We start from the raw sequence: 230,686 nt of genomic DNA, 5'->3' as shown, positions 1-230,686 counted from the left end.
AAATGACCATTTAGGATTTGTGGTTTGGGCAGCGGTTGCCTTTATCCTGTTATTGATATTGCTTGGCAAATTTGCCTGGAAACCAATTATGCAGGCCATTACCGAGCGCGAACGTTCAATTGAGGATGCTTTGCTTAAAGCCGAAGCCGCCAAAGAAGAAATGGCTCGTTTAACTGACGAGAACGAAGCGTTGCTTAAAAAGGCACGTATTGAGCGCGACCTGATACTGCACGAAGCCCGCAAGGTAAAAGAGCAGATGATACATGATGCCCGTGATCTGGCTCAAAAAGAAGGCGCGCGTATGCTGGAGATTGCACGTATTGAGATCAACAATCAAAAAGCTATCGCCCTGGCTGATGTTAAGAACCAGGTAGCTGCCCTTTCGCTTGAAATTGCCGAAAAGGTATTGCGCAAGCAGTTTGAAGATCAGGCAAAACAGGATGAACTGATTGCCGATTTATTAAAAGAAGTTAAGTTGAAGTAATTTCGAATATCGAATATCGAATGTTCAATTTCGAATTTAAGAATAAGTTGGAAATCCAAAATGGAGATAAAGGATAAATCCGAAATTGAAAATTCGAAATCCGAAATATAAAGAACTATGTCAGAACTAACAGTAGCATCCAGGTACGCCAAATCACTCATTGACCTTGCGGAAGAGCAAAACGCGGTTGATGCGGTGAAAACGGATATGGATTTCTTCCTGCAAACATTAAAACAAAATGTTGAGTTGAGCGCAGTGGTAGCTAATCCTATTATTTCGCACAGTAAAAAGACCGCTATTTTAAGCGCTCTTTTTGGTGGCAAGGTAAGCGCGCTTGCCATCGCTTTTTTTAACATCATGGTTAACAAGGGCCGTGGCGAGGTGTTAAAAGCTACTGCTAACGAATATGTAAATCAATATAACGTTAAACGTAATATCATCAAGGCAAAGGTAACCTCAGCTACCCCGCTGTCAGCCGCTAACAGGCAAACGCTTACCCAAGAGGTAGAGCAGGCCAGTGGCAGCAAAGTGATACTGGTAGAGAAGGTTGACCCGGCGCTGATTGGCGGCTTTGTGCTTGCCGTTGGCGACAGGCAGGTTGATACCAGCATTGCCGCCGACCTGAGACGTTTGAAAAAAGATTTTGCTCAAAAGACAGTTTAATATTTACTCAAAAACACCAATAAAAGAAATAAAATGGTAGAGGTAAGACCAGACGAAGTATCAGCCATCCTGCGTCAGCAACTGGCAGGCTTCAAGTCAGAATCCGAACTGGAAGAAGTAGGTACCGTATTGCAGATAGGCGACGGTATTGCCCGTGTTTACGGATTAACAAAAGTACAATCAGGTGAGCTGGTTGAGTTTGACAATGGCCTGCAAGGCATTGTACTTAACCTTGAAGAAGATAACGTGGGTGTGGTATTGTTAGGCTCGTACGAAGGCATTAAAGAAGGTGATACTGTTAAACGTACCAGCAAAATCGCATCTTTAAAAGCAGGCGAAGGCATGCTTGGCCGTGTGGTTGACACCCTGGGTAATCCAATTGACGGTAAAGGCCCTATAACCGGTAAAACTTATGATATGCCATTGGAGCGTAAAGCGCCGGGTGTTATCTACCGTCAGCCGGTAACTGAACCTCTGCAAACCGGTATCAAAGCTATTGATGCGATGATCCCTATCGGTCGTGGTCAGCGTGAGTTGGTTATTGGTGACCGCCAAACAGGTAAAACCGCGGTTTGTATCGATACCATCATCAACCAAAAGGAATTTTATGATGCCGGCCAGCCGGTTATCTGTATATATGTTGCCTGTGGCCAAAAGGCTTCAACCGTTGCAAACATTGTGCGCACGCTTGAAGAGAATGGTGCTATGGCATACTCTATCGTAGTTGCCGCTAACGCTTCGGATTCTGCACCAATGCAGTTCTTCGCGCCATTCGCGGGTGCCGCTATAGGCGAGTACTTCCGTGATACCGGCCGCCCGGCGCTGATCATCTATGATGATTTGTCAAAACAAGCAGTTGCTTACCGTGAGGTATCATTGCTGCTTCGTCGTCCACCGGGCCGTGAGGCTTATCCAGGTGACGTGTTTTACCTGCACAGCCGTTTACTGGAGCGTGCCGCTAAGATCAACTCGAATGATTCAATCGCTAAAGCGATGAATGATTTGCCTGAATCATTAAAAGATGTGGTTAAAGGTGGTGGTTCATTAACCGCGTTGCCTATCATCGAAACACAAGCGGGTGACGTATCAGCATATATCCCTACAAACGTGATCTCGATCACCGATGGCCAGATATTCCTTGAATCAAACCTGTTTAACGCGGGTGTTCGTCCGGCTATTAACGTAGGTATCTCGGTATCACGTGTAGGTGGTAACGCGCAGATCAAATCAATGAAAAAAGTTGCCGGTACCTTAAAACTTGACCAGGCACAATACCGCGAGCTTGAGGCTTTCTCAAAATTCGGTTCAGACCTTGATGCATCAACCAAAAGCGTACTTGATAAAGGTGCCCGTAACGTTGAAATATTAAAGCAAGGCCAGTACTCACCGGTGTCAGTTGAAAAGCAGGTTGCTATTATTTACATCGGTACTAAAAACCTGATGCGCAGCGTGCCTGTAAACAAGATCAAGGAGTTTGAGGCCGAGTACCTGAATCAGCTTGAAGTGCGCCACCCTGAAGTGCTTTCGGCACTTAAAGCAGGTAAGTTTGATGATAAGCTGACCGGTGTACTTGAAACTGTTGCCAAAGAACTGACAGGTAAGTACTAATTAGATGTGCGGATATGCTGATGTGCAAATGTGCAGATTAGTATATCTCTTCATCAGATCATAATTAACTATATAAAAGATAGTGCATTTGCACATTTGAAATTTGCACATTTAACGAATGGCTAATTTAAAAGAAGTAAGAAACAGGATATCATCGGTAAGCTCAACACAGCAGATCACCAAGGCTATGAAAATGGTTTCGGCTGCCAAGTTAAAGCGCGCTACCAATGCTATTGTACAGTTACGTCCGTATGCAACCAAGCTAAAGGAGCTTTTGGCAAACCTGTCGGCCAGCCTTGAGGATGGCGCATCACCTTACCTGCAGGAGCGTGAGCCCGTGCGTGTACTGGTAGTTGTGGTATCATCAAACCGTGGTTTGGCCGGTGCATTTAACGCCAACGTTATTAAAACGGCCAATAACCTGATTGCTGAAAAATACAGCGAACAGCTAAAAAACGGCAATGTTTCTATCGTAGCTATCGGTAAAAAGGGGCACGACTTTTTTAGCCGTCGTAAATACAACGTTATTGGCAACAATAACGAGCTTTACCAAAGCCTTAATTTTGCCAATACATCGGTAATTACCGACGCCATTATGCAGGGCTTTGTTAATGGCGATTATGACCGTGTGGAAGTTGTGTACAACCATTTCAGGAACGCTGCTGTACAGTTTTTAATTACCGAGCAGTTATTACCTGTGCCAAAAGTTGAAAATAAGGCGGTTGATAACAGTGCATCACAAACTGATTATATACTTGAGCCATCAAAAGAAGAGATAGTTGCAGAGCTGATACCTAAAAACATCAAGCTGCAATTATACCGTGCCGTGCTTGACTCACATGCCTCAGAGCATGGCGCCCGCATGACGGCCATGGACAAGGCTACCGATAACGCCGGTGAACTATTACGCAGCCTGAAATTATCATACAACCAGGCACGCCAGGCAGCCATCACTACCGAGCTTACGGAGATTGTTAGCGGCGCGGCGGCATTATCAAACGGTTAATACATTATTAAATGATATTGAAGGCTACCCAAATGGGTGGCCTTTTTTGTTTTTCGGCTTTGCTATCTTAATTTATTTGTGCCTGATAATCTGTAACATTCAGATTATTTTTTGTGCAAACAGGTTACCTTTTTCAGGTTGCCGGTATTAATATAAAAAACCTATAACATTATGAAAACCAGAGCTTTAATTGCATTGCTGTGCGCAGCGATGGCGCTATACTCATGCCGTGGAAATGGCAATTACTCAACCCTGCAAAATGAAAGCAGCGATACTGCGCTGGTGGCTGCCGACAGTGTTGCCTTCGATCAGCAAAAGCTGATAAAAACCGCCGGACTAACTTTTAAGGTAACCAATGTGCGCAAGATAGGCGAGGAGGTGACCACCCTGACCGATCAGTACAGCGGTATGGTGATGAACCATCATTTGCGCTCTGATGTTTCGCCGATAAAGGAAGTAAAACTGGATGATGATTCGGTAATGCGGGTATCGGCGTTCAATACTTATGCAGATATGACGGTTAAAGTACCTGCGGAGCGGTTAACGGCATTTGTGAGCGCCGTAAATAAACTTGGTGTATACACCACAGTAAGCAATATGGATATTGAGGATAATACGCTGCAATATCTCGAATCGCAATTGCGGATGGATAGCCGTAAAGAGCTGGTAAAGCAGCAAAAGCAAGGCCGCATTAAGCTTAAAAACCCACAGGATGTACTGATATTTAAGGACGCGCTTGTTGATGAACAGATCAACACCAAACGTATTGACGCGGCTGTGAAATACAGTACGGTAAGCCTCAATTTTTTCCAGAACAGTACCATCATCAAAGAGCGAATACCTGATACTGATCCGGCAATATATAATATCAGCTTTTTACTAAGGTTAAAGCAATCACTGGTAAATGGCGTACTGCTGGTGGCTGATGTTTTTATCGCTTTGGCAAACCTTTGGGTGTTTGTGATGATAGGGGTAGCTATGTGGCTGGTATACAAATATTACCGAAAAAAGCATCCGGCTTTATTTGCTGCTAAGGGGCCTGTTAAAAGCACGGTTTAGTATTAGTTAAGCACAAGCTATAGTTGTACGAAAAAGCGGCCTCAAAAAGCGCTTTTTTGCTATATGTTTACTATAAATGCCTTATTTTTAAGGCATCCCTGTTTTTTTAAAGCTATATGCCCCAGAATATACCGAGCAAGAATATTAAACTCACCCGTAATTTACTATGGACAATTGTAGCCTTAGGCGTTGTATTACGGCTATATCATTTGCTGGATAATCGCTCGTTATGGGAGGATGAGATTTACCTGTCTACAGCATTCGCGCAATACAACCTTACTGATGTGCTTACCAAAGCGCTGCCTTTTCAGCAAAAAGCACCATTGGGTTACCTGTTAGTAGTTAAAACACTTACCATGCTTTTTGGTACGCGTGAATTGCCGCTTAGGCTGTTCCCGTTTATATGCGGCATACTGTCGTTAGTGATATTTGTGCCGGTAGTACAAAAACTGTTAAAACCTGCCGGCAGTGTGGTTGCCATGGCCTTACTTGCCTTTGGGCCTGTCGTTTTATACCATTCGGTTGAGGCAAAGCAATATTCTGTCGAGCTGTTCTCGGTAATACTGCTGCTTTACCTGTACCTGCAATATTACGGGCAAGCCACCCTTAAAAAGCGATTGATATGGGGTATATGGGGTGCCGCTATCGTGTGGTTCTCCTTCGCCTCCATATTTGTAATGGCGGCCATGGCGGCAGCTATCGGGTTAAATTATCTGCTAAAAAAACAGTTCAATTTGCTGATAGCGGTTATGCCTGTATTTGCCGTATGGTTTGGCAGTTTTATAATTAACTATGTGCTGTTTACCAGTAAGGATAGCGATACCGGCTGGCTGGTGTTCTTTTTTGTTTATCATGATTCATTTATGCCTTTATCGGCACATGCGCTGCCCTGGCTGGTAAAGCGTATGGTATCGTTCCTTAATTACCCCATGGGTTTAAGCTGGGTAAATGTTTATAACGTAGGCATTTTGCAGCAGGCTGTACTCCGCATGATATTTATCCCACTGCTGCTTGCCGGCCTGGGTATATGGCAGCTCTATCGTAACAAAAAGCAATTGCTGCTTATCATCGGCTTTTCGTTCCTGGTGGTGTTCGCGGCATCGGCATTAAAACTATACCCGTTTCATGAGCGGCTTACCCTGTTTTTGGCGCCGCTGTTCATCGTGCTGCTGGCTGCCGGGGTTGATTTTTTTTATCAGCGGCCATTTAAATCAAACATAGCGCTGGCGGTGCTGGCTTTGATGCTGGTTTTCGGCCCGGTAAAGAACACCCTCGTTCAGGCAAAAAATACCTACCTGTTTGGCGATTATAAAAAGTCGTTCCAGCGGGAGGCGCTCACCTACCTGAATAATCATTATCAACCCGGTGACGATGTTTATGTGTATTGGAATGATTTGCCGGGCTATAATTTATATAAACAGATCTATCCTTTAAAATTTACGGCCGTAGCAGGGATCGATCATCGCCACAAGGTATCAAACTTCAGTAGCTACTTTAAACTGGTAGATAGTGATCTTGAAAGGTTTAAAGGCAAAAAACGGGTATGGGTAATACAGCACAACCATATGGATATACCCATCGGCGATTTTATTGGCGACCCTGTGTGGTATTATAAAGAAAACAACGGGCCAATGCTTTTTCATGATCACCTAAAGCAACTGGCAAAACCGGTAATAAGCTATCATCCGGAAAATCCAAAGGCATCAACCGATGTGGATGTAACTTTGTATGATTTTTCGGCACGTTAAAAATGTGCAATGTGTTGTGGCTATTGTAGCGAAATTTTTTATTTTTGTGCCAATTAAAATATATTCAGTCATGAGTTCAATGGAAAATGCGAATGCCGAAGGGCATTATAAAATACTGGTTGTAGCAATTGCTATCGGTCTGTTCGGTTGTTTCTTCCGTTTTGTGGGCGATGCGGCCATTTACTCATGGGTATCAAATATTGCCATTGTTGTTGGTACTATTATCGCTTTAAAAGGAGTTTTTGCTATTTTGGGTAAATAATCTCATCCATACAATATTTAGTAAGCGCCCTGCATTGCATGGCGCTTTTTTTATTCCTGTTAGCTATAAGCAGTGTTAAACACCTTTTTGCCTTTGCATTGTTCAATAAAGCATGAAGGTATTACTTGCCGGTGCTAACGGATATATAGGAACGAGGCTCATCCCCGTTTTATTGGAGAAGGGGCACAATGTAATATGCCTTGTGCGCGATAAGCGTCGCTTTCATGAACAAAGCGATTTTAGCGACCGAGTATCGCTTATAAAAGGCGATCTGCTTCGTGAAAAGGATATTGAGGATTTTCCACAGGATATTGATGCCGCCTATTACCTGGTGCACTCCATGTCGCAAGCGCCGGATTTTGCCGAACTCGAAGCATTATCGGCACATAACTTTATACAAAAGCTTGATAAAACCAATTGCCGCCAGGTAATATTTTTAAGTGGCATTGTTAATGATGATAACCTGTCCAAACACCTGCTGTCGCGTAAGCATGTAGAGGATGTTTTGCGCGAGGGAAAGGCCCCGGTTACCGTATTAAGAGCATCCATTATTATTGGCTCGGGCAGTTCATCGTTTGAGATAATACGTGACCTTACCGAAAAACTCCCCCTGATGACGGTACCCAAGTGGGTGAATACCCGCTGCCAACCTATTGGCATACGTGATGTGCTGGGCTACCTGGAAGGGGTGATGCTTAATGAAAAGGCATTTGATAAAACCTTTGACATTGGCGGGCCCGATGTGCTCAGCTTTAAGGAGATGATGCTTAGATATGCCAAAGTGCGTGGCCTTAACCGCCGGATGATCACCATACCCTTCCTTTCACCCAAAATATCATCGTACTGGCTGTATTTTGTTACCTCTATTAATTACTCGCTGGCCAATAGCTTGGTGCAGAGTATGAAGAATGAAACCATTATGCGCGATCATGCCATTGATGAAGTGGTGCCCCGCCAGTGCCTTACATATGAACAAAGCCTGGAGCTTGCCTTCGAAAAAATAGAGCAAAACTCCATCGTATCAAGCTGGAAGGACGCGCTTAATTTTGGTTATCTGAAATCAGAATTTATGGATCAGATCAAGGTGCCGCAAAATGGTACGCTGGAGTATAAGGTAAAGCTGCCTTTTGAGGGGGAGAGCGATAAGGTGGAAAAGAATATTTGGGCAATTGGCGGCGACAGGGGCTGGTACTACTGGGATTGGATATGGAGCATACGCGGGTTTTTAGATAAGCTGTTTGGCGGCGTAGGTTCACGCAGAGGGCGTACCAGCGGCAGCAGTATTGAACCGGGCGATGTGATAGATTTTTGGCGCGTGTTACTTGCCGACAAAATAAATAAGCGCCTGCTGTTATATGCCGAAATGAAATTACCCGGCGAGGCCTGGCTCGAGTTTAAAATAATTGAAAGAAAAGGGAAGAAATTTTTGAGCCAGATAGCTACCTTCAGGCCAAATGGTTTATGGGGGCGTGCTTATTGGTACATGATGTGGCCGTTCCACCTGTTTATATTTAATGGCATGGCCAAACAGATAGTACAGTTTGAAGATGGCCGCGCAGTAAAAACCTGAACAAAGCAATGAACAATAAAAAGATATTACTTACCGGCGGCTCTGGTGGTTTGGGCAAGCAGCTTACCAGCCTGTTATTGAGCAAGGGTTATTCGGTTAGCATTTTGAGCAGAGGCGAGGGTAAGGATAAGCGCGTGCAAACCTATAAGTGGGATGTAAATAAAGGTATTATTGATGATGCTTGTATTGATGGGGTTGATACCATTATCCACCTGGCGGGCGCGGGCATAGCCGATGAGCGCTGGACGGACGAACGCAAAAAGATAATTATTGAAAGCCGTACCAAATCAATTGCTCTGGTTTATGATCTGCTTAAACGTAAATCCAATAAGGTTCGGTTTGTAATATCGGCATCAGGCATTGGTTACTATAGCGACCGGGGCGACGAGTTATTAACCGAAGAAAACCCGCCCGCCAATGATTTTTTAGGGCAGTGCTGCGTACTTTGGGAGCAGGCGGTTGATGAGGGCGAAAAGTTAGGCCTCCGTATAGCTAAGTTTCGCACTGGTGTGGTATTGGATAAACACGCCGGGGCATTGCCTAAACTATCGGCACCTGTAAAGTTTGGCTTTGGCGCGGCACTGGGCAGCGGCAGGCAATGGGTGCCATGGATACACTGGCAGGATGTTGCCGGTATGTACCTTTATGCCATTGAGCAGGAACTTGGAGGCGCATATAATATGGTAGCCCCAAACCCGGTAACTAATAAGCAGCTTACACAGCACGTGGCCAGGCATTTAAAACGCCCGTTGTGGTTACCCAATGTACCGGCCTTCGGCCTAAAGCTTGCCCTGGGCGAAATGAGTACGCTGGTATTGGGCAGCACAAAAGTAGCCGCCGATAAAATTGAACAGGCGGGCTATATATTTAAGTTTGATAGTATTGATAAAGCATTGACCGATATTTATGGCCGATAAGCAACCTGTATCTATATTTTGGTTTCGGCGCGATCTGCGCCTTGATGATAATGCCGGCCTTTACCGTGCCCTTAAAAGCGGCAACCCGGTGCTGCCCATATTTATTTTTGACAGGGAAATACTCGACGACCTTAAAGAAAAGGACGACGCCCGTGTGACCTTTATTTACCAGGTTATTGAAGAGCTTAAAGCCGAGCTGAAAAAGCACCATTCCGATCTGCTGGTGTTTTATGATACGCCCGAAAAGGTATTTAAAAACCTATTAAAAGAATACCCGGTTGCCGAGGTTTATACCAATCACGATTATGAGCCTTATGCCACCAAACGCGACGGCGATATTGCTATCCTGCTTAAAAAGCAAGGCATCGAACTAAAAACCTATAAAGACCAGGTAATATTTGAGCGCGACGAAGTAACCAAGGATGACGGCAAGCCATACACCGTATTCACTCCGTATAAGAAACGCTGGCTGCAAACGCTCAAGCCGTTTTATATAAAACCCTATCCCAATAAAAAGTATTTTAAAAACCTGCATAAATTCAGGGCTCCGGCGATGCCGGCATTAAAGGAGATGGGTTTTGAAAAAAGTAATCGTACGTTTCCGGATAAAAGCTACAAGGATGTAATAGATGATTACGCTAAAACCCGCGATTACCCGGCTATTCAGGGAACCTCGCGCATGGGTATACACCTGCGCTTTGGTACGGTGAGCATACGCCAACTGGCGGCTGATGCTTACAAGTGCCACGAAAAAACATGGCTGAATGAGCTGATATGGCGTGAGTTTTACATGATGGTGCTGCATCACTTTCCGCATACTATGGATCATGCCTTCAGGCCCGAGTACGACCGTATTAAATGGGTAAATAACGAAGAATATTTTAAAGCCTGGTGCGAGGGGCGTACGGGTTATCCGCTGGTTGATGCCGGTATGCGCGAGCTGAATGAAACCGGCTATATGCACAACCGCATCCGCATGGTTACGGCCAGCTTTTTAAGTAAGGATTTGCTGATAGACTGGCGCCGGGGCGAACACTACTTTGCCGAAAAACTGCTGGATTATGAAATGGCCAGCAATGTGGGCGGCTGGCAATGGGCGGCAGGTTCAGGTACTGATGCCGCGCCATACTTCAGGATATTCAATCCCGAATCGCAGCAAAAAAAGTTTGATCCTAAATTGGAGTACGTTAAGAAATGGGTTCCCGAATACGCCGACTTTACCAAATACCCCAAACCTATTGTTGACCACAAAGAAGCCAGAGAAAGGGTGTTAAAGGCTTTTAAGGATGCGTTGAGGAAGTGAGGGGGTTAAAGAGATTTGAATAAATCAGCGATAGTTAATATAGTTGTGTTTTTAATTTGCTTGATGGTCAATAGATCATTATCGCCGGTTACCAAATAATCGGCTTGTGCATCTACAGCAAGGGCTAAAAGAAAATTATCTTTTTCGTCACGACATAGGTCTACCTCGGTAATAACTGTTATAATCTCGGCATATTCATTTATCACCTCTAACAAATCGTCAATACCAGTATTCGAAAAATATCTTCTTAGTTTAGGTCGATTGATTACCTCTGTAAACTCTGATAATAGTTCTTCACTAAAAATTAATATAACCTTATGCTTGAATAAAAGATCATCAAGTTTTGAGTAGTTCTTGGTTATCAAAAAGCTAACCCATAAATTAGTGTCAAGAATTATGCGTACAGGCTTACTTTTCATACCGCCTTTTACGCACTACCTCAACCTGTTTGGTTATCTCATCTAAGTTTGGGGCATTTTTATCATTAGAGCGTAACTTAGTAAGGATGCGCTGAAATCCGTTATCAGCATTTTCTTGAATGGTGATCAGGTTAAGTTCCGCCAGGTCTTGCAGCAATTTTATTGCTTTGGGGTTCACTACATTTATCTTCAACGTTGCCATAATCAAATTTACAGTAAATAAACTGAGCTTACAACGTTATACGTTTATATGGATGTTTGTATCCGGCAAAAATAATCGATACAAAGAAAAAATCCCGACATTCGTACCCATGCTGCAAATACAGGAAAATACTTCGCTTAAACATCTTAATACTTTTGGCATTGAGGCTCACGCCAGATACTTTGTTGAAATAAGCCATGAAGATGATTTAGCGGAATTATTTGCCGACGAAAAATGGAATAACATACCCCGCCTGGTATTAGGTGGCGGTAGTAATATGCTCATGGTGAATGATTTTGATGGATTGGTTATCCGCATCAACATCCGCGGCATTGAACATCGCATCAATCAGGATGAAGTCATTGTTGAAGCCGGCGGCGGTGAGGTATGGAATGATTTGGTTAACTTTTGTGTAGACCGTGGTTTTGCAGGTATGGAAAACCTGAGCCTGATACCGGGCTCGGTAGGGGCATCGCCCATACAAAATATAGGCGCTTATGGCGTGGAGATAAAGGATGTTTTTGAAAGCTGCCGCGCTTTTGAGATTGCTACCGGCCAAATCAAAACCTTTACCCATGCTGATTGCAAATTCGGCTATCGCGAAAGCATATTTAAAAGCGAGCTGAAGGGGCAGTGCATCATCACATCGGTAAAATATAAATTATCATTAACCCCGAACCTTAACTTAAAATACGGCGCTATTGAGCAGGAGCTTACCGCCCGCGGTATAACCAATCCTACTATAAAGGATGTATCAGCAGTAGTATCGCACATACGTGTTTCCAAACTGCCCGATCCATCAACCATAGGTAACGCGGGCAGCTTTTTCAAAAACCCGGTTATTGATGTGGATAAGTTCAGTTTGTTAATAACTAATCATCCGGGCGTAGTGAACTATCCGGCGGGTGAAGGGTTTATAAAATTAGCAGCAGGGTGGTTGATTGAGCAGTGCGGCTGGCGGGGTAAAGTGGTTGGAAATACCGGCACCTGGAAAAACCAGGCGCTGGTATTGGTTAATCATGGAGGGGCTACCGGGCAGGAAGTGTATGATTTTTCGTCGCAAATCATAGACAGTGTGTATGCTAAATTCGGCGTTAAGCTGGAGCGCGAGGTGAATATTATAGGCAACCCGGGCTAATAACTCAATAATTCTATTGTTGTTACTTAAATGCAGCTTCCTTAATAGGGTTGATGTGTATTATAACGCGCTTATTCTGCTATAAGCTACACTGCATTCCATATATGTGTACAGTTAATTGTACTCAAAACAAGCAATTATTAATATTTTATTAAAGAGCTATGTGTGTTTAAACGTTTTAGTTACGTTTTAGATGCTTTAAAACGGCTTTTATTATAAGTTTAGCAAAGTGGTATCATAATTGTTTTTATTCAATCACATAAACAACTACTATTATGACAAAGATTGAGTTTAACACCCTGGTACTACGTCAAGCAAGTTCACTGCGTTCATACGCTTTACATTTTACGCACGATGCTGACGATGCCAACGACCTGGTGCAGGACACCATGTTAAAAGCGATAACTTATTACAATAAGTTTAAAGAAGGTACCAACTTAAAAGGGTGGTTATACACAATCATGAAAAATACCTTCATCAACAACTATCGCCGTTTTGTTAAGATGAGCACATTTGTTACCAAGAGCGATGAAATATCATCACCAAACCTGGTTTTCAGCTCAACTAAAAATGATGGCGAATCAAAGTTTGTAATGGATGATATTAAACGCGCCCTTGAAAAACTACCTGAAGAGTATTATGTGCCATTCACCATGTACTTTGAAGGCCACAAATACCACGAAATTGCCGATCATTTGGAAATACCTATCGGTACTGTTAAAACCCGTATCCACGTAGCCCGCAAGTTGCTTAAAAAGAATTTGAAAGCCTATGATAACGGCGTTACCAAACCTGTTTATGCTGATGCCGAGTAATAGTAAATTTTAAACTCAACATATATATAATAAAAAACCCGCTGTATGGCGGGTTTTTTTTATGGTTATTATGTAGGTTGTTTATATACTAATACTTTCTATTCCCCTTTGCAGTGCCAGTTCGGCTTGGTCTGGGTAGGCTGTGCCCTCAACACGGAACACCGTAAGGTCAGTCATTCCTAAAAAGCCCAATATATTTTTTAGATAAGTTGAAACAAAATCATACGATTGGTAAGGCCCGCTTGAATATATTCCACCTGATGACATCGCTACATATACCACTTTGTTTTTAATCAAACCTTCAGCACCTGCTTCGCTGTATTTGAAGGTAACGCCCGCGCGGGCAATATGATCTACCCAGGCTTTAAGTACCGACGGGATACCGAAATTCCACAATGGAGTACCTATTACAATAATATCAGCGTTGTTGATCTCGGCAATAGCCTGATTTGAGTTTTTAAGGGCTTCTATGTTTTCAGATGTATGGTTTTCCGCAGGAGTATAAAATGCGGAAAGTGTTGCCTCCTCCAGGTGCGGAAATGGCGACTCAGTTAGGTCTTTAACCTGTACCGTACTGCCCGGGTTGGCTTGTTTCAGCTTATCAATAATAGCGTTGCCCAACTTAATGCTGAATGAGTTTTCGCCCTTCGGGCTCGAAATGATATGAAGGATCTTTTTCATGTTTGTAACTAATTTTGTTTGTTATTGAGGCAAACTTAATTAGCCCGGCTATCTTTAAGATACTACTATCCTAAAGGATACCGGTATCCTTTAGGATAGTAATTACCTTTACATTGTATGGAAACACAGGTAAAAATAAGTTCGGAATTAGAGCGAAACTGCGCCAGGCTTAACTGCAGCGAAGGTGTTGCGGGCATACGTGATGCCCTGTACGTGCTGAACGGTAAATGGAAACTGCCACTTATTTTTACCCTTAGCGGCGGGCCAATGCGTTTCAAGGATATTCAACGCTCAATAGGCGATATTACCCCTAAAGTACTATCCAAAGAATTAAAGGAGCTGGAGCTTAACGAATTTATAGTGCGCAATATATATTCAACCACACCGGTTACGGTTACCTACCAGTTAACGCCCTACAGCCAATCGTTAGATAAGGTGCTGCTTGAACTTAAAGACTGGGGCACAAAGCACCGGCAACGTATAGTAGCCAGCAGAAAGAGCAAGCTGTAACAGAATATTCATTTTCCTAATATCACCGCACCATACCGGCTTATTAACAGGGCATTACTCCCCCAACTCATTACCAACACTGCTATGTGCTTTTACCCATGCGGCAGCATTTTTATCAACACTTTGGCTTATAAAGTTGGCGAAGGCGGGCATGCGGTCGGTTTGCGCTAATTGATAATACTCGGCGGCAATGTTCTTAAAAAAGGCAGGGTTAGCCGTTTGTTTGCTCGCCATGTTTCCAAGCTGTATAAATACAGCGCTTAATTGTTTTTCTAAAAGGGTTACCGGTGCGGTATACTTACTTTTATCCACCGTATTTACCGCTGTGGTAATGGCCTGATTGAGTTGCCGTGTTGAGGCATCAATAACAGGCGATTTTTCTCCGGCAGCAATTTTAAGCGCGCCCCCTTTTAATATACTTTGCAGGTTTCCGTATGCCTCGGTACTGCTTGCACCTTTCGGCTCAAGAGAAAGAAAATGGCAAAGCGCCAGTAATGCAGGCCCCCGTTTGTTTTGATGGAATGTTACCAGGGCATATAAGCGCATGCTGCCGGTATGTTTTGGGTTGGTGGCGAGTACTGTAAGCGCGCTTTTTTCCGCATCGTTATATTGCCTCGCCCTAAAATAGGCCAGGGCAAGATTATAATGCAGCGTATAATCCGCCGAATCAGTTTTAATGGCTTTCAAATAACTGTCTATAGCCTGTGTGGGCTGTGCGCTTTTATCATATATATTGCCCAGCAGGCTGTAGGCTGATGCAATCATCATGGGTGAAGCGCCGGAGGTGATAACCTTTTGCAGGTAGGGGATGGCTTCGGCCCGTTTGCCGCTGGCGTTCAAACTAAAAGCCATACGATAATTGGCAGAGGTGTTATTGGGTTCAAGTTTTAAGGCCGCGTTGTATTTTTCAATAGCATCAGCATACTGTTGCTTATCAGCAAGCTCAATTCCTTGTTGAGTTAATGAGCGTGCATCCTGCGCATGGCATGGCACATAAATGAAAAAAACTACAGCAATAATCAGGTACTTTAAAACATACTTCATTTACCGAATATAAAAAGGGTAATCCGCATTTTTGAACATTTGGGTTATTTAACTGTAACATATATTTGAAATGCCTTACATAGTTATTTATGGAAAGATGTAAAGTGCGGTATTTAATAATATGCCTCTTGCTGGTGGTCTTTTTCAGTTGCCGGGAAAATAATAGCATATCTATTGAACCTGTAAGCGAAGAATATAACCATGCGTTCTTAACAGGACAGGGTTTGGATAGCCGGATTTTTGTTAAGGGGGATGTTGTGCAGTATTATGAAATATCCGGCTTTAGCCACGCCAGGCCTGATGCGCTTTTTACTGAACTTGATTTGTTTTTAAAAAACCATTACCCTGCGCAAGAGTTGAATATCGTAAAACACCTGGATATTCAGTTTTATCAGAAAAAGCTTATGGACAGCCATCGCGATCAGGTTTATGAAGCTGCCCGAGATAACGAGAATAGGGTATTGCCGGATCATGGTAAAAATTTGATAGCACGTATAGATGTTTTAAGGATGCCTGGCATAGATGGTGACATGATGATCCGTACGGCTACGCTTTATCATCCTGATCGTGATAAACCAATTTTGAGGCGCGATACCATAAAGTAATCATATTAACATTAACCAATCACACACATACGCATATGACCTTTACCAATCATACAAAACTGGCCATGCCCGTTATTTTATTATTAAGCCTGGTTATCTCATGTACCTCAAACCAACCTGCATTAAACTTTGCTGATACCTGGACAGTGATCGATAATCAGGAGAATGATTTTCAACTTACTGATACTGCATCCAACAATGAAACGATCAAGGTAACGCCGGATTCCATTATTCACACCGGCATTATGGATGAACTCAGATTTAAGGCCGACCATATCAATTCATCTAACCAGGGTGTTACTTATTATCCCGGAAAAGAGGAGCGTTATTTTTACAAGTTTACCTGGATTGACCCCAAAAGGGGCATCGCCAAGTGTGAGATAGATCAGGATGGAACATCCCTGGTAAGATATGTTGTAAACAAAGCCAACCTGAAAAGTATAAAAAAGACAACAAACAAGCCTGACAGTGATAAGCCGGATGACACTATTGGCGACCGGGTTAATGATTCGCTTGTTTTGGGCAACGGAGATAAAACACTATACGTTGAAGATGATGATTGTATATCAGTAAGAAACGAAGACGGGAACCAGCTTTACGAGCGTTGTTTTGATAATATGATACTACGAATAAGGCCGGTAAAAGGGGATTTATTGCCGCTCACCTTCATCAATGGGTCCAGGTCAATAGATATTGATTTTTACAGTAATGGTAATGAGTGGGTTTCAAAAACTGCCACATATTATGGCCCTGCCGAAGGTGGTGAACAAAATATAACGCGGCCATTTGTGGTGTCAATTAAGCAATTTGATTTTGATGAAGTAGTAAGCAGATTCAGCGAATAGTCATTCCTATTAGCAGGTATAACTATCTCTTTGCAGCCAGGTTTTTCTTAATACGGCTCAGTGTTTCAGGCGCGATACCCAAATACGATGCGATTAAGTTTTGAGGGATACGTTCAATGATCTTCGGGTTTGATTCAGCCAGCTTTACATACTTTTCTTCGGCTGTGTGGGTAATGGAGCTCATTAAGCGCTGCTCTTTTGTAACCAGGCTGTTTTGATATAAAATCCGGAAGTAACGATCCATAACCGGTACAGCAAGTGTTAAAGCTTCGTAATTTGACCGCGTGATCAATAGCAGCTCCGATTTTTCGATGGCATCAATATTAAATACCGCCTTTTCGCCTGATAAAAAGCTTCATCGGGCTTGGCGTTTGGGTGGGTTTCCTGCTTTCAGGCGTGCACGCGACGATTGCCGGGGTATTGGTAGCGTTTACCATACCAGCTCGTCGAAAGGTCGATGAAAAACGTTATGCCGAACGGTTGCGTGAATTAGCGGCTGCGTTTGAACAGGAGATTCCAAACTGCGGCACACTGACTACCCCGCGACAGCATGAGCTGATCGAAGACATTAAAGGATTGAGCCTGGCCGCGCAGACACCATTACAAAAGATCGAATCTGCACTGCATCCCTGGGTGGCATTTGTCATTATGCCAGTGTTCGCTCTGGCCAATTCCGGGATATACATAAAAGGCGGTTTTTTAAGGGATATTGTTAACCCCGTCAGTATCGGCGTAATTGCCGGACTGCTGATCGGGAAATTTACCGGCGTGTTATCATTTACCTGGCTGATGGTGAAAAGTAAAATGGCAGACCTGCCACAGGATGCTTCCTGGAAGCACATGGTCGGCGTGGCTATATTAGCGGGTATTGGTTTTACGATGTCATTGTTTGTTTCTTCCCTGGCTTTTTCAGATCAGCAGATGGTAGAGCAGGCTAAATACGGGATATTGATCGCATCGCTTTGTGCAGGTATTTTTGGAAGCGTTTGGTTGAAGAAAGCAGGACGACCTCGAACTTAATTATCTGTTTCACAAACATGATCAGCTGATTAGCTAAATGGCTAAACCAACGGAAGCACGCGGATAAGGATAATAAGATTGTTCTAGGAAATAGGTTTACAAACAAATTAGTTGATCGCGGGTTCTTTTTGTACATCAAAAAACACCTATGGAAACGACGGAGAGCAAAGTACTGAATGAACTGATCGAGATCAATAATGATCGTATCGCAGGTTTTGAGAAAGCCATTGCAGATATAAATGATGAGAATATTGACCTGAAAGCGTTATTTCAGCGTTATTCAGCGCAGAGCAGAGAGAACAGCCAGGAACTTTCAGCTTTGGTAGGCGCAGAAGGTGCAGCTGTAGAGACAGGCAACAGCGTAGCCGGAACGTTACACCGAGCATGGATCGATGTTAAGTCTCTTTTTGGGGGTAGTACCAGGGAAAGCATTTTGTCGGAGGCGGAGCGCGGCGAGGACGCGATTAAAAGAGCCTATAGTGATGCCCTGGCAGATATTGACCTGACCGGTGACGCACGTGAGTTGGTCGGTCGCCAGCAAATTGGGATCAACGCCGCCCATGATGAAGTGAGAGCATTACGTGACATCGCCAAATCATAACCTAAAGATCTTTGCAGGAGCTGTTAATACAGCTCCTTTTTTATTCTTATGAAAGCATTATTCATTAACTGTACGCTGAAACGCGCACCAAATTTTTCAAATACCGAAGCATTGGCCAAAAAAGCTGCTGTACAATTGCAGGAAAATGGTTTTGAAACTGAGATCATCCGTCTTAACGACTTTACCGTCCTTACTGGAAACACATCTGATGAGGGCGACGGCGATGAATGGCCGCTGATCCTTGAGAAGATAAAGTCATGTAATATCTTTGTGATCGCCACGCCGATATGGATGGGACATCTGGCATCTACTGCCCAGAAGGTTATCGAAAGATTGGATGCTATTTTCAGGGATGAAGATCTGATAGATCCGAAAAACGGACAGTTCATGCCTTACAACAAAGTTGCCGGATGTTTAATAACGGGTAATGAAGATGGGGCACATAGTTGTGCTGCACAGGTGCTTTGGTCATTGCAGGAAGTCGGTTTTACCATTCCACCAAATGCAAATGCCTACTGGGTGGGTGTAGCAGGTGGCGAGAAAGACTATGTTGAGGCAGGTGGCGAACGTTATCTCTACACCAATAAGAGCTTGCGCTACATGACCGGAAATTTGGCCTGGTTCGCAAAATTGTTGGCCCGGCATCCGATCGCAACAGATCTTTTAGCAGCTGAAAACAAGGCTAAGGCAGAGAGCGATAAAGAAAATTGAACTGCTCAAACAGGCATCTGTACGAATTGTTAATGGTGGATGAACACAGAACATATATCAAATAGCCCGGCTACCCGCTATTCTGACAAGGAACTGGAAGAATTCAGGGAACTGATCATCGGCAAGATCGATGCAGCAAGGATTGAACTGGATAATTTAGTGGCTTCAATGGGAAACCAGTATTCGAACGGTACTGAGGATACAAGCGCCGCTTATTCAACTTTAGAAGATGGTGCTGCGACCCTGGAAAAAGAAACGATGCACCAAATGGCAGGACGTCAAAAGAAATTTATAGAGCAATTGGAAGCCGCCCTGGTTCGCATAGAGCACAAGACATACGGCGTTTGCAGGGTAACGGGAAAATTGATACCTAAGGAGCGTATGCGGGCCGTACCACACACGACAATGAGCATGGAGGCTAAATTGAGGCAATATTAGATCAAATGAACAAACTGACGTCATTACCAGCAACTAAAGTTTTGACGTGGCTGCTTTCCCTCTCAATGTTCAGCAAATTCTTGCCTGGCCTGATCGTCGCTTTGTTGTTTTTCGGTTATTCCTCCCGTGCATAGTAAAGAATTATATCAACTGAAAATTGAATGAGTTGCCCGGGTATAATGTTCATGCCCATGGCATCGACATTCACCTTTGTCGTGGTTCCTATGTGAACAGGAACTATTCCTAAAAAAGATACAGATCCACCAAAATATCATATTCTGAAGATCATGCAATCCGACCTTTCCATCAAATGGCGCACACTGTTCCATGGCCACCTGGTCGGGGAGATCAGCATGGACAGGCCGGTCTTGAATATTCTGGCAACAGAAGATATGGACAAAGAACCTTCGAAAAATACCTGTACATGCGTTCATTCGCGCCTGCATGAAAGCTTAAGTAATGGACTTAAGTTTGAACGACAAGGCAACAACCCTCAAAATAGAGCTGGCATCATTGCTTATAGGTGGTAGATTTCCACCAGATCAGGCCGTTACAACAGTTTATCAAAATGTACCGGCAGGTCGTTAATACGTTTACCGGTCGCGTGATAGATCGCGTTCACAATGGCCGGAGTGATCGCCACTAAACCTATCTCACCCACTCCTTTGGTACCTAATTCGTTAATGATCTTGTCTTCTTCCTCTACGAACAAAACTTCCAGTTCATGAATGTCAGCATGTACAGGCAAATGGTATTCGGCCAGATTTTGGTTCATGTATTTTCCCATGGCAGGGTCTAGTAAGGTCTCTTCATGCAAAGCTTTGCTGATCCCCCAGACCATTCCACCCAGGATCTGACTGCGTGCGGTCTTGGGGTTCATGATACGTCCGGCCGCTACCGCGGTAAGTGCTCGTGTCACTTTAATAAAGCCAAGCTCTTCATCCACTTCCACCTCAACAAAGGCCGCACTGTGTGCCGCCATAGCATATTTGCGAAGTTTGAGCGCATGCGGATAACCCATGTTCCTGGTGAGAATAGGTTTAGCACCATTGGCGGCTACCAGTTCAACAAAAGATAACGAGTGATCGCCGTAAACGATATTGCCTTTAATAAAACTGACAGTCCCGACATCGGCACTTTTAAATTGGTCACTTGCCTTTATAGCCAGCTTTAATAGCTTTTTTTTCAAGGCTTTGGAAGCATTGACCACAGCAATACCCACCGTGCTGGTACTAAAGGAACCACCTTGTATGGGGGCAAATGGTAAAGCACTGTTCCCATAGTCGAAGATCACATCTTCCATTGCCATGCCAAATTGTTCGGCAGCGATCTGGGTCATTATGGTGAACGTGCCGGTGCCGATGTCAGTTATCGCGCTTTTGATGTGTAATTTGCCATCAGGCGTGACCCTGGCTTCCACCCTTGCAGGTAGTTGCATAGCATCCCACATACCGGTGGCCATACCATAGCCCACGAGTTTATTACCCCGGCGCATGCTTCGGGGTTCTGGCTTACGGTCAAGCCAACCAAACTTTTCGGCACCCTGAAGGTAGCAGGCTTTTAATTCTTTAGAAGTAAATGGCTTATTTTCTAACGGGTCGACCTCGCTGTAATTTTTGATCCGTAATTCAAGGGGATCTATATTTAATTGATATGCCAGCTGATCCATGGTGCATTCAATGGCATGAAAAGCGGTACTGCCTCCCGGTGCACGCATATCCAAGGGAGTAGCTACGTCCAGTGGCACCAGGTCATATTTCAACAGCGTGTTGGCAGCAGGATATAACATAGGCGCCCATTTTACCAGTATCTCGCTATAGTCCTCGTAGGTCGAGGTCTCGCCGTAACCTTCATGGTTCAGTCCAGTAACCTTACCATCTTCATCTGCGCTGATGCGCATTTGCATCAGCGTTTGCGGCCGGTGGCCAAAGGTGAACATCTGGCTGCGGTCCAATACCACTCTTACATGCCTTTTCAATTGCAAAGCCGCCATAGCCGCAAGGTAGAGCTGGTGTTGGGGGCGCAAGCCCGAGCCAAATGCTCCTCCTACGTACGGCGCGATAACCCTGACATTCTGATACTTCAACCCGAACACATTGGCGATAAAGGTCTGGTCGTTGATGGTACCCTGAGTCTTGCTATAGATCGTCAACTTGCCCTTTCCTTCATAGAGCACCGTACTGGCGAACAATTCCATCGGATTATGAAATTCGGCGCTGTGATGGTATTCTCCTTCAGCGCGGAAGGCTGCTTCCTGGTAAGCTTTTTCAAAGTCACCTGTTGGTTTGGGCGGTGGTGGTTTTAGCAGGAAAGCCATGCCGGGTTTAGGCGGACGTGCCCTTTCCAGGTTACTTTTTAGTTCGGTAGCATGTTGCTTTTCCTCTTTGTATTCGACACGAAGTTTTGCCGCACCCAAGCGGGCCTGTTCGAATGTCTCCGCGATCACCAAAGCGATGGGTTGGCCATTGTACTTGATGCGATCATCATGCAGTGGTTTAAATACCGTTCCGCTCGGTGCATCCATATCGGCATATTGGATATCGAACCAGGCTGTTGACATCCGGTTCTCGTGGGTCAATATCTCCAAAATGCCTGGCAGAGCCATTACCTCATCGGTATGGATCTTTGTGATACGCCCTTTGGTAATAATGCTGTTCACTACATAACCATAAAGCATATCTGGCACATGATGATCGGCGGCGTATTTTGCCGCGCCGGTCACTTTATCAAAGCCCTCTAAACGGCTGATCGGCTTTCCTATCGTGGTATTCATTTCTGTCATAACATGGAAATGTCGGCCGGTTGTGCACCGGGTAGTTGCAATTCAGGTTTAAGTGCAGTGAGTCCATTGCGAATGATCGCTCGTTTGGCCAATTCGATCTTGAAAGTATTATGCTCAAACCCCATCGCACCTTGTAATATCTTATCTGCGGCAGTTCCCAGTGTCTCTTTGTTGACGAGCTTACCAATGAGCTGTTTCTCCGCTTCTTTTACGCGCCAAGGTTTATGTGCCACGCCCCCTAATGCGATACGCGCATTTTTGATGATACCATTTTCCAGTTCAAATCCTGTAGCAACTGACACTAATGCAAATGCATAAGAACTGCGGTCCCTTAATTTAAGGTAAGCATAATTTTTGGAAAATCCTGCTGGCGGAAGATCAATGGCCGTAATTAGCTCTCCCGGCCTTAGGATATTGTCTATCTCCGGATGGTCGCCCGGCAAACGGTGAAAGTCCTCAAACTTTACCGTTCGTTGACCATCAGGTCCGCTGATAAGGATAACCGCCTCTAACGCCGCCAGCGCTACGCACATATCGGACGGGAAGACTGCAATGCAATGTTCGCTGGTTCCCAGGATCGCCATCATGCGGTTCTGTCCGGTGATTGCAGGACAACCTGAGCCTGGGTTGCGTTTGTTACAGGGGGATGCGGCATCATAAAAGTAATAACAGCGTGTGCGCTGTAATAAGTTGCCGCCATTAGTAGCCATATTCCTGATCTGCGCTGATGCGCCCGCTAAGATAGCTTTAGATAGTAGAGGGTACCGCTGCTCGATCAGCGGATGATAGGCCGTTTCTGCATTGGTCATTAAAGCACTGATCCGAACGCCACCGTCGGCCAGTTCTTTGATAACTGCAGGTTGGGTTTGGTTGATATCGACCAGCATGTCGGCATCTGCGAGATTATATTTAAGCAGATCGATCAGGTTAGTGCCGCCGGCAACGTACCTGGCCCCTTTGCCGGCTGAAAATAGCTGTTGTGCTTCCGCAGTTGTAGCGGCCAGCCTGTAGTCAAAGTTATCCATGGTTGCCTCCGTCGACTACTTCCATTACCGCGTCAATGATTTGCTGATTGGCACCGCAACGGCAAAGGTTGCCACTCATGAGTTCGACCACCTCTTGTCTCGTGTGCGCTTTCCCTTCCGAGATTAGCCCTACCGCCGAACAGATTTGCCCCGGGGTGCAATAACCGCATTGAAAGGCATCTTGCTCGATGAACGCTTTTTGGATAGGGTGAAGGGCATCTTGCCCGGCTATGCCTTCAATGGTGGTTACGGCTGCACCATCTTTCATCACTGCTAACGTAAGGCAACTTAATACTCTCTTACCATTGACCAGTACCGTACAGGCCCCGCATTGCCCATGATCGCAGCCTTTCTTCGTGCCTGTCAGGTGCAGGTGCTCACGCAGGGCATCCAGCAGGGTAACATAGGGCGATATGGTAAGTGTCAAATGCTTTTCGTTGACCGTTAAACCAATCTGTCTGGCGGTGGTAGATGTAGTTGTTTTGGTGGTATCAGGAACGGGTCTGGCCATGAGGTTGAATTTTAATGATCGAACAATACACTTTTGCTTTGTTTACGGTTGTCCGCCTCCACCTGAGGCACCATAGATCTGCCCGGTGGCATAACTGGCATCACTTGCGGCCAATTGCACATAGATGGAGGCGAGTTCTACAGGTTGTCCCGGCCTTCCAAGTGAGGTCTGTCCGCCAAATTGCTTCAGCTTTTCCATCGTAGCGCCGCCGCTTACCTGCAGTGGGGTCCATATCGGCCCTGGAGCCACGCCGTTAACGCGGATGCCTTTAGGCCCTAATTGTTTAGCCAGTGATTTTACATAATTGGTCGTAGCCGCTTTGGTCTGTGCATAATCGTATAATTCTGCCGATGGGTCGTACGCCTGTTCAGATGTTGTACCGATAATGACCGCGCCTGCTTTAAGATGTGGCAAGGCTGCTTTAGTGGTCCAGAACGGGGCGTAAATATTGGTCTTCATGGTAGCGTCAAATGCTTCGCTGGTAATATCCATGATCGAAGCCTTGGTCTGTTGCCTTGCAGCGTTGTTCACCAAAATATCCAGCCCTCCCAGCTGCTTTACGGCCTCTTCGACCATCTTTTTGCAGAACGCTTCTTCACGAAGGTCACCGGGAATGGCAATGGCTTTTACGCCTTCTTTCTTCATCAATGCGATCACCTCTTGTGCATCCGCCTCTTCGGTAGGATAATAATTGATCGCTACATCTGCGCCTTCACGGGCGTAGGCTATGGCTGCTGCACGCCCCATACCTGAATCGCCTCCGGTGATCAATGCCTTACGACCCTTCAATCTGCCGGAGCCCTTGTAACTGGTCTCGCCATGATCAGGCCTCGGTTCCATTTTATTTGCCAGTCCCGGCCAGGGTTGCGATTGTTCCTTAAAGGGTGGTCTGGGATATTTGGTGGTGGGGTCGTCTAATGTTAAGTTTTGCATGGATGTATTATTTACTGCACCGAATGCGGGTGCTACTGCGGCCGCCGCTATGGTGGTACCCAACCCAGCAACCATTTGCCTACGGCTCATTTTATCTTTTTCGTTCATATTATTCTTTCTTTTTGGGTACTTTGGCTCCTTCCTTCCGGGCTTCCGAAAGGCCGATCGCAATGGCTTGTTTTTTACTGGTCACTTTTTTACCGCTACCGCTTTTCAGGGTGCCTTCTTTTTCCTCGTGTAAAGCTTGATGGACCTTGTCCTGTGCTTTTTCTGAATACTTTGCCATAATGTTTTTTTGATAGATGTTTATCTTAACCGTTGATGATCTCGCCGCCGTTGATGTGGATAACCTGACCTGTGATAAACGAAGCGTCATCTGATGCCAGGAAAACATATGCCGGCCCAAGCTCAGATGGTTGTCCTGCACGTTTCATGGCCGTCTCGCTGCCGAATTTTTTGATCTTCTCTTCATCAAAGCTCGATACGATGAGTGGTGTCCACACTGGCCCCGGCGCTACGGCATTTACACGGATACCTTTTTCAGTAACGTTAGTAGCCAGTGACCGCGTAAACGTGGTGATCGCGCCTTTAGTGGACGAATAGTCTATGAGTGCCGGTGATGAGCGGTAGGCAGTGACCGATGTTGTATTGATGATGCTATCGCCAGCCTTTAAATGTTCTAAGGCTGCTTCGGCAAAGTAAAAGTAGGCGTAGATATTGGTGCGGAAGGTGATATCCAGTTGTTTTTCGTCAATGGCTTTCACGTCTTTCTCGGGGAACTGCATAGCAGCGTTATTCACGAGGATGTTCAGTTGGCCAAACTCTTTTACCGTCTTTTCCACACACTGTTTACAAAACTTAGCGTCCTTCACATCTCCCTTGAGCAAAAGGCATTTTTGGCCTGTGGCTTGCACAAGGTCGCGTGTGACCTTTGCATCAATATCTTCATCCAAATAAACGATAGCTACGTCGGCACCTTCCTCAGCATAATGAACGGTCACCGAGCGGCCTATTCCGCTGTCGCCACCGGTGATCAGCGCTACCTTGCCTGAGAGTTTTCCGGCAGGTCTGTAGGTCGCCTTGATATATTCCGGTGCCGGATCCATTTTGGCTTCTATGCCTGGTTGTTTGTTTTGCTTCGCAGGAGTTTTGCTTGAAGTCGCCATAGAAATTTATTAATTACTAATTAATAAATTGAACCAGCAAAGTTTCGATTAGTTTGCTTCGCTGGCAATTAAATCGAATACCTATAAGACCACCGTTGATGAGGTAAATTTTTTGAAAACCACAGCTAACACGGTGTTCTGGAAAAACTGCTGAAACAAGGGAGCTAATGTTTGCAACACCATTCCGGGTTGATAAAGCATAGTGCAGCCTTTGGGCTTTCGAAATTTACCGCCGCGATGAAACAATTGCATATCCTGATACTTATATGTGCAGTGGCGCTTCCTATTGAATTAACAAGCACCTGCCATCACTGATCATGAAAAGTTTAGACCTTAACCGTATACTCATGAACGATCTCCCGTTCCATTTCCTGCTGGAAGTGGGGTTGCGTACGATGATTATGTTCGTGGTCATCCTTGTAACGCTGCGGGCATCGGGCAAACGCGGCATTAAACAGCTATCGGTCTTTGAACTGGTGCTCATCATCGGGTTAGGCTCCGCGGCAGGCGACCCTATGTTTTACGAAGATGTGGGTCTGTTGCCTGCATTTACAGTGTTCACTGTAGTGATTATGATGTACATACTTATCACTAAACTGACCGATAAAGTCAGGTGGGCGGAAAAGCTGCTGGAGGGCAAACCCGAATACTTAATGAAAGACGGGCGACTGCTCTACCGAACGTTCAAAAATTCCAACCTGTCCCGTGATGAATTATTCTCTGAACTGCGTTTACAGAACGTGGAGCACTTAGGGCAGGTAAAGTCGATAGTATTAGAAACATCGGGTGAATTCAGTGTGTTATTTTATGATGACGATGACATCAAACCGGGTTTGCCTATCTTTCCGGGTGAAGGGCTGTCAGCTGCAGATACACTTGAGGTAGTTTGCAACTTTTGCGGTCAACTGTCACATGGCGGCATCCAACAAACCTGCCCGGAATGTAAAGAACAGGAATGGCGAATACCTTTCTATAATAAGCGTATCTCGTGAAGGCTGTAGTGTAATTAAAAGCAATTACATTCAGCTTTTACAATAATCATCGGTTAGGAAAATGAGCGTTTATGGTTCTGCGTATAGATAATGGCTTAAATTCTCATCTCAGACTGTAAAGCCATCGTGTTGATCAGGAGTCTGAAAAAAACTAAAGATTTTCATCAATTGTTAATGTTAAATGGGCATCAAATTGTTATGCGAAGGATCTTGAACGGTCAATCATAATTAAACTTTTAGGGTTTTAGTTAGTCTAATAAAGATGTATTGGATCGTCAAAAATGTCACTATCTCGCTCTTAATAATTAGCTTAATAATTTTATCTATTCCTCAAGCGATAGCGCAGAACATCGCGCCACGCGAACGCATTTGTGGTAAATGGGAGAACCAGGCCAAAACTTTGCGGATTCAGGTCTACACGGAAAATAATGACTTCAAAGCCAAAATCATCTGGTTCAGCGATACCGAAGGTAAGCCAATGAGTTACTGGAAAGATAAGCGGAACCCTGATCCGAAATTGCGTGACCGTAACATCTTGGGTATGGGTATTTTGCGTGATCTGAAATATAATGCTAACAAAGGCACCTGGGAAAATGGGAAGGTCTACGACTCCAAACATGGAAAAGAATGGAATGCTTCGGCATCGATCGATAAAAAAGATCGTCTTAAGGTCAGGGGCTACTGGCACTTTAAGTGGATCGGTAAAAGCATGACCTTTCACCGCATCAAATGATCGAATATCAACGAATTGGTTGTTAAATACAAAGTTCTACTTACCCTGGCTTAGGCATAAGTAAGTAGATGCCGCAAAAAACTCATCCCTTGAACAGCTGTGCTTTGCCACGTATATAGCATACGATAGAAATGCTTCCATTTGTGCAAAAGTCATTCAGTTGATGTTACTTAAATAATTGACTTGAAGTACAATATCTTAACTCTCGGTAGAACAATTCCGTTATATAACTGTACTATTTACAAGGGTCTCTATTTAAGTAGGTATTCTTCATTTGTTTACCTTTTAATTAAATTCCTGTTATGAAAATCATTGTCCGCCATGTTGTATTTATAAGCTTTTTCCTGGCCTTTGCACTAACCTCCTGTTCAAGAAAATTAACATTTGTTACCTCTCCGGTCGTACCGGCTGCAGAGGGCTTTGCCAAGATCAGCAAGGATGGCAACGGCAACTTTGCTATTGCTGTGAAGATCAAGCGTCTGGCAGACCCTGAAAGACTGCAACCCAAACGAGACCTCTATGTAGTTTGGATGGTCACAGAGAAAAGCGGTACCAGAAATATCGGCCAGTTAAAAAGCAGCAGCGGGTTTTTCTCCAGTGTGTTGGAAGGAGAATTGAATGCCGTCAGTCCTTTTAAACCGGAGCGAGTCTTCATCACTGCCGAAAATGATGCCCGCATTCAACAACCTGGTAGCATGGTCATCCTGACCACAAAAGGTAAAAATTAAAAAATTTGTTGTATGGGAAAATTAGTCAAAAACACCGATGAACTTTTCTTATCAGGCTTGTTCAGTGATCAGCAAAATGCGGAAACCGCTTATGACGAACTTCGGAATATGGGATATTCTGAGGTGGACATTAACGTTGCTATGACCAGCACCACGCGGGATAAACTATATGCAAAGAATAGCTTGCTAGATAACGACGGATCAGAGAATATAACCCCTGTGAACGGCGCTGTAGTAGGCGGTACCACCGGGGGCTTACTTGGAGGCATTGCCTTTGCTATAGGCGCGCTTGGCAGCAACCTTTTTATCCCGGGATTAGGTTTGGTACTGATGGGGCCGGTCGCAGCAGGTCTTTTAGGTGCAGGCGCCGGGGGGATCACCGGCGGAATCATTGGGAATATGATCGCAGGCGATCCAACTAAAACACAAGCTGACCTGTTTACCAGCGGGCTGAAAGATGGCAAGATCATCTTAGCATTCGTACCGCACCATCAGCAGGATGAAGATCTTGTTTGCGCCAGATGGAAGGATCTGGGTGCGGTAGTTATCCATATACCACGAAGAAAAACTTAATAGCATGAGTGAACAAAAAAAGAAAATATTTCCTTTCACCTGGGTCTTGCTTGCGATCGTGATCATGGCTTTTATAGCCTATCTTCTATATGTGAACGGCCCGAAAGGAAACCGGTCCGTGAACCTGCAAAAGCCGGAGGTTGACCTGATCGATCAGCGCGAAAATGATACTACCGTAGTATCGTTCATCAGATTCATCAACGATGATCACAACCGGATGGGTTTGGATCACGAATACTCCAATAAGGCATTACTTAAACTTTCCAGTGCAGTCAGTGCAATGGCACAAGCCGTTGGTTATGCGGTGAAGGCCGATCTTAACAAGGCGGAAACCGATGCCAATAAGATCACACGCGATCCGTTTGCTATTACACATGCAGACAATATTCGTAAAGCAGCAGATATTTTGAGTGAGGCGATGGCCAATCTGCAGCAGGCGAAATACCCCTCGCTCGCCGGGGACGCCTCTGCCGTCAGTTCGGCTGCGCAACAAATTAACCCGGATGTGCTGACGCTTGATCAGAAAAATAAGGTAAAACTCTTTTTCGAAAGATCAGCCCAGCTATTAGAAAAAATGAACTAAATACGAAAAGATGAATATACAGATCAATACAGACAAAAATATCGACGGCAATGAACGCCTTCAGGCTTTTCTGGAAGATAAATTGACCAATGCCCTGAGCCGGTTCGAAAGCCACCTTACACGGATCGAATTACATTTAAGTGATGAGAATGCCGGGAAGTCCGGACCTGATGACAAGCGATGTCTGTTGGAAGCACGCATAGAAGGACATGAGCCATTATCCGTTAGGGCGAATGGAGATACCGTAGAAACCGCCGTAAATGATGCCATCAATAAGATCAAAAATTTACTTGACCATGTGATGGGCAAACAAAACCTTAAAAAATAAGCTATAATGACATGAACAAGTTTGGGTTGATCGCGCTCACCGCACTGATCGCAGTGGTTGTCAGTTTCGGTACTTTTAAAGTCATGATGCCCGGGGGTAATATTGCTGTTGACGGCAAGGATACTGCAGCCCGATCCGTCTATTTTTCCAATGTCCGGTCCGGGGGCAGGTCATCAACCGATGTGCCTGAATTCAGGAAAGCGGCCGCGCTGGTTACCCGATCAATCGTACACATCAAGGTAAAGCTAAACCGGCCTGATGGCGCCCGAAACGGATATGATCCTTATTATGGTTCTTCACGTGCGCCCGCGCAGGTAATGGCATCAGGCTCCGGGGTGATCTTTAGTAAAGATGGTTACATCATCACCAACAACCATGTTGTGGAAGGTGCCACTGCGATCGAAGTGATCCTGACCGATAAAAGGATCTTCCCGGCGAAACTGGTGGGGCGTGACCCCAATACAGACCTGGCCGTTATTCAGATCGATACCCATGACCTTACGCCGATCGTGATCGGTAATTCTGATGACGTGGAGATTGGTGAATGGGTGTTAGCCGCAGGATATCCATTTTCGTTGAACACCACGGTAACGGCGGGGATCGTCAGTGCAAAGGAACGAAGTATCGGCATCATTGGGCAACCTGAAGAAGGTCGACCAGCCACCGCCTCTGCCGTTAGTTCAGCGGTAGAAGCTTACATTCAAACGGATGCAGCGATTAACCCCGGTAATAGCGGCGGTGCTTTGGTAAATACCAGCGGCCAGCTTATTGGCATCAACGCGGCTATCGCCTCTCAAACAGGTAGTTACGAAGGTTACGGCTTTGCCATTCCCGTTAATTTGGCTGAGAAGATCGTAAATGACCTCATTAAATACGGCAAAGTAAAAAGGGGCTTGTTAGGTGTGAGCTTTCCGTCGCCGGCCACCGAAGATCAGTTCCTCATTCAGCAAGGCATCAAACCTGGCAGTGTCCAGGGCGCTTACGTGACCGATGTGCAGAAAGGCAGTGCGGCCGCGGCAGGCGGCCTAATGCCGGGCGACATCATCCAGGAGATCGATGGCACGAAGATCAGCTCATCGGTGGAACTTTCTGAACGGATAGCCAGGCATAATCCGGGAGACAAGCTTAAATTAGTGCTGAAGCGGGGTGATAAACAAATTGATGCTACCGTTACGCTGAAAGCCCAGGAGTCAACTGATCTTGCTGAGGAAAACCTGCCTGCACCCGCTTTATCAGCGCAATTGGGCGCCAGTTTCGCGCCGTTAAGCGAAGCGTTCAAGCAGCATTACCAGTTAAATACAGGTCTGGCTGTGACCGCTATCGATCCAAAAGGGCTGTTCGCCAGGATCGGTATTCCGACAGGCACCATCATCCTAAGTATCAATGGTGGCCGGATCACGAGCGTGAATGAAATGGCAGCAGCCTTTAAAGCCGCACGAAACGGTATTGTTCGCTTTGAATGCGTTACACCCGATGGTTCACGTATCGTATTCAATTTATCGCTCGGCGCCTAAATTTTTAAACCCTATTTGTAAATAATGAATCTACCAGAATGAAAAACAGCGAAGAATATAGTACCAAAGTTAACAGCCCGTCCAGGCACAAGCCCTTGATCAGGAAGATACTGATCATTGGAGGGATCGTTCTTTTTATCGGCTTAGTGTCCGTTATTTATTACCGTTATTACTTTGTATTTGGGCAAGGGGTCAAAGCAGGACAACTCAATTACTTTGTAGAGAAGGGTTATTTATTTAAAACGCATGAAGGAAGATTGATCCAGTCCGGTTTCAGAACACAACAGCCCGGTGCCATCACTTCCAATGAATTTATGTTTTCGGTAACAGACTCGCGTTTGGCAGATAGCTTGAATCACCATGCCGGAAGCATGTTGGAACTGCACTACAAGGAATACCTCCATACGCTGCCATGGCGGGGTGTCAGTCATTTCGTGGTAGACAGTATATATGCGGTCAAACCCGGCACAAATCCCTGACCATGACCAGCCGTATAGCTAAAACTTTAAGGGCGGTTTATAATAAAACGATCAACAGCATTGCGTTTTATCCTGCACTCATCGCGATCGGTTTCCTCATACTGTCCTGGCTCATGCTCGAGCTGGACTTTTCTGAAACTGGAAAGCACATTAAAAGTAATTACAGTTGGGTAAGGCTGAAGGACGCCAGCACTGCCCGCACTATCGTATCCACCATAGCGGGCGGCATTATCTCGTTAATGGTGTTCAGCTTTTCGATGGTCATGATCCTGCTCAACCAGGCTGCATCCCAAATGAGCAACCGGATGCTGGAAAGCATGATCGGTAATCGCTTTCAGCAATTGGTATTGGGTTTTTATATCGGAACCATTGTTTATGCGCTGTTCCTGTTAAGTACGATCCGGGACATTGAATCGGGTATTTATGTGCCCGCTTTAAGTATCTATCTTTTATTGGTCGTCACTATCGCTGACATATTCGTTTTCATTTATTTCCTGCATTACGTCACTCAGTCCGTAAAGTTCGAAACGATCATTTCGCGCGTTCACAAGCAAACATTTAATGCGCTGAAAAAAGCCTGCACGGTTACAGCGTTTTCTGATAAAAATATACCTTCATCGGGCGAACAGATCATTGAAACAAGCTCTTCCGCATATTATCAGGGCTTTGATCAAAAACAACTATTGGATGCTGCCAGTCAGCGCAATGGCTCTATAAAACTGCTGCATCCCCCAGGCACGTTCCTTTTGAAAGGCCAACCTGTCGCCATTTTCTACTCTGAGGTACCCTTAAAAAAAGAGGATAAAGAAGAGTTGCTGTTAGCACTCGATTTCTATACCGGTCAATCTATCAATCAAAACTACTATTACGGATTTCACCAGTTGACTGAAGTAGCGCTGAAAGCGCTGAGTCCGGGGATCAATGACCCTCAGACGGCCGTACTAAGTATCCATGCCCTGTCGGATCTATTTCAGTATCGCCTTAAACATTATCCTAAAACAGAGATAGATGATAAAGATGGCAAGGTCTATATTTACCTGACCGAACGAGGTTTTGATGAGTTGTTCAGAGAATGTATTTTGCCGATATGGGATTATGGATGTGATGACAGGTATATCCAGCAAACACTGAAATCGATGACCGTTCAGTTATTGGACGGAAATCCTAATGATCACCAGGTACAGGTCTTAACAGCAATGCTCAGCCGCATCAATGAAAAGACCATCAATAAAGACTGAACGGAACGGCGTATATACCCGACCTCTTAATATTACTTCTATCAATAAACCGTATTGCCCGTTAGGCATTTTAGCTGAGCAATACTTCTATAAAAGAAAGATCATGAATAAAGTGAACGAACTTTTACCCCGTAGTGTACAAACCCTCTTATTGCTTTTCCTTATTTTTGGGGGCTTATACTTCTCAGCAAGCTTTTTGATCCCGGTGGCGCTCGCGGGTATTTTGGCCATGCTTTTCCTGCCCTTCAGCAGGTGGATGGAAAAGAAGGGTGTCAACCGGACAGTAGGCGCGGTGATATGTGTGCTGGCACTCATAGCAATCGTCGCGGGTTTCTTGTTTTTGATCAGCTGGCGGGTATCCAATCTGCAAGCTAACCTGGAACAGATCGAGCAACAGTTCAATAAATATCTGGGTCAGGCACAAGCTTTTGTCAGTGACAGGTTCGGTGTCTCCAGGCAGCAACAAAACCAAATGCTCAAGAAACAGGGCTCTTCAGGTGCTGGCAGTGCTGCTACCTATGTGGCGGGTTTCGCTGCTGGCTTACTTAGTTCGCTTACGACGACAGTTCTACTGCTCATTTATATATTTCTCTTAATTAACTCCCGGGCGCATTTTAAGAAATTCATTTTAAAGCTTGTCAAAACAGAAGATCAGGACAATGCCAAACTCATCATTTCAGAAACCACAGAAGTGGCGCAGAATTATGTTTCCGGCCTGGCCAAAATGATCTTTTGTTTATGGATCATGTACGGCATCGGCTTTTCTATTGTGGGCGTAAATAACGCGATTTTCTTTGCTATTCTTTGCGGCACACTGGAGATCATACCATTCGTCGGTAATCTTACCGGGACAGGCCTGACCGTGCTGATGGCTTTAGCGCAGGGTGGCGGCAGCAGCATGGTGATCAGTGTACTGGTTACTTATGGCCTGGTCCAGTTCATACAAAGTTACATTCTCCAACCACTGGTCGTGGGCAAGGATGTTGACGTCAGCCCGCTATTCACCATTATGGTGCTGGTATTAGGCGAGGCCGTCTGGGGCATTGGTGGTATGGTGCTGTCCATTCCGCTATTGGGCATGCTCAAGATCATTTTTGATCACATCGAGCCACTGAAGCCCTATGGCTATTTGATCGGAAATGGCGATGAGGAAAAAAAGGAAAAGCCTTTAACTGGAAAGATCAAAAGCTGGTTCAAATCGTGACGTTAAACCGCTATTTCATAAATGACTTTATCCGATACATTAAAGGAAGATTCCTTTCTAAGAAATATCATTTTAGCGCGTTGATCACAACACCCGGCTAAATATGTTTATCGATTATAAACTTTTAAAGGATATCGAGGCGCTAGGACAGTACCATTTGCTCCAAACGATCATCGTATCGATCGGCCGCACGATCATAAATGGTGAGCCTGTTGTTGTTACCGGTGACGGTCAAGCCCTTACCGATGTCATGCTCACAAACTTTAGCGATTACACCTGTTGGCTGGAGGATAACTATGTTGAATTGATGAAACGTTAAAAATCTAAGTCGGCCATTTAAATTTAGAGTACTGAGATCAAAGCAAGCTCAGTTAAACAAATCATTTTACATACCTTCTTTTGATCTGATCATATTATTCGTCCAGCTTATCCAACATGCTTTTCATCTTTTGGATTTCTTGCCGTTGTGACTTAATGATGCTGTCGGCCAATCCACGAACCTCCGCATTTTTAATTCCCGCATGTGTACTGGTCATGATCGCCGATGAATGATGCGGTATCATCGCTTTCATATATTGCGTGTCTCCGATAAAAGCCTGTGTGCGTAAGCAGATCAATGATAAAGTGAATACAATGGTGCTACTTGCAATGATCGCCCCATTCAGCATTTTATTGCTGTACATCTTTTTCATTACGATCAGCATGATAATCGCCATGGGCGATACCATTAACAAGGTCATATAAAGGCGGGTGAGGCTTAAATAAATATGATCTAATTCATCTACGTTCAAAAACATAACTCCGTACATAACAAAGAAAGAGATGAACAGGGATAGGGCAAGTTTTGGATAATGATTTTCCTGCATGACAATGCGCTTTGAACAAATCAACCTCCAACCAGCTTAATTGTTTACGATGTTATACGATCAGGTATGTACTGATTTAAATATCTTTAATAGATTGATCTGTATAAAGAAATTAATATACATCTAAATTATTAGTTTTATCGCATCGGCATATACAAATTTATGTTAGAACTCAAAAATCACATTTCTTCGGTCGTTAGAATATCAAGTGATGGACTACAGGAGGTTCTTGGTTGCTTTAAGCCTGTTTATTTAAAAAAAGGCCAGTTACTGTTAAAAAAAGGACAAGTTTCCACTTTTTATTATTATCTGAAAAGTGGCGCCTTAAGATTTTATTATCCGAAGGAAATCGAACTAACGGCCTGGATAGTGCAATCTGGTGAATTTTTTGCTGAAATATCCAGTTTGAGTTGTGACGCGCCAACGAGGTTTAACATTGAGGCAATTGAAGAAGCTGAGTTGTATTGCATCAGTAAATGTAACATGGAAGACCTCTACAAAAAACTACCGGAATGGCAGGAATTTGGCCGCAAGACCTGGGAAGCCATGGCCGTGAGGATGATTGATGAGATCATCCGTTTTCAAACCATGTCTGTGGAAGAACGTTATCTTGAATTCTTAAATAAACCCGGTTTTATGCAACTTGTATCAGTGAAGCAACTGGCTTCCTATTTGGGAATTACACCAAACGCCCTAAGCCGGATCCGAAAAAATATCCGTTGATCTTCTTAACTACCAAATGGTAGTTTTAAGCTTCATGCTTGTTTGTAGGTTTGTAAAACAAATATTTACGAACCATGAAAAACACCATTTTATTAGCAGGAGCCACAGGGGATTTAGGTGGCAAGATTTGTTTGGCACTTATCAAACGAGGTGCACATGTCAGGCTATTGATCAGAGAAGGCAGTAATCATGACCGAGTCCACAACCTAAGCCAGGCCGGGGCGGAAGTAATTACTGTAAATTATGGGGATGAAGCGGCGTTGATTTCAGCATGTGATAACGTTTCTTGTGTCGTTTCAGCGTTGGCCGGCTTGTATGATGTCATCGTAACAGCGCAAACACTGTTATTAAACGCCGCGTTAAAAGCAGGTGTCAAAAGATTTATTCCCTCTGACTTCTGTACCGATTTCACCCAATTGCAAAAAGGCGATAACAGGAATTTTGATTTACGCAAAGAATTTCAGGAGATTTTAGATAGTGCAGAAATTCACGCCACATCGATCTTTAACGGTGCCTTTACCTACGTTTTGCAAAATAATATTCCTTTGCTTGATACCAAAGAAAGATCCATCGCCTATTTCCAGGATAAACTTGATTGGAAAATAGATTTTACAACGGTAACCAACACTGCTGAATACACTGCCGCCGTTGCTTTGGACGATAGTTCACCACGTTTTCTAAACATCGCAAGTTTCCGGGTAAGCCCACACGAGTTGGCTGAATTGACCCGAAAGGTCTTCGGGGCGAAGTTCGAATTAAAAGAACGAGGACCTATAAATTACTTTGCTGATTATATCAGAAAAATTAGGCAAGAGCAGGCTGACGGCGAAAAACAACTGTACCCTCAATGGCAACAAATGCAATACTTGCATAGCATGTTCACTGCGCATCACAAAGAGATTAATAATGACAGGTATGACATATCGAACTGGACTTCTGCTGAACAGACATTAAAGGATTTATTTCAAAAAGATAAAATTTAACACCATGGAATTAAAATATCAAAACCAGCAACTGATCAGGAAATGGCCCGGGTTTACCAGTCAATCGGTAAGTGTTAACGGAACAGCACTGCATTATGTACAAGGAGGCGCAGGCCCCGTATTGATATGCCTTCCGGGCTGGCCGCAATCTTGGTACTCTTATCACCCGGTAGGTTCACAATTAGCGAAGCATTTCAAAGTGATCGTAGTCGATATCCGCGGGATGGGCGATTCGGCAACACCTCCATCAGGTTACGATAAAAAAACTATGGCAACAGATATTTACGAATTGATGAGTCAACTGGATATCGATCAAGCGCATGTAATCGGACATGACATTGGCGGTATGGTAGCTTCCAGCTTAGCTTATAATTTTCCACAGGTTGTTACCAGTCTGATTTTGGCAGACGGATTGCATCCAAATGAAGGGATGATGCAAATGAGATTAATGCCGGCTCCGGGTAAGTTTGGTAACAAGATCGATAATGAGCAGCCATACACCTGGTGGATGGGCTTCAATCAGGTGAAGGGTTTACCGGAGCAACTATTACAGGGCCGGTATCGTTATTTACTGGACTGGCTATTTCAATATGTGATGTCAGATGACAGCAAGATGTCTGATTTTGACAGAAGTGTTTATGCAGCTATTTACGACCAGCCCGAGCGTATCCGGGCTTCTAATGCCTGGTATCAAACCTTCAATCAGGACATAGCGGATGCTAAAACCTATTCAAAGTTTAAAATGCCTGTTCTGGGTATTGCCAGCAACGTCTCCTATGGTTTCTATCAATATGCTCTTCCAATGATCGCTGACGATTATACTATCGTCCATTTGAAAGGTACCGGCCATTATATGTTCGAAGAAAATCCTGAAGCAGTTTACGAAGCAGTTTTGGAACATATTGCCCGGCAACCTGTCAGTTCATAATTTCATTGTTGTTGAATAGAGAAATAGCAGTGGTTTGTATTATTTGATCACTTCGACGCTGTTCCGCGTCTTATTACCTGCATTGCTAAGGCAAAAATATCAAATCCAATTTCCATGAATATTGATTACCACGCGCTGCATTTGATTTGGAACTGCAAAGGTTTGATATCAGTAGCCTGATCGAATATCCAAAAGGACATTAAACCCGGTGTTACTGTAAATTCAATTATCATTTTAGCCTATTTAATTAAATGCTAATGTCCTGTCAACTTCCATAAATTTCAATTAAGGTGTCTACATTTCACTAATTGTTAAAGGATTTGATACGATTGGCAATTATATAGATTTTAGCTTGTGCTGAGATCACCGTATCAAAAAATTGTTCGGCTACTTAACCCAAGGGGAGTAAAAGAGATCTCATCAGAGCAGGTGAAAACACAAGACTATCTGTAGTGTCCTTTCACATCGAAATCATTTTATGAACATTTGGTGGAAATAAAACTATATTAATAATTAAATAATTTAAGAACGGATAAACAAATACTCCTGATAGTGGTTAACCCGATATAGCCGCTCCTTTCTTCCAAGCCCACGTCAATTTTTCTGATTCTATACCCTCACCGATAATAAAAGATTATGACTAAAGAAACCGGGGAACCGAAATTCAGCACCAAAACATCACCTAAAGCCGAACCGGCTTTACTGGAGTTATTTACCGACGGGATCAAGGACATTTACTGGGCCGAGAACCACCTGGTAAAAACCTTGCCGAAAATGCAAAAAGCAGCGACCTCTAATACATTGGTGGCCGCTATTGAAAGCCATTTAGAAGAGACTAAAACCCATGTCAGCCGCCTGGAGCAGGTCTTTGAACTGCTGGGCGAAAAAGTGCAGGCGCAGAAATGCGATGCCATGGAAGGTCTGGCCAAAGAAGGCGAAGGAATCATCGAAAGTACCGAACCAGGTACGGCCACGCGGGACGTGGGCATTATACTGGCTTCGCAAAAGGTAGAGCACTATGAGATCGCCACCTATGGCGGCCTGACCCAGCTGGCCAAAACCCTTGGTTTGGATGAAGTGGCCGAATTGCTTTACCAGAGCTTGACCGAAGAAAAAGCGGCCGATCAGAAACTGACCGATATAGCCGAAAGTGACATAAATTACCAAGCAGCAGATGAGCAATAAAAAACCGTCACCTAAAATGGGTACCGAAGGCGTGATCGATAAACAATTGGTCGGCCAACCCGAAAATGATAAGACCACACAACTGGCAGCACATACGGCCGATGGTGCGGGTGAGCACATGAATACCAATACCGGCCTGCCCATCAATGATGACCAGAACTCGCTGAAAGCGGGTGACCGCGGCCCGACGCTTTTAGAAGATTTTATCCTGCGGGAAAAGATAACCCACTTTGACCATGAACGTATCCCGGAAAGGGTTGTACATGCCCGTGGTTCGGGCGCGCATGGCGTGTTCCAGGTTTATGAGCCATTGGCGGAATATACCAAGGCCGGATTTTTAAATGACCCGAAACGCGAGACGCCTGTCTTTGTCCGTTTTTCTACCGTCGCCGGTTCACGTGGTTCTACTGACCTGGCGCGCGATGTCCGGGGTTTCGCTGTGCGTTTTTACACGCCTGAAGGTAATTTTGATTTGGTAGGCAATAACATGCCGGTCTTCTTTATCCAGGATGCCATCAAATTCCCCGACCTGATCCACGCGGTGAAACCCGAACCTGATAATGAGATCCCGCAGGCTGCCTCGGCACATGATACTTTTTGGGATTTTATATCCCTGATGCCGGAATCGGCGCACATGATCATGTGGGCGATGAGCGACCGCGCATTGCCGCGCAGTTACCGCATGATGGAAGGTTTCGGCGTACACACCTTCCGTTTAATTAATGCTGACGGTAAAGCCAGTTTTGTGAAATTTCACTGGAAGCCGTTGTTAGGTGTTCACGCAGTGGCCTGGGACGAAGCACAGAATATTTCGGGTAAAGACCCTGATTTTCACCGCCGCGACTTGTGGGATGCTATTGAAAGCGGCGCTTTCCCGGAATGGGAACTGGGTTTGCAGATCATCCCGGAAGAAGACGAATTTAAATATGAATTCGACCTGCTCGATCCCACCAAACTGGTGCCGGAAGAACTGGTGCCGGTGCAGCGCGTTGGTAAACTAACGTTAAACCGCAACCCGGACAATTTCTTCGCGGAGACGGAGCAGATCGCTTTTCACCTCGGACACATCGTACCGGGCATCGATTTCAGCAACGATCCTTTATTGCAAGGTCGCTTGTTCTCTTATACGGATACCCAACTCACCCGTTTGGGCGGTCCGAATTTTCAGGAGATCCCGATCAACCGGCCGATCGTACCGGTTTATAATAACCAGCGTGACGGCTTTATGCGGCAAACGATCAATAAAGGAAAAACCAGTTATAGCCCGAACTCCTTAGGCAATAACGACCCGCAGCAGGTTAAGGAGGCCGAAGGTGGTTTTGTGAGTTATCGTGAACGCATCGAAGCCCGCAAAGAGCGTTTAAGAAATAAAAGTTTCTTTGACCACTTCAGCCAGGCGCGGTTGTTCTTTAACAGCCAGTCCGACCCGGAGAAAAACCATATCATAGATGCTTTAACCTTTGAATTGGGTAAAGTAAAAACGATAACGATCCGGGAACGAATGCTGGGAATGTTGGCACAGATTGACAAAGGCCTGGCTACGCAGGTAGCGTATGGTCTGGGTCTGCATTTGCCAACAGATTTGCCAACCAATCAAAGTATTCCGGCTGACGGTACTCCGGCTGACTATCAATCGGTACAAGTAGAAGGTTCATTAGCGAAATCTGAAGCCCTCAGTATGGCTGGAACCGTTAAAGACACGATCAAAAGCCGTAAAGTGGCTATCCTTGCTGCTGACGGCGCTAATGCCGCAACAATTACTACTGTAAAAGATAAATTGACTGCTGAAGGCGCGGTGGTGGAAATTATTGCTCCCCGTGGTGGTTTCCTGACCGCCGCCGATGATACACAGATCCAAGTTGATCAAAGCTTTTTGACCGCCGCTTCAGTATTGTTCGATGCGGTCTATGTAGCCGGTGGCAGCAACTCCGTAGCTTCGCTGGAAGCCGAAGCGAATGCGGTACACTTTTTAAATGAGGCGTTCAAACACTGCAAATCGATAGCAGCGCATGAGGATGCCATACAGGTTTTGGAAGCGACCTATTTCAGCAAAAAGCTACCCCCGGACTATAAAGAGGAAACCGTGCTCTCTGAAGGAATTTTGGTGGGCGACGGTAGCCAAAAGTTTGCGGACTTATTCACAAAAATGATTGCGCAGCACCGTTTTTGGGAAAGAGAAAAGCCGCGTTTAATCCCGGCATAATTTACTAACGCCCCGGCTTGCCGGGGCATTTTATCTTCACCCTATGGATAACATTATACCTATTATCAATGCTGCCCGGAGCGGCGATCTTCAACAATTGGAAGCACTGGTTACGGCGAATAATATTAACTGCCGGGATGAAAAGGGCTATACGCCGCTGATCATCGCCTGCTATAATCACCAGTTTGGTGCCGCCAAATGGCTCATCGAACATGGAGCGGACGTGGACGCGGCCGACTTCGGCGGTAATACGGCGCTGATGGGTGCGGCCTTCAAAGGCTATGTAGATATCGCCGAACTACTGATCGACCATTGCGCCGATCTTAATTTGCAGCATGGTAACGGTGGCACGGCGCTGATGTTTGCGGCGATGTTCGGCCGAAACGATCTTTTGGCCTTGTTACTGGCGCATGGTGCCGAGGTAACCCTTACCGATAGCCGCGGACTTACGGTGTTCGACCTGGCGGCGCAGCAAGGAAACGAAGCGGCCATTGACATCCTGGAAAAACACACTGCCTAAAAAGGCCAGCATTGGATTGATGGTATTGAGCGTATCAGGAAGTTTTATCCGAATCGGTAGCTGATCTTTGAATCACGCGGTCATTGCAGTAAGGTGTCTTATCTTAACAGAAACTTGCCATACTCCTCACAATCCTCCAGTGTTTTCTGCTGAAAAACTTTCCGCGTAATAGCAATGCAATTTGCTGCCAGTTCGTCCAAGTTACAGCATTTCGTCCTGATTTTTTTGGGTAGTAAATTCTCCCTTTCCATAAGGTCGATATGCAATATGCACGGGGAGCGCAACCTCTCGTCACCTTTAAGGCTGTCGAACAACAGATTTTCAGCTTCACCGTCGTTTCCGATCCCGAACTCTCCAAAAACATCGAAACCAACCTGGGTTTTCAAACTGAGCAATAACAAAAAACGATCTTCCATTTGCACGGTCTTGAAAGGTTCTTAATATTGAAAAAGGGGGTATGCTTACATTCCCCCTGTCAACATTGATAACAGTTATAAAATTACTTGATCTCGATCTGGCGGCGTACCATTTTAGCTTCCTCGCGTTTAGCAATATCGATCTTCAATACGCCGTCAGTATAGCCCGCTTCTATATTTTCAGGGTCTGCGCTCTCTGGCAGCGAAAAGGAACGCACCCAGGAAGCATAACTGTATTCGCGTTTGCTGTAGTTTTTTTGCTCGTCATCGTTATCAGTACGTTGTTCTACTGAAATATTCAGGACATTGCGGTCGAGATTAAGTTTGAAATCCTCTTTTTTCAAACCCGGTGCGGCCAGTTCTACATGGAAGTGGTCCTCAGTTTCACTAATGTTTGCCGCAGGCACCCTGCTGGTGAGCCGGTCGTTAAAAAAAGTGTCATGGAAGATGGAATCGAATACATCATTAAAGCCTGGTAATAATGATCTGTTGTTACGTTTGTCAGCATTGAATTTAACCAGTGTCATAGGTCTTTCCTCCTTAATTTAATAATGATTAAAACTTATAAATAATTAAACTAATCACTTTATTTCAAGGTTTGTGCCATACCGAAAGTGTAACATTGATACTGCAAAATTTTCAGAACGAATGAAATTTTTGCAGTATTAAATGACAAGTTTTCATTACGGTAGTTAAAGTACGTTTAGAGATTATGAATGCGGACCTTAATTTTACGTAGTATAGAGCACTTATCTTTTCGGTAATTAATTAAATCATATTAAAAGTAAGCGGGGGCCATAAGATGGTCCACCTGTAGAAAATCAAAAACTTATCTTCAATTGGTTTAATGTCGATTTTAATGAAATTCTTTGGGAAATAAACCCAATTTGCAGCAATCTGCAACCATTATCTATATTAGCACAAATACTACATGCATTGATCTTTAGCTTCAACGCCACACCGGATTTTGACTTCATGACCTATTTCGCACGACACATCGGCTCGGCAGTAGAAAATGGCCAGATGTTAATTCCAGAACAATTAGGGGACGGTTCCATCCGCAAACTTTCTTTTGGGCCGGAATTTAAAATCACCCTGCACCATTATGTACTAAAGGAAGACCTGATCATCAAGCGCAGTGCTTCCGGTGAGGGGAATGAATTGATCACTATTTTCTTTTACAGCAACGAACAGCCATTAGGTATCACTTATGGTGCTGATCCGCATATTCAGTTCTCTGAGCGGGATGAATCGGCGATTCAGGTTACCTCTAACGATCTGAATTCAACTATCCGCTTTCCGGCAGGTTATATGATCCATTACATGGTCGTTGCTATTTCTCCATCATACCTTAAAAGCTTGCTCGCATCAGATGAGCAGAACACCACTATAAAAACCATCACCGGCAGCGGAAATTCTTTTTTATTTCTGGAAAAGATGACAGCGGAGATACGCCTGCTGCAAAAGAATTTAGGCGCAGTGGATATGAATAGTGGCTTGAGTCATTTTTTTATGCACGTTAAAGTGCAGGAACTGCTCTACCTGCTGTTTGAAAAACTATTGAAACGCGAAAGCATACCACATCAAAACATCAGCAGCGCCGATGCTGCCAGGTTGCTGTATATCCGCAATGAGGTGCTGAACGATCTCAGCACACCGCCTGTACTGTCTGAGTTAGCCGGGATCGCCGCAATGAGCGAAACCAAACTGAAACAACTTTTTAAACAAGCTTTTGGCGATACCATCTATAATTATTTTCAGCAGGCACGTATGGAGGAAGCAGCCTTTATGCTTAAACAAGGCAAGCGCTCTGTAGCAGAAGTTGGTTACGAATTAGGCTTTACCAATCTTAGTCATTTCAGCCGCTTGTTTGAAAGGTATTACGGCCTGAAGCCCAAAAAATACAGCTCTGCCGGATAAGACTGTTTTTTTGCCTTTTGATGCTATTATCAGGCTGTAGTTAGCGGCAACTTTGTAGTGTAAACAAAAACACTACAAAATGAAAAAATTATTTCAGCCGTATAACAAAGGCACTTTACAATTAAAGAATCATGTGGTGATGGCCCCCATGACCCGTAGTCGCGCCATCGATAATATCCCCAATGCATTAATGGCCGCTTACTATAAGCAGCGGTCTGGCGCCGGGCTTATTGTTACCGAAGGTACATCGCCCAGTCCGGAAGGTTTAGGCTACCCACGCATTCCTGGTGTTTTCTCCGATGCACAGATTGAAGGTTGGAAATTGGTGACCGAAGCCGTGCACGAGGGTAGCGCTAAAATATTTGTGCAATTGATGCACACCGGCCGCGTAGCACACAGCAGCAACTTGCCTGAAGGTTACCAGGTGGTCGGTATGTCTGATAGCCAGGCTGCCGGTGAAATCTATACCGAAACGGGTATGTTCGAATATTCGGCGCCAAAAGCGTTGGATGCTGAGGGTATACAACGCATCATTAACGATCATGTTCGAGCTGCAGAAAACGCCATTGCCGCCGGTTTTGACGGCGTAGAGCTGCACGGTGCACATGGGTACCTGCTGGAGCAATCATTAAACCCGCACGCAAATACCCGGACAGATAACTATGGAGGTTCTATAGAAAACCGCAGCCGGTTAATCTTGGAGATAGCCCAAAAGGCCTCGCAAATTATCGGTGCTGATAAGGTTGGTGTTCGCTTGTCGCCATACCTTACAACTAACGGTATGCTCGCATACGAAGAAAGCGAAGTGCACGATACTTATGTTTACCTCTCCCAGGAATTAAACAGACTGGGTATTGCATACCTGCACATCTCTAACAACCCCGGTATCACGCAAAATACACACAACGCAATTCGTAAAGTTTTTACAAACACCATTATTTATTGTAACGGCTTTACTCCAGAAACAGCTGAGGCGATGTTGCATGACGGACCGGCCGACCTGGTGGCCTTTGGAAGAAGTTTTTTGGCCAACCCCGATTTTATGAGGAGGATAGAAAAAAACGAACCCTTAAACGAGCCGGACTATAGTACTTTATACACGCCCGGCGAACTGGGATATACCGATTACCCGGAACTTAACTAATCATTTAACTTTTTAAACATACAAAACCATGAAAATTACCACAACAGGCTCATTAGGAAATGTAGCCCAACCATTAGTAAAACAATTGATCGCAGCCGGTCATGAAGTTACCGTAATCACCACCAAAGATGACAAAGCGAGCGACATTGAAGGATTAGGTGCTAAAGCTGCTGTAGGTTCCATCAGCGACGCATCGTTTCTTACCCGCGCGTTCAACGGTGCTGATGCCGTATACATCATGATGCCGCCATCCATCGGTACCAGCAACTTCATACAAAACATCGCTGATGCCGGTCAGGCCTGTGCTGATGCCATCCAAGCAGCAGGCATTAACCGGGTAGTATTGTTAAGCAGCGTGGGTGCAGATGCAGAGTCAGGCAACGGTCCGATTCAAGGCGTTCACCGGGTTGAAAATATCTTCCGCCAGCTCAATGATGTTGATGTAACCGTTATTCGCTCTGGCTTTTTCTATGTTAATTTTCTGAGGGATATCCCACAAATCAAAAGCCGCAATGTCTTCGGTAATAATTACAGCGGAGATATCAGGTTGGCTTTGACCCACCCAAACGATCTGGCTTCGGCAATAGCTGAAGAATTGCAGATTAAAGGAGACGGTTTTAAAGTGAAATATGTGGTAAGCGACGTGGCAACAGGTGACCAGCTTGCCGCATTGTTCGGCAAAGCAATAGGCAAACCGGAACTTACCTGGACTGCAGTACCAGACGAACAGTTGAAGCAAGGGATGCTGTCCGCGGGTATGTCAGCGGAGTTGGTTGGCCTGATTATAGAAATGGGTCAGGGCGTGCGAAATAACCTTATCATGAACGATTTTTTCAGTACAAACGGCAATGTGTCCGGAAAGGTTAAGCTGGAACAGTTTGCAAATGAATTCAAAAGCAGGTACACGCTTTCCTGATATCATTTTACCGGCAGCAACTTAAATAGTTTGAGATTTAACCTCATTCAAAAAGTTGCTGCTTTAATTATGAATCATTCATCATGACATAGGACTTCGAACCACAGTAAACGTTTGTGTCCTAAATCTTATCGTTAAATAAATGAATTTTCAATTCATTTATTTAACGATAAGATTTGATCAACTTTATTTGCTTAGCGAAATTAATTACTCCTAGTGCATTCTTAAAAAAATTGAAGAACAAATCGATCATGATCGGCTAACCCGTACTACGTGTGCTCCTATTTTTTTCGATTAAGCTTAATTTCTCCTTTTTTTACATAGGATTGAAAAAGGATGGGCATCTAAATAGCTGTTAATTATAATTCATGCAGCATACATTATCACATTGGTCAAATTTTTCAATGGCTTTGTCGGTTTTACGGTCTGCATGGTATCTCGTTTTTGAAAGACTTAGGGATGCTGTAATAGCCGCACGTCAGGTGGTGTTGGTATAGCAGATCCTAAAGGAAAGTATAATGTGATTTGAATAGGAAATCTGCGATCAATTAATTATCGCAGATTTAGACAATTGCGCTAAATAATTTTTGGCAGGACGATTCCGGTGAGAATACTGAAACGCTCGGGCGGATTACAATTGCGTTTTACATTCTTTGGCTTTAAAAGGTTTAAGACTGCTTCCTGCACTTCATCAACTATTGACCAATCTTTTGCCAAATAAATATCGGTTGTTTTATGGCCGTTGTCGACATGGTTCAATGCAAGTGCAATATCATCCTTCGACATGCGACAATTGTTTCTTGCTAACGTTCCGAAACTGTGCCGTGCCCAATAAAACGTGATCTCCGGAACTCCAGTAAGTACTTGCAATTCGCGCATTCCGATACTGATAGCCTTATTCAAATTACCAATTGACGCATATCTTTGATTGAGAACACCGTCATACCGCGACAAAAGCCTAACTGCTTCTTTTGGTATTTTAATGCTAATAAACGCGCCATCTTTCCGTCTATCTTGCGTTTTTGACCTGTTATATTCTATACGGCCATTTTTAATGCGGTAGTTAGCTTTATACAAGTCAATGGCATTTATACCGCATAAATAGAAGGATAACATAAAAAGATCCTTAGCCATTTCACATCTCGAGTTGGCTCTTGGTTGTGAATTCTTAATGGTAAGAATTTTTTCGGCATCTATATTCCGTTTTTGCGTTTCGGGTGCATCGACAATTGCATAATCAGAGAATGGATTCGTTTTGATTGGAGTGAGGCCAATCGAAGGCCTGTTGTGAAAGTCGATGGCAGCAGAAAAAAGTCCGCTGAAGTCGCGAAGGTAAACATGGACAGAAGCATCGCCAAGCGGCTTACCTTTCGCCTTGTAAGGTCTGCCCAACCGATCCATTCTCGTCATAATTCTTGGACCTCTCAAAAAAGCTTCAAATTTTTCCAGGAAGTCAGTGGTGATTTGTTCAATAGGCAGGCCACTGGGCCTTTTGATAAAATCGATGATGTGATTTCTAACAGTTTTAAAATTTGCGGCACTTTTTCCCTGTTCATTTTCAATAAGTAGTTTAATGTGCTGATCGGAGAAGTCAAGAAAATCTATTTTCTTATCTCTCTTTAATAAAAAATCTTTGATATCGGATGCAGTCATGCGACCGATCAGCTCATCATTATCACAGATAGCTCGTCTATAAGCATCCAGCGATTTATTTACACAAGTAAGAACGAATTGATCTTTTATGGAACGATCTTTCTTAAGCTGTTTTTCAGTCACATAAAATTCAGTGTCGATAAAAGAGCGTTCCCGCTGGTGACTGATGCAGATTTTTACATTGAAAGTCCCATCCGTTTTCTTGTGATGTTTTAGAATTTTTGCACTTACAGTGGCCATTTGAATTGAATTGGCACAAATAAGACTGTTACACAGTTGTTACACCTATTTGCGAAGTTTGACAAAAATTTCTGTCTAAGTGGAAATTTTTCGGATGATATAACCCTCAGAAATTTGAGGTTATTTGTATTCGCCTGGGCGGCAAAAACGGCGTTTAAGCCAAATTTAAGCGTTTTTTTTAAAATAAAAAAGCCCAGTACAAGTACTGGGCTTAGTGCTCCTGAGGCTGGGCTCGAACCAGCGACCCTCTGATTAACAGTCAGATGCTCTAACCGGCTGAGCTACTCAGGAATGCTTTTTACCGATTGGGTGTGCAAAAGTATATTTTCTGCTTTAATTTCACAATATTTGCGGAAAAAAAATTTAAAATATTTTCACATGAGTTTGGTTGTTATTGGCACCGTGGCGTTTGACGCTATTGAAACACCCTTTGGTAAAACTGACAAAATTGTCGGTGGCTCAGCGTCTTACGCGGGTTTATCGGCTTCATATTTTTATGATAAAGTTAAGATTGTTGCCGTTGTTGGCGATGATTTTCACCAAAGCGAAATAGACGATTTTAACGCGCATGGCATCAATACCGAAGGCTTGCAAATAAAAAAAGGTGAAAAATCATTTTTTTGGGCAGGCAAATACCATAACGATATGAACAGCCGCGACACGCTGGTGACCGATCTGAATGTACTGGCCGACTTTGACCCTATTATTCCGGACAGCTACCAGGATTGCGAATACCTGATGCTGGGCAACCTTACCCCGCAGGTGCAGCAAACGGTTATTAAGCGCTTAACCAGGCGCCCAAAGCTGATCGTGATGGATACCATGAACTTTTGGATGAACATAGCCCTTGATGACTTGCTTGATACGCTGAAGATGGTGGATGTGCTGACCATTAACGATGAAGAGGCACGCCAGCTATCAGGCGAGTACTCGTTGGTTAAGGCTGCGGCTAAAATATTAACCATGGGGCCTAAATACCTGGTTATTAAAAAGGGCGAGCATGGTGCGCTGTTGTTTGATAAGGATTCAGTTTTCGCTACGCCTGCATTGCCGCTTGCCGAGGTGTTCGACCCAACCGGCGCGGGCGATACCTTTGCCGGTGGCTTTATCGGTTACCTGGCTAAGGTTGGCAGCATTAACTTTAATAACATGAAGAACGCGTTGATATACGGCTCGGCTCTGGCATCATTCTGCGTAGAAAAGTTCGGTCCCGAAAGAATTAAGAATCTTACAAAAGAAGAAATAGCCGAACGTGTGCAGCAGTTTGTAAAGTTGTCAAAGTTTGAACTGTAGACCCCTGTCCAACTCCGGCCCCCTAACCCCCTAAAGGGGGACTAATATTCAAAATTCCGAGTTCAAACTCCCCCTTTAGGGGGCTGGGGGGCTTGGCTTTGGGTTGTTAACTTCCCCACCTTTTCAAACTTCTCAAAAACAGATTGGGTGTGCGGGGCATCGGCCAGTTCTTCGGTCAGGTCTTGTCCGGCCCAGTGTTCATAATGCTTGCCGTTTCGCCAAAGGCGGCTTTCGGTTACATCATAAATAATGCCCTGGTAGGCTACCCATATTTGTGGTTTATCCTGCCCGTTGCGGAGCGCCAATTGCGATCGGGTGTATTGCGGCAGATCATCCATTTGTATTGCGGCGCTTAAAATATTCAAAAAAGCCAACATTCATCAGCAGCAATGCCATTGAGTAAAAATGATCCTCAAACGGGATGGTGCCTGCACGTATGCCAATGTTTTCGGCATCATTGTATAAAACTACGGGTATAGAGGTAAGCAGCCCGTTTACAATATAAAAAGGAATAAGGGATATGGCAAAAGCCATATAAAACCGGCCCAGCCATTCGGCCCTGACCATAAATTGCAGGTATACCAGTAACACAAACAATAAACCAAAGGTTACAACGGTATATAGCCTGTTGTAAAACAGTATCAGCAATAATGCCGAAAGTATAAGTACAAGGTTTGAGATGATGCGCGTAAGCCTGATGCTTGGCTGCCATTTTACATAATAATTAAGGCAGGCATATATAAATATGCAGGCAAAAGGTACCGTTAAAAAAAACAATATCTCCTCAAGCGGCAATCCCCAAAAGGTGATGCCTACAATGCGCTCCTGGCTAAACCACCAAACGCCCTTTACGGTAAAAAGCACATCCCAAAACAAAAAAACCACACCTGTAATGGCCATGCCCGGCCATATATACCGCCAGCTTTTGCCAAACTGTACCCGCTTATCAAACGAGAGCACAACCGGGAAAAATATGGTAAGGAAGTTAATGATCAGGTAAGTATACTTCACTTTAGTGCGGCTAATTGCTTGTTAAGATACTCATTCTCGGCCGCTGTACATCTTTTTGAGTCGATCAGGAATTTTACGGTAGTTTTTATCAGCTCCTTATCATCAGCGGCATAATTCTTTTTTTTAAGCTGCTCGATGATGGTAACGCGGTCGTTTTCCAGGTTTTTATGATAACCCAGAAAGCCCGGTACGTTATGTTCAACCGAAAAGCGCATAAAACGGATCTCGATATTATGCGGATCAGCCGCTACGGCTTCTGCATAAGTCTTTTCGGCCGCGTTAAGGTATTTCAATTTGGTAAAGGGGTTCCAGGCGTGTACCGCTTTAAGGGCTTGCAGGGTGGCCATATAGCCGGTTATCAACGCGTTTTTATGTTTTACAGCATCCAGCGAATTGTAAAGCGAATCGGTGGTTTTACTGCTTTTCAGCGCTGTTATCAGATGTTTACGTATGGTTTCCGGATCGTGATCATTAGCCTTTGCTGGTGTAAAGCCAAGTGCGAAAAGTATAAAACAACTAATTATAAACGACTTCATTAAATAACGTTAAGTTTTTGCTGCATAACTGCCTGTGCAAATAACGCTAATTTTCGTGTGTCTGATACGCGTACGCGTTTTTGCAGTATGCTGTCAACCGGCATCCGGCTGATTTTTTTAAACAATTGCTTGTAATAGGTGTACGCTATGTACACACCCAGCTTGCTGCCCACTGGCAGCATTTTAATGCCCTCAAAGGCCATATCAAAGTCCTTTTGTATGTCAAGCTCAATGGCTTGCTTGTCGCGATCGGTAAATTTATCAAAGTTAACGTTAGGGAAGTAAATGCGGCCGCGCTCCTCGCGGTCAGCTTTAACATCGCGTAAAAAGTTTACTTTTTGAAATGCCGAACCAAGGCTGCAGGCATTAGGCAGCAGCGCCTGGTATTGCTGGTTATTGCCCTCGCAAAACACACGCAGGCACATCAGTCCGATCACTTCTGCCGAGCCATAAATGTAGGCCTTATAACCCTCCTCATCATAGCTTTTGGCATACAGATCCATCTCCATTGATGTTAAAAAGGCATCTATCAGATCGGTATCAATGTTATAATGGTTAACCACTATCTGGAAAGCGTGTAAAACCGGGTTCAGGCTAATACGTTCCTCAATGGCCTTAAAGGTATCAGCCCTAAAAGTAGCTATAAGTTTGGCTTTATCATGTTCATGAAAGGTATCCACAATTTCATCAGCATACCGCACAAAACCATAAATAGCATAAATAGGGTCCCTGAATTTTTGTGCAAAGGCTTTTATGCCCAGGCTAAACGAGGTACTGTAATTATTGGTAATTAGTCGGCTGCAATCAAAACAGGTGCTATCGTATAGCTGCATCATAATTTTAGGATTACACCAAATGTACAAATTAACAATCGGTTTGTTTTTTAATGGTTCAAACAATTTGCCTACTTTGGGTTATTAGTGTGATACATGCTTAAAAATAAAATTGCCGTTATAGGGTCGGGTTTCGCGGGCTTGAGCGCCGCGTGTGTTTTGGCTAAACAAGGCTATGAAGTAACCATTTACGAAAAGAATAGTCAGCCCGGAGGGCGTGCACAGGTATGGGAAACGCAGGGCTTCCGTTTTGATATGGGGCCAAGCTGGTACTGGATGCCCGATGTGTTTGAAGATTTCTTTGCGCAGTTCGGCAAAAAGCCGTCGGACTATTATAACCTTAAACGCCTCGACCCCGGCTACCGGGTATATTTTGGCCAGGGGGAAGAACTGGACGTACCGGCCGGCATGCCGGAGCTGGAAGCTATGTTTGATAGCACTGAGCCCGGCAGCAGCGATAAGCTCCGCCGGTTTTTAAAACAGGCCGAATACAAATACCGCGTAGGTATGGGAGAGTATGTATTCAAGCCCTCGCACTCTATAACTGAATATTTTGATCTGGATCTGATCAAAAAAAGTATCGGCATACAATTGCTTACCAATATGAGTAAGCACTTACGTAAGTACTTTCATAATTCAAAACTGATCAAATTATTAGAGTTTCCAGTGCTGTTTTTAGGTGCTACGCCGCAAAATACGCCTGCTATGTACAGCATGATGAACTATGCCGACCTGGCTCTTGGTACCTGGTATCCCATGGGTGGCATGAACGAAATTGTAAAAGCAATGGTGGCTTTAGCTGAAGAGTTGGGTGTAACTATTAAGCTTGATACAGAGGTTAAGCATTTAAAAGTAAACGATGGGCGCATAACTACTATTGAAACTAATGAGGGCGAATACCAGGCCGATTTTATTGTTGCCGGTGCTGATTATGCACATGTAGATCAGCAATTGATTGATGAGCCTTACAGAAACTACACCGAAAAATATTGGGATAGCCGCACCATGTCGCCATCGAGCCTGCTATTTTACATCGGCCTGAATAAAAAGCTGGGAGATGTTAAACACCATAATTTGTTTTTTGATGAAGATTTTAACCGGCACGCGTACGAAATATATACCGAACCGCAATGGCCGTCAAAACCGTTGTTCTATGCATCGTGCCCTTCAAAAACGGATAGCGGCGTAGCGCCGGAGGGTTGCGAAAACCTGTTCTTCCTGATGCCGTTAGCGCCGGGCCTGCAGGATAGCGATACCATGCGCGAAAAGTATTTTGATATAATGGTTAACCGTTTCGAAGCCGTAACCGGTGAAAGCATCCGCGATGCCATCATTGTAAAACGCAGTTACGCCATGAATGATTTTAAGGCCGATTATCACTCCTATAAAGGCAATGCTTATGGCCTGGCCAATACCTTGCAGCAAACCGCGTTTTTAAAGCCTGCCATGCGGGCAAAGCACATCAAAAACCTGCTTTATACCGGGCAGCTAACCGTGCCGGGGCCGGGTGTGCCGCCGGCCATCATATCGGGCAGGGTAGTGGCTGCCGAAGTGCAAAAGCTGATAAAGCCCGACCGCACGCTGCCATAACACATTGTAATTGCTACCTTTGTGCCCATGGTTGATGTTATATTAAAGAAAGGCAAAGAAAAGGCTGTGCTTCAACGCCACCCCTGGGTATTTTCGGGTGCAATTGAGCGCGTAAAAGGTAAACCCCTAAATGGCGAGGTTGTGCGGCTGGTATCTGCCCCGGGCTTGTTTATGGCATATGGCTTTTATAACGATAAATCGCGCGTGGCAGTACGACTGCTGGAGTGGAATGAAGATGTACGGGTTGATGAGGACTGGTTTCGTACACGGGTTGCCGATGCCGTTGGCGCCCGCCGGCATGTACTTGCTGATGGCAGCACAAACACCTGCCGCCTGATATTCAGCGAGGCCGATTACCTGCCCGGACTGATCGTTGACAAATATGCCGACCACCTGGCCGTACAAGTACTTACCTCGGGTATTGAAAATAACCTGCCGGTAATTATTGATGAACTGCAAAAATTGCTCAACCCCAAAAGTATTTTTGATAAAAGCGATGCTTCATCGCGCCAGCACGAAGGCCTGGCAACCGAAAATAAATTGCTGTGGGGCACCCAGCCGCCCGAATTGGTTGAGGTGAAAGAGAACGGCATCACCTATGGCATCAACATCGCCGAAGGGCAAAAATCGGGCTTTTATTGTGACCAGCGCGATAATCGCCGCCTACTTGCATCGTACGTTAAAGGTAAAAAAGTGTTGGATTGCTTTTCGTATACGGGGGGCTTTACACTAAATAGTTTAAAAAACGAGGCTGCCTCAGTTACCAGTGTAGATAGCTCGGCCTTGGCGGTTGAAACCCTGAACGAGAATATCAACCTGAACGGTTTTGATGCCGGGAAACACCAGGCTATTAAGGCCGATGTAAACAGCCAGCTACGCCGCTTTAAGGATGATGGTGAAAAGTTTGATGTTATTGTGCTCGATCCGCCTAAATACGCCCCATCCCGTTCAGCACTTGCCAGGGCCTCACGTGCTTATAAGGACCTGAATCGTATTGCCATGCTGCTGCTTAATGATGGCGGCCTGCTGGCCACTTTCTCATGCTCCGGCGCTATGGATCTCGAAAGCTTTAAACAGGTATTAGCCTGGGCCGCCCTTGATGCGGGTAAACAGGTACAGTTTATCCACCAGTTTTGCCAGCCCGAAGATCATCCGGTACGCTCCTCATTCCCGGAGGGAGAGTATTTAAAGGGCTTGTTGTGCAGGGTGGTTTAAGTTGAAAAGCTTGTTAAACCCCTCCCTAACCCTCCCGGGGGAGGGTTAGGGAGGGGTTTAACCATTAGCCCTCCAAAAGCGATCTGTCAAAACCTGCAGGTAATTCAATATCCGGTTGTTGCTTAGCTAAATTAATAATAGTGCTTTCTATTGTTCTCAAAACATTCAGCATATCATATTTAACCTCACTTTCAGTAAATCTTAATACTGTTATTCCAAAGCTTTTCAGCCGCGCCTGTCTGTTAATATCATTAATAAAACTATCTTCATTATTGTGCGATTGGCCATCAACCTCAATAGCAAGCATCAATTCTTTGCAGTAAAAGTCGACTATATAATTGTCTATACAACGTTGCCGGTCAAAATCAAAGCCTAATAATTTGTTACTCTTTAACTCATTCCACACTAATACTTCGCCAAAAGTCATGTTCTTACGAAGTTTGGCAGCCAGCGGTTTGAGTAATGGATTGTATGGGATGATTTTGGCCATATGATTCAAATTGGTCTAAACCCCTCCCTGACCCTCCCCTGGGAGGGAATTGAAATTGCATTTTAAGCTTTATTCCCTCCCCTGGGAGGGCCAGGGAGGGGTTTTGCTAACTTTTCCAGTTTAAAAACTCAACTACTTTTCAGCTATCCCCCTTACTCTTCACCTTCAAGTTCAGCATCTCAACCATTACCGAAAATGCCATGGCAAAATAGATATATCCTTTCGGGATGTGCTGTTCAAATGCTTCGGCAAGCAGGGATACGCCGATAAGCAGCAGGAAGGAGAGGGCGAGCATTTTTACCGTTGGATGCTTGTTAACAAAATTGGCTACGCTGCCTGATGCCCACATCATAATGATTACGGCGATAACTACGGCGGCTATCATAATTTCCACATGGTCGGCCATGCCAACGGCGGTGATCACCGAGTCTAACGAAAAAACAATATCCAGTATCATGATCTGGAAGATGGTGCCCCAAAAAGAGTGAGCCTTTACATTGCCGGTATCTTCATCATCACCTTCAATTTTGCCATGTATCTCATGCGTGCTTTTGTATATCAGGAACAAGCCGCCGATAAGCAATATGAGGTCGCGCCCGGAGATGGCCAGTTTTTCTACCCACTCAGCATCAGTTATACCTAATAATCCCGAAATATTAAATAACGGCGTGGTAAGCCGCATTACCCAACTGATTGATAGCAGCAGCAGTATACGGGTGATGAGCGCCATACCCAGGCCTACGCGCCTGCCTTTTGCCTGCTGATCCTTTGGCAGCTTATCAGCCAGTATAGATATAAATATGATGTTGTCAATACCCAGCACAATTTCAAGCACGGTTAGGGTAATGAGGGAGATCCAGGTTTCCGGGTTCGAGAAAATTTCCATTGCTATGTGTAAGTGTCGCTAAAATACAAAACCCCCGCCATGAGGCAAGGGTTTTAATAATTAGTATTTAGTTGGTATGAATTATTCGAACTTTACACTGCCATAGTTTGATTTGATAACGATGGTACCATTGCTGCCCTTACCTAATTTACCTTTAAAATTTTTGGTAGGGTTAAAGCCACGCTCCTCGTCTGATGGGTTTTTGTTTACTACGTTCACCACATCATTATCATAATTAAAGCTGCCATAATGTACGGTTACATCAAAATCAATATTCAATGGTTCGCTAACGCCCAGTTTTACCCCGGAGTATGATGAGTTAACCACCAGGTTTTTCAGGTTTTTATCAAGCGTGGCTATGTTTAACCCGCCGCTATATTTAACGTTTATATTACCTGATGTTTTGATGCTGCCAATTTTTGCCGAGCCATAGCTTACGTTAGCGTTCAGCTTTTCGCACTCACTAAGGTTAAGATTGCCGTAGGCTACGTTAAGTTCGCTGCCGGTTAGCCCTTCAATAGTGGCGCTGCCATATTTTACATTAATATCATTACCAATATTAGTAAGGTTTTTTGCTGCGAAATTACCATAGGAATGGTTAATGGTTACCTTGCCTGCCAGATCGGGCAAAACGGTACTGCCATACCTGTTGGTTACCGCCAAACTATTTTTAGCAGGCATGTAAACGGTATAATTTATTTCGATGCGGCGAATGCTGCGACGACTGCCGTTAATAATAGACCATGAACCGCCATCGTTGCTGTCGCCAAGTTTTGTTTTAAACCAAACGGTTTGTCCGTCGCGGCCATCGGCAATGGTTACATCGTCAAGCATTTTTTGCACTTTGCCTTCTTTGTTGGTGGCTACCTTTATCTGCACATCAACCTTAAATTCGTTTTTATTCCAGGTAATAACGGTTACTTTGCCGTAACGATTATCAATGCTCAGCGCATCGTTACGATCGGCCGGGTAGCTTTTGCTGTAGTTTTTTACCTTTTCTTCCAGGTCATCGTCCTGTATGTTGTTGTATGATTTACCGTTGATGTTAATTTTGTTAGTATTAACATCTATATCATTGTCTATATCGTTATCTATGTCAATATCTATATCGCCAATTACGGTAAGCTGTTTGTTCAGGTTGGCAAGGCTGAGGTTCAGGTCCTTATTCATGTTTTTCATGCTTACGGCCAGTTCCTGATTAAGCTTTTTAAGCTCCTTGTTATTCAACTTTACATTAAGATCCTTAAGCTGAACGTCAAGATTCTTTAAATTTACCTTGATATCATCATCCATAACAGTAGTGCCATTAATAGTGATGGATGTAACCGGTTTTGCAGGCTTGGTGGTTGGGGCGGCAGGCTTTTTTTGTGCCGATGCAGCGCAGGCGGCAAGCAGGGTGAATGCCAGCAGCGAAAACATTAGTTTATATATTTTTGATCTCATTGTTTTGTTCTTTTTTCAACTTGTTAAATTGTTCAATTACGCTTAGCTGCTGGTTTAGCACCTCTGTTTGTATCTGCAGGTTACGTATCATGGCCTTGAGTGTACGTTCTTGGTTAGGGCTGGTAGCCAGATCGGTTTTTAGGCGACTGTATGCCGAATCCATTTTAGCAATCTCTTTACTAAACTCCTTGTACAACTGCGGGTCCGTTTTGGCCAGTGTTTTTAGCTCTGTACGCTTGGTTTGCACCAGCGATGCGTAGTGCATTTGCTGTTTGGCGTAGGCGGGGTTAATATCGGCCAGTTCTACGCCCTGGTTTTTGCCGTTGCGCAGATACAGCACAAAGCATACGCCCATCACCACAATTACGCTTGCGGCAACTCTTAGTACAAAGCCAAGCGAAAACGTTTTGGCCTCGGGCTTTTTTGGCAGCCCGGCAGGTGGTCCGCTTAAATTCAATTTTTGTTCAATGCTGTCCCACAATTCCATACGTGGCTCAAGGTCATTAAATTCGTCCTTGTTGGCTTTCATGAAATCTTCTAATCGCTTGCTCATGATGTTATTCCTTTTCTGCTTAAAATTTCGCCCAGTTTTCGTTTAGCGCGTAAAAACTGTGTGCGCGATGTGTTTTCTGTAATATTTAAGATCTGGCCTATCTCTTCATGATCATACCCTTCAAGCAGGTAGAGCGATAGTACTACGCGGTAACCTTCCGGGAGCTCCTTCATTGCCTCTTTTACCTGGGTTACTTTGTAGTTCTTTTCATCGTCATCTTCCGTTTCCTCTTCAGGTATGTTCATCATCTTTTCGTCCTCCAGCTCAGTCCACTCCAGTTTGCGCTTACGGAGCAGGTTGATGGACCGCGATACAACGATCTGTTTGAGCCATAGGCCAAAGGTGGTTTCCTGCCTAAAATCATGCACCTTGTTAAAGGCATGCAAAAAAGCTTCCTGCAGCACATCCTCGGCTTCGCCAACGTCACCTACTATGCGGTAGGCAATGTTAAGCATTGCTTTAGAGTACAGGCGATAGAGCTCATAGCAGGCTTTCTTACTCCCCTGCTTGCATTCAACCACCAGGTTGTAATGTTTGTCGATGTATATGGCTTCCAATTGTGATATTCAGCTTTCAGTCTATTAGACAGCAGATATATTTCAGTGTTGCATCAATCGCGCAAAATATTATCAGAATGTTAAATTATTTTTTAGCCACGGTTTTGCAGCCAGGTATCAATGGCGGTTACAGCGTTAGCGTAGCGCTCAGCCCCGAGGCCTGATATTACTTTATAATCAGCATTAAGGGCTTGTAATTCGCGGTGCCATACCTGCATAAAATGTTCGCGCAGGTGAGGGAAATCGCGCAGGGGGTCGTCCTGCCAGGGCATATCAATATCAAGCAGCAGGTAAAGATCGTATGGATGACCGGCCAGTTTGTCCAACACCTCCTGCGGCGAACGGCCGAACAGGTGGTCGCTCCAGATTTTTATTGTGATAAAGGTGGTATCGCAGATCAGCAGTTTATTGGCTTGCGGGGTGAGTTTTTCCTCCAGCTCAAGCTGCCCGTAAAACATGTTCAGCTCATCCTGCCAGGTATATTCACGATCAAGGTTTTCGCAATATTCACGGGCAAACTCAGGTACCCAAATGGTGTGGTAATGCTCGGCCAGGTAGGCTGCCATGGTTGATTTCCCGGTTGACTCAGGCCCTACAACCGCTATTTTAATAATGTTGTTATCCATTAGGGTGTATTTGTTGTTGTTTTTTATACTCGCGCCGCCATTCAACGTAACCCATTGCCGCCATAGCTATGTAAATGGCATACATAGCTGATGTTAGGTGCAGATCTTTAAACATGTAAATACCTACGTAAATAATATCAACAAACACCCATAGCAGCCAGTTTTGCAGAACCCGCCGGGCCATAAGCACCTGGGCTACCACGCTGCAAGCCGCGCAAAAACTATCAAGGTAAGGGTATGAGGCCGATGTATACCGCAATCCGCTACCCAAAATTATGGTACACGCCACAATGCTTACGGCAGATAGCAGTGCTTGCTTTTTAGTGATGAGCACAACGGGGGTAATGCCTGTGCCATCGGGTTTGTGCAGCCAGTAGTACCAGCCATAAATATTCATGGCCAAAAAATATACCTGCAAACCCATATCGGCAAAAAGGTGTGCCTTATAAAATATATACAGGTATATGCTTACGCTGATAATGGCAAAGGGCCAGTTTAAAATACTGTTGCGCGCTGCCAGGTAAACACAGGCCAGGCCGGTAAGTACGCCGGTAAGCTCATACCAGGTTTGCTGTTGCCACCATTGTTGCAATTCGGCGCTCCAATTCATCATACCAAATATAGAATATTAAAAAGTGTTTCAATTAGCATACATTTTGTACAATCTGTATTTAATAACGTACATAGTATTGTTTCTAAATGCATACACTTTGTCCGTAAATTACCCAAAAGTTTAAAATAGTGTTGTGACACTTAATTATTCGATTAAATATTTAACCCTTATTTATGTTGAATTGGATGTGAAGAAGCTATTGTAACAGCTTAGTTACGCCTCCCTTCATATAATGGCGCTGTGTTTGTTAATTTCTGTGTGACCTTGCGTTTATATCTGTGAAAAGAGAATAAAAACAAACGTCTACCTGTGAAAAACATTTTTTAATCGAATTCTCAGACGCCCAGGCTGAGATGTTATGTTCTTTGTTTTGGGTTTAATCAATAGTTTAAATTAATTAGGGGAAAGGGAGCACTTAAAAATGCTCTCTTTTTTTGTTTATACATTTTTGGTTCCCGGTACAAAACTCGCCATTATGGTAAAATTATTTACCTTTGAAAAGTATATTAATTTAGTAGACTTTTTATAAGATGGTACAGTATATCCGTAAAGGACTATTTATATTCTCGGCCGCACTGCTGGCCTCATGCAGTCAACAATCATCCGAATTACAGACCGGTACCTGGCGCGGGGTTTTAAAAACATCAGCAGGCGAGGGCATCCCATTTAATTTTGAGCTGACCGACAGCGCAGGCAAATACAAGCTGAACATTATCAACGGCACCGAGCGTTTTGCCGTGCCTGATGTAACTACCGCCGGCGATTCGGTATTTATTAAGATGCCTTTGTTTGATTCGGAATTTGCTTTGGCTAAAACCCAGGATGGAGGCTTGCAGGGCAAATGGATAAAACACCTGGCTACCGACAATGTGGCGATGGATTTTACCGCTACACCTGATACCAAGTGGCGCTTCTTCAAGGACGAGAAACCGGTTAAAGCGAATATCGGCGGGCGCTGGTCGGCCACGTTTGGCGAGGGCGAAAAGGCCGATACCACCGTTGGCGAATTTAAACATGATGGCACCAAGCTAACCGGTACCTTTTTAACCACCACCGGCGATTACCGCTTTTTAGAAGGTACCGTAGCCGGCGATAGCCTCTATTTGTCGTGCTTTGATGGCGGGCATGCTTACCTGTTTAAGGCCAAAGTAGCAGGGGTTGATAAAATTGAAGGCGGCAAGTTCTATGCGGGCCTATCCGGCACGGATGTTTGGCAGGCCGTAAAAAACGAGCAAGCCAAGCTGCCCGACGCTTACTCGCTCACCGCTTTAAAGCCCGGCTATAAAAAACTGGATTTTACTTTTCCTGGTCTGGATGGCAAAAAGGTGTCAATTAATGATGACCGCTTTAAAGGCAAGGTGGTAATGTTGCAGATATTAGGTTCATGGTGCCCTAACTGTATGGACGAAACCGCCTACCTGGTTAACTACTACAAAAAGTATCAGCCTAAAGGTGTGGAGATCATCGGCCTGGCGTATGAGCGTACCAAGGATTTCGATAAATCAGTAAAGGCTTTAACCCGCTTAAAAGAACGGTTTAATATACCTTACCCGATACTGATCACCGGTTATACGCCCGATAAGGGTGAGGCAGCCAAAAGCCTGCCCGGCCTGAGCAAGGTGGTAGGTTTCCCTACAACCATTATTATTGATAAAAAGGGCAACGTACGCAAAATACACACCGGCTTTAGCGGCCCTGCCACCGGCGAACATTATACCGAATTTATTAATGAATTTGAAAAGCTGACGGATGATCTGTTAGCGGAGAAGTAAAACAAAGCTGGCGGGTTAATTTACCCGCCAGCTTTGTTTTATTATGGATTGAGGAACAAGCCGCCCTCAATAACCGGAATGATCTTTTTCTCGTTAGCGGTATCAAACATTAGTTTGATGGCTTTTTTGCCTTCGGCGCCTAAGTCTACCGAGTATTTATTTACATAGAGTTCAATGTGCTTGTACATTACCTCCTCACTCATTTCCTGCGCGTGTTGGCGGATGAATTCCAGTCCCGATTTCGGGTTGGCAAAAGCATATTCTACTGATTTGCGCAACACCCGGTTCACCTTGTGCTGCACATCGGCGGGCAGGTTACGGTTAGCCACAATGCCGCCAAGCGGGATAGGGCAACCGGTCTTTTTCTCCCAATAATCGCCCAGGTCGATGATCTTTTTCAGGCCCTTATCCTGGTAAGTAAAGCGGTTTTCGTGAATGATGAGGCCAATGTCTATCTTTTCGTTCAGCAACGCATCCTCAATTTCATTAAATACCAACTCCTGTTTATTTGTAGCCTCCGGGAAAGCAAGGCCTAATAAAAAGTTGGCGGTAGTGAATTTGCCTGGAATACCTATGGTTAGATTGGAGATGTCAGATTTGAGATTTGAGATGATCTCGTCTACATCATTACCCCCTGCATAGTCCTTTTTCGAGATCAGCATCGGTCCAACGCCGAAGCCTAAAGCGCTGCCGCTATCAAGCAATACATATTTATCGGCTACGTAGGCAAAAGCGTGATAGCTTAGCTTGGTAACATCCAACTCGCCGCGAAAAGCCTTTTGGTTGAGGGTTTCCACATCATCATAAAATACCTCGAACTCCAAACCTTCGGTATCAATTTTATGGTGAATAAGGGCATCAAATATAAAGGTGTCATTAGGGCAAGGTGAAAAACCGAGGGTTAGTTTCATGATCTGTTTGTTTTAAATGCTGAAGGTTAAACGTTGTATGGTTAACATTGAACAGCTTGATTTAGCTTTATAGCCCTTCAGGGTTTTAACTTTTCAATAAGTTGCGGAGCAACTCGGCAGCAAATGTATTCAGATTTTTAATGGCAAGCCCTATCTGCCATGCCGCGCGGTTGCGTTTCTCCACGTAATTTGACACTGACCTGATCTGCACACACGGTACCCCAGCCTGTTCACAGGCATAAAAAAAGGCAGCGCCCTCCATACTTTCCAATTGGGCATTTACGCGACTGCTCAGTTTTTGTATCGATGCCTCGTTGCCATGCACCGTGTTAACGGTAGCCGCAATAACCTTTTTTATATGGGCTGATGATGGAAGATTATAAGTAGCCTTGAACCGGCTCTCACCAAAGCCCAGTTCATCAATGGTTATAAATGTTTCGTCATCCTCGGCACCTAATTCAACCAGTGTGTCTTCGGTAACTTCGCATACGGTACCCAGTGCAATACCGTGGTCAAAACTACCGGCAATGCCCAGGTTGATCACCAGGTCGTATGTGTTTGTTGCCAGATGCCTGCCCAGCGCGAATGCCGTAGCCACCATACCCGCGCCTGTGATAAGCAGTTTGCAGTTATTTATAGTTTGCAGTGGGCGGTTGGCGGTTAGCAGTTGATTATTATCTGAATCCGCAATTGAAAATCCGAAATCCGAAATCAATCCCCCTACTTCGGGCTGTGTGGCTGCTACAATAAGTACGTGCATAATGGCATAATTATGATGGCTAATATAAAACAACTCACCTGTTTTTGTTTTGTATATTTGCACCCACAATTATTATGATGATTTATATAACGCGCAGAGAACATTTTAACGCGGCCCATCGCATGTACAGGGATGAGTGGAGCGAAGAAAAAAATGCCGAGGTATTTGGCAAGTGCGCTAACCCTAACTGGCATGGCCACAACTACAACCTTTTTGTAACCATTAAAGGTGAAATAAGCTACGCTACCGGTTATTTAATGGATCTGAAGGATCTGAAAGCCATTATTCAGGAGTATATTGTTGAAAAGCTCGATCATAAGAACCTGAATAAGGATGTTGACTTTATGCAGGGCAAAATGGCATCAACCGAGTTGCTTTGCATCGAGATATTTAACCAGCTTAAAGCACCTATTGAGGCTTTCGAGGGCGTTTTTCTGCACTCGGTACGCCTGCACGAAACTGAAAATAATTCCGCCGAATACTTTGGCGAATAATATACACTGATGGATAACACCCGCCACATACCCGACCGCGATGACGATATTGACGGTTACGAAAAAATTGACCGATACAATCCCGAACTGATAGACAGCCTGAAAGGCCATTACCATGAAGTGCTCAAGCTGATAGGTGAGCATCCCGACCGTGAAGGTTTACTTAAAACGCCCGAACGGATGGCCAAGGCCATGCTGTACCTTACCCATGGTTATGACCTTAATGCCGAGGAAATACTCAAATCGGCCATGTTTAAGGAGGATTACAGCCAGATGGTTGTAGTTAAGGATATTGAGGTATACTCCATGTGCGAACACCACATGCTGCCATTTTTAGGCAAGGCGCATATTGCCTATATCCCTAACGGCTATGTAGTTGGCCTGAGCAAAATACCGCGCATAGTTGATGTTTTTGCCCGCCGCCTGCAAGTGCAGGAGCGTTTAACCAACGAGATACGCGATTGCATACAGCAAACCCTTAACCCGATAGGCGTAGGCGTGGTAATTGAGTGCCGCCACATGTGCATGAGCATGCGCGGCGTACAAAAGCAAAACTCGGTAACCACCACATCGGCATTTACCGGGGCCTTTTTGCAGGATAAAACACGCACCGAATTTTTAAACCTGATATCGTCGAGGTTAAGTTAGTAGGAGATATTAGAGATTGGTAGTTAGAGATCAGTGATTGGTACTAACCTCCAGCCTCTGATTACTAATCACCAACCCAAACCATAACCCGATTAAACAGTTAATAACTAATCACTGATTACCGATCACTGATCAACTAATAAAACATGAACGCATACATTTTTCCAGGACAAGGCGCCCAGTTTGTAGGTATGGGTAAGGACCTGTACGAAACATCAGACGAGGCCCGCGCGCTTTTTGAAAAAGCAAACGATATTTTAGGCTTTAGCATTACCAATATTATGTTTAACGGTACTGATGAAGAGTTGAAACAAACCCGCGTTACGCAGCCTGCCATATTTTTACACTCGGTTGTTTTAGCCAAGGTTTTGGGCGATAGCTTTAAACCCGATATGGTTGCCGGGCACTCATTAGGCGAATTTTCGGCGCTGGTATCAGCCGGTGCTTTGAGTTTTGAGGATGGGTTAAGATTGGTTGCTGCCCGTGCTAATGCCATGCAAAAAGCCTGCGAACTGCAACCATCAACCATGGCCGCAATTTTAGGTTTGGATGATTTTACGGTTGAGGATATTTGCCAGCAGGTGAGCGATGTGGTTGTGCCGGCAAATTATAACTGCCCGGGCCAACTGGTAATATCAGGCACTATAGCCGGTGTTGATGCCGCTTGCGAAAAATTGACAGCAGCAGGTGCTAAACGTGCGCTTAAACTAAATGTGGGCGGAGCCTTTCACTCGCCTTTAATGGAGTCGGCACGTGTGGAGTTGGAGGCAGCCATTGTGGCTACCAATATTCAGGCACCTGTTTGCCCGATATATCAAAACATTGATGCCAAGCCGTATACCGATCCTGAAAAGATAAAGCAGAATTTGATAGCCCAGCTTACCGGCGCCGTACGCTGGACGCAGACCGTACAGCACATGCTTGAGGATGGAGCTACCTCGTTTACCGAGGTAGGGCCGGGCAACGTACTGCAGGGCCTTGTAAAAAAGGTCGATCGCGGCGTAGCAACGGCAAGCGCATCCATCAACTAACAGCACACAATAAAGCCACCTTACAAGTGGCTTTATTTTATTTAATTTTATCTGCTAAAAAAAACATACTGAATTGAGTTACAGGGTTAAAATACGTTTGCTGCTGGCCTTACTTACAGTAAGCTTATTTCTGACGGCCATAGTATTGCCAAATTCATACACACCTGCGCGTACGCTTGAGCAAACCGCTAAAAAACTCGAGGGCAACATACACGATAAAGAGGAATTTATACAAGGTGTTCTTGACGATTCACTTAAATTCAATCAGCTCAAAACCCTGCGCCGTAATGATCAACTCTCGTTAAAGCTAATAGCTGATTATACTGTTAAGGAGCATGTATGGTTCATTACGCTTGATACCGGCCGCCTCTCATTCTGGAGTGGTGTAAAGGTTTTGCCGCGTAATCCTGCACGTATTAAGCCCGGCCGCTCATTCATCAGGCAGCAAAACGGATATTATGAGGCCATACGTAAGGATGAGGGCAACTTTTCGGCCATATTTCTTTTTCCTGTTAAAATAAACTACGCCTTTCAAAATAAGTATCTTAAAAATGGTTTCGCTAAAGAGCTGTTGAGTGATGATGACAATATTATAGAGCTTGCCGATATTACCGACAAGCAGTTTTACCCCGTGCACAGCATTGCCGGACAATATCTTTTTGGCGTAAAGCTAAAGGATGGGGCGGTTAACAGCCGTTACTTTTACTCAGAATTAACGGTATGGTTTTTCGCCTTTTTGGTTTTGTGCCTGCTTGTTAATGATTTTTGTTTGCAAATGGCCCGCAAAGGCCATGCGCTGCTATCAATAGCTTTATTAGCCGTTTTTATAGTTGGTATTAGGTTTATTAATTTACACTACTGCTGGCCCGATTTTACCTTTAAGCTTGATCTGTTCAACGCCTCGCATTACGCGTCAAGCGAGATATTTCCCTCACTTGGCGATTTTTGCATCAATCTGTTATTCATCAACTGGTTTGCCGCCTTTATATATATCAACCGCAATTACCTCTTAAATAATATAAAGAGCAGGGCGGGCAGTTACCTGGTGCTGCTGTGCTGCACGGCATTTATTATCATTATGTCGGCGTGGCTGCTGGCATTGTTTAACGGGCTTATCATTAACTCCAACATAAATTTTGATGTTACCAATGTGCTTAACCTTAGCGGGCTAAGTGTTGTGGGGCTTGGTATGCTTTGTTTCGCCTTCCTGATATTTTATCTTATTAATGATGCCTTTGTAGCTATCTGCATTAAGCTGCCTATATCAAGCGCGCACAAAACGTTCATTTTTATATTAGCCGTTGCTGCCGCTACCATGGTATTTACCTGGTACAGCAAGTTCAACACCTTCTTCTTGTTCATGGGCTTAATGGTGCTGATAAGGGCGTATGATTACCGTTACGCTGATGGGCGCCTCTCAGCCGTATCATTACTGGCCATGGTGCTTGTAGGGGCTGTTATTTCCTCTGTCGAATTAAATACCTTTCAGTCGGTTAAAGAGATAGGGCAGCGAAAACTGCTCATAAAAAAGCTTTTGGTGCCCGATGATGCCAACGTGAATTTTGCTTTGCGCAGGATGGAAACCCGTATACTTAATGATGTTACCATACAGCAGGCCTTTGGCCAGGCCGGGCAGGAGAACGCCATAAAAACCAGGCTGCAAAAATTATATTTTGATGGTTCGCTTTCCAGGTACGAGCTTAGTGTGCACCAGTTCAATACGGCTAACCAGGCTATATCTGCCAGCAACAACTATTCGCTCAGCGTTTTTAATGACCTGGTGATGTACAGTTCATTCAAGGTATCGCGGTATTTTTACCGTGAGAATGAGTCGTTCGGTTCGCAAAATTATTTCGCGGTACTGCCGGTAACCGTTAAAGGTGTTAATAAAGGCTCAATGGTTATTGAACTCAGATCAAAAAGCCAGACAACCTCAAGGGCCTTCCCCGAATTACTTGTTGAAGGCAGTAATAACGATTCGGACGATTTTAAGAATTACTCGTACGCTTTTTATACCGATGGCAGGCTGGTTTCACAAAGCGGCAGTTATGTGTATGATATTGTTAACAGAAACTTTGAGGCACCGCTTAATACGTATCGTTTTATAACCACCAACAGTATTTATCCTGAGTGGTACCGTGTGTTTTCGCGCCATAATCACCTGGTGTTCATGCCATCAAAACGCAATGTTATTGTGGTTAGCAAAAGTGAGAACATGCTGTTTTTTGGTGTAACATCGCTCACTTTCTTTTTTGTGCTGCTGTTGCTGTTCAGCTTGCTGGTAGTGCTTATAAGGTGGTTATGGCTGCGTATCCGTATATTATACATAAGCGATAACCGGATAAAGTGGGGCTTCCGCATCAATTTTGATAAGATACTATATAAAACACGTATCCAGTTCTCGATGATACTGGCTGTAGTTTTTACATTGGTGATAGTTGGCTTTATTACCTTTTTGTTCATCAGCACCCAGTATAACTCACAGCAGGAGGAAATGATACGTGGTAAGATAGCCCGTATAACCGCCGCCTTTGAGGAAGGGCAGTTTAACAAGTATATTGATAATATTAACAACGAAAAACTGGCTGATTTTGATGAACTGGCCAATACCTATTCGGCCGATCTTACCCTTTTTAACCTGCAGGGGGTGCCGCTTATAAGCACCCAGCCTAAAATATATGAGTATGGCTTGCATGTTAAGCGTATGAATGCCAAGGCTTTTATTTACATGAGCAGGTTACAAAAATCAGAATATGTGAATGATGAGCAGATAGGCGAGCTGCGCTACAAATCAGTTTACGCGCCGCTAAAAAACAATAAACAGCAAACGGTGGCTTACCTGCAACTGCCTTATTTCTCAAACGAAGTGGACTATAAAGCACAGGTTGGTGCCCTGCTTAACGCAATGATAAACGTATATGCCCTGGTATTCATCGCCATAGGTTTATTAGCAGTTGTTATAGCAAGACAAATAACCGCGCCGCTTAATTTTATACAAAACAGCCTGAGCCGTATTATTTACGGTAAAAAGAATGAGCCTATTAAATGGGATCGTGATGACGAGATAGGCGCGCTTGTTAAGGAGTATAATAAAATGATTTCTGCGCTGGAGAACAGCGCGCAAAAGCTGGCACAATCAGAAAGGGAGAGCGCCTGGCGGGAGATGGCAAAGCAGGTTGCCCACGAGATCAAAAACCCGCTTACACCGCTTAAACTGGGCTTGCAATTGCTTGATAAATCATGGAAGGACAAGGATCCTAAGTTTGATCAGAAGTTTGAGCGTTTCAGCAAATCATTTGTTGAGCAGATAGAGAGCCTGTCGTCCATCGCTTCGGAGTTTTCGGCCTTTGCCAAAATGCCCGATACCAAAATGGTGCAGCTTAGTATTTTTGAGGTGCTTAACCAGGCCGTGATCATCTTTAAACAGATGGATAACCTTACCATAAACTACCAGCCGCCCGAGCAGCCGTTCATCATCAATGCCGACCGTGACCAGTTGCTGCGCTGCTTTAACAACCTGCTTAAAAACGCTATTGAAGCTACCCCGCCCGGCAGGCATGGGGTTATTGACCTGAGTTACCTGATCACCAGCAAAAATATCCTGCTCAGCATAAAGGATAACGGCAACGGCATACCCGAAAATATGCGCGAGAAGATATTTGAGCCTAACTTTACCACCAAAAGTTCAGGCACGGGGCTGGGTCTCGCGTTCATTAAAAATTCTATTGAAAATGCCGGTGGCAAGGTGTGGTTTGAAACAGAATTAAACGTAGGCACCACCTTTTACTTTAGCCTGCCCGCTGCTGAATAGTGTTTGATAATATAACTGAACAAGCATACGGATGAATAAAAACAAAAGCCTCAGCATTGCTGAGGCTTTTGTTTTTATATTCTAAGTCATTTCGAAGCGGTAGCGAGAAATCTGCCTGCGTCCTTTAAAAAGCGAGTGATTTCTCCTCGTACCTTGTCGAAATGGCACTACCGTAATTATTTCAGTGTGATGCTTGATTTACCCATGCTGAAACCATCCGAGTAAAGCATAATAGTGTAAGTGCCTTTTTGGAAGGCAACCGGGTTAAACCAGTCAATAGTATAAGCACTGCCGTCATCCCTGAAATCAATGGCGGTTTTGTAGCTGTATTGCATTTCCTGGTCATCTGCCGTAAAGTTACCTGCATCCGCCGAGGTGATCAGGTTGCCGGTAGGGTCAATAACCCGCACATACACATCATGCAGCGCTTTGGCGGCAACACCGTTAGGCACCAGGGTAAAGTTTATCTTGAATTTTTTTGCTGTTTTGGCCTTGGTAACGTCTGATTCCTTTCCGTTATCCTTAACTTTATAGGCTATAACTTCTGATGCCGACAATTTAAGCGCGGCTGCCTGCTGTACCTTGGTGCTTAGTTCCTGATTTTGTTTTTCAAGCGTTGTAGCTTTTTCTGACACGGCGGCCAGGTTTGATTTCAGTGTATCGCGCTCGGTTAATAATGATGAGTTCTGTTTTTTGAGCTCCTCAATATCGGCGGTATATTTGGTTACAAAGTAGCGCAGTTGTTTAACGTCCTCGCGCGCCTTGGCCAGTTCACCGGCTGATAGTTTGCCTTTGGCCAGTTCTGACCGTAATACCTTTATTTTGTTTTGCAGCGAATCATTTTTGGCCTCCAGCTCGGCAGATAGTTTGGTTTTTGAGCTGTTCACCAGCTCTATTTGTGCTTCCAAGCTGTCGAGTTCGGTTTGCAGGCGTGTTTTTTCATCATTCACGTATACCACCCTCGTGTCCGATTTGTTTTTTTGCAGGTAAAGGTATACATCAGTACCCAGCAGGGCGATCACCACAATGATCAAAAAATAAATAACGTTCGAATTCTTTTTTACTGGTTGTTCAGACTGGTTCTCCATAAATAAGTTAGTTTAAACGCGCGGCCTAATAAAGTATCCGGCTATGGCATGTAGCTATTACATAGTGCTTTATTGTAATATTACAGTTAAAAAATACCAACTATTGAGGTATTGTTTCCCCGCTAAAATAACTACAATAAGCATAAAACACAAAAACAGGTGATTTATTATCTGTAATAATAAAACTACGTACGCACAGTTTATATCTTTGCAGATTAAATTGATAAACCGTTTTTGGATGCGTATTTACACCGTTGCTGTATTGTATATATTCTCGTTGCTGTTGTGTTTAAGTGTATATGCACAACCGGCCCACGAATTGGATATACCGGACGCCTACAAACCCGACCCTAAACGTGAGTTTAGAGGGGTATGGATAGCTACCGTGGTTAATATTGATTGGCCAAGCAACTCACGGTCTTTACCCGAAAGGCAAAAGACAGAGTTGCTGAATTTGTTTGATGAACACCAGCAAACCGGCATTAACGCGGTAATGCTGCAGGTAAGGCCCGCGGCCGATGCCTTTTATGCCAAGAGTTTTGAGCCGTGGTCAAAATACCTTACCGGGCAGCAAGGCAAAGCGCCGTCGCCATCGTATGATCCGCTGGAGTTTGCCATAACCGAGGCGCATAAACGCGGTATGGAACTGCACGCCTGGTTTAACCCTTACCGGGCTACTTTTGATAAAAACTTTAACGCGGTTGCCAGCGATCATATCACCCGCCTTAAACCCGAGTGGTTTTTTACCTACGGCGGTATCAAGCTGTTTAACCCGGGAATACCCGAGGTGCGCGAGTATATTGTACGCGTGATACTGAATGTGGTTGATAATTATGATGTAGACGGCATTCACCTGGATGATTATTTTTACCCTTACCCTATTGCCGGGCAGCGCATAAACGATCAGGAAGCATTTGAAAAATACGGTACTGGCTTTAGCGATATAAAGGAGTGGCGGCGCAATAACGTAGATGTACTTATAAAGGCGCTGAGCGATAGCATCCATGCGCATAAGCCATCCATGAAGTTTGGTATCAGTCCGTTTGGTATATGGGCTAATAAGTACCAAAATCCCGAAGGATCTGAAACCAGTGGCGGCTCATCATACTATGAGCAATATGCCGATAGCCGCAAATGGATTCGTGAAGGCTGGCTTGATTACATCAACCCGCAATTATACTGGCCTATTGGCAACCGCGCCGCCGCGTTTGATAAGCTTGCCGACTGGTGGAGTAATAATACCAACAACCATCACCTGTATATAGGGCAGGCACCATACCGCTTACTGGAGCGTAAAACAGCGGCCTTCCGTAACCCGGCCGAGCTGCCTAATCAGATTAGTTATCTGCGTAACAACCCGCGTGTACAGGGCAGTGTTTACTTTAGCTCAAACTCATTGATCAGCAACCCGCTGGGTATTGCCGATTCGTTGCGTACCACTTATTACCGCCATAGGGCATTGCCGCCGGTAATGCTTTGGCTGGATTCTGTCGCGCCAAATGTGCCCCGTAACCTCACCGTAAAGCCATCGGCAAAAGGTATGTACCTCAACTGGCAGGAGCCTGTTACCGCGCGTGATAACGAGCCGGTATATGGCTATGTGATATACCGTTTTGAGGAAGGTGAGCGTACCGATATCAATGACCCTAAAAACATCCTCAGCATACAATACAATACTGACCTGTTTTATGAGGATACTACGGCTGTAAAAGGCAAGCATTATTTGTACATACTTACCGCTATTGACAGGTTGAAGAACGAAAGCGACCGTTCACCGGCCATTGCCACAGGCAATTAAAAACTGATCAGTCCTTTTTGCTGCAGTTTATTCAGATACAGGTCAATGGCAGTGTCGCCCAAGCCATAAATGTTGTTTTGTGCCCAAAAAGCGGCATATATATCCGGTTTGGTGGTTTTTCCGCTGTTATAAATATCCAGCAGTTGTTGTTCAATATAATTTAATCCTCGGCTGTTGGTTTGCAGGCGTTTCAGGTGAGCCTCAAATGATGGCTTGAGTAAGGGAAGGTTAGCCCAAAAGGGCGTTCCTGTTATAAATGCCTCAATTTTTTCAGCCTCGGCGGTACAATAGGCTGCCCAGGCTTCGGCAGCAAGGGTAAGGTCATAATCAGTTAACTGTACCCGGATGCTATCGTACAAATAATCAAGCTCGCTGCCGTTCAGTTCGCCCAGGCCTTTAAAGTCAGGCTTGCCGGGGTATTCGGCCGGGCACACCAGGTAAATAGCAGGTTCGCTTAAATTGCTTTGCAGGCGCAACAGGTTAAGGGCACCAAGCAGGTTAATCTGGCAATGCAGGTCAAACTCAAACCATAAGGTGATCTGGCTGTAAGGGCAGCTAAGCTTGCCTATCTCATCAATTACCTTGATTTTATAGCTTTCGGCGGGCTCATTAAAACTTTCGCTTATCCATTTGCCGCGTGCCTCCCAAAAAGCTGCCGAAGATATATCTTCTGTAACCGGCCCCTCCGAAAGTATTTCTCGCCATACCAGTACATCGCCGCCGAGCCCGGTACCGTTAAAGCCATGCAGCATGGCATCGCCATTAAGTATATGCAGTTGTTTTTCCATAGGTTATAATACAAAGCTACAAATGTGCGGTAACAAAAAGCCACCTATTGGTAAATAGGTGGCTTTTAATGTGAGAGTAGGTTTAGTACTATTAACTGACTGATTTATTTAGTGGTGACCATTACTTTTCCGTAGCCTTTTTCACCTTCTTTTTTTGATGAATCTTTAATTACATCAATGCTTTTTATGCTATTAGGATTAAGTTCTTTCATCTCTTTCGCGGTCATTTCTTTTCCGTTCAAGTAATAGGTTACGTTTTTTAAGTCTGATTTATCACCTCTGAGTATTAGCCCCGTGCCTAATTTAGCGGTGTCTTTCGCGGCAAAGCCTATTACCACAACATCATTAACATTACCTTTTACCTTTTCGCCTTTAAAGGATGTTGTTGCTTGTTTTTCATCATCGCCGTTACCGGGTATCAGCGTGCCTTGCTTTTCGCTTTCTTTAACCGCATTGTCGGCTGCGGGCAGGTTAAACGCTATGGGTACCGTAAATTGTACCCTTACCGGATGGCCATTCTGTTTTCCTGGTGACCATTTAGGCGAGGCCTTTAATACCCTTACCGCTTCGGCGTTTATCGTTGCTGATACACCACGCAGAACGTTCAGGTTGCTTAATGCCCCGTCTTCCTCAACAATAAACTGAACAAACACTTTGCCCGATGCTTTATTCTTCACATCCTCTGCCGGGTATTTAATACTGTTTTGAAGATATTTACCAAAAGCTTTCAAACCACCCGGAAATTCAGGCAGTTGCTCAACAGCGGTAAAAACCTCATTGCTCTTTTTTGGCACTGTATCAAGCATAAGCTCTAATTGTTTTGCCTCGGCCTTTAGCGTCTGGGGCTCAACAATCTCAATTTGCTTAACAGTTTGTTTGGGCTGTTGCTTTATAATGGGTTCATCAATAATGATATACTCTTTCGGAACCACATCGGTTACTGAAGTTTCCATTACTTTCTCGGCCTTTTTATTGATGGCCAGTACGGTTTTATTATCGTTTATAGTGGCTGATGATAAAATCAGCATCAGCACGAATAGCGGGGCAGAAAGGCCATATTTAAGCAGCTTTACACGCTGCGACCTGTTTTTTTGTAACATCATGATACGTTGTTTTAATAAGCTGTGATTAAAAAAGGGGTTAACTAAATTGTGTACCGGTGCGTTGAATGTTTGGTTAAGCAGCAGCATGGCATAACCGGCTTTGTCGGCACCGGCATCAATTACCTGCCTGTCGGCAATAAATTCGTGGGTATGCTTTACCGCATTGCGGTATAAATAAATTACCGGGTTAAACCAGTTGATGATGCTGATCAGTTCAATAAGCATTACATCTGCCGAGTGCCACTGGCGGGCATGAACATGCTCATGTGCCGATACCACCTCATGCTCTGACAGTTCGCCGCTTACCTGTACCTTTTTAAAAAAGGAGTACGCGCCTGCTGTATGCCTGCTGATCAATCTTTGCAGGCTTGCTAACTGCCAGGTAAACCTGATGGCAAAGGCGAGCAGCCCGGCAAGATAGGCGTAGGCTATCAGGTGCCCAACGCTCAAAAAATCCGTTTCGGTTTTACCCGTGTACTGGAGGGCAATAACCGGCGCATTAAATATAACCTGCTTTACCTGCCGGGTAATAAACAGGTTTTGTACCCAGTCGGCCTGTATCAGCGGCAGCAAAAATGATATTGCCGCAGATGACACAAGGTATATGCGATTAAGCTGAAAAAATGTTTCTTTACGAAGCAACAAGGCATAAAACCCGTAAAACAATCCCAAATACAAGTTTGCCAGTATTAAATATTGCCACCAGTTCATAACGTTTTTATTTTTTTAGTTTTTCAATCAGTTTCATTATCTCGTCGGCCTCTTTGAGGTTTATCTTTTCCTTTTTTACAAAAAATGAGAGCATGCTGTTAACCGAGTTGTTAAAGTAGCCGCTCAGTAATTTATCAGAGGCAAAATCCTGGTATTGCTCCTTGCTGATCACCGGGTGGTACTCATGGCTTTTACCATAGGCGGTATGGCCTACAAAGCCCTTTGTCTCCAATATCCTGATGATGGTTGATACAGTGTTGTAAGCGGGTTTCGGTTCAGGTAAAAGCTCTATCACATCTTTCACATATCCTTTTTTTAATTGCCATAATACCTGCATTATCTGTTCTTCGGCTCGTGTTAACTCTTTAATTTCCATATCTTTTTTTTCTATTTCTTATCCTGATAAATGGCCGGTCCGCATTGCGCAAACTTTTTATCAGCGGTTATATTTATTTTGTGGTACTGTATAAACGTATTTAATAAAGCTACAAACTTTTCCTTTTTAACCTCATCATTTTCAAGTGCTTTAAGGTTTACAAGGTAGTAATCTATTTTACCGTCGGGTTTAAAATATATTCGATGCACAAGTCGGGTAGGTTGGCCCCAGGCAAAGCCGTTATCTTTCAAATACAAGGCAAGTTCTGTGAGCATGGCTGTATAGGCTTTAAAAAAATCCTGCTGGCGTTTGCCGGTAAATGCGGCTTTAGCGGTATCAGTATCTAAAGCACTTGTATATTGTTTATCCAGTTTTTCAACCGTAAGCCCTTGTGCGGCGGCATCCTCAAAGGTTAAAGCCTTTGGCTGGGCTGCGGCTGCAAACGGTAACAGGAGCATCGCTATCAAAACGATTATTTTCATCGGCTTATAATTTAAAACTAAGGTATTAGTTGTTTTTTACATTTGCAACTAAAAATTTAGTTATTTTTTATAAATAAACTTTTTTTACCTTTTGAGGTTGTTATCGCACATCCATTTTATAACACTAATGCATATAGTTTTTCACGGCGCTGCCCGTAATGTTACAGGCAGTAAACATTATATTGAACTTAACGATGGCACATCGTTATTGCTTGATTGCGGCATGTTTCAGGGTTTGGGCGACCATACCGATGATATGAATGAGCATTTTGGCTTTAATCCCCAAAAGCTGGATTACATGATCCTTTCGCACGCGCATATTGACCATTGCGGCCTGATACCCCGCCTGGTAGCCGAAGGCTTTAGCGGACCGATATTTTGTACCCCGCCCACTATGAACCTTGCGCGTATACTGCTAACAGATTCGGCACGTATACAAACGCAGGATGCCGAATACAGTAACCGCCAGCGTAAACGCAAAGGGCAAAAACTGATTGAGCCACTATATAATGAGGAAGATGCCATGGCCGCAATGCGCCGGTTTAAAGTTGTTGAATACAATGAGGAGTACGAGATATCGCCCCGGATAAAGTTCACGCTAACTGATGCAGGCCACGTGGTAGGCAGCGCGGCCATACATTTAACCATACTGGAAGAAGGAAAAGAAACCCGTATTACCTTTAGCGGCGATGTTGGCCGTTACGGCGATTTGTTGCTTAAAAGCCCGCAAACCTTTCCGCAGGCTGATTATATATTACTGGAATCAACCTATGGCGATTCGTTGCATAAGGATATCGGCCCGATAGAGGATGCCCTGCTGGAAGTGATACGCAATACCTGCGATATTAAAAAGGGTAAGGTGATCATCCCGGCGTTTAGTGTTGGCCGTACGCAGGAACTGCTGTATGCCCTGAATTCGCTTGAGCTGCGCGGCGTATTGCCTGATGTGCCTTATTATGTGGATAGTCCGCTATCGTTGCAAGCTACGCAGGTGCTTAAAGATCATCCGGAGGTATATAATAATAATGTTAAGGAGGTGATGAAAATTGACGACGATCCGTTTGCTTTTAAAGGATTACGTTTTATTGAATCGACTGAAGAATCTATCGCCCTGAATAGCGACCCGCGACCGTGTGTTATTATCTCCTCATCAGGCATGGCCGAAGCAGGCAGGGTAAAGCATCATATTAAAAACAATATTAATAACAAAAAGAACACCATACTGATAGTTGGGTATTGCGAACCTAATTCGTTGGGCGGGCACCTGATGCGCGGCGACCGCGAGGTATACATTTTTGGCGACCAGTACCAGGTGAATGCCGATGTTGAGGTAATTAAATCAATGAGTGCCCATGGGGATTATGAGGATCTGCTGCACTTTGTATCCTGCCAGGACCCGAAGCTGGTAAAAAAGCTATTCCTGGTACACGGGGAGTATAACGTACAGCAAAACTTTGCTGAAAAGCTGAAAGAGAAAGGGTTTAAAGATGTTGAAATACCTTACCAGCATAACAGGGTTGATCTGTAAGGGATATACGTGATGAAAATACAATCGATCATAACCTATTTCCCGGCCTCTTAATTTTCGGGTAGCACTGATGATTTACTGCCTTTAATAGAAAATTAAACAGCCGGCAGGTTATTCGCTATTGTTTGTTTATCAAGGTGCTCATGATATCGCTGACGCTAAGTTTTCTTTGGTTACTTTCTTTTGTCTGCAAAAAAGAAAGTGACAACCACTAACGCTTAGGTTGAGCACATCCCTGTGCTCATCAGCACTAACAAATGAAGTTATAATTAGCGATGATTCATTAATGAAAGGGTTACTAAAAATCTTCGTATTTTTACCTACTTATGCAAAACCCGATTTCAGCAAAATACAATGCAAAATTTCAGGAGGCGCTGGCCTCGTTAAATCCGGAGCAACTGTCGGCCGTTAATAAAATGGATGGTCCGGTGCTGGTGGTAGCGGGGCCGGGTACCGGCAAAACGCAGATCCTGGCTGCCCGTATAGGTAAGATACTAACCGATACCGATGCCCAGCCCAATGAAATTTTGTGCTTAACCTATACTGATGCCGGCGCGGTGGCCATGCGCAAGCGTTTGTTTGATTTTATTGGCCCCGATGCTTACCGCATCAACATATACACCTTTCACGCTTTTTGTAACGAGGTGATCCAGGAAAACCTGGAATATTTTGGCAAGCTGAACCTCGACCCCTTGTCAGACCTGGAATCGGCCATGCTGTTCCGTGAGCTGATCGACGAGTTCCCGAACGACCACTTGCTGAAGCGCTTTACCGGCGATATTTATTTTGACGCGCCAAGGCTTAAAAGTTTGTTCTCTACCATGAAACGGGAGAGCTGGGATGCCGAGTTGATCAACCGCTCGGTTAAGGAATATATTGAGGATTTGCCAAACCGGGAAGAATATATTTATAAACGCGCAAACGCCGCCAAGGGCATCAGTATAGGCGACCCAAAGCAGGCCGATATTGATAAGGTGACTGAGCAGATGAACAAGCTGCTGGCCGCCGTTGCCGAGTACAAGAATTACGATGCCAGGATGAAGCAGCAGGGCCGGTATGATTATGACGACATGATCATCTGGGTTTTGAAAGCCTTCCGTGAGAATGATGATATATTACGCCGCTACCAGGAACGTTACCAGTATATTTTGGTGGATGAGTTTCAGGATACCAGCGGATCACAAAATGCGCTGCTGAAATTTTTGCTGGATTACTGGGACACCCCTAACGTTTTTGTAGTGGGTGATGATGATCAGTCTATCTTCAAATTTCAGGGTGCTAATATGGAGAACATCCTTGATTTTGCTAATGATTACGTGCACGCCCTGCATACTGTGGTGTTAAGGCACAACTACCGCTCTAATCAGCATATTTTGGATATGTCAAGGGTGTTGATCGATAAAAACAAAAAGCGCCTTACCGCGCAATTAGCCCTTGACAAAAACCTGAGCGCCTCGCACCCGCGCTTCGCTACCGATATGGTAGAGCCTACTATCCGCGAGTACGAAAATCCCGACCAGGAACTGGCTGATACGGCACGCATCATTCAAAAACTGGTTGAAAGCGGCGCGCCTGCCAACGAAATAGCGGTTATTTACCGCAATCACCACCAGGTTGAGGACCTGGTACATTATCTGGGCGCGCAAAAAATTACTGTTAACACCAAAAGGAAGATTGATATATTGACCCTGCCCTTTGGCGAGAAGATCATCACCATATTGCGTTACCTGGCCATGGAGCTTGATTCGCCTTATAGTGGTGATGAATTGCTGTTCGAGATTATGCACTATGATTTTTTCGGCATCCCGCCCATCGAGGTGGCTAAGGCCAGCATCGCGGTAGCAAAAGCCAATTACAGCACCTTTAATAACGATCAGCCTAAAACTTCGTTGCGCCGCTACGTAAGCGAGCTGCGCACCCCTGCCCAGCCCGGATTGTTTGATAACGTGCAGAATGTGGAAATGAAGTTTTTGATGAACGATATTGATTACCTGCTCAAAGCATCGGTAAGCCTTACGTTGCAGCAATTGTTTCAGCAGGTGATCGCTAAAATGGGTATCCTCAAATTTATTATGCAGCAGGAGGATAAGGGCACATTTATGCAGGTGCTCACCAGCTTTTTTGATTTTGTTAAGGACGAAAGCCGCAAAAATCCCGACATCTCCCTGGCCGAACTGATTGCCACTATCGATCTGATGAAGAAGAACAATATCCGCATGGAGCTAAACCAGGTGATATTTTCGGATAAAGGCATTAACTTTCTGACAGCGCATGGTTCAAAAGGATTGGAGTTTGAGCATGTTTTCTTTATCGGTTGTGATAAAAAAACATGGGACAGCAAGGGCCGCAACCACGGCTTTAGCTACCCCGATACGCTAACCGGTTCGCCGGATGATGACATTGCCCAAAAGGAAGAAGCGCGCCGCCTGTTCTACGTAGCGTTAACCCGTGCCAAACAATGCCTCAACATATCATACGCCCGTAAGGATAAAAAGGGTAAGGATCAGGAAGCCTCACAATTTGTAGGGGAGATATTGGCCGAAACAAATATGCAGGTAAGCTATCCGCAGGTACCTGCGGATGACATGGTTAATTTTATGGCTACCCAGTTTACCGAGGCCGATAAGCCGCAGGTTGAACTGCTGGATACCAATTACATTAATCAGCTACTGCAAAACTATACGCTGTCGGTTACGCACCTTAATAACTATCTGGATTGCCCGCTACGGTTTTACTTTCAGTGTTTGATCAGGGTACCATCGGGTAAAAGTCCGGCGGCTACGTTTGGGCAGGCTGTGCACTGGGCATTGAACAAGGCTTTCCGTAAACTAAAGGAAAATAACGATGTGTTTATGCCTGCCGAAGAATTTATGAAGGAGTTTAGGTGGTACATGTTTCGCAACCGCGACTCGTTCACTAAGGATGATTTTAAACTGCGTTTAGCTTACGGCGAAAAAATACTGCCTGATTACTACGAACAGAACGTGAATATATGGAACAAGGTAGCCGTTACCGAACGCACCATAAAAAACATTGAAGTAAACGGTGTACCGATAAAGGGTAACCTGGATAAAATAGAGTTTGACGGCAAAAATGTAACTGTAGTTGATTATAAAACCGGCAAGCTTAAAAACGCGAAGGATAAGCTACAACCGCCCAATAATACAAACCCCAACGGCGGCGACTACTGGCGGCAGGCCGTATTTTACAAAATACTGGTGGATAACGACCGCAGTAATGACTGGCACGTAGTAAGCACCCAGTTTGAATTTGTGGAACCGGTTAAGGATGGCGAATACCATAAGGAAAAAATCGCTATATCACGGGAGAATGTGGAACTGGTTAGCGAACAGATAACATCGGTCTATCAAAAAATAATGAACCATGAGTTTAACACCGGCTGCGGCAAAAAGGAATGCGACTGGTGCCACTTTGTAAAAACCAACTTTAAACAAGCCGAAGGCATTATGATTGATGCCGATGTGGAGGAGTAAGCAATGAAAGCTTCCCTTTAGGGGTAGGGGGCTATAAAAACACCACTTCTTCAACCACCACAGCCTGCGCTTCGTCATTTATTTTTTGGATGATCTGGGCGCGTATCAGCATCAGCTCATGCTTTATTACGGATGATTCGATGCGTACAAAAAGCTTTTTATCGCTGATGTAGATCTCCTTGGTGCGGTTGGCTACCGAGGAGCCCACCAGTTGCGGCCAGTTGGCTATAACGGCAGTTTCGTTAAACTTGCGCTTAAGCTTGTAAACCTGCATCATTTGTTCAATCGCATCCTTTAGTGTTTTATCATTCGCTTTGCGCATGGGCTTCTCCTTTTACAATTTCAAAAATCCGGGCATCAACATTAATATCATCAAAAACGTTTTTTACCCGGCTGGCACTGGTATCGGTTATAAAAACCTGGCCAAAGTTATGGGCCGATACCATTTGCATCAGCTTGGTAACCCGCTTATCATCCAGCTTATCAAAAATATCATCAAGCAACAGCAGTGGCTTAAACTTTTTCTGCTCGTACAAATAGCTGTATTGCGCCAGTTTAAGCGCTATTAAAAATGATTTTTGCTGCCCCTGCGATCCGAACTTTTTCATGGGCATGCCATGTATCGAAAAAGCGAGGTCATCCTTATGAATACCGGCCGTGGTGCGTTCCAGCACGCGGTCTTTCTCCAAAGTTTTTTTAAGCAGCGCGGCAAAATCATCCTGCAACAATTGCGACTCGTACACCAGCGATACCTGCTCGGCCTGGCCACTTATAAAATCGTAATGCGTGTTAAACACCTCGGTAAAGCGCTCCATAAATGCCTTGCGTTTGGCAAATATGCGGTTGCCTGATGCTGTAAGTTGCTCGTCAAGTATCTCTAACAGCACCGGGTCATACCGGCCGGTATCGGCAATGTTCTTTAACAGCGCGTTGCGGTTAATTAAAGCCTTGTTGTAGGCGATCAGCTCATCAAGGTATTGGTTATCCGTTTGCGATATAACGTTATCAATAAACTTTCGCCGCTCCTCGCTGCCTTCAATAATAATACTGATATCATATGGCGAGATCATCACCAGCGGAAACAACCCGATATGGTCTGCCAGGCGCTGATAGTCCTTTTTATTACGTTTAAACTGCTTTTTTTGATTGCGTTTAACCGAGCAGGCCACAGCCTCGTTATTGTCATTTTTATCAAACGTGCCGGTGATGATAAAAAACTCGGCACCCTGGCGTATCTGCTGGCTATCTATCGGGTTAAAGTAACTTTTACATAACGACAGGTAGTGTATGGCATCCAGCAAATTGGTTTTGCCCGCGCCGTTGCCGCCTACAAAAGCGTTCACGCCATCGCTAAAGCTAAGCTCGGCCTGTTCGTAGTTCTTAAAGTTAATTACTGATAGTTGTTGCAGATACATATTGAGCCTTCAAAGTTAACATATAGGGTCGACGGTTTGGTGTATTAAGTATGCTAATTTTAGCAGGTTAATTATTTAAGTTAAAAGGTGTTGCTAAAAACTTTGAAAACTGTATTTTTGCAAACTTAATTTTTTGAATAAAAATGTCGACAACCCAGGCGAATACCAAAATTGTGAACGAAGATAAACCGGTTAAAAAGACAGGGAGTTTTGTGAACGAGAACAGAAAAAGCTTATTATTTATAGCTGCAGCCGTTTTAGTGCTGATAGCCATATACTTTATATACCTTAAAGCTTACTCAGGTCCGCGTGAGGTAAAAGCCGCCGATCAGATGCACGTAGCGCAGGATTTTTGGCAGCAAAAAGAGTGGGACAAAGCCATTAAAGGCGATGCCGGTTACCCGGGCTTTGAAAAAATTATTGAAGATTACAGCAACACCAAGGCTGCAAACCTGGCCTACTATTACCTGGGTATTGCCTACCTTAACAAGGGTGAGTACGGCAAAGCTATTGATAACCTGAACAGCTACCGCGGCGATGATTACATGGTTGCTGCCGAAGCGTTAGGTGGTATTGGCGATGCTTATGTTGAGCAAAAAAAATACGATGACGCTGCGAGCTATTACAGCAAAGCGGTTGATAAGGCATCAAACAGCTTTTTATCTCCATTATACCTTAAAAAGCTGGGTTTAGTTTACGAGGCTACTAACGACAAAAAATCAGCGGCCGACGCTTATAACAAAATTAAAAACGATTACCCTGCAAGTGCCGAAGCGCAAAATATTGACGCTTACATAGCACGTGTAGAGGCAAACTAATAAACCTTAATATGAGGTTGCAATAATTAAAGGTTGCAATGTTGAAAAATGAGTTAATACATTTCAACATTGCAACCTTTTAAGTTTAACAAAGTTTAAAATGGCTACACAATTAAAAAACCTTTCCGATTTTTCGGCAACCGAAATACCTAACGCGGCAGCATATACCTTTGGCATAGTAGTGGCCGAGTGGAACGCCGAGATCACTAATGCCCTTTATGAAGGCGCCTACCAAAGCCTGGTAAATAATGGCGCACTGCCCGAAAAGATATTCAGCTACAGCGTACCCGGCAGTTTTGAACTGACAGCAGGCGCTGACCTGCTCTTGAAGAACAAACCGCACCTTGATGCTGTAATATGCCTTGGTTGCGTGATACAGGGCGAAACACGCCATTTTGATTTTATTTGTGAAGCAGTTGCAAATGGCGTAAGTAATGTTGCTATAAAATATTCAAAACCTGTTATATTTGGAGTACTTACCACTGATAACCAGCAGCAGGCGATTGACCGTGCCGGTGGTAAACATGGTAACAAAGGCGATGAAGCAGCCGTTACAGCTATTAAAATGGCTGATTTGGCTAATACATTGCAGGCCTAAACTTTATCAGATTATAAACGTTAACTAAACATTATGAAAAAGATAGCATATATAGCTTTGGTGGTGCTGGCCATGGGAGCTCTCGCTTCATGCTCAAACAAACTATGCCCTGCATACGGCTCTTACCCAAGAGGCCGTTAACAGCAAAATGTCATTTTTAGTGCTGTACACAAACATTTACAGGGCTTTGCTGTAATTTTGTATCAGTATTATAAATAAAAAAGATTTTTTGCAATGAAGTGGATAGCGCTGGAGTCGGCAGATCAGATAAATGAAATAAAGCAGCACCCCGGGTATAGCATTATTTTTAAGCACAGCACCCGCTGTTCCATCAGCATGATGGCTAAAAAACGTTTTGAGCTGGAGTGGGATGACCTTCCTGAAGAAATTTCGCTTTATTTCTTAGACCTGATTAAATATCGTGACCTGTCAAACCAGGTAGCGGCGGATTTCCAGGTACATCATGAATCGCCTCAAATGCTGCTCATTAAAAGCGGCGAATGTATACTCGATCAATCACACGGCGGCATCTCGGTAGACGAAGCGCTGACGATGGTGGAGTAGTTTTTAGTCCGGAAGTCCGTGAGTCGGAAAGTCCGGAAGTTTTTTAAAGCGATATATAATCCTTTCAATATAAAAGAGAAAAGCGGCTTGATGGCCGCTTTTCTCTTTTATATTGTATGAGGAGATATTTCCTACGTCTTTCGGACTTTCTGACTCACGGGCTTCCGGACTAAAAATCTACCACCCAAAATCTACAGTCTTCTTTACATCCTCGCCAAGGCTTAAATGTACCGGGCAGGTAAGGGCGGCATGTTCTAAAATCTTTTTCTCCTTATCGGTATACTGGTTCGGGAACTTAAAGTTTACTACCACCTCGGCCACGCGGCGTGGGTTGGCGGCCATTATTTTGGTAATGGAACATTGTGTGTTATCAATATCAATACCGTGGGTATTGGCGGCAATGCCCATAATGGTCATCATGCAGCTACCTAATGATGCCGCTAATAAATCAGTTGGTGAAAATGCTTCGCCTTTGCCATTATTATCAACCGGTGCGTCGGTAATAATTTTTGTGCCCGATTGCAGGTGGGTAGCCTCAGTACGCAGGCCGCCCAGGTATGTAGTTTCAATTGTTGCCATTTATATTTAATTTTAGGCCAAAGGTATAGTTAGCCCGTACTATAACAAATTATTTATTCAGATCACTAAACCACCTGTTGCATGAATATTAATGACCAAACCATCGAAATATTGCCAAGCAAAAATAAAATGATGTTTTTGGGCTTAGGGTGTATAGCATTTGTAATGTTAGGCATCTTTATATTGATCAGTAAAGACAATCACTCTGAATTTTATAATATTAAAAAAACAGTAATTGCCATTGTCTGCATTTTATTTTTTGGCCTCGGAATTATTATATCGATACTAAGTTTAGCCGATAACAGGCCTGCACTGGTACTAAATGAGGAAGGGATCACCATAAATTCCCCCATCGGTAAAACAAGAGAAATTCCGTGGAATACCATAACCGGATTTGATATAGCCAGAGTAAGGCATAATAAATTTTTCCTGATCTATATAAATAACTCAGCCCAACTCATTGGTGAGGCAAAAGGCATCGGCAAATTGATGATGAAATTCTCACAAAACACCTACGGAACCCCGATCTCTATTTCGGCTGCAACATTAAAAGTAAAATCTGCCGAACTTGAGAGCCTGCTCGCTGCCAGGATCACACTACAAGCGAAAAGCTCCTTTATCAATCCACTGTAATATATTATTTGGCGCTGTAGTGCGTTAAATGGTTTTTACTTACTTTTGTTGTTATGATTGATTTGCCGGTAATTCCAGCCACACAAGTACAGCGTAAACCAGATTGGTTAAGAGTGAGGCTCCCTGTTGGTAAAGAGTATGCACAAGTGCGCAGCCTTGTTGATACGCATAAACTACATACTATTTGCGAGAGCGGTAATTGCCCTAACATGGGCGAGTGCTGGGGCGCGGGTACGGCAACCTTCATGATATTGGGTAAAATTTGTACCCGCTCGTGCTCGTTTTGCGCGGTGGCTACCGGCAGGCCGCTGGCGGTTGATATGGATGAGCCAAACCGTGTGGCCAACTCAGTGAAATTAATGCAGGTTAAACACTGTGTAATTACCTCGGTTGACCGTGACGACCTGAAGGACGGAGGCTCCATCATTTGGGCCGAAACCATCAATGCTATACGCAGAGAAAGCCCTGAAACTACGCTTGAAACTTTACTGCCCGATTTCAGGGGCAATTGGGATAACCTTGCCCGCGTGCTTGAGGTAAGGCCCGAAGTAGTATCGCATAACCTTGAAACCGTGCGCAGGCTTACCCGCGAGGTGCGTATACAAGCCAAATACGATCGTAGTCTGGATTGCCTTCGCCATATATCAGCAGCAGGGCTGCGCACCAAATCGGGCATTATGCTTGGCCTTGGCGAAACCGAGGCTGACGTACTTGAGGCCATGGCTGATTTGCTTGATGCTGGTGTGCATATACTTACCCTGGGCCAGTATTTACAGCCTACACGCAACCATCACCCGGTGGTTGACTGGATACATCCTGATCAATTTAACTTCTACAAACAAAAAGGCCTCGAAATGGGTTTTAGATATGTAGAGAGCGGGCCGTTAGTACGTTCGTCATATCATGCTGAGAAACACCTGTTTGATTTTTAATTTTTATTTTTACCTTGCAGGCAGTGAGTAGAAGACCCAAAATATCACTGACTGAAGAGGAATTAATAAGAGGATTACGGCACCGTGAAAAGTTAGCCGCCGAAGCCTTGTATGATATGTATTCCGCATCGTTGTACGGTGTTATTCTTCGTATTATTAACGATGAACCCTCGGCAGAAGATGTACTCCAGGAAACTTTTATAAAAATATGGCAATCATTTTCGGCCTACAGTGCCGAAAAAGGCCGTTTATTTACCTGGATGGTAAATATTGCACGTAACCTTGCCATTGATAAGGTACGCTCAAAAGATTTTAAAAATCAAACTAAAAACCAAGAGCTCGAAAATAACGTAACTTTTATAGACGAGCAAAGAAATACGGTTTACAAACCGGAATTACTGGGGTTGAAGGATCTTGTACAAACACTGAAGCCTGAACAGCGATCAATACTTGACCTGGTATACTTTAAAGGATATACCCATGTTGAGGCTGCGGATGAACTTGGTGTGCCTTTAGGCACGGTAAAAACACGATTACGGATGGCCATACAACAGCTCAGAAAACAGTTTTAATATAAATTGGAAGATATAAGAGCATATATTGAGTCGGGAATACTGGAACTTTACGTTTTGGGCGATGTAAGCCCTGCGGAAAAGCAACAGGTGGATGATGCTGCTTCAAAATATCCGGAGGTGAAAGCCGAACTGGATGCTATTGAAACAGCCATGGAAAGTTATGCCCTTGTTCAGGCCATTGAACCCTCTGAGCAGCAGCGCGACCGTGTGCTCAACAGTTTGCTTGTTAATCTTGGTGACGACCGCACCTTTACCAAAGGCCGCGCGCATAGTGATATTGATGATAAGATAATACCAATGCAACCGCGTACCGGTATCAATTTTTATAAATATGCCTTTGCGGCATGTTTATTTTTATTATTGGTGAGCATAGCCGCATTGGTAAGCATATACAACAGGCTACAGCAATCAAACGAGTTAATATCATCCCTGCAGGACCAAAATCAGCGCTTTAGCAGCCAGGTTAACCTGATGGATGAACAGATCAGCGTATTTCGTGATCCGTCGTTCCGCTTCATCAAACTTAAAGGTACACCTAAAACGCCAGCTTCGGCCATTACAGTTGCCTGGAGCCCAAGCAAGAAAAAGGTAATGATTGATATGGCAGACTTAAAGCTGCCTGAAAACGATCAGCAACACCAATACCAGTTATGGGCCATTGTTGCAGGCAAACCTGTTGACCTGGGCTTGTTTGATGCTAAAACAAAAAGCGATACATCGGGCATGAAGGAGATGAAATCTGTTGAAGCACCACAAGCTTTCGCGGTAACGCTTGAGCCACGTGGCGGCAGTGTCAATCCTACTATGGAAGCCATGATAGTAATGAGCGCCATTTAAATATCCGGTACGGTTACTCCCTCTTTTGCATACCATCCACGTAATTTATTGATGTTTTTGTGGGCTACGTATAAAGGTATCATACATATTATCCCAAAAGAGCAATCAATAAACTGCCAAAATATGGGTATGCCCCGTATGCCACCGGCAATAAACGCCAGCGGAAATATGGCCACGCTGGCAATCATACCAAACTGAATTATCCACACATTTTTTACCGGATGCCTGTAAGGGCCGATGAACAGCACCGCTAATACTAAATGCGCGAAGGCCAGCCAGTCGGTACCGTAAGCCAGGTATGGATATTGTTTATTTGTATCGCGCAGCGCGCTGTATATGTTGCTCAGCCAGTTTTGAATGGTTAGGGGTAAAGCCTGCATATTAGTGGTTAGCCAGCCAATTTCTGTTTCTAAGGGAAAAGCCGTAGCGCCGCTGATAAATAACCCGCCGATAATAATAGCCATACAAACACGGATGCGTGCTAATACTTGTTGTTGTGGAGTTTTCATGATGATATGTGATAAAGTTTAAAGTTTCTTTTATAATTGCATTATGAGGTTGATTTTCACTTTATTATTTGTATTGATCGCTGTTACTTCAAAGGCTCAGCGTACGCCATCTGATCCCAAAATCAGAATGCTTAAGAAATTCTATACTGCCTATATCTCAGAGGTTTCAAACTCCAATTATAAAGCTGAGCATAACCTACAGTTATTGAGAAAAAGATATTGTACTTTAAGTTGTTTAAACCAGTATAAGAAATTAGTTGAAGAAACTGATTCTGACCCATTGATAAATGCGCAGGACAGCGACAAGAAGTTTCTTAAGTCTCTAACGATTAAAAAAAGCTTAAAAAAAGCCGATTGGTATAGAATATCTTATGCAGATGGCATTATATTGAATATTATTAATTTAAAAGTAATTACTCAAAATGGCGAGCCCAAAATTGAATCAATTGATTTAAAAGTAATTATGTGATAAGGTTTCCTCTAAAAATATAGTATAGAATTTCAACTAATAATCTTAATTCTTCGTAATTACCGGAAGCTTAAAGGCATTGTTGAATAAAATATCGATATAGGCATCATAGACGCCAGAAACGTTGTTTTGGTTCTGTATGTTTCTTAAGACGATTATAGTTTTATCATAATCAATAAAACGGTCGATATGTGTGTCAAATCCTCCCCATGAGCCATTATGACCTACGTATTTTCCAGTTTTAGGACGTTCTGTAACTATTCCCCATCCGAAGCCATAGCCAGTACTGTTTCCGTTTTTTAATATTGCAGGAGTAAACATTTGTTTTAAAGAACGATTGGTAACCAATTTGGTGCTGTATAAAGCCCTGTCCCATTTCAAAAGGTCAATCACGGTAGAGTATACAGCACCGTCACCTGCAATGCCATCCAGGTACTTTACATATTCCCGCTCTTTGACAGAATCTTGCGAAATAGGATGACCGGTCTTATCGTTTATCAAATATCCTAATGCCTGGTTATATATTTTCTGGTGATCCGAAATCCTCGTAGTATACACCCGAGTGCGAGTCATGTGAAGGGGGTGGAATATATTTTTTTCCAAAAATTCAGCATAACTTAATCCCGATACCTTTTCGATGATTGAAGCTAATAGTGCATAACCAGTGTTTGAATATTCCCAATTCTCGCCAGCATTGAAATGAACAGGCGGTTTGTATTGTGCCAAAAGTTCAATAACATTTTTATTATGAGCTACTTTTGATCTATCCCAGTGCTGAGCAAATAGCTCTTCGTAATCAGGTAGGCCGGATGTATGTGTCAGTAGATTTTTAATGCTAATGTTTTTGTAAAATGATAATTGAGGTATGAAGCTATCAAGCTTGCTATCTAAACTTAGTTTATTTTGCTCGATCAGAATCATAATACCCATCGCGGTAAACTGCTTGGATATTGAAGCAAGATTGAACATGGTGTTTTTGTTCAACAAGCTTTTATTTTCAAAAGCCGCATACCCAATTGATTTTTGGTAAACAATTTTACCCCTGTCTGCAATTAAAACATTTCCATTAAAATCATCTTTGGCTTTTAGATAATTAAACAGTGAATCATATCGGGCAGTAATAGATTGGCCTTTTACGACCTGACAGACCGTAATAAAAAAAATTAACAGAAGTCTTACTTGCATCTTTGTATATCAAGTTAATACCACAGTTGCGTTTATTCCAAATATAGGATAGTTTGGCGTATTGCATAGCTCGTTCAGGCTACCAATACCGAATAAAGAATAGCAGATGAAAGCAAACGTTAAGGGAAATAGGATAAAGCGCAGTCTTCTTAAAAATGTTGATTTCATAAAAATTATGTGATAAGGTTTAGGTGTTAAATACTTTTTTCAATAGCCTGCTTTATATCCGGAACTTTAAAAATATAGCCGGCCTCGGTAAGGCGGGTTGGTAATACCCAGCGGCTTTTCAGTATCAGTTCGGTTTCGGTGCGTAACAGCAGGGTGCCAATTTCCAACATCCATTTAGTGGCCGGTAACCCGAACGGCACGCCTACCGCTTTGCGAATGGTAGCCATCAGTTTGTTATTTTGGATAGGGTAGGGTGATGCTATGTTAAAGGCGCCTTCCAGTGTTGGGTTATCCAGCAAAAAATCAATGCTGCCGGTAATATCATCTTCATGCACCCAGCTAAAATATTGTTTGCCGCTACCCTGTATACCGCCCAAACCAAAGCGGGCAAGGTTTAAATAGTAATTAGCCACGCCACCATTACTACCCAGCACTACGCTTATACGCAACGCCAGTTTGCGAATGCCCGGCACATGCTGCTCGGCAAAAGCCTGTTCCCATTGCTTGCAAACATCTACTGAAAAGCCTGTGCCAAGCTCGCCGGTATATTCATCCTGTGGCCTGTCCTCCGCATGGCGGTATATAGTGGCTGATGCCGCGTTGATCCATACTTTTGGCGGATTGTTGGTTTGCTTAAGCGCTTTGCCCAATACACGGGTAGCGTTCAGCCGCGAAGCGAATATTTCGGCCTTATTGCGTTCGTTATAGCGGCAGTTAACGCTTTTGCCGGTAAGGTTTATCAGCACATCGCTATTGTTAAGGTGGGTTGCCCAATCGCCAATGGTATGGCCATCCCAGTAAATCATTTTTATGTTTTTTGCGGCAGTTTTGGGGTTTCGGCTAAATATCACCACTTCATGGGCTTGTTTACTAAAATGCTCAGCCAGTATCATGCCCAGGTAGCCGCTACCGCCTGCAAGTATTACCTTATTATATTTCATGATGATGTTTAATTAAATGATGGCCAATAAAACAACCAGCCTGTACAGCATCCAGGTAGCGGTAAGCAGCCAGCCAAGTTTAAGTAATTTTGTTCTGCGGATATGCTCCAAAAACATTAACCCGGCTACAGCTAAAAAGTAAAGTGTATTTACCAGTGCCGGTATAGTGATAAATTGCGCTACAATTACTACAGGCAGTAAAAGCAAAGCGCCCGCGAATGAGATGGTCATCATATTGCCCAGATAGTCCCATCTTTTATCGGCAGCATAAAGGCTAACAATCAACCCCTGAAAGAGTATCTGCCCGCCGCAGATCAGATATTCGCGGTATGCATTACCGGCGGTTATGGTGGGGGTTAATAAAGCGGCATATTGCGTAAGTATTGCGCCAACTATCAGCCAGGTAAACACCAGGTAGGCAAGCCTTAATTTTAAGCTGAATGATGGTTGTATGGTATAATTATATTTATTGCCCGGTACAATAACCCTGCGGTTGTATGATACAAATGCATAGCATTTGGCCGCTATCCACACAAATGGCCCGAAGCTGAATAGCCCCTTAAATACCGGGAATGAATTGCCGATAACCTTAAACAAACTTTGGATGCCGTACTCAACCTCGCCGGTTTGTGTGTTAACCAGGGCTATCTCGTTAACGGCGCGTTCCCTGTCAATCAGCGGACAAAGCATTTCGGGTGTTTCCTGGTATGCCGTTCTGCCGTTACCATCAAGCATACCGGCATTTACAAATGCTTTGGTATACAGGTTGCACATAGGGCATTCGGCATCGTATAAAATAATATGGTTATGCAGCGTTTTCATGATCAGGATATTTAAAATTCACCGGTTTTTTATTCACTAAATGGTTTGTAGCGTTCCATCATTACTTTGGCACGATTAGCCTTATTGCGCAGCTTAAAAAATATGCCCAGGTTGATAAAGTGCATGCCTCCGAGTATGAGGATGATGCGGCCGATCTTATAACTAAGCACCTCAACTACTACCTGTGTGCTGCTGATATTGCCGGTTTCTTTTAAAGCCAAAACCATGTAGCCTATGTTCACAAGGTAAAAACCTACTACCAGCAGCTTGTTTACTGAATCGGCCAGCTCGGTATTGCCATAAAATATATCTACCAAAAAAATGCGGCCGTTATTAAATAGTACCCTTGCCACCCAAATAGTAACTGCGATGCTTACAGCCAGATAACACGCGTAGGTTAAAATAAAGTAATTCATGATGTTGTATATTTAATTAAATGATAAGTTTTGAATTTTCAGTAATTTATGAAATATGTAAGCAAATTTTTTTATTTGAATATTTTAAGTATAGAACCCCAAAACCAGCTTTCTTCTGCTTTTATCATGGTTTCTAAAGTTTTATTTACATTGGCCGATAGCTTTGTAATGCCTTTAACCGATGTTTTGAATGTTTTGTATTCCGCATCCTTTTCATTACCCTTGACCTCTGATAATTCGTTCAATACCTTCAGCAGTGGGTCAAGCTCGCGTTTTTTACGTTCCTGTGCCACCTGGCGTGCTATGGTCCAGGCATCTTTTTCGGCAAAAAAGTATTCCTTACGTTCGCCGGGTTTGTGTTGCTTTTCAACCAGGCCCCAGTTTATCAGGTCGCGCAGTGTCATGTTGGCGTTACCGCGGGATATGCTCAGGGCTTCCATCACTTCTTCAGTAGTAAGCGCTTCGGGAGCTATCAACAACAGGGCATGTACCTGTGCCATGGTGCGGTTTATACCCCACTCAGATCCCAGTTTGCCCCAGGTTTCAATAAACTTTTGCCTTGCCTCTGCCAATTCCATACACAAATGTATGTATATTTTTAAACTTTCAAAAATTATTGAAAATTAATTTTGTTTGCGACTGATAATTATTTGCAAAAAAATAGCCGCACGCTGTAACGTATTCAATGTCGACACGTCTTATAGATAATTACAGTGAGTATTTAGTTCTTTATAAGGTCAGTTAATAGTTAGGAAAAAATGCGGTTGCTGATACTCACAACCGCTTTTTTATGCCATCAACTTTGCCATGGTAACCGGCAGTTGTTGCGCAAGCCGCCCCGGCAATACCACATTCATGCGGTTGGGTAAGGCCAGTTCATCGCCGGCTTTGCCATGTATGTATACCCCTGCAATACACGCCTGCTCTGCCGTGTAGCCCTGTGAAAGGAGGGAGGCCAATATCCCTGTCAGCACATCGCCCATACCACCTGTAGCCATTGCCGCATTACTTGTTGAGTTAAAGTACAGCTTACCATCGGGTGTAGCCGTTATAGTATAATCATTTTTTAGTATGATATATATATTCCGCTCCGCGGCCTGTTGCTTTGCGGTTTGCAGGCGTGCCCACCAGTTGGTATGGGTGCCAAACAGACGATCAAACTCTTTCATGTGCGGGGTAAGTATACTGCCCGGCGGCAGGGCCTGCCACAAGGTTGAATTATTAGCCAGCAGGTTAAGTCCGTCGGCATCAATAACCAGTGGCTTATTGTAATTGGTAAGCACATAGGCAAATAATTCAAGCGCGTTTTCATCAGTACCCAGGCCAGGGCCAAAAGCTATTGATTTAAATTTATCCCAGTCAATATCAGGCAAAGTATCACCATCTCGAATAATGGCCATCAGCTCGGGCATGTAGCTGTTAAGCGCAGTTAGGCCGTTGCCGGGTATGCAAGCTGTAGTTAGCCCAGCACCTGCATAGGCCGATGCCGACGAACATAATAATGCCGCGCCCATAGTACGCGCCTCGCCTGCAATAACTAAAGTATGCCCGTAAGTACCCTTGTTGCTGAAGGGTTTACGGTGCTTGAGTATTTTACGGATATCTTTTTCCTCGACATATTGATAGGCCGAATTAAGCGAACGGGTAAACTCTTCGCTGATGCCGATATTTACCGTTTCCCAGCAGGCAATGTGGTTTTTAGATTCGGGCAGTAAAAAATTGATCTTGGCCTGCTGAAAGGTGATCACCAGTTCGGCATTCAAAACTGTGGCATCCGGCGGTACCTCGCCATCGGCAAAAAAGCCGGTAGGCACATCAACGGCTACTACTGTTTTTTGCAGACTGTTTAAATAATCAACCAATGATTTATAATCACCTTCCAGCGGTTTGTTAAGGCCGCTGCCTAAAAGCGCGTCAATAATAATATGGCCATCTTCGGTTGGTATTTCGCCTTTATTAATGGTAATAATATCCAGCCCGCAATCATGCAGCCGTTGCATGTTAACGTCAAAGTCAGCGGTGCTTTTATCGCTGAACCGTGCTGCCTTTGCACTAATATTTTGATATTTATGCTGATGTAACATGCGGGCTATGGCCAGCCCGTCGCCGCCATTGTTGCCTGTGCCGCAGTAAACGCTAATACGTTCGTTACGTTCCGGAAAATGATTGATGAACCAGCCTACAAAAGCCCTGGAGGCGCGCTCCATCAAATCTACAGAGGATATGGGTTCGTTTTTTATCGTCCAGGCGTCAGCCTCGCGTATTTGGGATGAAATAAGTAAAGGCAGCATATTATACTAATTTATAACATGCTGCCTTTGTTTTTCAGTATACCTGAAAATAATATTAATTCTTGATGCTCATCTCTTTTGCCTGCATCATTTTACGCAGGTTATTAAGGGCATAGCGCATACGGCCAAGCGCGGTATTAATACTCACGTCGGTAATGTCGGCTATCTCTTTAAAGCTCATATCGCCAAAATGGCGCATAATTAACACTTCCTTTTGCTCTGATGGCAGCAACTGTATCAATGTTTTTAAATCCTTATGTGTTTGCTCGCGCACCATACGGTCTTCAGTGCTTTCGTCATAATTACCAAGCACTTCAAAAATATCAAAGTCGTCGCCATTGCTAACCATCGGCGCACGCTTTTCACGGCGAAAATGGTCAATAACCAAATTATGCGCAATGCGGGTTACCCATGGTAAAAACTTACCTTCCTCATTATATTTCCCGGCCTTTAAGGTGTTAATTACTTTTATAAAGGTATCCTGAAATATATCCTCGGCGAGGTATTCGTCTTTAACAAGCAAATAAATAGAAGTATATATTTTGGTTTGATAACGGCGAATTAGCTCTACAAGCCCCCCCTCGTCGCCCGAAATATAAAGATGGATTAGATCCTGATCACTTTGCAATTTTAAATCCATAGAAAACCTTACTACTTTATTAAGTTTACTTAAAATGTTGTTTGGTAAAGTCTATTCTATAAATTTTTTCTTTAGGGGTTATACAAACGTTAAGTCAAATAAAACAAATTAAACAATAAAATGCAAATTTATTTGTTTGACCATATAGACTAACTTACGTTTAATGTGGTATGTAAGTTTTTTTTCAGAATAAAATTGCTGAAAATATTTTACATGGCATAAGTATATTTTGTAATATGTTATTTGTATTGCATTGGCTTATAGCATGCAATCTCATCCGCAGGTAACAATCAGTTGCCGCTTTTACTTAACCGCCGGTTTTTGCACAGCTTTATTATATTTGCTTTCAGCACTTGGTTGTGCTTAACATTATATACAATGGCTAAAAAGAAACCAGAAACAACACATACCGCGGTAGTGACCGCTAAATCACTCGAGTTTTTTGAAAGATACATCAACAACCCATCGCCAACAGGCTTTGAGTGGAAAGGGCAGGAGCTTTGGCTTGATTACCTTAAACCTTATATTGACGATTATTATGTTGATAATTATGGCACCGCGGTAGGCATCATTAATAAAGATGCTGAATACAAGGTGGTAATTGAGGCACATGCCGATGAAATATCATGGTTTGTAAATTATATTACTAATGACGGCTTGATCTATGTGATACGTAATGGTGGCTCTGACCACCAGATAGCGCCATCAAAACGGGTAAACATACATACCGATAAAGGTATTGTTAAAGCTGTGTTTGGCTGGCCTGCTATTCACACCCGCCAGGGTGGTGAAAAGGAGGAAGCGCCGACATTGAAAAATATTTCTCTCGATTGCGGCTGCACCTCAAAAGAGGAAGTAGAAAATTTGGGCATCCACGTGGGTTGCGTTATTACTTACGAGGATGAATTTATGGTGCTTAACAACCGGTATTACGTTGGCCGCGCCCTGGATAACCGTGCCGGTGGCTTTATGATTGCTGAAGTTGCCCGTTTGTTGAAAGAGAATAATGTTAAATTACCTTTCGGACTATACATAGTTAACGCGGTGCAGGAGGAGATAGGCCTTCGTGGTGCCGAAATGATAGCGCATCACATTAAGCCAAACGTAGCCATTGTTACCGATGTTACGCACGATACCACCACCCCGATGATCAATAAAATTGTTCAGGGCGATTTGGCCTGCGGCCGTGGCCCCGTAGTATCATATGCACCTGCCGTGCAAACCAACCTTAATAAGTTATTGGTTGAAACCGCTCAAAAAAATAATATACCCTTTCAGCGCCAGGCATCATCACGCTCAACTGGTACCGATACCGATGCCTTTGCTTACTCAAACGGCGGGGTGCCGTCAGCCTTGATTTCATTACCGCTGCGCTATATGCATACTACGGTTGAAATGATCCATAAAGAGGACGTAGATAACGTGATCCGCCTGATATACGAGTGCCTTTTAAACATTGAGACCGGGCACGATTTCCGATACATTAAAAACAGGTAAGTAAACTTTAATGGCACAGTACGTAATCCCGCTCAAGTACCGCAAAATGGAGAATTTCCATATTGTGTTTTGGCTTTTAAAGGATATTGGCTGGTGCCTGATATGGAAGCCGTTGGGAATAGTAATGATATTCCCAACGCTTATTATTTCTGTTGTAATTGCCTGGCGAACCAAGCGGCTCATGTCTGAACTGTGCCATAATCTGGCCATCACATTTTGGATAACGGCCAACTCTTACTGGATGATAAGCGAGTTTTTGCATATTGATGCCAGGATAGTTTACGGCTGGGTAACGTATAAACACCTTGCGCTAATTCCTTTTCTGTTAGGGGTGTTTTGCCTGGCTTATTATTACGCCATCTGGCGGCCTAAAAATCCCGATTCGCTCGAAACACTTTAACACCTACCGCTCACCGTTCCACTCGGCGTAAAACTGATCAAGGTATAGCTGCATAAAATCATGGCGCTGCCGGGCTATCTGCCTGCCGGTTGGGGTGTTCATCTTGTCTTTAAGCAGTAATAGCTTTTCGTAAAAATGATTAATGGTTGGCGCGGTCGATGTTTTATATTCTTCTTTGGTTAAATTGAGTTGAGGCTGGATATACGGATCATACAGAGCACGGCCCTTAAAGCCGCCATAGTTAAACGCCCGGGCTATGCCTATTGCACCAATAGCGTCAAGCCGGTCGGCATCCTGCACTATTTCCATCTCTTTTGAGGTAAATTCAACCTGCCCGAAGCTGGCCTTGAATGACATGTGCCTGATGATCTGCTGTACATGAATAATAGTTTCAGCATCAATAGCGAGGCTTTGCAGCCATTTGCCAGCCGTAGCAGGGCCTATCTCTTCATCACCGTTATGAAATTTGGCATCGGCAATGTCATGCAATAAGGCTGCCAGCTCAACCACAAAGTGGTTAGCCTGCTCGGTTTGTGCTATCAGCCTTGCGTTTGCCCAAACACGATGTATGTGCCACCAGTCATGCCCGCCTTCGGCATGTTCAAGGGTTTGTTGTACGTAAGTTTTTGTTTGAGCTATAAATTCCGCTTGTTGTGGTGTTAACATGCGGCAAATATAAAAAAATCAGAAACTGCTATGCAGCCTCTGACTTGCCAACCCCAATAAGGGTGGTAATATTTGTCTCTAAAATATCAGCTATTTGAAAAAGCCTTTCGAGAGTAATTTTAGTATAACCCAATTCAATTTTGCTATAGGCGTTTTGTGATATTTTTAATTTAGCGGCAAGGTATTCCTGCGTATAATTTTTTTCCTCGCGCTGCTTGCGAATACTGGCCGCAACCGACTTTATTTTTAAGCTTAATCCATCTGTCATACTAATCAATTGTATCTGATAAATGATAGTATAAACGAGAATTTTTTAAACCCGGATTTTTACAAATACACTTTTACTACAAATTATTTCTCAATTAAAAAATACTTACTACTGGGTATGTTTTAATTGCCCTTTGGTTGTTGTTTTAAACTATAGTTTATGGTTACTGTTGGCAATAATGTGGCCATATCCAGCGGCACCTGGTCAAATGACATGATAGGCTTGCGATTAGTGTAGTAATCATAAAATTCCTTATGGATTTTATCAGGCGCGGTAGCCGGAGCCAAAAAACTGATAGAAAAAGGCAGAATAAAATCGTGCATTTTTTCACCATCCGGAATGATCCATTTTTTGTTCGATTTACGCAGGGCGGCAATTATCGGCTGCGCCAGTGATGCGTCATCAGCATAGTAAACTATTATTTTTTTAATGTTGCCATCGCCATCGGCAGTAAATTTAAACACCGCCGTGCCCGATGCCTTCTTTTTTACCAGGTCAGGCGTTACTTCAAGGCTGTCCTTAAAAAATTTGGTCATTACGGCCTTGCCACCCTGAAAAGGGAAGGCCAGGTGCTGCTGTGCCATAGCGCTTATGGTAATAAGCGCGGCACATAAGGTAAACAGTATTTTTTTCATGTCTTATTCTTCTTCTGCCGGTTGTCGTCTGGTGCCCATGTATAATTCATACTCAAGCAAACGGCAATCCAGTTTTCCGTTGTAAAATTCAATGCGGCGGCTGGCCTTTAAACCTATTTTTTTTGCCAGATCAGGGTTGCCCGTAAAAATATAACCCTTATAGCCGAGGCATTTTTGCTTCATAAAATCGCCAACACGCTTGTAAGTAGCCTCCAGTTTAGTATGCACACCAAGGCGCTCGCCATACTCGGGGTTAAACATTACTACGCCAGGCTGCTCCGGTACTTCCGTATCTGCAAAATCACAAACGTTAAAATCTATCAAATGTTCTACACCGGCGGTGTTGGCATTGCGGCGGGCAATATCAACGGCGTCGGCAGAGAGGTCGGTAGCTATGATCTTAAAGTCGAGTTGTTTTATAGCCTTATCCTTCAGTTTACGGCGCTCGGTAAAAAATACCGCCTCATCATAACCCAAAATGTGCATAAAGGCGTAATTCATCCTGAAAAAGCCCGGGCTTTTATTGGTAGCCAGCAATGCAGCCTCAATGGCTAAGGTGCCTGAGCCACACATCGGGTTAATAAATGTGCTTTTGCCATCCCAGCCGGTGGCTATAATGGTTGATGCGGCCAGTGCCTCAAGCATAGGTGCCTTGCCCGGTATTTTACGGTAGCTGTGTTTAGCCAGTGTTTCGCCCGAGGTATCTATAAATATCTCGGCGCGGTCATCCTGCCAGTACAGGTGTATAACGGCTTTGTTAACCTCAGCACCCGAGTTTGGCCTGATGCCTTTCTCCTGCTTAATACGGTCAACAATGGCATCTTTTACCTTAACATTGGCAAACAGCGGCGTACGTATATGCTCGTTATTTACGTTGGAGGTAACAGAAAAGTAGCCCGAAAAATCGATCAGCTTTTCCCATTCAATCTTAACCAGCTCGTTATACAGTTCATCGGGCGTGGCCGCGGTGAACTCTTTTAGCGAATATAAAACCTGGCTGGCGCAGCGCAGGTTAAGGTTAAGGGGTATGCAATCGTTAACGGTGCCTTTAAGCTCGATGCCGGTTTGAAATACACGTACAGGCGTAAAGCCCAGTGCCTCAACTTCACCCTGCAAATATGGCGAAAGCCTTTTGTTGCAGGTGATAACTATTTTACTTTCGGTGTGGAAAACTTCCATAATATTTGGCGAAAATAAACAATTAAATACACCTCTATTTTAATTTGTTAGCATTAACTTTACATTTTTAAATTTGAAGCATGGATATCAAAGGCAAAGTACATGAAGTGTCGCCAACCCAACAGGTGACGGACTCACTTAAAAAACGCGAACTTATTGTTGAATATATAGAGAACCCGCAATACCCTGAATACTTAAAATTTGAGGCTATACAAGATCGTTGTAACTTGCTTGACAGTGTTAAGGTTGGTGATGATGTTGAGGTTTTCTTTAACCTGCGCGGCCGCCCATGGACTGACAAAAGCGGTAAAAAAAGCTATTTTAACTCACTGCAATTGTGGAGAATTAACGTACTAAGCGGTGCAGGTAACAGCGCTACCCCGGAGTATGCACCACCGGTTGACCTGAGCTCAGCACCTGACGAGGACGATCTGCCGTTTTAATTGCGGATAACAGATGATATTTGAAAGGAGCACCGCAGGTGCTCCTTTTTTTGTGCCAACCTAAATTATCCGGATACACCCCTCCTAAATCCTCCCGAGGGGGAGGACTTTAAAAATATTTTACAAAATTGTCATTTCGACGAGGTACGAGGAGAAATCTGTCGCTTGGTAATGAACGCGGATAGATTTCTCCTTCGTCGAAATGACAAGAAAATTTTAAGCCTGTTGATTAGAAAAGTATAGAATGATCAATGTGATAATAGCCAAAATCATCAGCACAAACAGCGTGATCTTGATGGCGCTGTACGGGCGTTTGCCTATTACCTCGCCGGTGCGGGCGTTCACTGTAAATTGATATACCTTATTGTTGTAACTGTAGGCGCTTACCCATACCGGCAGCATAATATATTTTATACCGATGTTATGGTAGTTTGTTGAGCTGCTGTCAATACGTTGCTCATCGCCGCCAATATCATTACGTATATCATTTAAAATTTCGGGTTGTATCAACCGTTTGGCGGTATCCAACCCAATTTGCGGCGTGGTCTGAAAATTCTCTGAGCGAAAGCCACTCAGGTAGCGCTCGTCAAAGCTACTCAGCATTTGCAGGTCCCAGGGTTCAAGCTCAAGTAAAGTATTTTCGGGCAACGATTTGCTTGAGGGCACCAGCACATTGCGGTATTTACCGCTTACCGTTCCGGAGGCATAGCTCCAGCGGGTTTTGCGTACCTGCCGGGTTTGGGTTTGCTGCTGGCCGTTAACAGTGGTTGTATAAGTTTCGGTAACGTAGTAATGATCGCCACGCTGCCCCTGGTATTGCGTAACGGTATCGGTATCATATGTCCAAAAGGGCATATAAACACCTTTTAGTGCCGATATATTGGCATTAACCCGCTTTGCGAGGTCTGACGGGGCGAACCACAACCTTTTAAGCCAATTGTTGAAATAGCCAACAGCCGTTTTGGTGTCAATTTTAAAAGGGAGAATGTAGTGTGGCTTCACCATAGCCTGATTGGTAGTTGATACTACCAGGGGCGATGCGCAAAAAGGACATTTATCGGCAGTTACACTTTGCTCCAATATAGTTTCGGAGCCGCAGCCGCTGCATTTTACGGCATGTAATACCGCGGTTTGGTAAAGCGCTTTGTTCTCTGTAATATATTGCTCGTAATCCAGAGAGATAACGGGCGCTGCGTTTGTGTCGATCTCCTCCTCCGAGCCGCAATGATCGCACTGCAGCTTATTGCTGCCCGGTAAAAAATGCGTTGAAGCGCCACAGCTTTTGCATTTAAGCAGGCTGTTTACCTCAGATATTTGTGGTGATTCGGCAGGCATTCGTTATCAGGTAAGGATGGTGTGTTTATTAAGCAAGCGGCGGCGGTGTATTGCCAAACAGATCAGATAATTCGTCAACCGATTCGGCAGGAGCCCAATCGGCCATGCCTTTTTTCCAAACCCTGGTATCAGCACTCAATTGCTTTTGGTTGATGATGGTTTTTAACTGCTCCAGCGTTGCCGGCCCTTCAGATTTTCCGTCGATAGCGATGTAATACTGTGTTTCAGCCTTAATTGGCGGCGGCCCGTCATTCGCCGGTGGCGTGGCATCCACATGGTTATCTTTAAAAATATTACCTACCTGCCCCATCATGGCAGCGCCTACACCCAGCCCCATTCCTGCTGCACCCAGGTTACCGCCGATGCTGTTCTCGGCAGATTTTTCAATAGCGTTAGCTGCCTGAAACTGCGCGTAAGCACCCAGGTTGCCTACAATGCCCATTTGGGTGCGTTTATCAAGCACACTCTCCACCTCGGGCGGCAGCGAAATATTCTCGACTAATAACGATGTCAGGATCAAACCCATTTCCGTCAGGTCGGGCGCTATATTGTTTTTGATGATCACGCCAACCTCATCGTAATTAGCTGCGAGGTCAAGCACCGGTATTTTTGAGGCAGCTACGGTATCCATACCTCTCGATACGATGATATTGCGTAACTGTTCGTTTATATTCTCTACATTAAACCCGGCGCCTGTACCGGCTATCTGCCTGAAAAACGTCGCGGCATCAGCCACCCTGAAAGCATACGAGCCGAAAGCACGCAGCCTTACCGGGCCAAACTCCGCGTCGCGCAGCATAACCGGGTTTTTGGTACCCCATTTTTGATTGGTGAACATGCGGGTGCTCACAAAATAAACATCAACCTTAAACGGACTTTGAAAGCCATACTTCCAGCCCTCAAGGGTAGTGAGTATCGGCATGTTCTGTGTGGTAAGCTCGTACATGCCGGGCTGAAAAACGTCGGCTATTTTACCTTCATTCACAAATATGGCCACCTGCGATTCACGCACCGTGAGTTTGGCGCCCATCTTAATGGCATTATCATTCCGCGGAAACTTCCATATCAATGTATCATGGGTATTGTCAACCCATTCAATAACATCTATAAGTTCGCTTAACAATCTACTGAAAAGTCCCATAGGTATAAGTTTTATTTAAATGTAGTGATAAGATTTAAAACCGCGTTATTTGTTACAACATCAGGCGCGCTGAGCCTTTAAATTCTGGATGGCCCTGTTGGCATTTTCTTCTGCTTTCCTGATTTTGTAATCAAGCCATTTGTCCTTGAATAATCTGCGCATGGTGTTGTCAAACCGGCGCACTAAAAATATATTGTTAAAGCCGCGCAGGCGCTCCACCGGCCGCTCGTTAAGCATTCGCAAGCTTACCGAATATCCCTCGGTAACGTACTTTATATAATGCCAGTAGCCCGATGGAATGTATAAAGTTTCGCCGGGCTGTAGCTCACACTCCCAGCCTTGCAGGTATTGCAATGCCGGATATTTTTTTAGGTCAGGCTCATTAAGGTTCGCAATACCGTGAAAGTTAAACGGTAGTTTATATAAAAGCGGCGACTGATCTAACGAGAAAAGCAATACCTTTTTTACACCCTTAAACTGCGTTAAAAATATGTGCGACATATCAATATCATAATGGTAGCGCACACTCGATCCCTCGCCGCCAAAAAACATGTAAGGCAGCCACGATACTATTTTGCCGCCGGTTGGGTCATTATATACCAGGTCCTTTTTCAGTTCGGGGTTATGTTGCAGCAGGTTGAATAAAAAAAGGCGCAACTCGGCCGGACCCTCGGCTATCAAATCAAGGTATTCCCCAAAGGTTGATTTCATTACCGGTGCACTGGTGGCACGGTCGTTAAACTCGTCTTCTCGGCCATAAAGGTTTACCTTGTAATCTCCGGCGATCTCCTTAAAGTAATCATAGCTCCACTTTTGCAGCGCGGGGCTATCCTTAACAAGGCTTTTAAATACTACCGGCGTTTTGGTTTGTAAATATGTTTTTTGAAAATCGGCCCTTTCAATATCCTCAACTCGGGCAATTGGTTTTAGCAACATGGTATCAAATTTACAAATACAGGCTAATTGGCAAAGGTCAAATTAATGGTAAATTAATATTGCACGCGGCACACTAAACTTTTTTTTATTGTAGCTGTATTTTAAGCATCCCGGAGATAAATACATGGCTAAAAGTTACAAATCAATATACAGTGCCCTTGCTGCTAACCTGCTTATAGCGGTTACCAAATTTGTTGCAGGTGGCTTTAGTGGCAGCCCGTCCATGATATCAGAGGGTGTGCATTCGCTGGTTGACACCATTAACCAGGTGCTGATATTGTACGGAATTAAACAGAGCCATAAACCTGCCGATGCTTTTCATCCTTTCGGGTACGGTAAAGAGATCTATTTTTGGTCGTTCATTGTATCCATACTCATATTCAGCCTCGGCGGCGGTATTTCGGTTTACCAGGGTATTGTACACATTATACATGCCGAGCCACCCGGTAACCCCACCTGGAATTATGTGGTGCTGGTACTGTCAATGATATTTGAGGGAAGCTCGCTGTGGATAGCTATAAAGGAGTTTAACAAGGTGCGGGGTAATGATACCTGGTGGAACGCCATTATCAAAAGTAAAGATCCATCGAGCTTTTTGGTGTTGTTTGAGGATAGCGCGGCGGTTATTGGCCTTGCCATTGTACTGGTATTTATGGTGATAGGTCATGCTACCGGGCTGGAGTATATGGATGGTGTAGCATCGGTGTTGGTTGGCTTGCTGCTGATCGGGGTATCGGCCATACTGGCGCGTGAAAGCCGGAGCCTGCTGATGGGTGAGGGCATCGCTCCTGAAACAAAGGACAAGTTAAAGCGGTTTGTAGAGGCTGATCCGGCAGTTGCTAAAGTGGTCAACATCCTGTCAACCTACCAATCGCCGGAAGAAGTGGTACTGATGCTGATGGTTGTTTTCGAGCCCGATTTGGATACGGAAGATATTACGGATGCTATTGTGAGGTTACGTAATCGCATTAAAGAAAAATACCAACTGGTGCGCTTTGTAATTATTCAGCCTAACACTATTGATTAAGCGATTAATTATCCGTTTTGTTAGCCAGTCTGATCCATACATAAACCGGTATGCCCGCGGCCATAAACAGGAAGCCATAAAATACGGTTAGTTCGCCTGCGCCGATGATGCCCCACAAACAATAGGCAAAAGCCAGAACGGCAAGCAGTACCGCGCCTCTCAACCCGGTTTTTATATTTTGCTTTGCCCTGATGATGATGTAGGATGCCATGGTTAGCAAATAAGGCACAAATACCGTAAATATGGATAGCAGCATCAAAAACCTGAACTGATCTACCAGTCCCTTAGTATAATTCATCGCCATAAAGATGGATACCATGATGCTGTTGATCACCATGCCTACATAGGGTACATGGCGTTTGTTCTCACGGGCAAAAATGGCCGGGAATAATTTATCTTTAGCTATAGACCGTGGGATTTGCCCCTGTATCAATATCCAGCCGTTAAGCGCGCCAAAGGCAGCTATGGCGATGCCCGCGCTCACCCAATAACGTGATGACTTGCCAAACATAATCTCCGCCGCATCGGCATATGGCGTGGCTGACTTAGCAAGCTTTTGAATAGGAATTATCCCCATGATACTAACACTGCCCAACAGGTAAATAAGCGTTGCGATACCTAAGCCCAATACGGTAGCTTTTGATACGGTTTTATCGGCATTCTCCACATCTGCCGCCGGGATGGCCGCGCTCTCGATGCCTACAAAAGCGAACATGGCTAAGGTAACTGTAGCGTTTATAGCCGCGGATACAGATGTGCCGCTGTTATTGAACGGTAAAAAATTATCAAGCCTTATAAAGAACAAGCCACCAATTGCGATAACCAGCAGCGGCAGTATTTTGAGTATGGTAGTAGCCAACTGCAACTTACCCGATACCACTATACCCCGGGTATTGATCCACGTAAGCAGCCAGATAGCCGTTAGGCCTGTAAGTATTGATGCAGTGGCACTGCTGCCCAATGCAGGTACAAAAGCGGTTAAGGCGCTAACCAGCGATATGGTAATGGCGGCGTTGGCGCATGATACGGCTATCCAATAGCACCAGGCCACCAGGAAACCGGCAAAATCGCCAAAACCGCTGCGGGTATAAGCATACGGCCCGCCGGATACCTGCGGCAGCAACTTGCTGAGGTTGCTGAACACCCTTGCCAAAAAATAAGCGCCGATTGCCGCGAACACCCAGCCCAATAAGCTTATGCTGCCAAATGATGCCATTGCCGACGGCATCAGGAACACACCGGCGCCTATCATGTTGCCGATGACCAGCGAGGTGCTCGTCCATAAACCTAATTTGTTTTTTGCTGGTGTGGATGAAGGCATAATTGAGTGGTGGTATTTTAAAGCAAAGTAAGTATTTATTTTAAAACCTCACCCCAACCCTCTTCAAGGGAAACACCCCTCCTAAATCCTCCCCGAGGGGGGAGGACTTTTAAAATAGAAATTAACGTCATCTCGAATTATAGTGAGATTTATTCGCGTTTATTAGTACAGCGACAGATTCCTCCTCAAACCTCGTTCGGAATAACAAAAAATTATGATAAAGTTAAAGCAAGATCGTAAATAACCATTCTCCCGGCATCAGGAATGCCCGGAGTAGCACAAGTCCTGCCAAAGCAAAATCTTTCACCGGGCAGGACGTAGCCGGCAGTTTTTCTTTGGTTACTTTCTTTTGTCTGCACAAAAGAAAGTAACGACCACTAACGCTTCAATTAGCACATCCTTATCCTCATAATCATTATTTATAAATTAGCTTATCTACCGAGGGCTCTCTCTTTTATTAATCGCTGAAATCAATACCTTTACCTCACTATGATCATCGTTATACAGTGCCGCGACCGGGTGGGGTTAGTGGCTTCTATATCGGCCCTAATGGCCAGGCATCAATACAATATCATATCGTTAGGTGAGCATGTTGATGTTGCCGAAAACCTGTTTTTTATGCGCCTTGAAGTTGATGGCAACGCCGCCGATACTATTGCGCTTGAACAGGAGCTTTATGCTATTTTGCCGGCAGACGCGCTGGTTAAGATTAACCCGCAACCTGATAAAAAGATAGTGGTGCTGGTTACCAAGGAGTACCATTGCCTGGCCGATATACTGGTGCGCAATTACTTTGGCACGTTGGGGGCAAGCGTACAATGCGTTATCGGCAATCATGATGTTTTGGCGGATGTTTGCCGCAGGTTTGATATTCCGTTTCACCATGTAAGTTATGAGGGGCAAACCAAGCAGCAGGCTGAGGAGCAGATCACCGCACTGGTGCAGCAAAGCAACCCTGATTATGTGGTGCTCGCTAAATTTATGCGCATACTATCGCCAGTGTTTAACAGCCTGTTCCCGATGCGGATCATTAACATACACCACTCATTTTTACCGGCTTTTGTAGGCGCCAACCCATACAGGCAGGCCTTTGAGCGTGGCGTTAAGCTGATAGGCGCAACGGCGCATTTTGTGTCAAATGAGCTGGATGAAGGCCCGATCATCGCGCAGCAGATCATCCCGGTTAACCATGGCTATACCGCCGCTGATATGATGAGCGCGGGCAAAGAGGTAGAAACCTCGGTATTAGCCAAAGCGTTAAAGTTGGTGTTTGATGACAGGGTGTTTGTGTATAATAATAAAACGGTGGTGATAGAGTAATAACCTCACCCCCGGCCCTCTCCGGAGGAGAGGGGGAGGAATCTAACTATAATTTGTCATTTCGACGAGGTACGAGGAGAAATCTGTCGCTTTGTAATGAACGTGTGTAGGATTCTCCTTCGTCGAAATGACAATTTAAAAAAGCCTACAGATTCTTTACAAACTCCCGCATCGCCGCACCGGGATCTGCTTCTTTCATAAAGTTTTCGCCTATTAAAAAGCCGCTGAAACCTGCCTGCTTTAAATCTTTGATAACCTCGGTATTGCTGATGGCGCTTTCTGATACTTTTAAAAATTCATCAGGTATATGTTTAGCCAGTTGGAATGAGGTATCAACAGATACGGTAAAGTCGGCCAGGTTACGGTTATTTACACCTATGGCATCCAGTTTTGGATGAATGCTGCGTTCCAGTTCTTCCAGGTTATGTACCTCTAATAAAACATTCAAACCGAGGCTTTTTGCCAGCGTTGCTAACTTGTCTATTTCGGCTGGGGTGAGTATGGCGGCAATAAGCAATATTACATCGGCACCCATTGCCTTGGCTTCTATTACCTGGTACTCGTCTATCATAAAATCCTTACGCAGTATGGGGATATTGTTGAGCATCCGGGCACGCTTTACATCCACCTTTTGCCCCATAAAAAAATGCCTGTCTGTTAATACCGATAGTGCCGAAGCTCCTGCTGCTGCATAGGCGGTGGTCACCTGTTTTACAGTCACCTTATCGTTAATAATGCCCTTTGATGGCGATCGGCGCTTAAATTCGGCAATAATACCGGTACGATCCGGCGCTAATAAAAACTCACGGAACGAATAAGTATCGCGCGAAAAAAACTCGGCCTCCTCAAGCTTGGTGTACGAAACGCGGCTTTTAGCACGTGCTACTTCCCTGCGTTTATTTTCTACAATTTTATCAAGTATCGTCATAAAGCCCCCCGACCCCCTAAAGGGGGAGTGATGTAAAAGTAATTTATTTATTATCAGGTTGAACAGCCTCCGCAGCAGCACCCTCTTTAGGGGTCTGGGGGGCTAACCAGTTTTTCAGCATTTCTTTACCGTATTCGGTCAGTATTGACTCGGGGTGAAACTGTACCCCGCGTACATTATACTGCTTGTGGCGTAATGCCATAACTGAATTGTCCTGTTCGTCAACAGCCGTAATGGTAAGTGTATCGGGTAAGTCATCACTATTAACCACCCACGAGTGGTAGCGCCCTACGTTAAAGCTTTGTGGCAGGCCGATAAATAATGGTTCATGCGCATCAGTAACCGTTATAGGCGTAGCAATGCCGTGCATAGGCTGCTTTAAGTTTGATAGCGAGCCGCCAAATACCTCGGCTATAGCCTGCTGACCTAAACATACACCAAAAATGCTTTTGGTAGGCGCGTATCGCTCTATTACCTGCAACAGCAAACCTGCCTCGGATGGTATGCCCGGCCCCGGCGAAAGGATAATATGATCGAACGCGTCAACATCCTCCAGCTTAAACTGATCGTTACGCCATACCTCGCATTGCAAACCTATCTCATTCACCAAATGCACCAGGTTATAGGTAAACGAGTCGTAATTATCTATTATCAGGATGTTGCCCCCCGACCCCCTAAAGGGGGAGTTATTTGCGGCGTTATTTTTTGCTGTACTCATTTTGTCTTTTTTATTTTCTTCTCCCCCCTTTAGGGGACCGGGGGGCTTTTATAATTCCTCCGCCAGTTCAATAGCCTTACGCAAAGCAGCTATTTTATTATTCACCTCGTTCAATTCACTCTCCGGTACTGATCCGGCTACAATGCCTGCCCCGGCCTGGTAATGCAGGGTGTTATTCTTGCTCAAAAACGAGCGGATCATGATGGCATGGTTAAAGTCGCCGTTAAAGCCCAAATAACCTATAGCGCCACTGTAAAAGCTACGTTTTATATTCTCATTCTCGTCTATAATTTCCATCGCACGGTATTTAGGCGCGCCGCTTAACGTACCTGCTGGAAAGGTATCAGCCACAATTTTAAATGCCGATGCTCCCTCGTGCAGCTTGCCGCTCACGTGCGATACCAGGTGTATCAGGTGCGAATAATATTGAACTTCTTTAAAAGCCTTTACTTCCACTTCACCGCAATGTCGGCTCAGGTCGTTACGGGCAAGGTCAACCAGCATTACGTGTTCTGCTGATTCCTTGGGGTCATTTTTCAAACTCAGGGCCAGTTCCGCATCCTTTATGTCATCACCACTACGTTTAAAGGTTCCGGCAATAGGATAAATGCTGGCCACACGGTTTTTGATGGTGATCTGAGCCTCCGGCGATGAGCCGAAGATGCGGAAGTCGCCAAAATCAAAATAAAATAAATAAGGCGATGGGTTAATGGAGCGCAGCGCACGGTAAACATTAAATTCATCGCCGGTAAACTCCTTAGAGAAAGCTCTTGACGGCACAATCTGGAAAACATCACCACGATAAATATGCTGCTTCATCTTCTCCACAATGGCGATGAATTGCTCATTGGTGAGGTTTGATCGCTCATCGGCCTTACTGTTAAAGCTATATTCCGGAAAGTTTTTGTTTTTGATCAGGTACTCTACCTTTTCAATACCGCCGTTGGTAGCGCCGCCCTCCACCTGGTTGTGGAAAATGTACAATTCATTCTTAAAATGATCTATCGCAATAATGTAGCGGTAGATATTATACTGCATCTCAGGTATCTGGCGAATATCATCCTCAACCTGTTTTAATTTAATAGTTTCAAAATGCTCCACCGCCTCGTGTGTAAAATAACCAAACAAGCCGTTCGAGATGATCTTCCCTAAATTTCCCTCGGTTTCAAAAATCGACAAAAAATTATTGATCTGCTCAATCAGTTCAAACTCGCCGGGTTTAAAGGTTTGTTTGCTGCCGTCAGGGTATCGCAGTTTTAGCTCGCCCTTGTTAAGCGCAAGGCCGCCTATGGGTTCGCAGCACACATAGCTCATGCTGTTTTCGCGACTATGATAGTCGGAACTTTCAAGCAGCAGCGAGTTAGGATAAACATCGCGCAGGCGCAGGTAAATGCTCACCGGTGTGGTGGTATCGGCCAGCAATTTTTTATGGGTGGTTACAATTTTAAAATTCTTCATACGTTAAATCCCTATAAACAAAAAAACCCGTCGAATGAGTGAAATTCGCCGGGTCCTATTAGGTTTACAATTGGTTAGTAGTTGATCTCAATACACTATCCGGCTGCCAAAATTAAATGGTGCCACCAGTTGTTTAAAAGTGTGATTTTGATCATAATGCAGGGCAAATTTAGAAAGAAATTTGATTTGACCAACTTTTTGTAAAATTTTTAAGAGGTAAAGCCAAATAAACCTCTTTTGCTTTGAATAATGGCTACTACGATTATCAAAATCGCTAATCCAAAAAATATCGCTATCGTTCTGTGTTTGCCTTGTGGCAGGGTGATCTTTTTTGATTTGCTGTTGCCAATGGTAATTAATACGATGGCGAAAAGCATCATTACTACGTGCTCCATCGTCCAGTAGCGGGTTTCAGCATTCTTCATGGTTTGGCTGGTGAACTGTACAAATGGGCTTAAAAAGTACAATATCAAACCGATCAAAAATTGTACGTGTGCCGATATCAGCGCGAAAAGGTTAAGCTTGCGGCTGCCTTCGGTATAGGCTTTGTTGCCAAACCAGCCTAAAAAAGCGTTTATTACGGCCACTACAACCAGTACTAATACAATATACCTGAAGCCTGAGTGAAGATGTTTAATGATGCTGTAAAGTTCCATATGGGGAATGAGATTTTTGTACGAAGATAGACAAGATTAAGGAAAAGGAATACCGAATGGCTTTAAACTGAATTTGTTGCTCTTAATTTAGAATCGTTGTAAATAATGATCGGTTTGCAATAAAAAACTAAATTAACCGGCCACGGTTATAATTACCTATGGCCAAGCCGTTACTTGAATTTACCGACCGTGGCATTTACTGCGAACAAGGGCGATTTTACATTGACCCCTGGAAACCCGTGGATGATGCCGTAATTACACACGCCCATGCCGACCATGCCTATGTGGGGCATAAACGTTACCTGGCGCATCACCTGTCAAAGGAGGTGTTGTACTACCGCCTCGGAGAGATCAGCCTGCAAACGGTGGAGTATGGTGAAACGGTAATGAAAAATGGTGTAGAGATATGCCTCTTCCCGGCAGGGCATGTTATTGGCTCGGCACAGATCAGGATAAGTTATAAAGGTGAGGTTTGGGTAGTGTCCGGCGATTATAAAACGCAGGATGACGGTATCTCTACGCCGTTTGAGCCGGTGGCCTGCCAGCATTTTATATCGGAGTGTACATTTGGTATGCCTGTTTACCAGTGGAAGGAGCAGGCGCAGATATTCAGCGAAATAAATAACTGGTGGTGCAGCAACCAGCAGCAGGGTTTGTTAACGGTTATATCGGGCTACTCGCTGGGTAAGGCGCAACGCATACTGCAAAACCTTGATTTAAACATCGGCCCGGTATTTACCCACGGCGTTATTGAAAATACCAACGAGGCGTTGCGCCGTAATGGTGTAATACTTAACCCCACTACCCGGATCACCGCTGACACACCAAAAGATGAGATACGAAAAGGCATCATATTGGCGCCGCCGTCAGCCATTGGCACACCCTGGATACGTAAGTTCGCGCCGTTTAGCTTTGGCTATTGTTCAGGCTGGATGGCCTTGCGCGGGGCCAAGCGGCGGCGTGCCGCCGACAGGGGCTTTATCCTGTCAGACCATGCCGATTGGGACGGGCTGGTAAGCGCCATTGATGCCACAGGCTGCGAAAAAGTTTACTTAACACATGGTTATACGGCATCATTCACCCGTTATTTAAATGAGATAGGTTTTGATGCAAGAGAGGTGCATACTTTGTATGGCGAAGAGGAGGAGGAAACTTCGCCAAACCTCACCCCTCCAAACCTCCCCGGAGGGGAGGCTTTAAAGGAATATGGTAATGACTCTGACAGGCAAGTCCTCCCCCTCGGGGAGGATTTAGGAGGGGTAAAATGAAAGCCTTTGCCCAACTTTTTCTCTCGCTTGATGAAACCAACAAGACCAACGAGAAGGTACGCATCCTTAAAGATTATTTTAACAGTGTGCCCGATGCGGATAAAATGCACATGCTGGCACTGTTTACCGGCAGGCGGCCCAAGCGGCCTATCAACTCTACCCTGGTGCGTAACTGGGCGGTAGAGCTATCAAACATACCGGCATGGCTGTTTGAGGAGAGCTACCATGTGGTGGGTGATCTGGCCGAAACCATGTCGCTGCTGATGCCGGAGAATACATCGGGCAGTAATAAAACACTTACCGAGTGGGTGGCGGAAATTAATGAAGTTGCAAAGCGCAATGAAGAAGAACGCAAATTGTGGCTAATAGAATCGTGGATGATGCTGGACAGGCAGGAGCGTTTTGTATTTAACAAGCTGCTTACCGGAAGCTTCCGGATAGGGGTGTCGCAAAACCTGGTTGTAAAGGCGCTGGCCGAGGTTACAGGTATTGAAGCAGCAACGCTTACACACCGCATTATGGGTAGCTGGATGCCCGAAACCTATAGTTATGAACAACTGATACAGGAACAAAGCACGGCTGATGATATATCGCGCCCATACCCTTTCTTTTTAGCGTACCCAATACAGGAAACATCAGAAAAACGAAAAACTGCTGATGATTTGGAGGCTTCGTTAGGGCAACCTGCCGAATGGCAGGCGGAGTGGAAGTGGGACGGCATCCGTGCGCAAATGATCAAACGCGATGGAAAGATATTCATCTGGAGCAGGGGTGAAGACCTATCGACCGAGAAATTCCCGGAGCTGCATCCGTTTTTAAATGCCCTCCCTGATGGTACCGTGCTTGATGGTGAGATATTGAGTTTTACCAATGGTTTGCCCATGCCTTTTAATGTGCTGCAAACCCGCATAGGCCGAAAAAATCTGAGCAAAAAAATATTGCAGGACAGCCCGGTAGCTGTTATTGCTTATGATTGCCTGGAATTTGAGGGGGAGGATATCCGTACCAAAACACAAGCCGAACGGCGCGTTATTCTGGAGCAATTGCAAGCCGCTACAGAGTATCCTGAGGTTTTCCGCATATCGGAATTAATAAAATTTGATAGCTGGGCCGAGCTTGAAACACTGCGCGAACAATCGCGCGCCATGATAGCCGAGGGTATTATGCTCAAGCGTAAAAACGCTACTTACCAGGTTGGCCGCCGCCGCGGCGACTGGTGGAAGTGGAAGATAGATCCGCTCTCCATTGATGCCGTTATGATCTATGCCCAAAAAGGTCATGGCCGCCGTGCCGACCTGTATACCGACTACACCTTTGCCGTTTGGGATGGCGATAAGCTGGTGCCCTTTGCCAAGGCCTACTCCGGCCTTACCGACCAGGAAATAAACAAGGTTGATTATTTTGTGAAGCGTAATACCCTCGAAAAATTCGGGCCGGTGCGAACAGTAAAACCCGAGTTGGTGTTCGAGATCGGTTTTGAGGGAATCAATAAATCCACCCGCCACAAATCGGGCATCGCGCTGCGCTTTCCGCGTATACTGCGCTGGCGGCATGACAAAAAGAAAGAGGAGGCCGATACGCTCGAAACGTTAAAGGCACTCCTCGATCCTGTTTCTCCATCACCGGAGGAGGGATCATAATTAAGAATGTTATTTGAACCGCGCAAGCAGATCGGGTGCGTTGCCCGGTAATTTTACCTTATAGCGGTAACCGCCGTTAAAGGCATCTTCCTCTTTTAAAAACTCATGGCTTTTTTTGCTGATCCAAAATGTTTGGGTGAATTTGTTGCCGTTAAAGTCGCCTTCGTTAACCAGTTTCCAGCAGTCCACCTTTTCGTTATTTAAAAGGGTAAGCATTTCACTGCCGGTTACTTTATATGTAGTGTATGCCGGTTTTCCTATGCCCGCATCGTAAAAATTAATAGCGAACACCTTGCCATAGGCTAATGGCAGCATCTCAAAAGTTTCCACATCCAGGTTCCAGTTCAGATTTGGCTGATCGAACGCGAGCGTAAAATCTTTTGCCAGATTGTTGGTCACGGTATCGGCTCCGCTTATTTTTTTATCGCCCCAGTTATATGCCTTGGTTTTTGTGCCTATTGTTTCCCGGTGATATAGCGGACTAAAATCTGTTGCCTTGTTTACTGATATGATGTGGCGGTATTGATTAGTATCCGAGGCGTACCAATGTTGCGTAGTAATAAAAACGGCTTCGTTATTACGGGTTGTTTTTTGCACCTTTCTTAACCAAAGCGAAATATTGACACTTTTCTTTCGCGCCGGCATTTGGAAATACACCATGTATTGTTTTAGACCGGGTTTTAGCTGGCTGGTAATGAGGTTTTTATCGCCTGCCTTAATTGAGTCGATCTTTTGAGCCGATGCTTCATTTACAGAAAAGATGCCGATAGCAGCGATTAATAGGGGGTAAAGGTGTCTGGTCATGGTTGTGTTTTGGTTTTGACCTGATATAGAGGCAATTGTTACAGAGAATAAAAAATTCGTACTCCTATGGGGAATATTTCCCATTGTTTCCACACTTTTTGGGAATGAAACTCCCCGTTAAAAAGCATTAACTTTCAGCTAAAACGTTTTGCAAGTTTAATTTGACAGTTAAAATTTATGGAACTATAGTTGTATTTGTTCGTATAACGAATACTAATTAATCAATATGAAAAAATTATTTACTTGCCTGTTAATACTGGGTGTTGCAGGTTTGGCGTCATGTAAAAAGGATAGGTCGAACGAGCCGACGCCTGAAGTACCAACTGACAAAATTGCCCCTGATGGCTTTAACTTTAAAACCAGCAAAGACATTGATGTTGATGTAACCCTGCGCACTAACAATAACCAACCGTTATCAGGTGTTGTGGTCAGCGTTTACGATCCGTCAAACACCGATGTTAACGCCTCTATTTTTAAGGGTGTTACTGATGCTAACGGTAACCTTAAAGGTAAAGTTAACGTGCCATCGTATTTAACCAAGCTTACTATTGACCCTGCTTACGTAGGTTTAATGCGTTATGCAACCGCTTCAATTAAAGGCAGCTCAACAACGGTAGTTATTGGTGGTGCCACCGGTTACGCTGGCGATATTGAGCCTGAAAGTGTTGGAAACAGCATCAGGAGCAACAGCCTTGGTACAAATGGTTTGTTAAATACTGATTTTGTTTACCCGGGCACTTATACCGCGTCAAACGCGTTTACCAGCCCTGTTAACCTGGGTAAGCCTGTTTACCTGGAAACTACTTCGGATGTTATTGATCAGGGATTGCTGTCATATGTAAACGCTTCATTACCTGAAGGTACCCCGCTTACTACCTCTCATCCTGAGTATTTAACATCTTCATCAGTTCAAGCTATTAATGTAACCGCAAAATCTGATGTATGGATCACTTTCGTGTCAGAAGGCGCGGGTTACCGTAATACACTTGCTTACTATACTTACCCTACAAACAATCCTCCAACACAGGCCGGCGGCGGTACTTTATTAGGTGGTATTGACAAGGTTACTTACATCTTCCCTAATGCCTCGGCATCAGGATCAGGTGGCGGCCTGGTAAGCGGTAATAAAGTAAAACTGGGTACATTTGATGCCGGTACATCTATAGGCTTTGTATTGATACAGGATGCCTGGACAGGTAGCGGTGTGAATACTTCGGCTGCTAAATTTTACACTACAGATAAGTTTAATCCTGAAAGTACAACTGCCACACGCAGGCACAGCGTAATGTTGTATGACGATGCACACAAATTATTTTTGTTAGGCTTTGAGGATATAAACAGGCAAAATGGTTCTGATAACGACTTTAATGACCTGGTAGTTTACGCCACAGCTAACCCGATAACAGCTATCTCAAAAACAGGTGTTGCTGAAATTGATAACGGCGGCGATACTGATGGTGACGGTGTGATTGACGAGCTTGACGCTTATCCTAACGATGCTACTAAAGCTTACAATAGCTACTACCCATCAGCAAGCACTTATGCACAGGTTGCTTTTGAGGATAACTGGCCAACTAAAGGCGATTATGACCTGAATGACCTTGTTGTTAACTACCGCTACTCATTTGTAAGTAATGCTAAAAACCAGGTGGTGAGCATGAAAGGTGAGTTTGTGCCTGTAGCTGCCGGTGCATCATTCAAAAACGGTTTTGGTGTGCAGTTACCGGTTAGCGCTTCGGCTGTGTCATCAGTAACAGGCCACAAAATTACAGGTACTTACCTGCAAATGTCATCAAATGGTACCGAGGCGGGCCAAAGCAAAGCGGTTATCATTCCGTTTGATAACCAGGACGCGGTGATAAAAAATGCCGACAATTCATTCTTTATTAATACCATGAACGCTAAGGATAAAGTTACCGGTACTACAGTAACAGTAAATATTAACTTTACTACAGCGGTTGACCAGGCTAACCTTGCAGTATCAGCGTTCAATCCGTTCCTGATCAGCAACCAGCGCCGCGGTTATGAAATTCACCTGCCGGGTTACGCGCCAACTGATAAGGTAGATGCTAAATTGTTCGGTACTAATGATGATGCTTCAGCGCCGGCAAGTGGTAAGTATTACCTGTCTAACGAGAACTGGCCATGGGCTATCAGCTACACAACAGCCATACTTTACCCTATTGAAGAGGCGAACATTAATAAAGCTTACCTGCACTTTGCAGAGTGGGCGGCATCAGGCGGTTCAACTTTTGCCGACTGGTATAGCAACACTGCATCGGGTTACCGTAACAGCAGCTTTATTTACACCAAGTAATTTCTATAACTGACCGATAAGCCCATAGCAATGTGGGTCATCATCCCGGCCGCTTAACACGCGCCGGGATTTTTTTGTTTTATAAATTGGGGAATTCCACACTTTTCTATCCTATTAATTCCCCATTGGGGAAATTTTTCCATTTTATTGAATACATGTTGGCACAACTATCAGGAATTTTTAGCTATGAAAGCCATACTTTTTAGAAGTTGGAACTCTTATTGCCTATGCAGTTGCATCAACACTAATTAATTTAAAAATGAAAAAGATTTACACCTTTTTACTGTTAGGTACTTTAGCAGGCATGGCATCTTGTAAAAAAGATAGCTCAACACAACCAACCCCGGTTGAAAATACAGGAAGCAAAATAGCCCCGGAGGGTTTCAACTTCAGCACTACTAAAGATGTAGCATTAAACATTACTTTACGTACCAACAACGATCAGCCACTTGCAGGCGTTGTGGTTAGCGTATATAATCCTTCAAATACTGAATCAGCAATTTTCAAAGCAGTTACCGACCAAAATGGTAACATCACTTCAAAAGTTACTGTGCCTACCTCAGCAACACAACTTATTATTGACCCTGCTTACGTAGGTTTAATACGTAACGCGGTTGCTGCTATAAATGGTGCTGCAACTACAGCGGTAATTGGTGGTAAAACAGGTTTTGGCGGCGATGTTATCGGCAGCGCTTCAACAACCAACGCTACCAAGATCAGCAATTCATTAAAAATGGCTGCTGCTACCAACGTAACACTGGTATACCCATCACCATACAGCACTTCAAACGATGCGGTTGTAAATACATCAACATATCCGTTCAGCCTGGGTCGCCCTAAATATTTAGAGTCTGCAGGCGATGTTATTGACGCGGCATTATTAAAATATGTCAACTCATCATTACCTGAGAACGTTGCCCTTACAAAATCTCACCCCGAGTATCTTACAAGCAGCGCTACTACAGTATTAAAAGTAACGGCTACTTCAGATGTATGGATCACTTTCGTGTCAGAAGGTGCAGGTTTCCTGAACACATTGGCTTACTACACTTATAAAACAGGTACTACACCAACGCAAGAAAGCATCAGCGATGCTACCGTGGTATTCCCTAACTCATCAGCAGTAGGTTCAGCCGGTGGCTTAAACTCAGGTGATAAAGTAAAGCTTGGCCGTTTCAGCGCGGGTACTTCAATAGGCTTTGTGTTATTACAAAATGCCTGGACTGGTAAAGGTATCTCAACCACCGGAACTAAATACTTTTCAAACGATGCCCTTAACCCTGAAAGCAGCGCGAGCCTGAGAAGACACTCAGTATTATTATATGATGAATTCCACAAATTATACCTGATAGGTTTTGAGGATCTTCCACGTGATACTGATTCTGACAATGACTTTAATGACCTGGTATTCTACGCAAGCTCAAACCCGGTGACAGCTATCTCAAATGATGGTGTTGCTCCGATAGATAACGGTGGTGATACAGATGGTGACGGTGTGCTTGATCCGCTTGACGCTTACCCTAATGATGCTACTAAAGCTTATGATAGCTACTATCCATCAGCTACCACTTACTCACAAGTAGCTTTTGAAGATAACTGGCCAAACAAAGGCGACTATGATATGAATGACCTTGTGGTTAACTACCGTTACAAATTTGTTTTGAACGCTAAAAATGAAGTTGTGAACATGGAAGGTACCTTTAACGCTATGGCCGCTGGTGCATCATTCAAAAACGGTTTTGGTATACAATTACCGGTTGCTGCTTCAACTGTATCATCAGTAAGCGGACAAAAAATTGCGAGCAACTACATCCAGTTTGCATCAAACGGGGTTGAAGCCGGTCAAACCAAAGCGGTTATCATTCCTTTTGACAACCATGACGCGGTGATTAAAAATGCTGATAACTCATTCTTTATCAATACACTTAATTCAAAAGATAAAGTTACCGGTACATCTGCCACAGTAACAGTGAACTTCGCTTCGCCGGTTGCCCAGGCTAACCTGTTGCCATCAGCGTTCAATCCTTTCCTGATAAGCAATCTGCGCAGGGCTTACGAGGTACACTTACCGGGTTATGCTCCAACTGATAAGGCTGATACTAAACTGTTTGGTACAAGGGATGATGCTTCAAAACCAGCAAGCAGCAAATACTACCTGTCTACCGAGAACTGGCCATGGGCTATTAGCTACAATACTGCTATAGCTTACCCAATTGAAGAGGCTAACATAACTAAAGCTTACCTTCACTTTGCAGAGTGGGCGGCATCAGGTGGCCTTTCATTTACAGACTGGTACAGCAACGCTGCAACCGGTTATAAAAACACTGCCTTGATCTACACAAAATAATATTGAGCGATTAGTGATTTGTGAGAAATGCACTACCCGAGGGTGGTGCATTTTTCGTTAAAGGCTCCACCTTTAAAAAATCGTGCCGAATTCACTGTGGGGAAATAAATAGTAATAATGTAGAAAATACACCTCGTTTTGAGTAAATAAAATTTCGTTGATATGGTAACTTCAAGTATTAAACGCCTGTTGGATGAGTGTTTGATGTATAAGCACAGACATCTATATATTAATACAACTATGAAAAAATTATTTACTCTGCTGCTTGCAGGGGGAGTTGCGGGTATGGTATCCTGCAAAAAAGACTCATTTAACGAATCCCAGGATACGCACACATCAGCCGGAGCCACGGCCGCTGCAGGCTTTAATTACCAAACATCAAAAAACGTAAACGTTAACATTACCCTGCGTACTAATACCGATGAGCCGGTTGCCGGTGCTAAGGTTAAATTGTACGAAACGGTAGGCGATTCAACCGAGGCTATATACACCGGTATTACCGATAACTCAGGTAAATTGCAGGCCAGCGTAAATGTTGCCTCAGCTACCACACAGTTAATAGTTGATCCGCAGTATGTTGGTTTACAGCGTAACGTTACCGCCAAAATAAATGGTACGGCAACCAATGTGATTATTGGCGGCAAAGCAGGCTTTGGCGGCGATGTGGTAGCCGAAAAGGTTAACTACAGCAACCGTAAGGTATTTGCACTTGGGGCGCGGGCGGCAACCAATACACAATTTGTATACCCGGCACCCTATACCTCAGCCAGCGATGGTATTTATAATGACAACAACTATCCGCTGTTTTTAGGGGTGCCTAAAAACCTTGAAGCTGAACGTGACGAGGTGAGCGCCCAAATGCTTAAATACATTAACAACTCATTACCTGAGTATAAAAATGTTGCACAGCACCACCCGGAGTATTTGCAGAGCAGCGTGGTGCCTACCATCAATGTTATTAAAAAAACGGATGTAACCATCACCTTTGTTGCCGAGGGGGCATCATACCAAAACACACTGGCTTACTATACTTACCCAACAGCTAATCCGCCAAAAACAGCTAATGATATTGCCAAGGCTACATTTATTTTTCCTAATGCTTCGGCAGCAGGTACGGGTGGCGCTTTAATGGCCGGGCATAAGGTTAAGCTGGGCAATTTTGAGGCAGGTACATCTATCGGTTTTATTGTTTTGCGCAACTCATGGACAAGTACCCAGGTGCAAACCGATGTGGAGAAGTTTTACTCTAACGATGCGTTTAACAGTGAAACTAACGCCAACCTTAAAAAGCATACGGTGGTTTTACGTGATGATGAGCACGATAATTTTATTATAGGGTTTGAAGATATTAACCGTACCGAAGCTGATTGCGATAACGATTTTAACGATATAGTTTTTTACGCCCGCTCAAGCGTTGCTGATGCTATTGACGATACTAATGTGCCGCCGGTAGATCAGAATAACGATACTGATGGTGACGGTGTACCTGATGATAAGGATGAGTACCCAACTGACCCTGACCGTGCTTATAACGACTATTACCCGACAGACACCCGCTTTGCGCAGTTTGCTTTTGAAGATAACTGGCCGGTAAGGGGTGATTATGACATGAATGACCTGGTGATAAATTACCGCTACAAGTTTGTACTTAACGCCCAAAACAAAGTGGTTGATCTCGTTACCACATTTATTCCGCTTGCGGCAGGTTCGTCATTTAAAAATGGTTTTGGCTTGCAGCTACCGGTTAGCGCGGCTAAAGTAAAATCAATTTCGGGCCAAAGCATTACAAGCAACTACATCACTCTTGCCGGCAATGGTGTTGAAGCCGGACAAACCAACGCGGTAATTATACCGTTTGACCACCAGGACGCGGTATTGAGCTATCCGGATATGTCGTTCTTCGTCAATACTGAACTTGAAAAAGATAAAGTTGCCGGCAAAAATATCAATGTAACTTTAAATTTCACCAGTCCGCTTGATAGGGCTGAGCTTTCAGTTACTGACTTTAATCCATTCCTTATCGCCAACCTTAAACGTGGTGTAGAGGTGCATTTACCGGGTTACAAACCAACCGATAAAGCTGATAAATCATTGTTCGGTACTAATGATGACGATTCAAAACCTGGCGAGAACCGTTATTACCTGTCGGCCGATAACCTGCCATGGGCTATCAGCTATAAATATTCAACCCGTTACGCTATCGAGCGTAAAGACATCCGCGAGGTGTACAATCATTTTACTGAATGGGCTTCCTCAGGCGGCACTTTGTACCCTGACTGGTATGCCCATTGGAAACCGGGCTATGCCAACCGCTCGTTCCTTTATACGAAGTAGAAATATAATTAACATATCATAGCTACAGAACTAAGCGTTGCCCATACCAGGGCAGCGCTTAGTTTTTTACGGTAATGCGGCAAAGCCTTATATTAGCCATTGCAACCAATACCGCCGCCAATGTTTGCCACCCTGATAAAGCATATTAGTAAGTATGTAACCTTAACGCCCGATGAGCAGGAAATACTTACCACCTATTTTAAGTACGAGGAGCTAAGTAAAAAGCAATACCTGTTATCAGAAGGAGAAAAATGCACAGCGCAGTATTTTGTTGTACAGGGTTGCCTGCGCATGTATTTTATAAAGGAGAATGGCAGCGAGCATATTGTACAGTTTGGTATTGATAACTGGTGGTTAAGCGATTATATGAGCATTGAAATGCAAAGCCCGTCAAAATTTTACATACAGGCGGTTGAGCGTACGCAAGTACTCAAGCTCAGCATAACCGATCAGCAACGGCTGCTTGAGCGCATTCCTAAACTCGAACATTATTTTATGCGGGTTATGCAAAAGGCGTTCGGCGCTTTCCAAATGCGGATATGCTATTTGTTTGATATGTCTGGCGAGGAGCAATACAACCTTTTTGTAGATCGATTTCCGGGTTTTGTGCAGCGTGTGCCGCAATATATGCTGGCCTCATACCTGGGTGTTACACCCGAGTTTTTAAGTAAGATAAGGGGTAAGAAAAGGTAGACCCCTCCTAAATCATGGTTGCATAATCAAAATTAAAGTAAACTGCGTCATTGCGAGGTACGAAGCAATCTCTGTAGGATATTCAGACTTAATTTGTTTTAAGTGATTGCTTCGTACCTCGCAATGACGTAAAGTGATGCTTTGCTTCCTACCCTCATTTCTTAATCAAGATTAAGATTTTGCCGCCTGCCGCTATGCACCTTTGTATTGTAAACGCCGGCGTAAAAACTTAATCAAACATTAAAAAATAAATATCATGGAAACCAGGATCAAAATACACGAAATATTACCCGACGCTTTTAAAGCTATGTACGGCCTTGAAGCCTACGTACAAAAAAGCGGATTGGACAAAAAGCTTCATGAACTGATTAAAATACGCGCCTCACAAATAAACGGCTGCGCCTACTGTTTGGATATGCACACCAAAGACGCCCGCAAGGCCGGTGAGAGCGAACAGCGCATATATGTACTCCCCGGTTGGCGCGACACCGACTTTTTTACAGCCGAAGAGCAAGCGGTGCTGGCTTTAACCGAAGAGATAACCAACATACAGGGCCATGTTAGCGATGCTACTTACAAACAAGCAGTAAGTGCACTGGGCGAAGTTAAAACCGCGCAGGTAATTATGGCCGCAGTAACCATCAACGCTTGGAACCGCATAGCCATTACCACCCACCTGATGCCTGAAAAGGCTTAATTTAAAAAGCAGTTGTTGTAAAAGCAAACGGCCTCCAATTTAGGAGGCCGTTTGCTTTAATGATTATTTTTTCCAGACGTTGTTGTCGGGGTTGTAATCGGGTAGGGTTTTGTCCGGGTCGTAGGTTACCTGAACCACTTCCTCGGTTGATGGGTATTTGTAAACAAATGAGTTATTACGCTCCCAAATTTCAACAGGCAGCTTTACACGCTCGGTTTTGCCGCTTTTAAACTTAATTTCCAGCGGAACAGGCATAGCCATTTTCTCCATATTGGTAAGGGTGATCAGCACACCTTTTGATGGATCAACGTCAACATTCTTAACATCGTTAACGGCAACATCAAGCCTCCAGTTGTTGGTGAACCATCCGCGCCAAAACCATTGCAGGCTCTCGCCGCCAACGTTCTCCATCGTGCGGAAGAAATCATCAGGTGTAGGGTGTTTAAATGCCCAGCGCTCAACATAGGTACGGAAAGCCAGGTCAAAACGCTCTTTGCCTAAAACCTGTTCGCGCAGCATGGTTAAGCCAAAGCTCGGTTTAAAGTATAGTAACATACCGATGTTCTTTTCCTTCATGTTGGCAGGCGCGCTTAGTACCGTTTCCAGGTCAGGTTTGGTAGCAAACTCACCAACGCGCTGCATATCCATCGGGCGTTTGTTAGCATATTCGCCATTGTTGAAATCCTCAGTGGTCAGGGTATTAATAAAGGTATTGAAGCCTTCATCCATCCAGCCGTAAACACGCTCATTTGAGCCAACAATCATCGGGAACCAGGTATGGCCAAACTCGTGATCGTTAACGCCCCAAAGGCTGCCTTTTTTAGCTTTGTATCCGCAAAAAACAATACCCGGATACTCCATACCGCCTACAATACCGGCAACCGCGGTAGCGGCAGGGTAAGGGTATTCAAACCATTTTTTTGAGTTGTACTCTACTGATTTTTTAACGTACTCGGTTGAGCGGGCCCAGGCATCATTGCCGTCGCTCTCTTCAGGGTAAGCTGATATAGCTATGGATTTTTTGCCGCTTGGCAGGTTCATTTTAGCAGCATCAATAATAAAAGAGGCTGATGAAGCCCATGACGCATCGCGGGCGTTTTTGATACGGAATTTCCAGGTCAGCTCGGTTTTACCTGCCGGGCGTGATGCCGCGCTGGTAACTTCTTTAGCCGAACGGATAACTACCGTTTGATCACTTTGCGAAGCCTGCGCCCAGCGTTTTTGCTGCTCGGTGGTATATACCTCGGCAGGGTTTAGTAACTCGCCTGATGCTACCACAATGTGGTTTGCCGGAGCGGTAATGCTCAGGTCAAAATCGCCGTACTCCAGGTAAAACTCGGCCGGGCCGGTATAAGGCAATACATTCCATCCCTGTACATCATCATAAACACAAACACGCGGATACCATTGGGCTATGGTAAATACTTTGCCGTTCTTGGTGTTCAGGATGCCGGTACGGTCAGATCCGTAATCCGGACTAACAAATGAAAATTCAATACGCAGTTTAACCTGTCCGCCTTCGGCAGTTACCTCTTTAGGCAGAAATACCTGCATACGGGTATCATTAATAATATATTTCAGCTCTGTTTCGCTGCCAACCAGTTTAACTGATTTTATTTTATGCCCTGCATCAAAAACCTGGCCGTGGCCACCATTGCGGCTGCCGCTGGTAGGCACTATGGCCGTACCGCGCGAATCCTGCTTAAACAGGTTCTGATCAAGGTGCATCCATATAAAGCCCAGCTTTTGAGGGCTATTGTTGGTATAAGTAAGTACCTCGGTACCTGTAATTTCGTTGGTTTTGTCGTTCAGCTTTGCGGTTAGCTGGTAGTCGGCACGGTTTTGCCAGTATTTAGGCCCCGGTTCGCCGCTTGCCGCACGGTACTCATTGCCGTTTTTGGTGTAAAAATTAGGGCCGAAAGCATCATGATAGTCATACTTTGATGCTGACGCGTCCTGGGCTTGTGCCAAACCAGCGTTGGCAATAGCCATAACAGCCAGCAAAGCGCCGGCTACGTACTTAAAGGTCATGTTATCAGTTTTATAAAAAATTACAGCAAGTATACCATAATTAGCTGTAATTGAAAGGAGCGGTAAAGTAATTGTTACCGTAATATTTAAATAAATAATTATTTAGGATACTGATTTTCAGTATATGGGCACAAAAAAAGCGACCCGCAGGCCGCTTATGTTATTTATTAAAATGTTCTTTATAAACATCTTCGTTAAATCCGAAGTAGAGGTAACCGTTATCCTCAATAACCGGGCGTTTTATCATACTGGTTTTTTCCTGTAAAAGTTTCAGGGCATCGGCGCTGGTTTTTACGCTTTCCTTAACCTGTGGGTCAAGCTGTTTCCAGGTGAGGCCCTGTTTGTTCAAAAACTTTTCGTAACCGGCCTGGTGGTCCCACTCGTTAAGTTTTTCATTGCTGATGCCAAGTTTCTTAAAATCATGAAACTCATAATCAACCTTATTCTCTTTCAGCCATTCCAGGGCTTTTTTTACCGTGTTGCAGTTGGTTATTCCGTAAACTTTCATGCAGTAAAATTAACCATTTCCGCCGCCACTTTTACCACCGCTCTTGTCATCGTTATTGATGCCGCGCTGGTTCTTTTTTATCTCGCCGCTCAGCTTGCCAAATTTGTAGCTCAGGCGTATAGCAAAGTGGCGGTATATTTGGTTATAGGTGGAGTTCTGTATAAAATCGGGCGTTGTGGTGGTTGAGGTATTTCGCCAGTTTTTGCCGTACGGATTGTTTGCTACCAGCGCTATGCTGGCATTCTTATCCCAAAACTCTTTACTTACTACATATGAGTTATACATAAAGTACCTTGATTTACCCTGCAGCGTTACCGAGCCGCTAAAGTACCCTGCGTTAAGGCCAATGCGGTAGCCATTCTCAAATTTATAACCTATGTTGGCAAAAGCATTGCCTATATATCCGGCATTGTTGTATAACTTGCCATTGTAGGTACCCTCAAGCCAAATGCGCGATACCTGCCCGTTAAGGCTTAACGATAGTTTTTTGGTGATGTCGTAGTTGGTATTTACGTTTAGCCCTAAAGTTCTGTTGCTGCCTATGTTCTCGTAATTTGTAGTGGTGATTTTTTGGTTTTGATTGTTGATCACCGTATCTCTGAAGCTGGTAACGCTTTGTATGGAGTTGTTAGAGAACGCGTAGCTTAAGCCAATGTTGATAGATCCTTTTGAGAAATTGCTGTAAGTAAACTCAAATGTATTGTTTAACTCGGGTTTAAGGTTAGGGTTACCCGTGCTGATAAATAAAGGATTAGTACGATCAACAAACGGGTTAAGCTGATAAATACCCGGCCTGCGTATACGCTGGGTAAAACCCAGGTTAAAGCTGCTGGTTTTTAGCTTACGCTGAACCGATATTGAGGGGATCAGGTTGTTGTAGTTTGTATTCAATTCCGGTTGCCCGGCCGCGAAAGTAGCGTTAATGGTAGTGTACTCCAGCCTTAAACCAGCCTTGGCCGACCACTTTTCGCCTTTTAACTGGTATGAATTGTAGGCGCTGTACACATTTTGCTGATAATCAAATATGTTTGATTGCGGATCGTTGCGGTTATAAATTCCCGGGCTGATCAGCGTATCTGTAGTAAAATCGCTGTAATTGTTACGCAGTATACTTTTGGCTCCGGCTTCAATGTTTATCTTTTTCAAAGGGTGCACATAATCAAGTTGTACAGTGTGCTCTTTTGTGCCCTGGTCGTTGTTCTGAATAAAGTTGGCCTGGCGGTAGTTAAGCGTTTCAGTAAATGTGTTTTCGGTTGATTGATCGTTAGGCGAGTAGCTGTATTTATAGGAAAGGGTAAGCAATTGTTCCTTATTTTTTTTAAACCCTAACTGGTAGTTCAGCGCCGCGTCAATACCGGTGTAATGGCTCAGGCTTTTGCTCATTTGCTTGTAGCGCTGGGTAACGGCGTTGGTGTTATCAAATAATTGCGATAGCTGATCATTCAATTGGTCGTTTTTTTCTTTGTACGCTTCAAACGAGCCGGTGAGGAGGTTCAGCGTATCTATCTCATAGCTCAACTCGGCATTGGCATACATGTAATTGCCGTCAAATTTGTTGATGCCGTTTTGCAGCAGGCGGGAGGTATCGGCAAGACGTAGCTGGCTGTTCTCTGATGAATTCTCATTTTCTGGCTGGCGGCCGGCACCAACATATCCGGCAAAGCCGAACTTACCTTTTTTAACGGTACCATTCAGGTTAACGCCCTGGCCCCATACGGTGTTATGGCGTACGTTAACACCAATGTTATAACCTTCATCAGCATTGGTTTTAGTGATGATGTTGATAATGCCCGCCAAGCCTTCAGCATCATATTTTGCAGGCGGTGTGGTAATTACCTCAATTTTGAGGATGTTGGTTGCGGGCATGGCTTTCAATACATCCGATGGGTTTTTAGCCATCAGGGCCGATTCTTTACCGTTTACCAATATTTTGTATGCCCCGCTGCCTTTCAGCTTGATCGCGTCAGAAGCGTCGACACTTAACAGGGGCACCTTGCGCATCATATCTAAGGCGGTGTAGGCTTTGCTTTCCGGGTCGGCCTGTACATCATAGCTCAGGCGGTCAACCTCCTGTTTCATAACAGGTTTAACGGCACTTATCTGTACCTCGCCCAGTTGTTTTGATGATGCCGAGAACATAATGCGGCCAAGGTCAATAGCCGGTTTATTTTCCAGCGATATTACTTTGTTATTGTAACCAACAAATGCCAGTACCAATTGGTATTGTTTACCTGCGGCGGCACTTAACTCAAAGCTGCCATCACCTTTAGAGAGCGCGCTTTTTACCGGTGTTTTTGTAGCGGCATCCTGCAGGGCTACGGTTACAAAATCAAGCGGTTTGTTAGTGGCGGAGTCAATTACCATCCCTTTTACGGTAATATTGCCGGAGGGAGCCTGTGCAAACAGGCATAGCGATAGCGTACAATATAAAATTGTGAGTAAAGTGGCTTTCATTCTTTAGGTTTCTGTGGTGGTGTGTGTTTAATATGGCGCAAGTTAGCCAGGCCGTTTTACAGCATTAGCACATTTAACAAAATTTAACTCACTAATAGTTAAATTTTAACATTTGCTACTTGTTGTATCTGGTCATGGTTAGTTCGGTGCCAATGGTTGCAAAGCTTTTGATCATGTCAATCGAGCGATCAACGAGGGAAGGTAACTCCGGAATTTCGTCGGCATCAAAACCACTCAGTACATAATCAACCTGCTGCCCTTTCGGAAAGTTATCACTTATCCCGAAACGCAATCGCGCGTAGTTGTTATGCCCCAGGGTTGCCTCAATGTGCCGTAACCCGTTATGCCCCGCCGCGCTGCCTTTGGGTTTTAAACGCAGGGTGCCTAATGGTAGCGCAAGGTCATCAACAATAACCAGTACGTTCTCCAAAGGTACCTTTAGTTCGTTCATCCAGTAGCTAAGCGCTTTCCCGCTCAAATTCATATAAGTGGTGGGTTTTATTAAATGCAGCTTACGGCCTTTAAAGGATGTTTCTGCGTGATAGGCATGGCGTCCCATACTAAATCTCACTCCATCCTGGCGGGCCAGCTCATCAAGTACCATAAAACCTATGTTATGTCGTGTATCGGCATACTCAGGGCCTATGTTACCCAACCCCACTATCAAATATTTCATTTACGAGAAAAGACGGTTAATTTTTTTAAACGTTACAGTAAGCTGCATTTTTATTGAAACAACTTCGTGACAAAGATAACACTTGGTACATACACCTTACAGTTCCGTTGGTAAAATTCATGATGGATTTGTTAAAATGTGTTAATGACATTATTAATTAAAATAAAACCTTTTACTTGCCGTTAAATTCGCAACTTTAAACGCACACTTGTCACTCTTTAATGAAACCAACCTTTTTATCACTTTTGTGCTGCCTGTTGTTTTTTACGGCATCGGCACAAAACAAAGCTGCCTTAAAAGGCATAGTAATTGATTCGGCCAGTAACGAGCCGCTTGAACATGCCACAGTTACCGTTATTGATGTTAAGGATTCATCAATGGTGGCCTATACCCTGAGCCGTGCCAATGGCGGCTTTGAGCTATCGGGCCTGCCGCTAAACCGCGATGTTAAACTATTGGTAACCTTTGTAACCTACAAATCATTCCGGAAAAATCTCAACTTTAAAACCGGTGAAGTTACCGATGTGGGTAAAATTATAATGGCAGGCAGCATGATGAACGAGGTGGTGATAAAAGGGGAGCGCGTGCCCATCGTGATGAAAAAGGATACCATTGAGTTTAATGCCGAAGCCTTTAAAACCCGCCCCAATGCCATGCTGGAGGAATTGCTTAAAAAGATACCCGGCATGCAGGTTAACCGCGATGGATCATTCACCGTGAACGGTAAAACTGTAAGTAAGCTGCTGATAGACGGTAAGGAATTTTTTGGTAACGACCCCAAAATTGCCACCAAAAACCTTGACGCGGCTATTGTAGATAAGATACAGGTATATGACGACCGCGAGAACGATCCGGACCACTTGGTGAGTGCGGTAAACGTGAATAAGATAGTCAACATAAAACTAAAGCGGGCCATCAAACGAAGCATCTTCGGTAAGGTATATGGCGGCGGGGGCTCGCGTGACAGGTATGAAACCGGCGGATTGTTCAACATGTTCAGGGATACGTTACAACTAAGCGTAATAGCCATGAGCAATAACCTCAACAAAACAGGTTTTAGCAGTGATGAACTATACAGTAACGGCGGTTTTGACCGCAGCGGCGGCAATGCCTTATGGGATGGCTCGGTACAGCTTGGCGGGCGTAGCTGGGGAGGTATTGAAAAGGTAACCTCAAGCGGCTTTAACCTCAACAGCGATTACGGCAAAAAGCTCAAGCTAAACCTGATGTACTTTTACAATGAAACCCGCACCAATAGCGAGAACAGTAATTTTGTGCAGCAGTATGTAAAAGATACCACCTTATTTAGCCGTACATCAAACAGTAGCAATAGCAACAGTTTTGGGCACACGGTTAGTGGTTTGATAGAGTGGAAGCCCGATACCCTGAACAGCCTTACGTACAGGCCGAATCTCTCGTTTAATAATAGTAACAGCAATAATTCATCAAACGGTAATAGCAATAACAGTTTTGACGCGCGTGTAAATGACAGCGAAAGCAAAGGTACCAATGATAATAATTCATCAACCTTTGGGCATAGCCTGGTTTATAACCGGCGGGGTAAAAAGCGGCGCGAAGAATCATTTACGCTGATGCACAACCTCAGCTTCAACCCAAACAATGCTGATGGTTTTAATAAAAGCCGCACAACAAGTTACGTATCAACCGTACCATCATATCTGCTGGACAGGTATAACACCAGTGATAATAAAAACACATCGGGAAGCCTGTCATTAAGCTATCGCTACCCGATCTCCAAAAAGCTGATCGTGGATGTGGTAACATCTGCCGATTACAATAACGCCGACCAAAACCAGTTTGTGTATGACCGGGATACGCTTACCAATCGCTACAGTATTTTATTGCCCGACCAAAGTGCCGACCTTAACCGCCGAAACTGGACCAAAAATATTAAACCCGGTGTTACCTGGCGCATGTTTAAAAAGGTATCGATAATTGCTGGCGTAACCCAACAGTGGCAAAATGTTACTGATGTTTTTGATGTAGGCACGGTAAATCGATCATATAACTTTTTGCTGCCTACCTTCCGGTTAGATCTGTTTGACCGTATCTCCATATCAATGGACAGGAGTTATAACCTGCCTTCCATCTCCGATTTGAGGCCGGTAACCATTGTGTATAGCCCGCAATCATCGTTTATAGGCAACCCTAACTTAAAACCTTCAGGAAGCACACGGTTTAACCTGAATTATTACAATTACAATTTTGAGAAGGGACTGAACATGTATGCCTGGTTTAATTACTCGGTAACTCAAAATACGGTGATCCATAAAACTACCATTACCAGTGATTATATACATACCAACACACCTGTTAACGCCGGGCAGAGTGTAAATATGTATGGTTCATTTTCATTTGGTAAGGAGTTTAAAAAAAGTAAAATATGGCAGTTTGGCCTACGCAGTAGTATCGGGCCGCAATATCGTGAACGAATAAATATGATCAATGATGATACAGGTAAGGAGCGTAACTGGACGGCATCATTTACTCAGGGTGGCAATGTATCCTGGAATGATAAGGTGGAGTTCAATACCAATTTTACCTACTTTCGTAATTGGGCAAGATATGATTACGCCAGTGGCCAAAATCAAAACCTGAAGGGTTTTAACATGCAAAACAACATTAATGTGCGCTGGCCTAAAAAGGTAGTTTGGGAGGGCAAGCAGGAGTTTACTTATAATTCACAGATTGCTGATGGCTTCCGTAAAAGTAATAACATTCTCAGTGCGTCAGTAGCGGTGCAGATGTTTAAAAAGGAGCAGGGCGAGATCAAGCTGGCGGTGTATGACCTGCTCGATCAAAATATTAACATCTACAGGTTTACCACCACCAACGCGCTGATTGACGGGCAGAACAATACGCTTAAAAGATATTTTTTGCTTACCTATACTTATAAGTTCAATGTATTAAAAACAAAGTAAGCCTCATAAACGCGAAAAGGCCTTGTTCATCAACAAGGCCTTTTCGCGTTTATTTAAATAGTGACTATTACTCTTCAACAACCTCACTGTTGGTGCTTACAGGTTCCGGCTCCTCGTGTTTAAAGTAGCGTTTCTGGAATAGCAGTATCATAATAACACCTACTGATATTGCCGCGTCGGCCAGGTTAAATATCGGGCGGAAGAATTCAAAATCCTCGCCTCCCCATACCGGAAACCATTGTGGAAAATTACCCCTGATTAACGGGAAGTAGAACATATCAACCACCCTGCCGTGAAACAGCGGAGCGTAATCAAATACTTTACCGTAAAAAACACAGTCAATAATATTACCCAGTGCACCGGCCAATATCAGGGCCACATTCATGATAAGGCCGCGATGATACTTATGTTTGATAAGATGTACCAGGCCGTAGCCTATAGCTACAACCGCCACAATACGAAAAAGCGTAAGGGCCAGTTTGCCCATCTCGCCGCCAAGCTCCATGCCAAAGGCCATACCGTTATTTTCGATAAAGCGCAGCATGCCACGGTCGCCTAAAAAATGAATTTCCTCGCCAATATACATATTGGTCTTTACCCATATCTTGATGATCTGGTCAGCCAATACCACTAACGTGGCCACAAGGAAAGGTTTAACGTACGATGCCTTCATTAATTTTGTCGCAGTTTAGCTTCCATGCTAAGCGTGGTATGGGGCACGGCACGCAGGCGCTCTTTTTGAATCAGCTTACCGGTTTCGCGGCAAACACCGTATGTTTTGTTCTCAATGCGTACCAGGGCGGCATCTAATTGCTCAATAAACTTTTTTTGCCTTGCAGCCAGTTGGTTTATCTGCTCTTTCTCTAAAGTGGCCGAGCCATCTTCTAAGGTTTTGTATGTACCGGCGGTATCATCAGTGCCATTAGCGTTCGGCGAGCTTAATGATGAAGCTAACGCGTTAAGCTCCTCTTTAGCGGTGCGTATCTTTTCTAAGATGATGTCTTTGAACTCTTGTAGTTCCGAGTCAGAATATCTGGTCTTTGTGGTTTCGTTTGCCATTATATTTTACTTAAAGAAATCAATAATTCGTTTTCGTCAATATTTGTTATTTCACCTTCGCTAAGCTCATTGGTAAATTCAATGGTATCAGCAAGTATCTCGGCCTTAATGTACGCTAAGTTAGCGTTCACGGCATCGATAATAGCAGTACTGTCAGTTTTGATGTGCACATTAATTTTATCGGTCACCTCAAAATCCTTGCTCTTGCGGAGGTTTTGGATACGGTTTATCAGCTCTCGCGATAAACCTTCTTTTTTCAGTTCGTCGGTTACTGTAACATCTAAAGCAACGGTTAGTTTGCCTAAATTTGCAACCTGCCATCCCGGTACGTCCTCAGCTATGATCTCAACATCGGTTATCGCGATCTCGAAAACCGAACCATCAACCTCAAAAGTTGTTTTGCCATCCTGCTCAAATTTTGCAAGCGCCTGCTGATCCAGGTTAACAATAGCTTCGGCCACGGCTTTCATTTGCTTACCTGCTTTTGGGCCTAATGCTTTAAAGTTAGGTTTCACCTTCTTTTTAATAAAGCCGGCAGCGTCGGTAATATATTCAATATTTTTGATATTCGTTTCAGAAAGTATCAACTCCTTAACCTGCTCAACCTGGTGTTCAAAGTTCTTGTCCAGTATCGGCAAAAGTATCTTGCTCAATGGCTGGCGTACGTTTATGCTGATCTTTTTACGCAGCGATAGTACCAGCGATGATATATCCTGCGCTAACTGCATACGCTCTTCCAACTCCTTGTTCACAAGGTCGGCATTATACTCAGGGTAGTAAGCCAGGTGTACCGATTCAAACTGCTCCTTACCGGTAACTTTGTTCAAATCATTATATAAACGCTCGGCAAAAAACGGCGCTACCGGCGATATAAGTTTGGATATGGTTACCAGGCAGGTGTAAAGGGTTTGGTAGGCTGATAACTTGTCCTCAGAGTTTTCTGATTTCCAGAAACGCCTGCGGCTTAAACGGATGTACCAGTTGCTAAAGTGCGCGTCAACAAAATCCTGTATGGCACGGGTAGCACGGGTTGGCTCAAAGTCAGCGTAAAACTCATCAACCTCTTTGGTAAGGGTATTTAATAGTGATATGATCCAGCGGTCAATCTCTGGCCTTTCGTTCAGCGCGATCTCCGGTTCGCTGTACGTAAATTTATCAATATTGGCATACAGCGCAAAAAATGAGTAGGTGTTATAAAGGGTGCCGAAGAATTTACGGCGCACCTCGTCTAACCCTTCCAGGTTAAATTTCAGGTTATCCCATGGCGACGCATTGCTGATCATGTACCAGCGGGTAGCATCGGCACTGTACTGCTCAATTGTTTGGAATGGATCAGTAGCGTTACCCAAACGTTTTGACATTTTGTTGCCGTTCTTATCCAGCACCAAGCCGTTTGATACCACATTTTTAAACGCGATACCTTTGTTGCCTATCTCCTGGTTTATGGCTTTTATCTCGTCGCTGCTTTCGCTTAGCAATACAGCTATGGCGTGCAGGGTAAAAAACCAGCCACGGGTTTGGTCAACACCTTCGGCAATAAAATCTGCCGGGTAGGCATTTTTAAATTCGTCCTTGTTTTCGAACGGGAAATGCCATTGCGCGTAAGGCATAGCGCCGCTGTCAAACCAAACGTCGATCAGGTCGGTCTCGCGAACCATTTTATTACCGGTTGATGAGGTTAGTATCACATCATCAACATAAGGGCGGTGCATATCCTCTAAGGTAAAACCTTCGGGCATGTTACCCGCGGCTATCGATTTTTGTATCTCAGCATTTAATTCTTCAATGGAGCCGATACATTTTTCTTCGCTGCCGTTCTCCTCGCGCCATATCGGCAGCGGGGTACCCCAGTAGCGTGAGCGCGACAGATTCCAGTCAACCAGATTCTCCAGCCAGTTGCCAAAACGGCCGGTGCCGGTTGCTTCGGGTTTCCAGTTAATGGTTTTATTCAGCGCTATCAGCTTATCCTTTACGGCAGTGGTTTTAATAAACCAGCTATCAAGCGGGTAGTACAGTATAGGTTCATCCGTACGCCACGAATGCGGGTAGCTGTGTTCGTACTTCTTTACATCGAAGGCCTTATTGTCTTCTTTTAATTTGATGGCAATAAGCACATCGGTTGGTTTAAAGCCCGGTGCTTCGCGTTCTGCTTGGGTGTAATACTCTTCTTTTACGTACAGGGCCGCAAAATCAGTAACTTCATCAACAAAGCGGCCTTGCTTGTTAACCAGCGGCACATCTTTACCTGCTTCATCTTTCACCATAACAGCGGGTACGCCGCTTTCTTTAGCCACCCTAAAGTCATCAGCACCAAAAGTAGGGGCAATGTGCACTATACCGGTACCATCCTCGGTGGTTACAAAATCACCGGCTATAACACGGAAACCATTTTGCTCAAGGTCGGCATTGGTTACATAAGGCATTAGTTGGTGGTATTTTATACCAACCAGTTTAGTGCCCTTAAACTCGGCGGCTACAGCCCATGGTATTACTTTATCGCCGCCTTTATAATCAGCAAAAGGCGCGTTTTCCGCCTCAGGCTTAAAGTGTTTTTTTAGCAGTTCTTTAGCCAGTACCACGCTTGTTGGCGCGTAGGTATATTGGTTAAAAGTATTTATTTGTACATAGTCAATGTTCTCGCCAACGGCCAAAGCACTGTTTGAAGGCAGCGTCCAAGGGGTGGTTGTCCAGGCCAGTATGACCAGATCGCCGGTAGCTTTGGCAAACAATTGCTGCGCTGCCTCATGCTGCTGGTCTGCTTTAACATGGAATTGGGCTACGATGGTAGTATCCTTTACCATTTTATAGGTACCCGGCTGGTTCAGTTCATGGGAGCTTAAACCTGTGCCTGATTTTGGCGAGTATGGCTGTATGGTATAGCCTTTATAGAGCAGGCCTTTATTATAAAGCTGCTGTAGTATCCACCAAAGGGTTTCAATGTATTCGTTTTCGTAAGTGATGTAGGGGTTTTCAAGGTCAACCCAGTAGCCCATCTTTTCGGTCAGGTCATTCCATACATCGGTATAGCGCATTACCTCACGGCGGCAGGCATCATTATACTCCTTTACTGAGATCTTTTTGCCTATATCATCCTTGGTGATGCCCAATGATTTTTCGACAGCCAGCTCAATAGGGAGGCCGTGGGTATCCCAACCGCCTTTGCGCTTTACACGGTAGCCCTTCAGGGTTTTATAGCGACAAAAAATATCCTTAATAGCACGCGCCATAACGTGGTGTATGCCGGGCATGCCGTTAGCCGATGGCGGGCCTTCGTAAAAGTTATATGGTTTATCGGCAGGGCGGCTGCTGATACTTTTTTCAAATATGTTGTTCGCTTTCCAAAACTCCAGTATCTGTTTACCGGTTTCGGATAAGTTTAACTGCTTATATTCGTTGTACATCAATGTGTTCTACCTAAATTTTTGGAGGTGGCAAAAATACGGATTTTTTAGTTTAGAAAGTTATATATTACAGGTTAAATAGCCAACAAGTAGTTCAATTTTACATGAAAAAGGTTATACGCAGCTTTGGCTACGCTTTTAAAGGGATAGGTTACGCCTACACTACCCAGCTTAATTTCAGGATACACAGCGGCGCAACCCTGATAGCTGTAATATCAGGGCTACTTTTAAACATTGCCGCTACAGAGTGGCTGTGGATAATGCTGGCTATAGCTTTGGTTATCATTACCGAAATGCTGAACACCGCACTCGAGCTGCTTACCGACCTTGCTTCGCCTGAGTATAACGCTAAAGCCGGGCATGTAAAGGATATCAGCGCGGGCTGCGTGGTTATTGCCGCCGTATTTGCCGTTATTACCGGCGGTATCATATTTTTGCCGAAATTATTTTTTTAGCCACGTATGCTGCACAAAACCCGGGGCATTATTTTCAGAACTACCGATTACAGCGAGAGCAGTGTGATCGTGCAGATATTTACTGAAAAATTCGGGCTGCAATCCTACATTATTAACGGTGTAAAAAAGCCGAGGGCTAAAATTCCGCGCAATATGTTGCAGCCATTGCATCTGGTTGATCTGGTGGTGTATCATAAAAATACGGGCAGTGTACAGCGAATAACCGAATTAAAAACATCGCCGCTGCTGCAAACCATCCCTTACGATGTAATAAAAAGCTGCATTGCCATTTTTTTGAATGAGGTGCTGTATAAAGCTGTAAGGCAGCAGTCGCCGGATGAGCAACTGTTCGGTTTTATTTTTAATGCCATTGAGTGGCTTGATCATCAAACGGAAGGGCTGGCTAATTTTCATTTGCTGTTTTTAACGCAGCTTACCCGTTACCTGGGTTTTTACCCTGATAGTGTAAGCGCCAACACTGCGGCATATTTTGATATGAAGAACGGCGTGTTTTCAAGCCGGAAACCTGACAATACCCTTTACCTGTCGGCACCGCATACACATAATTTTTATTTGCTGCTGCAAGGTAGTTTTACCGCATCAGCGCAGTTAGGCTTAAACAACAGTGAACGCAGGTATCTGATCGATAAATTGCTGGAGTATTATGCCCTGCATATTGAGGGTTTTGGCAATATACGATCACACGAGGTGCTGGAAGAAGTTTTAAGCTGATGCCCCGGCTGTAATTGCAGGCGCATCAGCATTTGCGGGTCATTAACCGATCACCCTTTTTTTAATATATTCTACAGTTGATGCCGGGATGGGTACTCCCTCGGTTTGCTCAACAGAGCCATCGCTGTTAACCTTGAGGTCGGCATGCAAGGTTTTATCAATGGTTACATGCAGTATATTCTGCTCTTTTTCAACCTCACATAGCAGTTCGCGCTCGGAGTAAGAGATAGTAAATTCATATTTGCCGTCTTTTTCGGCTGGTGTGATATCAGTCATAACTAATGGTTTTTTTGGTAGTAACGCCCATAACAACCGATATGTTTATAATAAAATATAAATTTTATGTGTTTAAACTTGTAAATGGCTGGCCCATAAAAAAAGAGAAAGCAGCAACTTTCTCTTTTATATATTAACTGACCTCATAAAATTTACCATAAAGAACGTTTTGTGTTAGGACGATAAATTATACGGATCAAATATACATTTTAGAAAATGAAAAAAACTAATTTTTTATTCATTTTTAACATGTATTTAACGCCAAAAATTAAAAATTCAATCGTTTTTTTAATTTTATTACGAAATTGTGTACAAACAAATCTATTTATAACAGTTTTTTAAAATTGTTTGTCATTTATTGACTTTTTATTATAAAATCAAAAAATTACCAACAAATCTATATGTTTTCAACAAAATGGGGGTTATCCACAATTAAAGAACAATAACTTAACATCAATTGATGATTCAACTTGTATTTACGACCGGGAAACATAAAATTACAGTTAGCAAAAGGGGTGATAAAAATTAATTTACTGGCTATCAATCAATAATTATTTTTTTGAAAATATTTTTTGAATAAATAAAAAAACGCCCTATGTTTGCAGTCCCAAAACAAAGGAACGCTACTAAAGCCAACCAAAGTTAAAAAGGGAGCATAGCTCAGCTGGTTCAGAGCATCTGCCTTACAAGCAGAGGGTCACAGGTTCGAATCCTGTTGCTCCCACTAAAAAGCCTCTCAGATTTCTCTGAGAGGCTTTTTGTTTTTGACTGTCCCGAGTTCCAGCAATCTCAAAAAACCGGTAAATTCTCTGAGATGCGGCGATCATCAACTTATTACCGGCTATTAATCTTTTTTATTAAGCTCCTGTAAATATTGGGATGGTGTTTTGCCAAACTCTTTTTTAAAGGCCTTGGTAAAATAAGCCTGCGTTTGTATGCCTACCCGCAATATTACTTCGGCAATTGATATTTCTTCATGCGTAAGTATGTAGCGCGCCTTGTTAAGGCGTACAGTACGGATAAACTCAATGATAGATTGCCCGGTAAGTTGTTTAATAAGCTCATAAAGTTTGGTACGGCTCATGTTCAGGGCATCGCAAAGGTATTGTACATCCAATAGCGGATCGGCTAACCTGCTTTCAATTATCCTGATCAGATCGTTAACAAACTGCCGGTCTTTTTCTGTACGGGCAGCATCCCTGGCTTCAATGGCGTAATCTTCGGTATAACGGTTTTTAAGACTGCTTTGCCGGTTAAAAATATTATTGATTGTTAGCAGCAGCAAATTGATACTGACTGGCTTTGGCAAATAACTATCAGCACCCGAACCAATACCCTCCAATTGCGCTTCGAGCGCGTTGCGGGCTGTAAGCATAATAAACGGAATATGCATGGTGCGTTGATCCTGTTTTATTTGGCGGCAAAACTCAATACCATCCATATCAGGCATCATTACATCGCTGATGATCATATCGGGCGTTTGTGCTTCCGCCTTAGCCAGGCCCTCACGCCCGTTGTTGGCTACCGTGATCCTGAAATGCTTTTGTAGCGAATCCTGCAAAAAGTTGCGAAGTTCCACGTTATCATCAACAAGCAAAATGTTTTTTAAGTGATGCTTGCCGGTATGGTCATTGGTCAGTTCAATTGCATTTTCCTCGGTGTATTCATAATAATCATCGTTACTGAACAGGTTTGCCGCGGCATCGTTATTGCCTTTCCATCGTTCGTTCGCGCTGTAATCATGTTCAGATATGGGTAGGGCGATAATAATGTCGGTACCCTTATTGCGTTCACTGTAAACCTTGATATAGCCTTTATGCAATAGTGTAAGCGTTTTAACAAAAGCAAGCCCTATGCCCGAACCAAGGTGGGCAGATGTAATGCGGTAATAGCGTTGAAACAGGTTCGGCATTGATTCGGCCGTAATGCCTATGCCCGTATCCGCCACTACTATGTATATATATTTTTTACCCGCGTAATTATTATCCACCTTTAGTTCATGGGCAAAGCGGGGAGTAAAACGATCCAGATCAAACAGCAGCGTTACGGATACCTCGCCACCGTTATTGGTATACTTCAGGGCATTATTAATGAGGTTAAGCAATATTTTTTCTAACACCTGCCTGTCAAATAAAACCGCCTGTTCAGGGCTGTTTGCCTCAACTTTAAAGGTGATGCCTTTTTGTTGCGCCCAGGCTGCAAACTCGCCGGCAATTTCCTGTAAAAATAAGCTGATGTTGCCACCGGTTACTTTAAGTTGTAATGCGCCCGACTCAGCTTTACGGAAATCCATCAGTTCACTCACCAGGTGCATAAGCCGTTTTGCATTACGATATATAGTGCCGTGCGCCTGTGCCAGATCAGCGCTTTGCTGTTGCCGGTAGTTGTTAATGATATTTTCAACCGGCCCAAGTATAAGGCTCAGCGGCGTTCTGAACTCATGAGATATATTAGTAAAAAATTGTAGCTGTGTTTGGTGTATCTCCTCTTTTTTTTGTGCTTCGAGCGTTTTTAGCTGTTGCTGATGCCGGTAACGCAGGTACGCGTAAACAGCGCCGCCTGCAAATATTAGTGCAAACAGTTTAAACCACCAGGTTTGCCACCACGGCGGTGTTATAATAATGGTAATACTTGCACCTTTGTTGGCCCACAGCCCATCGTTATTTGCCGCTTTTACGCGGAATACATAGGTACCCGGATCGAGGTTGGTATAAACAGCCTTGTTAGCTTGAGTATAAACGTAATTTTTATCAATGCCGGTAAGCCTGTAAGCATAGCGGTTGTTTTGCGGGGTAATATAGTTAAGCGCCGCAAAGGTGAACGATATGCTTGACTGTTCATAATTAAGCCTGATGGTTTGGGTAATGCTTACATCCTGTTTAAGCGGTGTGCCGGGGCCGATGAATACCTCTTTATTAAAGATCTGGAAACCGGTTATATATACTGCCGGCAGATAAGTATTAGCCTTTATTTTATCAGGATAAAAGGTATTGAAGCCATTAATACCGCCAAAATACATCTCGCCATCACGGGCTTTCATAAAAGCGTTCACCTCAAACTCCATTGCCTGCAAACCATCCGCAGTGTTGTAGGTGGTTGCATCGCCGGTGTCCGGTTTAAAACGTATTAGTCCGTTTGAGGTGGATATCCATAGGTGCCCGTAATTGTCCTCAGTTATTCCTTTTATAAAAATATGGTCAAGCCCGGCTTTTTTGGTAACAACCCGAAATGTATCGGCATTTTTATCATATACATATAAGCCTGCCTGACCTATCCATAACCGCTTGCGGCTATCCGAAAATATAACCCGCACATCGGGCATGCGCGGCTCGCGTGCAAAGTAATGCTTAAAAGCGGCGCTGTTTCTGTCATATCTGTTCAGCCCGCCATCATCTGTACCTATCCAGAGGTTTTTGTAGGCATCCTCATTTATTGATACGATGTTGTTGCCGCTTAATACTGAATTTCCTGTACCGCGTGTAATCCTGCTGAATTTTCCGGTTAGGGGATTAAAAATATTAAGGCCGCCAAAATAGGTACCTACCCATAGCTTGCCTTCAGTATCCTGGTAAACTTTTTGTACAAAGTTTGATGATAGGGAAGTGCTATCGCCGGGTATATTCATAAACCTGGTAAAAGTGTTTGATTGAGGGTGAAATAAATTAAGCCCGCCGCCCCAGGTGGCTATCCACAATCGGTTTTGTTTATCTTCAGTCAGATCCAGCACCGCGTCAGACCCAAGGCTTCCACCCTCGTTTACCTTATAATTGTATACCTTAAAGGTGTTATGTGCCTTGTCAAACAAATTAAGCCCGCCGCCATCAGTGCCTATCCATATACGGCCAGAGTGATCCTGTTCAAAACACTTAACATCATTATAACTAAGCCCTTTGCCTGATGGCTGTTGCCGGTAAACTTTAAACTTACGGGCCTTGGGCGAAAATATGTTTACACCGCCGCGATGTGTTCCGATCCAGTAATTGCCTTGCTTGTCCTCAAAAAGGGCACTTATGGTACGTTGCGATAAGCCATCCTCAAAGCCGGCGCGGTAGGTGTATTTTTTAAAACCGTTTGTCTTAGCGTCAAAAATATTGAGGCCACCATTTATAGTACCTGCCAGTATTTGTCCTTTTTTATCAGCCAGCAAGGCCAAAACCAGGTCGCTGCCCAGGCTATTGGGGTCGGCATCGTTATGCCGGTAAATGGTGCTTTGTCCATTACGTAAATCATAACGTATAAGCCCTTTGTTTTCAGTTGCCAGCCATAAATCCTCCGCTTTGTCCTGTTGTATACGTATAATGGCGGTATTAAACAGCGGCTTGCCATTAGCTGTGTAATTAATAAGTCCGCCCTGGGTACCAAGCCAAAGGTTGTTTTTCTGATCCTGGTAAATACAATTTACGGCGCCTGCGGTATGCATCAGCTTAAAGGTGCCTTCTTTCTGATCCATTAAATTGAGCCCGGCATTGGTGCCTATCCAAAGGCGTTTTTGGGCATCTTCAAAAATGCAGTTAACCCGGTTGCCATGTAAGGCGATGTTTGATCGCTCTTTACCCACATAGGCGGTAAACGTACGCAAGCGGCTGTTGTATTGGTTGAGCCCGTTACTGGTGCCTACCCAAAGGTTATTCTCGTGGTCGGTATATAAGCAGGTTATATAATTATCGCTAAGGGAATTTAGCTGCCCCGGCACGTTCCTGAAAACGGTTACCTGCCGCCCGTCATATAAGTTTAGTCCGTCGCGGGTTCCTATCCACATAAAACCCCGCATATCCTGAATAATAGCCTGTATGGTACTGTTTGATAAACCCTCGCTATAGCCGATGTGATCAAAAACCATATCCTGTGCTTTGGCCGCATTTGCAATCAGCATTAAAGCAAGCCAGGCATATACAGCATATATACCACCGGAAAAAGTTTTTCTAAAAAGAGATGAAGGCATTCAGAATTTATGATGCGCTAAAGTTAGGTAACAATATCTTAATTCCACATCAACATACAACGCTGTGCCCGTTATAATGTATTTGTTAAGCGGATATAATCAATAAAGCATGTTTTAAGCTCAAATAAAGTTAAAACGAACAAGTAAAATGCTGATTTGAACAAACGCGAAGCACTTACATACAGCTATTATTGTAGTCCGATTATAAATATCGCATTACCAATAAAACCATTTTAAATGAGAAATTTTTATTTAAGAACAACTTTGTTGCTCTTGTTTGCTATGGCCGTAAATTTTGCGTTTGCGCAAACCGGCAGTGTTAGCGGGCAGGTGCTCGATGAAAAAGGCCAGCCTTTGCCCGGCGCTTCAGTACTGGCAGGCACGCGCTCTACAGCTACTGATATAAACGGCAGGTTTAAACTAAATGGCTTGCCGGCAGGAGCCGTTACGGTAACAGTAAAATTTTTAGGTTATCAGGAGCTATCGCAAAATGTAAGCGATAACGGTGTGGCTGTAACCTTAACCATGAAACCAGCGGCGGCATCAGCCCTTAATGAGGTAGTAATTATAGGTTACGGCAGCCAGCAAAAAAAGAGTTTAACCGGTGCAATATCCACCGTATCATCAAAGGATTTTCAAAAGGGCAGTATTACCACGCCTGAGCAATTAATTGCGGGTAAAGTACCTGGTGTGGCCATTACCTCTAACGGTGGCGCGCCGGGTGCCGGGAGTACCATCCGCATCAGGGGCGGGGCATCGCTCACCGCGAGTAACGATCCGCTGATCGTGATTGACGGGGTGCCTTTAAGCAATAACGCCATTTCTGGCGCTTCAAACCCGCTAAGTTTAATTAACCCCAATGATATAGAATCGTTCACTGTTTTAAAAGATGCATCAGCTACGGCCATCTACGGTTCACGCGCATCAAACGGTGTAATATTGATCACTACTAAAAAAGGCGCGTCAGGTACGCCAAAGGTTAATTTCAGCACCCAGCTATCAGCTTATAAAGTAGGCAAAAAGGTTGATGTGCTTACCGCCGATCAGTTCAGGGCATATGTAAACGCCAATGGCAATGCCGATCAAAAGGCCTTGCTTGGTAATGCCAACACCAACTGGCAGGATGAGGTTTATCAAACCTCGCTCGGAACGGATAATAACATAAGTGTGGCCGGTTCTTATAAAAACATGCCTTACCGTGTATCCGTAGGGTATCTTAAACAGGTAGGTGTGCTGGTTACTGATGGTTTGCAGCGTACAACCGGGGCCATAACACTTAACCCTAAGTTTTTTGATAACCATTTAAAGGTTGATGTTAACCTGAAAGGCGCGCTTACTGATACCCGCTTTGCCAACCAGGGAGCTATTGGTGCCGCCGTGTTTTTTGACCCTACACAGCCGGTATATGCCAAAAATAACTTTGGTAACTACTTTGAGTGGACTAATACTGATAACGTAGGAAACGTTATTCCGAACCCGAATGCAACCCGCAACCCGGTAGCTTTGCTGGCTCAAAACACAGGCAAAAGCGAGGTGAAAAGAAGCTACGGCAACGCCCAGTTTGATTACAGCATGCATTTTTTACCTGAACTGCATGCCAACCTTAACCTGGGTTATGATATATCAAACGGTAAAGGCACAACCAATGTACCGGCCAACGCGGCGCAAAGCTTCGCAGTTGGTGGTTTAGATAACCGCTATCAGCAGGATGTAAACAATAAGGTACTGGAGTTTTACCTGAACTATACTAAAGATCTGAAATCAATTAACAGTAACATTAATGCAACTGCAGGTTACGGCTATTATGATTTTTTAACAAAGATCTATTACTATCCAAGCTATAATGCCAGTGGGCAGGTAGTGGCAGGTTCGGAGCCTGCGTTCCCTTTTGATAAGCCGCAAAATACGCTTATATCATACTATGGCCGTTTAATTTATACTCTTGCCGATAAATACATACTGGCAGCATCAGTACGTACAGACGGATCATCAAAATTCGCACCCGAAAACCGCTGGGGGGTATTCCCGTCGGTAGCCTTAACCTGGCGCATCAACCAGGAGTCGTTCCTGAAAGAATCAAATACTTTGAGTGATTTGAAATTAAGATTGAGCTATGGCATCACCGGGCAGCAGGATGGCATACCTTATTATTCATACCTGCCAACTTACGCGCTTAGTGCTGCATCAGCTAAATATCAGCTTGGCGATACGTTTTACAACATGTATGCCCCGACTGCTTATGACAGATCATTAAAATGGGAGCAAACCGCAACGTACAACGCGGGTGTTGATTTTGGATTTTTGAACGGCCGTATAAGCGGTGCGGTTGACGTGTATTTTAAAAAGACCAAAGATCTGCTTAACCGGATACCATCGCCGCTGGGTTCAAACTTTAGTAACTATATCACCACAAACGTTGGTAATATTGAAAACAAGGGCGTTGAATTTAGTATTAACGCGTCGCCGGTTAAAAGTAAAAACGTTAGCTGGGATCTGGGTTTTAACTTAACCTATAATAATACCCGCATCACTAACCTTACCGCGGTAAATAACCCTACCTATCCCGGCGATCAGGTGGGCGGCATATCCGGCGGAACGGGCAACACCGTACAAATAAACTCGGTTGGCTATCGCCCTTATACATTTTACCTGTACCGCCAGGTGTATGACGAGAGTGGCAAACCTAAAGAGGGTATTTATGAAGACCTTAACGGAGATAATATTATTAACGAGAAGGACTTGTACCGGGTTAAAGCCGCTATGCCAAATTTTATACTTGGCTTTAGCACGCAGGTTAATTATAAAAAGTGGTCGCTGTCAACAGTGCTTCGTTCAAACCTGGGTAATTACGTATATAATAATACCAAGGCAAATGTTGGCGTAACCCGTGGTATACTCAACCCGGCAGGCTATTTAGGCAATGCCAGTACCGAGATATTTAAATCGGGGTTTGACAATAACCAGTACCTGAGTGATTACTATCTCGAGAACGCGTCATTTTTAAGAATGGATAATGTTGGGATAGGATACAACGCGGGTAAAATTTTTGGCAACAAAGTGGGTTTACGTGTAAACGCCAATTGCCAGAATGTTTTTTTGATAACCAACTATACCGGCCTCGATCCGGAGATCAGCAGTGGTATTGATAACAATTTTTACCCAAGGCCGCGCACATTCGTTTTAGGCGTTAATCTTGATTTTTAATTACGAACATGAAAGCATTTAAATATATAACAGGTTTATTGGTGCTGGCAGCTATAATAAGCAGTTGCCATAAGGATCTGGACCGTGTGCCAACAAACGCGCTTACTGCCGATAAGGTATACAGCACCCCCGAAGGCTACAAGCAATCAATGGCGAAAATTTACGGAGCATTCGCGCTTACCGGCAACGGTGGCCCTGATGCTGCCGAAGGAGATATAGCCGGTATTGACCAGGGGACATCAGATTTTTTACGATTATTCTGGAACCTGCAGGAACTTACCACCGATGAAGCCGCCATTGTATGGAATGACCCCGGCTTGCAGGATTTTCATGCAATGAACTGGACATCAACCAACGTTATGATACGCGGATTGTACAGCCGTTGTTTATATCATATCACGGCTTGCAATGAGTTCATCCGCGAATCAACAGACGAAAAAATTGCATTGCGTAATATTACCGGTACCGAAGCCGAAAACATACGCCGTTACCGTGCTGAAGCCCGTTTTTTACGCGCGTTTGAATACTGGGTACTGATGGATCTGTTTGGCAATCCGCCGTTTGTAACGGAGAATGATCCGATAGGTAAATTTACCCCGCCCCAAACTACCCGCGCCAGCCTGTTCAGCTACATCGAAAGTGAATTAAAGGCGATTGAACCGCAGTTGGTAGCCGCCAAACAAAATGAGTATGGCCGTGCCGATCAGGCAGCCGCCCAGGCCTTGCTGGCACGCATCTATTTAAATGCAGAGGTATATCTTGGACCGGGCAACAATAAGTATAGTGAAGCGATAACTTATGCGGATAAGGTAATTAACTCGGCGTATTCGCTTAATGCATCATACCGTAGTTTGTTTTTGGGCGATAATAACCGTAATAATACCGAAACCATCTTCGCCATAAATTATGATGGCGTGAATTCGCAAACCTATGGTGGAACCACTTACCTGATTAATGCTGCCGTAAGCGGTGCTATGGGCCCGGCTACTTTTGGTGTACCTAACGGCGGCTGGAGCGGCATGCGCAGTACGCGCAACCTCCCCGAAACATTTGGCGACTACAGCGGGAATACTGACAGGCGCGCCATGTTTGCAGGTAATAAAATTGAAATGGATGATGTTACTGTTTTTACCGATGGGTTAGCGGTAGCCAAGTTTAGCAACATTACATCAACAGGTACTACCCCGGCATCGCCAAACGGTGTTTACGCATCTACTGATTTTCCGTTGTTTCGCCTTGCCGAAATGTATCTGGTATATGCCGAAGCGGTAAAACGCGGCGGGACAGGTTCAGAAGCGACCGCTATCGGTTACATCAATCAGTTGCGCCAGCGTGCTTATGGTAATAATAGCGGTAACATAAGCAGCTACACGCTTAATGATGTACTTAATGAGCGTACCCGTGAGCTTTATTGGGAAGGCTTCCGCAGGAGCGACCTGATCCGCTATGGCAGGTTTACTAATGACAGTTACCTGTGGCCATGGAAAGGCGGCACCCGCAATGGCCGTGGAGTAGAGTCTTTCCGCTCACTGTTCCCGCTGCCATCAGCCGATATAAATGCTAACCCTAACCTGGTGCAAAACCAGGGCTATTAAACATTAATCACATGAGAACACATATAATCAAAAGCTTGTTTATAGCAATGGCCGTGCTGGTTATGCAGGCCTGCAAAAAGGATACGGTGATGGTAAAATCATCAACCGAGGGTACCGCGTCAACCCTTAAAGCCAGCGCTACCGATGTGCAGTTAAGCAGCGAAACAGCAGCCGATAACGCGGTAACATTTACCTGGAATAAGGCTGACTATGGTTATAATGCCGCTGTATTATACACATTGCAGATAGATAAAAAAGGCAACAAGTTTGCCTCTGCCAGGGAGTACGCTCTTGACGGCACCGCGGCGCTTGAGCAAAAATTTACCGTTGGCGATTTAAATAATGCTTTAGTACTAATGGGGCTTACCCCCGGCGCAGAAGCTGAACTGGAGGTGAGGGTAAAATCAGAACTGCGTACCAATGTAGATACTTTATTTTCAAACGTGATTGCGGTTAAAGCAACACCTTACGCGGTTATTGTAAACTATCCATCATTATACGTACCTGCCGCTTACCAGGGCTGGACACCTGCTACAGCCGAAAAAATAGCATCAGTACTGGATAATAAAGAGTATGAAGGCTATATAAATTTTGCTGATGCCGCTAATTTGATATTTAAGATTACCACCGATGTTAACTGGACTACTACTTATGGCTGGGCAAGCAGCACCAATACCGATAGCTGGGCCGGAGGTACTTTTGCTGCCGGAGCAAGCGGTAATTTGTTTGTACCTTCAACAGGCTATTACAGGCTGATAGCCAATACCAAAAATAATACGTGGGAAGCACAAAAAACCACTTTTGGTATAATAGGGGATGCTACACCAGGCGGATGGAATAGCGATACCAATATGAGCTTTAATACAACTACAAAAGAGTGGACGGTAACGGCTAACTTAACGGTTGGTAAAATTAAATTCAGGGCGAATAGCAGTTGGGATATTAATTATGGCGACAATGCCCCGGCAAACGGTTTCCTGAAACAAAACGGGGCTGATATCCCGGTTACTTCGGCAGGCAGGTATACTATCGTTCTGAACCTGAGCATACCGGGTAATTACACCTATTCCATCACCAAAAATTAAACGCAACATGAAAAAGAATTATATACTGACCGCTTTGGCATGCGCCGGCTTACTGGCCGGTTGCACCAAGGATATAAGCGCGCCGCAGTTTCCGGATGAGCCGATAAACGCAGGTTTTGCCAAAGGCGCCGATGTGAGTTGGGTAACCCAAATGGAAGATAACAGCATAAAGTTTTACAACAATGCCGGTACCGCTCAGGATCTGTTTACTATACTGAAGGATAAGGGCATGAATTCTATCCGTTTGCGTGCCTGGGTTAACCCGGCAAACGGCTATAACAATACCGCTGATATGGTTGAAAAAGCAGTACGGGCAAAAAACGCGGGCTACCGCCTGATGCTTGACCTGCATTACAGCGATATATGGGCTGATCCGGCTAATCAAAACAAACCTGCCGCATGGGCCAATCTGGATTTCGCTACCCTTAAAACTACTGTTGGCACATATACCGTAAGCGTAATGAATGCCCTAAAAGATAAAGGCATTACGCCTGAATGGGTACAGGTAGGCAATGAAACTAATGATGGCATGCTGTGGAATGATGGCAAGGCATCAGACAACATGAAGAATTTCGCGGAGCTGGTAAATGCAGGTTATGAAGCAGTAAAATCAGTTAGCAGCAGCAGTAAAGTCATCGTACACCTTTCAAACGGTTACGATAATGTTTTGTTCCGTTGGATGTTTGATGGCCTTAAAGCCAATGGTGCTAAATGGGATGTGATTGGTATGTCGCTTTACCCAACAACATCAACCTGGCAAACGCTTAATAAACAATGTCTTGCCAACATGAATGATATGGTTGCCCGTTACGGCAGCGAGGTAATGCTTTGCGAGGTAGGTATGCCCGCTACAGAGGCGGCTGCCTCAAAGGCGTTTTTAACCGATATTATTGTTAAAACCAATAGTGTTGATGGCAAAAAAGGCCTTGGTGTATTTTACTGGGAGCCGCAGGCTTATAATGATTGGCAGGATTACAAATTGGGTGCTTTTGATGCCGAAGGAAAGCCAACCATAGCTTTAGACGCGTTTTTAATTGAAAAATATTAATTGATGAGAATACCCCTGTTAATAAGTTTGTTGATACTGGCGGCATTGCCCGGGTTTACCCAGCGCGGTGCCGCTAAAAAAGCCGGAAGCGAAATTTATATTGATGCTAAAGGTATTATACGCTACACAAAAGATAATAAAGAGGCGGCTTACTTTGGTGTAAATTATACACTGCCTTTTGCTTATGGTTACCGCTCGCACAAAGTACAGGGCATTAATATTGAGCAAGCTATTGACAGGGATGTATATCATTTGGCACGATTGGGTATCAACGCCTTCCGTGTGCACGTTTGGGATACCGAGATCAGCGACTCGTTAGGAAACCTGAAACAGAACGAGCATTTACGCTTGTTTGATTATTTACTGGCAAAGCTGGAGGAGCGGGGCATCCGCATAATCATAACACCAATTGCCTTTTGGGGCAATGGCTACCCCGAGCGTGATGAACGTACCGGAAGTTTCAGCGATATATATGGTAAAGAAAAAGCGCTGGTGAATGAAAAGGCTTACATAGCCCAGGAACGTTACTTGCAACAATTTTTCAGGCATGTGAATCCGTATACCCGCAAAACCTATGTGAATGATGCCTTTATTATTGCCACCGAGGTAAATAATGAGCCTCACCATAGCGGACCAAAAGCCCGCACTACCGAATATGTGAACCGAATGGCGGCCGCTATAAAAAGCACGGGGTGGCGCAAGCCGGTGTTTTACAACATCAGCGAATCGCCCTGGTATGCTGATGCGGTGGCCAAGTCAGTGGCTGATGGGTTCAGTTTTCAATGGTATCCTACTGGTTTGGTTGCAGGGCATCAGCACAAAGGCAACCTGTTGCCGCAGGTAGATAATTATGTTATCCCTTTTGATACCATACCGGAGTTTAAGAACAAAGCCCACATGGTGTATGAGTTTGACGCGGGAGATGTGCTGCAGCCTTACATGTACCCTGCCATGGCGCGCAGCTTTAAAAAAGCGGGCTTTCAATGGGCAACGCAGTTCGCTTATGATCCGCTGGGTAATGCCTTTGCTAATACCGAATATCAAACACATTATCTTAACCTGGCATACACCCCGTCAAAAGCCATTAGTTTGCTGATCGCCGGCAAGGTGTTCAGGTCAGTACCCGTATTTAAGTCATATGGTAATTTTCCGGCTGATACGGTTTTTGGCCCTTTCAGGCTTAGTTACAAACAGCAGCTCAGCGAGATGAATAGTGACAAGGAGTTTTACTACTCCAACTCAACCGGCGCCAAACCCATAAAGCCATCTGCTTTGGCGCACATCGCAGGTGTTGGTTCATCAGCGATAATTAAATATAACGGTACAGGTGCTTATTTTTTAGACAAGTTGCCCGATGGTAGCTGGCGGCTTGAAGTAATGCCCGATGCGGTTGCCGTAAGCGATCCGTTCGCGAAAGCATCCCTGTCAAAACACGTTACCCGCATTTTTAGCACTGAAAGGCAAATGCGCATTGATCTGCCGGGTTTAAGCAAAGGCGTAACCGTTACCCCGCTTAACGCAGATAATCAATACACACCAAATGTTGTAGCAGGCTCATTTAGTATAAAGCCGGGTACCTACCGTATAGCGGCATCTGCAAAACCTGATTATAAACAGGGCATGCTTGTGAACGGAAACATTAAGATTAATGAGTTTGTAGCCCCTGCGGATGATAGTTTGAATATTGAGGTAAACCATCAGGCTTATCAAAGCGTAGCTGCCAATGCTCCGTTTAAAATAAAAGCCGTTATAGCAGGCATCACCGGGCATGACAGTGTGCGGGTGCTGGTTAACCGCTTAACCGGTGCATACCGTATACTCGCCATGCAGCAAACCGGCGCTTACACCTATGAAGCAACGGTACCTGCCGATATACTGAGCCCGGGTTTGCTGCAATACCGCATTGCGGTAACTAAGGCGGGTAAGGAGCCGGTTGTATTTCCGGGTGGTCAATCAGGCGAACCATTTGCCTGGGATTATATCAACCAACAGTATTATCAAACCATTATATCCGCTCCGGGTAGCCGCATTCAACTTTATAATGCCACCCGCGACAGGGAAAACGTGATTGTTTACTCACCCGAATGGAAAACCGATAGCTATGAGTATGTAACAAATGAAGATGGTAACCTGGCCATTGATATCAGCCATAAACCAAGCGGAAACGGACTTGGCGGATTAGAGCTATTTGTAAAGGATAATATCTCAGCATACGCTGTTAATATAAATAATTATCAATACATCAATGTAAAAGCAACGGGTAATGTAGCAGCCAAACTGGTGTTGATTGATGCTGATGCTAACTCATGGAGCGCCACCATCAATTTACCGGGCGGTATAGTTAAAGTGCCGTTAAGCGCTTTCAGGCCCGACTCGATGGTGCTGTTGCCGCGCCCATATCCCGGTTTCCAGGCTTTGGCATTTAAGCAATCAACAGGTAGCAGCCTATCGCTGCCGGATATTGAAAGGGTGCAGCTTCTACTTATTGGCGACAACGCTAAACCAGCTAATCTGATTATTGAAGGCATAAGCCTCGAAACCAAATAAAATTAAACTGATGATTTTTCTGAACCGCAGCCTGGTCTGCCTTTTTTTGCTCGTTATTTCCGCACAGCTATTTGCGCAATCGCCACGTAAACGGCAATTATTAAATGAAGGGTGGAAGTTTCACCTCGGCCATGCGGCTAATGCCGAAAAGGATTTCAATTACGGCATAGCCAATATTTTTGCAAAAACCGGCAGGGCCGAAAAAACAGCCATAGCAATTGATTTTGACGATGTCGCATGGCGAACCGTACAGATACCGCATGACTGGGCCGTGGAGCTATCTTTTGCCTACAAAGATCACGAAGATCTGAAAGATCATGGCTACAAGGCGCTTGGCGGTTTGTTCCCTGAAAACAGCATCGGCTGGTACCGTAATAAGTTCAGGATAGCGGCATCCGATTCGGGCAAACGCTTTAGTATAACCTTTGATGGTGTATTTAGAGATGCCAGGGTGTGGCTGAACGGGTTTTATATTGCCGCTAACCAAAGTGGTTATGTGGGCTTTACGGTTGATGTAACAGATTACATCAATTTTAAAAAGGAAAATGTACTGGTAGTAAGGGCCGATGCTACACAGTCGGAAGGATGGTTTTACGAAGGCGCGGGTATCTATCGTAACGTATGGCTCAATTCATACGACAATTTGCATATTGATGATGATGCCTTTGTATACACCAGCGTGCAGGCCGACGGGAAGGCCACCGTTAACATTGAGGCCAGCCTGAAAAATGATGGTTTGCAAAGTGCAAATGCGGTGTTTTATGCCCTGGTGAAAGATCGTTCCGGTAAAACGGTAGCTAAAACCGCGGAGCAGCAAGTAAGCTTAGATAACCATTCGGTAACGTTAATTAAGCAGCAGGTAGTGTTAGATAAAGCCCTGCTTTGGTCAATAGAGCAGCCATATCTTTACCATATTGAGCCTGTAATTAAACAAGGCAACAGCATTGTTGATAAACGCGATATACGCTTTGGTGTACGTACCATTGATATAAAGGCCGATGGAGTTTACCTGAATGGTAAGCATATCAAAATTAAAGGAACCAATAACCATCAGGATCATGCCGGTTTAGGCAGCGCCCTGCCTGATTACCTGCAATACTACCGCATAGGATTGCTTAAACAAATGGGATCGAACGCATACAGGGCCAGTCACCATGCCCCTACGCCGGAGTTGCTCGAGGCTTGCGATAGCCTGGGTATGTTGGTGCTTGATGAACAGCGCCTGCTGAACAGCAGCCCTGAATACATGGATCAGTTTGAGCGGTTGATCAAGCGGGACCGTAACCATCCGAGCATATTTTTATGGTCGATAGGCAATGAGGAGGGCTACGCGCAGGTTAATGGCTATGGCAAACGTATTGCGCAAACTTTGCTGGCAAAACAAAAACAGCTCGACCCAACCCGCACAAGCACTTACGCGGCAGATCTGGCTAATGTTTTTACAGGGGTTAATGAAGTTATACCGGTACGCGGTTTTAACTACCGGCAGTTTGCCGTGGCTGATTATCATCGCGATCATCCGCAGCAGCCTGTAATTGGTACCGAGATGGGTAGCACAGTTACCACCCGCGGTATATATGTTAAGGATACTGTACGTGCGTACCTGCCCGATCAGGATATTACAGCGCCCTGGTGGGCCAGTACGGCCGAACAATGGTGGCCGCTTGCTGCCGAGAACGATTTTTGGCTGGGTGGTTTTATATGGACAGGCTTTGACTATCGTGGTGAGCCCACACCGTATAAATGGCCTAATATCAGCTCGCATTTCGGCGTGATGGATGTTTGCGGTTTCCCGAAGAATATATATTATTACTACCAATCGTGGTGGAAAAATGAGGACGTACTGCACATTTCTCCGCACTGGAACTGGCATGGCAAGGAAGGGCAGAATATTGATGTTTGGATAAACTCAAATGCCGAAAATGTAGAACTGTTTTTGAACGGGAAAAGCCTCGGCAAAAAGGATATGCCGCGTAACAAGCATTTACAATGGAGTGTTGCTTATCGCCCGGGTACACTTAAAGCGGTAGGCTATCGTAACGGTAAAAAGTTAGTGAACGAAGTTAAAACTACCGGCATCGCATACAAATTAAAACTTACCCCCTCCAAACAAGTATTACTTGCTGATGGCCGCGACGCGGTTGTTGTTAATGTATCCGTATTAGATAAGAACGGCCTGGAGGTGCCCGATGCCATGAACGAAATCAGCTTTAACTGCACCGATATGCGTATAATAGGAGTTGGCAACGGCGACCCAAGCAGCCATGAGGACGATAAAACAACAACCGGGCAATGGAAACGTAGACTATTTAATGGCCATTGCCAGGTTATATTGAAAGCCGGTAAAAAAGAAGGCACCGCAACGTTGAATGCTTCTGCTACAGGTGTTGCAGGTAGCCAGCTACAATTTACTATCAAATAAAGTAAAACACTTGTTTGCTTAAAAGCTTTGCTGGCGAGGGAGGCACGGGTTTTAAAAAGTATCATTTTAGTTTTTGGATAGGATAATAAAGCCTATCCAAAAACTTATAAACGTTATGTGCTACAGGTTTTTGCTGCTGTAAACCAAGTGCAAAACCGGATCGGCCGAGTAGGCTGCCCAAAGCTCGTCAAGTGATTTGCCCGACAGATCAGCCCAGGTGCTCTCTTTAAAAGTGCCGTCTCTTAATTGTTTGTCTATCTGCACAATCATTCCCGGTTTAATTTTTTGGTCTATCCATTCAAAAAAGCGGGCGGTTACACGGTAGCTGTCCTTATATCCCTGGGCTTTTGCCTTAAAAGATGGCAGGTACCATTTAGAGCCTACATTGTCAACACCATATTTATAGCGAATAAAGTCGGCAATGCCTTCGGTTAGCCAAACCAGGTCGCGGCCATAGCTGTAACCATATCCCTGCACAATGTGCATCCCCTCGTGCGTTACCACATCAACATCAAACGGAAATTTGTTCATGTACCTGGTGGCAAACAATATACGGTTGCCTGATGCTTCGGCTACCCCTTTATACGCGGTGTCGGTAACAAAAACCACATCATGCGTAGCCTTGTTGTTAAACATGCCTACCAGTTTGGGGTAAACCTCAAAATAGGTTTCTATCAGGTTCTTCTGTATAGTGGCATCAAAGTTCGAGTTTTTGTTGATGAACACCAGCGAATAACCATCCTTTTTAATGGTATCAACAGATGCCCAGTTTTTATGCAAGGCATCATTTAGTAATTGCTGAAAATTGTCGAGGTTCTTTTTGCTTTTCAGCCACTTTCCATTTGCCACAATTTCGCCCGGAACCGCTTTTATGGTAAACCCTTTAGCCGTATCTATAATGCGCATGGTTACCTCGCGTTTAGTACGGTAACCATCGGCAGCGGCAAATGGGGGGTATGCATTCCTGAAAGCGGCGCCCAGTTTACCGGTATCAACTTTTGTTTTCGCGGCATCAATAACCGTTATTGAAAAGGCACGCGGCTGGTTACGTCTGCGTTGCGGATTTTGTCCGTTTGATGCCGGCGCTGTAGTTTGAGCTACAGTGATTGCGTAAAGCGAAACAAATAAAATAAGGCTGGTAATTCGTTTTATCATGTTGATGTTCTTGTTTGGCATAAATATAACTCAAGTTTATATACGTTTATGTAAAAAGAGCGTTGCTTTGCAATGTTCCTTTGGTTTTTAACATGCAATCACTTAGCTATCTATCGTTATGATGCAATCAAATCTGTTAATCAATTTCGGTACAAATCATACTTTATACATAACTTGCATATATTAACACCAGTACTTTTATGAAAAATATACTATTGGCATTGGCCTTGCTTACACCGGTGATGATGAACGCGCAGAATAAAAAGAAGGGGCCAAAAACGTTTGATCTTATTGTAGGGGCATATACTACCGATAACAGTAAAGGCATATCAGTATACCGTTTTTATGCCGAAACCGGTCGCCTGGCCTATCTTAGCCAAAGTGATGATGTGCCTAACCCATCATACCTTTGTATTGATAAGGATAAGAAGTTTGTTTACGCCGTTAGCGAAACCGATAATGGCGAAATTTACGCCTATAGCTTTGAGCCTAAAGGCGGCGTGCTGACTTTTATAAACAAGCAAAAAAGCGGCGGAGCCGCGCCGTGCTATATCTCTGTTGATGAGGATAGAAAGCATGTATTTGTGGCTAATTACTCAAGCGGCTCATTCGCGGCATTGCCCGTAAATGAGGATGGCTCGCTGAAACCACCGGCCCAGGTTATTCAGGATAAAGGCAGCGGTGTTAACAAACAGCGCCAGGAAGGCCCGCATGCGCATAGCGCATTCCTGTCTCCTGATGAAAAGTATGTATTACTGACCGATTTGGGTACGGATAAGATCAGCATAAAAAAATATGATAGCGGTGATTCAAAGCCCCTGGGCCCCGCACCGGTTGACTTTGTAAGTGTTGCGCCGGGCAGCGGCCCTCGTCACCTTGATTTTACACCCGATAAAAAATATATGTATGTAGTGCAGGAGCTTACCGGTGCTGTAACTGCGTTTGAATTTAATGGCGGTAAGCCTAAGCAGATACAATCAGTAACTATGCTGGCTGATGGCTTTAGGGGCGCGGTTGGCGCTGCGGATATTCACGTATCACCGGATGGGCGTTTTGTTTATGCCTCAAACCGCGGCGATGCTAACGAGATTGTAACCTACGCTATCAATAGCGAAACCGGCATGCTTACTTTTATTGACCGCACACCAACCCGCGGCAAAGCGCCGCGCAATTTTGTGATAGACCCTACCGGAAAATTCCTGCTGGTGGGTAACCAGGATACCAATACCATCAACGTGTTTAAGCTCGACCCTGCAAGTGGCAAACTTGGGTCAATGGTAACATCAACCCAGGTTGATAAACCGGTATGTTTAAAATTTGCCCCGGCAATGTAAGTACCCCACCTAAATCCTCCCCAAAGGGGAGGACTTATATCTGCAGATATAATCGTGACTTCAAGTCCTCTCCTTTGGGGAGGATTTAGGTGGGGTAAAAAAAAGGCAGAGCTACCAGCCCTGCCTTACACATAATATTAGGTTCAATTATTATTTCTTGCTGAATGTGTATACCACGTAACCCATTTGCGCGCCAATCGGCACAGGGGTTTTAAGCACTAAGGTTTCTTTATTAGCGGTGCCTACATCCAGGCGATAACCTTCGGTAACGTTTTTAGCCTTATCGCCTTCGTAAATCTTTTTAAACTGGAACTGCGTACCGTTCGGGCCTTCAAAAGCCGACCAGAAGATAGACTGCGAGGTGCCGTTATTTAACGTATACATACCGTTGCCGCTGTTAGTTAACTTCCATACGCTGCCAACAAAGGCGCTTGGTGGTGCCTGATCAAACGCTGATTGTACGGCGTTAGACAGTAACCCGCCTTCATAAGTAACGGTATTACATACCCAGGTATTTACAAACCTATCGCGCGGAACGTGTGATGATGTTGTGCTGCGGGTGCTTGAACAAGCCGAAATTACAAAGGTTAGGGCTAAAATGGCTAAGGTGTATTGAAATAGCTTTTTCATGTCTTTATTTATTATTTGTTCAGTATAACATAAGTTTTGTCAAAAGGTTGACAGTTTTTATAAGCGGCCAACTTTTTGCTGCTGCTTTGTTTGATTAAGCCTTATATTAAAGGTTTAATTGCATATTAATAATATACATCGCAATATTATATATTATAATGATACCTGTACGCTTGTTTAAAAATTATATAGGCCTGTTTTGTGTATGTATTATTATGGGTTGCGGCTATAAATCAAATACTGATAACCGCACGGTATTTAACATTAATTTAGAGGATGGCCTAACCTCGCTTGACCCGGCCTTTGCCCGCAACCAGAATGCCCTTTGGATGGATAACCAGCTATACAACGGCCTGGTGCAAATTAACGACAGCCTGAAAAGCGTACCCTGCATTGCCAAAAGCTGGAGTATTAGTGCCGATGGCTTGCAATACACTTTCCATTTACGTAATGATGTATTTTTTCATGACGACCCGCTGTTCACTAATGGCAAGGGCCGTAAATGCGTAGCGGCTGATTTTGCGTACAGCTTTGGTCGCTTGATCGACCCCAAAGTAGCCTCATCCGGCTCATGGATATTCAGCGATAAAGTGGCGGGTAAACAATCCTTCATCGCCCAAAACGACAGTACTTTTATCATCAAGCTGAAACAACCTTTCCCGCCGCTGCTAAGCTTGCTTACGGCACAGTACTGCTCGGTAGTTCCGCATGAGGTGGTAGAGCATTATGGTAAGGATTTTCGCAGCCACCCCATAGGTACCGGGCCATTTAAATTCAAGCACTGGAAGGAGCGGGAGGTAATGGTACTCCTGAAAAGCGAGCGATACTGGGAGAAAGACAGTACCGGCCGGCCGCTACCCTATCTGGATGCCATTAAGGCGGGTTTCATCAGCGATAAGCAAACCGCCTTTATGGAATTTATTAAGGGCGATCTGGACTTTTTTAACGGTATTGATGGTAGCTACCGCGATGATATCCTTACCAAATCGGGCAAGTTAACCAGTAAGTACGGGGGTAGGTTTATGATGAATATCAGGCCATATTTAAATACCGAGTATCTGGGTATACTGATCGATACCAATATCAGCATTGTAAAACACTCGCCATTAAAAATACTTAAGATACGCCAGGCGATCAACTACGCCATTGATAAGCAAAAAATGATCAAGTACCTGCGCAACAGCATCGGTACACCGGGCTATGCCGGGTTTATTCCGCAGGGTATGCCCGGGTTTGATGGCAAACAGGTAAGCGGCTACAGCTACAACCCCGATAAGGCACGCCGCTTATTAGCCGAGGCGGGTTTCCCCAATGGCCGCAACCTGCCGGAGATTGTGCTGAACACCACTACCACTTATCGCGATTTAATTGAGTATATACAGGGAGAACTTGACCGCGTGAACATTAAAACCCGTGTAGAAGTTACCCAGGGTGCCAGCCTGCGCGAACTGATCGCCAAAAACGGCGTTAACTTTTTTCGCGGATCGTGGATAGCTGATTACCCGGACGGAGAGAATTATTTATCTGTCTTCTATTCTAAAAACAAGATACCCTTTGGCCCTAATTATACCGGTTTTAATAATAAAGAATTCGACAGGCTTTTTGAGCAAACCTATCGTGTAAACAACGACCAGGAACGGTATGCCTTATACCGCAAAATGGATAACCTGGTGATGGGCCAATCGCCGGTAGTGGTATTGTATTATGATAAGCTGGTGAACCTGTACCAAAACAACATTAGCGGTTATGCTAAGAATGCTCAAAATTTGTTGGTGTTGAAGCGGGTGAGGAAAAATATTAAATGATACTACCGCTAAATTAAAATCACACAGTGCCGACAATCTCACCTTATTAAAAGACAGGCATTTTAACTATATTTGCAAAAAATTTTAGCAAAATACATCTCAACAAACCAAGCCGTATGTAAGCGGTTAATATTGTTCAATATACTGTATGACTGATAAAACTGTTGACCTGGGCGAACAAAGCGAAGTAGAAGTTTATGGCGCACGGGTGCATAACCTCAAAAATATTGATGTTTCGTTTCCGCGCAACAAGCTGGTTGTGGTAACGGGGCTAAGCGGCAGCGGTAAATCATCACTGGCGTTTGATACCATTTATGCCGAGGGGCAGCGCCGCTATATGGAAACATTTTCGGCCTACTCGCGCCAGTTTATGGGCGGTATGGAACGGCCTGATGTGGATAAGGTATCGGGACTGAGCCCGGTAATTGCCATTGAGCAAAAAACCACCAGCAAAAATCCGCGGTCAACAGTAGGTACCATTACCGAGATCTACGATTTTATGCGCCTGCTGTTCGCCCGCGCTGGCGAGGCTTACTCATACTCCACCGGCGAAAAAATGGAGCGCATGAGCGAAGACCAGATATTGCGTACCATCAGCGAAAAGTTTGACGGGCAGCCGGTAAACATTATGGCACCTGCGGTAAAAGGCCGTAAAGGCCACTACCGCGAACTGTTTGAGCAGATCCGCAAACAAGGCTACCTAAAGGTTTGGGTGGATGGCGCCATTATGGATGTTACCCCCAAAATGCAGGTTGACCGTTACAAGATCCACGATATTGATATTGTGGTTGACCGCCTTGTTATCAGCGAGAAGGATAGCAAACGCTTATACAGTTCGGTACAGGCGGCGCTTAAACTGGCAAAGGGCATCATCCGTATTGCCGATAAGGATAACAATGTATCGTACTTCAGTAAATATTTGATGGACCCGGTATCGGGTATATCTTACGATGAGCCGCAGCCTAATACCTTCTCGTTCAACTCGCCTTATGGTGCTTGTGATAAGTGTAACGGTTTAGGGTATATTTTTGAGGTGGATGAAAAATCGGTCATCCCCAACCCAAAGCTCAGCATACAAAACGGCGGACTTGCCCCGCTGGGCGAGTATCGCGAAACATGGATATTCCAGGTATTGAAAGCGCTGGCTAAAAAGTTTGAGTTTTCGTTAACCACACCTATTGAAAAGCTTGAACGTGATAAGCTGGACATTATACTTAACGGGACTGAAGAAAAGATAAACGTAGCCGTTGAGTACAATAAATGGAACGTACAAAACTACTCTATCAACTTTGAGGGTATTGTTAAGATGCTTGAGGAGCAGCAGGAGCGCCGTGGTGATGATGACCTTGACGATATGGAAAACTATCGTGTACTGCGTACATGCCCAACCTGCGGCGGCGCAAGGTTGAAAAAAGAATCGCTGCATTTTAAGATTGATGAGAAGAATATATTTGAGCTGGCCTGCATGGATATTAATAACCTGCAAGGCTGGTTTGAGGGTATTGAAGACAGGCTGAACGAACGTCAGAATGTTATAGCCCGTGAGATACTGAAAGAGATACGTGCACGCATTGGCTTTTTGCTGGATGTTGGCCTGAGCTATTTAACGCTTGATCGTACGGCTAAAACCCTTTCGGGTGGCGAGGCGCAGCGCATCAGGCTGGCCACGCAAATTGGTTCGCAGTTAATGAATGTAATGTACATTTTGGATGAGCCAAGCATCGGCCTGCACCAGCGCGATAACGAGCGGCTGATCAACGCCCTTAAAAACCTGCGCGACTTGGGCAACACCGTATTGGTGGTTGAGCACGATAAGGATATGATTTTAGAGGCCGACCATGTGATTGATATGGGCCCGGCAGCGGGTGTACATGGCGGGCAGATTGTAGCCCAGGGCACACCGCAGCAATTAATGGCCGAGCATACGCTTACCACCTCATACATCAATGGCGAGCGTGAGATAGCCATCCCTAAAAAGCGCCGTGACGGCAACGGCAAAAAACTGGCACTTAAAAAGGCTACCGGCCACAACCTTAAAAATGTATCGGTTGAGTTTCCGCTGGGTAAGCTCATTGGTATTACCGGGGTGTCAGGCAGCGGTAAATCAAGCTTAATTGCCGAAACGCTTTATCCTATATTGAACCATCACTTCTTCCGCGCCAAAAAGCAACCGTTGCCGTATGGCAGTATTGAAGGGCTGGAGCATATTGATAAGGTGATCGAGATAGATCAAACACCTATCGGCCGTACGCCGCGGTCAAATCCGTCTACCTACACAGGCGTATTTTCTGATATCCGTAACCTGTATGTACAACTGCCCGAAGCTAAGATACGGGGCTATAAGCCGGGCCGTTTCTCGTTCAACGTTAAAGGCGGCCGTTGCGAAACCTGCCAGGGCGCAGGTATGAAGGTGATCGAGATGAACTTTTTACCCGATGTGCAGGTGCCTTGTGAAGAATGCGGCGGCAAACGCTATAACCGCGAAACGCTGGAGGTACGCTACCGCGGCAAATCAATATCTGATGTGCTGGATATGAGCATTGAGGATGCTACCACCTTTTTTGAGCATATTCCATCCATCCACCGCAAGGTAAAAACCTTGTTTGATGTAGGTTTGGGCTATATCACACTGGGGCAATCGTCAACCACACTGTCAGGCGGTGAGGCGCAGCGTGTAAAGCTGGCTACCGAGCTTTCAAAAAAAGATACCGGCAATACCTTTTATATACTGGATGAGCCTACAACAGGTTTGCACTTTGAAGATATCAACGTGCTGTTGGGCGTACTTTACCAATTGGTTGATAAGGGCAACACCGTGTTAGTGATAGAGCATAACCTGGATGTAATCAAGGTGGTTGACCATGTAATTGATCTGGGGCCGGAAGGCGGATCAGGCGGCGGTAAAATATTGTTCTCGGGTACGCCGGAGGGATTATGTAAGGTTAAGGATAGCTTTACCGGCAGGTTTTTGAAAAAGGAAATGAACATCAAGTAATTTGTTACTATTAGTTAAATAATATTGCAACCAAATCGCGTTTAATACGTACACACCCATACGGCAAGGTCTGCCATAAAAAAGAAGTTGCTTTGTAACGGAGCCGCTTCTGAACCCAAGATGAAATTTTGATGAAATTTTTTCGTGATTTTTTTAAAACGCAAAATATTTCACATTTGATTGCGTTATTGATTTATAAAAAACATAAATACGCGTATGGACGAAACTTCTACAAAAAATTTATTTGCGGTCACTAATCATTTTATAGTGAAAGAGAGAGAGCATACAGAAAATCTGAATGCGGACGAGTTGATGTTTTTTCACTCACTCCGTACAGACCTGAACCAGTTGCAAATGCAGCCAAGGCTTCAAACCATACACCGCATACTTGATTATTCAAAAAGCATCAAGTAAATAATATTCAGGTTGATGGCTCATAGTTCACGGGTGTCGGTAAGGTTAATTCGATCACTGAACATAATGTACCGATGTTAAACCGGGTGAACTATGACCCATCAGCCATTGCTTCTTCCTTATAAATTCCGTTAACATTTTTATTATTCAGTACCAAAACTGAATACCTTTGCTGCTTACTGACAGTTGCTGTTGGTTCAGGATAATTACCCTATGCTAAAAAAGGAACGCTATCAACATTTTGTAGAATACTTCTCAAAAAATCAGCCCGACGCGGTTACCGAGCTGCATTATAATTCGCCTTACCAATTACTGGTTGCGGTGATCCTGTCGGCCCAATGTACTGATAAGCGCATTAACCAGATAACCCCGGCGCTTTTTGAGCGATTTCCGGATGCGGAGAGCCTGGCAGCATCCAATGCTGATGAGATATTTCCATACATACGCAGCGTTAGCTATCCTAATAATAAAGCCAAACATTTAGCCGGTATGGGCAAAATGCTGGTAGAGCAATTTAACAGCGTAGTGCCTTCGTCTATCGATCAGTTGCAGAAAATGCCTGGTGTAGGCCGTAAAACCGCCAATGTTATAGCCTCGGTTATTTATGATGCCCCGGCCATGGCTGTTGATACGCATGTGTTCAGGGTGGCTAACCGTATAGGGCTTACCAATAATGCCCGCACACCGCTGGCGGTTGAAAAGGAGCTGGTAAAGTACCTGCCTAACGAAGTGCTGGCCATTGCGCACCACTGGCTGATACTGCACGGCCGGTATATTTGCGTGGCCCGCTCGCCAAAATGCAATATATGTCCGCTAACCTGGTTTTGCCGTTATTATGAGCGAGCCAATACCGAAACGGCATTACTAAAGGCTGAAGCCGAGAAAGCACGTAAAGCCAAAGATGCCGCCAAAAAGAAAAAGCTTAACGTTATGGTGAAAGAGTTAAACAGGCGCAGTGTGGATAAAGATATTTGAATAGGCCTATCCTGTTAGGTATGTTTACATCAAGGATCAGAATAAAAAATAATTACTAATTTTTTTAGTAATTATAAATTAAAGTTTTATATTTGTTACATAATAATTTAAGATGAGTAACGCAGATAAATTGAAGGCATTACAGCTTACGCTTGATAAGCTGGAAAAATCATACGGAAAAGGCACCATCATGAAGTTGGGTGATACCGTTGTTGAGCCTACCGAAGTAATATCAACAGGTTCAATAGGCCTTGATATAGCTTTAGGGGTTGGCGGTTTACCTAAAGGCAGGATCATTGAAATATACGGACCTGAATCATCAGGTAAAACAACTTTGGCCATACACGCTATTGCCGAAGCACAAAAAAAGGGTGGTATTGCCGCATTTATTGATGCCGAGCACGCCTTTGATAAATTTTACGCTAAAAAGCTGGGTGTTGATGTGGAGAACCTGCTGATCTCTCAGCCTGATAACGGCGAGCAGGCCCTTGAAATTGCCGATAACCTGATCCGCTCAGGCGCTATTGATATCCTGGTGATCGACTCGGTTGCCGCGTTGGTGCCGAAGGCCGAGATCGAGGGTGAAATGGGCGACTCAAAAATGGGTTTACAGGCACGCTTAATGTCGCAGGCATTGCGTAAGCTTACCGGTACCATCAGCAAAACAGGATGTTGCTGTGTATTCATTAACCAGTTGCGCGATAAAATTGGCGTAATGTTTGGTAACCCTGAAACTACCACCGGTGGTAATGCGCTTAAATTTTACGCTTCGGTACGTTTGGATGTGCGCCGTATGTCGCAAATTAAAGATACCGACGAGGTATCAGGTAACCGCGTTAAGGTGAAGATTGTAAAGAACAAGGTAGCGCCTCCGTTCCGCTTGGCCGAATTTGATATCATGTTTGGTGAGGGTATCTCTAAATCAGGCGAGATCATTGACCTGGGTGTTGATTATAACATCATCAAAAAAGCAGGCTCTTGGTTCAGCTACGGCGAAACCCGCCTGGGCCAGGGCCGCGATGCCGTTAAGCAACTGATACTGGACAACCCGGAACTGATGGAAGAACTGGAGAACAAGATAAAAGAAACCGTAACCGGCGAAAGCATGGAAGAAGCATAAGCTTCACGGTTCTATTAAATACAAAATAGGCTGCTTTATTCATTTAAAGCAGCCTATTTTTGTTATGATGCTATGGCGATCAATACGTGATCTTCACTATCTGGTCTATTTCATCAGCCGGTAACTGATCGGTATAAACAATCAGTCCTGTTTTATCTTTCTTATACTTCAACTTACTGCTTCCATTAAACGCGGTAACCGTTTTAGGTTTGAATTTAAAGTCGGGTATCAATATCTGCTTCGCATCAGTAGCTTTAAGCACGTGCGCATAAACAGTTTTGCCTTTAGCGGTTACAGTGCCCCATGGTTGGGCTTTTACTAAGTTACCACGGGTACCGTAAATGGTTTCGCCATTTTTATCGATCCATGCACCTATCTTACCCAGCGTATCCACAAATTCCGGCTGAATTTTACCGTTAGGCATTGGGCCTATGTTCAGCAAAAAGTTGGCATCAAGGCCCGCGGCATTAACCAGGTAATGCACCAATTCTTTTACCGATTTATAATTCCTGTCGTTAATATTAAAACCCCAGCTACCGTTCATGGTTTCGCAGGTTTCAAGCGGCAGATCGCCAATTTTAGCTTCGCCGCTAAAACCGGTTTTGTTGTTGCCCGGCAAATCCTTTTCAAAAGCCTGAAAATCCTCACCTGGTATTGGTGCAAGGTGATGGTTATTGCCCACCATAATATCCGGGCCTAATTTGTGTATCAGGCTATATATTTCATCATAATGCCAGTTAGCGTTTTTGCGTTCCCAATGCCCGTCAAACCAAATGCCTTTTACACCGGGGTAATTGGTAATAAGTTCGGTTAATTGCGCCTTCATAAAATTGATGTAGCTGTTCCAGTCGCCTTTTTCAGGTACACCATTTACTATAGGGGAATTGAAGGCATAATCGGCACGACCCCAATCCAGCAGCGAGTAATAAAAACGCAGTTCAATACCTTGCTTCTGGCACTCCTCGGCCAGCTCTTTCATAGGGTCCTTTTTATAAGGAGTGGCTTTTACTATGTTATAATCTGATTGTTTGGTATCAAACATGCTAAACCCATCGTGATGGCGGGAGGTAATGGTAATGTATTTCATACCGGCACGTTTAGCAAGGTCAACCCATTCCTTAGCGTTAAATGCCTGCGGATTAAAAAAATCAGCAAGGCGCTTGTAATCGTTATACGGAATTTTGCGTGTATTCATCACCCATTCCCCATCGCCCAGGGTGCTGTATATGCCCCAGTGAATGAACATGCCGAACTTCATGTCCTTAAAATGTTCTCGGGCTTTGAGGTTTGATGCTGATGGCTGGTAGCCCGGTTGTGCCTTGGCAACCGAAATAAAGAGCATCAAAAAAAGCAGGTACAGATTTTTTTTCATCGATGTATAATTGGTATTTTCAAATTTACATCAATGCAAGGCTGTGTCTTAAACAATATTAACGTTTAATTAAGCTATTTTGGCAATGCAACAGTAGCCGGTTTATACAGCGTGCATTTTGGGCGACTTTTGAGGCAATACGGTTTGATTGGCTGTAATTGCTTTCATGCTATCGCGCTTAACAAACAGCAAAAATTCAACCGCTGCAATCAGCAATATGGTATAGCCAAAAAGCTCGGTACATTCTTCGGATGCGTTTTTTACCGCGCGAAAATAACGGTCTTCCATGATCTCCTGCCAAAATTTACCGCGCCCATATAATCTTGAAAAAACGTAGGTAGTTAAAAAGCCGGTTATGAATACGCCAAATGCAGGGGTATTAACAAAGGCGTTTATATTCTGCAAAAATTGCCGGCCATTGCGCCACAGGTACAATACCATGAACGCGAAAAGGCTGAACACGCCGACTTGCCATGCGCCGTCAAAAATATGCTCATCTAAAAATGAATCCTGCTCGCGGATGAATGAGGCTGTTACAAATGAGAACAAGAAAAAGGCAAGCGCCTTAAATTGTTTAAACCTGATAAAAACGATCATGTAAACGCTGGCTGCAACCAGCAAAAGCGCGCTTTGCATCAGCTCCGTCATGGAGTCTTCGTCAAACTTTGATTCCTGGCCATGAACCAACGTAGCATCCCAGCGAATAAATTCTGCCGCGCCAAATATTAATGCTCCGTAAACCACCAGCCTGATAAAACCTGATTTGATTCCGGTAAAATTTGCCTTCATACAGCTAAAATAAAGGCCATATTAAAGCAGTCAATGCAAATACGGTAATTTAGAAACCATTTGACATTTAACTTACAATTTATGTCGGTTTAACATTTAATTAATTAATGCAGTGTAAAATTTTCAGTTATTGATTGCAAAATTGATTTACTTATATTTAGGCAATGTATAAGTATCTGTTTTGTTGTACGGCATTACTGGCAGCTACCACTGTTGCCAAAAGCCAGTCTGAATTTGGTGATATGGCTAATCTGTTCACCACACCTGAGCACTATATTATTACCCATACCAATCATGCCCCGGTAATTGATGGCGATGTGAACGATAAAACCTGGCAGCAAGCCAAATGGACAACCAGTTTTGTTGATATTGAGGGCGATGCAAAACCCAAGCCCCAATATAATACCCGGCTTAAAATGCTTTGGGATGATACTAATCTGTACATTGCTGTAAAAATGGACGAGCCGCATTTGTGGGCTTACCTTACCCATCATGATGATATTATTTTTCAGGACAACGACTTTGAACTATTTGTTGACCCTGACAATGATGGCCGCAATTATTTTGAGGTAGAGGTTAACCAGCTTAATAAAATATTCGACCTGTTTTTGCCCAAGGCTTACCGCCATGCAGGCGATGCGCTGATTAGCTGGGATACACCGGGCATGCGCTCGGCAGTAAAACTGCAGGGTACCTTAAACAACCCAAAAGATACTGATAAGGGCTGGACGGTTGAATTCGCCATCCCCTTTAAAGCCATAATGTTTGGTTTTAACACAGGCAAACCTGACGATGGCAGCCTGTGGCGCATCAACTTTTCGCGTGTGGAGTGGGATACTAAAGTGGTAAACGGCAAATATGTAAAGTTAAAAGATGCCAACGGAAAGAATTTGCCTGAACGTAACTGGGTATGGTCTGCCCCGGGGCTGATCAGTATGCACTACCCGGAGCGTTGGGGTTACCTGCAATTTACCGGGAAAACTACCAGCGAGGGCATCAAATTTAATATACCGTATACCGATATGCAAAAACGGTACCTGTGGCTGGTATATTACAAACAGCAGGACTATTTTAAACAACATAAGTATTACTCAACCAGCCTTAAAGACCTGGGTATTGCAAAAGATGAGTACAACGTTTACGGAAAAAATAACGAACTGACGCTGTATGGCACCAAACTACAATATACCGCCACTGTAACTGATGGTAGCGGCGCCACCACATCCATAAATGAGGATGGCTTGTTTAAGCAAGCAAAAAAGTAGCCTTGGTAAACAGGCGCGGGCAATACAAATTGTGCGTGTATCTTTGCGCATCTAAATTTGTTTTATGCTTTGGTATCCTTATACGCAAATGAAACATGTTAACCGTGTACCCAAAATGGTGGCGGGCAATGGTGTAATGATGGAGCTTGAAGATGGCCGCAAACTTATTGACGGTATATCATCATGGTGGTCGGTTATACATGGCTATAACCACCCGGCATTGAACAGCGCCCTTGCCGAACAAGCGGGTAAATTTGCCCATGTTATGCTGGGTGGCCTTACACACCAACCGGCTTTACATCTTGCCGAAGCATTGGTGCGCATTACACCTGCGGGTTTAAATCATGTGTTTTTTTCGGATAGTGGCTCAATAGGTGTAGAGGTAGCCCTTAAAACTGCCATTCAATATTGGAAGAATCTCGGTTATGAAGGTAAAACCCGTATGGTATCACTAAAAAATGGTTACCATGGCGATACTTTTAAAGCCATGGAGGTTAGTGACGATTCGGACTTTAGCCGTGCATTTGCTGATGTACTGCACCGGGGATACGTTTTGGAGATACCCGGCGGGGGCTTTGATGCCACGGCCGAAATGGTAGAACCGGCTATTGACGCGTTGGAGCAATTGCTTACCAGTAACAGCCCCGGCATAGCCGCTTTTATTGTTGAGCCGATAGTACAATGCGCGGGCGGTTTTCATATTTATTCGTCTTTGTACCTGAAAGCTGCCCGTGAGCTGTGCGATAGATATAATGTACTGCTGATATTTGATGAAGTAGCCACAGGCTTTGGCCGTACCGGTAAACTTTTTGCCGCGGAGCATGCCGGCGTTACACCCGATATTATGGTAGTTGGTAAAGCCCTGACCGCCGGGTACATGGGTCATGCCGCAACTTTAAGTACCGATGCGGTATACAACAGCTTTTTGGGTGCCGATTATGAAAAGGCGCTGATGCACGGCCCCACCTTTATGGCCAATGCCTTGGCCTGTACCGTAGCGCTGAAAAGTATTGAATTATTTGAGCAGGAAGATTATCTATCCAAAATAAAACAGGTAAACGCCATTATTGAGCAGGAGTTTAGTACTATTAATTCGCCGCTTATTGCTGATAAACGATCAATAGGAGCTATTGGTGTACTTGAATTTAATGATGCCGCAATGCTTGATGGCTTTAAGGCTTTTGCTATGGATGAGGGTGTGTGGCTGCGCCCTATAGGCAAAATGCTTTACCTGATGCCTCCGTACATTATTAAGCCTGATGAATTGATCCGCATTATAAATGTTATGCGCAAATGGATAATTCGCTCTACCTAAAAATCAGTATTTTTTAACTTTAAGGTTATGAAAAGCAGGCGAATTATCGCTTAAGTATGTGGATTTTATAATATTTGTTTCGCTTACATAAATACATCTAACCTAAGCAAAGCATTTACTATGAAAAATTTATCTCAAAAAGCAGTTCTGTTTTTATTGCTGGTATTATTCTCGTGCAGTAAAAAATCAAACGTTGATGATCCGCAAACTTTACCTGAAGGCCAGGTTACCGAAGCCGAACTTAAATCATTAAACCCGTTGCCAACAATTGAGGAGGCTATTGCCGCCTATGATAAGGTAACTACGGATGACCCGGCTTTAAAGAACGATGAAGAAGCCCTGGGCCGAAAGTTGTTTAACTATTTTAAGTATGGAAAAGCTACCGGCGTGGCAAACCGTGAACTGGCACCTGATGGTGTTGCTGAGCTTGCAAAAAAGCTAACTTATGAAGAATGGAAGGTGGTTATCCTGAGTCCGAACAAAAGTTACAAGGCTTACAAAACGGTAGTGCCCGCCGGTACAGCGGCTCAAAGCAATTACCCTTGCGATGCTGATGCCGGGTTTGAGGATAGCAAGGCGGACGCTATACGCCATGCTTACTGGAATGTTTTGATGGCAAAGAACATTGACAGCGAATTTGCCGAGAAGATGGCTACCGCCCATGAATCAGAAGCGGGTGATGAATATGCTAAAAAAATGGATCTGCATAATAACGCAGTAGGCCGCCGTTTGGTTAAGGATAACCCTACAGCTACTACCGACCAATTGCTGCAGGTATTGATACAAGGCAAATTCACTTACTTAAATAAAGGTGACGCTATACCGGCCGATAACTCGTCATTGGTATATTTTAAGGCGAAGCGCGTGTATGATGGTACTTACAATGGCAGCATGACCAACCCAGACTCGAATGGTGGCCCGTGGACACTTGCGCTAAGCCTTAACCAATGCGGCGATGTTATACGCGGGCAATTTGAAATAACCCGCCCTAACAGTTCGATGCAAAAACGCAGGTTTACCGGCAAACTGGTGGGTAACAGCATTACCCTTGATGTAGCCACACCTTACGAGTTTGAAAACCCTGATGGCCTTACCCCATGTAATAATATGGTGATCAAACTAAACGGCGACGCAACTACACTGTCAGGCAATTGGACATCAAGTAACTGCTCAAAAGGCGGTGAACTTAAGTCGTCAAGATAGTGCATATATATTTAGTAGCATTGCATTATGGTGCATTGCTGCTAAATACTTACTCATACCTCAAGTATATGCTCACGGCTCCAATTGGATAACAAAAACATGACCTCCCTCAGCGTTTCACCTTTTTCGCTGAGGCTGTACTCCACCCGCGGCGGTACTTCGGGGTAGGCTTTGCGAATAACTATACCATCAGCCTCAAGCTCTTTTAGCTGCCTTGATAATACCTTAAGCGCCATGCCCGGCATGGTTTTATGCAACTCGCCAAAACGCATAGGGCCTTTAAGCAACAGCCAGATAATCGGCGGTTTCCACTTACCGCCAATAACACCAATAGTAGCGGTGATAGGGCATTCATCAGCGCTGTGATAATTTATTTCTTTTTTTTCGGCCTCTGCATTCATTAAATGCAAATCTAACAAATCTGTCATTACTTGACAAAAAGGTAACTACTTGACAGAAGTGAAGTATTGGCATACATTTGTTTTAAATAATAACAAGAATATATGAAGATCATCATTATTGGCGCATCCGGAACTATCGGAAAACACGTTGTTAAGGCGCTCGAAACAGATAACGAAATTGTTAAAGTTGGCTCAAAAAGCGGCGACTACCAGGTTAATATTGCTGATGCAAATTCCATAAAGGCGCTATTTGAGCAGGTGGGGCCATTTGATGCCCTGATAAGCACTACCGGCGATGCGCATTTTGGGCCGCTTGCGCAAATGAGCGAGGCCGACTTTAGGGTAGGTGTTGATAGTAAACTGCTTGGGCAAATAAACCTGGTGCTTATTGGCCAGCATTATATAAACCCCAAAGGCTCGTTCACACTAACGTCAGGCAGTTTGAGTAATGACCCTATTGTGTTGGGCGCGGCTGTAAGCGCCATCAACGGCGCGCTCGACTCGTTTGTTAAGGCCGCGGCTATTGAACTTGATAAGGGTGTGCGCATTAACGCCGTAGGGCCTACGGTTGTTGAGGAATCTCCGGCCTACTTCCCATTTTTTCAGGGGCATATTCCGGTGAGTATGCACCGCGTGGCACAGGCCTATGTAAAAAGTGTGCTGGGCGCGCAAACCGGGCAGGTATATCCGGTACTTTAATTAAGCGTAAATGCGCTGGTAAATTTTAGCAGCAGGTATAGATGCCTGTTGCTATCTTTACGCCATGAAAAATTTTTCGGTTGAAGCGGATGGTGCCCTTTTTGAATTTAATACCATGAATATACAGCGCCTGCAATTATTCCAGGTGTATGTTACGCATAACGGAGAAAAAAAGAGGTTCCATATGCAGGTAAACGAGCAGGGCGATTTTAAAATAACTGATCCGCAATCATGCCCCGAAGAATATCACCGTACTGAGGAGCAGCTTAGCAAAGCGATACAAATTTACGGCAAACCTTAATTGAACGATCGCCTGAACTCCAGTGGAGATAGGTTGGTTTTGGTTTTAAACAGCCTGCTGAATGATTGTGAATGCTCAAACCCCAGGGCATAAGCTACCTCACTCACACTTAAATTGGTGGTCGACAGTTTTTCCTTCGCCTTTTCTATCAGTTTATCATGTATGTAGTGCTGCGCGTTTTGCCCGATCAGGTTACGCAGCATATCGCTCAAATAACTTGGTGACAGGTTTAAATGCTCTGCCAGGTAGGCAACCGTTGGCAAACCGCGGTTTAGTGTAGCTTCATTGTTAATATAATCGTTCAATATATCTTCCAGCTTTTGCAGCAGATCATTATTCACCGCCTTGCGGGTAATAAACTGGCGTTTATAAAACCGATTGGCATAATTCAATAACAACTCGATCTGCGAAATCACCACATCCTGGCTAAAATCATCAATGCGGCTTTTCAACTCCGTTTCAATCATCTTAAATATTTCGATGATCGTGTTTTTCTCCTCTTCGGCCAGATGCAGCGTTTCATTAATTGAATAGGAAAAGAAACCGTACTGTTTAATACTCTTGGCCAGGGGATAGCCCAAAAAGAAATCAGGATGGATAAGTAAGGTATAGGCAGAGCATACGCTCGCATCATTATTATTATTATTGCCAATAACCTGCCCCGGCGAAGCGAACAGCAATCCGCCTTCATCAAAATCATAATAGCTTTGGCCGTATTTTAGCCTGCCGCCTACCTTGGGCTTGTATGATATTTTATAAAAGCTTAGCACATGATGCCTGAACGGCTCAACAGGAGTATGAGCACCATTTAACAAACTAATTAGCGGGTGCAGGGGTTTGGGTAAACCAAAAGCCTGGTGCGCCTCTGTTAATGATGCTATTTTATAAGGGCCGTTCTCTTCTTTTTTCATAGCTCAGTACATTTAAAAAATGATAACCGATAATATTTAAATATCGGTTATCATTAACGTTTTATCAATAAAATATTGTTTGTTATTTGGGCTGACCCTGTGCCGCGTTTGAAACATCAGCCCATTCTTCCCAGGTTGCCAGGCGCTCCTGATAAGCAGCGCGCACCCACGGCAGGCATTGACTGCCTAAAAAGAAACGTAACGGTGGGGTTTCAGCATCTACAATTTTAAATATCGCCTCAGGTGTAGCTTCCGGGTCGCCTCTTTGCATTGATCTTAAACCGCCAAAAAATTCCTCTTTGAACTCAGTATAAATGTCAAGCCCTGCCGAAAACTTTAATGACTCCTGGCTGCCAAACTCTGTAGCGTAGGCACCGGGCTCAATAATGGTTACTTTGATGCCAAACTGCTTTATTTCGGCAGCCAGGCTTTCATGTATGGCCTCAAATGCCCACTTTGATGAACTGTAATAGCCAATTACAGGCAACGTTACATGCCCAAGGTTGCTTGAGGTGCCCAAGATGTGCCCGCCGCCTTGTTTGCGCAGCAGCGGCAATGCCGCCTGTATAACTGTTACCGGGCCTATAATATTAGTTTCGTAAAGCGCACGGATATCATCGGCGCTGGCCTCTTCAACGGTGGCCACAAGGGAGTAACCGGCATTGTTAAGTACAATATCAAGCCTGCCAAAATGGGCATGGGCCTGCTCAACAGTTGCTTTAGCCTGCGCGGCGTTGGTAACGTCAAGCTCGAGCGTTAACACGTTATCGCCATATTTTTCTTTCAGATCGGCAATGCTTTCCAGCTTGCGCGCGGTAGCGGCTACTTTGTCGCCACGCTTTAATGCGGCCTCTGCCCAAACCCGGCCAAAACCGCGCGATGAACCGGTTATAAACCATACTTTATTAGTTGCACCTGATTGCGTGCCTGAACTTTCATTTTGATGTGCCATAATTTTATTTTTAATGATAATCAAAGTTCAGCATGTACAGCCGGTTACTTGTACCTTAATTGCGGGAGTTTGTAACCAAACCGGGGATGTTTAACGATCCAATAAAATACCTTAGGATCTGAAAAAATTCAGGAAAGAAAAATCCGGGTCGCGCATTTTTATTTCATTCCGGCCCGATTCATCCTGCGCCTGTTTGGCATAAACAAACATTTGTTGTTCATAATCATCAATGGCATCTTGTATGGTTTTAAATGTATCGCCGGTCAGGTTGTTTGACAGGATCAGCGCATCAACCAGGCCGGTGTTTACGCCCTGCCCGGCAAAAGGCGGCATCAGGTGCGCGGCATCGCCGATTAATGTTATAGGTAACGGGCGGTTGTTTTTCCAGGATTTCTCTAAAGATATTTTTTTGGTCGGTAAACCTACAAACAGCGTTGTTGAGCGGAATAAGTGCATATAGCGCTCATTCCAACCGGTAAACCTGGCAGTAAGAAATTCAATAGTGCTATTTGTATCCTTAAAGTTTAACTGACTGTTAGCCCGGTCTTTCGGGCTTTTAAAAATGATGCCATAAGTTAAAGCACCATTATTATAAGGGTTGGCCACTAATAAAGTACCCCGGTGTGCAGTCATTAACCGGTTGCCATCGCATAGCTTAAAAAAATCAGGGCACCTTGTTTCAGGCTCGGGTACATCACCCTGAATAATGATTGTGCCGGTTTCTTCAACAACAGCATCTGTTACATATTTCCTCACTGCCGACATGCCGCCATTAGCGCCGATCACCACATCGGCCACAGCATCGGGCCGGTCCTCAAAATGCAGCAGCCATTTGTTGTTAAGTTCATCCAGTCCGGTAAATTTACTGTCCCACATAACGGTGTCATCCATTAAACTCCCCAATAATAATGCTCTCAGATCGTTCCGGTTGATCTCCGGGTTGTCATACTGATTTTCGGGAGTTGGTTTTCTAACAGATAATACCTTGCCGTGTTGGTCGGCAAAAGTTATCCCCATGGGTAAAGCGATGTCGTAATAGTTTTTGAGCAGCCCGGCTTGCTGCAGGGCTTTTTGCCCGGAGTGTTTATGCAGATCAAGCGTGCCGCCCCATATCCTTGCCTGCGGGTTTTTATCCCTTTCGTAAACGGTTACGCTGACGCCTTTTTGCTGTAGCAGCCTTGCCATGGTAAGGCCAACCGGTCCGGCGCCAATGATGGCCACTTTTTTGTTTTTTAGTAGCATGATTTTGCATTGTTAATACAATACAAAATTGAGCAACGCTGCTATATCAGGCTTGTACAAATGCGACAAAATCATCGCCATTAAGCGGCTTACCCTGCTTTGCCTTGCGTGCGAAGGCAGCGGGCGTGGTGCCGCTGTAGCGTTTAAATTCCCTGCTCAGGTGGGCTTGGTCAGTATAGCCAAGCTCATGTGCCAGGCCGGCAAGGCTGGCATCCGGATAAATCCATAAATGGTTGCGCACCTGCTCAAAGCGCATCAGTGCCGATACATCCTTAACCGTATGCCCTGATGATCTTTTAAAATTTCGCTCCAGCGTACGTACCGTTGCATGTGCCTCTGCCGCTATGCGGCTTACCGGCCGGGTGCCCCTGGCCATAATCATGGCATCACCTGCCTTATACAGCATATTGCCGCTGGCTGGCTCTGTTACGGCGTTTGTAAAAAATTGTGTAACAATGTTTATAGCACCGGCTATGTTGCCAGCCTGCATACAGGTATTGAGTTGAGGCTGAAGCCCTGCGATAGGGTGCTCAAACACACGTAAACTATCTTTACCCGGGGGCAAACCGAGCAGGTCAAACACCGTCCAGGGGAAGCAGCGGATACCGATGATCTGTAATTGATTTTGGGTATAAAAATGCGCCGGCTTGTTAAGCAGTCCCATCATAAATGGTGATGGCAATGGTTGCATGTAGCCACTCGATGTAAGGCTGTAAAGCTCACCAAAGTAAAAAATGATCTCGGCATAGCCATCAGGCATCACCTCAAAAGTTGTTGGCGAGGTACCAAAATTATTGCTGTTGTGCCAAAAGCATTTTATAGTACCCTGTAATTCGTTAGGTACTTTAAATTCCTGGTGCCGCATTGTTAAAGGTAACATTTACAGCGCGGGTTAACTACGCTGTAGGTGCTTTGCCAAACTTCTTTTTAAAGGAATGCGAAAAATGGGAGAGGCTTTCAAAGCCAAGATCGAGATAAATGGCGGATGGTTTTCTTTTTTTCTCTTCAATAAGATGGCGGGCTTCCATCAATCTTTTTTCCTGCAGCCAATGCCGCGGGGGCATACCAAACGCTTTTTGAAAGTCGCGTTTAAAACCGGCAAGGCTCCTGCCGGTAAGCCGTGCAAACTTTTCGACAGGTACATTAAAATGGAAATTGCTGAGCATGAATTTTTCCAGATCAATTTTATATGGTTCAGAAAAATCGAACAAAAAGTTCTTCAGTTCAGGCATAATATGCAGCAGCAACAGCACAACCTCCTTAACTTTCAGCATCCCTACCGCGTCAGTTATTCTTTCTTCTGAATGGCGTACATAGGGCAGCACTGATTGAAAGAAGGCCTGCAGAAAATCATTGGCGGGTAGAAGGATGTTTGGTGGGCCAACGTATCTTTTTTCCGTTTCTATATTGCTTTCCAGCGCTATCTGCCTGAGCATATCCTCCTTTAAGCAAATAACAATGGTTTGATATTGTTCGCCGTTCAACGGGGTTTTGGTAAGTTCGCCCAATTGGTTTCTGCGTATCAGCAACATCTGCCCGGTTTCCATCGAAAATTTTTCGGTAGCCGTTTCCATAGCAAACCTGCCCGACACCTGCATTACCAGGGTGGTATGTTCTAAAAATGCTACCTTATCCTTACGTACCGATGAGTAGTAGGAATAAAATAGTACTCCGGGAATTATTTCGGTCGGGTTTGTCATTTCTCGTAAATATATAAAACAAGCGGGGCTTTGTTCAGCCCCGCTTGTTATTAACGTTGCAGGTAGGTGCTGCCCAATATGGCACCCGGAGCAAAGTGTGTGTTAAGAATTTCTGCTTCCTCAGCAGTGAATGTTATATCCATAGCCTGCAGGTTTTCAGGCAGCCTTGTTCTGCGGCTCATACTTACCAACGGCATAATATGCTCGCCCTGCGCGTTAACCCAGGCAATGGCCAGTTGGGTAGGGGTATAGCCCTTGTCCTTAGCTATTTGCTTAAATATCTCCACCTTCTCCAGGTTTTTGATCAGGTTATCGCCCTGAAAGCGTGTAAAATGGTTATGGTAGTCATCAGCCGCCAGCGGTGCTTTCATTTCTCCGGTTAGTAAACCCTCGGCGGTATTGGCAAAGGCCACCACGCCAATGCCTAATTCTTTAGCGGTAGGCAGCAAGTCGCTCTCAATCTGCCTATCAGCCAGCGAATAACCTATCTCCAGGGCGGTTACCGGGTGTACGCTGTTAGCTTTGCGTAATTGATCTGCCGTAATTTCAGATACGCCCAGGTAGCGCACCTTCCCTTCTTTTATCAGGTCGGCAACCGTACCGATAACGTCCTCAACCGGCACGCTGTTATCCAGGCGGCATGGCTGATAAAGGTCAATGGTATCTATACCCAAACGCGTTAATGAGTAATTGATAAAGTTTTTGATGGCTATCGGGCGAAGATCTAAACCAAGCCATTGGCCGGCATAAAATATAGCGCCAAACTTTACGCTGATAAAAGCATCATCCCGGCGGCCTTTTATAGCCTTGCCTACAAGTAATTCGTTATGGCCGGCACCATAAAAATCGCCGGTGTTTAAAAAGTTGATACCACTGTCAAGGGCTTGCTGTATGGTGGCGATGCTTTCATTTTCATCATTAACGGGGCCTCCCCAAACGGATGACATGCGCATGCAGCCTAACCCGAGTTTAGATACAAGCGGGCCGTTTTGGCCAAGGTGTATTTTTGATATGTTTTTCATTGTTGATAATTTGTTTATTAACTATACAAATATCAACTCTTTATATTTTGTTGTATTACGTGTACGGCTCAAGTTACTTGCCTGGGTGGCTCATAGAAATATCTGTCAAAAAGGTAGTTAATAAATAAAATGATTTTACAGCCAACAAAAAAGCCCCTTTAAAAAGGGGCTCGTATATATTATAGCAGGTGCTTTAGCTGTATCAGTTCTTTTTCTTCAAGGTGTCGCCAGCGGCCGCGCGGCAAATCCTTTTTGGTAAGGCCGGCGTACACCACCCTGTCAAGCTTAACTACCTCGTAGCCTAATGATTCAAATATACGGCGCACAATGCGGTTTTTGCCGCTGTGTATCTGTATACCTATCTCGCGTTTGGTACCACCCTGAACGTAGGATACCGAATCGGGCTTAATAAAGCCATCTTCCAGTTCAACCCCGAATTCTATCTTGTTAAGGTCGCCTTGGGTAAGGCCTTTGCTTAATTCAACCTGGTAAAGCTTAACAATGTTGCTGCGCGGGTGCGAAAGCTTATCGGCAAGGTCGCCGTCATTGGTCATCAGCAATAAACCTGTTGTATTACGGTCAAGGCGGCCAACCGGGTAAATACGCTCTTTGCTGGCCTTTTCAACCAGGTGCATTACGGTACGGCGTTCCTGCGGATCGTCGGTAGTAGTAATATAGTCTTTAGGTTTGTTCAGCAGTACGTAAACCATTTTTTCGCGCTTAAGGGTTTCGCCGTTATAGCGAACAACATCCTTGGCGGGATCAACCTTAAAGCCCAGTTCTGATATTACTTCGCCGTTTACTGATACCACACCGGCCTCAATTAATTCATCAGCCTTACGGCGTGAGCAAATGCCTGCATTGGCTATGTAACGGTTCAGCCTGATCAGGCCATCATTTTCTTTTTCCTTTGGCTCGGCCGGGTTTTTACGGCCGCGCATGGTTCTTACCGGTGCATCACTGCCTTCGTTGTTATCACGATTGCGCGTGCGGCGGTCATCTCTTTCGCGGTAAGGTTTATCCTTAAAGTCTGAGTTTTCGCGTTTTTTAAATCCGCCTTCGCTACGGCCACGGGTGCCTCTGTCGCCGCCAAAACTTCTTTGTGGCCTGTCGCCATCAGTTGGGCGGCCACTGTATGGCTTCGGTCGTGATGATGAGAATGGTTTTTTATCGCCATATTCATTACCCTCGCTGCTGCTGCGTTTTGGCCTGTCGGTCGGTTTATCGCTTCGTGATGAGAACGGCCTGTCGCCGCGTGAGGCAAACGGCTTATCACCACGGGGTGAAAACGGTTTGTCGCCACGTGCCGAAAAGGGCTTGCGGTCGCCGGTTTTGTCTTTGTCAAACTTTTTTGAGGGATTGTAGTTATCACCTTTGTCACTTTTTGCGGAGAATTTACCGCGTGACCCGGATGATGGTCTTCTTGAGTCATCACCTTTTGAGAACTTGTTTGGTGATCTGTTGGACTTGTCGTCGCGACTGTTCCCTGGTCTTTTAAATACCATAATTTTTTGTTTTACGCTTCGCAGCGGAGGAACAAAGGTAGTGTTTTTAAACAGATTTTACAAGTTTTTATATGGGCGCAAAAACCGTGTTTAACAGTACTTTACAGCCGATTTTTAGCGGTTTTAAAAACGCCCAAAACACTAAGTAAAATGTAAGTATTTGATAATGTGATTTATATAACGTACTTTTGCACCAAGTTTTACATATTGTACACTAAATGGTAAAAAAAGGAATGACAAAAAAACACTTAATTACGTGCTCCGTAATGTTGGTGGTAGTTATCATTTCGGCTTTTGATCTTTCTAATGCAACAGTAGTTAAACGGCCAAGTGTAGCGCATAACGCAACCCGGTTCGCGTTGATTGAACCGCCCAAAGATGAGGTTGCCGATTATAGTTTTGCCGAAGAAAATTTGCCTGTTGAAAATAAACGGGTGAACCGCAAAATGAGCTATTCGCTGTGGATGCATTCTTATACAAAAGTTCAGTCGAACATTCTGCATATAAAGGCAGAGAAACTATTTCCGGTGATTGTGCCGATACTTGAAAAGTACGGTATTCCCGAAGACTTTAAATACCTCCCGTTGGTTGAGTCGGGCCTTCGCGAAGGTACTTCACGCAAGGGTGCCCGTGGCCCGTGGCAGTTTATGCCGGGTACCGCGCGCAGCTATGGCTTAAAAGTTAGCAAAAATAAGGATGAGCGCTTAAACCTGCGTAAATCAACCGTTGCGGCATGCAAGTATTTAAATGAATTGTTTGATGAGTTTGGTAGCTGGACGCTGGCTGCCGCCGCATACAATAATGGCTCAATTAAACTGGTGAGGGCTATGCATAAACAACATGAGGAAAATTATTTCCGTATGCACCTTAACCACGAAACCGGTATGTATGTTTATAAACTGGTGGCCATGAAACAAGTTATTGAAAACCCTGAGAAGTATGGGTATAAAGAGTTTTACGCACAGGCAGTTACAAATACCGACCTGATGACGTTTAATTAACTATTACCATTTACGGAGCACAAGTAAGCCTGCCTTTATGTATTAAGGGCAGGCTTTTATTTTTATCAAAATCGCTCTTCCATCAATTCCTTACCGGCGGCAACACCGGCCATGGTACCGCTCGCCACCGCTGCCGAAACAGCACGCATAGGCGAGGTGCAATCGCCGCTGGCAAATATGCCCTGAACGCTGGTTTTTTGTAACATATCTACCTTAATATAACCTTGTTCGGTAAATTCATACCCAATTTTTTCAGCAATATCGGTGTGTTGTATAAAGGGTAAACGGGCATACAGCGCTTTTAATGCTAAGCTTTCGCCGTTACTTAATTGTAGCTTATTAATATAGCCATCCTGGTGTTCAACCCCGGTTATGTTAGCTTCAATAATATTGATGTTATTTCTGTTTAATACCTGTTGTTGCTCCCCGGTAAAGGTGGCTTTGCCATTGGTAAAAACGGTTAACTTATTAGTCCAGTTTGATATGAGTTTAGCCAGATCATAGCCTATATCTCCATTAGCTAAAATGCCGGTTTCCTCATCACGGTACTCATAGCCATGGCAGTAGGGGCAGTGTATAATAGATATCCCCCAGCACTCGGCAAAACCTGCAATATCAGGAAAAATGTCTTTTATCCCTGTAGTAATGATAACCTTTTTGGCTTGATAAGTCTTATCGCTCTCTGCTAATGTTAATTCAAAATTATTGTTGCTGCCGGTAAGTGTAGTGGCTGTACCGTTAAGGTATTTAACATTTGGGTAGGCCAGCACATCCTTTTTGGCAGCGGTGTGCATGTCAGCCGGTGTCCAGCCATCGTGCATAATAAAGTTGTGCGAGTGTGGTGTTTGGCGGTTACAGGGCTTGCCGCTATCTATAATTAAAGTATTGAATAACGAGCGGCCCAAAGCCATACCGGCAGACAGCCCCGAGTTACTGCCGCCAATAATGATGACATCAAATTTCGTTTGTGGTTCCATGTTTAACAGGTATAATAAAGTTTATGATGTGGATATGATAAAACCGAACGCCAAAAAATACGGCATGGGGGTTAGCCATGCCGCAGTTTTTGATCTGTATTTTTATTGTTGATTGATGAACGATTTACCGCCCCGATTTATTGTAACGATGACCCACTTAAATCCTTGTAAATTTCGAGGGCGTTGTTTTTGCTATCCTCAATAGCCCACTCGGCCATTTCAAACAAAACTTTTTTCAGCTTTTCGCCTGCGGGTGTAAGCGTATAGGTAACATACGGCGGCACCACCGGCTTTGCCTCACGGATGAGCAGCTTATCAGCTTCCAGTTGTTTAAGGTGCTGTATCAGCATTTTTTCGGTAATGGCGGGTATGGCGCGACGCAGCTCGTTATAACGTTTTGTGCCTGATAGTAAATGATAGAGAATAATGGGTTTCCAATATCCGCCTATCTTTTCCATAATATAAGTTACGGGGCATTGCTCAAGGGCAAAGCCCTTGTTCTCCTGTATGGTTGATGCTTCTTTAATGGCTGTCATGCTGATACATACTTTAGGGTAAGTACTTGTATAAAAGTAAGTGCTAATATAGCTTTGTTTCATCAAAACAAAAAATAAAAACATCATGAAAATCATTGTAACAGGATCATTAGGAAACATCAGCAAACCATTGGCCCAACAACTTATCGCCGCAGGGCACCAGGTAACTATAATTAGTAGCAATAACGATAAAATAGCCGGGATAGAACAACTTGGTGCACAGGCGGCTATCGGCTCATTAAATGATGCCGCATTTCTCACCCAAACATTTACCGGTGCCGATGCTGTATATGGCATGGTGCCGCCCAATTTTGGTAACGGCAATATGCGCGAGGGGATTAACAAGGTAGGCCAGGCTTATGCCGAAGCCATCAAAGCATCGGGTATAAATAAGGTAGTATTTTTAAGCAGCATAGGCGCGCATCTGGATAGCGGCACCGGGCCGATAGCCGGTTTGCACGATGTGGAGCAGCTACTTAACCAGCTTGATGGCGTGGCTATAAAATATCTGCGCGCCAATATGTTCTATTATAATTTATTTAATGATATACCGCTGATTAAACAGGCCGGTATCATTGGCTCGAACTATCCCGCAGGTACAAGGCTGGTGATGGTACACCCTGCTGATATAGCCGATGCCATAGCCGAAGCTTTACAACAACCATTTGAGGGTAAAACCATCAGCTACGTAGCCAGCGACGACCGCACTACTACCGACATAGCCAGATTATTAGGCGCAGCCATAGGCAAGCCCGAACTACCCTGGGTTGAATTTACCGACGAGCAAGCCTACGAGGGCATGGTACAAGCGGGCTTACCGCCAGAGGTTGCCAAAAACTACGTGGAAATGGGCACCGCCGTACGCAAAGGCATCCTGTGGACAGACTTTGATCAGCAGAAAACTCAGTTACATAATCGTAAATTAGAGGATTTTGCGAAAGAGTTTGCGGAGAAATTTAATGGTTAATAGCTATTCAGTTCTAACAAAAAAACGCCGCTCAATTTGAGCGGCGTTTTTATTATAAAAGCTTTATGCTTTGGTCTTTTAGCTTTCGGCTTATTTAAACTTGTTGCTTGCGTATGATGTTTAACGCGCCGCCTGCTTTAAACCACTCAATTTGCTGAGCATTGTAAGTGTGGTTTACCGGGAAGCTGTCTTGCGTGCCATCAGTGTGGTGCAATACAACGGTAAGTTGTTTGCCCGGTGCAAATTCGGTTAAACCCAGGATATCGATCTTATCATCTTCCTGTATTTTTTCGTAATCAGCCGGATCAGCAAAGGTGATACCCAACATACCTTGTTTTTTAAGGTTGGTTTCGTGTATACGGGCAAATGATTTTACCAGTATGGCACGTACACCCAGGTGGCGGGGCTCCATGGCCGCGTGCTCACGAGATGAACCTTCGCCATAGTTTTCGTCGCCTACAACTACAGTACCAATGCCATGCGCTTTGTAATCGCGCTGGGTAGCAGGTACCGGACCGTACTCGCCGGTTATGGCGTTCTTAACGCTATCGGCACTATTGTTAAAATAGTTGATAGCGCCAATCAGCATGTTGTTTGATATATTATCCAGGTGACCACGGAACTTTAACCATGGGCCCGCCATTGAAATATGGTCGGTAGTACATTTACCTTTAGCCTTGATCAGCAGTTTCAGGCCTTTAAGGTCTGTACCTTCCCACGGTGCAAACGGATCAAGCAGTTGTAAACGTGCTGATGTCGGGCTAACAATTACCTCAACACCGCTGCCGTCTTCGGCTGGTGCCTGGTAACCGGCATCCTCAACGTCAAAGCCTTTTACCGGTAGCTCGATGCCTTGTGGCTCGTCAAACTTAACGGCTTCGCCATTTTCGTTTACCAAAGTATCCGTTAACGGGTTAAAGGTCAGGTCGCCCGCGATAGCAAAGGCGGTAACAATTTCAGGTGATGCCACGAACGCGTGTGTGTTCGGGTTACCGTCCTGGCGTTTAGCAAAGTTACGGTTGAAGGAGGTAATGATAGAGTTACGGCGTGTAGGATCGTCGGTATGACGGGCCCACTGACCGATACACGGACCGCAGGCGTTAGCCAGCACCACACCACCCATCTGGGCAAAGGTATCAAGGTAGCCATCACGGTCAACCGTGTAACGTACCTGCTCTGAACCCGGGGTGATGGTAAATTCAGCCCTTGTTTTCAGTTTTTTATCAATAGCCTGCTGGGCGATAGAAGCCGAACGGGTAATATCCTCATAAGATGAGTTGGTACATGAACCTATCAAGCCAACCTCCAATGTAGTAGGCCAGTTGTTCTCTTTAACCGCGGTAGCGAATTTTGAGATAGGCCATGCCAGATCCGGAGTGAACGGACCGTTTACATGTGGTTCAAGCTCGCTCAGGTTAATGTCAATCACCTGGTCAAAATACTGCTCAGGATTAGCGTAAACTTCGTCGTCGCCGGTTAAGTGTTCGGCAATAGCGTCAGCAAGTTCAGCAATATCAGCACGCTTGGTACCTTTAAGGTAAGCGGCGGCTTTTTCGTCATAACCGAAGATTGAGGTGGTAGCACCAATTTCGGCACCCATGTTACAGATAGTACCTTTACCGGTTGCTGAAAGTGAACGTGCACCTTCACCAAAATATTCAACTATAGCGCCTGTACCACCTTTAACGGTAAGTATACCGGCAACTTTCAAAATAACATCCTTGGCAGAAGCCCAGCCTGATAATTTACCGGTTAGGTTAACGCCAATCAGTTTCGGGAATTTTAGCTCCCACGGCAGGCCTGCCATAACGTCGCAGGCATCAGCACCACCAACACCAATGGCAATCATGCCTAAACCACCTGCGTTAGGCGTGTGTGAGTCGGTACCGATCATCATACCACCCGGGAATGCATAGTTCTCTAAAACTACCTGGTGAATAATACCCGCGCCGGCTTTCCAGAAACCGATGCCATATTTATCAGATACTGATGAAAGGAAATCGTAAACTTCTTTATTTACATTATTGGCAGTGTTAAGGTCATCAACAGCGCCAATTTTGGCTTGAATCAAGTGATCGCAATGTACGGTTGAAGGTACGGCCACTTTTGGGCGACCGGCTTGCATAAATTGCAACAGCGCCATTTGCGCGGTAGCATCCTGCATGGCAACACGGTCAGGTGCAAAGTCAACATAATCAGTACCGCGTGTGTAGGCCTGCGCTGCTTCTCCGCCTGAAAGGTGTGCGTATAAAATTTTCTCGGTTAAAGTAAGTGGTTTACCTGTAGCTTTACGGGCAGCCTCAACGCGGCTTCCGTAACGCTCGTAAACCTTTTTGATCATATCAATATCAAAAGCCATTATAATTTGATCTTAAGGTGAGTAAAATAGCAAGACTAAACCCTTGCTGCTTTTAGCGGCGAATTTACAAAATATAAACACTAAAAGCTGTCAGCGGTTTGTACAAATGTTATTTGGATATATTCTAAATAAATGATAATTTATTTTGTAGATCAGGATATTGTCTGACTTGCCTGTTGCTTTTCAAACATTAATGAGGGCCCTGTCTTTTATTACAAATAATTAACTTTGATGTTATAAAAAGAGATCGTTATGGCATTGTTTACATCGCGAAAGCAAAAGAAAGATATTAAGGTAAGCTTTAGCGGCGGGTTGCTAAATGTAGAGAGTGACGGCAAAAGCCAGGTATTTCCGCTGGATTGGTACCCCAAGCTGCTCAACGCCACCGAAGAGGAGCAGGCCGATTGGGAACTGACCGGTAATGGCATACGGTGGAATAAGCTTGATGTAGATATTTTGCTTTAATTTGCAGGTGGATGCTAACATTTGAAGATTTTTTTAAAAAGAAGAAGATAGATATTGCGGCCTTGCAACAAGGCGAACCGGCATTATATGGCGAGTTCAGGACCCATTATGATGCCATGGGCGAAAAGAGCTTTGACCATACCAAAAAATACTGGTTCAATAAATTGCGCAGGCAATATCATTTAGCACCTGAAATTAAAGCGGAAAAGCTGCGTGAAGAGAATCAGCTTGCCGAGCAAACCATTGTTGAAACACTGACCACCCCGGCCACGCAGGCACCAAAAGAAGCTGATGGCATAGCCGATGTTCCGGTTACTAAACCCAAAGTGGGCTTTACGCCAAAATTCAGGGCAGCGAATGCGCCCAAACCTGCCGATGATGCGGCACAACCCAAAGCTGATGTTTCGGGAGCGGAGCAACCTGCCGAGGATGCACCGGCAGTAAAACCAAAGATTGGTTTTACGCCGAAATTTCGTGCGGCAAATCCACCCAAGCCTGCCGATGATGCGGCACAACCTAAAGCAGATGTTTCGGGAGCGGAGCAACCTGCCGAGGATGCACCGGCAGTAAAACCAAAGATTGGCTTTACGCCAAAATTCAGGGCAGCGAATGCGCCCAAACCTGCCGATGATGCGGCACAACCTAAAGCAGATGTTTCGGGAACAGGGCAATCAACCGAAGATACTCCGGCAGTAAAACCAAAGATTGGCTTTACGCCAAAATTCAGGGCAGCTAATCCGCCTAAACCTGTTGAGGATGCTACTCAACCTAAAGCAGAGGAAGTGCCTGCTATTGAAGATAAACCCACCGGGGAAATACCGGCAGCAAAACCGAAAATGGGTTTTACGCCGAAATTCAGGGCAGCTAACCCGCCCAAACCTGTTGAGGATACGGCTAAGTCTATAGCAGAGGAATCATCTGCTCCTGAAGATAAACCGGCAGGAGAAGAAGCACCTGCAGTAAAACCGAAGATGGGCTTTACGCCGAAATTTCGTGCGGGGAATGCGCCTAAACCTGTTGAGGATGCTACTCAGTTTAAAGCTGATGAAACAGTTGCGGAAGAAAAGCAAACTGAGGAAAAACCTGCGGAAGAACAACCGGCTGCACCTAAACTTGGGTTCAAACCCCGGTTCCGTACCGGTGGGGCATCAAATACCGATGAGGGTAAACCTGCTGAAAACGAATAATTTAATACTTGTTTAAACATGCAAAACGCGCTATTTTAAGCACCAGCGCCCTGTACCGACGATTTTACAAAGCGATAACACATTTGACATAAATTGCTGTTAACATTGCAACCGAAATGAAAATAGGAATCGTTTGTTATCCAACCTTTGGCGGTAGCGGGGTTGTAGCTACAGAATTAGGCAAGGCACTTGCCGAGCGCGGGCACCAGGTACACTTTATTACCTATAACCAGCCGGTACGCCTCGACTTGTTCTCCGAGAACTTGTTTTACCATGAGGTATCGGTATCAAACTATCCTTTATTTGAGTTTCAACCTTATGAGCTTGCCCTGGCCAGCAGACTGGTGGATGTTGTACGTTTCGAAAAACTTGATGTATTACACGTTCATTATGCCATACCTCATGCTTCCGCCGCATTTATGGCCAAACAAATACTGGCCACTTATGGCATAAGCATACCGGTAGTTACTACCCTGCATGGCACTGATATTACCCTGGTGGGTAAGGACAGGACATTTAAACCGGTAGTGACCTTCTCTATCAATAAATCTGACGGGGTAACATCTGTATCCGAATCACTTAGAAAAGACACTTACGATTTTTTTGAGATAGAGAACGAGATCAAGGTGATCCCAAACTTTATTGATCTTAACCGCTTTAGCTTTAAAGCGAAAGATCATTTTCGGAAGGCTATCGCGCCAAACGGCGAAAGAATATTGGTGCATACCTCTAACTTCCGTAAGGTAAAACGTACCGAGGATGTAGTGCGTATTTTTGCCGAAGTGGTTAAAAAAGTACCGGCCAAGCTATTAATGGTAGGTGATGGCGGCGAACGCTCAGGCTGCGAGCAGTTAGCGCGCGATCTTGGGGTGGCCGATCAAACCCGCTTTTTAGGCAAGCAGGATGCCATTGAGGAGATACTCTCCGTGGCCGACCTTTTCCTGATGCCATCACAATCTGAAAGCTTTGGCCTGGCAGCATTGGAAGCCATGGCCTGCAAGGTGCCGGTAGTCAGCAGCAATACAGGTGGTTTACCAGAACTTAACGTTGATGGCGAAACCGGCTTTTTAAAAGATGTAGGCGATGTGCAGGGTATGGCCGAAGCCTCCATTTATATTTTAGAGGACGAGGAAAGGCTGAAAACCTTTAAAGAGAACGCCCTTGCCCGTGCCAAAATATTCGACCTGAAAAACATTCTACCACAGTATGAGGATTATTATACTGAAGTGGTAGAGCGCAGTAAAGGGTAATTCTTGAATAATTTTATCCTTTTGATAACCCTCCTATACGGTGGAGCCCTCATAAGCTCCGAATAATCCTCCGTGAAGAGGATTTATAAAGAAAAAATCACAGGTTAAAAAAAAGCACAAACCGTTAATAATCTGTATTACCGGCATCAGAAATGCCCGGAGTAGCACAAGCCTTGCCAAAGTACACCCTTTCACCGGGCAGGACGCAGCCGGCGATTTTTGTTTCTTTTGATCGTTCAAAAGAAATTCAGGACAGGTAATGAAGATGCTTTTACGAGTTGTTATTGCTTTAATTAAGCAATTGTGCTTGAATGAATCGTCAGTCTGCTCTTGGCCGCAGGGGCCAGTTACTTTACCTTAGATGCAAAGTAACCAAACATCAAGCCGGAAAAAACCTTCCTCCCACAGGCCATACTCCCTGGCCCGGTTTTCCGGCAGGCCAACGCGCTCTTTTATAAATAAATATATGTCATTTCTCCTCGTACCTCGTCGAGATGACATATATTTTAAAATATCGCTTAATCCCAAACACTATTATTAGCAGTAAGTATCACCGGTTCGCCGCCGGTTACTAAAATGGTATGTTCGTGCTGGGCTACAAAACCACCTTTGTTGCCAATCAGCGTCCAGCCGTCGCTTTGCGTTTCGGCTATGGTTGATGCGGTTGATATAAAGGTTTCAATTGCTACCGTTGAGTTCTTTTTAAAACGGGTAATATTAAAGCGGTCCCGGTAGTTGGCTATCTCATGTGGCTCTTCGTGCAGGCTTCGGCCTACACCGTGGCCGGTCAGGTTTTTAATAACGGTATAGCCGGCTTTTTTAGCTTCGGTTTCAATCAGCAAACCTATATCGGCTATTTTAACGCCGCCCTTTATTTGTGAGATGGCTTTTTTCAGGATCGCTTTTGAAGCATCCACCAGTTTTTGATGGCCGTGAACATCCTCACCTACTACAAATGAGCAGCCATTATCAGCCCAAAAACCATTCATTTCTGCCGAAACATCTATATTGATCAGGTCGCCGCTTTGAATAACCTTTTCGCCCGGTATACCGTGCGCCACCTCACCATTTAAGCTGATGCAGGTATAGCCCGGAAATTTATAAGTTAAATAAGGCGCCGAATGTGCTCCATAGCTCTCTAATAACTTTCCGCCAAATTCATCCAATTCTTTTGTTGTTATACCGGGTACAGCCGCTTCGCGCATTTTTTTTAGCGTGATGGCACATACCTCGCTAATGGCTTTCATCCCGGTTAATTCGTCGTCAGTAGTAATTGACATAGTTGTATCTTATAGTATAAAAATAATATGAACAGGCTCCGGATAATCATAAGAACCGTTCTTTTAAATATTGCCCTGTATATGAGTTTTTCTCTTTAATCAGGTCTTCAGGCAGGCCTTCAAACACTACGTTGCCACCTCTGTCGCCACCTTCCGGACCAATATCTATCACCCAGTCGGCGCACTTGATCACGTCCATATTATGTTCTATCACGATGATGGTATTGCCATGCTCCAGCAGCGCGTCGAATGATTTTAACAGCTTTTTGATGTCGGCAAAATGCAGGCCCGTAGTCGGCTCATCAAATATAAACAGGGTTTTATTTGTATTGTTGCCCTTTACCAGGAACGATGCCAGCTTGATGCGCTGCGCCTCGCCGCCTGATAGCGTGTTTGACGATTGCCCCAACTGCACATAGCCCAAACCAACATCAACCAAAGGTTTTATTTTATTGATGATCTTAGTTTCCTTGGCAAAGAATTCCAAAGCCTCGTCAATCGTCAGGTTCAGTACTTCGGCTACATTCTTTTCATTATAAGTAATATCCAATATATGCTGCTTAAAGCGGTTGCCGTTGCACGCCTCGCAGGTCAGGAATATATCGGCCATAAACTGCATCTCTATCTTCACCTCGCCCTCGCCCTGGCAAACATCGCAGCGGCCACCCTCCACGTTAAACGAGAATGCCGATGGTTTTAAGCCGCCTGCTTTGGCTGCAGGCTGTGAGGCGTAAAGGTTACGTATCTCATCCCAGGCTTTAACGTAAGTAACCGGGTTTGAGCGCGACGAACGGCCTATCGGGTTCTGGTCAACCAGTTCAACTTGCTCAATTTTATTGTAATCGCCCTCAATGGCATCGTAAGCGCCGGTTTGCTCGCCGCTGTAGTTACCTAAGGTTTTTTGCAGTGCCGGGTGCAATATGCGTTTTACCAAACTGGTTTTACCTGAACCTGATACACCTGTTACCACAGTTAGTACCCCTAACGGGAATTTGGCGGTAACGTGTTTCAGATTATTTTCGCGGGCGCCTTTTACAATAATATGGTCGTTCCACTTACGGCGATGCGCAGGTATGGCAATTTCTTCTCTGCCGCTAAGGTAGCGGCCGGTAAGACTATTATCGTCAGTAATTATTTCGCTGTATGTTCCGCTAAAAACCAGGTTGCCGCCATGTGTACCGGCCTCGGGGCCAATATCAATAATATGGTCGGCAGCTTTCATTACTTCTTCCTCGTGCTCAACAACCAGTACCGTATTGCCCACATCACGCAGTGATTTTAGTACGCCTATCAGCCGGTTGGTATCGCGCGGGTGCAGGCCTATGCTTGGCTCATCCAGTACATAAACCGAGCCCACCAAACTACTGCCCAATGAGGTAGCCAGGTTGATACGTTGTGATTCACCGCCCGAAAGCGTGTTCGATAAACGGTTAAGCGTTAAATAACTCAGGCCTACATCATTTAAAAAGTTGAGGCGGTTGGTTATCTCGGTAAGTAAACGACGGCCAATGGTTTCGTCGTGCTCAGATAGTTGCAGGTTACTGAAAAACCGGTAGGCTGTATCCAGCGGCATCAGTACAATATCGGTGATGGATTTACCGTCAATCTTAACATACGATGCATCCTGGCGTAAGCGGCTGCCCTTACACTCGGGGCAGGTGGTTTTGCCACGATAGCGCGACAGTAGTACACGGTATTGTATCTTGTAAGTTTGTTCCTCCAATTCCTTAAAAAAGGCATCAAGCCCCTGGAAATAGCTGTTGCCCTTCCACAACAGTTGTTGCTGCTCAGGTGTTAACTGGTTATATTGGCGATGTATCGGGAAATCAAATTTGATGGCACTTTTAACCAGCCGGTCATTCCACTCGCGCATTTTTTCGCCGCGCCACGGGGCAATGGCACCCTCGTAAACGGTTTTGCTTTTGTCGGGTATAACCAAATCCTCATCAATACCGATCACTTTACCATAACCCTCACACTTTTTGCAGGCACCGTAAGGGTTATTAAAACTAAAAAAGTTTGGCGAGGGCTCCTCAAAGCGGATGCCATCCAGCTCAAAGCGGTCGCAAAAAAAGCGCTCCTGCTCGGCATCTTCATCCGGCTGCTGCCAGCGTACAAAGCAATCGCCCTTGCCCTCAAAAAACGCGGTTTGTATACTATCTCCCAGGCGGCTTACCGTTTCTTCTTCGTTGTTTTTGGTAACACGGTCAATTACTATACGCACATCAAAGGTGGCTGGTTCAGGTTCCGGCTCCGGCTTTTTAGCTTTGCCTTTTTTGGGCTTTTCGTCTATCCCGGTATCTGAAGCAATGCCCTCGTCTTCTATCAGCGCCTCGATGCGGGCTAACTTGCCTTTGTACTCCACCCTTACAAAACCCTTTTGCAGCAATACGGCAAGTTCTTCTTTTAAACTACGGTTGTTATGCGGATGCAGGGGGGCTAAAATGGTTATCTGTGTATCATCGGCCAAAGCCATAATAAAGTTGATCACATCGGTAACGCTGTCTTTTTTTACGATCTGCCCTGATAGCGGCGAATAGGTTTTGCCAATGCGCGAAAATAGCAGTTTCAGGTAATCATATATTTCGGTTGATGTACCTACGGTTGAGCGCGGGTTTGAGGTAATTACCTTTTGCTCAATAGCGATGGCCGGGGCTATACCTTTAATATAGTCTACGTCGGGCTTGTTCATGCGGCCCAAAAACTGGCGGGCGTATGATGACAAGCTTTCAACATAACGGCGCTGCCCCTCGGCATAAAGCGTATCAAACGCCAGCGACGATTTGCCCGACCCCGACATGCCCGTAACCACCACCAGTTTATTTTTAGGTATGGCAACGTCAATATTTTTAAGGTTGTGCACGCGGGCACCTTTTATGATGATATTTTGTTGAGCGTCTTTTTCGGCTTCGTTTATCATATATGGGTTCATGGTAAATAGTTGATAGTTCATAGTAATAAACGTTCTTGCCATGAACTATTAACTATCAACAATCAGCTATAAATAAGAAAGTGCAAAAATCCTAAAATGTTTAGCAAAAAACAAATGAATTGATGTAGGTAAATGTCATTTAAAATAAGGTAGCTTTCAGGAGTTTATTTCAGTAAGGATATAAACAAAAAAGCCATCCCGATTCAGCAAACAGCGTGAGTCAAAATGGCTTTAGTGATGTATCGTATAAAGCTTAATCTTCTTTAACAATTCTTTTTGTGATTGATTTTGAACCTTGCTTTACGGTCAGATAATAAGCGCCGTTTAATGGCAGGGCAAATGCCTTGGTAAACTTGCCGTTGGGGGCTTTATCGGTCCATAATACTTTATTATCGCTGTTTTTAAAGGTTACTTCGGCAGTTACCTTGCTATCGAGGGTAAAACTAAGAATGGTGTTTCCTGTAGAAAAATTCGGCGTAAGGTAAATGCTTTCCAGATCAAGGCTTTTAGCTTCGGGTTTGCCAGTTTTTGCGCTTGCCGCGTTGGGTGCATCAATTACTCGGTAGCTTATATTGGTGCTTATGCCTTCGCTATCTACATTATTATAATTAAAGCTCTGGGTATTGCGGCGATGATAACTAACGGGTAACCTTTCCGAACTAAGTAATGTATATTCAGGAGATGGCCCGTTTATCCAGTTTCTACGGTAATTAAAGGCAATCGCGGGGTCGCCAAGTCTTTTAATATCCAAATTCTTTGCCAGGCTATCAGTCACTAAAACATCGTTATCGCTAAAAAAGCGGATGTCGCCGTTATTCAGATCGCGGCGTTCAATAATAACGTCTGTATCATCACCCTTGCCCCTGCGTTTTATGATGACATGGCGTTTGTTGTCACCATCAAAAAAGCCAAAATGCGCGCCATCATTGCCCGGCAGATAACTTAGCGCCTCGTCGCGTTCTTTGCCTTTAAGCTCTTTAATGTTTTTGCCATTGATGGTGGTATCGCCATCCTTAATACGTACTTCAATGCGTTTGCTTACAATTTTTTCGGTATCCTTTTTTTTATCTTGTGCAGATACCAGCGGCGGTAAACAAATAATGGCCATAAGGCTTAAAGCGAAAATGCTTTCAAAGCCGGGGTTTGATAATAGCTTTTTCATGATGCGTGATCTAAGTATGCGTTTAGTTACACAAAGCTATCAATCAGTTAAATACCAAGTTGTTAAATAAAAAGTATTAATTGTTAAATATTGTTAAATGGCATACCGAAAGGCTTAATTAAAATAAATTTGCAATAAGGATGAAGAAACGGAGTATCGGATTAATAATTGGCCTGATGGGTTTTGCGCTGCTGGGAGTGATGGCCATGCAATTTTATTTTTTACGGCAATCATACTTAATGCAGTCTGAACTTTTTGACCAGACTGTGAACGAGGCGCTCAACAACGTAGCGCACAAGGTGGCCAAGCAGGATGCCATGAAATTTTTAAATGCCAAGGCCAATGATAATGACAGGGTGGTAGCCATTAAACAAAAGCAGATCACCATCACTCAAAACCTAACAGCGGCTCCGGCTAAAAAGAACACCAAAAAGTACAAGCTCGACCAAAAAAAACGGGCGCTGCTGCGTGATAGCCTCAACAGGATGCGCCTGCGCAAAACGCAGGAAGAATTATTGCAGGATGTATATAACTTTAGGATACGTGTTGAGGAATACACCGATGAGTATGGCGATGTGTATGGCCGCATGATACCCGAGGTGGTACGCCGTGATGTTAAACCCGCAAAGCGCGCAAAAAAACCACAAAAGTATGATACGCTGCGCTATGTATATCTTGATCCTCAGTTCGGCAAGCAAATCATATCCGTACCGCGCATTAACCCGTTGTGGCAGCAGGAGCAGGATCATATAAAAAAGGAGCAGCAACTGGCCAAAATAAAACGCCTGCTTGAGGTCGACTCGCTGCAAAGCCTGGCTGTAGCCAAAGCGCCCGAGGTTAAAAGCACATCAAAAACAACGGTGATTGAAAACCTGGCCGAAGAATACAGCAAAACAAACGAGCCGCTTACCAAGCGTGTAAGTAAATTCTGGATAGACTCGCTGCTGCGCTTTGAGCTGCACAATAAAGGCATATACCTGCCTTTTAGCTATGAGGTACTCACCGCTACTAATGACTCGCTGATATTTGCCAATGCCATGGATACCAATAAAGGCACCAAGCCGGTATTTGTAGCATCAAACACTTACCAAACGCCTATTTTTAGCAACGAAATGGTGAACGATCCGGGTAAGATCAGGATAGCGTTTCCGCAAAAAAGCTCACTGATACTGGGCAGGATGGGAGCAAGCATGGCCACTACCGCAGGCCTGTTGTTTGTACTGGTATTCTGCTTCGGGTATACCATATTCTCCATCCTCCGGCAAAAAAAGATCTCGGAAATGAAGATCGATTTTATTAATAACATGACGCATGAGTTTAAAACCCCGGTATCAACTATCATGATAGCCAGCGAGGCGCTGAAGGATGATGAGATGACCGGTGATAAGGCCCGTGTATCTCGCCTGGCTAATATTATATATGAGGAGAATGTGCGCCTGGGCAGCCATATTGAGCGTGTGTTGAACATTGCCCGCCTTGAAAAGGATGATTTTAAGCTCGACACCAAGCCGGTTGATGTAAATGAGATGGTAAGCCTTGTGTTGGATAGCATGGCGCTAAAACTGCAAAAATGCGGCGCGGATGTAACCGTTAACCTTGATGCCGAAAAACCGATGATCATTGCTGATGAGCTGCATTTCTCAAACGTGCTGTATAACCTTATTGATAACGCCATAAAGTACAGCAAGGATGAGCCGGTGATCACCATCAGTACGCTTAACAAAAACGGCAGCATTATCATCAGGGTTGCCGATAAGGGCATAGGTATGGGGCGCGATCAGCAGGCTAAGATATTTGAGCAGTTTTATCGCATACCAACAGGCAACCTGCACGATGTTAAAGGCTTTGGATTAGGCTTGAGTTATGTTAACTCCATTGTTAAAAAGCTTAACGGCACCATTGGCGTACGATCAGAAAAAGAAAAAGGCTCGGAGTTTGAATTGAAATTTCCGTTGGCATAATACCTTACCACCACAATGAAGAAAATATTGCTTGTTGAAGACGACCCTAACCTGGGTTTGCTGTTGCAGGATTACCTGCAACTGAAAGGAAAGTTTGATGTTGTGCTATGCAAAGATGGCGACGAAGGCCTTAAAGCGTTTACCAAAAGCACGTACGACCTGCTGATTCTGGATGTGATGATGCCCAAAAAGGACGGCTTTACCCTGGGTAAGGATATTCGAAAGATAAACCAGCACATCCCCATAATTTTTGCCACGGCAAAGGGCATGATAGAGGATAAAACCGAGGCATTTAACCTGGGTGGCGATGATTATATTACCAAACCTTTTCGTATTGAGGAGTTGCTGCTGCGTATAAACGCCCTTTTAAAACGATCAGAAAACAGCGAAAAGAAGACCGAGGAGCAGCAAACCCAATTTAAAATAGGGCGGTATGATTTTGATTACAAAGGGCAGTCAATAGCTATTGGCGACCATCAGCAAAAGCTTTCAACCAAAGAGGCCGAACTTTTAAGGCTGCTTTGCCTGCGCAAAAACGAGGTGCTTACCCGCGAGGAAGCGCTGCTGCACATTTGGCATGATGATAATTATTTTAACGGCCGCAGTATGGATGTTTTTTTAAGCAAAATACGCAAGTACCTGAAGGATGACCCCAGTGTAGAGATCATTAATGTGCATGGGCGTGGTTATAAGCTGCTTATCAATTAAAACAATTAATAAAATATTATTGTTTAAGTAACGTTTTTGTTATATTGCATATATTAAGACCAGAAAATTAAATTGCCATGAAAATAATGAGGACGTATTACGACTATTATTTCGGCAGCCTTGATAAACTTTTTGAAAAGGTTTGTGCCGCCGGGATATACTAACAAAAAAAGAGCTGTAAGTAATTACAGCTCTTTTTTTTGTTTTATGATAGTGCGGTTAATTATTCAACAACACTAACTTTAAGCATATTTGTTTTGCCTTGAGTTACAATAGGCACTGATGCCGTATTGATAACTATATCACCTGTTTGTATCAGGTTTTCTGATTTAAGCGCTTTATTAACATCGCTTATGGTTTGGTCAGTACTGTCAAGCTGATCGTAGTAGAACGCCTTAACACCCCAAACAAGGCTTAATGAATTTAAAAGCTGTTTGTTTGATGTAAATATAAAGGTTGGCGCTTTAGGGCGGTGGCTTGAAATTTCAAAAGCGGTATACCCCGAGGTGGTCATGGCAACAATACCGGCAGCATCGGTTTGCTCGGCAAGGTAAACTGCCGAACCGCAGATGGCATTGCTCAAAAAGGTTGGGTCCTGGTTATCAAGCTTGCCTTTTTTGTTGTAAAACGGATAGCCTAACTCCTCAACGTTACGGGCAATTTTGGCCATGGTTTCAATAACGATAACCGGGAATTCACCTACCGAGGTTTCGCCGCTAAGCATAACCGCGTCGGCGCCGTCAAGTACTGAGTTGGCTACGTCATTCACCTCGGCACGGGTTGGGCGCGGGGTGGTAATCATTGATTCAAGCATCTGCGTAGCAACAATAACCGGTTTTGAAGCCGCACGGCATTTGCTGGCGATCATTTTTTGCAGCAATGGCACTTGTTCCATCGGCATTTCAACACCAAGGTCGCCACGGGCTACCATTACCGCGTCGGTAACGGCAATAATTTCATCTATATTATCAATAGCTTCGGGTTTTTCAATTTTGGCTATGATGCGTGCAGGGCTGTTACGTGAGTTAAGCACACGGCGGGCGTGTACAATATCTTCCGCTTCGCGAACAAATGAAAGCGCGATCCATTCGGCATCATTATCAAGCGCGAAATGCAGGTTTGAAAGGTCTTCCTCGGTTAAGCTTGGGATAGAAACCTTGGTATTTGGCAGGTTAACACCTTTACGTGAAGTAAGTATGCCTCCGTGTACTACTTCGCAAATTACAGTATCAATACGGTTGGTTTCGAGCACGCGCAGTTGCAGCTTGCCATCATCCAGTAATATGATCTCATCAACCTTTACATCCTGCGGAAAAGTTTCGTAAGTGATGTAGATCTGCTCATCATCGCCAATGCACTCATGGGTGGTCATCTTAATTTTTGAGCCGTTTTTAAGGTGTACGCCACCATCTTTAACAATCCCAATACGAATTTTTGGCCCTTGTAAGTCGGCAAGGATAGCCACATTGGTTTTATATTGCGCGTTGATCTCGCGGATCAGGTCAATGGTTTTCTTGTGGTCCTCGGTTTTACCGTGCGAAAAATTTAGACGGCAAACGTTAACGCCTGCCTTTATCATTGACAACAGTACGTCCTTTTGTGCCGATGCGGGGCCCATCGTAGCAACAATCTTTGTTCGGTTGTAGTTTAATTTCATATATGGGTTGATTTATTATATCGTTTATAAGCTATGGTGTGATTTGAACACTCATAAAAATCCGGCGCTAAAATAGTAGATTTTCACGGGATTTTAACTTTTTAGGGTCAATCTTTACGGCGGCCACTATTTCGGGTATTTTATTTAATGATGATATAAGTGCGTCAAGATCATCGCTGTCAATATAATTCTTTATCATTATAAAGTAGTCGGTTTTGCGCATTTCAGGTATCAGGTAGCCTTCGGTACCTTTATTGGCTATAAAATAAAAGTCGGTTTCGCTGGCCTCCCAGCTATCTGTGTAGATCGAAAAATAGCCCGCTTCCTTGTCCGGATTAATGTCAACTTCGAGGTCATTACCTTTAATAAAGTTGAAATTAAGGTGCTTATTAATAAGGTAACAAGTGCGATAATCCTTTAAAGAAGTAGTTACAGCAATCAGAACAAAATCCAGATCGATCTCAAACTTTAATACTTTCCTGTTCAAAATCATTATTTTTGCGTTGTAAAATTACTAATTGAAACTGTTGAGATAAAATTTTGTTACTCATATTGTTCAAAAGTTTTACATTTGATATTTAACAGAATTTATTTTTCTTTGCATCGAAAAAATTATTAATCATTAAATTATTAAGACTATGTCTGATATCGCGTCAAGAGTAAAGGCTATTATTGTAGAAAAGTTAGGTGTTGATGAGAGTGAAGTTACACCTGAAGCAAGCTTCACCAATGATCTTGGTGCCGACTCTTTAGATACCGTAGAACTGATCATGGAGTTTGAAAAAGAATTTAACGTAGCTATTCCTGACGATCAGGCAGAAACTATCGGCACAGTAGGTCAGGCTATCGCTTACCTTGAAAAAAACGTTAAATAAGCGCTCCCAAATCTATTAAATGGAGTTTAAAAGAGTAGTAGTAACCGGGCTTGGAGCACTTACTCCAATTGGTAATAACGTTGCAGAGTACTGGAACGGGCTGATCAATGGGGTAAGTGGCGCTGCCTTGATAAAGGGTTTTGATGCCACGCATTTCAAAACCCAGTTCGCCTGTGAAGTAAAAGGCTTTGATGCCGATGCTTTTTTAGGCCGTAAAGACGCGCGAAAGCTCGACCCTTTTGTACAGTATGCGCTTTTCTCGACCGAAGAAGCGGTTAAGGATGCCGAACTGAACTTTGAAAAACTCGATACCAACCGTATCGGCGTTATTTGGGGCTCAGGCATTGGCGGCCTTAAAACTTTTTTGGACGAGGTAACCAACTTTGCAAAAGGCGACGGTACACCGCGCTTTAACCCGTTCTTCATCCCTAAGATGATAGCGGATATTGCACCCGGCCACATATCAATAAAATACGGCCTGAGAGGCCCTAACTTCTCAACCGTATCAGCCTGTGCTTCATCAAATAACTCACTTATTGACGCCTTTAACTACATCCGCCTGGGTAAGGCCGATATGTTTATAACCGGCGGATCAGAAGCGATTATTAATGAAGCCGGTATAGGTGGTTTTAATGCTATGCACGCCCTCTCAACCCGTAATGATGATCCTGCAACCGCTTCAAGGCCGTTTGACCTTGACCGCGACGGCTTTGTGGCCGGCGAAGGCGCAGGTACCATTATTTTGGAAGAGCTTGAGCATGCACTGGCACGTGGCGCAAAAATTTATGCCGAAATGGTAGGCGGTGGCATGAGTGCCGATGCTTACCACATGACGGCACCACACCCTGAAGGTTTAGGCGCTGCCCGTGTAATGAAAGCCGCGCTTGAGGATGCAGGAATGACACCGGCCGATATTGATTACGTTAACGTGCATGGTACATCAACCCCGATTGGTGACCCGCAGGAAGTTAAAGCCATACAGGATACTTATGGCGAAGACGTTTACCGTATCAACATCAGCTCAACCAAATCAATGACAGGGCACTTACTGGGTGCTGCCGGCGCTGTTGAGGCTATCGCTTCAATTTTAGCGCTTAAAAACGGTATCATCCCGCCAACCATCAATCACTTTACTGATGATCCGGCGTTTGACCCTCGCATAAACTTTACTTTTAACACCGCGCAAAAACGCGAAGGCATCAGGGCGGTACAAAGTAATGGTTTTGGTTTTGGTGGCCACAACGCATCTGTTATATTTAAAAAGTACGAAGATTAAGTATTTTGAATGCCTATAAATCGGTTTTATAAGCTTTATCTATCGCCTAACAGAAAATACGTTAAAACTTTAAAGAATTTGCTCGGCTTTGTGCCGGGCAATTTGTCTTTATACCGTATGGCTTTCCGGCACAAGTCGGTTGCGCAAAATGTTAAAAATGGCGTTAAGAACAGCAACGAACGTTTGGAGTTTCTGGGTGATGCTGTATTGGGTAGCGTTGTAGCCGAGGTGCTTTTTAAATTATACCCTTATAAGGACGAAGGTTTTTTAACCGAACTGCGTTCAAAAATAGTGAGCCGTGTTAACCTTAATCAGTTAGGGCGTAAGCTGGGTTTTGAGCAATTAGTAGAGTACGATAACCGTATTTTAAGTTCCGGCAGGCAGGGTTCTTTGCTTGGCGATGCTTTTGAGGCACTGATAGGTGCCGTGTATTTGGATAAAGGATATGAGTTTACCAAGGATTTTTTGATCAACCATATCATCAAATCACATATCGACATCCACACGCTGGAGATGACCGAAACCAACTTTAAAAGCAAGCTTATTGAGTGGTGCCAGCGCCATGGCAAGGATATTAGCTTTGACCTGATCAGTAACCAGGAAGGCGAAAGTACTAAGCTTTTTACCATACAAACCGTTGTTGATGGCGAGCCGTTAGGCCTTGGTAAGGAGTTCAGTAAAAAGAATGCCGAAAAACTTTCTGCCGAAAAAGCCTGCGAAGCCCTGGGGATCTGATATTTTAAATCAAATTAATTTCTTCTGGCGGTATCAGCCGGTTTTACCTGGAACGGATTAGTTCTGAGCGGATCTTTATTGATCTTAAAATATTCGTACTGGCGTTTTACACGTTTAATCAACTCATAATCGTTCCATACGCGTATATCTTCATACGAGGGCATGTAGTAATTGATGAACTTACCGGCCTCTTCATCGCTCACGTTTAGCGTGCGTTTAACAAACGGCACATTATAACGGCGGTTTATTTCATTCTGTTCAAGTTCGGCCTTACTAAATTTAGCAAAGCGTTTAGCCCGGCCAGGTGTTTTGCCAAACAGTTCATACAAGCCCGTTAACGGCGACATTAAAAATGCCAGCGCAGGAGGGCTGCCATTAAAAAAGGTACCCTGGCCACGGTAGTCGCGCATTACCTCACTTAATTCCTGTTGTTTGGTGGTCGCTTTTATTTTTACCTCTTCCAGTTCAGTGCTGGTCATCAGGCGCATATAAACCACCATTTCTTTTTCGGTACCAACTATATGGCGCAGGTCGGCAAATTCACTTTTGTCAAACAGCAATGTATCGCCGGGTTTGGCATTAATGGTAAATATGCCAAGTTCATCGCTCATCATTGTGGCATTTGTTCTGAGGTTGGTAACAACAACCTGCGCTATGCGTGTGGATGTGTTGTTGCGGTACACAATGCCCTGAACCGTACCTTGCTGCGCCCTGGCTGTGATGGCCAAAAGGCACAAAATGATATATGATAAGTGTTTTTTGATGTTCATTAACTGATATGTAGATGAACGTAAACTTAAACATAGTATTTTGCATGCAGATGCTAAAAAGTGTTAAAGCAGTTATTAGCAGGAAAAAGCATATCTTTGCGCATGATAAAATCCATGACAGGGTATGGAATAGCCAGTGTTGATTCGGGCGGTACCAAATATACCGTCGAGATCAAATCCCTGAACAGTAAATTCCTCGAACTATCATTACGTTTACCAAAAATGTTTGCTGAAAAAGAGTTTCAGCTCCGTAACGATTGCAGTAAAAGTGTTGAACGCGGTAAGGTAAACCTCAGTATAAATGTTGAGCAAACCAGTTCGGCAGTTAAAGCCGCCGGTATTGATAACGAGCTGCTGAAGCATTACTATCAAAAGCTAAAAAATGTAAGTATTGAGTTAGGTGAGCCTGCGGGCAACCTGCTGCAGTTAGCCCTTACATTGCCCGAAGTGGTAAAATATAACGAGGAAACAGTATCTGAGGAGGAGTGGAAAAGTGTTGAAAAAGCGTTTAAACAGGCTTTGGATGGCTTTTTGCAATTCCGTAAAGATGAAGGCCGGGTGCTTGAGAATGATGTTAAGCAACGCATCAGTATAATAGTTGATAATCTGAAAGCTGTAGAGGCGGAAGACCCGAAACGTGTACCGGTTATCCGCGAGCGTTTAAATCAGTTTTTGGCAGATGCCGCCGGTGTTGAGGTGATAGACCATAACCGCTTTGAGCAGGAGCTTATCTATTACATTGATAAGCTTGACATCACCGAAGAAAAAACAAGGTTAAAAAGCCATTGCGACTACTTTTTGGAAACCCTCGCTGCTGATGACGCAAGTGGTAAAAAGCTTGGCTTTATAACACAGGAGATCGGGCGAGAAATAAACACCATCGGCTCAAAGGCCAATGATGCCAACATACAAAAGCTGGTAGTAGGCATGAAAGAGGAACTCGAAAAAATTAAAGAACAATTACTAAACGTTTTATAGTCATTAGGTGAGTAGTCATTGGTCATTTGAATAGTAATTAACTAATCACTGACCACTGACTACTGACCACTCACTATCTGACCACTGACTATTGCCCCATGGAAGGTAAACTCATCATATTCTCCGCACCGTCGGGTGCTGGTAAAACTACCATAGTACACCATTTGCTGGGTAAAATGCCCGAGCTGGAATTTTCCATATCGGCCACTACAAGGCAGCCACGCGGCACCGAAACCGATGGCGAGGATTATTATTTTATAAGCAAAGAGGAGTTTTTGCACCTTATCGCCAAAAAGTATTTTGTTGAGTTTGAGGAAGTATATACCGGCACTTTTTATGGTACGCTGCGTACCGAGATTGAGCGGATCTGGAAAAAAGGTAAAACCGTGATATTTGATATTGACGTTGAAGGCGGCCTGCACCTTAAACGCAAGTATGCCGATCAGGCGCTGGCCATATTTGTTCAGCCACCATCAATGGAGGTGCTTAAACAACGCCTTAGCGGCCGTGGTACCGATAGCCAGGAGAAACTGAACGAGCGCTTTGCCAAAGCCGAAAAGGAACTGGGCTACGCGCCAAAATTTGATGTTATCCTCAAAAATTACGATCTTGATACTGCCTGTTCAGAAGCGGAAGAACTGGTGCGAAATTTTATTGAGGGTTAGCAGTTTCCGGTTTACAGTAAGCAGTTTTTATGGGAACATACAAGGATCTTTTACTGTATAAGAAAACGTTTTCTTTGTCTATGCAGATATTTAATATCACGAAGCTCTTTCCGAAAGAAGAAACGTATTCTTTGACAGAACCAGATCCGCCGATCATCACGATCAACAAATATCTGCACTATAGAAGCCTATGGTAAAAGGCGGTATCCAAATCACTTTGTTAGCAAGCTCACAGATGTCGATATGGAAAATAGTGAAACTCAAGGATGGTTGGAATATGCTTTGGCCTGTGAGTATATTGACAGAAGCACTTATGATAATTTAATCTCCCAATCGCACGAGGTCGGAAGATTAGTACAATACATGATTGACAATCCCGGTAAATTTGGTGCCGGTTAGTACAAACTGCGAACTAAAATATTAGAAACTGCAAACTGAGAACTGTCAACTGCAAACTGCTAAAGGATGAAGATAGGCTTATTATTCGGTTCATTTAACCCTATACATATAGGGCATTTAATTATAGCCAACTATATGGCCAACCATACCCAGCTTGATAAGGTGTGGTTGATCGTATCGCCGCAAAATCCGCTCAAAAAGTATGGCGACCTGATTAATATGTACGACAGGTTGGAGATGGCTAAACTGGCTACTGATAACTCTACATCAATTGAGGTGAATGATGTAGAACTGCGCCTGCCCCAGCCATCATATACTATTGATACGCTTACCCATCTTAAAGAGAAATATCCGCAGCACGAATTCGCGCTTATTATGGGTTCGGATAACCTGATCTCGCTGCCTAAATGGAAAAACTATAAGCTGATCCTTCGTGATTACCGGGTTTATGTGTATCCTCGGCCAGGTTATGAAAATGCAGAGCTGGCTTCGCACCCATCCGTAACCATCACCATGACCCCGCTGATGGAGCTATCGGCAACATTTATCCGCAAGTCCATAGCCGAAAAAAAGAATGTACAATATTTTGTGCCCGATGCCGTACTGGAATTTATCAGGAACAAGAACCTTTACAGCTAATATTTTAAAAAAATTTATAGCACAGTCACAAAAAAGCCCGCCATTAATTAATAACGGCGGGCTTTGCTATTTAAAAGAAGCAGTGTTACTTTGATTCTTCTTCGGTTGTTTTATCCTGACTTTTTTTGTCGATGATCCTGATCTGGTCGGCTTCCTTGTCGTAATCCACTTCCATCACATCGCCATCGTTAAGTTCACCTTTCAGTATTTCCTCGGCGATCGGGTCTTCAAGGTATTTCTGAATAGCTCGTTTTAACGGGCGTGCACCAAACTGCGAGTCGTAACCTTTTTCGGCAATAAACTCTTTAGCATTTTCGGTAAGCTCAATTTTATAACCTAAGCTGTTAACACGGCTAAACAGGTGGGCAAGCTCAATATCGATAATTTTGAATATCTCATCTTTACCCAATGAGTTAAACACGATAACATCATCAATACGGTTCAAAAACTCCGGCGCGAAAGCACGTTTCAACGCGTTCTCTATCACGCCTCTTGAGTGGGCCTCGGCCTGTATGGTTTTGGCGGCAGTGGTAAAACCAACACCTTGTCCAAAATCCTTTAACTGGCGTGCACCAATGTTCGAGGTCATGATGATGATGGTATTCCTGAAATCAACCTTACGGCCTAATGAGTCGGTTAGCTGGCCTTCGTCCAACACCTGTAAAAGGATGTTGAATACGTCAGGGTGTGCTTTCTCAATCTCGTCAAGCAATACAACCGCGTATGGTTTGCGGCGTACCTTTTCGGTTAACTGTCCGCCTTCTTCGTAACCTACGTAGCCCGGAGGCGCTCCTACCAAGCGTGATACCGCGAATTTTTCCATGTACTCGCTCATATCAATTTGTATCAGCGCGTCTTCGGTATCAAACATAAAGCGGGCAAGCTCTTTGGCCAATTCGGTTTTACCAACACCGGTAGGCCCCAGGAAAATGAATGAACCAATTGGTTTCTTCGGATCTTTTAACCCGGCACGTGTACGTTGTATAGCACGTGTCAGTTTCTTGATCGCGTCGTCCTGCCCGATGATCTTGCCTGATATGGTGTTTGTCATGGCAAGCAGCTTGGCGCTATCAGCCTGGCCAACCTTTTGTACCGGTATACCGGTCATCATGGCTACAACCTCGGCAACATTATCTTCACTAACGGTGTAGCGTTTTGATTTTGTTTCGGCTTCCCAAACTGATTTTGCCTGGTCAAGTTCTTCAAGCAGGTGCTTTTCAGTATCACGAAGTTTAGCGGCTTCCTCATACTTCTGGCTGCGAACTACTTTGTTTTTCTCGATCTTGATCTGCTCTATCTTCTGCTCAATATCCAATATGTTTTGCGGCACGTGGATATTGGTCAGGTGCACACGTGAGCCTGATTCGTCCAGCGCATCAATCGCCTTGTCAGGTAAAAACCTGTCGGTAATGTAGCGGGTGGTCAGGTTAACGCAAGCCTCAATAGCTTCAGGAGTGTAAGTTACACCGTGGTGCTCCTCGTATTTCTCCTTAATGCGGTTCAATATCTCAATGGTTTCATCAGGCGTAGCCGGTTCAACCATTACTTTCTGGAAACGGCGATCCAGGGCGCCATCTTTTTCAATGTACTGGCGGTACTCGTCTAAAGTTGTCGCGCCGATGCATTGTATCTCACCCCGGGCCAAAGCCGGTTTGAACATGTTTGAGGCATCAAGCGAGCCTGATGCGCCACCGGCGCCCACAATGGTGTGGATCTCGTCAATGAAAAGGATCACATCCGGAGATTTTTCCAGCTCGTTCATCACGGCTTTCATGCGCTCCTCAAACTGGCCGCGGTATTTGGTGCCGGCCACCAGTGATGCCAGATCAAGCGTTACAACGCGTTTGTTGAATAGCACGCGCGATACCTTGCGCTGCACGATACGCAATGCTAAACCCTCGGCGATGGCTGATTTACCAACGCCCGGTTCACCTATTAAAATAGGGTTGTTCTTTTTACGACGGGAAAGGATCTGCGATACACGTTCGATCTCCTTTTCACGACCAACGATCGGGTCTAAGCGGCCCTCTTCGGCAGCCTTGGTCAGGTCACGGCCAAAGTTGTCAAGCACCGGTGTTTTTGATTTGATGTCTGACACCTTTTTTGGCTGGCTGAATGATTCTTCTTCCTTAAAGTCATCATCGCCGCCTGTTGATGAGCCCGGCATCTCGTCGGTAATATCATTTTTGTGCGATTCAACAGCCGCTTTAAATACCTCGTAATTCACATTGAACTGCGATAGTATCTGCGAGGCTATATTATCCTCATCACGAAGGATTGACAGCAGCAGGTGCTCGGTGCCTATCACATCGCTTTTAAATATTTTTGCTTCAAGATATGTTATCTTCAATACCTTTTCAGCTTGTTTGGTCAGCGGTATGCTGCCAATGTTTACGTTAGTTCCGGTTGTACCTTTAACGGCATCTTCAACAGCGCGGCGCAGTTTAGCGGTATCAACGCTAAAACCCTTGAGCAATTTTATTGCTACACCGTCACCATCGCGAATTAAACCTAACAAAAGATGCTCGGTACCAATATAATCATGCCCAAGGCGTATGGCCTCCTCTCTGCTATATTGTATCACATCCTTAACGCGTGGCGAAAATTTAGCTTCCATATAATACCTTTCTTATGTGTAAACGCCTTTAATTTATCAGCAAGCTATATTAATTCGCTTATAATAGTTAACGACGTGTTTAATACTTTTTATCAACAACATTGCCAATATTTTCAGGCTACCTAAAACAGACATTGTGATGATAATGCAATCTATTAATTTTAACCATACCCAACAATTTTATAACAACAAAAAAGCTGTTTTTCTTTATATTTTTACAAATGTGTTGAAATACAATGTTTTGACATGCGGAGCAACCAAAAAGTTTAATCGGGCAAACTTAACGGCAGCCCTTAAATAAGCTTACGGCAAATTCGTCAGCGCGGATGACAGAAAGGCATATATTTTTTCTGCCAGTTGTTCAAACGTTATCAATATTAGTTATTACCTTGTAGTAATCAAACCAAACCAGTTATGAAAAAGATAATGCTTTTATTGGCGTTCTGCCAGCTTTTTGTGGTAAGCATAACTTTGGCACAGTACCACAATACGCACAACGAGCCTGTTTATTATGTTCAGGGAACGGTAATTAACCGTGCATATTTTGATTTTATTAAGCCGGATAGTATAAAGGAAATACATGTAATTAAAACTGATGACAAGCACCCTAACGGAGCCATTTACATCACCCTTAACAACCCTGAATATCTAAAAAGAATGCTTGCCGACAGGCTATTATCTATAAAAGATATTTTACGCGTAAAGGGCATAACCGTAAAAAGTAAACAACCGGTAATATATGTATGGAATGATAAGCTATTAACTGACACCGCCAATGTACGCGTGCCTGAAAGCTACCTTAGATCGGTGAGGTTAACACCCGCCGTAAATATGCCTTATTTTAAAACCGCGCTGCCCAACACATCGGTAGTAACAATTATTACAGGCGTTAAAGGCGAAAAGATAATGATACGCGGAGCCGAAGCAAGCCGCTAAACCTTTATTGCTTTTTTTTGGCTAATTAATATTCATTAGCAGATATTTGCCCTTCTAACAAGAATATAATGGCAGACGAAAAAATAATATTCTCGATGGCCGGGGTGAATAAAATATTCCCGCCGCAAAAACAAGTTCTTAAAAATATCTACCTCTCCTTTTTTTATGGTGCCAAGATCGGTGTTATCGGTTTAAATGGTTCGGGTAAATCATCTCTACTAAAAATTATTGCCGGGGTTGATAAAAGCTACCAGGGCGAGGTAGTGTTTTCGCCGGGTTATACTGTTGGTATGTTAAGCCAGGAGCCTGAGCTTGACCCTGAAAAAACCGTACGCGAAGTGGTGGAGGAAGGTGTTGCTGAGATAACCTCTATTTTAAAGGAGTACGAAGACATTAACGAAAAATTCGGACTGGAAGAATACTACAGCGATGCCGATAAGATGGATAAGCTGATGGCCCGCCAGGGAGAATTGCAGGACAAGATAGATGCCGTGAACGCCTGGGAGCTTGACACCAAGCTTGAACGCGCCATGGATGCACTGCGTTGCCCTGAGCCTGATACCAAGATAGCCGTACTATCAGGCGGTGAACGCCGCCGTGTGGCTTTGTGCCGATTGCTGTTACAAGAGCCGGATGTATTACTGCTGGATGAGCCTACCAATCACCTTGATGCCGAATCTATTGATTGGCTGGAGCAGCACCTGCAACAATATAAAGGCACCGTAATTGCCGTTACGCACGACCGTTATTTCCTGGATAATGTGGCCGGCTGGATACTGGAGCTTGACCGTGGCGAGGGCATCCCGTGGAAAGGCAACTACTCCTCATGGCTTGACCAAAAAGCCAAACGCCTGGCACAGGAAGAGAAAACCGAAAGCAAACGCCAGAAAACCCTGGAGCGCGAGCTGGAGTGGGTGCGCATGGCACCAAAGGCCCGCCAGGCAAAGGGCAAGGCGCGTTTATCAAACTACGAGAAACTGGCATCAGAGGAAACTAAGGACCGTGAAGATAAGCTGGAGCTGTTCATTCCGCCGGGCCCGCGTTTGGGTAATGTGGTTATTGAGGCCACTAATGTTACCAAGGCTTATGGCGACCGTGTGTTGTTCGAAAACCTGAGCTTTTCGCTGCCACCGGCAGGCATTGTGGGCATCATCGGCCCTAACGGCGCGGGTAAAACCACCTTGTTTCGACTCATTACCGGGCAGGAGACACCGGATGCCGGAACCTTCCGTGTAGGCGAAACCGTGGCTTTAGGCTATGTTGACCAGATGCACGATGACCTGGATGCCAATAAATCAGTATGGGAGAATGTTACCGGCGGCACTGATAACATTGTGGTGGGCAACCGCACCATCAACTCTCGCGCTTATGTATCGCGCTTTAACTTTAACGGTGCCGATCAGCAGAAAAAAATAGGCGTACTATCGGGCGGTGAGCGTAACCGGGTTCACCTGGCCATTACCCTTAAAAAGGGCAGTAACGTGCTGCTGCTGGATGAGCCTACCAATGATATTGACGTGAATACCCTGCGCTCATTAGAAGAAGCGCTGGAAAACTTTGGCGGCTGCGCCGTAGTGATCAGTCACGACCGTTGGTTTCTTGACCGGATCTGTACACACATACTGGCCTTTGAGGGCGACTCGCAGGTTTATTTCTTTGAGGGTAATTACTCTGAATATGAGGAGAACCGCAAAAAACGCCTCGGCGATGTGGCACCTAAACGCATCAAATACAAAAAATTAGGATAATATTTACAAAAATGCCGGCAAGTGCCGGCATTTTTTATTTGTATACAGCAGTACTTGTCAAAATATTTAATACCTTTTTAATAACTATACCACCACAAAAGCTTGCAACAGGTATCTCTTTGTAAAAAAAGAGTATAATTAAGGTAACAATCGCAATGGATTTCCATTTTATAAAATCAATAATTAGATTTGCGCATCTTAAAAAAAGGTTCTTTAATAAACATGAGTTCAATCGAAATAAATAAAGACACCTACCTGATGTGGTACGAGTCAATGCAGTTGATGCGCAAGTTCGAGGAAAAAACCGGACAACTTTATGGTCAGCAAAAAATCAGGGGCTTTTGCCACTTGTACATAGGTCAGGAAGCTGTGCTTGCCGGTGCTATGTCGGTAATACGTCATGAGGACAGCATGATCACCGCTTATCGTGATCACGCCCACGCACTTGCTAAAGGTACAACCCCAAAAGCTATTATGGCCGAAATGTATGGTAAAGCTACAGGTTGTTCAAAAGGTAAAGGTGGCTCGATGCACATGTTCGACAAGGAAAACCATTTTTATGGTGGCCACGGTATCGTAGGCGGACAAATTCCGTTAGGTGCAGGTGTTGCTTTTGCTGAAAAATATAAAGGTACTGATAACGTAAACATTTGCTATATGGGCGATGGTGCGGTACGTCAGGGTGCTTTGAACGAAACCTTTAACATGGCTGCCCTTTGGAAACTGCCTGTTATCTTTATTTGCGAAAACAACGGTTACGCCATGGGTACATCAGTAGCACGTACTACTATTGAGCCGGATATTTTTAAATTAGGTATACCTTACGGCATCCCTTCATCAGCCGTTGATGGTATGGACCCGGTTGCGGTACACAACGCTATGGACGAGGCCGTGCAGCGCGCCCGTGCAGGCGAAGGCCCAACCTTTTTAGAGATGCGTACTTACCGCTACAAAGGTCACTCAATGTCTGACCCGCAGAAATACCGCACTAAAGACGAGCTTGAAAGCTACAAAGCGAAAGATCCTATTGAATCGGTAAAACAAACCATACTTAAAGAAGGTTATGCCGATGAGAAATGGTTTGAGGAGATCGACGCCAAGATAAAGGCTACTGTTGACGAAGCGGTACAATTTGCCGAAGAATCACCATGGCCTGAAGCATCAGAGCTTTACACTGATGTTTATGTGCAACAAGATTATCCTTACATTTTAGACTAACCATTATACACACAAATATAATATGGCTGAAGTAGTTAAAATGCCAAAAATGAGCGATACCATGACCGAAGGGGTATTGGCTAAATGGCATAAAAAAGTTGGCGATCAGGTAAAATCAGGCGATGTATTGGCCGAGGTTGAAACTGATAAGGCCACTATGGATTTTGAATCATTTCAGGATGGTACCCTGCTTTACATTGGTGTTGAAGAAGGTGCCGCCGTACCGGTTGACGCTGTTATTGCCGTATTAGGTAAAGAGGGCGAAGACTACAAAGCTGCGCTTGAAGCGGAAGGCGGTAGCGCCCCGGCCGATAAGAAAGAGGAAAAACCAGCCGAAGATAAAAAAGAAGAAAGCAAACCTGCGGACGAAAGCAAACCAAAGGTTGACCTTTCAAGCATACCTGCCGCGGTTATACGTATGCCTTTACTGAGCGATACCATGACCGAGGGCGTTATCAACAAATGGAACTTTAAGGTAGGCGACAAAGTAAAATCTGACGACTCACTGGCCGATGTTGAAACCGACAAAGCCACCATGGAAGTTGTTGGTTACGAAGAAGGCACCCTGCTTTACATTGGTGTTAAAGAAGGCGAAGCCGCCAAGGTTAACGATATCATCGCTATTGTAGGTAAAGAAGGTACTGACATACAGCCATTACTTGATGGTGGAGCTGATGCTGCCCCTGCTGCTGAAAGCAAAGAAGAAGCAAAACCTGAAGCTAAGGAAGAAACTGCTACCGCAACTGCTTCTGCTACTTCAGATGATGATAGCCGCGTTAAAGCTTCTCCGTTAGCACGTAAAATCGCTAAGGATAAAGGTATCAACCTGAACGAGGTTAAAGGCACTGCCGATGGCGGCCGCATCGTGAAGAAAGATATTGAGGGCTTTACCCCATCAACTAAAGAAGTTCAGGAAGCTGCAACTAAAGAAGCCGCTGCTCCTGCTAAAACTGAAAAAGCGATCTCACTGCCAACGTACACCGGCGAAGAGAAATTTACCGAAAAGCCTGTTACGCAAATGCGTAAAGCTATCGGTCGCCGTTTGGCTGAAAGCCTGTTTACCGCGCCGCATTTCTTTGTAACCATGGCTATTGACATGGATGCCGCCATTGCCGCGCGCACCAAGATGAATGACATTGCACCAGTTAAATTATCATTTAACGATTTGGTGCTTAAAGCGTGTGCCGTTGCATTAAAACAGCACCCGGTTATTAACTCATCATGGTTAGGTGATAAGATCCGCTTTAACGAGCATGTGCACATTGGCGTTGCCGTAGCGGTTGATGAAGGCCTGCTGGTACCGGTTATTAAATTTGCTGATGGCAAATCATTAAGCCATATATCTGTTGAAGTTAAAGAATACGCCAAAAAAGCGAAGGACAAAAAGCTTCAGCCGAATGAGATGGAAGGCTCAACCTTTACCATATCAAACTTAGGGATGTTTGGTGTTGAGGAGTTTACCGCCATTATTAACACACCAAACTCATGTATATTAGCGGTTAGCGGTATACAGGCAGTGCCGGTTGTTAAAAACGGCGCGGTAGTACCGGGCAATGTAATGAAGGTTACCTTAAGCTCTGACCACCGCACAGTAGACGGTGCATCGGCAGCGGCCTTCCTGCAAACCCTGAAAGCATTATTAGAAGAACCTGTAAGGTTGCTGATATAATTTTTTGGTTTCGAAATTCGAATTTTCAATTTCGGAATTTTGAAAAGCGATGGGTTTAGGCTCATCGCTTTTTTATTTGTTTAAATAAACAGACTTTATGCTCTACATAGCCATTATCACCGCCATCATTATCTCCTACACCTTATTTCAGCGCAAGCATAAACGGGCGCTCACACAGGTTATTCTTACCGATGCGCAAAAGAAGTTGCTGGCACAGCATATCGATTTTTATAATAATCTGAACGATACAGATAAACTTTACTTTGAGGATAAAATAGAGCAGTTTATGGATGCGGTACATATTGAGGGTGTTGGCCTGGAGGTGAATGACGTTGAGCGGTTGATGGTTGCATCGAGCGCGGTGATACCCATATTCGCTTTCAAGGATTGGAACTATCGCAATATCACCAATGTGCTGCTCTACCCTGATACGTTCGACGAGCAGTACCAGTTTGAGGGCGATAGCGGCCGCAGTATTATGGGCATGGTGGGCAGCGGTTATATGAACGGGCAGATGATCCTTTCGCGCAAGGCACTTGAAAAAGGCTTTTCTAAAAATTCGGGTGCCGAAAATACCGGCATCCACGAGTTTGCGCACCTGCTTGATAAGGTTGACGGCGCTACCGACGGTATTCCCGAGCAATTGCTGCCGCACGAATTTATCAAACCCTGGATACGGATGATGCACCAGGAGATACGGAAGATAGAAGAAGGCAAATCAGACATTAACCCGTATGCCGCCACCAATGAGGCGGAGTTTTTCGCGGTAGTATCCGAATACTTTTTCGAGAAGCCCGATAAGCTACAGGCGCGCCACCCCGAACTGTATGAGCTATTGAGTAAAGCATTCGGGCAGGACCCTGCTGCTAATTAACCGCGGTTAACTATCTTGGACACAAATTTGCTGTGCATTTGTCGTAACCATGCAAAACAGATCAAACACAGGTATCATCATCGCGCTTATTGTTATTGGCTGCTGGGCGGTTTCTATCACCCTGCTGATGCAATGGATGGTGGATTTTACCAATCCGCTGTTATACCTGTTTATATTGCTGCAAATGCACCTGTATACTGGCCTGTTCATCACCGCGCACGATTCCATGCACGGTACGGTTTCATCCAACAAAAGCGTTAACAACGCCATCGGCTTTATCAGTACATTTTTGTATGCTTCATTCTGGTATCCGCATCTGTACAAAAAACACCACATGCACCACCGGCATGTACATAGTGACGATGATCCGGATTATCACCACGGCAGCTTTTTAAGTTGGTATGTGCGCTTTATCCGCAACTATTTGTCGATATGGCAAATTGTAATTATGGCTGCTTTATTCAATGTTTTAAAGTTGTGGATACCCCAGCCTAACCTCATATTGTTTTGGGTGGTGCCATCGCTGTTAAGCACGCTGCAACTGTTTTATTTTGGTACCTATTTGCCTCATAAGGGCGAACATAATAACCCTCATTATGCACGCAGCCAGCGGCGTAACCACGTATGGGCTTTTTTAAGCTGTTATTTTTTTGGGTATCATTATGAGCACCACGAGTCGCCTGCAACGCCGTGGTGGCAGTTATGGAAGGCGCCTTTGCCGCCGGCATCGGTTAACAAGCCCGAATAATTATACTACACATGCTATGCTGTCGTTTAAAAACAAACAACCTGCTTATGCTTAAATCCATACTATCATTATCTTTTATTTCAATTATATCCGTTAGTGCATTTGCGCAAACGGATAGCACTGGCAAGCCATCCACGGTAAAAACACTCAGCCTTAAACAGTACGATGCCCTGCAAAAAGGAGAGGACATGTACCATATGGGATGGGCTGCGGAGCTGAACCATTACCCTGCACCGGATAAAGTACTTGCCTCGAAAGATAAATTAAAGCTTGATGATGCGCAGGTGAGCAAAATAACCGCCATTAATACGGAGCTTATACGCAAGAAAAAGGAAATGGGCGTATTTATCATCCGTAATGAGCGGGCTATTGACAGCCTTTTCAGGATAAAAAGGATTAATGACGGTAACCTGATCTACTACACCAATCGCTATGGTATATACCAGGGCGAACTCAGAAACGCCATTTTGCAGGCCTGCCTCAAGACACAAAAGCTGCTCACGGCAAAGCAAATAAATAAGTTTGAGCGTTTACAGGATAACAAGTAACAATTTGCCATTGGTTTTATTTAAATTTGGCGCCTGATTGATAGAGTTGTATGAAAATTTCGTTTGATTTTGAGAAACCGTTAGCCGAACTGCAACAGCAGATTGACAAGGTTGTACAAATAGAAGATAAGAACAAGCTGGATATGTCGGCCACGATTGCCGAGCTGGAAGCCAAGCTTGCACAAGCACAAAAGGATATTTACGGCAACCTTACCGGCTGGCAAAAGGTACAGATATCGCGCCATCCGGAAAGGCCTTATACCCTACAGTATATAGAGCTGATGTGCGACGATTTTATTGAAATGCACGGCGACCGTACTGTTGGTGATGATAAGGCCATTGTGGGCGGCTTTGCTACCCTTGGCGGCCAAACTGTAATGATCATCGGTCATCAAAAAGGCCGCAACACAAAGGAGCGCCAGTACCGTAACTTCGGTATGGCCAACCCCGAGGGTTACCGCAAGGCTTTACGCCTGATGAGGCTTGCCGAAAAATTCAATAAACCGGTTATTACCCTGATTGATACCCCGGGAGCTTATCCGGGCCTTGAGGCTGAGGAACGCGGACAAGGCGAAGCCATAGCGCGTAACCTGCTGGAAATGTCGGTACTTAAAGTGCCGGTTATTTGTGTGATTATTGGCGAGGGGGCATCAGGCGGTGCGTTAGGTATTGGTATTGGCGATAGGGTATTGATGCTGGATAACTCATGGTATTCAGTAATCTCGCCTGAGAATTGCTCAACCATCCTTTGGAAAACCTGGGAAAATAAAGAGCGCGCGGCAGAGGTATTAAAACTTACCTCAACCGAGATGCTGAAAAACAAACTGATTGATGGCGTGGTGAAAGAACCGCTTGGCGGTGCGCACCAGGATCCGGTGGCTATGGCCAACATCCTGAAAAAGCAATTGATTAAGGAGCTTGCTCAACTTAAGCAAAAGGAAATTACCCAATTGGTATCAGAGCGTATTGACAAGTTTTGCTCAATGGGCGTAGTGATTGAGGACGAGCCTGAAGTTGCCGAAGCTCCTGCCCCTGTAAAACAAGCAGAATAAATATTAGTGTATAATAGTGCTAAACATAAAAGCGGCTTATGGCCGCTTTTATTGTTTTATATGTAAGTAGTACCGCGATTATTGCTGCTGCGGTACGCCGAACTTATTGCTGAAGCCTTTAAGCTGGTCAGTATAAGTTTTGTTTAAAGTTGTTTGATGGAAATCTTTAGTCAGGCCTACCAGTCCGTTTAACAGCGACATGGTGAACTGTATATCCCTGTCCTCGGCAGATGTATTACCATCCTGTAACTGGGCATATTTAAAGTTTAACATATTAACCAGGTAATCGTCTATCTGGCCGGCCAGTTTGTTGCCTATCTGGGTTTCGCCAACACGGTATGCACTCTCCAGCAGGTAATATTTACGTACTGCAACTTCCTGCACCGGTATATCAGTCGGCATTTCGGCATCGTATTTAGCAATCAGCTTTTTAACCTGGTCGTTCTTGCCTTCTTTGATCATGTTATCGGCCAGGTTCATGTACATGCGCGAAATTAACGGATAGAACATCGTCAATGATTCGTGATCCAGATACTTGGCAGTTTTAAAGTTGCCATATTTAAACTTGTTCACCAGGTTATCATACATCTTCTGGCTATTGGTAGCCTCAAGCGGGGCAACAGTGGTATCAGGCTTTAACGGCATCAGGTGGTAAGCAAAGCCCTCGTTATACAGGTAACGGTCAAGGCCTATCATGTTTTCGCTACCCACGGTAACGGCAAAATAGATAGGGCGTTTCCAGTTATTATGTGCCAGTATGTCCAGCAGGGCAAGGTTATCTTTGGTGATGTAATTTCCGGGGTATTTCCATTCTATGGCAGTTTCAGCTTGTGCTGCTTTATCGGCAGGTACAGCGCCTGATTTTACCGCCTCATTAACATCAACAGCAAGTTTGAAGTTTTTAGTAGGCAGGTAGTTGGTTTTTTCGCCGCTTTGCAGTTCGGCCATGGCACGCGGATCATCAGAGGTAATAAAATCGAATAATTCCTTTACATCGGTAGATCCTGGTACGTTGCCATCGCTGTAATAGATCACATCGCGTACACCGGCCTGGAATTTCTCATTCGGCATACTGATAGGCAGCGGTGCCGACTCATTCATCTTACCTTTCATCTGGCGGATGTACCAGTCAGTGCCCAGTAAGCTCAGGTTAACAATGCGTACATCAGGCCTTACTCCTTCAACCTCCTGAATGTACCATAGCGGGTACGTATCATTATCGCCATAAACAAACAGTATGGCATTCGGCTCGCACGAATTCAGGTAGTTATAGGCCATATCATGCGGGGTCAGCTTGGTCGAGCGGTCGTGGTCGTCCCATTCCTGGCTGGCCATTAGTGCCGGTGCAGCTAACAAACATACTGCTGTTGATATGATGGCCGCTGTTTTGGCATTCAACCGGCTTAACATCTCGGCAATAAACAGCACCCCAAGGCCTATCCATATGGCAAAGGCATAGAATGAACCTGCGTAGGCATAATCACGTTCACGTGGCTGCAGCGGGTCCTGGTTAAGGTAAAGCACAATAGCTAAACCGGTAAAGAAAAACAACACACCCACAATGCCCGCATCCTTTTGGTTACGGCGAAAGTGGTATACAGCGCCCATTAAACCAATAATTAGTGGCAGGGCATATAAGCGGTTATATGATTTGCTTTTGGTTACAGAGTAAGGCAGCGGTTGATTAGCCCTGTAGCCGGTTACCCAGTTACCGTCAATACCGCCGGCATCAACCTGTCCGTCCTGCTCGTTGGTGCGGCCAACAAAGTTCCATAAAAAGTAGCGAGTATACATTTGGGTAACCTGCCAACTCATAAAGAATTTTAAGTTGGTAACCAGGTTAGGATGCTCCTCGGCACCAAGCCCGGTCCACTGGCGGTAAAACTGCGCATGGCTTGGCTTATCGCTAAACATGCGCGGGAAAACGGTGTTACGATCATATATATTCTTGATCTTTTTACCGGCAACCTCATATTTTTCTTTACCACGACGGTATATTTTCGCGCCGTCCTTTTGTTCGGTTATCTGCGAATCAAAAAATTGGCCATACAGTAATGGCGTATCGCCGTACTGATCACGATTAAGGTAGCCGTTAAGCGCGAAGGCATCCTGCGGGTCGCTGTTATTAAGGTTAGTACCCGCCTTAGCGCGGATAACGATCATCACAAAAGAGCTGTAACCAAAAAGTATAAAGGCCAAACAAACCAAAAAGCTGTTAAGCGCGAAACGTTTTTCACGAATTTTAACAACATACTCAAGGAAAGCCAGCACCGCTATGGCCACAATGGCGCCTACTATGCCGCTGCTGATGCCTGCAAGCAGTACAAAAAATACGGCCGCAGCTATTATAGCGGGTTTAACCGGGTTAATGGTATAGTATATACCCGTAACCAGCAATGCTACCAGCAATACAAAAAAGGTAATGGCACCCGAGCCGAAACCCATGCCAAGGGTGTTTACAAATAACAGATCGGAAAAGGCTGCACCCTTAACGGTGAACTGTATAACGCCCCACAGCACAAACGCAACAGCAACAATACCGCCAAAAAACCATGATAACGCCCCCGAAGCGGTAGCTACTTTTGCCTTACGGAAGTATACAACCAGCGCTATGGCAGGTATAACCAGTAAGTTAAGCAAGTGGATACCTATAGAAAGACCCATAATGTAGGCTATAAATACTATCCAGCGGTTAGCGTGAGGCTCATCGGCGTGGGCTTCCCATTTAAGTATGGCCCAGAATACGATAGCTGTACATAACGACGACTCGGCATAAACCTCTGACTCAACAGCAGAGAACCAAAACGTATCAGAAAAAGTATAAGCCAATGAACCTACCAGGCCTGAGCCTATAATAAGGATGATGTTTGCGGTAGTAATTTGTACGCCCGGTTTAACCAATAGCTTTTTGGCCAGCGCGGTTATCGTCCAAAACAGGAACAATATGGTAGCGCTGCTTGATAATGCCGATGCCATGTTGGTAAAATAGGCTACCCTGGTATTATCGCCCATGGAGAGGAGCGAGAATACTTTGCCTATCATGGTAAACAGCGGCGCGCCGGGCTGGTGGGCCACCTGCAGCCGGTATATACAGGCAATAAATTCGCCGCAATCCCAAAAACTGGTTGATGGTTCGAGGGTTAAAACATAGGTAACAGTGGCTATCAAAAAGGCAAGCCAGCCAAAAAGATTGTTTATCTTGTTGTAATTCATCGTTAAATGATATAAATACGTACAGCTATATAAGCTGCCGAAAATAACAAACTATCCTTAATGTTACTATTAAAAACTTAGCAGTTAACATATTTTAACTCGGCAGGGGCATGGTGATAAATGGCGCTGATAATTTTTTTCAAAAAAATTTTTACCATTTCAAAAAACGTCTTACATTTGCATTCCGTTCAGAAAAGCAATTATCTAACGGAGATTGCCTGATAGTATAATGGTAGTACGACGGTTTTTGGTACCGTTTGTCTTGGTTCGAATCCAGGTCGGGCAACAACAAAAAGATTCGGATTTTGAATTTTCAGTTTCGGGTAAACCGATAGAGAATTTGAAATCCGAATTGTGTTTTTAAGGTTTTATACAAGCAAAAGTTGCCCTTAAACAACGGCAGCCATCAGTTTGAAATCCAAATAAAATGCCGTTACAGTTTAATCCTGTTAAATTATTCTCAGGTTCAGGTTCAAAAGGGTTGGCTACCGAAATTTCGGCAAGCTACGGCCGTGAACTTGGCGAGGTAGTTCTTTCACGTTTTAGCGATGGTGAGTTTCAGCCTCACTTCAATGAGTCGGTACGTGGTTGCGATGTGTTTTTGATACAATCAACCCATCAGCCTACTGATAATTTGATGGAACTGCTGATGCTGATAGACGCGGCCCGCCGCGCTTCGGCACATTATGTAACGGCTGTTATACCGTACTTTGGTTTAGCCCGTCAGGATCGTAAGGATAAGCCGCGTGTAGCCATAGGTGCCAAGCTTGTTGCCAACTTACTGGTAGCCGCAGGTATTAACCGCATCATGACCATGGATTTGCACGCCGCGCAGATACAGGGCTTTTTTGACATCCCGGTTGATCACCTTGATGCCTCGGTAATATTTGTGCCATACATAAAAAGCCTTGGTCTTACCAACCTTACCATTGCATCGCCGGATATGGGCGGCTCGTACCGTGCACGTACCTTTGCAAAGTTTTTTAACGCCGAGGTGGTAATATGCGATAAACGCCGTAAACGCGCCAACGAGATTGAATCAATGACGGTGATAGGTGATGTGGTTGACCAGGACATTGTACTGATAGACGATATTTGCGATACGGCCGGCACCCTGTCAAAAGCGGCAGGCCTGATCATGGAGCGTGGCGCACGCAGCGTAAGAGCGGTATGTACACACCCGGTATTATCAGGCAAGGCTTACGAAACGGTTGAAAAATCGGCTTTAACTGAGCTGATAGTAACTGATACCATACCGCTGAAATACCAAAGCGACAAGATCAGGGTGCTATCAACCGCTGAGCTTTTTGCCAAGGCGATAACAAACGTAAACGAGCATGGCTCAATAAGCCAGCTTTTTAAAGTAGATTAAAAAAATACTTCATGGTTGATGGCTTATGCCGGTCAGCATGAATTAATAAAGAACTTGTGGCGGCAAGCGCCACGGAATAAACAAATAAATAAATACAAAAAATGAAATCATTTGCTATTAGCGGTTCTCTGAGAGAGAACGTAGGGAAAAGAGATGCTAAAGAGCTGCGCTACCAAAGTCTGGTGCCTGCAGTTCTGTACGGAGGTGAAACTCAAACTCACTTCGCAGTATCCGCAGCTGATTTGAAAGCCGTTGTTTACACGCCGGTTGTTCACTTCATCGATCTTGACATTGCCGGCCAAAAAGCTCAGGCTATTATTAAAGACATTCAGTTTCACCCGTTAACTGAACAACTTTTACACGTTGACTTTTTACAGCTTGACGAGAACAAACCAATTGCTATCGAAATCCCTGTAAAATTAACCGGTACTTCTCCGGGTGTTAAAGTGGGTGGTAAACTGGTTCAAAAATTACGTAAACTGCGTATTAAAGGCTTACCTAAAGATCACCTTGATAACATCGAAGTTAGCATCGAGGAGCTTGAAGTAGGTAAATCAGTACGTGTACGCGATATTAAACTGGACAACCTTACTATCACCAATGCTCAGGAAGATACCATCGTATCAGTAACTACCTCACGTGCATTACGTCAGGCTGAGCAGGAAGCTGCAAAAGGTAAATAATCTTTAATTAAGATATTATTGGAAAAGGGGGCATTATTTAATGCTCCCTTTTTTTGCGTTTAAGGATTTTGCCTGTATTTATTTTAATTACTTAACTTCAACATAAAACCTGTCATATTTGTAATCATAATATTTCCACTACCTTAGTATATATGCACTCATTTGATTTCAGCTTTGTAAAGGTTACGGTGTTCGATGTGCTGGACGTGTTGCTCGTGGCCTTTATTATATACCAACTATATAACCTGATACGCGGTACCATTGCTGCCAATATATTTATTGGTTTAGCGTTGGTTTGTGCCCTGTATTTTGTAGTACGCGCGCTTAACATGCAACTGCTAACGGGTATTTTAGGCAACTTCATGAATGTGGGCATCATTGCCGTAGTGGTGGTGTTTCAGCAGGAGATACGGCGCTTTCTGTTACTGGTAGGAAAAAATGCCTCGCTGCAGCGAAACCGGGCATGGTGGCAATACTTTTTTGGGAAGAACACGGTCGAAAAAAATAACTATATACGCATTAAGCCCATTATTGATGCCTGCAAAAGCATGAAGCAATCGCGCACGGGCGCGCTGATCGTGATCGTGAAGATATATGATGAACAGTTTTACCAGAACAGTTGTGAAATGATGGATGCACGTATATCAAAACGTTTGCTGGAAAGCATATTTCAAAAATATAGTCCGCTGCATGATGGGGCGGTGATCATATCAGAGAACAAAATAAAATCTGCCAGTTGTATATTGCCGTTAACCGAAAAGAGTGATTTGCCCGCGCAATTCGGTTTGCGCCACCGCGCAGGTATCGGCGTAACCGAAGCTAACGAAGCTACGGCCATCATTGTATCCGAAGAAACGGGCGAAATATCATATGCCAAGCAAGGCCGTGTAAAAATGAATATCAGCTTTGCTGAATTGGAAAAATTGCTGAATAAGGATTTTTAAACGTTTTAAGGATTAACCTTCACTCTCCCCACCGTATCCGGGTTAATAATTTGTACCCTTTTTATGGGCATGTTATAACCTGTAATTTTATTGCCTTTGCCTTGTACCGGCATTTTGCTGCTGTAGCCCTGTATTTTTGATACCGGCATACGGCTGTATACTATAATATCATTGTTGATTGGCGCACTTTGAACAGCTACAATTTCACTTGGGTTTGATTTTACTTTACTGCTATCAGTTGGAAAAATATAACTTTTACTCACACTATTCCAGGCATTTGACTGGGGCATGATTACGGCTGGTTGCTGCGCTTGCGCATAACCAAAAGCGGCGGAGAACAGCGCGATAAAAGCAAGTTTTTTCATGATAATAAGTTGGGTTTTTTGAATAAAAAAGGGTTGCCTGTAGTTAACAGACAACCCTTTAGACCTATTGTTGCAAAAAAAGTTTAATTACTTTGCATCATTTATTTCTTTAAGAGCTTCATCAGCGGCTTTTACTGATGCGTCATCCTTTAATTCGGTACGTTTTGTTTTGATACCGGTGATGGTAGTAATTACAAAAGGGGCTATGCCATATTTTTTATACTTCACACCCAGATCCTTCAACACCTCGATACCTTGCTGTGCATAAGCCGGGTTTTTAACACGACCAGCCAGATCAGCAAATTTTTGCGCTGAATTAAATTGCGCCTGCGGGCCCGATTCTTTAAACTTCTCGTACACATAAGGCCACTCCGCATCGCTGCCGGCGGTTGAGTAGGCGGTGATAATGGCTGAAGTTAATGCACCTTTGCTATCTTTCTCTAAAGCTTTGGCATTTTTCAAAGCCTCGGCCGGTTCAAGTTGTGCCAGGGCGTTTAATGATGCGCCTTGTACCGCGTATGATTGGCTTTGAATGCCATCGCGGAAGATCTTGATCATGCCTGATGCTTTAAGTTTACCCAATACGGTAATGGCAGCAGCCTTAACGTTGTTATTTTGATCGTTACGGGCAATATCCATCAGTATGGGCTGGGCTGCATTGCGCACCTCATCGTTAGACATGTTGGCAGCGTTAATGGCTTTAATACGCAGGCCATAATATTTATCTTTCAATGCGGCGATGATGATCTTCTGCGCGTTTTTATCGCCTTGTACAGGCGCGGCAGCCTCAATGGCCTCAAGGCGGTCAAGGTATAAAGGCGCGTTAGCATACTGGAATGCAAATTCCTCTAACGATTTTTTATCGTTCTTTTTAGCCGGTAAAACCTTGTCACCGTCAACGTTCACTAAATCAGGTTTTGATGCTACTTTAAAGGTTAAGGTATCGGCCTTGTTGCGCAGCCATACTTTATGGCGCTCTTTTTTACCACCGGCATAAACATCAACCGCTATAGGTAAAATAAAGGCATCGCCGGTTTGGGTTTGGTTAACGTAAACGGTTTGAGTTTTTGTGCCTTCATCCCACTTGTAAGTAATATCAAGCACAGGATGGCCGGCGTTAAAGTACCACTCGTTAAAAAACCAGTTCAAATCGCGGCCGCTGGCTTCTTCAAGCGCTAAACGCAGTTGGTGTGCTTCGCCGTTTTTAAAGGCATTTGTTTTAAGGTAAATACCCAGGCCTTTGTAAAAGGCATCCTCGCCTAAGTAATTGCGCAGGTAGTTCAATATGGTACCGCCTTTTTGGTAGGTAACCACATCAAAAACATCCTCTTTATCATGATAATGAAAGCGTACCAGGTTTTTGGTTTTAGCATCGCCGCTGCGCAGGTAGTTTTGCAAGTCGTCATAAATATGCGCGCCGCCTTCATCTTTGCCGTATTTGTATTCGGCCCACATGGTTTCGCTAAAATCGGCGAATGATTCGTTCACGGTAAGGTTACTCCAGCTTTCGGCAGTAACATAATCGCCAAACCACTGGTGGAACAACTCATGTACTATAGTGCTGCGGCCACCATCGTAACCGGCATCCATCAATTCGCGGGGGGTACCTTGTACATATTCGCCGTGCAGGGTAGCGCTGGTGTTCTCCATGGCGCCGCTCACATAATCACGTACAACAATCTGCGCGTATTTGTTCCACGGATAATCAACCCCCAGTTTTTTTGAGTAAAACTCCATGGCCTCCGGCGTAAAACCAAAGATCTCCTTAGCGTAAGGGGCGTACTTAGGCTCCAGGTAATAATTAACCTCTTTGTTACGCCATTTATCTTTATATATCTTAAAATCTCCAACGGCCATCATAAACAGGTATGGCGAGTGTGGCAACTCCATTTTCCAGGTATCGGTACGGGTGCCATCGGCATTTGTTTTTTGCGTGGCTAAACGGCCGTTTGAAAGGGTAACGTATTTGGCCGGTACCGTCATGCTGATCTCCTGCGTTGTTTTCTGGTTCGGCTTATCAATGGTAGGGAACCATGCTGATGATGATTCCGTTTCGCCTTGCGTCCATATCTGCGTCGGCTTGTCCTTCTCGGTACCGTCAGGGTTAATAAAGTATAAACCTTTAGCATCGCTGATGGCTGCACTGCCCTGGGCTTTCAGTTCATCAGGTTTTGCAGTATAGTCAAGGTATACAATATAAGTTTCGTTATTACGATAAACCTTATCCAGCTTAATGGCCAGGCTCAGGCTGTCATAAGTAAATTTAAGCGGCACATTCTTGCCATTTTTAACAACCGAAATATTTTTAATGTCCATTCCCTTGGCATCCAGTCGCAGGCTGTCGGTTGGGTAAAAGTGGGGTTTAAGGGTAATCCACTCTTTACCGTACAGGTAACGCTTTTTGTAATCAAACCGCACATCGAGTTTGGTATGCACCAGGTCGTTAATTTTAGCTACTGTTTCGCGGTAGATCTTGAATTGAGGGTCATCAGCCGGTTTTTGCTGAGCCACGGCCGGTACAATGCAGGCAGCCATTAGGAGAGCTTCTGCAATCAGCATTTTTTTCATGTTAATGAGGTTGTTATAACGCAAATTTATAATATTAATATAGCCCTGCAATCATTTAATAATTTATAACTGGCGGCAGTTTATAGCTTATAAGATGCCGCCAATAGCCAAAATGTTACAATGCAATGTTTCGTTTGGCTATATTTACTTTTAAGTTTACCTAACCAATTAATAAACAATGCCCATTGCATTGAATAATAATTTCTATCAAACCATATATGAAGACAAACCGCAAAGTATTACCACTCATTATTGCCGGTACCATGCTGGCCTCAACATCATCAGCACAAATAAAAAAAGGGTATGTAAGCCTGTTTGACGGTAAGACCCTGAAAGGTTGGAAACGCCTTGCCGGCACTGCCGATTATAAGGTAGTGGATGGTGCTATACAAGGTACAACGGTAACCGGCAGCGGTAACACTTTTTTAGTTACCGAAAAGGAATACGGGGATTTTGTACTTGAGCTGGATGCCAAGCTGGAAAGCACCATCAGCAACTCGGGCGTGCAAACCCGCAGCCACTTTGATGCTGCTGCAAACAACAGTAAAGGCAAGGTTTACGGCAGGCAGTGCGAGTTTGATCCATCGTCAAGGGCATGGGCGGGTGGTATTTATGATGAGGGCAGGCGCGATTGGCTATACCCGATGGATCTGAACGCCAAAGCCAAAGGTGCTTTTAAGACAGGCGAGTATAACCACATCAAAATAGAATGTATAGGCAACCAGATGAAAACCTGGATAAACGGCGTGCCGATGGCTTACGTAGTTGATACGGTGGATGCCAAAGGCTTTATTGGTTTGCAGGTACACGCGGTAAGCAAACCTGAAGAAGCCGACAAAAAAATATGGTTTAAAAACATCCAGATAAAAACTACAGGCTTAAAGCCCGAGCTGTTTAACAAGGATATTTATGTGGTTAACCTTACCCCGAATGCCCTGGCCGCTGCCGAAAAGCAAAACGGCTGGCAACTGCTGTTTGATGGTAAAACCAACAAAGGCTGGCACAGCGCGCGTGGTACGGCCTTCCCGGCCAAGGGCTGGAACATCAGCAACGGGCTGATTACGGTGGAGCCATCAAACGGTGCCGAATCAACCAACGGGGGTGATATTGTAAGCGATGCGCAATATAAGGCCTTCGATCTGTCTTTCGAGTTTAAGCTGACCGAAGGTGCCAACAGTGGTGTAAAATACTTTGTTACGCTGGATGAAAAAACGCAGGGATCGGCCATCGGGCTGGAGTTCCAGGTACTGGACGATGAGCGCCACCCTGATGCCAAGCTGGGCAGGGACGGTAACCGCACATTAGGATCATTATATGATTTGATCACCGCAAAAAAACAACCGCGTTATATTCACCCTATAGGTAAATGGAACATTGGCAGGGTAGTGGTTTATCCTAATAACCATGTGGAACATTACCTGAACGGTGTAAAGGTGCTGGAATATGATCGGGGATCGAAGGAATTTAAGGATCTGGTGGCCATCAGTAAATATAAGGTATGGCCAAACTTTGGCGAAGCACCGCAGGGGCACATCCTGCTGCAGGATCATGGCAATGCCGTTAGCTTCCGCAATATCAAGATACGTAACCTGTAAAACATACCAAACAGATCGTTAGTTCATCAAAAACTAACGATCTGTTTACTTACCGGGTATAGCTTTGCACCTTAATATGATATACGCTGCCCTAAAAAGTCCGGTTAGCCTGATAACCATGTTGTTATTCGCTGCCACTGCCTCATTTGCGCAAACCAGTGCCATCAATAAGGCCCACAGCCACAATGATTATAAGCAGAACATCCCCTTTTTGCAGGCATACTACGCACAGGCCGGATCTATAGAGGCTGACGTTTTTTATCTCGACAATAAATTATACGTAGCGCACGAGCGTAAGGAAATTGAGCAAGGCCGTACGCTTACCGAGCTTTACCTGAAACCCCTTGCGGCATTATTTCGCAAAAATGGCGGTCGCTCGTATGCCGATTCAAGTTTGCACCTGCAACTGGTGGTTGATATTAAGGAAGATAAAGCACATGTGATTCCTGCACTCATCAAAGAGTTGGAGCCTTTTAAGGATGTTTTTCAATCGAACAACAAAAGCACCGTAAAAGTGGTATTGAGCGGTGATATGCCTGCCCCGGCGGAGTTTGAAAAATACCCGGCCTATATATACTTTGATGGCAGGCCCAATATCAATTATACCGATGCGCAGCTAAAGCGCGTGGCCATGATCAGCGATGACCTGGGCAGCTATACCGAATGGAACGGCAAGGGGGTACTCACCAGGCCCGATTCCGTTAAGCTAACCACGATAATAAACAATGCCCACGCCAAAGGCAAACCTTTCCGGTTTTGGGCAACGCAGGATAGCCCCAACACCTGGATACAATTACAAAAGCTGGGTGCCGATTGGATAAATACCGATCATCCGCAGCAACTGCATGATTTTTTGGCTAATCGCCACAAACTGGAGTTTATCAACCCGAAACCCCACCCGGTTTACACGCCAACCTATAAAACAGACGGTGTAAAAAAGCCGGTAAAAAACATCATACTACTTATTGGCGATGGTATGGGCTTGGCGCAGATACAAGCCGGGCTTACGGCAAACCACGGGCAGTTAAATCTGCTGCAATGCCGCTATAGTGGTTTCTCACAAACGCGCGCCGCCAATTCTGATAATACTGACTCCGCCGCCGGGGCAACGGCCATGGCAACAGGGCATAAAACCAATAACCGTTATATTAGCATTAACCCGGCCGGGCAGGCCTTAACACGCATACCTGATACGCTGGCCGCTAAAAAAATAAAAAGCGGCATCATAAGTTGTGCTGATATTACCGATGCCACCCCGGCAGCCTTTTATGCACACAATATGGAGCGCAGTAATTCAACAGCTATTGCCGCTGATCTGCTGACGAGCAATGTTGACGTATTGATAGGCTCTAACCAAAAAAGCTTTTTCAATAATCCGGATGCAGGGTTAATGCAAAGGCTGAAAGCAAGGGGGTACACTGTTGATACCACATTAGCCGCATTGCAACAAAGGCAACAAGGTAAACAACTGGTTTTGCTGGCTGATGCTGAAACGAGGCCTGTAATACAAGGTCGTGGTGATATGCTGGCGCAATCGCTTAAAGAAACCATCCGTTTATTATCAACCAACAAAAACGGCTTTTTTATTATGGCAGAGGGCGCGCGGATTGATCATGGCGGCCATGCCAACGATCTGCCATTCCTGGTTACTGAAATGCTCGACTTTGACCGCACCATAGGCGAGGCGCTCAGGTTTGCCGACCAGGATGGCGAAACATTGGTTATTGTAACTGCCGACCATGAAACCGGTGGCCTGAGTTTGCTGGATGCATCAACTGCCGAAGGGCGTGTGCTGGGTAATTTCAGCACGAACGATCATACCAGTATCAACGTGCCGGTTTTCGCTTACGGGCCAAACGCGGGCGAGTTTATGGGCACCTATCAAAATACGGAGATCTTTAACAAGGTTGTGAAATTGTTGCTTGGTTCCAGGTAAATAACGGGACGTGGCATAGCAATAAAAAGCTTACTATTTTATATAGTAAGCTTTTGCTGTATTGGGTAGTGTAGGGTGAGGGCGTTTAGATGCCCGTTCGGTATATTTAATTATTTTATATTGTAGCTCATCAGTTCGGTTTTTGATACCTGCTCATCCTGTACGGTACCATAAGTAGCGATCATGCCTACACCTTTGGCTATATAAAAATCAAGGTATGATATGGTTACCCAGTTGTTATTTACTTTAAAGCCGGTTTCAACACGGGTATGTATTACGTTTGAGTAATTTTTGCCCAAAACGGTTTTTGAGGTGCCTTTTTCTTTAATAGTGGTTTTCAGGCGTGCCTGTATATCGCCGTCCGGGTCTTCAATAGTAAAAAGGGTTTCCCAGCTTTCGTTAACCGCTTTTGTTTCATTCAGGTATGCAAATTCAAGGTCCATGCCGGTAACCTCGTCATGTATAATGGTGCTGTAAACGCTATTGTTCAAGCCCAGGTATGTTTCTTCGGTACCCTCGTTATCAACCGTTTTTGTAACGTAGAATTTTTTATTGTTAATGGTTTTGGTTTGCGCGGTCATGGTGCTAACTGAAGTATCAGCTATAAGGCCGCCTTCGCCCAGGTCAACTTCGGTACGGTATTTCCACTCTGATCCGGCGGTGAATGGCTGGTAAGTATCTTTGCCATTGCCGTTATCAGGATTGTTGTCATTATCTTTTTTGCACGAACCTAAAAATAAAGCGCTTGCTGCTAACAGTGTATAAATTATTTTTTTCATTGTGATTGAATTTAAATTGCCCTCGGGCTTTTGTATTGATAAATGTTTGGTTTTGCCGAAAGCTGCAGGGTACCGCTGCTGCTTTAATGGCGATTTGAAAACCATGACGGGTATTTATTTCTGAACGTTACAGATGTGTAACAAAAAAATTATACAATATTTTGCTTAGTGTAAAATGTTGCTGCGTTGCGTATTACGCGTATGGTTTAATATAAGTATTGCTTATTTTAAGTAATAAATAAGTTGGCTTAGTGTATTGGCTTCGATCTGTAAAAAAGTCAAAAAAAACGCGGAACGATGTAGGTTTCGTTCCGCGTTTTTATAATAAATGGTTTTTGATTTATTTACCAGGGGTATAACTTACCAGCTCCATTTTGTCAATCTCCATATCAAATGCAAAGGCTGTCGCGTAAATAATTCCTACGCCTTTGGCAAGGTAAATTTCATTGCCAGTGTATGATATCCATTCATCGCCAAGTTTAACATCAGTTTTTATCCGGGTGTGCACCACATCGTTGTAAGTTACGCCGCGCACGGTTTTACTGATGCCTTTTTCAAGTAATTCAACGCTAAAGCGGGCATTAACGGCCTGCCCCTCGCTTACATAGTTAAATAATTGCTGATATGTTTCACCAATGTTTTTACGATCATTATAAATAGGCATAATGGCGTTTAAACCTAATGCAGCAGCCTCAGCTTGTTGAGCGTAAATACCATTATTATAGCCTATGTATCCGCTAATAGTTCCGGCGGAACTGGTGGTTATACCCTCGTAAAAAACCTGTCCATCTATTTTTTTTGATTTGCCGTTTAATATAGTAGTACGGGTGTCTTCAATCACAAAATCCCCGATACCGCTCTGGCCATGGTATACCCATTTAGCGCCTGCGCCAAATGGCTGATAGGTTGCATTGGTAGTTGTACCCGGTATTTCGCCAGTGTTTGGCGTATTCGGGAAATCATCTACCCCTTTTTTACAGGCTGTGAATATTAAAGTGAATGCGATAAGGAGCAGGTAAGCTTGTTTCATGTATGTGTTAAAGTTAGCGCTAACATACAAAAAACCGGGCTAATTTATATGTTTCTCTTCGCCCCCCTGTAAAGCGCTCCGGGCCGCTCTTAGGGAAGAGCGGCCCGTGGCGCAGGGATCAAAAGTTAATAAGGGTATTATATATTTTAGTTGATGGTAACAACAGCAGCGCTGTAAGCAGGTACCTGAATGGTGAAAGACTTTTGGTTAACGCTGAAGGTTTCGGTACCGGTGATGCTGAAGTTGCCTTTAGCGTCCACGCTTGCCCCACCGAAGGCGATGTTATCGGTAGCGGTAACAGAGGCGGCGATCAGCCTGGCCACGGTAACCTTTGAAGCATTCCCGGTCAGCTTCACGGTGTACAGGATGTCTTTATCATCCTTGTTGATCAGGGTAAGAGAGGTAACACCGTTCTTTACGGCAGCATGCGCGGCCTGGTTAACCGTAGTAGCGGCAGTTTTAACCGGCACCACACGGCCACCCACAGCACCGTATTTAAAGGCCAGCATGCCATAGTATACCGGCCTTGCGCTG

Annotated in this window: 213 protein-coding genes and 3 tRNA genes (1 of these 216 cut by a window edge); 121 read left to right on the top strand and 95 right to left on the bottom strand. The window is 44.4% G+C overall.

From position 1 onward, the window contains the following. The 10 genes from atpF to LJ707_RS17795 all read left to right on the top strand — a co-directional run. Positions 1-484: the 3' portion of a F0F1 ATP synthase subunit B gene (atpF, locus tag LJ707_RS17840; protein ID WP_228953562.1), read on the top strand. 26 nt of this gene lie to the left of the window's left edge; the window shows 484 of its 510 coding nt (coding positions 27-510); its start codon lies off the left edge, out of view; its stop codon occupies positions 482-484. A gap of 117 nt (positions 485-601) precedes the next feature. After that, on the top strand, positions 602-1,147 hold the full coding sequence (gene atpH / locus LJ707_RS17835) for an ATP synthase F1 subunit delta (protein WP_228953560.1): 546 nt from the start codon (positions 602-604) through the stop codon (positions 1,145-1,147). Positions 1,148-1,180: 33 nt separating this feature from the next. Beyond that, positions 1,181-2,755, top strand: a complete 1,575-nt coding sequence (gene atpA, locus LJ707_RS17830; RefSeq protein WP_228953557.1) for a F0F1 ATP synthase subunit alpha — start codon at positions 1,181-1,183, stop codon at positions 2,753-2,755. Positions 2,756-2,873: 118 nt separating this feature from the next. Further along, positions 2,874-3,761, top strand: a complete 888-nt coding sequence (atpG, locus tag LJ707_RS17825) for an ATP synthase F1 subunit gamma (RefSeq protein WP_228953555.1) — start codon at positions 2,874-2,876, stop codon at positions 3,759-3,761. 171 nt (positions 3,762-3,932) lie between these two features. Then, complete coding sequence (locus LJ707_RS17820) at positions 3,933-4,820, top strand: DUF4349 domain-containing protein (RefSeq protein ID WP_228953553.1); 888 nt, start codon at positions 3,933-3,935, stop codon at positions 4,818-4,820. Between the two features lie 116 nt (positions 4,821-4,936). After that, positions 4,937-6,568 (top strand): glycosyltransferase family 39 protein, encoded by a 1,632-nt coding sequence (locus LJ707_RS17815; protein ID WP_228953551.1) that lies wholly within the window; start codon positions 4,937-4,939, stop codon positions 6,566-6,568. Between the two features lie 70 nt (positions 6,569-6,638). Continuing rightward, the gene (locus tag LJ707_RS17810) at positions 6,639-6,830 is read left to right on the top strand and encodes a hypothetical protein (protein WP_228953549.1); all 192 of its coding nucleotides are present in this window, start codon (positions 6,639-6,641) and stop codon (positions 6,828-6,830) included. Positions 6,831-6,942: 112 nt separating this feature from the next. Next, entirely contained in the window at positions 6,943-8,400 is a 1,458-nt protein-coding gene (locus tag LJ707_RS17805; RefSeq protein ID WP_228953547.1) for an SDR family oxidoreductase, read from the top strand. Between the two features lie 8 nt (positions 8,401-8,408). Next, positions 8,409-9,317, top strand: coding sequence for a TIGR01777 family oxidoreductase (locus tag LJ707_RS17800; RefSeq protein WP_228953545.1), 909 nt, complete (start codon positions 8,409-8,411; stop codon positions 9,315-9,317). After that, positions 9,307-10,620, top strand: a complete 1,314-nt coding sequence (locus tag LJ707_RS17795; protein ID WP_228953543.1) for a deoxyribodipyrimidine photo-lyase — start codon at positions 9,307-9,309, stop codon at positions 10,618-10,620. The genes LJ707_RS17800 and LJ707_RS17795 overlap by 11 nt, the downstream gene beginning before the upstream one ends. 5 nt (positions 10,621-10,625) lie before the next feature. Here LJ707_RS17795 and LJ707_RS17790 read toward each other — a convergent pair whose 3' ends face one another. Together LJ707_RS17790 and LJ707_RS17785 are read right to left on the bottom strand one after the other, a co-directional pair. Further along, on the bottom strand, positions 10,626-11,039 hold the full coding sequence (locus LJ707_RS17790) for a putative toxin-antitoxin system toxin component, PIN family (protein WP_228953541.1): 414 nt from the start codon (positions 11,037-11,039) through the stop codon (positions 10,626-10,628). Then, positions 11,029-11,241, bottom strand: a complete 213-nt coding sequence (locus LJ707_RS17785; RefSeq protein WP_228953539.1) for a hypothetical protein — start codon at positions 11,239-11,241, stop codon at positions 11,029-11,031. The genes LJ707_RS17790 and LJ707_RS17785 overlap by 11 nt, the downstream gene beginning before the upstream one ends. A gap of 109 nt (positions 11,242-11,350) precedes the next feature. Here LJ707_RS17785 and murB point away from each other — a divergent pair, with 109 nt between their 5' ends. Beyond that, complete coding sequence (gene murB / locus LJ707_RS17780) at positions 11,351-12,379, top strand: UDP-N-acetylmuramate dehydrogenase (protein WP_228953536.1); 1,029 nt, start codon at positions 11,351-11,353, stop codon at positions 12,377-12,379. Positions 12,380-12,654: 275 nt separating this feature from the next. Continuing rightward, positions 12,655-13,194 (top strand): RNA polymerase sigma factor, encoded by a 540-nt coding sequence (locus LJ707_RS17775; RefSeq protein WP_228953534.1) that lies wholly within the window; start codon positions 12,655-12,657, stop codon positions 13,192-13,194. Between the two features lie 81 nt (positions 13,195-13,275). Here the strand turns inward: LJ707_RS17775 and LJ707_RS17770 are convergent, their stop codons facing one another. After that, entirely contained in the window at positions 13,276-13,875 is a 600-nt protein-coding gene (locus tag LJ707_RS17770) for an FMN-dependent NADH-azoreductase (RefSeq protein ID WP_228953532.1), read from the bottom strand. Between the two features lie 117 nt (positions 13,876-13,992). Between LJ707_RS17770 and LJ707_RS17765 the strand changes: the two genes are divergently transcribed. Beyond that, positions 13,993-14,385 carry a helix-turn-helix domain-containing protein gene (locus tag LJ707_RS17765; protein WP_228953531.1) on the top strand — a complete coding sequence of 131 codons (393 nt, stop codon included), beginning with the start codon at positions 13,993-13,995 and terminating at the stop codon, positions 14,383-14,385. A gap of 54 nt (positions 14,386-14,439) precedes the next feature. On the opposite strand, the gene LJ707_RS17760 is transcribed toward LJ707_RS17765, so the two are convergent. After that, positions 14,440-15,429, bottom strand: a complete 990-nt coding sequence (locus LJ707_RS17760; protein WP_228953530.1) for a tetratricopeptide repeat protein — start codon at positions 15,427-15,429, stop codon at positions 14,440-14,442. A gap of 89 nt (positions 15,430-15,518) precedes the next feature. Between LJ707_RS17760 and LJ707_RS17755 the strand changes: the two genes are divergently transcribed. Together LJ707_RS17755 and LJ707_RS17750 are read left to right on the top strand one after the other, a co-directional pair. Continuing rightward, on the top strand, positions 15,519-16,034 hold the full coding sequence (locus LJ707_RS17755) for a hypothetical protein (RefSeq protein WP_228953529.1): 516 nt from the start codon (positions 15,519-15,521) through the stop codon (positions 16,032-16,034). 35 nt (positions 16,035-16,069) lie between these two features. Beyond that, positions 16,070-16,879: a hypothetical protein gene (locus LJ707_RS17750; RefSeq protein ID WP_228953528.1), complete on the top strand. Its 810-nt coding sequence runs from the start codon at positions 16,070-16,072 to the stop codon at positions 16,877-16,879. Between the two features lie 22 nt (positions 16,880-16,901). Here LJ707_RS17750 and LJ707_RS17745 read toward each other — a convergent pair whose 3' ends face one another. Beyond that, positions 16,902-17,123 carry a hypothetical protein gene (locus tag LJ707_RS17745; RefSeq protein ID WP_228953527.1) on the bottom strand — a complete coding sequence of 74 codons (222 nt, stop codon included), beginning with the start codon at positions 17,121-17,123 and terminating at the stop codon, positions 16,902-16,904. A gap of 131 nt (positions 17,124-17,254) precedes the next feature. On the opposite strand from LJ707_RS17745, the gene LJ707_RS17740 reads away from it, so the two are divergent. From LJ707_RS17740 to LJ707_RS17720, 5 genes are all read left to right on the top strand, one after another. Continuing rightward, complete coding sequence (locus LJ707_RS17740) at positions 17,255-17,899, top strand: Na+/H+ antiporter NhaA (protein WP_228953525.1); 645 nt, start codon at positions 17,255-17,257, stop codon at positions 17,897-17,899. 148 nt (positions 17,900-18,047) lie between these two features. Further along, a complete protein-coding gene (locus LJ707_RS17735) occupies positions 18,048-18,500 on the top strand; it encodes a PA2169 family four-helix-bundle protein (protein WP_228953522.1) in 453 nt (150 codons plus the stop codon). A gap of 48 nt (positions 18,501-18,548) precedes the next feature. Beyond that, entirely contained in the window at positions 18,549-19,211 is a 663-nt protein-coding gene (locus LJ707_RS17730) for a flavodoxin family protein (protein WP_228953520.1), read from the top strand. 39 nt (positions 19,212-19,250) lie between these two features. Next, the gene (locus LJ707_RS17725) at positions 19,251-19,649 is read left to right on the top strand and encodes a TraR/DksA C4-type zinc finger protein (protein ID WP_228953518.1); all 399 of its coding nucleotides are present in this window, start codon (positions 19,251-19,253) and stop codon (positions 19,647-19,649) included. A 287-nt stretch (positions 19,650-19,936) separates the two neighbouring features. Further along, positions 19,937-20,179 carry a hypothetical protein gene (locus tag LJ707_RS17720; protein WP_228953516.1) on the top strand — a complete coding sequence of 81 codons (243 nt, stop codon included), beginning with the start codon at positions 19,937-19,939 and terminating at the stop codon, positions 20,177-20,179. 20 nt (positions 20,180-20,199) lie between these two features. Here LJ707_RS17720 and LJ707_RS17715 read toward each other — a convergent pair whose 3' ends face one another. The 6 genes from LJ707_RS17715 to LJ707_RS17690 are packed head-to-tail and all read right to left on the bottom strand — an operon-like array spanning position 20,200 to position 26,066. After that, positions 20,200-22,431, bottom strand: a complete 2,232-nt coding sequence (locus LJ707_RS17715; RefSeq protein WP_228953514.1) for a xanthine dehydrogenase family protein molybdopterin-binding subunit — start codon at positions 22,429-22,431, stop codon at positions 20,200-20,202. Further along, positions 22,428-23,456 (bottom strand): xanthine dehydrogenase family protein subunit M, encoded by a 1,029-nt coding sequence (locus tag LJ707_RS17710; protein WP_228953512.1) that lies wholly within the window; start codon positions 23,454-23,456, stop codon positions 22,428-22,430. The genes LJ707_RS17715 and LJ707_RS17710 overlap by 4 nt, the downstream gene beginning before the upstream one ends. Continuing rightward, complete coding sequence (locus tag LJ707_RS17705; protein ID WP_228953510.1) at positions 23,449-23,967, bottom strand: (2Fe-2S)-binding protein; 519 nt, start codon at positions 23,965-23,967, stop codon at positions 23,449-23,451. Before LJ707_RS17705 ends, LJ707_RS17710 begins: the two co-directional genes overlap by 8 nt. 42 nt (positions 23,968-24,009) lie before the next feature. After that, entirely contained in the window at positions 24,010-25,008 is a 999-nt protein-coding gene (locus tag LJ707_RS17700) for an SDR family oxidoreductase (protein ID WP_304610906.1), read from the bottom strand. A gap of 1 nt (position 25,009) precedes the next feature. Then, positions 25,010-25,186 (bottom strand): DUF6496 domain-containing protein, encoded by a 177-nt coding sequence (locus LJ707_RS17695; RefSeq protein WP_228953508.1) that lies wholly within the window; start codon positions 25,184-25,186, stop codon positions 25,010-25,012. 25 nt (positions 25,187-25,211) lie between these two features. Continuing rightward, positions 25,212-26,066 carry an SDR family oxidoreductase gene (locus LJ707_RS17690; RefSeq protein WP_228953506.1) on the bottom strand — a complete coding sequence of 285 codons (855 nt, stop codon included), beginning with the start codon at positions 26,064-26,066 and terminating at the stop codon, positions 25,212-25,214. Positions 26,067-26,383: 317 nt separating this feature from the next. Here LJ707_RS17690 and LJ707_RS17685 point away from each other — a divergent pair, with 317 nt between their 5' ends. The 11 genes from LJ707_RS17685 (at position 26,384) to LJ707_RS17635 (ending at position 34,757) form a co-directional block, all read left to right on the top strand. After that, complete coding sequence (locus tag LJ707_RS17685) at positions 26,384-27,058, top strand: DUF421 domain-containing protein (protein ID WP_228953503.1); 675 nt, start codon at positions 26,384-26,386, stop codon at positions 27,056-27,058. A gap of 262 nt (positions 27,059-27,320) precedes the next feature. Next, positions 27,321-27,791 carry a DUF2147 domain-containing protein gene (locus tag LJ707_RS17680; protein WP_228953501.1) on the top strand — a complete coding sequence of 157 codons (471 nt, stop codon included), beginning with the start codon at positions 27,321-27,323 and terminating at the stop codon, positions 27,789-27,791. A 302-nt stretch (positions 27,792-28,093) separates the two neighbouring features. Continuing rightward, a complete protein-coding gene (locus LJ707_RS17675; RefSeq protein ID WP_228953499.1) occupies positions 28,094-28,519 on the top strand; it encodes a hypothetical protein in 426 nt (141 codons plus the stop codon). A 12-nt stretch (positions 28,520-28,531) separates the two neighbouring features. Continuing rightward, positions 28,532-29,092, top strand: a complete 561-nt coding sequence (locus tag LJ707_RS17670; protein WP_228953497.1) for a hypothetical protein — start codon at positions 28,532-28,534, stop codon at positions 29,090-29,092. A gap of 4 nt (positions 29,093-29,096) precedes the next feature. After that, positions 29,097-29,675: a hypothetical protein gene (locus LJ707_RS17665; RefSeq protein WP_228953495.1), complete on the top strand. Its 579-nt coding sequence runs from the start codon at positions 29,097-29,099 to the stop codon at positions 29,673-29,675. Between the two features lie 10 nt (positions 29,676-29,685). After that, the gene (locus LJ707_RS17660) at positions 29,686-30,003 is read left to right on the top strand and encodes an HPF/RaiA family ribosome-associated protein (protein WP_228953494.1); all 318 of its coding nucleotides are present in this window, start codon (positions 29,686-29,688) and stop codon (positions 30,001-30,003) included. 83 nt (positions 30,004-30,086) lie between these two features. After that, positions 30,087-31,517, top strand: coding sequence for a trypsin-like peptidase domain-containing protein (locus LJ707_RS17655; RefSeq protein ID WP_228953493.1), 1,431 nt, complete (start codon positions 30,087-30,089; stop codon positions 31,515-31,517). Positions 31,518-31,555: 38 nt separating this feature from the next. After that, on the top strand, positions 31,556-31,996 hold the full coding sequence (locus tag LJ707_RS17650; RefSeq protein WP_228953492.1) for a hypothetical protein: 441 nt from the start codon (positions 31,556-31,558) through the stop codon (positions 31,994-31,996). Between the two features lie 2 nt (positions 31,997-31,998). After that, positions 31,999-33,234 (top strand): DUF2254 domain-containing protein, encoded by a 1,236-nt coding sequence (locus tag LJ707_RS17645; RefSeq protein ID WP_228953491.1) that lies wholly within the window; start codon positions 31,999-32,001, stop codon positions 33,232-33,234. A 103-nt stretch (positions 33,235-33,337) separates the two neighbouring features. After that, positions 33,338-34,438: an AI-2E family transporter gene (locus LJ707_RS17640; RefSeq protein WP_228953490.1), complete on the top strand. Its 1,101-nt coding sequence runs from the start codon at positions 33,338-33,340 to the stop codon at positions 34,436-34,438. Positions 34,439-34,541: 103 nt separating this feature from the next. Next, the gene (locus LJ707_RS17635) at positions 34,542-34,757 is read left to right on the top strand and encodes a hypothetical protein (protein WP_228953489.1); all 216 of its coding nucleotides are present in this window, start codon (positions 34,542-34,544) and stop codon (positions 34,755-34,757) included. A gap of 94 nt (positions 34,758-34,851) precedes the next feature. On the opposite strand, the gene LJ707_RS17630 is transcribed toward LJ707_RS17635, so the two are convergent. Further along, positions 34,852-35,304: a DUF305 domain-containing protein gene (locus LJ707_RS17630; protein ID WP_228953487.1), complete on the bottom strand. Its 453-nt coding sequence runs from the start codon at positions 35,302-35,304 to the stop codon at positions 34,852-34,854. Between the two features lie 162 nt (positions 35,305-35,466). Here LJ707_RS17630 and LJ707_RS17625 point away from each other — a divergent pair, with 162 nt between their 5' ends. The 6 genes from LJ707_RS17625 to LJ707_RS17600 all read left to right on the top strand — a co-directional run bounded on the left by LJ707_RS17625 (position 35,467) and on the right by LJ707_RS17600 (position 41,846). Then, complete coding sequence (locus LJ707_RS17625; protein WP_228953484.1) at positions 35,467-36,027, top strand: Crp/Fnr family transcriptional regulator; 561 nt, start codon at positions 35,467-35,469, stop codon at positions 36,025-36,027. Between the two features lie 74 nt (positions 36,028-36,101). Then, complete coding sequence (locus LJ707_RS17620; protein ID WP_228953482.1) at positions 36,102-37,010, top strand: NmrA family NAD(P)-binding protein; 909 nt, start codon at positions 36,102-36,104, stop codon at positions 37,008-37,010. Positions 37,011-37,014: 4 nt separating this feature from the next. Then, complete coding sequence (locus LJ707_RS17615; protein ID WP_228953480.1) at positions 37,015-37,938, top strand: alpha/beta fold hydrolase; 924 nt, start codon at positions 37,015-37,017, stop codon at positions 37,936-37,938. A gap of 636 nt (positions 37,939-38,574) precedes the next feature. After that, positions 38,575-39,123, top strand: a complete 549-nt coding sequence (locus LJ707_RS17610) for a ferritin-like domain-containing protein (RefSeq protein ID WP_228953478.1) — start codon at positions 38,575-38,577, stop codon at positions 39,121-39,123. After that, a complete protein-coding gene (locus LJ707_RS17605) occupies positions 39,113-41,326 on the top strand; it encodes a catalase (protein WP_228953476.1) in 2,214 nt (737 codons plus the stop codon). The genes LJ707_RS17610 and LJ707_RS17605 overlap by 11 nt, the downstream gene beginning before the upstream one ends. A 43-nt stretch (positions 41,327-41,369) precedes the next feature. Beyond that, entirely contained in the window at positions 41,370-41,846 is a 477-nt protein-coding gene (locus tag LJ707_RS17600) for an ankyrin repeat domain-containing protein (RefSeq protein WP_228953474.1), read from the top strand. A 98-nt stretch (positions 41,847-41,944) separates the two neighbouring features. Here LJ707_RS17600 and LJ707_RS17595 read toward each other — a convergent pair whose 3' ends face one another. Continuing rightward, on the bottom strand, positions 41,945-42,262 hold the full coding sequence (locus tag LJ707_RS17595) for a hypothetical protein (protein WP_228953472.1): 318 nt from the start codon (positions 42,260-42,262) through the stop codon (positions 41,945-41,947). An 83-nt stretch (positions 42,263-42,345) separates the two neighbouring features. After that, the gene (locus tag LJ707_RS17590) at positions 42,346-42,789 is read right to left on the bottom strand and encodes an Hsp20/alpha crystallin family protein (protein ID WP_228953470.1); all 444 of its coding nucleotides are present in this window, start codon (positions 42,787-42,789) and stop codon (positions 42,346-42,348) included. A gap of 409 nt (positions 42,790-43,198) precedes the next feature. On the opposite strand from LJ707_RS17590, the gene LJ707_RS17585 reads away from it, so the two are divergent. The 3 genes from LJ707_RS17585 (at position 43,199) to LJ707_RS17575 (ending at position 46,242) form a co-directional block, all read left to right on the top strand. Next, the gene (locus LJ707_RS17585; RefSeq protein WP_228953468.1) at positions 43,199-44,182 is read left to right on the top strand and encodes a helix-turn-helix transcriptional regulator; all 984 of its coding nucleotides are present in this window, start codon (positions 43,199-43,201) and stop codon (positions 44,180-44,182) included. Positions 44,183-44,261: 79 nt separating this feature from the next. Next, positions 44,262-45,326: an alkene reductase gene (locus tag LJ707_RS17580; RefSeq protein WP_228953466.1), complete on the top strand. Its 1,065-nt coding sequence runs from the start codon at positions 44,262-44,264 to the stop codon at positions 45,324-45,326. Between the two features lie 28 nt (positions 45,327-45,354). After that, positions 45,355-46,242, top strand: coding sequence for an NAD(P)H-binding protein (locus LJ707_RS17575; protein WP_228953464.1), 888 nt, complete (start codon positions 45,355-45,357; stop codon positions 46,240-46,242). A gap of 576 nt (positions 46,243-46,818) precedes the next feature. Here LJ707_RS17575 and LJ707_RS17570 read toward each other — a convergent pair. Further along, on the bottom strand, positions 46,819-48,135 hold the full coding sequence (locus LJ707_RS17570) for a site-specific integrase (protein WP_228953462.1): 1,317 nt from the start codon (positions 48,133-48,135) through the stop codon (positions 46,819-46,821). A 217-nt stretch (positions 48,136-48,352) separates the two neighbouring features. Next, positions 48,353-48,426: transfer RNA gene (locus LJ707_RS17565), tRNA-Asn, on the bottom strand. Between the two features lie 87 nt (positions 48,427-48,513). On the opposite strand from LJ707_RS17565, the gene LJ707_RS17560 reads away from it, so the two are divergent. Continuing rightward, positions 48,514-49,428 (top strand): PfkB family carbohydrate kinase, encoded by a 915-nt coding sequence (locus tag LJ707_RS17560; protein ID WP_228953461.1) that lies wholly within the window; start codon positions 48,514-48,516, stop codon positions 49,426-49,428. Positions 49,429-49,490: 62 nt separating this feature from the next. Here the strand turns inward: LJ707_RS17560 and LJ707_RS17555 are convergent, their stop codons facing one another. The 4 genes from LJ707_RS17555 to LJ707_RS17540 are packed head-to-tail and all read right to left on the bottom strand — an operon-like array spanning position 49,491 to position 51,811. Beyond that, positions 49,491-49,766: a cytochrome b5 domain-containing protein gene (locus LJ707_RS17555; RefSeq protein WP_228953460.1), complete on the bottom strand. Its 276-nt coding sequence runs from the start codon at positions 49,764-49,766 to the stop codon at positions 49,491-49,493. Continuing rightward, positions 49,759-50,439, bottom strand: coding sequence for a lycopene cyclase domain-containing protein (locus tag LJ707_RS17550; RefSeq protein ID WP_228953459.1), 681 nt, complete (start codon positions 50,437-50,439; stop codon positions 49,759-49,761). Before LJ707_RS17550 ends, LJ707_RS17555 begins: the two co-directional genes overlap by 8 nt. Continuing rightward, the gene (locus LJ707_RS17545) at positions 50,436-50,975 is read right to left on the bottom strand and encodes a hypothetical protein (protein WP_228953458.1); all 540 of its coding nucleotides are present in this window, start codon (positions 50,973-50,975) and stop codon (positions 50,436-50,438) included. Before LJ707_RS17545 ends, LJ707_RS17550 begins: the two co-directional genes overlap by 4 nt. Beyond that, the gene (locus LJ707_RS17540; RefSeq protein WP_228953457.1) at positions 50,975-51,811 is read right to left on the bottom strand and encodes a phytoene/squalene synthase family protein; all 837 of its coding nucleotides are present in this window, start codon (positions 51,809-51,811) and stop codon (positions 50,975-50,977) included. The genes LJ707_RS17545 and LJ707_RS17540 overlap by 1 nt, the downstream gene beginning before the upstream one ends. A gap of 93 nt (positions 51,812-51,904) precedes the next feature. On the opposite strand from LJ707_RS17540, the gene LJ707_RS17535 reads away from it, so the two are divergent. Then, positions 51,905-53,398 (top strand): NAD(P)/FAD-dependent oxidoreductase, encoded by a 1,494-nt coding sequence (locus tag LJ707_RS17535; RefSeq protein WP_228953455.1) that lies wholly within the window; start codon positions 51,905-51,907, stop codon positions 53,396-53,398. 27 nt (positions 53,399-53,425) lie between these two features. Further along, complete coding sequence (locus LJ707_RS17530) at positions 53,426-54,613, top strand: class I SAM-dependent rRNA methyltransferase (protein ID WP_228953453.1); 1,188 nt, start codon at positions 53,426-53,428, stop codon at positions 54,611-54,613. A gap of 64 nt (positions 54,614-54,677) precedes the next feature. On the opposite strand, the gene LJ707_RS17525 is transcribed toward LJ707_RS17530, so the two are convergent. The 7 genes from LJ707_RS17525 to pnuC all read right to left on the bottom strand — a co-directional run bounded on the left by LJ707_RS17525 (position 54,678) and on the right by pnuC (position 59,781). Beyond that, entirely contained in the window at positions 54,678-55,103 is a 426-nt protein-coding gene (locus LJ707_RS17525) for an endonuclease domain-containing protein (protein ID WP_228953451.1), read from the bottom strand. A gap of 139 nt (positions 55,104-55,242) precedes the next feature. Next, positions 55,243-55,989, bottom strand: coding sequence for a TerC family protein (locus LJ707_RS17520; protein WP_228953449.1), 747 nt, complete (start codon positions 55,987-55,989; stop codon positions 55,243-55,245). 81 nt (positions 55,990-56,070) lie between these two features. Beyond that, positions 56,071-57,432 carry a hypothetical protein gene (locus LJ707_RS17515; RefSeq protein WP_228953447.1) on the bottom strand — a complete coding sequence of 454 codons (1,362 nt, stop codon included), beginning with the start codon at positions 57,430-57,432 and terminating at the stop codon, positions 56,071-56,073. Beyond that, the gene (locus LJ707_RS17510) at positions 57,413-57,985 is read right to left on the bottom strand and encodes a hypothetical protein (RefSeq protein WP_228953445.1); all 573 of its coding nucleotides are present in this window, start codon (positions 57,983-57,985) and stop codon (positions 57,413-57,415) included. The genes LJ707_RS17515 and LJ707_RS17510 overlap by 20 nt, the downstream gene beginning before the upstream one ends. Continuing rightward, entirely contained in the window at positions 57,982-58,542 is a 561-nt protein-coding gene (locus LJ707_RS17505; RefSeq protein WP_228953444.1) for an RNA polymerase sigma factor, read from the bottom strand. Before LJ707_RS17505 ends, LJ707_RS17510 begins: the two co-directional genes overlap by 4 nt. Positions 58,543-58,634: 92 nt before the next feature. Further along, a complete protein-coding gene (locus LJ707_RS17500; RefSeq protein WP_228953443.1) occupies positions 58,635-59,168 on the bottom strand; it encodes an AAA family ATPase in 534 nt (177 codons plus the stop codon). Further along, positions 59,161-59,781: a nicotinamide riboside transporter PnuC gene (gene pnuC, locus LJ707_RS17495; RefSeq protein ID WP_228953442.1), complete on the bottom strand. Its 621-nt coding sequence runs from the start codon at positions 59,779-59,781 to the stop codon at positions 59,161-59,163. Before pnuC ends, LJ707_RS17500 begins: the two co-directional genes overlap by 8 nt. Before the next feature lie 530 nt (positions 59,782-60,311). On the opposite strand from pnuC, the gene LJ707_RS17490 reads away from it, so the two are divergent. Continuing rightward, the gene (locus LJ707_RS17490) at positions 60,312-61,553 is read left to right on the top strand and encodes a peroxiredoxin (protein ID WP_228953441.1); all 1,242 of its coding nucleotides are present in this window, start codon (positions 60,312-60,314) and stop codon (positions 61,551-61,553) included. 41 nt (positions 61,554-61,594) lie between these two features. Here LJ707_RS17490 and LJ707_RS17485 read toward each other — a convergent pair whose 3' ends face one another. Further along, positions 61,595-62,464, bottom strand: coding sequence for a menaquinone biosynthesis family protein (locus tag LJ707_RS17485; protein ID WP_228953440.1), 870 nt, complete (start codon positions 62,462-62,464; stop codon positions 61,595-61,597). Between the two features lie 85 nt (positions 62,465-62,549). Next, a complete protein-coding gene (gene mqnB, locus LJ707_RS17480; protein WP_228953438.1) occupies positions 62,550-63,224 on the bottom strand; it encodes a futalosine hydrolase in 675 nt (224 codons plus the stop codon). Between the two features lie 77 nt (positions 63,225-63,301). Between mqnB and LJ707_RS17475 the strand changes: the two genes are divergently transcribed. The 4 genes from LJ707_RS17475 (at position 63,302) to LJ707_RS17460 (ending at position 69,208) form a co-directional block, all read left to right on the top strand. Further along, on the top strand, positions 63,302-63,718 hold the full coding sequence (locus LJ707_RS17475) for a 6-carboxytetrahydropterin synthase (RefSeq protein WP_228953683.1): 417 nt from the start codon (positions 63,302-63,304) through the stop codon (positions 63,716-63,718). Between the two features lie 9 nt (positions 63,719-63,727). After that, a complete protein-coding gene (folE, locus tag LJ707_RS17470; protein WP_228953436.1) occupies positions 63,728-64,366 on the top strand; it encodes a GTP cyclohydrolase I FolE in 639 nt (212 codons plus the stop codon). A 146-nt stretch (positions 64,367-64,512) separates the two neighbouring features. Then, positions 64,513-65,397 (top strand): ACP S-malonyltransferase, encoded by an 885-nt coding sequence (gene fabD, locus LJ707_RS17465; RefSeq protein ID WP_228953434.1) that lies wholly within the window; start codon positions 64,513-64,515, stop codon positions 65,395-65,397. A 73-nt stretch (positions 65,398-65,470) separates the two neighbouring features. Next, the gene (locus tag LJ707_RS17460; RefSeq protein ID WP_228953431.1) at positions 65,471-69,208 is read left to right on the top strand and encodes an ATP-binding protein; all 3,738 of its coding nucleotides are present in this window, start codon (positions 65,471-65,473) and stop codon (positions 69,206-69,208) included. Positions 69,209-69,384: 176 nt separating this feature from the next. On the opposite strand, the gene LJ707_RS17455 is transcribed toward LJ707_RS17460, so the two are convergent. Continuing rightward, positions 69,385-70,296 carry a hypothetical protein gene (locus tag LJ707_RS17455; protein ID WP_228953429.1) on the bottom strand — a complete coding sequence of 304 codons (912 nt, stop codon included), beginning with the start codon at positions 70,294-70,296 and terminating at the stop codon, positions 69,385-69,387. 238 nt (positions 70,297-70,534) lie between these two features. On the opposite strand from LJ707_RS17455, the gene LJ707_RS17450 reads away from it, so the two are divergent. Beyond that, the gene (locus LJ707_RS17450) at positions 70,535-72,094 is read left to right on the top strand and encodes a glycoside hydrolase family 10 protein (RefSeq protein WP_228953427.1); all 1,560 of its coding nucleotides are present in this window, start codon (positions 70,535-70,537) and stop codon (positions 72,092-72,094) included. Here the strand turns inward: LJ707_RS17450 and LJ707_RS17445 are convergent. The 4 genes from LJ707_RS17445 to LJ707_RS17430 form a co-directional block, all read right to left on the bottom strand. Next, positions 72,091-72,882, bottom strand: coding sequence for a DUF1835 domain-containing protein (locus tag LJ707_RS17445; RefSeq protein WP_228953425.1), 792 nt, complete (start codon positions 72,880-72,882; stop codon positions 72,091-72,093). The genes LJ707_RS17450 and LJ707_RS17445 overlap by 4 nt on opposite strands. Positions 72,883-72,986: 104 nt before the next feature. Further along, complete coding sequence (locus LJ707_RS17440; protein ID WP_228953423.1) at positions 72,987-74,696, bottom strand: M56 family metallopeptidase; 1,710 nt, start codon at positions 74,694-74,696, stop codon at positions 72,987-72,989. Positions 74,697-74,703: 7 nt separating this feature from the next. Beyond that, the gene (locus LJ707_RS17435) at positions 74,704-75,072 is read right to left on the bottom strand and encodes a BlaI/MecI/CopY family transcriptional regulator (RefSeq protein ID WP_228953421.1); all 369 of its coding nucleotides are present in this window, start codon (positions 75,070-75,072) and stop codon (positions 74,704-74,706) included. Positions 75,073-75,083: 11 nt separating this feature from the next. Beyond that, complete coding sequence (locus LJ707_RS17430) at positions 75,084-75,554, bottom strand: hypothetical protein (protein ID WP_228953419.1); 471 nt, start codon at positions 75,552-75,554, stop codon at positions 75,084-75,086. A 127-nt stretch (positions 75,555-75,681) separates the two neighbouring features. On the opposite strand from LJ707_RS17430, the gene LJ707_RS17425 reads away from it, so the two are divergent. Further along, positions 75,682-77,082 carry an MBL fold metallo-hydrolase RNA specificity domain-containing protein gene (locus LJ707_RS17425; RefSeq protein ID WP_228953417.1) on the top strand — a complete coding sequence of 467 codons (1,401 nt, stop codon included), beginning with the start codon at positions 75,682-75,684 and terminating at the stop codon, positions 77,080-77,082. A 326-nt stretch (positions 77,083-77,408) separates the two neighbouring features. After that, positions 77,409-80,576 (top strand): ATP-dependent DNA helicase, encoded by a 3,168-nt coding sequence (locus LJ707_RS17420; protein WP_228953415.1) that lies wholly within the window; start codon positions 77,409-77,411, stop codon positions 80,574-80,576. 31 nt (positions 80,577-80,607) lie between these two features. Here LJ707_RS17420 and LJ707_RS17415 read toward each other — a convergent pair whose 3' ends face one another. Both LJ707_RS17415 and LJ707_RS17410 read right to left on the bottom strand, forming a co-directional pair. Next, complete coding sequence (locus LJ707_RS17415; protein WP_228953414.1) at positions 80,608-80,898, bottom strand: DciA family protein; 291 nt, start codon at positions 80,896-80,898, stop codon at positions 80,608-80,610. Next, positions 80,882-81,991 carry a DNA replication/repair protein RecF gene (locus tag LJ707_RS17410; RefSeq protein WP_228953412.1) on the bottom strand — a complete coding sequence of 370 codons (1,110 nt, stop codon included), beginning with the start codon at positions 81,989-81,991 and terminating at the stop codon, positions 80,882-80,884. Before LJ707_RS17410 ends, LJ707_RS17415 begins: the two co-directional genes overlap by 17 nt. A gap of 143 nt (positions 81,992-82,134) precedes the next feature. Here LJ707_RS17410 and LJ707_RS17405 point away from each other — a divergent pair, with 143 nt between their 5' ends. The 3 genes from LJ707_RS17405 to ytxJ all read left to right on the top strand — a co-directional run bounded on the left by LJ707_RS17405 (position 82,135) and on the right by ytxJ (position 83,971). Next, on the top strand, positions 82,135-82,809 hold the full coding sequence (locus LJ707_RS17405; RefSeq protein WP_228953410.1) for a tol-pal system YbgF family protein: 675 nt from the start codon (positions 82,135-82,137) through the stop codon (positions 82,807-82,809). Positions 82,810-82,909: 100 nt separating this feature from the next. Beyond that, positions 82,910-83,407, top strand: a complete 498-nt coding sequence (gene ribH, locus LJ707_RS17400) for a 6,7-dimethyl-8-ribityllumazine synthase (RefSeq protein WP_228953409.1) — start codon at positions 82,910-82,912, stop codon at positions 83,405-83,407. A 234-nt stretch (positions 83,408-83,641) separates the two neighbouring features. After that, the gene (ytxJ, locus tag LJ707_RS17395; protein ID WP_228953408.1) at positions 83,642-83,971 is read left to right on the top strand and encodes a bacillithiol system redox-active protein YtxJ; all 330 of its coding nucleotides are present in this window, start codon (positions 83,642-83,644) and stop codon (positions 83,969-83,971) included. 177 nt (positions 83,972-84,148) lie between these two features. Here the strand turns inward: ytxJ and LJ707_RS17390 are convergent, their stop codons facing one another. Beyond that, on the bottom strand, positions 84,149-84,550 hold the full coding sequence (locus LJ707_RS17390; protein ID WP_228953407.1) for an OsmC family protein: 402 nt from the start codon (positions 84,548-84,550) through the stop codon (positions 84,149-84,151). 81 nt (positions 84,551-84,631) lie between these two features. Between LJ707_RS17390 and LJ707_RS17385 the strand changes: the two genes are divergently transcribed. From LJ707_RS17385 to LJ707_RS17370, 4 genes are read left to right on the top strand one after another with little or no spacing between them, the layout of a single operon-like run. Further along, positions 84,632-85,183 (top strand): PH domain-containing protein, encoded by a 552-nt coding sequence (locus LJ707_RS17385; RefSeq protein WP_228953406.1) that lies wholly within the window; start codon positions 84,632-84,634, stop codon positions 85,181-85,183. A 53-nt stretch (positions 85,184-85,236) separates the two neighbouring features. Continuing rightward, complete coding sequence (gene lipA / locus LJ707_RS17380) at positions 85,237-86,115, top strand: lipoyl synthase (RefSeq protein ID WP_228953405.1); 879 nt, start codon at positions 85,237-85,239, stop codon at positions 86,113-86,115. A 23-nt stretch (positions 86,116-86,138) separates the two neighbouring features. After that, a complete protein-coding gene (locus tag LJ707_RS17375) occupies positions 86,139-86,687 on the top strand; it encodes a sigma-70 family RNA polymerase sigma factor (protein WP_228953403.1) in 549 nt (182 codons plus the stop codon). Between the two features lie 6 nt (positions 86,688-86,693). Further along, complete coding sequence (locus LJ707_RS17370; protein ID WP_228953401.1) at positions 86,694-87,527, top strand: anti-sigma factor domain-containing protein; 834 nt, start codon at positions 86,694-86,696, stop codon at positions 87,525-87,527. On the opposite strand, the gene LJ707_RS17365 is transcribed toward LJ707_RS17370, so the two are convergent. Further along, positions 87,524-88,036: a hypothetical protein gene (locus LJ707_RS17365; RefSeq protein ID WP_228953399.1), complete on the bottom strand. Its 513-nt coding sequence runs from the start codon at positions 88,034-88,036 to the stop codon at positions 87,524-87,526. The two genes, LJ707_RS17370 and LJ707_RS17365, sit on opposite strands and share 4 nt — an antisense overlap. A gap of 43 nt (positions 88,037-88,079) precedes the next feature. Here LJ707_RS17365 and LJ707_RS17360 point away from each other — a divergent pair, with 43 nt between their 5' ends. Beyond that, the gene (locus LJ707_RS17360; protein WP_228953397.1) at positions 88,080-88,505 is read left to right on the top strand and encodes a hypothetical protein; all 426 of its coding nucleotides are present in this window, start codon (positions 88,080-88,082) and stop codon (positions 88,503-88,505) included. Positions 88,506-88,550: 45 nt separating this feature from the next. Here the strand turns inward: LJ707_RS17360 and LJ707_RS17355 are convergent, their stop codons facing one another. The 7 genes from LJ707_RS17355 to LJ707_RS17325 all read right to left on the bottom strand — a co-directional run bounded on the left by LJ707_RS17355 (position 88,551) and on the right by LJ707_RS17325 (position 94,968). Continuing rightward, positions 88,551-89,690 carry a serine hydrolase gene (locus LJ707_RS17355; RefSeq protein WP_228953395.1) on the bottom strand — a complete coding sequence of 380 codons (1,140 nt, stop codon included), beginning with the start codon at positions 89,688-89,690 and terminating at the stop codon, positions 88,551-88,553. A 194-nt stretch (positions 89,691-89,884) separates the two neighbouring features. Further along, positions 89,885-90,799 carry a TIGR01777 family oxidoreductase gene (locus LJ707_RS17350; protein ID WP_228953393.1) on the bottom strand — a complete coding sequence of 305 codons (915 nt, stop codon included), beginning with the start codon at positions 90,797-90,799 and terminating at the stop codon, positions 89,885-89,887. A gap of 12 nt (positions 90,800-90,811) precedes the next feature. Continuing rightward, complete coding sequence (locus tag LJ707_RS17345) at positions 90,812-91,621, bottom strand: DUF393 domain-containing protein (protein ID WP_228953391.1); 810 nt, start codon at positions 91,619-91,621, stop codon at positions 90,812-90,814. 29 nt (positions 91,622-91,650) lie between these two features. Beyond that, on the bottom strand, positions 91,651-92,037 hold the full coding sequence (locus tag LJ707_RS17340) for a hypothetical protein (RefSeq protein WP_228953389.1): 387 nt from the start codon (positions 92,035-92,037) through the stop codon (positions 91,651-91,653). A 71-nt stretch (positions 92,038-92,108) separates the two neighbouring features. Continuing rightward, positions 92,109-92,615, bottom strand: coding sequence for a GbsR/MarR family transcriptional regulator (locus LJ707_RS17335; RefSeq protein WP_228953387.1), 507 nt, complete (start codon positions 92,613-92,615; stop codon positions 92,109-92,111). 210 nt (positions 92,616-92,825) lie between these two features. Then, complete coding sequence (locus LJ707_RS17330; protein ID WP_228953385.1) at positions 92,826-94,328, bottom strand: NAD(P)H-hydrate dehydratase; 1,503 nt, start codon at positions 94,326-94,328, stop codon at positions 92,826-92,828. Positions 94,329-94,383: 55 nt separating this feature from the next. Next, complete coding sequence (locus LJ707_RS17325) at positions 94,384-94,968, bottom strand: RNA polymerase sigma factor (protein ID WP_194102980.1); 585 nt, start codon at positions 94,966-94,968, stop codon at positions 94,384-94,386. Between the two features lie 378 nt (positions 94,969-95,346). On the opposite strand from LJ707_RS17325, the gene LJ707_RS17320 reads away from it, so the two are divergent. Further along, positions 95,347-96,465: a M42 family metallopeptidase gene (locus tag LJ707_RS17320; RefSeq protein WP_228953383.1), complete on the top strand. Its 1,119-nt coding sequence runs from the start codon at positions 95,347-95,349 to the stop codon at positions 96,463-96,465. 10 nt (positions 96,466-96,475) lie between these two features. Continuing rightward, the gene (locus tag LJ707_RS17315) at positions 96,476-96,865 is read left to right on the top strand and encodes a hypothetical protein (protein ID WP_228953381.1); all 390 of its coding nucleotides are present in this window, start codon (positions 96,476-96,478) and stop codon (positions 96,863-96,865) included. Between the two features lie 3 nt (positions 96,866-96,868). On the opposite strand, the gene LJ707_RS17310 is transcribed toward LJ707_RS17315, so the two are convergent. The 4 genes from LJ707_RS17310 to LJ707_RS17295 form a co-directional block, all read right to left on the bottom strand. After that, positions 96,869-97,531 carry an HD domain-containing protein gene (locus LJ707_RS17310; protein WP_228953379.1) on the bottom strand — a complete coding sequence of 221 codons (663 nt, stop codon included), beginning with the start codon at positions 97,529-97,531 and terminating at the stop codon, positions 96,869-96,871. A 28-nt stretch (positions 97,532-97,559) separates the two neighbouring features. Beyond that, positions 97,560-97,799: a helix-turn-helix domain-containing protein gene (locus LJ707_RS17305; protein ID WP_228953377.1), complete on the bottom strand. Its 240-nt coding sequence runs from the start codon at positions 97,797-97,799 to the stop codon at positions 97,560-97,562. Between the two features lie 122 nt (positions 97,800-97,921). Further along, positions 97,922-98,434 (bottom strand): hypothetical protein, encoded by a 513-nt coding sequence (locus LJ707_RS17300; protein ID WP_228953375.1) that lies wholly within the window; start codon positions 98,432-98,434, stop codon positions 97,922-97,924. 3 nt (positions 98,435-98,437) lie between these two features. Next, positions 98,438-99,613 carry a class I SAM-dependent RNA methyltransferase gene (locus LJ707_RS17295; protein ID WP_228953373.1) on the bottom strand — a complete coding sequence of 392 codons (1,176 nt, stop codon included), beginning with the start codon at positions 99,611-99,613 and terminating at the stop codon, positions 98,438-98,440. Positions 99,614-99,693: 80 nt separating this feature from the next. Here LJ707_RS17295 and LJ707_RS17290 point away from each other — a divergent pair, with 80 nt between their 5' ends. Further along, positions 99,694-100,056, top strand: a complete 363-nt coding sequence (locus LJ707_RS17290) for a DUF3127 domain-containing protein (protein WP_194103033.1) — start codon at positions 99,694-99,696, stop codon at positions 100,054-100,056. Positions 100,057-100,272: 216 nt separating this feature from the next. On the opposite strand, the gene LJ707_RS17285 is transcribed toward LJ707_RS17290, so the two are convergent. The 3 genes from LJ707_RS17285 to LJ707_RS17275 are packed head-to-tail and all read right to left on the bottom strand — an operon-like array spanning position 100,273 to position 103,468. Next, on the bottom strand, positions 100,273-101,391 hold the full coding sequence (locus LJ707_RS17285; RefSeq protein WP_228953371.1) for a hypothetical protein: 1,119 nt from the start codon (positions 101,389-101,391) through the stop codon (positions 100,273-100,275). 28 nt (positions 101,392-101,419) lie between these two features. Then, entirely contained in the window at positions 101,420-102,532 is a 1,113-nt protein-coding gene (locus LJ707_RS17280; RefSeq protein ID WP_228953369.1) for an SPFH domain-containing protein, read from the bottom strand. Between the two features lie 60 nt (positions 102,533-102,592). Continuing rightward, a complete protein-coding gene (locus tag LJ707_RS17275; protein WP_228953367.1) occupies positions 102,593-103,468 on the bottom strand; it encodes a cupin-like domain-containing protein in 876 nt (291 codons plus the stop codon). 124 nt (positions 103,469-103,592) lie between these two features. On the opposite strand from LJ707_RS17275, the gene LJ707_RS17270 reads away from it, so the two are divergent. Further along, positions 103,593-104,495, top strand: a complete 903-nt coding sequence (locus LJ707_RS17270; protein ID WP_228953365.1) for a cation diffusion facilitator family transporter — start codon at positions 103,593-103,595, stop codon at positions 104,493-104,495. Between the two features lie 4 nt (positions 104,496-104,499). On the opposite strand, the gene LJ707_RS17265 is transcribed toward LJ707_RS17270, so the two are convergent. Continuing rightward, on the bottom strand, positions 104,500-105,816 hold the full coding sequence (locus LJ707_RS17265) for an amino acid permease (RefSeq protein WP_228953363.1): 1,317 nt from the start codon (positions 105,814-105,816) through the stop codon (positions 104,500-104,502). Positions 105,817-106,305: 489 nt separating this feature from the next. On the opposite strand from LJ707_RS17265, the gene purU reads away from it, so the two are divergent. Continuing rightward, on the top strand, positions 106,306-107,136 hold the full coding sequence (purU, locus tag LJ707_RS17260; protein ID WP_228953361.1) for a formyltetrahydrofolate deformylase: 831 nt from the start codon (positions 106,306-106,308) through the stop codon (positions 107,134-107,136). 145 nt (positions 107,137-107,281) lie between these two features. On the opposite strand, the gene trpC is transcribed toward purU, so the two are convergent. The 4 genes from trpC to LJ707_RS17240 form a co-directional block, all read right to left on the bottom strand. Then, positions 107,282-108,064, bottom strand: coding sequence for an indole-3-glycerol phosphate synthase TrpC (gene trpC / locus LJ707_RS17255; protein WP_228953360.1), 783 nt, complete (start codon positions 108,062-108,064; stop codon positions 107,282-107,284). Between the two features lie 43 nt (positions 108,065-108,107). Beyond that, positions 108,108-108,782 carry an aminodeoxychorismate/anthranilate synthase component II gene (locus tag LJ707_RS17250; RefSeq protein WP_228953358.1) on the bottom strand — a complete coding sequence of 225 codons (675 nt, stop codon included), beginning with the start codon at positions 108,780-108,782 and terminating at the stop codon, positions 108,108-108,110. Between the two features lie 48 nt (positions 108,783-108,830). After that, entirely contained in the window at positions 108,831-110,240 is a 1,410-nt protein-coding gene (locus LJ707_RS17245; RefSeq protein ID WP_228953357.1) for an anthranilate synthase component I family protein, read from the bottom strand. Positions 110,241-110,449: 209 nt separating this feature from the next. Beyond that, complete coding sequence (locus LJ707_RS17240) at positions 110,450-110,896, bottom strand: cytochrome B (protein ID WP_228953355.1); 447 nt, start codon at positions 110,894-110,896, stop codon at positions 110,450-110,452. A gap of 158 nt (positions 110,897-111,054) precedes the next feature. Between LJ707_RS17240 and LJ707_RS17235 the strand changes: the two genes are divergently transcribed. Both LJ707_RS17235 and LJ707_RS17230 read left to right on the top strand, forming a co-directional pair. Then, entirely contained in the window at positions 111,055-112,164 is a 1,110-nt protein-coding gene (locus tag LJ707_RS17235) for a ligase-associated DNA damage response exonuclease (RefSeq protein ID WP_228953353.1), read from the top strand. Next, complete coding sequence (locus LJ707_RS17230) at positions 112,161-113,804, top strand: ATP-dependent DNA ligase (protein ID WP_228953352.1); 1,644 nt, start codon at positions 112,161-112,163, stop codon at positions 113,802-113,804. The genes LJ707_RS17235 and LJ707_RS17230 overlap by 4 nt, the downstream gene beginning before the upstream one ends. 9 nt (positions 113,805-113,813) lie before the next feature. Here the strand turns inward: LJ707_RS17230 and LJ707_RS17225 are convergent, their stop codons facing one another. After that, positions 113,814-114,608, bottom strand: a complete 795-nt coding sequence (locus LJ707_RS17225; protein WP_228953348.1) for a hypothetical protein — start codon at positions 114,606-114,608, stop codon at positions 113,814-113,816. A 226-nt stretch (positions 114,609-114,834) separates the two neighbouring features. Here LJ707_RS17225 and LJ707_RS17220 point away from each other — a divergent pair, with 226 nt between their 5' ends. The 5 genes from LJ707_RS17220 to LJ707_RS17200 all read left to right on the top strand — a co-directional run bounded on the left by LJ707_RS17220 (position 114,835) and on the right by LJ707_RS17200 (position 122,996). Next, the gene (locus tag LJ707_RS17220) at positions 114,835-116,925 is read left to right on the top strand and encodes an LruC domain-containing protein (RefSeq protein WP_228953346.1); all 2,091 of its coding nucleotides are present in this window, start codon (positions 114,835-114,837) and stop codon (positions 116,923-116,925) included. A 259-nt stretch (positions 116,926-117,184) separates the two neighbouring features. Next, positions 117,185-119,272: an LruC domain-containing protein gene (locus LJ707_RS17215; protein ID WP_228953344.1), complete on the top strand. Its 2,088-nt coding sequence runs from the start codon at positions 117,185-117,187 to the stop codon at positions 119,270-119,272. Positions 119,273-119,512: 240 nt separating this feature from the next. Next, a complete protein-coding gene (locus LJ707_RS17210; RefSeq protein WP_228953342.1) occupies positions 119,513-121,606 on the top strand; it encodes an LruC domain-containing protein in 2,094 nt (697 codons plus the stop codon). Between the two features lie 120 nt (positions 121,607-121,726). Continuing rightward, positions 121,727-122,299 carry a Crp/Fnr family transcriptional regulator gene (locus LJ707_RS17205; RefSeq protein WP_228953340.1) on the top strand — a complete coding sequence of 191 codons (573 nt, stop codon included), beginning with the start codon at positions 121,727-121,729 and terminating at the stop codon, positions 122,297-122,299. Positions 122,300-122,555: 256 nt separating this feature from the next. Beyond that, entirely contained in the window at positions 122,556-122,996 is a 441-nt protein-coding gene (locus LJ707_RS17200; protein ID WP_228953338.1) for a carboxymuconolactone decarboxylase family protein, read from the top strand. 63 nt (positions 122,997-123,059) lie between these two features. Here LJ707_RS17200 and LJ707_RS17195 read toward each other — a convergent pair whose 3' ends face one another. From LJ707_RS17195 to pth, 4 genes are all read right to left on the bottom strand, one after another. After that, positions 123,060-125,027, bottom strand: coding sequence for a M1 family metallopeptidase (locus LJ707_RS17195; protein ID WP_228953335.1), 1,968 nt, complete (start codon positions 125,025-125,027; stop codon positions 123,060-123,062). Positions 125,028-125,187: 160 nt separating this feature from the next. Beyond that, a complete protein-coding gene (locus LJ707_RS17190) occupies positions 125,188-125,535 on the bottom strand; it encodes a Spx/MgsR family RNA polymerase-binding regulatory protein (protein ID WP_228953333.1) in 348 nt (115 codons plus the stop codon). Positions 125,536-125,544: 9 nt separating this feature from the next. After that, a complete protein-coding gene (locus LJ707_RS17185; protein ID WP_228953331.1) occupies positions 125,545-127,989 on the bottom strand; it encodes an outer membrane beta-barrel family protein in 2,445 nt (814 codons plus the stop codon). Positions 127,990-128,104: 115 nt separating this feature from the next. Further along, positions 128,105-128,665, bottom strand: coding sequence for an aminoacyl-tRNA hydrolase (gene pth, locus LJ707_RS17180; RefSeq protein ID WP_228953329.1), 561 nt, complete (start codon positions 128,663-128,665; stop codon positions 128,105-128,107). Positions 128,666-128,886: 221 nt separating this feature from the next. Between pth and LJ707_RS17175 the strand changes: the two genes are divergently transcribed. Beyond that, a complete protein-coding gene (locus LJ707_RS17175; RefSeq protein WP_228953327.1) occupies positions 128,887-131,607 on the top strand; it encodes an outer membrane beta-barrel protein in 2,721 nt (906 codons plus the stop codon). Between the two features lie 67 nt (positions 131,608-131,674). On the opposite strand, the gene LJ707_RS17170 is transcribed toward LJ707_RS17175, so the two are convergent. Genes LJ707_RS17170 through ileS form a run of 3 tightly spaced genes read right to left on the bottom strand, consistent with a single transcriptional unit; the run spans position 131,675 to position 136,067 of the window. Continuing rightward, on the bottom strand, positions 131,675-132,280 hold the full coding sequence (locus LJ707_RS17170) for a lipoprotein signal peptidase (RefSeq protein ID WP_228953324.1): 606 nt from the start codon (positions 132,278-132,280) through the stop codon (positions 131,675-131,677). Then, complete coding sequence (locus LJ707_RS17165) at positions 132,280-132,666, bottom strand: TraR/DksA C4-type zinc finger protein (protein ID WP_228953322.1); 387 nt, start codon at positions 132,664-132,666, stop codon at positions 132,280-132,282. The genes LJ707_RS17170 and LJ707_RS17165 overlap by 1 nt, the downstream gene beginning before the upstream one ends. Continuing rightward, on the bottom strand, positions 132,666-136,067 hold the full coding sequence (ileS, locus tag LJ707_RS17160) for an isoleucine--tRNA ligase (protein WP_228953320.1): 3,402 nt from the start codon (positions 136,065-136,067) through the stop codon (positions 132,666-132,668). Before ileS ends, LJ707_RS17165 begins: the two co-directional genes overlap by 1 nt. Before the next feature lie 104 nt (positions 136,068-136,171). Here ileS and LJ707_RS17155 point away from each other — a divergent pair, with 104 nt between their 5' ends. Both LJ707_RS17155 and recO read left to right on the top strand, forming a co-directional pair. Beyond that, positions 136,172-136,522, top strand: a complete 351-nt coding sequence (locus LJ707_RS17155) for a diacylglycerol kinase family protein (protein ID WP_228953317.1) — start codon at positions 136,172-136,174, stop codon at positions 136,520-136,522. A 6-nt stretch (positions 136,523-136,528) separates the two neighbouring features. Then, positions 136,529-137,254: a DNA repair protein RecO gene (gene recO / locus LJ707_RS17150; protein ID WP_228953310.1), complete on the top strand. Its 726-nt coding sequence runs from the start codon at positions 136,529-136,531 to the stop codon at positions 137,252-137,254. A 42-nt stretch (positions 137,255-137,296) separates the two neighbouring features. Here recO and LJ707_RS17145 read toward each other — a convergent pair whose 3' ends face one another. After that, positions 137,297-137,530 (bottom strand): hypothetical protein, encoded by a 234-nt coding sequence (locus LJ707_RS17145; RefSeq protein WP_228953308.1) that lies wholly within the window; start codon positions 137,528-137,530, stop codon positions 137,297-137,299. A gap of 649 nt (positions 137,531-138,179) precedes the next feature. On the opposite strand from LJ707_RS17145, the gene LJ707_RS17140 reads away from it, so the two are divergent. Next, positions 138,180-138,254 (top strand) — tRNA-Val (locus LJ707_RS17140). 120 nt (positions 138,255-138,374) lie between these two features. Here LJ707_RS17140 and LJ707_RS17135 read toward each other — a convergent pair. Continuing rightward, positions 138,375-142,403 carry a two-component regulator propeller domain-containing protein gene (locus tag LJ707_RS17135; RefSeq protein WP_228953306.1) on the bottom strand — a complete coding sequence of 1,343 codons (4,029 nt, stop codon included), beginning with the start codon at positions 142,401-142,403 and terminating at the stop codon, positions 138,375-138,377. Positions 142,404-142,709: 306 nt separating this feature from the next. Here LJ707_RS17135 and LJ707_RS17130 point away from each other — a divergent pair, with 306 nt between their 5' ends. The 6 genes from LJ707_RS17130 to galA are packed head-to-tail and all read left to right on the top strand — an operon-like array spanning position 142,710 to position 154,373. Then, positions 142,710-145,676 (top strand): TonB-dependent receptor, encoded by a 2,967-nt coding sequence (locus LJ707_RS17130; RefSeq protein WP_228953304.1) that lies wholly within the window; start codon positions 142,710-142,712, stop codon positions 145,674-145,676. 8 nt (positions 145,677-145,684) lie between these two features. Beyond that, positions 145,685-147,271, top strand: coding sequence for a RagB/SusD family nutrient uptake outer membrane protein (locus LJ707_RS17125; protein WP_228953302.1), 1,587 nt, complete (start codon positions 145,685-145,687; stop codon positions 147,269-147,271). Between the two features lie 11 nt (positions 147,272-147,282). After that, positions 147,283-148,356, top strand: coding sequence for a SusE domain-containing protein (locus LJ707_RS17120; RefSeq protein WP_228953299.1), 1,074 nt, complete (start codon positions 147,283-147,285; stop codon positions 148,354-148,356). Between the two features lie 7 nt (positions 148,357-148,363). After that, positions 148,364-149,404 carry a glycosyl hydrolase 53 family protein gene (locus LJ707_RS17115; RefSeq protein ID WP_228953297.1) on the top strand — a complete coding sequence of 347 codons (1,041 nt, stop codon included), beginning with the start codon at positions 148,364-148,366 and terminating at the stop codon, positions 149,402-149,404. Positions 149,405-149,407: 3 nt separating this feature from the next. Further along, the gene (locus LJ707_RS17110) at positions 149,408-151,951 is read left to right on the top strand and encodes a cellulase family glycosylhydrolase (RefSeq protein ID WP_228953295.1); all 2,544 of its coding nucleotides are present in this window, start codon (positions 149,408-149,410) and stop codon (positions 151,949-151,951) included. A gap of 10 nt (positions 151,952-151,961) precedes the next feature. Continuing rightward, on the top strand, positions 151,962-154,373 hold the full coding sequence (gene galA / locus LJ707_RS17105; RefSeq protein ID WP_228953293.1) for a beta-galactosidase GalA: 2,412 nt from the start codon (positions 151,962-151,964) through the stop codon (positions 154,371-154,373). A gap of 120 nt (positions 154,374-154,493) precedes the next feature. Here the strand turns inward: galA and LJ707_RS17100 are convergent, their stop codons facing one another. Continuing rightward, positions 154,494-155,528 carry a basic secretory family protein gene (locus tag LJ707_RS17100; RefSeq protein ID WP_228953291.1) on the bottom strand — a complete coding sequence of 345 codons (1,035 nt, stop codon included), beginning with the start codon at positions 155,526-155,528 and terminating at the stop codon, positions 154,494-154,496. A gap of 200 nt (positions 155,529-155,728) precedes the next feature. Here LJ707_RS17100 and LJ707_RS17095 point away from each other — a divergent pair, with 200 nt between their 5' ends. Next, a complete protein-coding gene (locus tag LJ707_RS17095; protein WP_228953289.1) occupies positions 155,729-156,862 on the top strand; it encodes a lactonase family protein in 1,134 nt (377 codons plus the stop codon). A 150-nt stretch (positions 156,863-157,012) separates the two neighbouring features. Here LJ707_RS17095 and LJ707_RS17090 read toward each other — a convergent pair whose 3' ends face one another. Continuing rightward, positions 157,013-157,492 carry a hypothetical protein gene (locus LJ707_RS17090; protein ID WP_228953287.1) on the bottom strand — a complete coding sequence of 160 codons (480 nt, stop codon included), beginning with the start codon at positions 157,490-157,492 and terminating at the stop codon, positions 157,013-157,015. 158 nt (positions 157,493-157,650) lie between these two features. On the opposite strand from LJ707_RS17090, the gene LJ707_RS17085 reads away from it, so the two are divergent. The 5 genes from LJ707_RS17085 to recA all read left to right on the top strand — a co-directional run bounded on the left by LJ707_RS17085 (position 157,651) and on the right by recA (position 164,801). Next, the gene (locus LJ707_RS17085) at positions 157,651-159,297 is read left to right on the top strand and encodes an ABC transporter substrate-binding protein (protein ID WP_370632414.1); all 1,647 of its coding nucleotides are present in this window, start codon (positions 157,651-157,653) and stop codon (positions 159,295-159,297) included. A 148-nt stretch (positions 159,298-159,445) separates the two neighbouring features. Beyond that, complete coding sequence (gene uvrA / locus LJ707_RS17080; protein WP_228953285.1) at positions 159,446-162,292, top strand: excinuclease ABC subunit UvrA; 2,847 nt, start codon at positions 159,446-159,448, stop codon at positions 162,290-162,292. Between the two features lie 267 nt (positions 162,293-162,559). Further along, positions 162,560-162,706, top strand: coding sequence for a hypothetical protein (locus LJ707_RS17075; RefSeq protein WP_228953283.1), 147 nt, complete (start codon positions 162,560-162,562; stop codon positions 162,704-162,706). 213 nt (positions 162,707-162,919) lie between these two features. After that, positions 162,920-163,681, top strand: a complete 762-nt coding sequence (gene nth, locus LJ707_RS17070) for an endonuclease III (RefSeq protein WP_228953280.1) — start codon at positions 162,920-162,922, stop codon at positions 163,679-163,681. Positions 163,682-163,793: 112 nt separating this feature from the next. Then, on the top strand, positions 163,794-164,801 hold the full coding sequence (gene recA / locus LJ707_RS17065) for a recombinase RecA (protein ID WP_228953279.1): 1,008 nt from the start codon (positions 163,794-163,796) through the stop codon (positions 164,799-164,801). A gap of 79 nt (positions 164,802-164,880) precedes the next feature. Here the strand turns inward: recA and LJ707_RS17060 are convergent, their stop codons facing one another. Both LJ707_RS17060 and LJ707_RS17055 read right to left on the bottom strand, forming a co-directional pair. Continuing rightward, positions 164,881-166,173 carry an alpha-L-fucosidase gene (locus LJ707_RS17060; RefSeq protein ID WP_228953277.1) on the bottom strand — a complete coding sequence of 431 codons (1,293 nt, stop codon included), beginning with the start codon at positions 166,171-166,173 and terminating at the stop codon, positions 164,881-164,883. 102 nt (positions 166,174-166,275) lie between these two features. Further along, positions 166,276-166,962, bottom strand: coding sequence for a hypothetical protein (locus tag LJ707_RS17055; RefSeq protein ID WP_228953275.1), 687 nt, complete (start codon positions 166,960-166,962; stop codon positions 166,276-166,278). Between the two features lie 164 nt (positions 166,963-167,126). On the opposite strand from LJ707_RS17055, the gene LJ707_RS17050 reads away from it, so the two are divergent. The 3 genes from LJ707_RS17050 (at position 167,127) to LJ707_RS17040 (ending at position 170,745) form a co-directional block, all read left to right on the top strand. Next, positions 167,127-168,227 carry a carbohydrate-binding family 9-like protein gene (locus LJ707_RS17050; RefSeq protein ID WP_228953273.1) on the top strand — a complete coding sequence of 367 codons (1,101 nt, stop codon included), beginning with the start codon at positions 167,127-167,129 and terminating at the stop codon, positions 168,225-168,227. A 64-nt stretch (positions 168,228-168,291) separates the two neighbouring features. Next, the gene (bioA, locus tag LJ707_RS17045) at positions 168,292-169,542 is read left to right on the top strand and encodes an adenosylmethionine--8-amino-7-oxononanoate transaminase (RefSeq protein WP_255678995.1); all 1,251 of its coding nucleotides are present in this window, start codon (positions 168,292-168,294) and stop codon (positions 169,540-169,542) included. Positions 169,543-169,662: 120 nt separating this feature from the next. Beyond that, complete coding sequence (locus LJ707_RS17040; protein WP_228953264.1) at positions 169,663-170,745, top strand: hypothetical protein; 1,083 nt, start codon at positions 169,663-169,665, stop codon at positions 170,743-170,745. Between the two features lie 53 nt (positions 170,746-170,798). Here LJ707_RS17040 and LJ707_RS17035 read toward each other — a convergent pair whose 3' ends face one another. After that, positions 170,799-171,173 carry a helix-turn-helix domain-containing protein gene (locus tag LJ707_RS17035; protein WP_228953260.1) on the bottom strand — a complete coding sequence of 125 codons (375 nt, stop codon included), beginning with the start codon at positions 171,171-171,173 and terminating at the stop codon, positions 170,799-170,801. A 75-nt stretch (positions 171,174-171,248) separates the two neighbouring features. Here LJ707_RS17035 and LJ707_RS17030 point away from each other — a divergent pair, with 75 nt between their 5' ends. Continuing rightward, on the top strand, positions 171,249-171,845 hold the full coding sequence (locus tag LJ707_RS17030; protein WP_228953258.1) for a short chain dehydrogenase: 597 nt from the start codon (positions 171,249-171,251) through the stop codon (positions 171,843-171,845). Positions 171,846-171,909: 64 nt separating this feature from the next. Next, complete coding sequence (locus LJ707_RS17025) at positions 171,910-172,146, top strand: hypothetical protein (RefSeq protein WP_228953256.1); 237 nt, start codon at positions 171,910-171,912, stop codon at positions 172,144-172,146. Here LJ707_RS17025 and LJ707_RS17020 read toward each other — a convergent pair. The 7 genes from LJ707_RS17020 to LJ707_RS16990 form a co-directional block, all read right to left on the bottom strand. Next, complete coding sequence (locus LJ707_RS17020) at positions 172,143-173,057, bottom strand: AraC family transcriptional regulator (RefSeq protein WP_228953254.1); 915 nt, start codon at positions 173,055-173,057, stop codon at positions 172,143-172,145. The two genes, LJ707_RS17025 and LJ707_RS17020, sit on opposite strands and share 4 nt — an antisense overlap. Before the next feature lie 82 nt (positions 173,058-173,139). Further along, on the bottom strand, positions 173,140-174,009 hold the full coding sequence (locus LJ707_RS17015) for an SDR family NAD(P)-dependent oxidoreductase (protein WP_228953252.1): 870 nt from the start codon (positions 174,007-174,009) through the stop codon (positions 173,140-173,142). Between the two features lie 111 nt (positions 174,010-174,120). Next, on the bottom strand, positions 174,121-175,251 hold the full coding sequence (locus tag LJ707_RS17010; RefSeq protein ID WP_228953250.1) for an NAD(P)/FAD-dependent oxidoreductase: 1,131 nt from the start codon (positions 175,249-175,251) through the stop codon (positions 174,121-174,123). 46 nt (positions 175,252-175,297) lie between these two features. Next, positions 175,298-176,131 (bottom strand): AraC family transcriptional regulator, encoded by an 834-nt coding sequence (locus LJ707_RS17005; protein WP_228953248.1) that lies wholly within the window; start codon positions 176,129-176,131, stop codon positions 175,298-175,300. A gap of 16 nt (positions 176,132-176,147) precedes the next feature. Further along, the gene (locus LJ707_RS17000) at positions 176,148-176,951 is read right to left on the bottom strand and encodes an AraC family transcriptional regulator (RefSeq protein WP_228953247.1); all 804 of its coding nucleotides are present in this window, start codon (positions 176,949-176,951) and stop codon (positions 176,148-176,150) included. A 50-nt stretch (positions 176,952-177,001) separates the two neighbouring features. Beyond that, positions 177,002-177,973, bottom strand: coding sequence for an aldo/keto reductase (locus tag LJ707_RS16995; RefSeq protein ID WP_228953245.1), 972 nt, complete (start codon positions 177,971-177,973; stop codon positions 177,002-177,004). A 179-nt stretch (positions 177,974-178,152) separates the two neighbouring features. Then, the gene (locus LJ707_RS16990; RefSeq protein ID WP_228953243.1) at positions 178,153-179,478 is read right to left on the bottom strand and encodes a pseudouridine synthase; all 1,326 of its coding nucleotides are present in this window, start codon (positions 179,476-179,478) and stop codon (positions 178,153-178,155) included. 233 nt (positions 179,479-179,711) lie between these two features. On the opposite strand from LJ707_RS16990, the gene LJ707_RS16985 reads away from it, so the two are divergent. Continuing rightward, a complete protein-coding gene (locus LJ707_RS16985) occupies positions 179,712-180,479 on the top strand; it encodes a lytic transglycosylase domain-containing protein (protein WP_228953241.1) in 768 nt (255 codons plus the stop codon). A 65-nt stretch (positions 180,480-180,544) separates the two neighbouring features. On the opposite strand, the gene LJ707_RS16980 is transcribed toward LJ707_RS16985, so the two are convergent. Continuing rightward, positions 180,545-181,456: an NAD(P)/FAD-dependent oxidoreductase gene (locus LJ707_RS16980; RefSeq protein ID WP_228953239.1), complete on the bottom strand. Its 912-nt coding sequence runs from the start codon at positions 181,454-181,456 to the stop codon at positions 180,545-180,547. 137 nt (positions 181,457-181,593) lie between these two features. Then, positions 181,594-182,055 carry a helix-turn-helix domain-containing protein gene (locus tag LJ707_RS16975; RefSeq protein ID WP_304610905.1) on the bottom strand — a complete coding sequence of 154 codons (462 nt, stop codon included), beginning with the start codon at positions 182,053-182,055 and terminating at the stop codon, positions 181,594-181,596. A 22-nt stretch (positions 182,056-182,077) separates the two neighbouring features. Here LJ707_RS16975 and LJ707_RS16970 point away from each other — a divergent pair, with 22 nt between their 5' ends. Next, on the top strand, positions 182,078-182,959 hold the full coding sequence (locus tag LJ707_RS16970; RefSeq protein ID WP_228953237.1) for an NAD(P)H-binding protein: 882 nt from the start codon (positions 182,078-182,080) through the stop codon (positions 182,957-182,959). Between the two features lie 94 nt (positions 182,960-183,053). Here LJ707_RS16970 and LJ707_RS16965 read toward each other — a convergent pair whose 3' ends face one another. After that, positions 183,054-185,318 carry an aconitate hydratase gene (locus tag LJ707_RS16965; RefSeq protein WP_228953235.1) on the bottom strand — a complete coding sequence of 755 codons (2,265 nt, stop codon included), beginning with the start codon at positions 185,316-185,318 and terminating at the stop codon, positions 183,054-183,056. A gap of 252 nt (positions 185,319-185,570) precedes the next feature. Between LJ707_RS16965 and LJ707_RS16960 the strand changes: the two genes are divergently transcribed. From LJ707_RS16960 to bshA, 3 genes are all read left to right on the top strand, one after another. Then, on the top strand, positions 185,571-185,783 hold the full coding sequence (locus tag LJ707_RS16960; RefSeq protein WP_228953233.1) for a DUF2442 domain-containing protein: 213 nt from the start codon (positions 185,571-185,573) through the stop codon (positions 185,781-185,783). A gap of 11 nt (positions 185,784-185,794) precedes the next feature. Continuing rightward, positions 185,795-186,970: a hypothetical protein gene (locus LJ707_RS16955; RefSeq protein ID WP_228953231.1), complete on the top strand. Its 1,176-nt coding sequence runs from the start codon at positions 185,795-185,797 to the stop codon at positions 186,968-186,970. A gap of 116 nt (positions 186,971-187,086) precedes the next feature. Beyond that, the gene (bshA, locus tag LJ707_RS16950; RefSeq protein WP_228953229.1) at positions 187,087-188,220 is read left to right on the top strand and encodes an N-acetyl-alpha-D-glucosaminyl L-malate synthase BshA; all 1,134 of its coding nucleotides are present in this window, start codon (positions 187,087-187,089) and stop codon (positions 188,218-188,220) included. A 518-nt stretch (positions 188,221-188,738) separates the two neighbouring features. Here bshA and map read toward each other — a convergent pair. From map to LJ707_RS16935, 3 genes are all read right to left on the bottom strand, one after another. Beyond that, positions 188,739-189,500 (bottom strand): type I methionyl aminopeptidase, encoded by a 762-nt coding sequence (gene map / locus LJ707_RS16945; RefSeq protein WP_228953227.1) that lies wholly within the window; start codon positions 189,498-189,500, stop codon positions 188,739-188,741. 46 nt (positions 189,501-189,546) lie between these two features. After that, entirely contained in the window at positions 189,547-192,420 is a 2,874-nt protein-coding gene (uvrA, locus tag LJ707_RS16940; protein ID WP_228953677.1) for an excinuclease ABC subunit UvrA, read from the bottom strand. Between the two features lie 265 nt (positions 192,421-192,685). Further along, a complete protein-coding gene (locus LJ707_RS16935; RefSeq protein ID WP_228953224.1) occupies positions 192,686-193,594 on the bottom strand; it encodes a T9SS type A sorting domain-containing protein in 909 nt (302 codons plus the stop codon). 140 nt (positions 193,595-193,734) lie between these two features. On the opposite strand from LJ707_RS16935, the gene LJ707_RS16930 reads away from it, so the two are divergent. Both LJ707_RS16930 and LJ707_RS16925 read left to right on the top strand, forming a co-directional pair. Next, entirely contained in the window at positions 193,735-195,555 is a 1,821-nt protein-coding gene (locus LJ707_RS16930; RefSeq protein ID WP_228953222.1) for a sensor histidine kinase KdpD, read from the top strand. Between the two features lie 15 nt (positions 195,556-195,570). Beyond that, positions 195,571-196,263, top strand: a complete 693-nt coding sequence (locus LJ707_RS16925; RefSeq protein ID WP_228953220.1) for a response regulator transcription factor — start codon at positions 195,571-195,573, stop codon at positions 196,261-196,263. A gap of 223 nt (positions 196,264-196,486) precedes the next feature. On the opposite strand, the gene pyk is transcribed toward LJ707_RS16925, so the two are convergent. Together pyk and LJ707_RS16915 are read right to left on the bottom strand one after the other, a co-directional pair. After that, positions 196,487-197,920, bottom strand: coding sequence for a pyruvate kinase (gene pyk, locus LJ707_RS16920; RefSeq protein ID WP_228953218.1), 1,434 nt, complete (start codon positions 197,918-197,920; stop codon positions 196,487-196,489). Positions 197,921-197,987: 67 nt separating this feature from the next. After that, positions 197,988-198,413 carry an IPExxxVDY family protein gene (locus LJ707_RS16915; RefSeq protein ID WP_228953215.1) on the bottom strand — a complete coding sequence of 142 codons (426 nt, stop codon included), beginning with the start codon at positions 198,411-198,413 and terminating at the stop codon, positions 197,988-197,990. 145 nt (positions 198,414-198,558) lie between these two features. Here LJ707_RS16915 and LJ707_RS16910 point away from each other — a divergent pair, with 145 nt between their 5' ends. Genes LJ707_RS16910 through rnc form a run of 3 tightly spaced genes read left to right on the top strand, consistent with a single transcriptional unit; the run spans position 198,559 to position 200,806 of the window. Then, positions 198,559-198,795: an acyl carrier protein gene (locus tag LJ707_RS16910; protein WP_008508386.1), complete on the top strand. Its 237-nt coding sequence runs from the start codon at positions 198,559-198,561 to the stop codon at positions 198,793-198,795. 19 nt (positions 198,796-198,814) lie between these two features. After that, the gene (gene fabF / locus LJ707_RS16905) at positions 198,815-200,071 is read left to right on the top strand and encodes a beta-ketoacyl-ACP synthase II (RefSeq protein ID WP_228953213.1); all 1,257 of its coding nucleotides are present in this window, start codon (positions 198,815-198,817) and stop codon (positions 200,069-200,071) included. A gap of 9 nt (positions 200,072-200,080) precedes the next feature. Continuing rightward, positions 200,081-200,806: a ribonuclease III gene (gene rnc, locus LJ707_RS16900; protein ID WP_228953211.1), complete on the top strand. Its 726-nt coding sequence runs from the start codon at positions 200,081-200,083 to the stop codon at positions 200,804-200,806. 14 nt (positions 200,807-200,820) lie between these two features. Here the strand turns inward: rnc and LJ707_RS16895 are convergent, their stop codons facing one another. Further along, positions 200,821-201,576, bottom strand: a complete 756-nt coding sequence (locus LJ707_RS16895; RefSeq protein ID WP_228953209.1) for a hypothetical protein — start codon at positions 201,574-201,576, stop codon at positions 200,821-200,823. Positions 201,577-201,678: 102 nt separating this feature from the next. Here LJ707_RS16895 and LJ707_RS16890 point away from each other — a divergent pair, with 102 nt between their 5' ends. From LJ707_RS16890 to nadD, 5 genes are all read left to right on the top strand, one after another. Further along, entirely contained in the window at positions 201,679-202,554 is an 876-nt protein-coding gene (locus LJ707_RS16890) for a YicC/YloC family endoribonuclease (protein WP_228953207.1), read from the top strand. Positions 202,555-202,652: 98 nt separating this feature from the next. Then, positions 202,653-203,219, top strand: coding sequence for a guanylate kinase (gmk, locus tag LJ707_RS16885; protein ID WP_228953205.1), 567 nt, complete (start codon positions 202,653-202,655; stop codon positions 203,217-203,219). Positions 203,220-203,248: 29 nt separating this feature from the next. Beyond that, positions 203,249-203,416 carry a four helix bundle protein gene (locus LJ707_RS20435; RefSeq protein WP_370632412.1) on the top strand — a complete coding sequence of 56 codons (168 nt, stop codon included), beginning with the start codon at positions 203,249-203,251 and terminating at the stop codon, positions 203,414-203,416. Further along, positions 203,364-203,618 (top strand): four helix bundle protein, encoded by a 255-nt coding sequence (locus LJ707_RS16880; protein WP_370632423.1) that lies wholly within the window; start codon positions 203,364-203,366, stop codon positions 203,616-203,618. The genes LJ707_RS20435 and LJ707_RS16880 overlap by 53 nt, the downstream gene beginning before the upstream one ends. A gap of 66 nt (positions 203,619-203,684) precedes the next feature. After that, positions 203,685-204,257: a nicotinate (nicotinamide) nucleotide adenylyltransferase gene (gene nadD / locus LJ707_RS16875; protein ID WP_228953204.1), complete on the top strand. Its 573-nt coding sequence runs from the start codon at positions 203,685-203,687 to the stop codon at positions 204,255-204,257. Between the two features lie 85 nt (positions 204,258-204,342). On the opposite strand, the gene LJ707_RS16870 is transcribed toward nadD, so the two are convergent. After that, complete coding sequence (locus LJ707_RS16870) at positions 204,343-206,874, bottom strand: ATP-dependent Clp protease ATP-binding subunit (RefSeq protein ID WP_228953202.1); 2,532 nt, start codon at positions 206,872-206,874, stop codon at positions 204,343-204,345. Positions 206,875-207,288: 414 nt separating this feature from the next. Here LJ707_RS16870 and LJ707_RS16865 point away from each other — a divergent pair, with 414 nt between their 5' ends. The 8 genes from LJ707_RS16865 to LJ707_RS16830 all read left to right on the top strand — a co-directional run bounded on the left by LJ707_RS16865 (position 207,289) and on the right by LJ707_RS16830 (position 215,667). Then, positions 207,289-207,810, top strand: a complete 522-nt coding sequence (locus LJ707_RS16865; RefSeq protein WP_228953200.1) for a hypothetical protein — start codon at positions 207,289-207,291, stop codon at positions 207,808-207,810. 68 nt (positions 207,811-207,878) lie between these two features. Continuing rightward, positions 207,879-209,558, top strand: a complete 1,680-nt coding sequence (ettA, locus tag LJ707_RS16860; RefSeq protein WP_228953198.1) for an energy-dependent translational throttle protein EttA — start codon at positions 207,879-207,881, stop codon at positions 209,556-209,558. 222 nt (positions 209,559-209,780) lie between these two features. Then, on the top strand, positions 209,781-210,776 hold the full coding sequence (pdhA, locus tag LJ707_RS16855) for a pyruvate dehydrogenase (acetyl-transferring) E1 component subunit alpha (protein WP_228953196.1): 996 nt from the start codon (positions 209,781-209,783) through the stop codon (positions 210,774-210,776). A 22-nt stretch (positions 210,777-210,798) separates the two neighbouring features. Then, the gene (locus tag LJ707_RS16850; RefSeq protein WP_228953195.1) at positions 210,799-212,445 is read left to right on the top strand and encodes a pyruvate dehydrogenase complex dihydrolipoamide acetyltransferase; all 1,647 of its coding nucleotides are present in this window, start codon (positions 210,799-210,801) and stop codon (positions 212,443-212,445) included. A gap of 97 nt (positions 212,446-212,542) precedes the next feature. Next, on the top strand, positions 212,543-213,319 hold the full coding sequence (locus LJ707_RS16845) for a zinc-dependent peptidase (RefSeq protein ID WP_228953194.1): 777 nt from the start codon (positions 212,543-212,545) through the stop codon (positions 213,317-213,319). 49 nt (positions 213,320-213,368) lie between these two features. Then, on the top strand, positions 213,369-214,067 hold the full coding sequence (locus tag LJ707_RS16840; RefSeq protein WP_228953189.1) for a fatty acid desaturase: 699 nt from the start codon (positions 213,369-213,371) through the stop codon (positions 214,065-214,067). Positions 214,068-214,114: 47 nt separating this feature from the next. Beyond that, positions 214,115-214,615: a hypothetical protein gene (locus LJ707_RS16835; protein WP_228953187.1), complete on the top strand. Its 501-nt coding sequence runs from the start codon at positions 214,115-214,117 to the stop codon at positions 214,613-214,615. A gap of 50 nt (positions 214,616-214,665) precedes the next feature. Further along, positions 214,666-215,667, top strand: a complete 1,002-nt coding sequence (locus tag LJ707_RS16830) for an acetyl-CoA carboxylase carboxyltransferase subunit alpha (RefSeq protein ID WP_228953184.1) — start codon at positions 214,666-214,668, stop codon at positions 215,665-215,667. Positions 215,668-215,745: 78 nt separating this feature from the next. On the opposite strand, the gene LJ707_RS16825 is transcribed toward LJ707_RS16830, so the two are convergent. After that, entirely contained in the window at positions 215,746-218,880 is a 3,135-nt protein-coding gene (locus LJ707_RS16825; protein ID WP_228953182.1) for a DUF2723 domain-containing protein, read from the bottom strand. A 215-nt stretch (positions 218,881-219,095) separates the two neighbouring features. On the opposite strand from LJ707_RS16825, the gene LJ707_RS16820 reads away from it, so the two are divergent. The 4 genes from LJ707_RS16820 to cdaA all read left to right on the top strand — a co-directional run bounded on the left by LJ707_RS16820 (position 219,096) and on the right by cdaA (position 221,879). After that, positions 219,096-219,166, top strand: a tRNA-Gln gene (locus LJ707_RS16820). Positions 219,167-219,307: 141 nt separating this feature from the next. After that, complete coding sequence (locus tag LJ707_RS16815; protein ID WP_228953181.1) at positions 219,308-220,252, top strand: ribose-phosphate pyrophosphokinase; 945 nt, start codon at positions 219,308-219,310, stop codon at positions 220,250-220,252. A 101-nt stretch (positions 220,253-220,353) separates the two neighbouring features. Then, on the top strand, positions 220,354-220,935 hold the full coding sequence (locus LJ707_RS16810; protein WP_228953178.1) for a 50S ribosomal protein L25/general stress protein Ctc: 582 nt from the start codon (positions 220,354-220,356) through the stop codon (positions 220,933-220,935). Between the two features lie 152 nt (positions 220,936-221,087). Next, positions 221,088-221,879, top strand: coding sequence for a diadenylate cyclase CdaA (cdaA, locus tag LJ707_RS16805; RefSeq protein WP_228953175.1), 792 nt, complete (start codon positions 221,088-221,090; stop codon positions 221,877-221,879). Positions 221,880-221,884: 5 nt separating this feature from the next. Here cdaA and LJ707_RS16800 read toward each other — a convergent pair whose 3' ends face one another. Both LJ707_RS16800 and LJ707_RS16795 read right to left on the bottom strand, forming a co-directional pair. Next, a complete protein-coding gene (locus LJ707_RS16800; RefSeq protein WP_228953173.1) occupies positions 221,885-222,244 on the bottom strand; it encodes a hypothetical protein in 360 nt (119 codons plus the stop codon). Positions 222,245-222,331: 87 nt separating this feature from the next. Next, positions 222,332-224,812 (bottom strand): M1 family metallopeptidase, encoded by a 2,481-nt coding sequence (locus LJ707_RS16795; protein WP_228953171.1) that lies wholly within the window; start codon positions 224,810-224,812, stop codon positions 222,332-222,334. A 218-nt stretch (positions 224,813-225,030) separates the two neighbouring features. Here LJ707_RS16795 and LJ707_RS16790 point away from each other — a divergent pair, with 218 nt between their 5' ends. Both LJ707_RS16790 and LJ707_RS16785 read left to right on the top strand, forming a co-directional pair. Further along, positions 225,031-226,407, top strand: coding sequence for a DUF1080 domain-containing protein (locus LJ707_RS16790; protein ID WP_228953169.1), 1,377 nt, complete (start codon positions 225,031-225,033; stop codon positions 226,405-226,407). Between the two features lie 76 nt (positions 226,408-226,483). Next, entirely contained in the window at positions 226,484-228,343 is a 1,860-nt protein-coding gene (locus LJ707_RS16785) for an alkaline phosphatase (RefSeq protein ID WP_228953167.1), read from the top strand. A 110-nt stretch (positions 228,344-228,453) separates the two neighbouring features. On the opposite strand, the gene LJ707_RS16780 is transcribed toward LJ707_RS16785, so the two are convergent. The 3 genes from LJ707_RS16780 to LJ707_RS16770 all read right to left on the bottom strand — a co-directional run. Beyond that, on the bottom strand, positions 228,454-229,122 hold the full coding sequence (locus LJ707_RS16780; RefSeq protein WP_228953165.1) for a hypothetical protein: 669 nt from the start codon (positions 229,120-229,122) through the stop codon (positions 228,454-228,456). 340 nt (positions 229,123-229,462) lie between these two features. Beyond that, positions 229,463-230,152 carry a hypothetical protein gene (locus LJ707_RS16775; protein WP_228953163.1) on the bottom strand — a complete coding sequence of 230 codons (690 nt, stop codon included), beginning with the start codon at positions 230,150-230,152 and terminating at the stop codon, positions 229,463-229,465. A gap of 146 nt (positions 230,153-230,298) precedes the next feature. Then, the coding region (locus LJ707_RS16770) for a glycosyl hydrolase family protein (protein ID WP_228953161.1) at positions 230,299-230,686 on the bottom strand (388 nt) is incomplete at its 5' end.

The organism is Mucilaginibacter sp. UR6-1 (genome assembly GCF_020880975.1).
Taxonomy (GTDB): Bacteria; Bacteroidota; Bacteroidia; order Sphingobacteriales; family Sphingobacteriaceae; genus Mucilaginibacter.
This window is presented reverse-complemented; position numbering and strand designations above follow the sequence as displayed.

What these genes read in the sequence shown, in the direction of transcription:
- atpH (WP_228953560.1), top strand. Translation starts at nt 602, where the DNA reads ATGTCAGAACTAACAGTAGCATCCAGGTACGCCAAATCACTCATTGAC.
- atpA (WP_228953557.1), top strand. Translation starts at nt 1,181, where the DNA reads ATGGTAGAGGTAAGACCAGACGAAGTATCAGCCATCCTGCGTCAGCAA.
- atpG (WP_228953555.1), top strand. Translation starts at nt 2,874, where the DNA reads ATGGCTAATTTAAAAGAAGTAAGAAACAGGATATCATCGGTAAGCTCA.
- LJ707_RS17820 (WP_228953553.1), top strand. Translation starts at nt 3,933, where the DNA reads ATGAAAACCAGAGCTTTAATTGCATTGCTGTGCGCAGCGATGGCGCTA.
- LJ707_RS17815 (WP_228953551.1), top strand. Translation starts at nt 4,937, where the DNA reads ATGCCCCAGAATATACCGAGCAAGAATATTAAACTCACCCGTAATTTA.
- LJ707_RS17810 (WP_228953549.1), top strand. Translation starts at nt 6,639, where the DNA reads ATGAGTTCAATGGAAAATGCGAATGCCGAAGGGCATTATAAAATACTG.
- LJ707_RS17805 (WP_228953547.1), top strand. Translation starts at nt 6,943, where the DNA reads ATGAAGGTATTACTTGCCGGTGCTAACGGATATATAGGAACGAGGCTC.
- LJ707_RS17800 (WP_228953545.1), top strand. Translation starts at nt 8,409, where the DNA reads ATGAACAATAAAAAGATATTACTTACCGGCGGCTCTGGTGGTTTGGGC.
- LJ707_RS17795 (WP_228953543.1), top strand. Translation starts at nt 9,307, where the DNA reads ATGGCCGATAAGCAACCTGTATCTATATTTTGGTTTCGGCGCGATCTG.
- LJ707_RS17790 (WP_228953541.1), bottom strand. Translation starts at nt 11,039, where the DNA reads ATGAAAAGTAAGCCTGTACGCATAATTCTTGACACTAATTTATGGGTT.
- LJ707_RS17785 (WP_228953539.1), bottom strand. Translation starts at nt 11,241, where the DNA reads ATGGCAACGTTGAAGATAAATGTAGTGAACCCCAAAGCAATAAAATTG.
- murB (WP_228953536.1), top strand. Translation starts at nt 11,351, where the DNA reads ATGCTGCAAATACAGGAAAATACTTCGCTTAAACATCTTAATACTTTT.
- LJ707_RS17775 (WP_228953534.1), top strand. Translation starts at nt 12,655, where the DNA reads ATGACAAAGATTGAGTTTAACACCCTGGTACTACGTCAAGCAAGTTCA.
- LJ707_RS17770 (WP_228953532.1), bottom strand. Translation starts at nt 13,875, where the DNA reads ATGAAAAAGATCCTTCATATCATTTCGAGCCCGAAGGGCGAAAACTCA.
- LJ707_RS17765 (WP_228953531.1), top strand. Translation starts at nt 13,993, where the DNA reads ATGGAAACACAGGTAAAAATAAGTTCGGAATTAGAGCGAAACTGCGCC.
- LJ707_RS17760 (WP_228953530.1), bottom strand. Translation starts at nt 15,429, where the DNA reads ATGAAGTATGTTTTAAAGTACCTGATTATTGCTGTAGTTTTTTTCATT.
- LJ707_RS17755 (WP_228953529.1), top strand. Translation starts at nt 15,519, where the DNA reads ATGGAAAGATGTAAAGTGCGGTATTTAATAATATGCCTCTTGCTGGTG.
- LJ707_RS17750 (WP_228953528.1), top strand. Translation starts at nt 16,070, where the DNA reads ATGACCTTTACCAATCATACAAAACTGGCCATGCCCGTTATTTTATTA.
- LJ707_RS17745 (WP_228953527.1), bottom strand. Translation starts at nt 17,123, where the DNA reads ATGGATCGTTACTTCCGGATTTTATATCAAAACAGCCTGGTTACAAAA.
- LJ707_RS17735 (WP_228953522.1), top strand. Translation starts at nt 18,048, where the DNA reads ATGGAAACGACGGAGAGCAAAGTACTGAATGAACTGATCGAGATCAAT.
- LJ707_RS17730 (WP_228953520.1), top strand. Translation starts at nt 18,549, where the DNA reads ATGAAAGCATTATTCATTAACTGTACGCTGAAACGCGCACCAAATTTT.
- LJ707_RS17725 (WP_228953518.1), top strand. Translation starts at nt 19,251, where the DNA reads ATGAACACAGAACATATATCAAATAGCCCGGCTACCCGCTATTCTGAC.
- LJ707_RS17720 (WP_228953516.1), top strand. Translation starts at nt 19,937, where the DNA reads ATGCAATCCGACCTTTCCATCAAATGGCGCACACTGTTCCATGGCCAC.
- LJ707_RS17715 (WP_228953514.1), bottom strand. Translation starts at nt 22,431, where the DNA reads ATGACAGAAATGAATACCACGATAGGAAAGCCGATCAGCCGTTTAGAG.
- LJ707_RS17710 (WP_228953512.1), bottom strand. Translation starts at nt 23,456, where the DNA reads ATGGATAACTTTGACTACAGGCTGGCCGCTACAACTGCGGAAGCACAA.
- LJ707_RS17705 (WP_228953510.1), bottom strand. Translation starts at nt 23,967, where the DNA reads ATGGCCAGACCCGTTCCTGATACCACCAAAACAACTACATCTACCACC.
- LJ707_RS17700 (WP_304610906.1), bottom strand. Translation starts at nt 25,008, where the DNA reads ATGAACGAAAAAGATAAAATGAGCCGTAGGCAAATGGTTGCTGGGTTG.
- LJ707_RS17695 (WP_228953508.1), bottom strand. Translation starts at nt 25,186, where the DNA reads ATGGCAAAGTATTCAGAAAAAGCACAGGACAAGGTCCATCAAGCTTTA.
- LJ707_RS17690 (WP_228953506.1), bottom strand. Translation starts at nt 26,066, where the DNA reads ATGGCGACTTCAAGCAAAACTCCTGCGAAGCAAAACAAACAACCAGGC.
- LJ707_RS17685 (WP_228953503.1), top strand. Translation starts at nt 26,384, where the DNA reads ATGAAAAGTTTAGACCTTAACCGTATACTCATGAACGATCTCCCGTTC.
- LJ707_RS17680 (WP_228953501.1), top strand. Translation starts at nt 27,321, where the DNA reads ATGTATTGGATCGTCAAAAATGTCACTATCTCGCTCTTAATAATTAGC.
- LJ707_RS17675 (WP_228953499.1), top strand. Translation starts at nt 28,094, where the DNA reads ATGAAAATCATTGTCCGCCATGTTGTATTTATAAGCTTTTTCCTGGCC.
- LJ707_RS17670 (WP_228953497.1), top strand. Translation starts at nt 28,532, where the DNA reads ATGGGAAAATTAGTCAAAAACACCGATGAACTTTTCTTATCAGGCTTG.
- LJ707_RS17665 (WP_228953495.1), top strand. Translation starts at nt 29,097, where the DNA reads ATGAGTGAACAAAAAAAGAAAATATTTCCTTTCACCTGGGTCTTGCTT.
- LJ707_RS17660 (WP_228953494.1), top strand. Translation starts at nt 29,686, where the DNA reads ATGAATATACAGATCAATACAGACAAAAATATCGACGGCAATGAACGC.
- LJ707_RS17655 (WP_228953493.1), top strand. Translation starts at nt 30,087, where the DNA reads ATGATGCCCGGGGGTAATATTGCTGTTGACGGCAAGGATACTGCAGCC.
- LJ707_RS17650 (WP_228953492.1), top strand. Translation starts at nt 31,556, where the DNA reads ATGAAAAACAGCGAAGAATATAGTACCAAAGTTAACAGCCCGTCCAGG.
- LJ707_RS17645 (WP_228953491.1), top strand. Translation starts at nt 31,999, where the DNA reads ATGACCAGCCGTATAGCTAAAACTTTAAGGGCGGTTTATAATAAAACG.
- LJ707_RS17640 (WP_228953490.1), top strand. Translation starts at nt 33,338, where the DNA reads ATGAATAAAGTGAACGAACTTTTACCCCGTAGTGTACAAACCCTCTTA.
- LJ707_RS17635 (WP_228953489.1), top strand. Translation starts at nt 34,542, where the DNA reads ATGTTTATCGATTATAAACTTTTAAAGGATATCGAGGCGCTAGGACAG.
- LJ707_RS17630 (WP_228953487.1), bottom strand. Translation starts at nt 35,304, where the DNA reads ATGCAGGAAAATCATTATCCAAAACTTGCCCTATCCCTGTTCATCTCT.
- LJ707_RS17625 (WP_228953484.1), top strand. Translation starts at nt 35,467, where the DNA reads ATGTTAGAACTCAAAAATCACATTTCTTCGGTCGTTAGAATATCAAGT.
- LJ707_RS17620 (WP_228953482.1), top strand. Translation starts at nt 36,102, where the DNA reads ATGAAAAACACCATTTTATTAGCAGGAGCCACAGGGGATTTAGGTGGC.
- LJ707_RS17615 (WP_228953480.1), top strand. Translation starts at nt 37,015, where the DNA reads ATGGAATTAAAATATCAAAACCAGCAACTGATCAGGAAATGGCCCGGG.
- LJ707_RS17610 (WP_228953478.1), top strand. Translation starts at nt 38,575, where the DNA reads ATGACTAAAGAAACCGGGGAACCGAAATTCAGCACCAAAACATCACCT.
- LJ707_RS17605 (WP_228953476.1), top strand. Translation starts at nt 39,113, where the DNA reads ATGAGCAATAAAAAACCGTCACCTAAAATGGGTACCGAAGGCGTGATC.
- LJ707_RS17600 (WP_228953474.1), top strand. Translation starts at nt 41,370, where the DNA reads ATGGATAACATTATACCTATTATCAATGCTGCCCGGAGCGGCGATCTT.
- LJ707_RS17595 (WP_228953472.1), bottom strand. Translation starts at nt 42,262, where the DNA reads ATGGAAGATCGTTTTTTGTTATTGCTCAGTTTGAAAACCCAGGTTGGT.
- LJ707_RS17590 (WP_228953470.1), bottom strand. Translation starts at nt 42,789, where the DNA reads ATGACACTGGTTAAATTCAATGCTGACAAACGTAACAACAGATCATTA.
- LJ707_RS17580 (WP_228953466.1), top strand. Translation starts at nt 44,262, where the DNA reads ATGAAAAAATTATTTCAGCCGTATAACAAAGGCACTTTACAATTAAAG.
- LJ707_RS17575 (WP_228953464.1), top strand. Translation starts at nt 45,355, where the DNA reads ATGAAAATTACCACAACAGGCTCATTAGGAAATGTAGCCCAACCATTA.
- LJ707_RS17570 (WP_228953462.1), bottom strand. Translation starts at nt 48,135, where the DNA reads ATGGCCACTGTAAGTGCAAAAATTCTAAAACATCACAAGAAAACGGAT.
- LJ707_RS17560 (WP_228953461.1), top strand. Translation starts at nt 48,514, where the DNA reads ATGAGTTTGGTTGTTATTGGCACCGTGGCGTTTGACGCTATTGAAACA.
- LJ707_RS17555 (WP_228953460.1), bottom strand. Translation starts at nt 49,766, where the DNA reads ATGGATGATCTGCCGCAATACACCCGATCGCAATTGGCGCTCCGCAAC.
- LJ707_RS17545 (WP_228953458.1), bottom strand. Translation starts at nt 50,975, where the DNA reads ATGAAGTCGTTTATAATTAGTTGTTTTATACTTTTCGCACTTGGCTTT.
- LJ707_RS17540 (WP_228953457.1), bottom strand. Translation starts at nt 51,811, where the DNA reads ATGATGCAGCTATACGATAGCACCTGTTTTGATTGCAGCCGACTAATT.
- LJ707_RS17535 (WP_228953455.1), top strand. Translation starts at nt 51,905, where the DNA reads ATGCTTAAAAATAAAATTGCCGTTATAGGGTCGGGTTTCGCGGGCTTG.
- LJ707_RS17530 (WP_228953453.1), top strand. Translation starts at nt 53,426, where the DNA reads ATGGTTGATGTTATATTAAAGAAAGGCAAAGAAAAGGCTGTGCTTCAA.
- LJ707_RS17525 (WP_228953451.1), bottom strand. Translation starts at nt 55,103, where the DNA reads ATGGCCAAAATCATCCCATACAATCCATTACTCAAACCGCTGGCTGCC.
- LJ707_RS17520 (WP_228953449.1), bottom strand. Translation starts at nt 55,989, where the DNA reads ATGGAAATTTTCTCGAACCCGGAAACCTGGATCTCCCTCATTACCCTA.
- LJ707_RS17515 (WP_228953447.1), bottom strand. Translation starts at nt 57,432, where the DNA reads ATGAGATCAAAAATATATAAACTAATGTTTTCGCTGCTGGCATTCACC.
- LJ707_RS17510 (WP_228953445.1), bottom strand. Translation starts at nt 57,985, where the DNA reads ATGAGCAAGCGATTAGAAGATTTCATGAAAGCCAACAAGGACGAATTT.
- LJ707_RS17500 (WP_228953443.1), bottom strand. Translation starts at nt 59,168, where the DNA reads ATGGATAACAACATTATTAAAATAGCGGTTGTAGGGCCTGAGTCAACC.
- pnuC (WP_228953442.1), bottom strand. Translation starts at nt 59,781, where the DNA reads ATGATGAATTGGAGCGCCGAATTGCAACAATGGTGGCAACAGCAAACC.
- LJ707_RS17490 (WP_228953441.1), top strand. Translation starts at nt 60,312, where the DNA reads ATGGTACAGTATATCCGTAAAGGACTATTTATATTCTCGGCCGCACTG.
- LJ707_RS17485 (WP_228953440.1), bottom strand. Translation starts at nt 62,464, where the DNA reads ATGAAACTAACCCTCGGTTTTTCACCTTGCCCTAATGACACCTTTATA.
- mqnB (WP_228953438.1), bottom strand. Translation starts at nt 63,224, where the DNA reads ATGCACGTACTTATTGTAGCAGCCACACAGCCCGAAGTAGGGGGATTG.
- LJ707_RS17475 (WP_228953683.1), top strand. Translation starts at nt 63,302, where the DNA reads ATGATTTATATAACGCGCAGAGAACATTTTAACGCGGCCCATCGCATG.
- folE (WP_228953436.1), top strand. Translation starts at nt 63,728, where the DNA reads ATGGATAACACCCGCCACATACCCGACCGCGATGACGATATTGACGGT.
- fabD (WP_228953434.1), top strand. Translation starts at nt 64,513, where the DNA reads ATGAACGCATACATTTTTCCAGGACAAGGCGCCCAGTTTGTAGGTATG.
- LJ707_RS17455 (WP_228953429.1), bottom strand. Translation starts at nt 70,296, where the DNA reads ATGGAGAACCAGTCTGAACAACCAGTAAAAAAGAATTCGAACGTTATT.
- LJ707_RS17450 (WP_228953427.1), top strand. Translation starts at nt 70,535, where the DNA reads ATGCGTATTTACACCGTTGCTGTATTGTATATATTCTCGTTGCTGTTG.
- LJ707_RS17445 (WP_228953425.1), bottom strand. Translation starts at nt 72,882, where the DNA reads ATGGAAAAACAACTGCATATACTTAATGGCGATGCCATGCTGCATGGC.
- LJ707_RS17440 (WP_228953423.1), bottom strand. Translation starts at nt 74,696, where the DNA reads ATGAACTGGTGGCAATATTTAATACTGGCAAACTTGTATTTGGGATTG.
- LJ707_RS17435 (WP_228953421.1), bottom strand. Translation starts at nt 75,072, where the DNA reads ATGGAAATTAAAGAGTTAACACGAGCCGAAGAACAGATAATGCAGGTA.
- LJ707_RS17430 (WP_228953419.1), bottom strand. Translation starts at nt 75,554, where the DNA reads ATGAAAATAATCGTTTTGATAGCGATGCTCCTGTTACCGTTTGCAGCC.
- LJ707_RS17425 (WP_228953417.1), top strand. Translation starts at nt 75,682, where the DNA reads ATGCATATAGTTTTTCACGGCGCTGCCCGTAATGTTACAGGCAGTAAA.
- LJ707_RS17420 (WP_228953415.1), top strand. Translation starts at nt 77,409, where the DNA reads ATGCAAAACCCGATTTCAGCAAAATACAATGCAAAATTTCAGGAGGCG.
- LJ707_RS17415 (WP_228953414.1), bottom strand. Translation starts at nt 80,898, where the DNA reads ATGCGCAAAGCGAATGATAAAACACTAAAGGATGCGATTGAACAAATG.
- LJ707_RS17410 (WP_228953412.1), bottom strand. Translation starts at nt 81,991, where the DNA reads ATGTATCTGCAACAACTATCAGTAATTAACTTTAAGAACTACGAACAG.
- LJ707_RS17405 (WP_228953410.1), top strand. Translation starts at nt 82,135, where the DNA reads ATGTCGACAACCCAGGCGAATACCAAAATTGTGAACGAAGATAAACCG.
- ribH (WP_228953409.1), top strand. Translation starts at nt 82,910, where the DNA reads ATGGCTACACAATTAAAAAACCTTTCCGATTTTTCGGCAACCGAAATA.
- ytxJ (WP_228953408.1), top strand. Translation starts at nt 83,642, where the DNA reads ATGAAGTGGATAGCGCTGGAGTCGGCAGATCAGATAAATGAAATAAAG.
- LJ707_RS17390 (WP_228953407.1), bottom strand. Translation starts at nt 84,550, where the DNA reads ATGGCAACAATTGAAACTACATACCTGGGCGGCCTGCGTACTGAGGCT.
- LJ707_RS17385 (WP_228953406.1), top strand. Translation starts at nt 84,632, where the DNA reads ATGAATATTAATGACCAAACCATCGAAATATTGCCAAGCAAAAATAAA.
- lipA (WP_228953405.1), top strand. Translation starts at nt 85,237, where the DNA reads ATGATTGATTTGCCGGTAATTCCAGCCACACAAGTACAGCGTAAACCA.
- LJ707_RS17365 (WP_228953399.1), bottom strand. Translation starts at nt 88,036, where the DNA reads ATGAAAACTCCACAACAACAAGTATTAGCACGCATCCGTGTTTGTATG.
- LJ707_RS17360 (WP_228953397.1), top strand. Translation starts at nt 88,080, where the DNA reads ATGAGGTTGATTTTCACTTTATTATTTGTATTGATCGCTGTTACTTCA.
- LJ707_RS17355 (WP_228953395.1), bottom strand. Translation starts at nt 89,690, where the DNA reads ATGCAAGTAAGACTTCTGTTAATTTTTTTTATTACGGTCTGTCAGGTC.
- LJ707_RS17350 (WP_228953393.1), bottom strand. Translation starts at nt 90,799, where the DNA reads ATGAAATATAATAAGGTAATACTTGCAGGCGGTAGCGGCTACCTGGGC.
- LJ707_RS17345 (WP_228953391.1), bottom strand. Translation starts at nt 91,621, where the DNA reads ATGAAAACGCTGCATAACCATATTATTTTATACGATGCCGAATGCCCT.
- LJ707_RS17340 (WP_228953389.1), bottom strand. Translation starts at nt 92,037, where the DNA reads ATGAATTACTTTATTTTAACCTACGCGTGTTATCTGGCTGTAAGCATC.
- LJ707_RS17335 (WP_228953387.1), bottom strand. Translation starts at nt 92,615, where the DNA reads ATGGAATTGGCAGAGGCAAGGCAAAAGTTTATTGAAACCTGGGGCAAA.
- LJ707_RS17330 (WP_228953385.1), bottom strand. Translation starts at nt 94,328, where the DNA reads ATGCTGCCTTTACTTATTTCATCCCAAATACGCGAGGCTGACGCCTGG.
- LJ707_RS17325 (WP_194102980.1), bottom strand. Translation starts at nt 94,968, where the DNA reads ATGGATTTAAAATTGCAAAGTGATCAGGATCTAATCCATCTTTATATT.
- LJ707_RS17320 (WP_228953383.1), top strand. Translation starts at nt 95,347, where the DNA reads ATGGCTAAAAAGAAACCAGAAACAACACATACCGCGGTAGTGACCGCT.
- LJ707_RS17315 (WP_228953381.1), top strand. Translation starts at nt 96,476, where the DNA reads ATGGCACAGTACGTAATCCCGCTCAAGTACCGCAAAATGGAGAATTTC.
- LJ707_RS17310 (WP_228953379.1), bottom strand. Translation starts at nt 97,531, where the DNA reads ATGTTAACACCACAACAAGCGGAATTTATAGCTCAAACAAAAACTTAC.
- LJ707_RS17305 (WP_228953377.1), bottom strand. Translation starts at nt 97,799, where the DNA reads ATGACAGATGGATTAAGCTTAAAAATAAAGTCGGTTGCGGCCAGTATT.
- LJ707_RS17300 (WP_228953375.1), bottom strand. Translation starts at nt 98,434, where the DNA reads ATGAAAAAAATACTGTTTACCTTATGTGCCGCGCTTATTACCATAAGC.
- LJ707_RS17295 (WP_228953373.1), bottom strand. Translation starts at nt 99,613, where the DNA reads ATGGAAGTTTTCCACACCGAAAGTAAAATAGTTATCACCTGCAACAAA.
- LJ707_RS17290 (WP_194103033.1), top strand. Translation starts at nt 99,694, where the DNA reads ATGGATATCAAAGGCAAAGTACATGAAGTGTCGCCAACCCAACAGGTG.
- LJ707_RS17285 (WP_228953371.1), bottom strand. Translation starts at nt 101,391, where the DNA reads ATGCCTGCCGAATCACCACAAATATCTGAGGTAAACAGCCTGCTTAAA.
- LJ707_RS17280 (WP_228953369.1), bottom strand. Translation starts at nt 102,532, where the DNA reads ATGGGACTTTTCAGTAGATTGTTAAGCGAACTTATAGATGTTATTGAA.
- LJ707_RS17275 (WP_228953367.1), bottom strand. Translation starts at nt 103,468, where the DNA reads ATGTTGCTAAAACCAATTGCCCGAGTTGAGGATATTGAAAGGGCCGAT.
- LJ707_RS17270 (WP_228953365.1), top strand. Translation starts at nt 103,593, where the DNA reads ATGGCTAAAAGTTACAAATCAATATACAGTGCCCTTGCTGCTAACCTG.
- LJ707_RS17265 (WP_228953363.1), bottom strand. Translation starts at nt 105,816, where the DNA reads ATGCCTTCATCCACACCAGCAAAAAACAAATTAGGTTTATGGACGAGC.
- purU (WP_228953361.1), top strand. Translation starts at nt 106,306, where the DNA reads ATGATCATCGTTATACAGTGCCGCGACCGGGTGGGGTTAGTGGCTTCT.
- trpC (WP_228953360.1), bottom strand. Translation starts at nt 108,064, where the DNA reads ATGACGATACTTGATAAAATTGTAGAAAATAAACGCAGGGAAGTAGCA.
- LJ707_RS17250 (WP_228953358.1), bottom strand. Translation starts at nt 108,782, where the DNA reads ATGAGTACAGCAAAAAATAACGCCGCAAATAACTCCCCCTTTAGGGGG.
- LJ707_RS17245 (WP_228953357.1), bottom strand. Translation starts at nt 110,240, where the DNA reads ATGAAGAATTTTAAAATTGTAACCACCCATAAAAAATTGCTGGCCGAT.
- LJ707_RS17240 (WP_228953355.1), bottom strand. Translation starts at nt 110,896, where the DNA reads ATGGAACTTTACAGCATCATTAAACATCTTCACTCAGGCTTCAGGTAT.
- LJ707_RS17235 (WP_228953353.1), top strand. Translation starts at nt 111,055, where the DNA reads ATGGCCAAGCCGTTACTTGAATTTACCGACCGTGGCATTTACTGCGAA.
- LJ707_RS17230 (WP_228953352.1), top strand. Translation starts at nt 112,161, where the DNA reads ATGAAAGCCTTTGCCCAACTTTTTCTCTCGCTTGATGAAACCAACAAG.
- LJ707_RS17225 (WP_228953348.1), bottom strand. Translation starts at nt 114,608, where the DNA reads ATGACCAGACACCTTTACCCCCTATTAATCGCTGCTATCGGCATCTTT.
- LJ707_RS17220 (WP_228953346.1), top strand. Translation starts at nt 114,835, where the DNA reads ATGAAAAAATTATTTACTTGCCTGTTAATACTGGGTGTTGCAGGTTTG.
- LJ707_RS17215 (WP_228953344.1), top strand. Translation starts at nt 117,185, where the DNA reads ATGAAAAAGATTTACACCTTTTTACTGTTAGGTACTTTAGCAGGCATG.
- LJ707_RS17210 (WP_228953342.1), top strand. Translation starts at nt 119,513, where the DNA reads ATGAAAAAATTATTTACTCTGCTGCTTGCAGGGGGAGTTGCGGGTATG.
- LJ707_RS17205 (WP_228953340.1), top strand. Translation starts at nt 121,727, where the DNA reads ATGTTTGCCACCCTGATAAAGCATATTAGTAAGTATGTAACCTTAACG.
- LJ707_RS17200 (WP_228953338.1), top strand. Translation starts at nt 122,556, where the DNA reads ATGGAAACCAGGATCAAAATACACGAAATATTACCCGACGCTTTTAAA.
- LJ707_RS17195 (WP_228953335.1), bottom strand. Translation starts at nt 125,027, where the DNA reads ATGACCTTTAAGTACGTAGCCGGCGCTTTGCTGGCTGTTATGGCTATT.
- LJ707_RS17190 (WP_228953333.1), bottom strand. Translation starts at nt 125,535, where the DNA reads ATGAAAGTTTACGGAATAACCAACTGCAACACGGTAAAAAAAGCCCTG.
- LJ707_RS17185 (WP_228953331.1), bottom strand. Translation starts at nt 127,989, where the DNA reads ATGAAAGCCACTTTACTCACAATTTTATATTGTACGCTATCGCTATGC.
- pth (WP_228953329.1), bottom strand. Translation starts at nt 128,665, where the DNA reads ATGAAATATTTGATAGTGGGGTTGGGTAACATAGGCCCTGAGTATGCC.
- LJ707_RS17175 (WP_228953327.1), top strand. Translation starts at nt 128,887, where the DNA reads ATGAAACCAACCTTTTTATCACTTTTGTGCTGCCTGTTGTTTTTTACG.
- LJ707_RS17170 (WP_228953324.1), bottom strand. Translation starts at nt 132,280, where the DNA reads ATGAAGGCATCGTACGTTAAACCTTTCCTTGTGGCCACGTTAGTGGTA.
- LJ707_RS17165 (WP_228953322.1), bottom strand. Translation starts at nt 132,666, where the DNA reads ATGGCAAACGAAACCACAAAGACCAGATATTCTGACTCGGAACTACAA.
- ileS (WP_228953320.1), bottom strand. Translation starts at nt 136,067, where the DNA reads ATGTACAACGAATATAAGCAGTTAAACTTATCCGAAACCGGTAAACAG.
- LJ707_RS17155 (WP_228953317.1), top strand. Translation starts at nt 136,172, where the DNA reads ATGAAAAAGGTTATACGCAGCTTTGGCTACGCTTTTAAAGGGATAGGT.
- recO (WP_228953310.1), top strand. Translation starts at nt 136,529, where the DNA reads ATGCTGCACAAAACCCGGGGCATTATTTTCAGAACTACCGATTACAGC.
- LJ707_RS17145 (WP_228953308.1), bottom strand. Translation starts at nt 137,530, where the DNA reads ATGACTGATATCACACCAGCCGAAAAAGACGGCAAATATGAATTTACT.
- LJ707_RS17135 (WP_228953306.1), bottom strand. Translation starts at nt 142,403, where the DNA reads ATGCTGATTGCAAATGCGGCCAAAGCACAGGATATGGTTTTTGATCAC.
- LJ707_RS17130 (WP_228953304.1), top strand. Translation starts at nt 142,710, where the DNA reads ATGAGAAATTTTTATTTAAGAACAACTTTGTTGCTCTTGTTTGCTATG.
- LJ707_RS17125 (WP_228953302.1), top strand. Translation starts at nt 145,685, where the DNA reads ATGAAAGCATTTAAATATATAACAGGTTTATTGGTGCTGGCAGCTATA.
- LJ707_RS17120 (WP_228953299.1), top strand. Translation starts at nt 147,283, where the DNA reads ATGAGAACACATATAATCAAAAGCTTGTTTATAGCAATGGCCGTGCTG.
- LJ707_RS17115 (WP_228953297.1), top strand. Translation starts at nt 148,364, where the DNA reads ATGAAAAAGAATTATATACTGACCGCTTTGGCATGCGCCGGCTTACTG.
- LJ707_RS17110 (WP_228953295.1), top strand. Translation starts at nt 149,408, where the DNA reads ATGAGAATACCCCTGTTAATAAGTTTGTTGATACTGGCGGCATTGCCC.
- galA (WP_228953293.1), top strand. Translation starts at nt 151,962, where the DNA reads ATGATTTTTCTGAACCGCAGCCTGGTCTGCCTTTTTTTGCTCGTTATT.
- LJ707_RS17100 (WP_228953291.1), bottom strand. Translation starts at nt 155,528, where the DNA reads ATGATAAAACGAATTACCAGCCTTATTTTATTTGTTTCGCTTTACGCA.
- LJ707_RS17095 (WP_228953289.1), top strand. Translation starts at nt 155,729, where the DNA reads ATGAAAAATATACTATTGGCATTGGCCTTGCTTACACCGGTGATGATG.
- LJ707_RS17090 (WP_228953287.1), bottom strand. Translation starts at nt 157,492, where the DNA reads ATGAAAAAGCTATTTCAATACACCTTAGCCATTTTAGCCCTAACCTTT.
- LJ707_RS17085 (WP_370632414.1), top strand. Translation starts at nt 157,651, where the DNA reads ATGATACCTGTACGCTTGTTTAAAAATTATATAGGCCTGTTTTGTGTA.
- uvrA (WP_228953285.1), top strand. Translation starts at nt 159,446, where the DNA reads ATGACTGATAAAACTGTTGACCTGGGCGAACAAAGCGAAGTAGAAGTT.
- nth (WP_228953280.1), top strand. Translation starts at nt 162,920, where the DNA reads ATGCTAAAAAAGGAACGCTATCAACATTTTGTAGAATACTTCTCAAAA.
- recA (WP_228953279.1), top strand. Translation starts at nt 163,794, where the DNA reads ATGAGTAACGCAGATAAATTGAAGGCATTACAGCTTACGCTTGATAAG.
- LJ707_RS17060 (WP_228953277.1), bottom strand. Translation starts at nt 166,173, where the DNA reads ATGAAAAAAAATCTGTACCTGCTTTTTTTGATGCTCTTTATTTCGGTT.
- LJ707_RS17055 (WP_228953275.1), bottom strand. Translation starts at nt 166,962, where the DNA reads ATGAAGGCAAATTTTACCGGAATCAAATCAGGTTTTATCAGGCTGGTG.
- LJ707_RS17050 (WP_228953273.1), top strand. Translation starts at nt 167,127, where the DNA reads ATGTATAAGTATCTGTTTTGTTGTACGGCATTACTGGCAGCTACCACT.
- bioA (WP_255678995.1), top strand. Translation starts at nt 168,292, where the DNA reads ATGCTTTGGTATCCTTATACGCAAATGAAACATGTTAACCGTGTACCC.
- LJ707_RS17040 (WP_228953264.1), top strand. Translation starts at nt 169,663, where the DNA reads ATGAAAAATTTATCTCAAAAAGCAGTTCTGTTTTTATTGCTGGTATTA.
- LJ707_RS17035 (WP_228953260.1), bottom strand. Translation starts at nt 171,173, where the DNA reads ATGACAGATTTGTTAGATTTGCATTTAATGAATGCAGAGGCCGAAAAA.
- LJ707_RS17030 (WP_228953258.1), top strand. Translation starts at nt 171,249, where the DNA reads ATGAAGATCATCATTATTGGCGCATCCGGAACTATCGGAAAACACGTT.
- LJ707_RS17025 (WP_228953256.1), top strand. Translation starts at nt 171,910, where the DNA reads ATGAAAAATTTTTCGGTTGAAGCGGATGGTGCCCTTTTTGAATTTAAT.
- LJ707_RS17020 (WP_228953254.1), bottom strand. Translation starts at nt 173,057, where the DNA reads ATGAAAAAAGAAGAGAACGGCCCTTATAAAATAGCATCATTAACAGAG.
- LJ707_RS17015 (WP_228953252.1), bottom strand. Translation starts at nt 174,009, where the DNA reads ATGGCACATCAAAATGAAAGTTCAGGCACGCAATCAGGTGCAACTAAT.
- LJ707_RS17010 (WP_228953250.1), bottom strand. Translation starts at nt 175,251, where the DNA reads ATGCTACTAAAAAACAAAAAAGTGGCCATCATTGGCGCCGGACCGGTT.
- LJ707_RS17005 (WP_228953248.1), bottom strand. Translation starts at nt 176,131, where the DNA reads ATGTTACCTTTAACAATGCGGCACCAGGAATTTAAAGTACCTAACGAA.
- LJ707_RS17000 (WP_228953247.1), bottom strand. Translation starts at nt 176,951, where the DNA reads ATGACAAACCCGACCGAAATAATTCCCGGAGTACTATTTTATTCCTAC.
- LJ707_RS16995 (WP_228953245.1), bottom strand. Translation starts at nt 177,973, where the DNA reads ATGAAAAACATATCAAAAATACACCTTGGCCAAAACGGCCCGCTTGTA.
- LJ707_RS16990 (WP_228953243.1), bottom strand. Translation starts at nt 179,478, where the DNA reads ATGGTATTTAAAAGACCAGGGAACAGTCGCGACGACAAGTCCAACAGA.
- LJ707_RS16985 (WP_228953241.1), top strand. Translation starts at nt 179,712, where the DNA reads ATGACAAAAAAACACTTAATTACGTGCTCCGTAATGTTGGTGGTAGTT.
- LJ707_RS16980 (WP_228953239.1), bottom strand. Translation starts at nt 181,456, where the DNA reads ATGGAACCACAAACGAAATTTGATGTCATCATTATTGGCGGCAGTAAC.
- LJ707_RS16975 (WP_304610905.1), bottom strand. Translation starts at nt 182,055, where the DNA reads ATGAAACAAAGCTATATTAGCACTTACTTTTATACAAGTACTTACCCT.
- LJ707_RS16970 (WP_228953237.1), top strand. Translation starts at nt 182,078, where the DNA reads ATGAAAATCATTGTAACAGGATCATTAGGAAACATCAGCAAACCATTG.
- LJ707_RS16965 (WP_228953235.1), bottom strand. Translation starts at nt 185,318, where the DNA reads ATGGCTTTTGATATTGATATGATCAAAAAGGTTTACGAGCGTTACGGA.
- LJ707_RS16960 (WP_228953233.1), top strand. Translation starts at nt 185,571, where the DNA reads ATGGCATTGTTTACATCGCGAAAGCAAAAGAAAGATATTAAGGTAAGC.
- LJ707_RS16955 (WP_228953231.1), top strand. Translation starts at nt 185,795, where the DNA reads ATGCTAACATTTGAAGATTTTTTTAAAAAGAAGAAGATAGATATTGCG.
- bshA (WP_228953229.1), top strand. Translation starts at nt 187,087, where the DNA reads ATGAAAATAGGAATCGTTTGTTATCCAACCTTTGGCGGTAGCGGGGTT.
- map (WP_228953227.1), bottom strand. Translation starts at nt 189,500, where the DNA reads ATGTCAATTACTACTGACGACGAATTAACCGGGATGAAAGCCATTAGC.
- uvrA (WP_228953677.1), bottom strand. Translation starts at nt 192,420, where the DNA reads ATGATAAACGAAGCCGAAAAAGACGCTCAACAAAATATCATCATAAAA.
- LJ707_RS16935 (WP_228953224.1), bottom strand. Translation starts at nt 193,594, where the DNA reads ATGAAAAAGCTATTATCAAACCCCGGCTTTGAAAGCATTTTCGCTTTA.
- LJ707_RS16930 (WP_228953222.1), top strand. Translation starts at nt 193,735, where the DNA reads ATGAAGAAACGGAGTATCGGATTAATAATTGGCCTGATGGGTTTTGCG.
- LJ707_RS16925 (WP_228953220.1), top strand. Translation starts at nt 195,571, where the DNA reads ATGAAGAAAATATTGCTTGTTGAAGACGACCCTAACCTGGGTTTGCTG.
- pyk (WP_228953218.1), bottom strand. Translation starts at nt 197,920, where the DNA reads ATGAAATTAAACTACAACCGAACAAAGATTGTTGCTACGATGGGCCCC.
- LJ707_RS16915 (WP_228953215.1), bottom strand. Translation starts at nt 198,413, where the DNA reads ATGATTTTGAACAGGAAAGTATTAAAGTTTGAGATCGATCTGGATTTT.
- LJ707_RS16910 (WP_008508386.1), top strand. Translation starts at nt 198,559, where the DNA reads ATGTCTGATATCGCGTCAAGAGTAAAGGCTATTATTGTAGAAAAGTTA.
- fabF (WP_228953213.1), top strand. Translation starts at nt 198,815, where the DNA reads ATGGAGTTTAAAAGAGTAGTAGTAACCGGGCTTGGAGCACTTACTCCA.
- rnc (WP_228953211.1), top strand. Translation starts at nt 200,081, where the DNA reads ATGCCTATAAATCGGTTTTATAAGCTTTATCTATCGCCTAACAGAAAA.
- LJ707_RS16895 (WP_228953209.1), bottom strand. Translation starts at nt 201,576, where the DNA reads ATGAACATCAAAAAACACTTATCATATATCATTTTGTGCCTTTTGGCC.
- LJ707_RS16890 (WP_228953207.1), top strand. Translation starts at nt 201,679, where the DNA reads ATGATAAAATCCATGACAGGGTATGGAATAGCCAGTGTTGATTCGGGC.
- gmk (WP_228953205.1), top strand. Translation starts at nt 202,653, where the DNA reads ATGGAAGGTAAACTCATCATATTCTCCGCACCGTCGGGTGCTGGTAAA.
- LJ707_RS20435 (WP_370632412.1), top strand. Translation starts at nt 203,249, where the DNA reads ATGGGAACATACAAGGATCTTTTACTGTATAAGAAAACGTTTTCTTTG.
- nadD (WP_228953204.1), top strand. Translation starts at nt 203,685, where the DNA reads ATGAAGATAGGCTTATTATTCGGTTCATTTAACCCTATACATATAGGG.
- LJ707_RS16870 (WP_228953202.1), bottom strand. Translation starts at nt 206,874, where the DNA reads ATGGAAGCTAAATTTTCGCCACGCGTTAAGGATGTGATACAATATAGC.
- LJ707_RS16865 (WP_228953200.1), top strand. Translation starts at nt 207,289, where the DNA reads ATGAAAAAGATAATGCTTTTATTGGCGTTCTGCCAGCTTTTTGTGGTA.
- ettA (WP_228953198.1), top strand. Translation starts at nt 207,879, where the DNA reads ATGGCAGACGAAAAAATAATATTCTCGATGGCCGGGGTGAATAAAATA.
- pdhA (WP_228953196.1), top strand. Translation starts at nt 209,781, where the DNA reads ATGAGTTCAATCGAAATAAATAAAGACACCTACCTGATGTGGTACGAG.
- LJ707_RS16850 (WP_228953195.1), top strand. Translation starts at nt 210,799, where the DNA reads ATGGCTGAAGTAGTTAAAATGCCAAAAATGAGCGATACCATGACCGAA.
- LJ707_RS16845 (WP_228953194.1), top strand. Translation starts at nt 212,543, where the DNA reads ATGCTCTACATAGCCATTATCACCGCCATCATTATCTCCTACACCTTA.
- LJ707_RS16840 (WP_228953189.1), top strand. Translation starts at nt 213,369, where the DNA reads ATGCAAAACAGATCAAACACAGGTATCATCATCGCGCTTATTGTTATT.
- LJ707_RS16835 (WP_228953187.1), top strand. Translation starts at nt 214,115, where the DNA reads ATGCTTAAATCCATACTATCATTATCTTTTATTTCAATTATATCCGTT.
- LJ707_RS16830 (WP_228953184.1), top strand. Translation starts at nt 214,666, where the DNA reads ATGAAAATTTCGTTTGATTTTGAGAAACCGTTAGCCGAACTGCAACAG.
- LJ707_RS16825 (WP_228953182.1), bottom strand. Translation starts at nt 218,880, where the DNA reads ATGAATTACAACAAGATAAACAATCTTTTTGGCTGGCTTGCCTTTTTG.
- LJ707_RS16815 (WP_228953181.1), top strand. Translation starts at nt 219,308, where the DNA reads ATGCCGTTACAGTTTAATCCTGTTAAATTATTCTCAGGTTCAGGTTCA.
- LJ707_RS16810 (WP_228953178.1), top strand. Translation starts at nt 220,354, where the DNA reads ATGAAATCATTTGCTATTAGCGGTTCTCTGAGAGAGAACGTAGGGAAA.
- cdaA (WP_228953175.1), top strand. Translation starts at nt 221,088, where the DNA reads ATGCACTCATTTGATTTCAGCTTTGTAAAGGTTACGGTGTTCGATGTG.
- LJ707_RS16800 (WP_228953173.1), bottom strand. Translation starts at nt 222,244, where the DNA reads ATGAAAAAACTTGCTTTTATCGCGCTGTTCTCCGCCGCTTTTGGTTAT.
- LJ707_RS16795 (WP_228953171.1), bottom strand. Translation starts at nt 224,812, where the DNA reads ATGAAAAAAATGCTGATTGCAGAAGCTCTCCTAATGGCTGCCTGCATT.
- LJ707_RS16790 (WP_228953169.1), top strand. Translation starts at nt 225,031, where the DNA reads ATGAAGACAAACCGCAAAGTATTACCACTCATTATTGCCGGTACCATG.
- LJ707_RS16785 (WP_228953167.1), top strand. Translation starts at nt 226,484, where the DNA reads ATGATATACGCTGCCCTAAAAAGTCCGGTTAGCCTGATAACCATGTTG.
- LJ707_RS16780 (WP_228953165.1), bottom strand. Translation starts at nt 229,122, where the DNA reads ATGAAAAAAATAATTTATACACTGTTAGCAGCAAGCGCTTTATTTTTA.
- LJ707_RS16775 (WP_228953163.1), bottom strand. Translation starts at nt 230,152, where the DNA reads ATGAAACAAGCTTACCTGCTCCTTATCGCATTCACTTTAATATTCACA.